The organism is Streptomyces sp. CA-278952 (assembly GCF_028747205.1).
Lineage (GTDB): Bacteria > Actinomycetota > Actinomycetes > Streptomycetales > Streptomycetaceae > Streptomyces.
In genome coordinates this window covers 8,032,726-8,211,675 of sequence record NZ_CP112880.1, presented here as the reverse complement: position 1 = coordinate 8,211,675, position 178,950 = coordinate 8,032,726, and the positions used below count along the sequence as shown (strand labels likewise).

At 69.6% G+C, this 178,950-nt stretch carries 152 protein-coding genes and 17 pseudogenes (1 of these 169 only partly in view); 94 read left to right on the top strand and 75 right to left on the bottom strand.

Features of this window, described 5'->3' with window-relative positions; all coding sequences use genetic code 11:
• Together N7925_RS36045 and N7925_RS36040 are read left to right on the top strand one after the other, a co-directional pair.
• Positions 1-186, top strand: a 186-nt coding sequence (locus tag N7925_RS36045; protein ID WP_274346369.1) for a hypothetical protein, incomplete at its 5' end; no start/stop codon positions are given.
• Positions 179-1,315: a hypothetical protein gene (locus tag N7925_RS36040; protein ID WP_274342606.1), complete on the top strand. Its 1,137-nt coding sequence runs from the start codon at positions 179-181 to the stop codon at positions 1,313-1,315. The genes N7925_RS36045 and N7925_RS36040, both read left to right, overlap by 8 nt.
• A 1,077-nt stretch (positions 1,316-2,392) precedes the next feature.
• Here N7925_RS36040 and N7925_RS36035 read toward each other — a convergent pair.
• Both N7925_RS36035 and N7925_RS36030 read right to left on the bottom strand, forming a co-directional pair.
• Complete coding sequence (locus N7925_RS36035) at positions 2,393-3,646, bottom strand: DNA polymerase III subunit beta (RefSeq protein WP_274342607.1); 1,254 nt, start codon at positions 3,644-3,646, stop codon at positions 2,393-2,395.
• 608 nt (positions 3,647-4,254) lie between these two features.
• On the bottom strand, positions 4,255-5,124 hold the full coding sequence (locus N7925_RS36030; RefSeq protein ID WP_274342608.1) for an ATP-dependent DNA ligase: 870 nt from the start codon (positions 5,122-5,124) through the stop codon (positions 4,255-4,257).
• Between the two features lie 209 nt (positions 5,125-5,333).
• On the opposite strand from N7925_RS36030, the gene N7925_RS36025 reads away from it, so the two are divergent.
• On the top strand, positions 5,334-5,912 hold the full coding sequence (locus tag N7925_RS36025) for a hypothetical protein (protein ID WP_274342609.1): 579 nt from the start codon (positions 5,334-5,336) through the stop codon (positions 5,910-5,912).
• Between the two features lie 417 nt (positions 5,913-6,329).
• On the opposite strand, the gene N7925_RS36020 is transcribed toward N7925_RS36025, so the two are convergent.
• Positions 6,330-7,337, bottom strand: a complete 1,008-nt coding sequence (locus N7925_RS36020; protein ID WP_274342610.1) for a DUF6292 family protein — start codon at positions 7,335-7,337, stop codon at positions 6,330-6,332.
• A gap of 369 nt (positions 7,338-7,706) precedes the next feature.
• Positions 7,707-8,018: a hypothetical protein gene (locus N7925_RS36015; protein ID WP_274342611.1), complete on the bottom strand. Its 312-nt coding sequence runs from the start codon at positions 8,016-8,018 to the stop codon at positions 7,707-7,709.
• 208 nt (positions 8,019-8,226) lie between these two features.
• Between N7925_RS36015 and N7925_RS36010 the strand changes: the two genes are divergently transcribed.
• Positions 8,227-8,787 carry a hypothetical protein gene (locus tag N7925_RS36010; protein ID WP_274342612.1) on the top strand — a complete coding sequence of 187 codons (561 nt, stop codon included), beginning with the start codon at positions 8,227-8,229 and terminating at the stop codon, positions 8,785-8,787.
• Between the two features lie 285 nt (positions 8,788-9,072).
• Here the strand turns inward: N7925_RS36010 and N7925_RS36005 are convergent, their stop codons facing one another.
• From N7925_RS36005 to N7925_RS35990, 4 genes are all read right to left on the bottom strand, one after another.
• A complete protein-coding gene (locus N7925_RS36005; RefSeq protein ID WP_274342613.1) occupies positions 9,073-9,903 on the bottom strand; it encodes a nucleotidyl transferase AbiEii/AbiGii toxin family protein in 831 nt (276 codons plus the stop codon).
• A gap of 90 nt (positions 9,904-9,993) precedes the next feature.
• On the bottom strand, positions 9,994-11,349 hold the full coding sequence (locus N7925_RS36000; RefSeq protein ID WP_274342614.1) for a type IV toxin-antitoxin system AbiEi family antitoxin domain-containing protein: 1,356 nt from the start codon (positions 11,347-11,349) through the stop codon (positions 9,994-9,996).
• A 145-nt stretch (positions 11,350-11,494) separates the two neighbouring features.
• Positions 11,495-12,070, bottom strand: coding sequence for a transcriptional regulator (locus tag N7925_RS35995; RefSeq protein ID WP_274342615.1), 576 nt, complete (start codon positions 12,068-12,070; stop codon positions 11,495-11,497).
• Positions 12,070-13,686 carry a helix-turn-helix domain-containing protein gene (locus tag N7925_RS35990; protein WP_274342616.1) on the bottom strand — a complete coding sequence of 539 codons (1,617 nt, stop codon included), beginning with the start codon at positions 13,684-13,686 and terminating at the stop codon, positions 12,070-12,072. Before N7925_RS35990 ends, N7925_RS35995 begins: the two co-directional genes overlap by 1 nt.
• Before the next feature lie 88 nt (positions 13,687-13,774).
• Here N7925_RS35990 and N7925_RS35985 point away from each other — a divergent pair, with 88 nt between their 5' ends.
• Positions 13,775-14,335 (top strand): hypothetical protein, encoded by a 561-nt coding sequence (locus N7925_RS35985; protein WP_274342617.1) that lies wholly within the window; start codon positions 13,775-13,777, stop codon positions 14,333-14,335.
• The gene (locus N7925_RS35980; RefSeq protein WP_331618189.1) at positions 14,332-17,034 is read left to right on the top strand and encodes a DEAD/DEAH box helicase; all 2,703 of its coding nucleotides are present in this window, start codon (positions 14,332-14,334) and stop codon (positions 17,032-17,034) included. Before N7925_RS35985 ends, N7925_RS35980 begins: the two co-directional genes overlap by 4 nt.
• A gap of 141 nt (positions 17,035-17,175) precedes the next feature.
• Here N7925_RS35980 and N7925_RS35975 read toward each other — a convergent pair whose 3' ends face one another.
• Positions 17,176-17,670: a DUF6233 domain-containing protein gene (locus N7925_RS35975; protein WP_265603694.1), complete on the bottom strand. Its 495-nt coding sequence runs from the start codon at positions 17,668-17,670 to the stop codon at positions 17,176-17,178.
• A gap of 29 nt (positions 17,671-17,699) precedes the next feature.
• Positions 17,700-17,939 carry a hypothetical protein gene (locus tag N7925_RS35970; RefSeq protein WP_265603693.1) on the bottom strand — a complete coding sequence of 80 codons (240 nt, stop codon included), beginning with the start codon at positions 17,937-17,939 and terminating at the stop codon, positions 17,700-17,702.
• Between the two features lie 265 nt (positions 17,940-18,204).
• Here N7925_RS35970 and N7925_RS35965 point away from each other — a divergent pair, with 265 nt between their 5' ends.
• Positions 18,205-18,930 carry a class I SAM-dependent methyltransferase gene (locus N7925_RS35965; RefSeq protein ID WP_265603692.1) on the top strand — a complete coding sequence of 242 codons (726 nt, stop codon included), beginning with the start codon at positions 18,205-18,207 and terminating at the stop codon, positions 18,928-18,930.
• A gap of 39 nt (positions 18,931-18,969) precedes the next feature.
• On the opposite strand, the gene N7925_RS35960 is transcribed toward N7925_RS35965, so the two are convergent.
• A complete protein-coding gene (locus N7925_RS35960; protein ID WP_274346368.1) occupies positions 18,970-19,341 on the bottom strand; it encodes a hypothetical protein in 372 nt (123 codons plus the stop codon).
• A 1,027-nt stretch (positions 19,342-20,368) separates the two neighbouring features.
• Here N7925_RS35960 and N7925_RS35955 point away from each other — a divergent pair.
• The 3 genes from N7925_RS35955 to N7925_RS35945 all read left to right on the top strand — a co-directional run bounded on the left by N7925_RS35955 (position 20,369) and on the right by N7925_RS35945 (position 22,846).
• On the top strand, positions 20,369-20,710 hold the full coding sequence (locus tag N7925_RS35955; protein ID WP_265603690.1) for a hypothetical protein: 342 nt from the start codon (positions 20,369-20,371) through the stop codon (positions 20,708-20,710).
• A 70-nt stretch (positions 20,711-20,780) separates the two neighbouring features.
• Positions 20,781-21,557, top strand: coding sequence for an ATP-binding cassette domain-containing protein (locus N7925_RS35950; protein ID WP_265603689.1), 777 nt, complete (start codon positions 20,781-20,783; stop codon positions 21,555-21,557).
• Positions 21,551-22,846: a DUF7224 domain-containing protein gene (locus N7925_RS35945; protein WP_265603688.1), complete on the top strand. Its 1,296-nt coding sequence runs from the start codon at positions 21,551-21,553 to the stop codon at positions 22,844-22,846. The genes N7925_RS35950 and N7925_RS35945 overlap by 7 nt, the downstream gene beginning before the upstream one ends.
• Before the next feature lie 1,272 nt (positions 22,847-24,118).
• Here N7925_RS35945 and N7925_RS35940 read toward each other — a convergent pair.
• From N7925_RS35940 to N7925_RS35925, 4 genes and pseudogenes are all read right to left on the bottom strand, one after another.
• Positions 24,119-24,481: pseudogene (locus N7925_RS35940) on the bottom strand (NF041680 family putative transposase); the annotation flags it as partial.
• 171 nt (positions 24,482-24,652) lie between these two features.
• Positions 24,653-26,080 carry a CDC27 family protein gene (locus N7925_RS35935; RefSeq protein ID WP_265603687.1) on the bottom strand — a complete coding sequence of 476 codons (1,428 nt, stop codon included), beginning with the start codon at positions 26,078-26,080 and terminating at the stop codon, positions 24,653-24,655.
• Between the two features lie 363 nt (positions 26,081-26,443).
• Entirely contained in the window at positions 26,444-26,710 is a 267-nt protein-coding gene (locus tag N7925_RS35930) for a hypothetical protein (RefSeq protein WP_265603686.1), read from the bottom strand.
• A 32-nt stretch (positions 26,711-26,742) separates the two neighbouring features.
• Entirely contained in the window at positions 26,743-28,215 is a 1,473-nt protein-coding gene (locus N7925_RS35925) for an NF041680 family putative transposase (RefSeq protein WP_265603685.1), read from the bottom strand.
• Positions 28,216-28,568: 353 nt separating this feature from the next.
• Between N7925_RS35925 and N7925_RS35920 the strand changes: the two genes are divergently transcribed.
• Positions 28,569-29,411: an IS5 family transposase gene (locus N7925_RS35920; protein ID WP_265603684.1), complete on the top strand. Its 843-nt coding sequence runs from the start codon at positions 28,569-28,571 to the stop codon at positions 29,409-29,411.
• 27 nt (positions 29,412-29,438) lie between these two features.
• Here N7925_RS35920 and N7925_RS35915 read toward each other — a convergent pair whose 3' ends face one another.
• Together N7925_RS35915 and N7925_RS35910 are read right to left on the bottom strand one after the other, a co-directional pair.
• Complete coding sequence (locus N7925_RS35915; RefSeq protein ID WP_265603683.1) at positions 29,439-29,840, bottom strand: hypothetical protein; 402 nt, start codon at positions 29,838-29,840, stop codon at positions 29,439-29,441.
• A 306-nt stretch (positions 29,841-30,146) separates the two neighbouring features.
• Positions 30,147-30,419 (bottom strand): DUF6207 family protein, encoded by a 273-nt coding sequence (locus N7925_RS35910; protein WP_274346367.1) that lies wholly within the window; start codon positions 30,417-30,419, stop codon positions 30,147-30,149.
• Positions 30,420-30,667: 248 nt separating this feature from the next.
• On the opposite strand from N7925_RS35910, the gene N7925_RS35905 reads away from it, so the two are divergent.
• Positions 30,668-30,907, top strand: a complete 240-nt coding sequence (locus N7925_RS35905) for a hypothetical protein (protein ID WP_265603681.1) — start codon at positions 30,668-30,670, stop codon at positions 30,905-30,907.
• A gap of 71 nt (positions 30,908-30,978) precedes the next feature.
• Here the strand turns inward: N7925_RS35905 and N7925_RS35900 are convergent.
• A pseudogene (locus N7925_RS35900) lies at positions 30,979-31,573 on the bottom strand (ATP dependent DNA ligase); the annotation flags it as partial.
• An 854-nt stretch (positions 31,574-32,427) separates the two neighbouring features.
• On the opposite strand from N7925_RS35900, the gene N7925_RS35895 reads away from it, so the two are divergent.
• On the top strand, positions 32,428-32,586 hold the full coding sequence (locus N7925_RS35895; protein WP_265603680.1) for a YdeI/OmpD-associated family protein: 159 nt from the start codon (positions 32,428-32,430) through the stop codon (positions 32,584-32,586).
• A 332-nt stretch (positions 32,587-32,918) separates the two neighbouring features.
• Here N7925_RS35895 and N7925_RS35890 read toward each other — a convergent pair whose 3' ends face one another.
• Positions 32,919-33,899, bottom strand: a complete 981-nt coding sequence (locus N7925_RS35890) for a helix-turn-helix transcriptional regulator (RefSeq protein WP_265603679.1) — start codon at positions 33,897-33,899, stop codon at positions 32,919-32,921.
• Positions 33,900-34,015: 116 nt separating this feature from the next.
• Between N7925_RS35890 and N7925_RS35885 the strand changes: the two genes are divergently transcribed.
• The gene (locus N7925_RS35885) at positions 34,016-34,957 is read left to right on the top strand and encodes an alpha/beta fold hydrolase (protein ID WP_265603678.1); all 942 of its coding nucleotides are present in this window, start codon (positions 34,016-34,018) and stop codon (positions 34,955-34,957) included.
• A gap of 74 nt (positions 34,958-35,031) precedes the next feature.
• Here the strand turns inward: N7925_RS35885 and N7925_RS35880 are convergent, their stop codons facing one another.
• A complete protein-coding gene (locus tag N7925_RS35880) occupies positions 35,032-35,175 on the bottom strand; it encodes a hypothetical protein (protein WP_265603677.1) in 144 nt (47 codons plus the stop codon).
• An 831-nt stretch (positions 35,176-36,006) separates the two neighbouring features.
• On the opposite strand from N7925_RS35880, the gene N7925_RS35875 reads away from it, so the two are divergent.
• The 3 genes from N7925_RS35875 to N7925_RS35865 all read left to right on the top strand — a co-directional run bounded on the left by N7925_RS35875 (position 36,007) and on the right by N7925_RS35865 (position 37,986).
• Entirely contained in the window at positions 36,007-36,339 is a 333-nt protein-coding gene (locus N7925_RS35875) for a hypothetical protein (RefSeq protein ID WP_274346366.1), read from the top strand.
• A complete protein-coding gene (locus N7925_RS35870; RefSeq protein ID WP_265603675.1) occupies positions 36,336-36,974 on the top strand; it encodes a DUF5819 family protein in 639 nt (212 codons plus the stop codon). Before N7925_RS35875 ends, N7925_RS35870 begins: the two co-directional genes overlap by 4 nt.
• Positions 36,975-37,491: 517 nt before the next feature.
• Positions 37,492-37,986: an HTTM domain-containing protein gene (locus N7925_RS35865; RefSeq protein WP_265603674.1), complete on the top strand. Its 495-nt coding sequence runs from the start codon at positions 37,492-37,494 to the stop codon at positions 37,984-37,986.
• A 96-nt stretch (positions 37,987-38,082) separates the two neighbouring features.
• On the opposite strand, the gene N7925_RS35860 is transcribed toward N7925_RS35865, so the two are convergent.
• A protein-coding gene (locus N7925_RS35860) for an IS5 family transposase (protein WP_274342618.1) occupies positions 38,083-38,891 on the bottom strand; the annotation gives its coding sequence in 2 pieces (ribosomal slippage) (positions 38,083-38,552 and positions 38,552-38,891; 810 coding nt in all).
• 277 nt (positions 38,892-39,168) lie between these two features.
• Between N7925_RS35860 and N7925_RS35855 the strand changes: the two genes are divergently transcribed.
• From N7925_RS35855 to N7925_RS35835, 5 genes and pseudogenes are all read left to right on the top strand, one after another.
• A complete protein-coding gene (locus N7925_RS35855; protein ID WP_274346365.1) occupies positions 39,169-39,672 on the top strand; it encodes a hypothetical protein in 504 nt (167 codons plus the stop codon).
• Positions 39,673-39,733: 61 nt separating this feature from the next.
• A complete protein-coding gene (locus N7925_RS35850) occupies positions 39,734-40,141 on the top strand; it encodes a thiol-disulfide oxidoreductase DCC family protein (protein WP_265603672.1) in 408 nt (135 codons plus the stop codon).
• Between the two features lie 16 nt (positions 40,142-40,157).
• Positions 40,158-41,003: a serine hydrolase domain-containing protein gene (locus tag N7925_RS35845; protein WP_265603671.1), complete on the top strand. Its 846-nt coding sequence runs from the start codon at positions 40,158-40,160 to the stop codon at positions 41,001-41,003.
• Between the two features lie 68 nt (positions 41,004-41,071).
• A complete protein-coding gene (locus N7925_RS35840) occupies positions 41,072-41,518 on the top strand; it encodes a hypothetical protein (protein ID WP_265603670.1) in 447 nt (148 codons plus the stop codon).
• 517 nt (positions 41,519-42,035) lie between these two features.
• Positions 42,036-42,586, top strand: a pseudogene (locus N7925_RS35835) (ATP-binding protein); the annotation flags it as partial.
• Positions 42,587-42,600: 14 nt separating this feature from the next.
• Here the strand turns inward: N7925_RS35835 and N7925_RS35830 are convergent.
• The 5 genes and pseudogenes from N7925_RS35830 to N7925_RS35810 all read right to left on the bottom strand — a co-directional run bounded on the left by N7925_RS35830 (position 42,601) and on the right by N7925_RS35810 (position 46,942).
• Positions 42,601-43,536 carry a polysaccharide deacetylase family protein gene (locus N7925_RS35830; RefSeq protein ID WP_274346364.1) on the bottom strand — a complete coding sequence of 312 codons (936 nt, stop codon included), beginning with the start codon at positions 43,534-43,536 and terminating at the stop codon, positions 42,601-42,603.
• A 233-nt stretch (positions 43,537-43,769) separates the two neighbouring features.
• Positions 43,770-44,900, bottom strand: a complete 1,131-nt coding sequence (locus tag N7925_RS35825) for a threonine synthase (RefSeq protein WP_265604119.1) — start codon at positions 44,898-44,900, stop codon at positions 43,770-43,772.
• A 347-nt stretch (positions 44,901-45,247) separates the two neighbouring features.
• Positions 45,248-45,324 (bottom strand): annotated as a pseudogene (locus N7925_RS36330) (Uma2 family endonuclease); the annotation flags it as partial.
• Between the two features lie 54 nt (positions 45,325-45,378).
• Positions 45,379-45,894, bottom strand: coding sequence for a hypothetical protein (locus N7925_RS35820; RefSeq protein ID WP_265603668.1), 516 nt, complete (start codon positions 45,892-45,894; stop codon positions 45,379-45,381).
• Positions 45,895-46,294: 400 nt separating this feature from the next.
• Positions 46,295-46,942 carry a LysE family translocator gene (locus tag N7925_RS35810; RefSeq protein WP_274346363.1) on the bottom strand — a complete coding sequence of 216 codons (648 nt, stop codon included), beginning with the start codon at positions 46,940-46,942 and terminating at the stop codon, positions 46,295-46,297.
• Between the two features lie 283 nt (positions 46,943-47,225).
• Here N7925_RS35810 and N7925_RS35805 point away from each other — a divergent pair.
• Together N7925_RS35805 and N7925_RS35800 are read left to right on the top strand one after the other, a co-directional pair.
• A pseudogene (locus N7925_RS35805) lies at positions 47,226-47,594 on the top strand (helix-turn-helix domain-containing protein); the annotation flags it as partial.
• A 505-nt stretch (positions 47,595-48,099) separates the two neighbouring features.
• A pseudogene (locus N7925_RS35800) lies at positions 48,100-48,192 on the top strand (IS5/IS1182 family transposase); the annotation flags it as partial.
• 69 nt (positions 48,193-48,261) lie between these two features.
• Here N7925_RS35800 and N7925_RS35795 read toward each other — a convergent pair.
• The 4 genes and pseudogenes from N7925_RS35795 to N7925_RS35780 all read right to left on the bottom strand — a co-directional run bounded on the left by N7925_RS35795 (position 48,262) and on the right by N7925_RS35780 (position 51,457).
• Positions 48,262-49,708, bottom strand: a pseudogene (locus N7925_RS35795) (NF041680 family putative transposase).
• A 328-nt stretch (positions 49,709-50,036) separates the two neighbouring features.
• Positions 50,037-50,426 (bottom strand): toxin Doc, encoded by a 390-nt coding sequence (locus N7925_RS35790; RefSeq protein WP_265603666.1) that lies wholly within the window; start codon positions 50,424-50,426, stop codon positions 50,037-50,039.
• A 4-nt stretch (positions 50,427-50,430) separates the two neighbouring features.
• Positions 50,431-50,664: an antitoxin MazE7 gene (locus N7925_RS35785; RefSeq protein ID WP_265603665.1), complete on the bottom strand. Its 234-nt coding sequence runs from the start codon at positions 50,662-50,664 to the stop codon at positions 50,431-50,433.
• Positions 50,665-50,854: 190 nt separating this feature from the next.
• Positions 50,855-51,457, bottom strand: a complete 603-nt coding sequence (locus N7925_RS35780) for a hypothetical protein (protein ID WP_274346362.1) — start codon at positions 51,455-51,457, stop codon at positions 50,855-50,857.
• A gap of 779 nt (positions 51,458-52,236) precedes the next feature.
• Here N7925_RS35780 and N7925_RS35775 point away from each other — a divergent pair.
• A protein-coding gene (locus tag N7925_RS35775; RefSeq protein ID WP_265604118.1) for an IS5 family transposase occupies positions 52,237-53,039 on the top strand; the annotation gives its coding sequence in 2 pieces (ribosomal slippage) (positions 52,237-52,585 and positions 52,585-53,039; 804 coding nt in all).
• Between the two features lie 42 nt (positions 53,040-53,081).
• Here the strand turns inward: N7925_RS35775 and N7925_RS35770 are convergent.
• Both N7925_RS35770 and N7925_RS35765 read right to left on the bottom strand, forming a co-directional pair.
• Complete coding sequence (locus tag N7925_RS35770; RefSeq protein WP_274346361.1) at positions 53,082-53,654, bottom strand: hypothetical protein; 573 nt, start codon at positions 53,652-53,654, stop codon at positions 53,082-53,084.
• A gap of 1,985 nt (positions 53,655-55,639) precedes the next feature.
• The gene (locus tag N7925_RS35765) at positions 55,640-58,987 is read right to left on the bottom strand and encodes an RHS repeat-associated core domain-containing protein (RefSeq protein ID WP_274346360.1); all 3,348 of its coding nucleotides are present in this window, start codon (positions 58,985-58,987) and stop codon (positions 55,640-55,642) included.
• A 428-nt stretch (positions 58,988-59,415) separates the two neighbouring features.
• On the opposite strand from N7925_RS35765, the gene N7925_RS35760 reads away from it, so the two are divergent.
• Positions 59,416-59,622, top strand: a complete 207-nt coding sequence (locus N7925_RS35760) for a hypothetical protein (RefSeq protein ID WP_274346359.1) — start codon at positions 59,416-59,418, stop codon at positions 59,620-59,622.
• 633 nt (positions 59,623-60,255) lie between these two features.
• Here N7925_RS35760 and N7925_RS35755 read toward each other — a convergent pair.
• The 3 genes from N7925_RS35755 to N7925_RS35745 all read right to left on the bottom strand — a co-directional run bounded on the left by N7925_RS35755 (position 60,256) and on the right by N7925_RS35745 (position 62,106).
• Entirely contained in the window at positions 60,256-60,531 is a 276-nt protein-coding gene (locus tag N7925_RS35755) for a hypothetical protein (RefSeq protein WP_274346358.1), read from the bottom strand.
• Positions 60,528-61,328: a hypothetical protein gene (locus N7925_RS35750; RefSeq protein WP_274346357.1), complete on the bottom strand. Its 801-nt coding sequence runs from the start codon at positions 61,326-61,328 to the stop codon at positions 60,528-60,530. The genes N7925_RS35755 and N7925_RS35750 overlap by 4 nt, the downstream gene beginning before the upstream one ends.
• Before the next feature lie 532 nt (positions 61,329-61,860).
• Entirely contained in the window at positions 61,861-62,106 is a 246-nt protein-coding gene (locus tag N7925_RS35745; protein WP_274346356.1) for a DUF6233 domain-containing protein, read from the bottom strand.
• A gap of 544 nt (positions 62,107-62,650) precedes the next feature.
• Between N7925_RS35745 and N7925_RS35740 the strand changes: the two genes are divergently transcribed.
• Positions 62,651-63,289 (top strand): hypothetical protein, encoded by a 639-nt coding sequence (locus N7925_RS35740; protein WP_274346355.1) that lies wholly within the window; start codon positions 62,651-62,653, stop codon positions 63,287-63,289.
• 207 nt (positions 63,290-63,496) lie between these two features.
• Here N7925_RS35740 and N7925_RS35735 read toward each other — a convergent pair whose 3' ends face one another.
• Positions 63,497-64,129: a site-specific integrase gene (locus N7925_RS35735; protein ID WP_274346354.1), complete on the bottom strand. Its 633-nt coding sequence runs from the start codon at positions 64,127-64,129 to the stop codon at positions 63,497-63,499.
• A gap of 396 nt (positions 64,130-64,525) precedes the next feature.
• On the opposite strand from N7925_RS35735, the gene N7925_RS35730 reads away from it, so the two are divergent.
• Both N7925_RS35730 and N7925_RS35725 read left to right on the top strand, forming a co-directional pair.
• Positions 64,526-64,960, top strand: a complete 435-nt coding sequence (locus N7925_RS35730) for a peptidase inhibitor family I36 protein (protein WP_265603656.1) — start codon at positions 64,526-64,528, stop codon at positions 64,958-64,960.
• Positions 64,961-65,006: 46 nt separating this feature from the next.
• Positions 65,007-66,031 (top strand): annotated as a pseudogene (locus N7925_RS35725) (IS110 family transposase); the annotation flags it as partial.
• 13 nt (positions 66,032-66,044) lie between these two features.
• On the opposite strand, the gene N7925_RS35720 reads toward N7925_RS35725, so the two are convergent.
• From N7925_RS35720 to N7925_RS35710, 3 genes are all read right to left on the bottom strand, one after another.
• Positions 66,045-66,293, bottom strand: coding sequence for a condensation domain-containing protein (locus N7925_RS35720; RefSeq protein ID WP_265604117.1), 249 nt, complete (start codon positions 66,291-66,293; stop codon positions 66,045-66,047).
• A 101-nt stretch (positions 66,294-66,394) separates the two neighbouring features.
• Complete coding sequence (locus N7925_RS35715; RefSeq protein ID WP_274346353.1) at positions 66,395-66,718, bottom strand: condensation domain-containing protein; 324 nt, start codon at positions 66,716-66,718, stop codon at positions 66,395-66,397.
• Between the two features lie 637 nt (positions 66,719-67,355).
• Positions 67,356-67,760, bottom strand: coding sequence for an ATP-binding protein (locus N7925_RS35710; protein WP_274346352.1), 405 nt, complete (start codon positions 67,758-67,760; stop codon positions 67,356-67,358).
• Positions 67,761-68,135: 375 nt separating this feature from the next.
• Between N7925_RS35710 and N7925_RS35705 the strand changes: the two genes are divergently transcribed.
• The 5 genes from N7925_RS35705 (at position 68,136) to N7925_RS35685 (ending at position 74,082) form a co-directional block, all read left to right on the top strand.
• Complete coding sequence (locus tag N7925_RS35705) at positions 68,136-68,357, top strand: hypothetical protein (protein WP_274346351.1); 222 nt, start codon at positions 68,136-68,138, stop codon at positions 68,355-68,357.
• 382 nt (positions 68,358-68,739) lie between these two features.
• Entirely contained in the window at positions 68,740-69,663 is a 924-nt protein-coding gene (locus tag N7925_RS35700; protein ID WP_274346350.1) for a hypothetical protein, read from the top strand.
• 338 nt (positions 69,664-70,001) lie between these two features.
• Positions 70,002-71,528: a hypothetical protein gene (locus N7925_RS35695; RefSeq protein ID WP_274346349.1), complete on the top strand. Its 1,527-nt coding sequence runs from the start codon at positions 70,002-70,004 to the stop codon at positions 71,526-71,528.
• Positions 71,529-71,604: 76 nt separating this feature from the next.
• Positions 71,605-73,686 carry a hypothetical protein gene (locus N7925_RS35690; RefSeq protein ID WP_274346348.1) on the top strand — a complete coding sequence of 694 codons (2,082 nt, stop codon included), beginning with the start codon at positions 71,605-71,607 and terminating at the stop codon, positions 73,684-73,686.
• A 252-nt stretch (positions 73,687-73,938) separates the two neighbouring features.
• The gene (locus N7925_RS35685; RefSeq protein ID WP_274346347.1) at positions 73,939-74,082 is read left to right on the top strand and encodes a hypothetical protein; all 144 of its coding nucleotides are present in this window, start codon (positions 73,939-73,941) and stop codon (positions 74,080-74,082) included.
• 40 nt (positions 74,083-74,122) lie between these two features.
• Here N7925_RS35685 and N7925_RS35680 read toward each other — a convergent pair whose 3' ends face one another.
• The 3 genes from N7925_RS35680 to N7925_RS35675 all read right to left on the bottom strand — a co-directional run bounded on the left by N7925_RS35680 (position 74,123) and on the right by N7925_RS35675 (position 78,259).
• Positions 74,123-74,752 (bottom strand): class I SAM-dependent methyltransferase, encoded by a 630-nt coding sequence (locus N7925_RS35680; RefSeq protein WP_274346346.1) that lies wholly within the window; start codon positions 74,750-74,752, stop codon positions 74,123-74,125.
• Between the two features lie 2,737 nt (positions 74,753-77,489).
• A complete protein-coding gene (locus N7925_RS36120) occupies positions 77,490-77,888 on the bottom strand; it encodes a tail fiber domain-containing protein (RefSeq protein ID WP_331618216.1) in 399 nt (132 codons plus the stop codon).
• A gap of 56 nt (positions 77,889-77,944) precedes the next feature.
• Positions 77,945-78,259 (bottom strand): hypothetical protein, encoded by a 315-nt coding sequence (locus tag N7925_RS35675; RefSeq protein ID WP_274346345.1) that lies wholly within the window; start codon positions 78,257-78,259, stop codon positions 77,945-77,947.
• A 496-nt stretch (positions 78,260-78,755) separates the two neighbouring features.
• Between N7925_RS35675 and N7925_RS35670 the strand changes: the two genes are divergently transcribed.
• On the top strand, positions 78,756-78,932 hold the full coding sequence (locus tag N7925_RS35670) for a hypothetical protein (protein ID WP_265603647.1): 177 nt from the start codon (positions 78,756-78,758) through the stop codon (positions 78,930-78,932).
• A 464-nt stretch (positions 78,933-79,396) separates the two neighbouring features.
• The gene (locus N7925_RS35665; RefSeq protein ID WP_265603646.1) at positions 79,397-80,212 is read left to right on the top strand and encodes a hypothetical protein; all 816 of its coding nucleotides are present in this window, start codon (positions 79,397-79,399) and stop codon (positions 80,210-80,212) included.
• Between the two features lie 1,215 nt (positions 80,213-81,427).
• Here N7925_RS35665 and N7925_RS35660 read toward each other — a convergent pair.
• Both N7925_RS35660 and N7925_RS35655 read right to left on the bottom strand, forming a co-directional pair.
• Positions 81,428-81,634 carry a hypothetical protein gene (locus N7925_RS35660; protein ID WP_274346344.1) on the bottom strand — a complete coding sequence of 69 codons (207 nt, stop codon included), beginning with the start codon at positions 81,632-81,634 and terminating at the stop codon, positions 81,428-81,430.
• 237 nt (positions 81,635-81,871) lie between these two features.
• Complete coding sequence (locus tag N7925_RS35655) at positions 81,872-82,135, bottom strand: hypothetical protein (protein WP_274346343.1); 264 nt, start codon at positions 82,133-82,135, stop codon at positions 81,872-81,874.
• A gap of 260 nt (positions 82,136-82,395) precedes the next feature.
• On the opposite strand from N7925_RS35655, the pseudogene N7925_RS35650 reads away from it, so the two are divergent.
• From N7925_RS35650 to N7925_RS35635, 4 genes and pseudogenes are all read left to right on the top strand, one after another.
• Positions 82,396-83,388 (top strand): annotated as a pseudogene (locus N7925_RS35650) (telomere-associated protein Tap); the annotation flags it as partial.
• Between the two features lie 15 nt (positions 83,389-83,403).
• Entirely contained in the window at positions 83,404-83,961 is a 558-nt protein-coding gene (tpg, locus tag N7925_RS35645) for a telomere-protecting terminal protein Tpg (RefSeq protein WP_274346342.1), read from the top strand.
• Between the two features lie 581 nt (positions 83,962-84,542).
• Positions 84,543-84,962 carry a hypothetical protein gene (locus N7925_RS35640; protein ID WP_274346341.1) on the top strand — a complete coding sequence of 140 codons (420 nt, stop codon included), beginning with the start codon at positions 84,543-84,545 and terminating at the stop codon, positions 84,960-84,962.
• Positions 84,963-85,725: 763 nt separating this feature from the next.
• Positions 85,726-86,298 carry a sigma factor gene (locus N7925_RS35635; protein ID WP_274346340.1) on the top strand — a complete coding sequence of 191 codons (573 nt, stop codon included), beginning with the start codon at positions 85,726-85,728 and terminating at the stop codon, positions 86,296-86,298.
• A gap of 97 nt (positions 86,299-86,395) precedes the next feature.
• Here N7925_RS35635 and N7925_RS35630 read toward each other — a convergent pair whose 3' ends face one another.
• Positions 86,396-87,439: a saccharopine dehydrogenase family protein gene (locus N7925_RS35630; protein ID WP_274346338.1), complete on the bottom strand. Its 1,044-nt coding sequence runs from the start codon at positions 87,437-87,439 to the stop codon at positions 86,396-86,398.
• Positions 87,440-87,567: 128 nt separating this feature from the next.
• On the opposite strand from N7925_RS35630, the gene N7925_RS35625 reads away from it, so the two are divergent.
• From N7925_RS35625 to N7925_RS36320, 3 genes and pseudogenes are all read left to right on the top strand, one after another.
• Entirely contained in the window at positions 87,568-88,503 is a 936-nt protein-coding gene (locus tag N7925_RS35625) for a helix-turn-helix domain-containing protein (protein ID WP_274346337.1), read from the top strand.
• A gap of 311 nt (positions 88,504-88,814) precedes the next feature.
• A pseudogene (locus tag N7925_RS36325) lies at positions 88,815-89,376 on the top strand (IS110 family transposase).
• A 277-nt stretch (positions 89,377-89,653) separates the two neighbouring features.
• Complete coding sequence (locus N7925_RS36320; protein WP_360731759.1) at positions 89,654-90,010, top strand: transposase; 357 nt, start codon at positions 89,654-89,656, stop codon at positions 90,008-90,010.
• A 635-nt stretch (positions 90,011-90,645) separates the two neighbouring features.
• On the opposite strand, the gene N7925_RS35615 is transcribed toward N7925_RS36320, so the two are convergent.
• Positions 90,646-91,905 carry a hypothetical protein gene (locus N7925_RS35615; protein WP_274346336.1) on the bottom strand — a complete coding sequence of 420 codons (1,260 nt, stop codon included), beginning with the start codon at positions 91,903-91,905 and terminating at the stop codon, positions 90,646-90,648.
• 1 nt (position 91,906) lies between these two features.
• Positions 91,907-92,749: an alpha/beta fold hydrolase gene (locus N7925_RS35610; protein WP_265603636.1), complete on the bottom strand. Its 843-nt coding sequence runs from the start codon at positions 92,747-92,749 to the stop codon at positions 91,907-91,909.
• Positions 92,750-92,935: 186 nt separating this feature from the next.
• Here N7925_RS35610 and N7925_RS35605 point away from each other — a divergent pair, with 186 nt between their 5' ends.
• Entirely contained in the window at positions 92,936-94,813 is a 1,878-nt protein-coding gene (locus N7925_RS35605; RefSeq protein WP_265603635.1) for an AMP-binding protein, read from the top strand.
• A gap of 58 nt (positions 94,814-94,871) precedes the next feature.
• Complete coding sequence (locus N7925_RS35600) at positions 94,872-95,138, top strand: helix-turn-helix transcriptional regulator (protein WP_265603634.1); 267 nt, start codon at positions 94,872-94,874, stop codon at positions 95,136-95,138.
• On the opposite strand, the pseudogene N7925_RS35595 reads toward N7925_RS35600, so the two are convergent.
• Both N7925_RS35595 and N7925_RS35590 read right to left on the bottom strand, forming a co-directional pair.
• A pseudogene (locus N7925_RS35595) lies at positions 95,022-95,315 on the bottom strand (telomere-associated protein Tap); the annotation flags it as partial. The gene N7925_RS35600 and the pseudogene N7925_RS35595 overlap by 117 nt on opposite strands.
• Positions 95,316-95,368: 53 nt before the next feature.
• Positions 95,369-96,190, bottom strand: coding sequence for a lipase family protein (locus N7925_RS35590; RefSeq protein WP_274346335.1), 822 nt, complete (start codon positions 96,188-96,190; stop codon positions 95,369-95,371).
• Between the two features lie 741 nt (positions 96,191-96,931).
• On the opposite strand from N7925_RS35590, the gene N7925_RS35585 reads away from it, so the two are divergent.
• Together N7925_RS35585 and N7925_RS35580 are read left to right on the top strand one after the other, a co-directional pair.
• Positions 96,932-97,309 carry a hypothetical protein gene (locus N7925_RS35585; RefSeq protein WP_274346334.1) on the top strand — a complete coding sequence of 126 codons (378 nt, stop codon included), beginning with the start codon at positions 96,932-96,934 and terminating at the stop codon, positions 97,307-97,309.
• A 784-nt stretch (positions 97,310-98,093) separates the two neighbouring features.
• A pseudogene (locus N7925_RS35580) lies at positions 98,094-98,189 on the top strand (Ku protein); the annotation flags it as partial.
• A gap of 151 nt (positions 98,190-98,340) precedes the next feature.
• On the opposite strand, the gene N7925_RS35575 reads toward N7925_RS35580, so the two are convergent.
• Positions 98,341-98,760 carry an SRPBCC family protein gene (locus tag N7925_RS35575; RefSeq protein ID WP_274346333.1) on the bottom strand — a complete coding sequence of 140 codons (420 nt, stop codon included), beginning with the start codon at positions 98,758-98,760 and terminating at the stop codon, positions 98,341-98,343.
• 110 nt (positions 98,761-98,870) lie between these two features.
• On the opposite strand from N7925_RS35575, the gene N7925_RS35570 reads away from it, so the two are divergent.
• A complete protein-coding gene (locus N7925_RS35570; protein ID WP_274346332.1) occupies positions 98,871-99,104 on the top strand; it encodes a hypothetical protein in 234 nt (77 codons plus the stop codon).
• Positions 99,105-99,122: 18 nt separating this feature from the next.
• On the opposite strand, the gene N7925_RS35565 is transcribed toward N7925_RS35570, so the two are convergent.
• Both N7925_RS35565 and N7925_RS35560 read right to left on the bottom strand, forming a co-directional pair.
• Complete coding sequence (locus N7925_RS35565) at positions 99,123-100,325, bottom strand: IS110 family transposase (RefSeq protein WP_443032336.1); 1,203 nt, start codon at positions 100,323-100,325, stop codon at positions 99,123-99,125.
• A gap of 244 nt (positions 100,326-100,569) precedes the next feature.
• Complete coding sequence (locus N7925_RS35560) at positions 100,570-101,580, bottom strand: aldo/keto reductase (RefSeq protein WP_274346331.1); 1,011 nt, start codon at positions 101,578-101,580, stop codon at positions 100,570-100,572.
• A gap of 296 nt (positions 101,581-101,876) precedes the next feature.
• Here N7925_RS35560 and N7925_RS35555 point away from each other — a divergent pair.
• Together N7925_RS35555 and N7925_RS35550 are read left to right on the top strand one after the other, a co-directional pair.
• Positions 101,877-101,969, top strand: a pseudogene (locus N7925_RS35555) (phosphotyrosine protein phosphatase); the annotation flags it as partial.
• Between the two features lie 148 nt (positions 101,970-102,117).
• Positions 102,118-102,453, top strand: coding sequence for a hypothetical protein (locus N7925_RS35550; RefSeq protein WP_274346330.1), 336 nt, complete (start codon positions 102,118-102,120; stop codon positions 102,451-102,453).
• Positions 102,454-103,230: 777 nt separating this feature from the next.
• Here N7925_RS35550 and N7925_RS35545 read toward each other — a convergent pair.
• A complete protein-coding gene (locus tag N7925_RS35545) occupies positions 103,231-103,863 on the bottom strand; it encodes an FMN-dependent NADH-azoreductase (RefSeq protein ID WP_274346329.1) in 633 nt (210 codons plus the stop codon).
• 120 nt (positions 103,864-103,983) lie between these two features.
• Between N7925_RS35545 and N7925_RS35540 the strand changes: the two genes are divergently transcribed.
• Together N7925_RS35540 and N7925_RS35535 are read left to right on the top strand one after the other, a co-directional pair.
• Positions 103,984-104,619, top strand: a complete 636-nt coding sequence (locus N7925_RS35540; RefSeq protein WP_274346328.1) for a TetR/AcrR family transcriptional regulator — start codon at positions 103,984-103,986, stop codon at positions 104,617-104,619.
• Between the two features lie 65 nt (positions 104,620-104,684).
• Positions 104,685-105,041 carry a recombinase family protein gene (locus tag N7925_RS35535; RefSeq protein ID WP_274346327.1) on the top strand — a complete coding sequence of 119 codons (357 nt, stop codon included), beginning with the start codon at positions 104,685-104,687 and terminating at the stop codon, positions 105,039-105,041.
• 455 nt (positions 105,042-105,496) lie between these two features.
• Here the strand turns inward: N7925_RS35535 and N7925_RS35530 are convergent, their stop codons facing one another.
• Positions 105,497-113,878 (bottom strand): type I polyketide synthase, encoded by an 8,382-nt coding sequence (locus N7925_RS35530; RefSeq protein WP_274346326.1) that lies wholly within the window; start codon positions 113,876-113,878, stop codon positions 105,497-105,499.
• 251 nt (positions 113,879-114,129) lie between these two features.
• Here N7925_RS35530 and N7925_RS35525 point away from each other — a divergent pair, with 251 nt between their 5' ends.
• The 5 genes from N7925_RS35525 to N7925_RS35505 all read left to right on the top strand — a co-directional run bounded on the left by N7925_RS35525 (position 114,130) and on the right by N7925_RS35505 (position 117,945).
• Entirely contained in the window at positions 114,130-114,858 is a 729-nt protein-coding gene (locus N7925_RS35525) for a hypothetical protein (RefSeq protein WP_265603626.1), read from the top strand.
• A 40-nt stretch (positions 114,859-114,898) separates the two neighbouring features.
• On the top strand, positions 114,899-115,051 hold the full coding sequence (locus tag N7925_RS35520) for a hypothetical protein (RefSeq protein WP_265603625.1): 153 nt from the start codon (positions 114,899-114,901) through the stop codon (positions 115,049-115,051).
• 279 nt (positions 115,052-115,330) lie between these two features.
• Entirely contained in the window at positions 115,331-116,302 is a 972-nt protein-coding gene (locus N7925_RS35515; RefSeq protein WP_265603624.1) for an ABC transporter ATP-binding protein, read from the top strand.
• Positions 116,299-117,138: an ABC transporter permease gene (locus N7925_RS35510; RefSeq protein ID WP_274346325.1), complete on the top strand. Its 840-nt coding sequence runs from the start codon at positions 116,299-116,301 to the stop codon at positions 117,136-117,138. The genes N7925_RS35515 and N7925_RS35510 overlap by 4 nt, the downstream gene beginning before the upstream one ends.
• Positions 117,139-117,144: 6 nt before the next feature.
• Positions 117,145-117,945 (top strand): ABC transporter permease, encoded by an 801-nt coding sequence (locus tag N7925_RS35505; protein ID WP_274346324.1) that lies wholly within the window; start codon positions 117,145-117,147, stop codon positions 117,943-117,945.
• Positions 117,946-118,061: 116 nt separating this feature from the next.
• Here the strand turns inward: N7925_RS35505 and N7925_RS35500 are convergent.
• Both N7925_RS35500 and N7925_RS35495 read right to left on the bottom strand, forming a co-directional pair.
• Positions 118,062-118,355, bottom strand: a pseudogene (locus N7925_RS35500) (pyroglutamyl peptidase); the annotation flags it as partial.
• A 151-nt stretch (positions 118,356-118,506) separates the two neighbouring features.
• Positions 118,507-119,079, bottom strand: coding sequence for a hypothetical protein (locus tag N7925_RS35495; protein WP_322784852.1), 573 nt, complete (start codon positions 119,077-119,079; stop codon positions 118,507-118,509).
• A gap of 159 nt (positions 119,080-119,238) precedes the next feature.
• Here N7925_RS35495 and N7925_RS35490 point away from each other — a divergent pair, with 159 nt between their 5' ends.
• Positions 119,239-119,667, top strand: a complete 429-nt coding sequence (locus N7925_RS35490; RefSeq protein ID WP_265603620.1) for a hypothetical protein — start codon at positions 119,239-119,241, stop codon at positions 119,665-119,667.
• 205 nt (positions 119,668-119,872) lie between these two features.
• Positions 119,873-120,463, top strand: coding sequence for a TetR/AcrR family transcriptional regulator (locus N7925_RS35485; RefSeq protein ID WP_265603619.1), 591 nt, complete (start codon positions 119,873-119,875; stop codon positions 120,461-120,463).
• Between the two features lie 13 nt (positions 120,464-120,476).
• Here the strand turns inward: N7925_RS35485 and N7925_RS35480 are convergent, their stop codons facing one another.
• A complete protein-coding gene (locus tag N7925_RS35480; protein ID WP_274346322.1) occupies positions 120,477-121,496 on the bottom strand; it encodes an SMP-30/gluconolactonase/LRE family protein in 1,020 nt (339 codons plus the stop codon).
• Positions 121,497-121,692: 196 nt separating this feature from the next.
• On the opposite strand from N7925_RS35480, the gene N7925_RS35475 reads away from it, so the two are divergent.
• Positions 121,693-123,501 carry a flavin-containing monooxygenase gene (locus N7925_RS35475; protein ID WP_274346321.1) on the top strand — a complete coding sequence of 603 codons (1,809 nt, stop codon included), beginning with the start codon at positions 121,693-121,695 and terminating at the stop codon, positions 123,499-123,501.
• Between the two features lie 92 nt (positions 123,502-123,593).
• Positions 123,594-124,382 (top strand): SDR family NAD(P)-dependent oxidoreductase, encoded by a 789-nt coding sequence (locus N7925_RS35470; RefSeq protein WP_265603616.1) that lies wholly within the window; start codon positions 123,594-123,596, stop codon positions 124,380-124,382.
• A 73-nt stretch (positions 124,383-124,455) separates the two neighbouring features.
• Here N7925_RS35470 and rph read toward each other — a convergent pair whose 3' ends face one another.
• From rph to N7925_RS35455, 3 genes are all read right to left on the bottom strand, one after another.
• Complete coding sequence (gene rph / locus N7925_RS35465) at positions 124,456-127,107, bottom strand: rifamycin-inactivating phosphotransferase (RefSeq protein ID WP_265603615.1); 2,652 nt, start codon at positions 127,105-127,107, stop codon at positions 124,456-124,458.
• A 344-nt stretch (positions 127,108-127,451) separates the two neighbouring features.
• Positions 127,452-128,144, bottom strand: coding sequence for a response regulator transcription factor (locus tag N7925_RS35460; RefSeq protein WP_265603614.1), 693 nt, complete (start codon positions 128,142-128,144; stop codon positions 127,452-127,454).
• Positions 128,145-129,329: a sensor histidine kinase gene (locus tag N7925_RS35455; RefSeq protein WP_274346320.1), complete on the bottom strand. Its 1,185-nt coding sequence runs from the start codon at positions 129,327-129,329 to the stop codon at positions 128,145-128,147.
• Between the two features lie 267 nt (positions 129,330-129,596).
• Here N7925_RS35455 and N7925_RS35450 point away from each other — a divergent pair, with 267 nt between their 5' ends.
• From N7925_RS35450 to N7925_RS35435, 4 genes and pseudogenes are all read left to right on the top strand, one after another.
• Positions 129,597-131,099, top strand: coding sequence for an alpha/beta hydrolase (locus N7925_RS35450; RefSeq protein ID WP_274346319.1), 1,503 nt, complete (start codon positions 129,597-129,599; stop codon positions 131,097-131,099).
• A gap of 223 nt (positions 131,100-131,322) precedes the next feature.
• Entirely contained in the window at positions 131,323-131,979 is a 657-nt protein-coding gene (locus N7925_RS35445; protein WP_265603611.1) for a DUF5701 family protein, read from the top strand.
• 395 nt (positions 131,980-132,374) lie between these two features.
• Positions 132,375-135,371, top strand: coding sequence for a family 16 glycoside hydrolase (locus N7925_RS35440; protein ID WP_274346318.1), 2,997 nt, complete (start codon positions 132,375-132,377; stop codon positions 135,369-135,371).
• Between the two features lie 171 nt (positions 135,372-135,542).
• Positions 135,543-136,092: pseudogene (locus tag N7925_RS35435) on the top strand (HAD domain-containing protein).
• Between the two features lie 39 nt (positions 136,093-136,131).
• Here the strand turns inward: N7925_RS35435 and N7925_RS36315 are convergent.
• Positions 136,132-136,452, bottom strand: a pseudogene (locus tag N7925_RS36315) (DUF998 domain-containing protein); the annotation flags it as partial.
• A 40-nt stretch (positions 136,453-136,492) separates the two neighbouring features.
• Positions 136,493-136,912, bottom strand: coding sequence for a DoxX family protein (locus tag N7925_RS35425; RefSeq protein WP_265603608.1), 420 nt, complete (start codon positions 136,910-136,912; stop codon positions 136,493-136,495).
• Between the two features lie 26 nt (positions 136,913-136,938).
• On the opposite strand from N7925_RS35425, the gene N7925_RS35420 reads away from it, so the two are divergent.
• From N7925_RS35420 to N7925_RS36305, 8 genes and pseudogenes are all read left to right on the top strand, one after another.
• A complete protein-coding gene (locus N7925_RS35420) occupies positions 136,939-137,430 on the top strand; it encodes a MarR family winged helix-turn-helix transcriptional regulator (protein ID WP_274346317.1) in 492 nt (163 codons plus the stop codon).
• A gap of 323 nt (positions 137,431-137,753) precedes the next feature.
• On the top strand, positions 137,754-138,161 hold the full coding sequence (locus N7925_RS35415; RefSeq protein WP_274346316.1) for a YciI family protein: 408 nt from the start codon (positions 137,754-137,756) through the stop codon (positions 138,159-138,161).
• Between the two features lie 7 nt (positions 138,162-138,168).
• On the top strand, positions 138,169-139,314 hold the full coding sequence (locus N7925_RS35410; protein WP_274346315.1) for an RNA polymerase sigma factor: 1,146 nt from the start codon (positions 138,169-138,171) through the stop codon (positions 139,312-139,314).
• Between the two features lie 285 nt (positions 139,315-139,599).
• The gene (locus N7925_RS35405; RefSeq protein ID WP_265603604.1) at positions 139,600-139,878 is read left to right on the top strand and encodes a polyprenyl synthetase; all 279 of its coding nucleotides are present in this window, start codon (positions 139,600-139,602) and stop codon (positions 139,876-139,878) included.
• A complete protein-coding gene (locus N7925_RS35400) occupies positions 139,868-140,923 on the top strand; it encodes a polyprenyl synthetase family protein (RefSeq protein ID WP_274346314.1) in 1,056 nt (351 codons plus the stop codon). Before N7925_RS35405 ends, N7925_RS35400 begins: the two co-directional genes overlap by 11 nt.
• Positions 140,924-140,986: 63 nt before the next feature.
• Complete coding sequence (locus N7925_RS35395; protein WP_274346313.1) at positions 140,987-142,165, top strand: oxygenase MpaB family protein; 1,179 nt, start codon at positions 140,987-140,989, stop codon at positions 142,163-142,165.
• Positions 142,166-142,312: 147 nt separating this feature from the next.
• Positions 142,313-142,720, top strand: a pseudogene (locus tag N7925_RS36310) (HtaA domain-containing protein); the annotation flags it as partial.
• 119 nt (positions 142,721-142,839) lie between these two features.
• Positions 142,840-143,028: a hypothetical protein gene (locus N7925_RS36305; protein ID WP_416222968.1), complete on the top strand. Its 189-nt coding sequence runs from the start codon at positions 142,840-142,842 to the stop codon at positions 143,026-143,028.
• Between the two features lie 102 nt (positions 143,029-143,130).
• Here the strand turns inward: N7925_RS36305 and N7925_RS35385 are convergent, their stop codons facing one another.
• Positions 143,131-145,251, bottom strand: coding sequence for a glycoside hydrolase family 6 protein (locus N7925_RS35385; protein ID WP_274346312.1), 2,121 nt, complete (start codon positions 145,249-145,251; stop codon positions 143,131-143,133).
• Positions 145,252-145,729: 478 nt separating this feature from the next.
• On the opposite strand from N7925_RS35385, the gene N7925_RS35380 reads away from it, so the two are divergent.
• Positions 145,730-146,866 carry a PQQ-dependent sugar dehydrogenase gene (locus N7925_RS35380; RefSeq protein ID WP_274346311.1) on the top strand — a complete coding sequence of 379 codons (1,137 nt, stop codon included), beginning with the start codon at positions 145,730-145,732 and terminating at the stop codon, positions 146,864-146,866.
• A 90-nt stretch (positions 146,867-146,956) separates the two neighbouring features.
• On the opposite strand, the gene N7925_RS35375 is transcribed toward N7925_RS35380, so the two are convergent.
• The gene (locus tag N7925_RS35375) at positions 146,957-147,568 is read right to left on the bottom strand and encodes a helix-turn-helix domain-containing protein (RefSeq protein ID WP_274346310.1); all 612 of its coding nucleotides are present in this window, start codon (positions 147,566-147,568) and stop codon (positions 146,957-146,959) included.
• 227 nt (positions 147,569-147,795) lie between these two features.
• Here N7925_RS35375 and N7925_RS36300 point away from each other — a divergent pair, with 227 nt between their 5' ends.
• Together N7925_RS36300 and N7925_RS35365 are read left to right on the top strand one after the other, a co-directional pair.
• On the top strand, positions 147,796-147,918 hold the full coding sequence (locus N7925_RS36300; RefSeq protein ID WP_443032335.1) for a hypothetical protein: 123 nt from the start codon (positions 147,796-147,798) through the stop codon (positions 147,916-147,918).
• Between the two features lie 10 nt (positions 147,919-147,928).
• On the top strand, positions 147,929-148,855 hold the full coding sequence (locus tag N7925_RS35365; RefSeq protein WP_274346309.1) for a LysR family transcriptional regulator: 927 nt from the start codon (positions 147,929-147,931) through the stop codon (positions 148,853-148,855).
• 25 nt (positions 148,856-148,880) lie between these two features.
• On the opposite strand, the gene N7925_RS35360 is transcribed toward N7925_RS35365, so the two are convergent.
• A complete protein-coding gene (locus N7925_RS35360; RefSeq protein WP_274346308.1) occupies positions 148,881-149,909 on the bottom strand; it encodes an aminoglycoside phosphotransferase family protein in 1,029 nt (342 codons plus the stop codon).
• A gap of 225 nt (positions 149,910-150,134) precedes the next feature.
• On the opposite strand from N7925_RS35360, the gene thpR reads away from it, so the two are divergent.
• Positions 150,135-150,764, top strand: coding sequence for an RNA 2',3'-cyclic phosphodiesterase (thpR, locus tag N7925_RS35355; protein WP_265603597.1), 630 nt, complete (start codon positions 150,135-150,137; stop codon positions 150,762-150,764).
• A 136-nt stretch (positions 150,765-150,900) separates the two neighbouring features.
• On the opposite strand, the gene N7925_RS35350 is transcribed toward thpR, so the two are convergent.
• On the bottom strand, positions 150,901-151,512 hold the full coding sequence (locus tag N7925_RS35350) for a hypothetical protein (protein ID WP_274346307.1): 612 nt from the start codon (positions 151,510-151,512) through the stop codon (positions 150,901-150,903).
• A gap of 152 nt (positions 151,513-151,664) precedes the next feature.
• Here N7925_RS35350 and N7925_RS35345 point away from each other — a divergent pair, with 152 nt between their 5' ends.
• Together N7925_RS35345 and N7925_RS35340 are read left to right on the top strand one after the other, a co-directional pair.
• Positions 151,665-153,176, top strand: a complete 1,512-nt coding sequence (locus tag N7925_RS35345) for an MFS transporter (RefSeq protein WP_274346306.1) — start codon at positions 151,665-151,667, stop codon at positions 153,174-153,176.
• Positions 153,177-153,266: 90 nt separating this feature from the next.
• Positions 153,267-153,812 carry a TetR/AcrR family transcriptional regulator gene (locus N7925_RS35340; RefSeq protein ID WP_265603594.1) on the top strand — a complete coding sequence of 182 codons (546 nt, stop codon included), beginning with the start codon at positions 153,267-153,269 and terminating at the stop codon, positions 153,810-153,812.
• A gap of 28 nt (positions 153,813-153,840) precedes the next feature.
• Here the strand turns inward: N7925_RS35340 and N7925_RS35335 are convergent, their stop codons facing one another.
• Positions 153,841-154,329 (bottom strand): MarR family winged helix-turn-helix transcriptional regulator, encoded by a 489-nt coding sequence (locus tag N7925_RS35335; RefSeq protein WP_274346305.1) that lies wholly within the window; start codon positions 154,327-154,329, stop codon positions 153,841-153,843.
• Positions 154,330-154,442: 113 nt separating this feature from the next.
• Here N7925_RS35335 and N7925_RS35330 point away from each other — a divergent pair, with 113 nt between their 5' ends.
• Positions 154,443-154,853, top strand: coding sequence for an Ohr family peroxiredoxin (locus N7925_RS35330; RefSeq protein ID WP_215103269.1), 411 nt, complete (start codon positions 154,443-154,445; stop codon positions 154,851-154,853).
• Positions 154,854-154,895: 42 nt separating this feature from the next.
• Here N7925_RS35330 and N7925_RS35325 read toward each other — a convergent pair whose 3' ends face one another.
• The gene (locus N7925_RS35325) at positions 154,896-156,425 is read right to left on the bottom strand and encodes an alpha/beta hydrolase (RefSeq protein WP_274346304.1); all 1,530 of its coding nucleotides are present in this window, start codon (positions 156,423-156,425) and stop codon (positions 154,896-154,898) included.
• A 93-nt stretch (positions 156,426-156,518) separates the two neighbouring features.
• Here N7925_RS35325 and N7925_RS35320 point away from each other — a divergent pair, with 93 nt between their 5' ends.
• Positions 156,519-157,601, top strand: coding sequence for a MerR family transcriptional regulator (locus N7925_RS35320; RefSeq protein ID WP_274346603.1), 1,083 nt, complete (start codon positions 156,519-156,521; stop codon positions 157,599-157,601).
• Here N7925_RS35320 and N7925_RS35315 read toward each other — a convergent pair.
• Positions 157,590-158,501: a LysR family transcriptional regulator gene (locus tag N7925_RS35315; RefSeq protein WP_274346303.1), complete on the bottom strand. Its 912-nt coding sequence runs from the start codon at positions 158,499-158,501 to the stop codon at positions 157,590-157,592. The two genes, N7925_RS35320 and N7925_RS35315, sit on opposite strands and share 12 nt — an antisense overlap.
• A gap of 232 nt (positions 158,502-158,733) precedes the next feature.
• Here N7925_RS35315 and N7925_RS35310 point away from each other — a divergent pair, with 232 nt between their 5' ends.
• From N7925_RS35310 to N7925_RS35255, 12 genes are all read left to right on the top strand, one after another.
• Positions 158,734-159,228: a hypothetical protein gene (locus tag N7925_RS35310; protein ID WP_274346302.1), complete on the top strand. Its 495-nt coding sequence runs from the start codon at positions 158,734-158,736 to the stop codon at positions 159,226-159,228.
• Positions 159,229-159,363: 135 nt separating this feature from the next.
• Positions 159,364-159,576, top strand: a complete 213-nt coding sequence (locus N7925_RS35305; protein WP_265603588.1) for a hypothetical protein — start codon at positions 159,364-159,366, stop codon at positions 159,574-159,576.
• Positions 159,577-159,670: 94 nt separating this feature from the next.
• The gene (yhfZ, locus tag N7925_RS35300; protein ID WP_265603587.1) at positions 159,671-160,609 is read left to right on the top strand and encodes a GntR family transcriptional regulator YhfZ; all 939 of its coding nucleotides are present in this window, start codon (positions 159,671-159,673) and stop codon (positions 160,607-160,609) included.
• A 97-nt stretch (positions 160,610-160,706) separates the two neighbouring features.
• Positions 160,707-161,093: a PRD domain-containing protein gene (locus N7925_RS35295; protein ID WP_265603586.1), complete on the top strand. Its 387-nt coding sequence runs from the start codon at positions 160,707-160,709 to the stop codon at positions 161,091-161,093.
• Between the two features lie 77 nt (positions 161,094-161,170).
• Positions 161,171-161,527 (top strand): DUF2620 domain-containing protein, encoded by a 357-nt coding sequence (locus N7925_RS35290; protein ID WP_265603585.1) that lies wholly within the window; start codon positions 161,171-161,173, stop codon positions 161,525-161,527.
• Positions 161,528-161,571: 44 nt separating this feature from the next.
• Positions 161,572-162,906: a YhfT family protein gene (locus N7925_RS35285; RefSeq protein ID WP_274346301.1), complete on the top strand. Its 1,335-nt coding sequence runs from the start codon at positions 161,572-161,574 to the stop codon at positions 162,904-162,906.
• Between the two features lie 111 nt (positions 162,907-163,017).
• Positions 163,018-163,974 carry a phosphotriesterase family protein gene (locus N7925_RS35280; protein ID WP_274346300.1) on the top strand — a complete coding sequence of 319 codons (957 nt, stop codon included), beginning with the start codon at positions 163,018-163,020 and terminating at the stop codon, positions 163,972-163,974.
• A gap of 1 nt (position 163,975) precedes the next feature.
• On the top strand, positions 163,976-165,109 hold the full coding sequence (locus tag N7925_RS35275; protein ID WP_265603582.1) for an aminotransferase class V-fold PLP-dependent enzyme: 1,134 nt from the start codon (positions 163,976-163,978) through the stop codon (positions 165,107-165,109).
• Positions 165,110-165,111: 2 nt separating this feature from the next.
• A complete protein-coding gene (locus N7925_RS35270; protein WP_274346299.1) occupies positions 165,112-166,275 on the top strand; it encodes a YhfX family PLP-dependent enzyme in 1,164 nt (387 codons plus the stop codon).
• An 11-nt stretch (positions 166,276-166,286) separates the two neighbouring features.
• Positions 166,287-167,546, top strand: coding sequence for a phosphopentomutase (locus N7925_RS35265; protein WP_274346298.1), 1,260 nt, complete (start codon positions 166,287-166,289; stop codon positions 167,544-167,546).
• A gap of 161 nt (positions 167,547-167,707) precedes the next feature.
• Complete coding sequence (locus N7925_RS35260; RefSeq protein ID WP_274346602.1) at positions 167,708-169,921, top strand: HelD family protein; 2,214 nt, start codon at positions 167,708-167,710, stop codon at positions 169,919-169,921.
• Between the two features lie 88 nt (positions 169,922-170,009).
• Positions 170,010-171,128 carry an AI-2E family transporter gene (locus N7925_RS35255; protein WP_265603579.1) on the top strand — a complete coding sequence of 373 codons (1,119 nt, stop codon included), beginning with the start codon at positions 170,010-170,012 and terminating at the stop codon, positions 171,126-171,128.
• Positions 171,129-171,140: 12 nt separating this feature from the next.
• Here the strand turns inward: N7925_RS35255 and N7925_RS35250 are convergent, their stop codons facing one another.
• The 3 genes from N7925_RS35250 to N7925_RS35240 all read right to left on the bottom strand — a co-directional run bounded on the left by N7925_RS35250 (position 171,141) and on the right by N7925_RS35240 (position 175,158).
• Positions 171,141-172,160, bottom strand: a complete 1,020-nt coding sequence (locus N7925_RS35250; protein WP_274346297.1) for an alpha/beta hydrolase — start codon at positions 172,158-172,160, stop codon at positions 171,141-171,143.
• 130 nt (positions 172,161-172,290) lie between these two features.
• On the bottom strand, positions 172,291-173,931 hold the full coding sequence (locus tag N7925_RS35245; protein ID WP_274346296.1) for an alpha/beta hydrolase: 1,641 nt from the start codon (positions 173,929-173,931) through the stop codon (positions 172,291-172,293).
• Between the two features lie 186 nt (positions 173,932-174,117).
• Positions 174,118-175,158, bottom strand: coding sequence for an NAD(P)-dependent alcohol dehydrogenase (locus N7925_RS35240; protein ID WP_265603576.1), 1,041 nt, complete (start codon positions 175,156-175,158; stop codon positions 174,118-174,120).
• 162 nt (positions 175,159-175,320) lie between these two features.
• On the opposite strand from N7925_RS35240, the gene N7925_RS35235 reads away from it, so the two are divergent.
• Positions 175,321-176,250: a helix-turn-helix domain-containing protein gene (locus N7925_RS35235; protein WP_443032334.1), complete on the top strand. Its 930-nt coding sequence runs from the start codon at positions 175,321-175,323 to the stop codon at positions 176,248-176,250.
• A 273-nt stretch (positions 176,251-176,523) separates the two neighbouring features.
• Here N7925_RS35235 and N7925_RS35230 read toward each other — a convergent pair whose 3' ends face one another.
• The 3 genes from N7925_RS35230 to N7925_RS35220 all read right to left on the bottom strand — a co-directional run.
• Positions 176,524-177,372 carry an NAD(P)H-binding protein gene (locus tag N7925_RS35230; RefSeq protein ID WP_274346294.1) on the bottom strand — a complete coding sequence of 283 codons (849 nt, stop codon included), beginning with the start codon at positions 177,370-177,372 and terminating at the stop codon, positions 176,524-176,526.
• A 12-nt stretch (positions 177,373-177,384) separates the two neighbouring features.
• Entirely contained in the window at positions 177,385-178,329 is a 945-nt protein-coding gene (gene afsA / locus N7925_RS35225; protein ID WP_274346293.1) for a 2-oxo-3-(phosphooxy)propyl 3-oxoalkanoate synthase, read from the bottom strand.
• 409 nt (positions 178,330-178,738) lie between these two features.
• On the bottom strand, positions 178,739-178,950 hold the 3' portion of the coding sequence (locus N7925_RS35220; protein ID WP_265603572.1) for a LysE/ArgO family amino acid transporter. Its footprint extends 400 nt past the window's final position; the window shows 212 of its 612 coding nt (coding positions 401-612); the start codon falls outside the window, past its right edge; the stop codon is at positions 178,739-178,741.

The following is a 178,950-nucleotide window of genomic DNA, read 5'->3' as shown; positions in this document are numbered from 1 at the left end:
GTTCGCGTCTATACGAACGACATGGCCGCCGAGCCTGCGTTGAGCGGGCCTGAAGTCCATGGTGAGGCGTCTGAAAGTGTGCTCATCAAGGACGTGATCAACGTTTTGATCCGGGTTAAGAAGCTTAGAGTTCTTAACCCGGATCAAAACGACGGGATCAAAACGCTAATCTTCCTTCGTGGCTGACGCACGGGAGACGAACGAGCGCAGACTGCGTCGGCTGCAGCAGATGCGGAGGGCCGACTCGGTCGCGAAGGCGTCTGAGGCCCTGGACAAGATATGGAAGGCCGGGAAGGAACCGGATTCGATCGTCCTGCGCAGCGTTTTGCTGCGGGCCGACGGGGAGCGGTCGAGACTCACCAAGCTAGTCCTTCCTCGGGGGTTGGCGCTGCGCTTCTACCTGTTGGCGGTCTTCGAGGCGCAGTGCCGACTGGACACAGGAGACCTCTGGCAGAACGGTCGCCCTCTCAAGGGAGCCGACTCGTGGTCCACCCTCGTTGCCATCGACGGTGCGTACGACACAGCGTCGGGGGCGTATGACGCCGCGTTGGAGAGCATGCCTCCGGAGCTCCGTGGTAGTGCGCGCGCGGAGGAGCGGTGGCGCACGAGGAAGTTGGAGGATCTGGAGCTTCGGCAGGTTAAAGGAGCTTTGAGAACTCTGGAGGAACTCGGCCAGGAAGACTCCTTGGTCTCTATTCCTCGGGGCGTGCGTGGACAGCGGTTGTACGAGGACTTCTCGCTCATGGGGGAAGGCGGGCGGGGCGATATGCCAACCCCGGACGTCTACTCCGTCCCCGTCCGTAGCTGGACAACGGCCAAGACGATCACGCTCCCCAAGGATTTCTTCCTGAAGGGCTGGATCCAGGTGCTCAATCCTTCCGAGGTCGCCACGTGGCTCATCCTGAGGATGCTGAGCCAGTGGGCGCCCAGGAAGCACAGCGTGTCGGGCGTCTTCCTCACCACGCGGCCCCGCATGCAGGGCTTCGGCCTGCGTGACGACGCCTGGGAGGACGGCTGTCGGCGCCTTCTCGAATTCGGCCTCATCCGCCACGCCCAACTGCCCGAGGGACTAGCAGCTTCCTTGGAAGCGCTCGGCGATCCCGCGATAACGGCGCTCTTCCCCCAGCCGACTCGCGTCCGCCGGCCTTACGAGCCGCACTTTTGGCAAATGACCGATAATGGGCTCACCAAGAACGCCCTGCAGACGCTCGACCGGGAACTCACCCATCGTCGAGAGGCACTCGCCGATGCCGCCACAAGGCGCGCGCAGCACGATCCCGAACACCGCACCAGCCACGCATCGGCCGACGAGTGAGGCGCGCACCACACGCCGCTGCCCTGGGCCCAGCACGCTTTGTCGAGGGGGATCCTCGTACCACCGAGCGTCCGCAGCGACCTCTGAACTCATCGGTAGTGATTAAACGGCAGAGCTTCTCGCCGTGAATCCTGATCGTTGATGGGCGCTTCCCGTCCTCGTGTACAGAGCCAGCTGGGGGTCACCCGACCGGACCGGCAGGCGCGGCGGGCGGTGCAGGTCGGGGCGTGGAGGATAGGGGGATGAAGCGTCCGATGCTGACTCAGCGGGAGGCTGCCGCCGCGTGCGGTGTGAGCCGGTCCACGATCCGCCGTCGCCGTGAGGCGGGGGACCTGCCTGGTGCGGTCGCCGTGGCGGTCGGTGCCGCCGGTGATGATGGCGGTGCCGTGGTAGAGCTGGTGGGGCGGCCGGTGGGCGGCGTAGAGGGCCGTGGCCCCCACGTTGACCGGCGAGCCGTTGACGTGCCGTCGGCGTAGAGGGCCAGGGCGAAGCGCTGAGCGTCGGTCACTTTGGGTGCCTTTCGGGCTGATTGGGCTTGGGTTGCTGACCGGCTGCTACTGCCGACCAACAAGACAACGGTACTGCACTTGCATGCCGTACCGGGTGATTTCGAGGGCGTTTCCCCAGGTCAACCCATATGGAGACGCCGGGACGGGGTGTTGTCGTGTCGCCGCTGTCCCCGGAGCGGAGCGGCGGGGACGCCGTCCGGCAGCGCGGAGCGCTCGGGGCGGCGCGCAGCGCTGTCCCGCTTGGCCGGACGGCACCGCCGTGGGGCGCGGAGCGCACCCGGCGGCCGGTGGGGCGGGGTCGAGAGCGCGGAGCGCGCGGCCGGGGAGCGGAGCGGACCGGCGGCCCCGCCCCACCGTTGGCGTGAGAGCGCGGAGCGCTCGGTCCGGGGAGCGCAGCGGACCGGCACGCCGTGGGGGGTGAGGAGCGCAGCGGATCACCCCCCACGCGGCGGCACGTCAACACCCCGCCCCGGCGACTCCAGAGAACGCGGGCCGTCAGGCCCGGCCGTGCTGTGCTGCGCCTCTCGTGCCTTGCTGCGCCCCGTACTTCGCTGCGCCCCCGGGGTGGCTAGGCGTCCTGGCCGAGCCGGACGGGCATCAGCAGATGCCGGTAGTCCTCTTCGGTGATGTCGGGTCCTGCGGTGAGCAGTACGGGCTTGAGCGGCTTGCCCGCTTCCTCGTCGCGGAGGTGCAGGGTGATCGTCTCGCCGTCGAACGCGGTCAGGGCGTCGGCGAGGAACTTCGGGTTGAGGGACACTGCCCGGTCGCGGGGGGTGGTTCCGGCGGTGGTGGTGGATGCGAGCGCCATGCCCTTGGTCCGGTCCCGGTCCTCGGTCGTGCCGAGGATGGGGGCGAGCGTGAGGCTGCCATCCGCCGCCCACATGAGGCTCACGGGCGCTTGGGTCTCCCCCAGGGCCTTGATCAGGGCGTGGCACTTCTTCAGGGCCCGCTGGGTGGGGGTCCGGGGCAGGGCGATGGAGCAGTCGGTGGTCTTCGGGAAGAGGGCGCTGTGCCTGATCTGGGCGCCCTCCAGCTGTCGGATCGTGATGGTGGTGGTGCCCGTGGTCAGGGTGATTCGGGGTGTGCCGTGCGCGCTGATACCGATGCGGGCGCGTCCCTGGTGGTCCTTGAGGCGCTTGGCCAGTCGGGCGAGAACCGTGGCAGGGATCAGGGCGGAGTTCGCCTCCTGCGGCGGGGTGGTGTCGACGACGGCGGGCACATCGGCCACGGCGAAGCGGTAGCGGTCGGTGGCCGAGAGTGTGACGCTCTGGCAGTCGACGGTGATGCGGACGCCGGTAAGTGCGGGGAGGGTGTCGTCGGTGCCAGCGGCCGGCAGAACTCGCAGGGCCTGGTCGAGGAACTGACGGACGTCCACGGTGGCGACGGTGGGCGCGGGGTGCGGCGGGTCGATGAACTCGTCGCGGTCGAGTGCGGGGACCGGGAGGCTGAGGTGCGGGGTGGCCAGGAGGTCACCGGTGAGAGAGACGGCAGTCCGGGCCGCTGCCGCCTTGCTCTCCCCCGTGACCATGGCGGCCAGTGCCTTCTTCAACTGGCTGTGTTGCAGGAGCGATGAGCCCGTGGCCGTGGTGTCCACGGGGAGCGTCACCGTGACGGCGGTCTCGGTGTCGTGCGTGGTCAAGGTCAGGATGCGGCGGGCTGTGGTGAGCAGGACACCGCATTGGGCGGGGGACGATCCCGTACCGGCCTGGACTCCGAGTTCGGTGATGGCGAGTGCGTCCGCGACCGGGCCGTACGGCGCGGTGAACTGTGCGGTGTGTGCGGCTTCCTGGCGGGTGGGCTGGGTGGTGGGCTGCTCGGACATGCTTCTCCCTTGGGTTGGGTTGCGCTTGGGTTCGTTGGGCGGCTGCTACTGCCGACCAACAAGACAACCTTACATCACTTACATGCCGCGCGAGGGTGGTTCTGAGGACGTTTCCGCAGGTCAACCCATATGGAGACACCGGCGGCGGGTGTTGTCGTGTCGCCGCTGTCCCCGGAGCGGAGCGGCGGGGACGCCGTCCGGCAGCGCGCAGCGCTCGGGGCGGCGCGCAGCGCTGTCCCGCTTGGCCGGACGGCACCGCCGTGGGGCGCGGAGCGCACCCAGCGGCCGGTGGGGCGGGGTCGAGAGCGCGGAGCGCGCGGCCGGGGAGCGGAGCGGACCGGCGGCCCCGGCATCCTCGGGCGTGAGAGCGCGGAGCGCTCGGTCCGAGGAGCGCAGCGGACCGGCACGCCCTGTGGGGGTGAGGAGCGCAGCGGATCACCCCCACAGGCGGCGGCACGTCAACACCCGCCGCCGGTGACTCCACAGAGGTTCGGGCCGTCAGGCGCGGCGCGCCCGGGCCGTCAGGCTCCCGCCCCCTTTGTGCCTTGCTGCGCCCCGTTCGGCCACGACGCCGCCGCGCTCTTCGTACCTTGCTGCGCCCCGTCCTGTCAGCGGATGCGGGCGACGGTGAGTGTGCCGTGGCGGCCGGACCCGGCGAGCACTTCCAGCACCAGCTCGGTGCTGAGTGCCGTGTACGTCTCGTCGCCCGCGCGGTGCTCCCCCGTGGCGGGTGCGCCGGCGAGTGCGGATCCGATGCGTGCGGCGAGCGCGGGGGCCAGGCGCGCGGAGAGGCGGGGCCGGGTCGATCCGGGCAGGAGGAGCGCGAGCGCGCGGGGCCGGCCGCGGGGGCCGGTGGCGCCGACCACGCGGGCGTCGACCGTGTCCGCGTGCCGGATCTTCACCCATGCCGTGCGGCGGCCGAACGGGTACGGGGAGCGGGCGGGCTTGGCCACGATCCCTTCCACGCCCTGCGCCCGGAGGACGTCGTACGACTGAAGGGCGAGTGTCCGGCTGTCCGTGGTCGGGGTGGCCTGGACCGGGGGGCCGACGTCCTTGAGGAGGTCGGCCAGGAGGGCGCGGCGGACGGTGTAGGGGCGGGCGGCGACGGGGCCGTGGTCGGGGTGCTCCAGGACGTCGAACGCGGCGTAGGAGGCCGGGTGACGGGCGGCCAGGGCGCGGGCCCGGTCCAGCGAGGACGCGGCGCGGGCCTGGACCGCCCCGAAATCGATCCGGCCCCCGTGCCAGATGACCGCCTCCCCGGACAGCACGGTTCCCGGGGGCAACGCCATGGCAGGGACGGCGAGGTCCATCCAGTGCGAGGTGACGACCCGGCCCGTGCGGGAGTAGCAGATCACCCCGTCCCCGGTGCGCCGGAGCATCATCCGGTGCCCATCGACCTTGACCTCGAAATGCCACCCGGGGCCGGTCGGCAGCATCGGTACCGCGCGCCAGTGCGGGCCGGATCGGGTACTCCACACCCCGACCCTGCCCCGTCCCGGCCCGCACCGCACCTCGGGTTCCGGGGCCCGGCCGGGGCCACCGCGGGCGCATGGGCGACTGGTCCAGGACACGGCGTTTGGATGACCTAAAGTCCGGATGGGGCACCGCTGTGGAAACTCAGTACAGCCGATGGGGAGTCAACTAATCTTCATGGTCAGCGGGAGACCGGGGGAAGAACATGATGTCTTTGGCCGAGCACCAGCGGTTGCACCTGATGTTCGAGGGTCGGTGCGCCGCCCGTGAACCCTCAAAGCCGAAGCTGGCCCCTGCGGATGCGTCAGTTACCCTTAGTGATGACTCCCGCCTCTATGTCTATAGCCGCACCCAGAACACAGGCGTCAATGTTCCAGAGGTTCTCGCGGTTGTCGCCGTCGCACCGTTCGTTACTGCGGTTGCGACGTCGTTGGGCACCGTGATGGGCGAGCGTATTGACCGGGCTCTTCACCTCCTCCTGCAAAAGCTGCCGAGGATGGCCATCTTGGTGAGCCGGGGAACGGGTGTTCAGCCTCCTTCAGGGCTACCAACCAATCCCAGCCCCGCGACCCTCTCCTTGATTGAGGGTCCGAAGATCCACATCGGTTCGGGGACCCCAACCGACGCGCTGAGTCTTCTGCCCACAATGGACTTTTCCGACTTGGCGAACATGGGCGACTACCCGCAGATCGTGCGTTGGATGGATGGCAGGTGGCACGCCCTGGCGATCAAGGACGAGCAGATCATCGACCTTGTCTGGGATGATGAAGCGCGTCAATGGGTGCTCTTCTGAACCTCTGAGCTTGACCCCGTTGGGAAACCCTTCTCTCCTGGGGCCGGCGGCTCGATGTGGTCGTTACGGCACCGGCTTCCCCACCGCCGATGGCGAATCACCAGGTGAGCGGTCAACGGGGGCCTGGCCGCTCCGGGCTGCCGAGTCAGAGGGTGAGGGCGGCGATGACGTCGTCGGGCAGTGGCGTGATGCCGTCGGCCAGGTAGCGGACATCACCGTGCCGTCCAGCAGAACGACCGCCCTACCCTTCTTGGCGATCTTCTTCAGGGCACGTTCCAGACGCGGGGCACGGGCGGCCAGCAGCCGCAGGACTTCCTGCACCCACCGGCGCAGGGCGGAGGCGGGGATCCGGTTGCCGTCGGCCATATGAGCCGGATCCGTACCGGGAGGCCTCAGGTCAGCGCCGAACGTGGACGGTCAGCGAGTGAGAGCGGCAATCAGGGCGCCGGGTGGCGGGGTGATACCCCCGGCGAGGTACCGGATGCCGTCGCCCTCCGGCGGAAGGACCGCGCCCTTGGTGAGCGGGTGCCGGCGGGAGGCTGCGGTGCGCCACCCGTACCGCTCGTCCCAGACCAGGGCGGGGGCCGGGGCCTGGTCGCCGTCGAGCACGAGCGCGGCAACGACCCTGTCGTCGCCGGGGAACTGGACGTCGGGTGCGGCCTCGGTGTTGGTCCAGCCGGCGCGGTGCAGGGCGGTGGTGACACCGGCCAGGTATGGGGCGGCCCGGCGGGCGCGCAGGACGGTGTCGGCGCGTGCGGTGGCGCGGCGGACCTGTCCGGCCGGGTAGCCGAGTGCCACCGCGGCTTGATCGGGGGTCAGGGACGGGTCGGTGTGCATGAGGTCGGCCATGCGGTCGGCGCGGAGCCGGGTGAGGGCTTCCTGTGCGGTGTCGCGGTGGATGCCGAGTGCCTCGGTCACCCCGGCAGAACTGATGGTGGGGTCGGCGTCGAGGAGTTCGGCGGTGAGGGCGGGGAGCTGGTCGCGGGGGACCTGGTCCCCGGTGCCCTCCGGGCGTCCGGTCACGGTCGGCTTGCCCGGCCGGCTGGTCTGGTACTGCCGGACGATGCCGCGGGGCCAGTGCTCCACCCCGCCGACGTCGGTGACGTGCTCGGTCAGGAGCGGGTGGCGCTTGTAGCCGTCCCAGGTGCGGGGGGTGACGCCGATCGCAGCTGCGCACTCCTGGCGGTCCAAGAGGTCATCGTCGCCGTCCTGGTCCGGAAGCGGCGGCACGGGCTTGCCCAGGAGGTAGGCGTCGACCTGTTCGCCGTCGTAGAGGCGTGTGCGGGCCTTGGGTGAGCTGACCGGCGGCGGGAACCCGGGGGCCTCGTACGGCTTGAGCTTGAGGTACCTCTCCGTGCGCAGTCCCTGCTGTGCGGCGAGGTCCGCCAGGGTGCGTACGAGGTGGCGGCGTCCTGCTCTGATCACGGGTGCTCCCCAACTCACCGTCTATAAAACGGTACCGGTGTCTGTGTCCTGGCCCAGCGTACGGGTACGCTGCCCGTACGAGGGCGTGACCTTACGGGTTGTGCGCTTGGGTTGGCCGGTGCCCGTGCTACCCGCTCCTGTGAGCGGACTGAGGGCGCCGGCCTTTTCGCGTTCACGCCCTGGTGGTTCTTCCCGGCGGCGGGGGCTGGTGCCGGTGACAGGCCGCCACCGGCACCGTGCGGTCCTGGCCGTACTCCGGTGACCGGACCTGACCCGCACACCCATACGGCACGGACTGGCCCGACCCTATCCAGCACCACGGCCCGGCGACGTGCCCGCACCGAGGTGCGGGCACGTGGAGCCGGGACGCTACAGCCAGTCAAATGTGCGCCGGATGTCGGTCGCCGCGCCCGAGAGGTTGTCCACGTCGAGCCGGACGTCGATGTCGTACGGGTCGTCGGCGGCCTCCATGACCCGCTCGGAAGCGGCGTCGAAGACCCGGGCGAACGCCTCGTCGACACGGGCGTCCTTCAGGGCCTGGACGATGCCATCCTGGTCCGCGCGGCCGCGCCGGACGGCGTCGGCGAGGAGGTTTAGGGCGGCGGCTGCAGCCGGGGCGAGCACGGCCAGCTCCTCCCCCGCGCCGGCGGCGGCGCCGGTCCGTTCGGCCGACGTCTCCACGTTGCTGAGCCGGGCGAGGGCAGCGCTCTGGCGGCCCGTCCTGATGGTGGCCTCCTGTCTCGTCGTGCGGGGTGGGAGAGGGGCGGCGCGCTCTGGCAGTGGACACCCACAGCGCCGAGAAAACTGTACCTTACTTTAAAGCACCATGATCGAACGGCGAGCGCGAACCACGCCCCTGCGGGCCGGCGCTCTTGGGATGATGTCGGGCATGACAAGCGAAGTGGCGACCATCGTCGCAGCGGTGATTGCCGGAGCGGTGGTGTTGGCCAGCGGGTTCTTTCTCGGCCGGAGGCAGGTCAGGGATCAAGCTGCGGTCGAGCATGGCCAGTGGCTCCGTGGACAGCGTCAGGACGCGTACATTGCGCTCCTCGATGCCTGGGATACCGCAGTGAAGGGACTTCAAAGGGAGATCGACCCGGGAGAGCACTTCGAGGAAGTAGCGGCGCATGTGGAATCGCAGAGCGGCCCCAGCTTTTGGGAGGACCACGAGGCGAGTACGGCGACCCAGGTGGATCGAATCTCTGAAGGCGTGCAGCGCCCCCTGGAGCGGGTGTTGCTTCTCGGCCCGGAAGCTGTGGACAGAGCGTGCATCAACCTTGCCGAAGCGCTGGAGGTCCTGGGATCGTCGGTGCGCTCGAACTCCGGAACCCCGGACTGGCCCAACTACAACATGTACCAAGACATGTGCAGGAATGCAGAGGAGGCGCGGAGGGCATTCCTGGACGCGTCACGCGAATCCATGCGCGCAGCACCACGCCCCGGCCACTGAGCGGTGCTACCACTCACATCCATATTGGGGCCCTGGCTTTGTCCACGAGAACCGGCTCTGGCTCAACTTCTGTGGTGCTGGTCGGCGGTCAGCGAATCTGGTCGGCGCTCCAGGGAAAGCGGCAGGTCAGAAGAGCGGTCCGGCGTGGGGACGGAGCGCAAGGAGCAGGACCACAGAAGTTGAGCCAGAGCCGGTTCTCGTGCACAAAGCCAGGGCCCCAACGACGTACCGGATGGCGGTCAGAGGCGAGCTGAGGCTCTAAAGCCAGGCCGTGGAACTCGGGCTTCAGGTGCCGCTGGCGGTGCCACTCAGCAGAGGGTCGACGAAGGCGGCAGCGAGAGCAGCTGCCTCGGAGAGCGTCGCGCAGCCGTTCAGTCCCACGACCAGTTTGGCCTGTTTGGGGTAGCCCTCGTGCCAGTTGGATCCGGGTATCTGGAAGGTGTCGGGGAGGGGCAGGTGCGTGCCGCAGTCGCGGCGTCTGTCGGCTTCGCGTTGCAGAGCTTGGAGCGCAGCTTGGCTGGGGACCGTCTCCTGTTGGCCGATGAGGAGAAGGTCCGCGAGGTCGCGGTAGCGGTTGGATCCGTGCTGGCCGCTTGCGCCATGTCGTTCGTACATGGCGCAGATCTTGTCGGCGACGTGGTCGACGACCGGGTACAGGCGAACCTCGGGCCAGTCGACGGGCCATTCGAGGTCGACGGCAGACTTGAGCGTGCGTACTTCGACAGTCCCTGTGAGCGGGCGGCCGACGACGAGGTCGACCTTGATGGTCATCACTTCGGCGGATCCGAGGTAGACCTTGAAGTACTGGGCTCCGCCGCGTCCGTCCTCTGCGGCGCCGCTGTATTTGGTGGGTGCGTAGCGAAGAAAGTCGTCGAGGTCGAAGGCGGCTGCGTCGATGACCAGTTGCCGGACTTCACTAGCCGTGAGGTCGAGGTTCGTGCTCTGAAGGTCGATGTCCTGGCTGAGACGGGCGGCGCCTCGGTAGCGGACGAGGAGGGCTTGTCCGCCTTTGATGAGCCAGCCGTCCGGGTCCTTGGTGAACACGCGGGCGGCTAGCCGGTTGAAGTAGAAGATCTTCATGAGGTCGGTGACGCTCATGCCTGTCTTCAGGGACATCTTGCGTGCCGAATTTCCCAGAGCCGTTTGGAAGGCTCTAGGGGTGGCGTAGGTCTTCTGCAAGTGGACATCCCCGGGCAGTCAGTTGGATCACTGATCGTACTCGGAGTCCGGTTTGCCGCCCGCGCTTTTTTGAACATCGTCCGTGACCTGGTGCTGGACTGTGTGCTCGGTAGAGGTCTCGTGAGCTGCCCGGCCGCTTGATGAGTCTTGTTGCTCGATCGCAGGACGGCTTTCGACAGTTGCGGCGCCGCTTCCTTGTTCGAGAGCTCGGGGATTCGCGGTCTGCTCGTGTATCCGCCGCATGGCCTGCAGAGGAGCGTTCGTCGCCGCACTCATCTCAGCAATCCGCCGCAAGGTCTCCTGCAGAGCGCTGTCCGGCAACGCCATCTGCTCATTCATCCGCCGCATGGTTTCCTGCAGAGGAGCACTCGTCGCCGCAAGCTGCTCACCAATCCGCCGCATGGCCTCCTGCAGAGGAGCGTTCGTCGCCGCACTCATCTCAGCAATCCGCCGCAAGGTCTCCTGCAGAGCGCTGTCCGGCAACGCCATCTGCTCATTCATCCGCCGCATGGTTTCCTGCAGAGGAGCACTCGTCGCCGCAAGCTGCTCACCAATCCGCCGCACACTCTCCTGCAGAGCGCTGTTCGGCAGAACCGTCTGCTCGTGCATCCGCTGGATGGCCTGGATTGACTGGCGGATGGCAGGGCTAGGTTGGTAGGCCTCTCGAGTCATTAGTTCGAGGGCAGTGGCGAAGCCTTCTGTGCTGGCTCTGGCGACTTCTTGGGATCTCAGGTGCTTGCCGGCTTGGTCGACCAGGTGCTCGATGAGTTCCTGCCCTGTGGCCTGGGCGGGAAGGCCGTAGGTGCGGGTAAAGGGCTGGGCGGATTCCTGGAGGTCTTGGATCTCGATGAGGTCGAGACGTTCCGCGTCGGCGATGACTCCGCCGAGGTGGCCGCCGTCGGTTTTGCTGCGGAGCAGGTCGAGAATGGTGCGGCGGGCTGTAGTGACGGGCAGCCCTTGAACGAGCGTGATGTCGTCCGGCTCCAGTTGCACAGTGCGCAGGTGGACGAATGGCTCGGTGGTCGTCCGTCGTCGGGGCACGCTGATCTCGGTCTTCGGAGCGGGAATGTCTCCCAAACCGTGGAGCTGGCACGCGGAGGCGTGGGAGACGACACCGGAGTCCTTGCCCCCCAGCGGGCGCTCCGAGGCGAAGACCGCGGGTTGCAGGCGCAGCCAGGCAACCTTGAGCTCCAGGTGCAAGGGGAAGCCCGCCGCTTGAAGGAGATAGACGCCTCTGCCAACGTTCTCGATCAGTCCTGCTTCGGCTAGCCGAAGGATCTGCACGGCGGTCAGGCCGATCCGCTTCGCTTGGGCAGCGGTTACAAGTCCCCATTGGTCGGAGGCGTGCTCGGCGACGCGCCTCAGCTGCTCTCCACGGTCCATGCAGCCATAGTTACACATGATTCTAGAATCTTGCAGAGTTAGTTACGCCTGGGTGTAACTAACTCTGCAAGACCGCCCCGGCTAGGCGTAACTAACTCTGCAAAAAATCATTCGAGAGCCGATTCAGTTCGCCCCGCCGGCCCGGTCAGGCGGCCCAGCCGATCGAGGACACGTAGCTGTACCCGTCGTAGTCCGAGCCGATCAGGTCCAGGACCTCATCCCAGACCGCGTCCAGCTCGTCCAGGTCGTCGTCCATCCACGCGTCCACGGCACGGTCCCAGACCCCCCGGACGTTGATGCTGCGGGGGGCCAGGTCCCGCCGGTACCTGTCGTCCACCCCGGTCTGGTTGACCGGGTTGATCTCCACCCGGGTCCCCCGGCCCCCGTTGTTGAGCCGGTGCTTGAGGTCGGTGGCGACGTTGCGGCGGCGCAAGTCCCAGTACGCCGCGTCCAGGCGGGCGAGGTTCGCTTTGTTCGGGGTGCGCTCCTCGGCGAGCCACGCCATCAGGGTGCGCGGGGAGACGTGGACGCCGGCGCGGTCCATCGCCTCGTATCCGGCGTCGGACTTGGTGAGGTAGTTCAGGCGGGCGGCGAGGCCGCGGTCGCTGTCGACCGGTGAGGCGACACCGCGCACCATCCCCTCCATGGCGATGCCGAGGGCTTCGGCCCCGGGCGCGCCGTCCGCGCCGTACTTGCCGAAGTCCTTCCAGCGTCCGGCCATCAGCCGCCCACCTTCCCGACCAGGTACTCACCGGAAGCCTTGCCGTCACCGGTCTTGATCTTCAGTTCGGCCACGCCCCGGCCCTCGGTGAACACCTGCCGCCAGTCCCCGATCACGTGGAGTTCGTCGGTGTGCTTGAGCGCGACGACGTCCAGTCCGGCCTGGTGGGCCTTGTAGGCGCGGCCGCAGTGCAGGGCGTACGCCTGGCTGTGGATGTTGTGCATCCAGTCGGGGCGGACCATCTCGCGGTTGTGGATCGACTCCCCCATGGTGCTGACGAACTTGCTGTACATCGCTTTGACGTACTCGATCATCAGCGTGTCTCCGGCGGTGATCGCCTCCGAACGGGCGGACGTCAGGAGCTTGCGCAGGGCGTCGAGGAAGTTCTCGGTCGCGCCGGACGTCCAGGACTCGTGGACGGTCGGGGCTCCGGTCAGGCCCCACTTCGGGCCGGACAGGCGCAGCAGGAGGCGCAGGGTGGCGTCGGTGATCCAGAGGGCGCCGGGTTCGTCGCGGTCCCCGAGCGGGTTGGGCAGGTGGGGGTGGGTCCACTCGGCGGGGGTGATCAGGTGGACGCCGGAGCGCTTCGGGCCGACGCCGTCCGTGCCGGTGGTGTGCTCCAGCTTCCCGATCGGGAGCCACACCTTCAGCGCGGACAGGTAGGCGGCGTTGACGTCCAGGGCGGTCACCCGCAGGTCCGCGTGGGGGGCGCGGAGGGAGTAGGCGGGGTTGTTGTAGGCGGGCCGGGCCTCCCAGATCTGATCCGGCTCCTTCTTCGACGGCTTGTGCAGGATGTCCGGCAGCGCCGGATAGGCGGTGTACTCGTAACGGGCCGTGGCCCGGGTCTCGTTGAAGAGGTGCATGACGTCCGGGATCGCCCTGTTGATCAGCGCCTTGAGCGCGGCGTCCTCGTCCCCGCCGGCGCGCTCCGCCTCCTGCTCGACCGCACCCCGGATCAGCGCCATCAGATCCGCCTCGGCGCGCTCGGCGGACTTCGACCGGCGCTGCGGGCGGGTCGGCACCGGGGCCGGGACCGGCGAGACCGGAGCCGGTGCGGGTGCGGCCGGTGCGGGCGCGGTGGCGGTCGGGGCCGGGGCCGGGGCGGTGGTGGTGACGGCCGGGGCCGGGGCGGTGGTGGTGGGCTGGCACAGGGCGCCGGAGTGGAGCGGGCGGCCGTCGGTGGACTGGTAGGTCGTCTCGACACCGCACCGGACACAGGGGCCCGGGTCGCCCTCGATCGCGCGGCCGTCCGGGCCTCGCAGGGTTTCCAGGCCGGTGAACGCCGCAGGCACCGGGGCAGAGGCCATCGAGGCCGGGGCGGGCTCCTCGGTGAACAGCGCGGCGACCGGGTCCGGGGACGACGGGGTGGGGGTGGGGTGGATTTCGGCGAGGCCCTTCAGCAGGCGCAGGTAGGGCAGGCGGGCGGGCGGGACGGGGCTGGAGGCTCCGGTCTCCCAGTTCGCGACGGTGCCGCGCTGGACCCCGACCGCCGCGGCGACCTGGGCGCGGGAGAGGCCGGCTGCCTCGCGGAGCCGCAGGCGCTCCTCCGGCGGGGGGATCGCGGCGTTCAGCCGGGCCTCTTCGAGCAGCGCTTCCACGCTGGTTCCTTCACTCATACGAGAACTGTACCGCACTTACACAACTATTAGTGCTAGATTGCGCAGCAGTTGTACGTGTGTTGGCGATGGCAGGGTGAGGAGCACGATGATCTGGACTCCGGAGGACGTGGCACGTGATCAGGTGCGCCGTCAGGCGGCGGGCATGACCGGGGCGCAGGTGGACCAGGCCGTGGACACGGCCGTGGTGCGGGTGCGCGAGACCCGCCAGGAGCTGCGCTCCCCGGTGGCGGTCCGGGAGTTCGCGGCGGATCCGCAGGAGCTGGCCGACCGGTGGGCGGCCCTGCTCACCGAATGGCAGCGGGTCGCCGCCCACCTCGCCGCATCCGGTGCCGGCGTCTACGACGGCGACCTGGACGAGAAGGGCAGCGCCTGGGCGCGGGAGCGGGAGGAGCGGCGCACCACGGCGCTGCGGACCCATGCCGCGTGGACGGAGCAGCAGCGGGAGAAGCGGGACGAGCTGTGTGCCGAGGTGTGGCTGGGCGCGGCTGCCGGGCGGCGGGTCCGTGCGGTGGCGGCGCGGGCCGGGCTGACCCCGAACGAGGTACTGGTCCAGCTCGTCGAGCGGGTGAGCGTCGATGATGACGGGGTGGTGTCCGTCGCCCCGTTCACCCCGGGCCGGACCGCCGGGCTGAGTGAGGAGCGATGAGCATGCAGGGGATCACGCTGCGGCCGCATCAGGTTGAGGCGGTTGACGCGATCGTGCGCGGCCTGTCCCTCCCGGCCGACAGGACGCTGCCCGTGGGCGGGCTGCGCGGCCAGGTCCACATGGCCACCGGCACCGGCAAGACCGTCACCGCGGCGATGGCCGCGCTCAAGCTGTGCCCGAACGGAGTGATCGGCGTCCTGGTCCCGACCCTGGATCTGCTGACGCAGACGATCGAGGCATGGCGCCGGGCCGGGCACACCGGCCCGGCGGTCGCGGTGTGCTCCCTCGGGGCGGACCCGCTGCTGGAAGCCCTCGGGGTGCGGTGCACGACCAACCCGACCCAACTCGCCCTGTGGGCAAGCGACGGGCCGGTGCTGGTGTTCGCGACGTACGCCTCCCTCGCCCCGCAGGGCCTGGCCGACGACCAGAACGACGACGCCCCGGACACCGCCGCCCCCGGCGTCCTGGAACAGGCGCTGCGCGGCTCCTACGGGCAGAAAATGGCGCCCTTCGACCTATTGGTCGTGGACGAGGCCCATCGCTCGTCCGGCAGCGCCGCGAAGGCCTGGGCGTGCGTGCACGACCAGACCCGCATCCCGGCGATGCGGCGCCTGTACATGACGGCGACCCCGCGCCTGTGGGAAGCGGGACCCGCTGCGGCGGACGTCGCGGAGAAGGAGGACGTCGACGCCGACCCGGAGATGTCCGCCCCGGCCGGGACCGTCCCGCAGAACGGCGGTGAGGCGCTGGGCGGACGGCTCGTCGCCTCGATGGACGACACCGAGCTGTACGGGCCGGTCCTCCACGAGACCGGCCTCATGGAGAGTGTGGAGCGCGGCGTCCTCGCCCGGTTCGAGATCGACGTCCTGGAGATCCGCGACCCCTCACCCCTCGCCGACGACGCGTCACTGGAGGAACGGCGCGGCCGGCGGCTCGCCGCCCTACAGGCCGCGCTCCTCAAGCACGCCGACGAGACCGGCGTCCGCTCCTACATGACGTTCCACTCCCGCACCCTGGACGCGATGAGCTTCGCCCGTGCGATGCCGGAGACCGCCGCCCGCCTCCACCACGCCGACCCCGCCGCCTACCCGGGCCGGGTCGGCGCGGACTGGCTGTCCGGCGAACACCCCGCCACCCACCGGCGCGACGTCCTCGCCCGGTACGCGGACGGCCTCGACGCGGATGGATGGGTCTGCGAGCTGTCGTTCCTGGCCAGTTGCCGGGTCCTCGGGGAAGGCGTCGACATCAGGGGCAAGCGGGGAGTGCAGGCGGTCGTCTTCGCCGACACCCGCAGCAGCCCGGTCGAGGTCGTGCAGATCATCGGGCGGGCGCTGCGCCAAGAGCCCGGCGACGGCAAGGTCAGCAGGATCATCGTCCCGGTCTTCCTTCAGCCCGGGGAGGACCCCGGCGACATGATGGCCTCCCCCAGCTATACCGGGCTTGTCGCGATCCTCCAGGGCCTGCGTGCACACGATGACCGGGTCATCGAGCGCATGGCGCTGCCCACCACCACCGCACGCGGACAGATCACCTCCGTCCTCGCCCTCGACCCGCAGGAAGCCACGGCCGACGAGAACGGCGACCAGGGCGAGGGCCAGGAGGACGTCCCCGACGAAAGCGTGGCCGCCGGCCCCGGCGACGACGACCAGGACGACGCCGACACCGACGAGCACCAGGACGACGAGGGCGAGGGCGGCGAGGAGACCGGCGCGGCCCCGGGCATCGCGGGCACCAGCACGCCGCTGCTGCGGTTCTCCCTCCCCCGCGACCCGCAGTCCATTGCCCTGTTCCTCCGAACCCGCGTCCTGCGGCCCGACTCCGAGGTCTGGCTCACCGGGTACAGCGCCCTGCGCGCCTTCGTCGACGAGCACGGGCACGCGCAGGTCCCCAGCGAGACCACCGTCGAGCTGGGCGACGACGGCGGCACGTACGGGCTGGGCAGCTGGGTCACCGAGCAGCGCCGCGCGTTCCGCGCCGGGACCCTCAAGGCGTGGCGCACCGACCTGCTGAACGAGGTGGGCATGGTCTGGTCGGTCGGCGACGCGGCGTTCTGGAAGAACCTCGGTGCGGCCCGCGCCTACTACGCCGTCCACTCCACTCTGGCCTGCCCGAGGAGCGCGGTGATGGACGGGGTCGCGGTGGGCCAGTGGGTCGCCAATCTCCGCAAGCCGGGCGGACTCGGCAGCGACCCGGTACGGGCCGACGAACGACGCCGGGCACTGGAAGCGATCGACCCGGACTGGAACCCGCAGTGGCCCGTCGAATGGCAGCGCCACTACGCCGCCGCCCGCATCCTCCTCGGCGAGGAACAGGGCCCGGCCGATGTCCTGCCCGGCGTCACCGTGAACGGCATCGACGTCGGCACCTGGATCGCCAAGCAGACCGACCCCTCCATCTGGAACACCCTGCTGCCCGAACAGTCCGAGCGCCTGGAAGCACTCGGCCTCACCCCCCGGGCCACCCCGGCCGGGAAAGAGAGGGGGGCCGGGGCGTTCGAGCGAGGCATCGTCGCGCTCACCCAGTACACGGCGCGGGAAGGGCGGGTCGTCGTACCGAGGACCCACATCGAGGAGACACCCCACGGAGCGGTCCGGCTGGGCACCTGGATCAGCAACACCCGCACCCGGCGGGACAAGCTGAGCACCGAGCAGCGCGAGCAGCTCGCCACGCTCGGCATCGACTGGGCGACAGCGACCTGACCCACCCGCAGGGGCGGGGTCCGGTGCCGGTGGCTTCCGCCACCGGCACCGTCGGTTCGGGCCGTACTCCGAAAGACCCGCCCTGACCCGCACACCCATACGGCACGGACTACCCCTGACCCTATCCAGCCCGCCAGGCGGTCACAGCCGGTTGAGCACGTTGTCCGGGCGGCACACCCCGCAGGCCTGGACACCGCCGGCCAGCTCCGCACGGGCACGCTCCGCACTGATCGGCAGCATCATCCGGTTGCCCCCGGTGAAGCAGTCGCCCCGGTGGACCTCAGCGACAGACCTCCCGATACCGGCAGAAGAGATGCCCCAGTCAGGCGTCGGCGCGCGGGGCGGCACGGCGGACCGGGCGGCGGCCGACGGCCACCGTGCGCGCTGAGGTTGTACCGGCCGCTCGACAGCCGCGATCTGCTCACGCACCCGGTCCAGAGAGAGAGCCAGCCACGTTTCCAGCGTCCGCAGCCGAACCACGTCAGGCGGCAGATCGCCCATGGAGGGCTGCGGTGCGCGCTGGGACTGTGCCAGCCGCTCGACAGCCGCGATCTGCTCCCGGACCCGCTTCAGGGAGAGGACCAGCCACGTTTCCAGCGTCCGGAGCCGCTCCAGGTCAGGCGGCAGATCACCCATGACCGATCAGCCCCTTGCAGGCAGCCGGCTCACGCCGCGTCCGTACGCCGGTCCCCGCCGGTGAGCCGCCGGAGCTCCACCCGGGCCGCGGGCGTCCAGCCGGCCGGAGTGGACCAGAACGGATGCCACTCGATCCGGGTCGACAGCATGAGCAGACGGCGGCGCAGCTCGGTAGCACGGCGCGGACGCGGCACGGCGAGCGCGCGGTAGGTGCCGTGCCACTCCTGCTGGGCGCGCATCAGGTCGTCGGGGAAGGGAAAGCGATCCATCCCCTCATCAGAACATGTGTTCGAATTCTGATGCCACTCCGGGCTCACCGGCCCCGGCCGGTGCCCAGGCGATTGTCCTGTGCCATTGAAGTTTGATCTTTGCCATCGAACCTTGATCATCTGCAGGTTCGTGCCATCGAAGTTTGATCAGTGCACGGTGCGGGTGGCCAGGGCGATGGCGGGGCCTTCGCCCAAGAAGCACAATCAACCGGGACCGGCGAAACTCGATAGCCCTTCGCGCCCGGCTCTGCATACGTTCGGCCCCATGGCTGACGACTGCTTCGGGCATCCACGACTCGCCGGGATCTACGACCCACTCGACCCCGACCGCAGCAATCTCGATGCCTACCTCCGGATAGCGCGAGAGCTGAGGGCGCGCCGGGTGCTGGACATCGGCTGCGGTACCGGGGTGTTCGCACTTCTCCTGGCCGGCCGCGGGGTCGACGTCGTCGGTATCGATCCCGCCCAGGCATCCGTCGACGTCGCCCGGGCCAAACCGGGCAGTGAGCGAGTGCGCTGGATCTGCGGTGACGCGACAGCCCTCCCGCCGCTGCAGGTCGACCTCGCAACGATGACAGCGAATGTCGCCCAGGAGATCGTTGATCCGGACACCTGGCAGAAGACGCTCCAGGGAGCCTGCGAAGCGCTACGGCCGGGCGGGCACCTGGTGTTCGAGACCCGAGATCCGGCCAGACGTGCGTGGGAAGAGTGGACCCGCGAGCACTCCTACCGCGTGACACGGATCCCGGGCGCCGGCACTGTGGAGAGCTGGGTCCAGCTGATCGACGTGAGTCGGCCCCTGGTGACCTTCCGCTGGACCTACGTCTTCGCCACGGACGGACAGGTGCTCACCTCGGACTCGACGCTGCGCTTCCGGGAGCGCGACGAGGTCGAGACGGATCTGGTCGCCCACGGCTACGTGGTGCACGACGTGCGCGATGCGCCTGACCGGCCAGGCAGAGAGTTCGTCTTCCTCGCACGACGCCCCTGACGCAGTGATCCACGCCACTCAAACTTCGATGGCACATGCTCAAAGTTCAATGGCACAGGACACCAACGCGACACCGTCCGGGCGGGCGGCGTAGGCGAGGATGGCGCACATCCGCGACAGCTCACCGTGCTCGATCGCGGAGCCCGGGTCGTTCGCGAGGAGCCGCACAATCGCGGTGACCGTGCCGACCGCGGCCAGAAGCCGGACCTGCTGACCACTCGAGAGCCAGCCCGCGACCTCCAGCAGCGCGAAGGGAAGCCCAGCCAGGTCCGCCACGGCTGCCGCGTCGACACCGCCCCCGCCGTCGACGGCCGCACCGTCCCGGTCCATCCGGTCGCAGCCCCCCGGGTCCAGCGCACCCATGGCCCTCTCGACCGCGTCAGCCAGCTCGCCGACAACCCACCTCTCCAACCTCCCACCCGCCGCCGGCACGGGCAGCGCCCGCATCCACGCCGCCGCCCGCTGGCTGGCCTCCGCAGCCCCGGCCAGAACCTCAGGCTCCCCCCTCCCACGGCTCGCACGACGGACCGGCGGGGGCAGGGACAGGCAGATACGAGATCGTCATACCTCGCTAACTGAATCCACTCCCGCACCGTCACGGCGCAAGGCCGGGCAAGGCCGCTCGCCGGGCGGGTCACTTCAGCGTGATGCACGCCTTCGTCGACAACCCCCGGGACTCCACACAAACACTTGCTTGGGGCCAGCATGCCCACTTTTGCCCCGACCCACCTCCACGAAGGCACCGATGGGGCTGGCCGCCGTCGCACTGGCCCCGATTGCCCCGCCACCGCGTCGCCCGTACCCGCGGTGGTGCGGACCGCCCCACTGGGTGAGGTGACGACGCTGGCCGGCGCGGTCGACCTGGTACCGGTAGACCGATCCGGCTACACCCGCTCGTCCTTCAAGCACTGGAATGCTGGCGCCTCGCCCGCCAACGCATCAGCGTCCTGTTCGCCATGCTCCGCGACGGCACCTTCTACGAGTCCCGCACACCCGCGGACATCGAGCTCGCCGCGTGACCCGAGCAAGACAACATCACCCCAACCCCAACACAGGCGCCTTGACAAGAAGCCCCCGGCTCTGCGCATCCAAGAACAACAAGTCCGACAGCTGGACGCCGTAAGTAGTTTCCTGACGACCGTCGTGCGCCACCAAGTAGCCCGTCTCGGTTATGTCGCACGCAGGTGAAGTTGACGTAAATTGGCCAATCAGGTCTGGAAGTCGACCATGACAAATGAGGCTTTTATCGAAGATTGATACCAATTTAACGCGTCGTTGACCGTCGGTGATTGCACGGTTATGATCAGCCAGTGCTTGCGTGTCCAAGGGTGCTTCAAGAGACTCGACGGCATTACATAAGCAGGCTTAAGCCCGCGCTCGCTGACATGCAAGAACGAGTGGATGCGAGCTCAAAACAGAAAACCCCTGGGGGGGGAACATGACTTCTTTCATTAAGCGAATAACGGGCACCAAGGCTGGCAAGGCGGGCGTGGTTGCTGCGCTCTCGGCTGCCGCTATCGGGCTTGCTGCCCCGATGTCCAGTGCGGCCAACGAGTCGAACTGGACGGCCGGCTGTCGGGGCTACTGGTACAGCACCTCGGGTCACGCCTACTGCTACGACGCCCTGCGTCAGTCCAATACTGGCTTTGGCTACCAAATCAACTACAACTGCAACAATGAGGTGGATAAGCAGCACTGGAGGAACCCGGGCCGCGGATACGAAGGCAAGATGTCGACCTACGAGTGCACCTTTAAGATCAACGGCACTCGGGTCTCCTAGTACTAGCTCTTCAGTTCTGTGGGTCCGCGCCAGTGGCGCGGGCCCACAGCACATTTCAAAGGAAATTCTCATGCCGCCGGTTCCTGCCGTCCGAACGGTTGGCCTTTCGCAGGGCTACAGAAATCGACCTATCATTGAAAATCTTGACCTTCACCTTAAGCCCGGGGTAACCGGCCTGCTTGGACCCAACGGGGCAGGAAAAACGACACTGCTGCGAACACTCGCGACCATTACTCCCCCGCAAGCGGGATTTCTGGAAATTTTCGGACAGGTGATCCGGACTGAGCGGGACGCGCGCCGAGCACGCAGGATGATCGGCTATCTTCCTCAGGACTTCGGATACTACCCATCATTCTCCGTCAAAGATTTCGTACGCTACTGCGCATGGCTACGTGAGGTCCCCGACAAGGCCGCCGGACCAGCAACTTTGAAGGCGCTCGAAGCAGTTGGGCTGACAGATCGCGCCGGGCACCGGATGAAGTCACTTTCCGGCGGCATGCTGCGCCGTGCCGGGATTGCCGCCGCTATCGTCGGCTCACCCTCCCTGGTTCTGCTCGACGAGCCCACCGTCGGACTCGACCCCGCACAGCGTCTCGACTTCCGGGAACTCATCCGCTCGCTCGCGCGCGAAGGCGTTGCCATCGTCCTCAGCACCCATCTCGTCGAGGACGTAGGAGCGTCCTGCCAGACAGTCCTCGTTCTCCAAGACGGGCAGATCGTCAGCAGCGGAAGCCCTCAGGACCTGGCTCGACAAGCCACGCCATCTGCTCCAGGAGACAGTCCGCTGGAGCGCGGCTACATGACGGTCCTCGCGAACCGTGAGCCCGCCCGGGAGACTACGTGCTGAACACGTACAGCATCGAGCTTCGACGCTCTCCCCTGCTTACCGCTTTCCCTTTGATGCTCCTGGTGGATCTTGTCGTCCTCTTCGGACGGTCTCGGCATTGGATAGGTGTCTGGCCCGAAGCAACGGTAGCCGCCCAGATCGTCACCTTGTTCCTCGGGCCGGTACTTGCAGGCGTATCCGCGTGGCAGGCGGGCCGCGCATCGCGCGCAGGGATGTCGGAGATCCTCCTGGGTGCCGCCCGCCGGAGCTGGCGCACCGAAGCCGCGCGCCTGGGCGCCACCCTCACCCTCGGGTTCCTGGCTTACGCTATCGGCTGCCTCACCGCCGCCGCCGTCTCGTGGCGCGAGGCGGGCCCCGGATTCCTTTGGCCTTCTTACCTGCTTCTCGGTGCATCAACTCTCCTGATGTTCGCAGCAGGGGGGCACCTGGCCGGCCGCTTGTGGCCGTCCGCCGCATTCACTCCAGTGATCTGCGCGCTCGGCGGATTTATCGTCCTGCTCGGCACACCCTTCAGGTTCTACGTTCTTGCCGGGCCGCCGGACGTTCAGCTCAGCATCGCGCCAGTCGCCGCACGTCTCCTCCTAGCAGTCGCTGTGACCATACTCGCGGTCGCAATCCCGGCTCCATGGAGCCGGGCTGGCCAGAAGGCACCTGCCAAACGATTCCTGCCTCGACACACTCGCCCGGCGGTCTTCGGTGCAATAGCCCTCACCGTCGTCGCTCTGCTTGCCCTACCAGCGGCAGGAGAGCTGAAGACAGAGCGGTCTGCATCCGCCAGCCAGATGCTGTGCGCCGAAGCCAACATGACCGCGCCACGTGTGTGCGTGTGGCCCGAGCACCGAAAGTATCTCCCGGAGCTGAACAAAATGGCTGAGCGGCTGGGAAGCCAAGACTGGGGTAAGGCTCCCGACACGTTCTACGAGTACGGACTGCGGCGCCACCAGCTCGGGGACGGAGGCTTCGACATCGCTGAGGGCCACGTGCGTACTGCCGCGATCGCTATGGCGCATCGGACGTTCGTTACATCTGTAGGCCGCTGCCGGCCACCACGTGAGGAACGCCGGGTGTGGCAGGCGATGGATAACATCCACCTCTGGCTGGAATACCAGGCCATGGGCCAGGACCCTGCCGCGGCTGACGAGGGTTTGAACCTCGTCGGTGTAGACGAGGCCCAGCGCACGGCTGCCGAGGTGACACGCAAGTCACCATCCGAGCAGCAAGCGTGGCTGACGCAGCAGACCAAGCACCTGAACACAGAAGAATGGTGCGAGCCTGATGCGCGCGACTGACCTGCTGCGATACGCACGAGTTCATCGTGCAACGGCAGTGCTGATCGGTGTCACCGCGGTTGCAATCCTGTCGGCCTTGTTCGGCGGCACACGTATCGCAGTACCCTCCTTCGGCAACTCGGGTTACTCGACGGGAATCCCCTATCGCCGCGAACTTCCTATACTGTCCGCCGTGTTTCTCACAGCAGCCTTCGGGGGAGCCATGGCCACCCAGGAGGAGACTGGCACACGCAGAGTGCACCGTGTCCACGCTGGCTACGTAAGCAGTCTCATTGCCCTCGCCTGCGGAATCTCCTTCGTCACCGAAGCGCTAGCTGTGGGGCATGAAGCAGCGATCGTGTATGTCCGCTCCCTACTGCTCTGGTTCGGACTCGCTCTCGTATCGGTGAGGCTCTTCGGAAACCAGCTCGGCTGGATCATCCCGCTAGTCTCCGTCTTCCCCTTGATCTGGTTTGGACCAGCGTGGTGGGACTGGACGGCCGCCCCTCCGTCCAGTCTGCACAGCTGGGCCCTCGCTGCGCTGTCTCTCTGCGCGGGCCTGGGAACAACCGCAGCCAGTCGCTGGCGGCTTCATATGTTGAGATCAAGGCAACTCCCCGGGAGGTAACCTCAAAATTTCGTGACGGTCCGCCGACAAAGTCGGTGGGCCGTTCCCGTGCCGTTGGCTGAGCTTGCTTTTTAAACCCCACCTGGCTCTGCAGATGACTGCTGACAACAGCAGCGGATGCTTTAGGGCCAAACTGTGATGGCGACGGCGGTTGGGATGAGAGCGCACGTGAGGGAGAGGAGCCAGTAGCGGGGTGCGGTGAGTTGGGTTCGGCGGGCGAGGGGGCGGTTGGCGATCCACCAGAGGACGGCGCTCGCAGTGATCATGGGGCCGAAGAAGAGAAGTGCCGCATTCGGACTGTCGTCTTGCTCGTTGTTCGGGATTCTTGTCGTCAGCCCCATGTCGGCGAGCGGCCAGTTCGATAGCAGAATCCAGAGCATCAGCATGGGCACGAGGGCTGGGATGCCCAGTAGTAGATTGATTCCGAGTGGTGTGTACCAACGTCTGGTCATGGTCCCCCCGATCCTGGACTGCGACGACATCGCGGCCCCCTCATCACCCACGAAGCACACTCGCGCTTCCACTGCAAACCTGCACCGCCGCCCGAATCCCAGCGGCACCCCTCCCACCCAACCACAGGCGATGACCGCGCTCACCGACAACAACTGCCAACTCTCAGCGACAGATTGGCGACCCGGTTTGGTGCCGGCCCTGTGGTGGGCGGGGCGGCTATATGCCTCGCCGGTGGCGAGGACTCTGCCCACGTCGTGACGGGTGGCGGGGCGGAGGTCCTGCGAACCCGGTGGCCGGCCGGGCCCGGGCCGGGGCGGTTTCGGTGCACCGGCTGGTGAGCCGGTCTTCGCGTGCAGGTTTCTGAACCCCCTGCGGACGCGGGCTGGTGTGAGTTTGTTCGGCTCGGATGGTTTCTCCCACGGCCTTCGGAGGTCGGTGGCCAGTGGACGGGCGAGCCGGAGCTGGGCATAGGCGGCGATCACGAGCCAGGTCCACCGGTCGGCCGCTTCCGAGCTGCGAAGCCGGGGCCTGGTCAAGCCGGGTGTCTGCTTGAACAGGCGAAACGTGTGCTCCAGAAGGTCTGACTGTGTGGGAAGACGTTGGGGGACCCAGTAGGCACGTACGGCGATCCTATGCTGAGCGCCTTCGACCTGGACTTCTTCGACGGCGCTCAGCGTCGTCGTACCGTTTTGGGCTCCGGGTAGGGAGCCCGGTCGAGGAGGTGCCGCCGGTACGCGGGTACTGCCCTAGAACGGCGGGTCCTCGACGTGTCCCTCATGGTCTTCCTTGCTGCTCCCGCCGTCGTTGTCCTCCGCGCCGGCGACCCAGTCCTTGCGGGTTCCCCACCGCTGTTCGTGTTCCTCGCGTTGAGCGGCAACGCTGGGGATGGCGGCAAGTGCTTCCAGGGGGCGGTTCTGGCGTGCCAGCAGGTGCGCGCGGTCTGCGGTGGCGTTCCGTCCAGGGTGTTCCGCGAGCAGGCTGATGGCCTCGGCAAGTCGGCTGTCCCGGGCCATCAGTCCGGCGATCGTGCAGGCTCGTTCCTCGGCGTCCAGTTCGGGTGTGGCTTCGATTTCGGTGATGGCTTCGCGGCAGCGTCCCAGTTCTCCCATCAGCCACCACCGGTTGGACGGAATCCAGTCCCCACGCTCCGCAACGAACTCCGGACTGCACTCGTCCAGGAGCTGCAGCGCCCTGTCGTGGAGCCCCTTCTCAGCGAGCAGGAAGACCACCCCTTGCAGAGGGCTTTCCCACGGGTCTTCGAAGGTAGGCCGCCCCACGGTGATGGCTTCCTCGAACCGGCCTTGCTCGATGAGGAACTCCATGAGGAGCCCCTGCTGACTGCTCGGATACCTGGCAGTGGCGATGTGCCTGCGCAGGACCTCCTCTGCATCCTGCGCGCGTCCCGCCGCCGTAAATGCCTGCATCAGAGGGCGGAAGGCTTCGCGCGCATGGCCGCCCGTGGCCGCTTGCTGCAGTTCCTCGACCCGTCCGTGCCGGGCGAGCAGCTGCGCGTACGACTGGACGGTGTTCTGCGGGCCGTACCGGCGCGCGGCCACATCGCCGCCGAGCACCCGGATCGCCTCCTCGACCTGACCCGACCGCTCCAGGACCTCCGCCTGGAGGTCCAACGCCTCCCAGAGCGGGTGGGAACAGCCCTGCGTCTGGTGATGGCGTGCCTCGTCGGCAAGCGGCACCAGGAGCTCCAGCACGCGGGCGTCCCTCCCCTGCCCCTCCGTCATCGCGACCAGGCAGCGCATCGTCCACCGGTCCCGCAGATGCGGTTCGAGAAACGTGATCGCCTCGTCGACACGCCCGCACTTCACCAGGGTTTCGGCGTAGACCTCACACGCGCCCAAGGAGGACTCCTCCCCTACGGGACGCGTCAACGCCAATGCCTCCTCCACCCGGCCCGACGCGAGCAGAATATCCACACCCGCAGATACGGCCGGGAGCCAGCCGGTCTCCGCGAACGGCTTCATCACCGCCCACGCCCGCTCGAACTCACCCGCCGCCTGCAGCGCGCGCACGGCGCCCTGCGCGCAGAACCAGTCGCCCCGCTCGGCTGCCGCCCGGGCCACCAGATCCACGTGCCCGTGCTCAAGAAGAGAGTCCACTACCCGCGGAGGGACTCCTCCTATCCGGTCCGCCTGCCACTCAAGATCATCAATGTTCACCGGGAAAGAGTAGGAGCCACCACTGACAATGCGGCACACCCCGTCGGTAGGCGCGGTATACGCGGATGATCGTCGAACCGGTGGGCAGCAGCTCGGGCCCCGACCGAATGGAACGCTGGCACGCCCCCGACCTCAGCAATCAACCGGCCCCTCCTGGTCGAGAAGACAAGCGTTCTCGCCGCGCTGCCGTGTGAACCGGGTCAGATCACGGCAGGCCAGCAGTGCGTGCAGGTCACGACGTTGCCCGTCAGACAGCGCGACTCGGAGAATGTTCGGCACGGCCCCTCGTCAAGGACACCCACCCGACGCAATTGACTTCACCAACTCCGCTTAGACCTCAAGGGGCCCCGCTCAGCTTGTCGTTTAACCTCGGCGCTCGATGAGACGGGCGAGTGATTCTGTGGGCCAGCAGAGCCAGTGCAGGAGTGGGTCGGTGACCACGAAGTAGTGGGCGCTGACCCAACCTCGCTCCTTGTCCAGGATCTGCGTGGCCTCATCGCGGTAGACGTAGCGGAGATAGCGGCGGCGGAGCGGCGCTCCTGCTATCAGCAGCACTGGTGAGGCGACAAGGACGGCCAGCGGGACCAGGACTTTCATGACCGTGAGCTTGGCTCTCTCCTCATAGCGCATGCGCTCAGTGTGCTGGTCCTCTGTGTCGCTCGTCAGCCTGTCCTGCGGGGTTTGGTGCCCACCTTGTGGTGGGCGGGACGGTTGTATGCCTCGCCGGTGGCGAGGACGCGTCCCACGTCATGACGGATAGCCGGATAGCGGTTCTTCGAGCCGGGCGGTCGGCCTGGGCCGGGACGGGAGGGTTTCGGTGCGCCGACGGGTGAGCCGGTCTTCGCGTGCAGGTTTCTGAACCCCCTGCGGACGCGGGCGGGTGTCAGTCTGTTCGGCTCGGTCGGCTTCTCCCAGGGCCTGCGGAGGTCGGTGGCCAGCGGGCGGGCGAGGCGGAGCTGGGCATAGGCGGCGATCACGAGCCAGGTCCACCGGTCGGCCGCTTCCGAGCTGCGGAGCCGGGGCTTGGTCCACCCGAGGGTCTGCTTGAACAGGCGGAACGTGTGCTCGATGTCGAAACGGCGGAGGAAGGACTGCCAGCAGCGGTCCACGTCCGCCTCGTTGGCGCCGGTACGCGACCACAGCCACACCGGCTTGTTGACTCCGCCGCCGGGCAGCTTCTCCACGGCCAGGCGGATGACGGTGCCCTCGATGATGGGCAGCGGCCCGTCGTGGTCGAGCCATGCGGCCCGGCGGGTCAGCCGCGGGTGCAGCCGGTCCCATGCCTGCGCGGTCGCCTTCCCATAGAGCCGGGTGTCCGTGACCGTCACGGCCTGCTCGACGCCCCAGGTCGTGGGGTCACCGAACACGAACTCGCCGCCGTGCTTGGGCGGCCGGCCACCCTTGGGGTTGGACAGGTGGAACTCTTCGCGAGTGGGCGTCGGACGCCGCATCACCCGGTCTGAACGGAGCCGGCCGAGAATCTCGACGGGCAGGTCGGCCAGCAGGTGAGCGATGCGCGGGGCGTCGTATCCGGCGTCCAGCACGACCAGGGCCTCCGGGTCACCCGGTTGCCACTGGCCGGCGGCGACCAGCCGCTCGATGACCTCGCGGATCTGCATCGTGGTCACCGCGGCGACGTCGGCGCCGGGCTTCAGGCGGACGGCGTCCAGCACCGCCGTCCAGGACGTGCGGCCACTCTCCAGCGCGGCCACCACCGAGTACGGCCAGCCGGGCACCATCTGATGCTTGCCCTCGCCCCGGCCGAAGGTGTGACAAAAGGCCCGGTCCGCAGACGTGTTGGCGTCCGGTCGCAGCCACGGCGAGACATCGACGGCCAGTACGAGCCGGCCGTCCGCCCCCCTCGGCAGCGGGACCCCGGTCAGGGCACGACGCAGCCGGGCGACGTCGATCCGTCCCTGGTTGAGTCCGCCGTACAGAGCTCCGTGACCACGGCGGTGTTCGGGCGCGAGCGCGAGATCGACCAGCGTCCGTACCGGCCCGTCCGTGCACAGCAGCGCGTCGCACAACTCGAACAAGGCATCGCCCCGCACGGTCAGACACGCGTACAGCTCCGACCGGAAGTGTGACACTTCCGCGAACGCATCCCGCAGGACATCCTGATGCACCAAACTCACGACCACGGCCTTCGCGCTGATCCACTCTGTGACGGAGCACAGGATCAGACGAAGGCCGCCTACACGTCCGCCGAACTGCGAAAACACTGATCAAGTTCGAGCCGCGTTCGATGTCGCATGTTAAAAGACAAGCTCAAAGAGCGTTTTGTCCTGACAGGGGTGCTTCGTTGCAGTTCAGGTGGCAGGCCGCTTCGGGCCGGCTGAGGCGGTAGACGCTTGTTGTGGCAGATGGGGCGGGTGGCAGCCTTCGAGAGCCCGTTTCGGTCCCTTCGCTCCTGTCTGATCCCAACACGCCCCCGGTCGCGCCTGTTTGCGCCCTGTGGCCGGACGGCGGCCATCGGTACTACGGAAACATGCCTCGCCGACAGCGGCCGTACCCGAGTGACCTGTCCGACGCCCGTTGGGAACTGCTCGAACCAACCCTGACAGCCTGGCGAGCAGAACGCAGAGGGACCGGCCTGGACATCGGGCGGCCACCCGAACACGACCTGCGCCGGATCATGGACGCCATCCTCTACGTCGACCGGACCGGCATCCCCTGGCGCTACCTCCCACACGACTTCGCCCCGTGGGAAACCGTCTACGGATACTTCGCCGCCTGGCAGAAGGACGGCGTCTTCGACCAGCTCAACGGACTCCTGCGACGGCTGGTCCGGAAGGCCGAGGGCCGAGACGCCGAGCCCAGCGCCTGCATCCTCGACGCCCAGAGCATCAAGACCTCGGCCAACGTGCCCGCGGCCGGCCAGGGCATCGACGCGGGCAAGAAGATCGCGGGCCGCAAACGGCACATCGGCGTCGACACCGCCGGCCTCCTCCTGGCCGTGCTGGTCACCGCCGCCAGCGTCTCCGACAACGCCGGCGGAATCCGCCTGCTCTCGAACATCGCCGAAGGCCACCCCCGCGTCACGAAGGCGTGGGCCGACAGCGGCTACCGCACCAAGGCCATCGACCACGGCGCCCGCCTGGGCATCGACGTCGAAGTCACCCGCCGCGACCCCGCCCAGAAGGGCTTCAAGGTGATCCCGCGGCGCTGGGTCGTCGAGCGGACCTTCGGCTGGCTCATGCACCGCCGCCGCCTCGCCCGCGACTACGAAACCCACCCCCACCGCTCCGAAGCCATGATCAACATAGCGATGATCGACCTCATGAGCCGCAGACTCACCCGCGAATCGACCCACAACTGGCGCGACAGCTGAACGGCGGCAGCGTCGGGCTCCTGTGAATCACAGCAGGTAGGGCCACAGGCTGACGCTGTTCCGCTCCACACTGATCTCGACCCACGTTCCATCGACAGCAGTCGACGGCGGCGGGTCGGCGAGGTCGAACAGAATATGGGTTCCAGCTACTTCCAACATGGCTCCGCCATCGACCGTCAGGCCCAGCCGCCCCCGAAAGACGATCCGACCGCCTTCCTCCTCATCCACCCCGGGTGAAAATGAAGTGGCCGGTCGAGTGTTGCCGCCCCAGGCCGCGTCCTCTTCAACAGTCCACTCCACGTGATGTTCGCGGCCCACTCCCGTCGGACCGCCGCACCACAACGCCGCAGCGGCACCCACCTTCGAGCGGACCCGAACCATCGCGCGCCCGTCTGCGATCTCCCCCACCGCTTCTACCTGGACCAACACCCCGCAATCATCCACGACAGCACTGCGTTCCCAAACACTCCCGCCAGGACAGAACGCTCTTTCAGCTCACTTTCACCTGAGTGCTTCTGCTGGTGTCTCAGTGACCGGCGACCTGGCCGGAGCCACGAGGAACAGATCCGGGTGGCCGGACGGTATAGACCGAGGGCAGCCCAGCAGGGCGTCAGCCGCCGTGGTTGCCTCGCCCGGTCGACGTGCGAAGGGTGCCCGGACGGCCCCCGTTTCCGCACGGTACCGTCCGGCCGCCCGGCGGGTGGTGGCATGCCGGACGTCCTTCGAAAAGAGCTCTCACCCGTCACTGGTCGGCCGTCGCGGCCTGTCCCTCCCACCCCGCGGGAGGGAGGCTTCGCCGCCGAGGTTGGTGCGCCGGGTGTCCGCGTGCACCCGGGCGTGGACGCCGGGCTGGGCGTGGTCACGTCGGATCGCGGTGATGCCGGAGGTGGCCCAGAGCTGTTGCAGCTCGTCCATCAGGAGGAGGGCGGTCTCCTCGTCGGCGGCGGTGATGTCGAGTACGACGAGCCCGGGCTCGCTGACGTGGCGGGCATCGATGACGGAATCCATGCCCGATGCGACGCCGCAGCCGCCGGTTCCGGTTCACGGCCGGAGCGTGCGCCACCCGGATGAATGAGCGCGAGATGTGAGGTTGTCCTGCCGTGTGCCGCTCGCTTCCAGTATTCGAACATGCGTAGCATTCTGGTGCGACGAGGTACGACTTTCCCCAGGATCTGCGCGACGCCCAGATTGCTCTGCACCAGGCCCAGTCCGAGTACGACCAGTGCGTACGGACGCTGCCCTGGTCGGCCGAGCCGATGCCCGGCTGGCAGTCGGACAAGCAGCTCCACTCCGACTACCGGCCCGCCAAGCCGGACAGCCCCGGCTACACCGAGGAGCAGCACCAGCAGGTCGCCGGCTACCGGAAGCTTCTGCTGGAGCTCAGCGCCCAGGTGAGCACCCATCCCTTCTGGCAGACGTTGGACCCCGGCAACGTCGTCTCCGGCCGGATGCAGCTAAAGCACGTGGACGACCAGCCCGGGGGCGAGGCGGCTTAGTGCGCTGCCGGGCGGAGACGCATCCGGCCCGGAACGGACCGGAATGCGGCCCGCGCGGCGCCTCCGCGGGATCAGGTGAGGTCGCCCGGGGTGAGGTCGGGGCGCAGCCGGTGCCAGGAGGGGTGGCGCAGACGTCCGGCGGGTGCGGGTCGCGTAGCCGACCTCGCCGACCAGACGGGGGCGCACCCACCGGGCCCCGGCCACCGGCGGAATCTCGGCGAATGGGCAGGTGTCGATGGCTGCGACGTGGAGAAGGCCAGCGAGGCGGGTGCGTTCGGCCCGGCTCCAGCCGGTTCCGACGCTGCCCGCGTAGTGCAGTTGCCCACCGAGCTGCTCGCCGACCAGGACGGCGCCGGGCAGTCCGGTGAGCCGGCCGCGCCCGGGCACCCACCCGCCGACCACGACGTCGGCGGTACGCACGAAACGGATCTTGATCCACGCCTTCGACCGCACCCCCGACTCGTACCGGGACGTGAGCCGCTTCGCAAGCAGGCCTTCCAGCCCGGCGTCCCGGACCATTTCCCAGGCCTGGGCACCGTGCCCGACGATCGCCGCGGGCGTCGACCAGGCCGCTCCGACCAGTCCGAGACCTTCCAGGAGTCCGCGCCGCTCCGCGTACGGCAGGCCGGTCACGGGGCGGCCGCCGGGGTGCACGACATCGAAGAGCGAAGCGCGTGAGTTCGTGGATTCTCGGACGTGGTACGGCCCGAACCGGATCGGAATCGACGCCCTGGCGTTGACGCGCGCGCGGGTTCGGGCATGATCTTCGGCCTGAGGGTCTGACGGATCGCTCCGCGCATCGGGCGCTCTGGCGTGCTGGAGACCAACCTGCGCCAGGTCGTGTCGGCGCAGCGGTCGCGAAGTTGATCAACAGCTTGTCTCGCGATCCGAATGCGCCGACTTCGGAGGATGAGGAAGCAATTGTCGGCGCACGTGAGCTGGGCTGTCCACTCGTGTTGGCGAGGCCTGCGGCTCTTGCGCTCCTCGAACGAGGGGCCTGCGGCCGCTCCGTCCCCGCTCGGCTCCTGTGGTTGCCTGCCTGTCATGGTGGTGATGACACCCCGGCGCAGATTCCGGGTGGCGCGGTGAGACTCTCGGATTGCCGTATCCGACAGGTTCAATGGAGCCGGCGAGACGACCGACAGGAGCAGCGCGCATGGAGTCAATCTTCTTCTCAAGTCCTGGGGAGTTCCGGGACTGGCTGGAGGAGCACCACGCGACTGCCTCCGAATGCCGGGTGGGCATGTGGAAGAAGGGAACGGGCAAGCCCGCCCTGAGCTGGTCGGAGGCAGTCGACCAGGCCCTGTGCTACGGCTGGATCGACGGCCGGCAGAGGCCGGTCGACGACTTCTCCTGGTCGATCCAACCGCGATGCCGGCCGGCCGCATCAGCCCCTGCGCGGTCAGCTTCTCGATCTTGCGGAGGTTGTTGTTCGAAGCCCGTGACCGGGAGTGCGAGGAGAAGCCGGTCTGGGAGTTCGAGGCGGCGCAGCTGGCTCGCTTCCAGGCGGAGCTGCGGGCGTGGGAGTGGTTCAGCGGGCGCCGTCCTACCGCAAGTCGGCTATCCACTATGTGATCAGTGCCAAGCGGGACGAGACTCGCGAGCGGCGGTTGGACCAGCTGATCGCCGACAGCCTGGAGGGGGTGCGGCTCAAGCAGTTCCGGCGGCCGGGAACCTGAGGGCCCTCTCGAAGGGGCCGAGCGCGAGCGCGTAGCCGTCCAGCGCGGGACCTGCCGTTCCAGGAACCCGTCGGGCTTGCCCTTTCGTCGCCCAAGCGCAGCGATCGACACCGCCGCCCACGAGGCGCCAGCCGTCACCACAGCCTCCACCGCCCGCCGCGACCTCGACCCCGGAAGCTCGCCGAGCGCGTGACGATGCCGGCCCGGCACGAGAGGGCCCACCCGCGGCGAGCCAGGCCAGCGTACAGGCCGACTCGTGACCAGGCGTCTGCCGGAACGGACAGAACCACGTTATTGAGCGGAACTGTTCTCGAAGTCCTGCCTTGTTCGCTTCAAGACGGGTGAAGGTCTCCGCTGGTATGCGGCCGGCCGTATCGTTCGACGAGGGCGTTGCCGATCGAGGCCAGGCGGTCTCGGACACTCGGAGGGCCGGTCACCTCGACCCATTCGACCAGTCCGGAGAGCTCGCCGGCGAGGATGTACTCGTTGGGGCCGCGGATCACGACCTCGATGCGGCCGTCGGTCGTGGAGCCTCCCACGTCGAGCCGGTCGCCGAGCGCCATCTGGAGGATGCCTACCCCGTCGGGTGCGCATACCGCCCGGACCTCCAGCGGCGTTCGTTTGCGATCGACCTCTTCGGCGATCTCATTCCAGCTCTCGGCAAGGTCGAAGTCCCCAGGTCGGTGCACAGGGTCGCCGGTGGGGTCGGCGGACGACACGCGGTCGATCCGGAAGACCCGTCGGCCGGTCTCGGTGTTGGAGACGAGGTACCACACAGGACCTTTGGCGACGATGCCCAGCGGGTGGACGGTTCTCCGGGTTTCGACGCCTTTGCTGTCGACGTAGCCGAGCGATACCTGGACGCCGCTGATCACCGCGTCCTGGAGTTCGTCGAGGAAGCGAGGCGGCCGGTGCTCGATCCGGCTCGCCCCCCATCGCTGCGGGTCTACGACCAGGGACGACGCCGCTGCCTCAGCCTGCACCTGGAAGGGCTTCGGTAGAGCATGGACGAGCTTGCGCAGAGCTGCCTTCATCGCCGGCGTCGCATCCGAGGTCGGGCCGACGGCCAGGAACAGGGCGCGGGCTTCACTGGCGGTCAACCCGGACAGGTCGGTACGAGCACCGCCCACCAAGCGCCAGCCGCCGCCTCGGCCCTGCACGGAGTACACGGGCACCCCGGCCATGGCCAGGGCGTCGAGGTCACGGCGGGCGGTGCGCTCCGAGACGTCCAGCTCCCGGGAGACCTCCGCGGCTGTCACCTGCTCGCGCCGTTGGAGCAACAGGAGTATGGCCACCAGCCGATCGGATCGCATACAGACAAAACTCTCATAAAAACCGGTCACAAGGTGACCGGTTTAGGGAGCAAGGTGGCGACATGACCTCATCGAGGAGGTCAACCGCCAGCGAGCGCCCTCAGAGAGGAAACGCAGTGTCCAACCAAGCAGAATTTCCCGAGCCCACCCTCATCCAGGTCAACGGTGTGGAGCTCGAAGTCTTTGAGGCGGGCCGGGAGAACAAGGGCAAGCCCATCGTGCTCTGCCACGGCTGGCCGGAGCACGCCGTCACCTGGCGTCGCCAGATGCCGGTCCTCGCCGCGGCCGGCTACCACGTCATCGCGCCGAACCAGCGGGGATATGGCAACTCCTCTTGCCCGGCCGAGGTGACCGAATACGACATCGAACACCTGACGGGCGACCTCGTCGCGCTCCTGGACCACTATGGCTACGGCGACGCCACCTTCATCGGCCACGACTGGGGCGCGTTCGTCGTCTGGAGCCTGGCCCAGTTGCACCCCGACCGGGTGAACAAACTGATCAACCTGAGCCTGCCTTACATGGAACGCGGAGAAACACCGTGGATTGAGGCCATGGAAACCTTCCTCGGCGGCGACTTCTACTTCGTCCACTTCAACCGGCAGCCGGGCGTCGCGGACGCCGTGCTCGACGCCAACACCTCCCAGTTCCTCCGCAACCTCTACCGGAAGAACGTGCCCCCCGCACCCCCTGAGCCGGGCATGGCATTCATCAACCTCGCCAAGGCGAAAGCACCGCTCGGCGAGCCCGCCATGACCGAGAGCGACCTGGCCGTCATCATCTCCGCGTTCGAGACGTCGGGATTCACCGGCGGCATCAACTGGTACAGGAACCTCGACCGTAACTGGCACCAGCTGGCGGACGCCGACCCGATCATCAAGCAGCCCATCCTCATGATCTACGGCGACCAGGACGTGGCGGTCCCGAGGTTCGAAAGACTGGCGGAGTTCGTGCCCAACGTGGAAGTGGTCGGCCTGGACTGCGGTCACTGGATCCAGGGGGAAATGCCCGAAGAAACCAACCGCGTGATCTCAGAATGGCTGGACCGGCAGGGCTAGTGTCTCGTGATCCGGTGCGTATCACCTGAAGGCCCCGAGTACTACACACCGGAGAACGGGCCCGGCCAGCTCGGTCACATCGGCGAGATCACGAACCTGCGGGGGACCGAGGCCGACAGCGGCGCCAAGTGCACCCGCGGCCTCATGGTCTCCACCGACACGTCGGCCGGGTCCATCACGACCGCCGAGGCCGGAGCCGGGCGCACGAGAGTCAGCACGCGACTTTCAGAATCTGACACAGGAACGCATATTGCTGCGATCACTCGCAGATTTTGCGTATTACTGCAGATTTCTCACACGGACGATTATTCGCCGGTTCGAGTTTCCGTTCTCCGGCGGCTGGAGCACAGCGGGGCGATGCAGCCGTCCCCCGGCTCTGCGGGGCGTCGCCGGGGCTGCTGGTCCTGTGCGGTGCTTCGGCATCCTGCGCGAAGGAGTTCATTCATGCGTGAAATCAAGCCCCTATTTGGCGTGGACCGACTCGTTGGTTCCTTTTCGGCATTCACTTTTCGGCCCGCGCGCTTACATGAATTTCCTGGCACGTGGTGATCCTCACGTCATTCGGGTCGGATCAAGCCATCTTGATCGGATCACCTATTCGCCCGTCCCGGGACTTTGACTTGAAAGCTGGCTCCCGCTCGGACAGGCCGGATGAGTGGAGGTAGGTATTCCATCAGCAAGCCAGCGCTCCGGTGACTCTTTTGTCGATTTTGTCTGCATTTTCACCTGCCCGAGTCCATCAATTGAGGCGTTGAGGCAAGAGTGTTATTTGGAAGCCAAGGAAAATGTGAACCGCGTGGACAACAGGATCCCGCTCGTGAAACGGTCATGCCTGTCGGAAGCAGCAGGGGTTTCGAAATGTGTTCGATGCGAAGCGGGGCGACGGTTTCCGTAAAGAGAAATCTTCGTGTTGCGGGCTCGGATCTCGCGTATGTGCGGTGTTGCATGCGCATCGCATAGCGAATTGCTGTGCCGAATGACTCCGACGAGAAGAATCAACTATCAATTAAGCGTCTCTGGCGTTGGCCAGTGACGCAAAGGAGAAGAAAATGAAGAAGTTTGTTGCAGCGGCCGGCATTGCTCTGGGCGGCGTCGCCCTGGTGATCAGCACGCAGGGTTCCGCGCAGGCTTCGGTTCCGGCTGCCCAGGTCTCCGCCCAGACCTCCGCCCAGCAGACCGACGACGTCCGCCCGCAGGCGCTCAGCGGCCTTGTCAAGGCAGCGGGCAAGGCGGCGGGCAAGGCGTACGTGCACGCCAAGGCCGCGTGCTCGTCCGTCGGGAAGGCGGCCGGGGAGGTCGCGGGCAACTTCCTCGGCGGGTCTGTCGCGCCGGCTGACAAGATCGGCAACGCCGAGGCGATCGACACGGTCTTCGACAAGTGACACAACATCTCATGGTCCGGAGGGCGGCGCTGATTGTCGGCGCTGCCCTCCTGGGCATCTATTTTCTGTTCGCTTCCTTCTCTCAGATGCCTCTGACTCCGATGAAGGTGAAGTATTACAGCCAGGTCAACGACGTAATGCAGCCCTATCTGGCTCAGAACTGGATGCTGTTTGCCCCGGACCCGCTCTCGGACGAGCGCGGAATTTTGTCCCGTGCCCGATGCGCCGACGGCGCGGTGACTGATTTCTATGATGTCACCGGCCCGTACGTTCAGAAGGTCCAGGGCGACCGCTTCTTCCCGTCACGTATAAACCGGCTGGTCAGTGGGGCCGTTATGCAGCTGGACAGCAGTGACCCGGTCCTCCAGCGGCTGCGGGACACCGAAAAGGAAGCGAAGAAGAAGCAGCTCCCGCTCCTGCCGTACGAGAAGACGTCCCGGGAACAGGCTGAAAGGTTCCTGAGCAGGTACTCCCTGACGCAGATGCCAGGTGTGTGCGCCGGCCGCCCTGCTGCCGTACAGGTGCGTGTCTACGTGCATGAGCTGCCGCCGTGGTCCCAGCGGAAGAACGAATCAGCCAAGGGGTCTACCAAATATCAGGACCTGTCCTGGAGAGAGGTTGGAACTCTCACATGAGGAGGATCCTCACAAAGGTCGACGGGTGGTCGTCGAGTCCGGTCAGTGTGGTTGGTGCATCGGGTGCCCGGGTTCTTCTCGGGTTCGTCGGCCTCATGTACTACATCAGTCAGTACGGTGACCGCGAATTTCTGTTCGGTCTCGATAGTGTTCTGCCGAGGCAGGAATTTACTGGCCGAGTCGCTGAGAACGGCTCCTTCAGTCTTTACGCCGTCAGTTCTTCCGACGCCTGGTTCCAGATCGTGTTCCATCTGGGGATCATCGCCGCACTTCTTGTCATGCTCGGGGTGGGGGGACGGATAGGTCTGGCCGTCCACTGGGTTTTTCTGTGGTCAATATATGAGCGTCAGACGGTCTTGCTGGATGGCGGGGACAACCTTGCCTACCTCGTCATCCCTATGCTCCTTCTGACACGCTGCTACGACCGCTTCTCCTTTCCCAGTGGGATAGGTGCAAAAATAGTAGACCGCCTCCCCGAACAGATTCGTGCACAGCGACGCCGCTGCACAACCTCGGCGTGCTTGCCATCGCACTCCAGATATGTCTGGTTTACGTGGTCAGCGGCCTCTACAAGGTCCAAGGGAAAATGTGGCAGGATGGCACCGCCCTCTTCTACGTCCTCAGGGTTCCGGAGTTCAGCTTCCCCTCACTGTCGCACTTTGTGTACGAGAACGATTTCCTGGTCTTCTCCGGGACCTACGTGACAGTGCTCTTCCTCGTCTACTTCCCGCTGGGAATACTGGTGCCTGCCCTACGGCCTTGGGCTGCGGTCATGTCCATCGGGTTCCACCTCGGTTTCGGAATGCTCATGGGGCTGACCGGCTTCGCCCTGACCATGGTGGCCTGCGATCTGATTTTCCTGAGCAGAGGGCTTGACGAGGCCGTCACCTACGGGGCCGGGCGGCTCCAGAAGGCCCGCTCCCGCAGGCTCGAACAGCCGCCGGCCGGCGGAAGGCCCATGAGCGGAGAACACCCCGCCTCGGAGCCTGTCGCGTCCGGGAAAGCGGGGTAGCCAACTGCCTGGCACCTCAGAACCTGCCTTGGTTGCCCCCTGCCCTGCGTGGCCAGAATGAGGTCACACGGTTATGCGGGCTGCTTACTGATCGTTTCAGAATGAGGTACGGAGTCGTCTCAAGCAGATGATGCTGCAGGCGAGTTGGAGTAGTGCGAGGTGGAGGTCGGCTCGTATCTCGTAGCGGATGCGCAGTCGTTTGAACTGGTGGAGCCAGGCGAAGGTCCGCTCGACGACCCAGCGTGTCTTGCCCAGTCCCGAGCCGTGCGGGGTGCCGCGTCGGGCGATCTTGGGTGTGATCCCACGGGCGCGGACGAGACGCCGGTACTTGTCGTAGTCGTACCCGCGGTCGGCGAACAGTCGCCGGGGCCGCTGGCGTGGCCGGCCCCGCAGGCCGCGGATGCGGGGTATGGCGTCCAGCAGAGGCATGAGCTGGGTAACATCGTGACGGTTTCCGCTGGTCAGAGAAACGGCGAGCGGGGTTCCGTGCCGGTCGACGATCAGGTGGTGCTTGCTGCCGGGCCGGGCCCGGTCGACCGGCGAAGGTCCGGTGTGAGCCCCCCTTTGAGAGCCCTGACGTGCGAGCCGTCGATCGCGGCGTCGTCCATCTCCAGCAGGCCCTCTTTACGCAGTTCCGCCAGAAGAACCTCATGCAGGCGGGGCCACACTCCGGCCTCGGTCCAGTCCCGCAGGCGCCGCCAGGCTGTCACGCCGCTGCAGCCCACCAGCTCTGCGGGAACGTCGCGCCAGCTCACACTCTTGCGCAGCACGTAGACGATGCCCCGCAGAGCAGCACGGTCATCGGCCGGCAGCCGCCCGGGATACCGGTGTCGTCGAGGCGGTCGAACCGGCAGCAGCGGGGCTATGCGTTCCCACAGGTCATCAGGCACAAGATCAGCAGACACCCAACAGATCCTGCCGACCCAACTCCCAACTGCCAAGCCACCACACCGATCTCATTCTGAAACGATCAGTTAGTGTCGGTCCAAAACGCGGGACCGAACGCTGGTTCACCTGACAGCCGAGCGATTCCGGCCGGCGAAGAGGAGCCACCGGCGTTCGGTCTCCTCGGACGGCGATCCGCCGCCGATGATGACACACCCGCGTCCCATGACCGAGAAACGGAGCTGAAGAATGGAAACGCCATCGCCCCAGGACGGCGGGCCCAACCGGCAAGGATGTATGATCGGCCTGTTCTGGATAGAACAGGACAGGGTATGCCTGGGCTCACCTCCTACCGAGGAGGATCCCGGTGTATTCCTCTTCCCGGCCCGGCTCTCGATCGGTGAAGGCGTCCAGCAACAAGCGTGGTCCTGGACCGATATCGCAGACCTGCGAGTCCTGGATGTTCCGGTCCGATCATCCGCTGCCCGGTGGGCGACCCGGGTGACGAGCGTCGTCGCCGCAGCGCTGAACGCCTGGGGCCCCGGTGGTCCGTCGATGATGACCGCAGTGGTGTGCGCCCGGGACGGCCAGCGCGACGAAACGCCGGTCTTCTCCGGCGCGGCCACCGCGTACACCCAGCGAGAGGTCGACCTCTCGCTCGGTCTGCTCTCCCACTTCGTGCGGGGCGGCGCCTCACCGGCCCTGCTGACGCAGTGGTGGCAGGACAATCAGCCGTCCGACGTCCTGCACTCGCATGAGCGCGAAGCAGTCCTCGGAGACTGGATGTCACCCTTGATGTGAGACCCACGTGTCCGTCGGCACTTCCCCACTCCGAGAACGGCCCAGCGATGGAGAGCACGTCATGAACGACACCGCGACCAGTGACGCAGAAGGACGCACCGTGCTTGCCTTCGACGGTGACTGCGGCTTCTGCCAGGCCGCTGTCCGGCAGATCCAGCTGCGAGCCAAGCCCCGCACGGCGGCGGTCGCCTGGCAGATGCTTCCACCAGAGCTGACCGAACGGCACCTGGAACGCTTGGACCGGGAAGTTCTCCTCTTCGACGGAGACCGAGTACGCGGCGGCGGGGTCGCCGCCCTGGCCGGTCTTCTCGGATCCTCCCCGGCCCGCGCCTACCGGGGCGTCGGAGGGTTCCTGCGGCTGCCCCTGATCCGCCCGGCGGCGAACCTGATCCACCGCTGGGTGGCCAGGAACCGGCAGCGGATGCCCGGCGGTACTGCGGCCTGCGCGGTGCCCCACCCCCACAACTGAAAGCACAAGCACCCCCATGCTCCAAGTACCCGTCTGCATATTCAGCAGTTCCCACGCGCCGCAGGTCAGCCACGGCCACGACCTCGACCGTTTCGTCCAGATCGGCTCGCTCACCAAGCCACTGACCGGAACCCTCCTCGTCCAGTTGGCCTCCACCGGAACCCTCCAGCTGGACGACGCCCTCGAAGAGTTCCTACCCGCCCCCGCCGGGACCGGCATCACCCTGCGACACCTCGCGGAGCACACCGCGGCCCTGCCCCGCATCCCACCCCGCCTACGCAGAACCGACCCCTACGCCGACTTCGACGCCGGAGCCCTGGACTCGGTAGTACGAAACCTCGACTCCTTCACCACAGGCAGCCCGGGCCGGGAAGCGGAGTACTCCAACCTCGGCTACGCCCTCCTGGGCGCCGCCCTCGCCTCGGGAGCAGGATCGACGTACGAGGAACTGCTCCATGAGCATGTACTCGCGCCCCTGGGCCTCACCGCGATCACCTCGAACCCACCACCGGACAACCAACTGGCTGGACGCGGCTTCCTGGGCCGGCGCTTACGCCCCTGGACCATGAGCGGCGCGATTCTGCCGGCGGGAGGGCTGTGGGCCACCCCTCGTGATACCGCCCACCTCGTCACCAGGCTGCTCGTCGAACGACGCCTGGGCGAGCCTGCCCCCTCCTGGCAGACGACCGGACGGCTCCGCTGGCACGACGGTGCCACCCGAGGCGCCTCTGTCTTCGCGGGTGCCATGGACGACGGCACCTGGGTCATGGTCCACCGCCTCTCTGGACACGCACTGCCAACGGAGGAGACGGCCGCCCGGGTCTTGAGAGACGCGGTGACTGGATCGCCCGGCGAAACCTGAGCAGAAAAGCTTACCGACGACCTACTGGTGGACCGTAAGGCGTGATCGGGGCTGTTGCTGCCCCTCCCGTGCCACTGCCACGCCCCGGAGCTCTCACGGGCGAGGACGAGCCGGTCGAAGCCGGCCAGCTGTGCCCGGAGTTCCATCCACCCGCACCTCCGCACCCCACCCTGGAGGGATGCGAGAACGGCCTCGTGGCGGGGGTCCTCTCCGGTCGGCCCCTGGTCGCCATGCTCCTGCTCCTGGCCCTCTACCGTGTGGCCATTGCCTCCACCCGCAGGCCGGACGGCGAAGACCTCGAGGAACTGGTCGCCTACGCCGACTGGGCCATGGCCTCCCAGGTCTACTACGCCACCGCCCGGGCCCTCAGCACGGCCTGGTCCTGGTCCGGTGAAGGCGACTCCGTCATCGTCACGATCGACAACCGGGCCCGCCCGAGTGTGATGGGCTCGCCGCTCGTCCGCAGCCCCGGAGCCGGCTCCGGGGCTGTGCCGCCACCGCCGGCTTCGCGGTGAGGCTGGGCGCGGACCTGCTTGATCGGGCCGGTCCATCGTCCGGCACTACGCCGGTCCAGCAAATGAAGAAGGCCCTCACCGATCGGTGAGGGCCTTCAAAGGCTGAACCCTGGGGTGTGGCCTGCCCGCTTTCGTGGACTACCAGGGACGTTTCCAGGGTCTTCGCCGCCCACCATACCTACGATTACCGTGCACAGCACGCCGCCCCCGGCATCGAGCCGCTCGACAGCAAGGCCGTCGTCTAGCTGCTCAGTCCCGACCGGCTGACCCCTTACCTGACCGCGTGCGCCAGCGACCACGCCGCGGCGCTCGCGCTGAACCGGTGGAACAGCGCCGTTGCCGCGGCGTTCTTCGAACCGATCGGCCACCTGGAGATCAGGCTGCGCAACGCGCTGGACGCCCAGCTCGTTGCCGGTCAGCAGCGCCTGGGCCGGACCGCCGACTGGTACACCGACCGAAAGGTCCCGCTTGGAGACAAGGCCCGCGCGGATAGTGCCCAGGCCCAGCGGAGAAGTCCCTGCGGGCCTTCGACTTCGACGCCAACCCCAACATCGACGCCGCTACGATCCACACGCTGGCCAGCTGCGAATGGATCAAGAAGAGCCAGCCCCTCTGCCTGATCGGCGACTCCGGCACCGGCAAGTCCCACATGCTCATCGCCCTGGGCACCGAGGCAGCCATGAAGGGCTACCGCGTCCGCTACACCCTCGCCACCAAGCTGGTGAACGAGCTGGTCGAGGCCGCCGACGAGAAGCAACTGAACAAGACCATCGCCCGCTACGGCCGCGTCGATCTGCTCTGCATCGACGAACTCGGCTACATGGAACTCGACCGGCACGGTGCTGAACTCCTCTTCCAGGTGCTGACCGAGCGCGAGGAGAAGAACAACGTCGCCATCGCCTCCAACGAGTCGTTCGGAGGGTGGACCAGACCTTCACCGATCCCCGTCTCTGCGCCGCGATCGTCGACCGTCTCACCTTCAACGGCACGATCATCGAGACCGGCACCGACTCCTACCGCCTGGCCACCACCCGCGCGCGGGCCGAACAACCGGCCGTCGCAGGCTGACCTCCACAGTCAGCTCAGCGGCCCGTCGTCCGCAGGGACGACGGGCCCGGGCAGTCATCGAGGGCGGACGCTCTGGAACCAGACTCGCTGAATCGTCGGTAGTCGATCACGGCTATGTCTTCCTGCTGGAGAACCTCACGGGCCTGCGACGATGCCAGGAACTCGTAGTCCGTCCGCCGCACGAGCCAGCCATCGTCGACGGCCTGCGACTGCTCGTCGCCCAGACCGGGATGGACCGCCCATTCGTTGAGCCCGGCGGGCAGGTCACGCAGCATCTGAGCATATCGGGCCGCCTTGCCCTCGATGTCAAGGGAGAAGCTGTCCAGGAAGTCGTTGTCGGTGACCGGCAACCCGCGTCTCCGCATCGCTTGGCGCCCGGGTTCGAGCCAGACCCGGACCCCGAGGCCGTACTCCGCTGCCAGCGCTACGGTCAGTTCGAGGATGTCGTCGCGGCCGCCATCAGCCAGGCAATGAAAATCCAGATGGGTCGGCGTGAGCCCGGCGTCGGCGACGGCATCGATCTGGGCGCGGAACTCAAGTTCGATCTCATCGAGCCGAGCCTGGGCGAGCAAGGCCGCCAGGCCGTCAGGGGTCGGAGAGAACAGCTTCCCCGCGGGGTCCAGCAGTGAGGGAACCCGTTCTGCGGAGATCAACGGGCCCCACCGGATGCCGGGCATCTCGCACACCAGAGTCAGGTGGATACCGAACGGGACCTGCGGCCTCCTGCCGAGCAGTCCCATGGCCTGCGGCGCCCCAGGACACGGGACCATCAGGCTGCACGAGCTGGCGACGCCCTCTTCGATCGACTCGATCACTGCGGCGTTGACCGCTGGATACATCCCGAAGTCATCGCAGTTGACGATCAGCAACCGGGCATCGGGGGGATACCCCAGTAACTCGCTCGACAGCCCAGAAGATACGACGGACGCGGGAGCGCTGGCTTCATCCATGCCCGCAGTGTGAGCCCTGGCCAGGACCTCCGCACGGCAATTTTGATGCTGCGAAGCGACAGCACCGTCATTTCTCGTGAACATCTACGAGCCTGCTGATCACCAACTGCTGCCACAACCAGCGAACAAACGCTGCTGCTGAACGTGAACGAAGCCAGACAGCGTTTGTTCAGCACTTCGGACAGCACCCGGGCCTGTCGCCGTTCACTTACGCGGGTCGGGGAGCTGGTGCGTCAGTCGCGGATTCCCGCCGCGTGCAGTCTGCTGCGCACGTTGTCCCAATCCGGGGCGATCATTTTGGTTTGGCGGAAGCCGACGCTGCGGTTCTTGAAGCCACTGGAGGTGGAGATGCAGACCACGGGGCCGTCGAAGTCGTGGCCGGTACGCAGCCCTGCGAGTCCGGCGGCGCTGGAGAGTTCGGTCCACAGGCCGACTCGGACGAGCTCCTGCTGGGCGGCCTCGAGTTGTGCGTCACTGAGTTCGAAAACCTGTCCGCCGCTGTCCTTGATGGTGACAACGCCGCGGTAGCCGCTGACCGGGGAGACGATCGAGTATGCCTCGGTCTGCCCCACCGTGACGTGGGCCGCAGGCACTCCGCGCCGCATGGCCTCGGCGAGCGGCGCGGCCGCGGTCGGCTGGCACGCGTACATCTGCGGCAGCCGATCGGTCAGGCCGAGGCGCCGGAGTTCGGTGAATCCCTTCCAGATGCCGAAGAGGAGTTCGCCGTACGACGTGGGAACGAACACGGCTGCGGGGACGCCGAGGTCCTGGTGGATCTCGTAGGCGATGGTCTTGTATCCCTCGGGACCAAAGGCGTGGCCGGTGTGGGTGGTGGTGAGGCTGCTGACCGGGTGTAGGCCCGTCCGGTCAACGATCCGGCGCATCAACGGCCACCTCGCTTCCCAGGGCACAGACAGGACCACCGGCTCGTAGGCGTTCAGGAAAGAGTCGACGGCGGGCGACAGCTCCGGGCCTGCGATGACCACGCAGCGCAGGCCGGCGCGGGCAGCGTAGGCGGCCGCGGAGGCCCCATGGTTGCCGGACGACGCCACGACGATTCCCGGGGCTTCGGCGGCGACGGCAGCGCTGACGGTGCACCGGTTCATCCGGTCCTTGTGGCTCCAGGTGGGGTTGCGAGACTCATCCTTGATGAAGACCCCGGTCTCAACCTCGATCAGCGGCGTGCCGCCTTCACCCAGCCCCGGTGCGGCGAGTGGCGGCAGCAGCGGCGCCCAGCGGTCCAGCCAGCCGCTCCGCTCCGTGGTCGTGGCGAACATGGCAGGGTCGACCCGGTCGTAGGCGTAGTCGACTTCGACGGGATAGGAGATCTCGTCGGTGCTGGTGCGCGGGCATCCGCTGGTCATCGGTGGCCGCAACGGGTAGCAGACCGTGGGATCGCCCAGCGAGCGCTGAAGGGTTGCCAAAGACTGCTCTGTCGTCACAGCTTGAGCCTATCGATCAAGGGCGGCCCTCCGCCGAGGGCGAGTCGGGCTGATCGCTTGTGTGGCCGAAATCCGGCGAGCACGCCAACACAATCTTGAGGCTCTCCAGTCCGCCCGGGGGGACGTGGAGGGATGGGTCGTCACCGGGCATCACAACGACGTCCTTACCTATGTCGGTCGGGCTGTTCGGATGTTCCAGGCGTCACAGGTCCTTGAGGTCGATCACCCCAAAGTCTCCTGCCGAAGATCCGGCATGCGCCGGGCCGAACCTCGGGGAAGCCTTCCGCGTCCTCCGCGAACAGCCCTCCGCGCGGGGCGGGCGCATCCAGTCGGGCAGTGCGGTCATGGCTTCCCCGTAGCGGTACGTCGGGTCCGGAAGGCGGCGCGCGGCGGGGCTGTCCTACTCGGTCGGCAGACGGGGCATCGGTTCGAAGGCCGCGTCCTCCTCGCCCTCGACCGAGGGGAAGAAGCCGTCCGGGACGGTGCGGGCGGCCGTGGTGAGGAGGCGGGCCAGGACCTCGGGCTCGGTGGCCGGGGGGAGGCGGAGGGCGGCGAGGAGGCGATCGCGGGCCTCGGGGTGGTCCGGGTTGTCCTCAAGGTAGTCGGCGTTGAGCGCGGGGGGACGGAAGCCGGCCAGGGCGTCGTGCCAGGAGGGGAGGACGATGGCCAGGGTCAAGGCCTCGGCGAGGGACTCCGCGATGAGGGAAGCCTGGCCCTCGGAATCGGTGTAGAGGACGGGGCGGACGCGGTCGGAGCCGGCCGGGCCGCAGAGGTAGTGGGTGCCTCCCGCGTTGCAGCCGGCCACGGGCTCCACCGGGAGACCGGCCGACAGGGCGATCGACTCGATGGGGTCGGTCCGCGTGAGGTCGAACTCGCCGTCGCAGGCGAGGTACGCCTCGACCTCGGGGTCTGCCATCGAGCCGGCTGGATTGCAGCTACCGCGCCACGGCTGGCACACAGGGCAGCAATTCGGCACAACTTCGGCACTCTGGTGGCTCTGCGTGACGGACAGCCCTCAGGCCGAGCCGAGGAAGGTCGATGCCTTCCTGGTCGAGTGGGGAGCGATACGCCCGCAGTTGTATCACCTTGGTGAAGTCAGCGGTTACGACACGGAGGTACGTCACCGAATGCTTCAAGAGCCGTCCCGCTTCGCCATCCCGATGTGCTGGCCGCCCAGCGTCGCGAGCGCGCCCACATCCGCAGCGAGAAAGGCATTCGCTGGGGTGGGCGCCCAGTACGAAGCGACTGACCCTGCGGCATCGCGGCAGGCACGCCGTGACGTACCGACTGGCCGACGGGGCATGACAGCGATGAATCTACGGGCTTTCGTTTGCGAGCTTGCTGGCAAACGCGATCATGGTGACTCCGCCGCTTGCTTTCAGGACCCGGATGCGACGGGTTTTCCCCAGAAACCAATTCCGCATGGATCCAGCGGCACAGACCCAGGTGGTTTCAATAACTGTTTGGACCACGCCTCCAGCGAGTCCGAGGACCAACATCTGGAGAACGAGGTTTCCGCGCGAGTGGTCAACGAACTGGGGCAGGACGGCCATCAGCGAAACGATGCTCTTCGGGTTGGCGACACCGATAAGAAGGCCCTGCCGTACCGATCGAGCCCACGACGTCCTGTCCGGGGCATCGGCTGCGGCGAAGGTCTCGTTCACCGAGCTGGACCGGGCGGCGCGCAGGGCACTAAAGCCCAGCCAGAACAGATAGCACGCACCGACCACCTTGATCGCCACGAAGAGTTCGGCCGATGCTGCGACGATTACTCCAAGGTCGGCGAGCACGAGCGCCAGGAGCACAAGACCGCCCAAAGCATTCCCCAGGACGATCCACATCGCCGACCGACGCCCCACGGTGATGGCGCGACTGGTCTCAAGCAAGACAGATGGCCCCGGGATCACCGACAGCACTGCCGACAGAGTCAGAAATCCGACGACCAGGCTCAGGTTTACGGGCACAAGGACGGACGGTATCCGAGGGTGGATGCACCAGGAAAGGACTGTGCTCGCCAACCCGGCGAACCTTTCCAGCCACGGCACTAGCCCGTACTCACAGCAGATGCTGGACGGCTTCTCAACAATCGTTGCCGCCTCCGTACACACCACAGCCGAAGGCGGCAATGAGCCTTTTCCAACCTGACTGCGGCGGTGAGGCGTTGGAGGGTGCCAGCTGTACGGATCGATGAAGCTCCTGGTAGACGGGTTCTCGACCAAGATCACCCGTGTCCGCCAGGAGCTTCGCGTGCTTGTCTACCCATCGTCGATCGACCTGTCCAGCAGCACCCTGCGCTACCTGACCACGCGGCTCCGTGCCCGGCAGCGAGAGATCGGGACCCGGTGGCGACGGCTGTCTGTCAGCCGTCAGGCCCTGCTTGTACTCGCCCACCTGCGGTGTGGGGACACCTACGCGCGGCTCGCTGCCAGGTTCGGCATCGGCGTCGCTACCGTGTACCGGTACATACGCGAGGCGATCGACGTCCTGGCCGCCGCCGCGCCGACCCTGGCCGAGGCGATGAAGACCGTACAGGCGAAAGCCTTCGTGATTCTGGACGGCACCCTGCTGCCGATCGACCGGGTCGCCGCCGACACCCCGTACTACTCCGGAAAACACACCACGCCTCAACCAGAGGTTAGAAAGGACTCCATGAGTTTTGACATCTTCGTGTGCCGGTTCCAGAACGGTGAGCCAGCGACGCTGGACATGAGTGCCGCGCACGAGGTCCTCGACCCCTATGCGGTGGTGCGGGGCCCCGAGACGGACTTCCTGCTGGTCAGTACGGCGGAGGGGGAGGAGGCGGGTGTGTACTTCAACCATCCGACCGGCATCACCTTCAACCGCTTCGGAGGGGACGGGATCATGGACCTCCTGGCCGTCCTACTCCGACGGCTGGATGCCGTACTCGTGGTTCCGGGCGGGCCGACCATGATCCAGCGGGACGAGGACCGCGAGCTTCTGCCCGCCTCCCTCAGGGAGGAGTGGCCCGTCGTCGTGGCCCGTACTGGCGCGGAGATCGACCGGGCGATCCGGGCTTCCTGAACGAACGGGCAAGCACAGTGTCCCCAGTGCACGTCACCGGGAACGGCCCGTCGTCTCCGCACGGGCGCGGCCGCCTGCCAGTACGCGCCTCCTGCGAAAGCTCCGCTGCAGCACCGACCAAATCACCGCCATCGTGAAGACCGTTCTCGTCCTTCACGACGCCTCAACCTGAGGTTGGAAAAGGCTCAATGTCATCGTCTGGTGAGCTTGATCTTTACTCTCGGCGTCGCGTGGTCGGTATCTACCATGATCTACCGAGTTTGCCGATGGCCTTGAGGGTCTCGGGGCGTTTGACGGTCTTGTCGACGTCGTAGCGGGGTGCGGGGCGGCGGTTCTTGCTTCCGGGCGGCCGTCCGGGGCCGGTGCCCCGAGGTTGGGGAACACGGGTGGGGCAGAGCAGGTGGGCTCGGATGTTCCGAAACCCCCGGCGCACCCGGGCCGGGGTGAGGCGTTCGGGCTTGGCCGGCTTCTCCCAGGGGCGGCGGAGGTCTGCGGCGAGCGGTCGGGCGAGGCGGAGCTGGGTGTGGGCGACGACCAGGAGCCAGGTCCAGCGGTTCGCCGCCTCGGGCGTACGGATCTTCGGGGTGGTCCAGCCGAGTGTCTGTTTTGTGAACCTGAAGGTGTGTTCCAGGTCGAAGCGGCGCAAGAATCCCTGCCAGCAGCGGTCCACGTCGGCCGGGGCGGCTCCGGTCCTTGAGGACCACAGCCATACCGGTGGTGCCTCCCGGTCCTTGGAGAGGTGCTCGACTTTGAGGCGGACCAGGGTGCCCTCGACGATGGGGAGTTCACCGTCGTGCTCAAGCCAGGCCGAGCGGTGGGTGAGGCGCGGGTGGACCCGGTCCCACGCCTGAGCTTCGGCCCTGCCGTAGTTGGTGGTGTCGGTGCCCGTGGTGATCGCCGGTTCGGGCTTGTTGAAGCGGAACTCCGGCCCGTGCTTGGGCGGGTGACCGCCGCGGGGATGGGCTCGATGAAACTCCTCGCGCGAAGGCGCCGGACAGCGCATCACCCGGTCGCCACGGATCCGCCCGACCACCTCGACGGGCAGATCGCGCAAGACCCAGGCCAGACGGGTGACGTCGTAACCGGCGTCCATGACGATCGTGATGTCCGGGTCGCCGGGCATCCACTGGCCGACCGCGACGAGCCGCTCGACCACGGCCCTCAGCTGGGCGGCAGTGAGGGCGGTCGCATCATCCTCGGGCCCGAGCCGCACCACGTCCAGGATCGACGTCCACGAGGTGGCCCCGGGCTCCAGGACGGCGACGAAGGAGTACGGCCACCCCGGGACGAACTGGGAGGCGGACTTCGCCCGCCCGTAGACATGACAGAACAGCCGCTGGTCCGAGCACGGCGCGTCCGAGCGCAGCCAAGGTGACACATCGACCGCGAGCACCAGGCGCCCGCCCTCAAACCGGGGCAGCGGCAGCCCGGCGAGCACCGTCCGCAGCCGGTCGACGTCGATCCGGCCGCGGTTGAGGGCTCCGTACAACGCGCCGTGACCACGACGGTGTTCGGGTACCAGCGTCAACTCCACCGGCGAGGTGACCGGACCGTCGACACACAACACGGCGTCGGTCAGCTCGAACAACCCATGCCCGTCGGGCCGTCAGGCACTCGTAGAACTCTCCCCGGAAGCGTGACGCTTCCGCGAACGCTTCCTGCCGGACATCGTGATGCAGCAGACTCACCCCCGGCGGCCTTGGGACGTCTTACGACGTGGTGAAACTCGCGCTCTGGTCAGCACGAAGGATCACGCCAAGGCCGCCCCTACGTCCGCCGAACTCCCTCCTGAGCGATCAAGTTCGGGACGCAGTTCGAGGCCGGAAGAAAAAGAACAAGCTCAGGTCGCGGATCGCGTACTCGAACTCGCGGTGGTGCAGAGCGTCCAGCTCGAGGAGCGGCCGGGCCTGCTGGCGGCCGCCCCGAGCGGGAACGGGCCCATCCGTGCGCGGCGAGCCAGGAGACCGCAGCTCACACGGCGGCCGCAGCCAGGACCATCGCACCGAACACGGCATGTCAGTTCGTTTCTCCGGGAGTACGCCAGGAGCGCAGCCGGTCGGCTACGTCGTAGACGGTCAGGCGCAGGGCCTGGATGTCCATGATCAGGTCGCGCCAGGGCCCGTAGGCCGCGTCCACCGATTCGCCGGAGGCCTCGATGTAGGCGGTGGCGACGCCGTACCCGAACAGCTCGCTGCGGACCGGGAGCGGGCGCAGCAGCACGATCTGTTCCAGGAGGGCTGCGGCCCGCCAGAAGGCGTCGGGGGCGGTCTCGTCCAGGCTGGGTGTGTTGACCCGGTGGCGGGCGACGGCGGCGACCAGGGCGGAGTAGTCCCGCACGCTCAGTTCTTTGCCGAGGAGTTCCTCCTGGCGGTCGAGGAGCCAGCGGATGTCGACGTGGAGGTCCAAGACGTCAGGCCACCCGGTGCTGGGGGAGGCCGCCGAAATCGCGGTCGAAGGCTTCCGCGAACCCCGGACGTGTCACGGCCGCCCGGAACGAGCCCGTCGCGCGCCTCAGCGCGAGCTGGTTCTCCTCCTCTATCGCCAATGCGGCGAGATACCCCTTGACGGTCTGTCCGCGAGCGGCGGCGACGGCGGCGAACCGGTCCCGCGTTTCCATGTCAATCTTGACGGTTGTATCAGCCATAACGCCAGCATACCCAGACGGATACTATTTGGATTCCAGGGCGTCCGACCCGTCGCGGCCACCTGCTGGACGGGGGCGGCATGACCGTGGATGTTCCACGGTTTTCCCGGCTGGACGCACATTGGCGACTGCCGCAGGTCGACGCCCACGCAGTCGCCCGTTCATCGACCAAGGTTTCCCGAGGCCCGCACTACGCGAGGTTGTCCTTGTCGCCGACATGGGGCGTGGGTGCCCGTCGCGTACGGAGAAGACCGATGCCGCGCCGGTGAGGAGTCCCGTCTCGGCGGTGAAGGTGCCGAGGGTGCGGTCGGCAGTGAGAGGGGTGGCACAGAGCGCATCGCCAGCCCTTGGCCTTCTCGACTGATGCTCCAGGTCCACGCCCGGGAGTCCGGTGCGGGGCGTCGGGGTCTGGGCGGTGGGCGTCATGCCGAGGCTCCTGGCCATTGTGGGCGAGGTAGAGGTCGCGGAACGCGGTGGTGAGGGTGGCGACGGTGTGCCAGTAGACGTACGCGTCGCGGCGCGTGGACTGCGGGGTGGGCCGCACGGGGACGTCCAGGTTCCGTTCGGCGGCGCGCATCAGGTTGGGCACGTCGACGTTTCGGCTCGTCCTTGCGTCCGGCCCGTTCAGGTGGCTGATGAACGTCCGAAGGTGCTGGACCATGGCGTCCGTTCCGGCGTCGATGACGCTGCGCGGAGGAAGCGTGACGCGGCGGGAGAACGCGTGGTCGATGTCCTGCTGCACCGTGTCGAGGTCCCGTTGGTTCAGCGGGGCCGTTGCCGCTTGTAGGTCCATCGCTCTGCTCCTCTGGCTTCCCTGTCCCGGGTGGACAGGTTCGCGCAAGGAGCGGTGGCATCTCCACCCCTGTTCCGGCATCGGGCTCACCTCGGATCGGGGGTGAACTGCATCGGCTTCGCCTCGCCGTCGCACCGGCTTTTCATCGGCCTCACTGCGGTGCCCGGATTGCGGGAACGTGTAGGGGTGTTGGGATCTACCGTCGGCGCTGTGACGTGACGACCGGACGGAGGGCTTCGCCCATGAGGACGTTGTTCCGACGGCTCATCGATGAGCAGGAGCTCCGGGATCCGCGGGCGTTTCTGCCGCGGTTCGCGGAGCAGGCCCGGCTCCTGGCCGAGCGGGACGGGGACATGCGTCTGGCGACGCTGGAGCCGGCTGTTTCGACGTTCGAGGCCTGGTACTACGGGCAGCGGCTGCCGAACCGCGATGCCCGCCGAGTGCTGATGGCCTGGTTCGGGCACAGCATCGAGCGGTTATGGGCTCAGACACCTGAAGCCGCCGTCGCGTCACGAGGCGGCGCCCTCGACCGTGAGGGTGCCGATCTGCACGAGATGAGAAGAGGGGCTGCCATGGCCGCACGACGAGCACGGGACTTCGCCTTGGGTGCTGAGCAAGGACAACTGGGCGACGAGACCCTCGGATACCTCCAGGACGAAGTCCGCCGGATCGCTGCCGCTCTCGACGGTCTTCGACGACCTGACGGCGGCGCAGAGCGACCGTTGTGTTGCGAGACGTTAAGACGGTGTTTCGATTGGTGCTGGATCGTTGCTCCCGGCATGGACATAGTTCTGCGCCTGGTGCCGGACAGGCTGTGGGAGATCTTTCAGGATGTGGTGCCGGAGCCTCCGGTACGCGCCCAAGGCGGAGGCCGCCGGAGATGTGACGATCGTGCAGTGCTGGCCGCGATCATCTTCGTCGCCACGTCGGGCTGCACCTGGCGGCAAGTGCCACCAGTCTTCGGAGCTTCCTGGCAGACGGTCCACCGCCGCTTCACCGATTGGTCCACGGCGAGGGTCTGGGCAAAGTTGCACCGTGTGGTCCTTGACCAGCTCGGCAGGAACGGTGAGCTGGACTGGTCGCGCTGCGCGATCGACTCGGCCAGCGTCCGAGCGGTCAAAGGGGGCCTCTGACCGGACCGAATCCGACCGATCGCGGCAAGCTCGGATCGAAGATGCACGTCGTCTGTGACCGCAACGGGCTACCGATCTCAGTGGGTATCTCCGGCGCCAACCTCCATGACAGCCAGGCGTTGGTCCCGCTGATGCGCGGTATCCCGCCGATCCGCTCCCGCTTCGGGCCACGGCGTCGCCGCCCGGCCAAGCTCCATGCTGACAAGGGATACGACTTCGACCACCTACGCGGATGGCTTCGGCGTCGGCAGATCGTGCCGCGCATTGCCCGCCGCGGCATCGAACCCTCCGACCGTCTCGGCCGGCACCGCTGGGTGGTCGAGAGGACGATGTCCTGGCTGAACGGCTGCCGCCGCCTGCACCGACGCTACGAGCGCAAGGCCGAGCATTTCCTAGCCTTCGTTGGCATTGCCAGCACCCTCATCTGCTTCCGCCGACTCATCCGATGAGATTGGCCGCCTTCCGCGGCTCGGCGCCGGAAACTCAGCGGCCTACTGGTGACGCCAGACTTCCGCAGGAGTGATGTCCCAAGAGGTACCGGCGATCTCTCCTGTGTTGAAGAACGATGCCCAGCTCACGACCGCATCGCCCGCGCGCTGCCCGCCTCGATCGAACTCGAAGCCGGGCCAGCAAAGGTCACCGGAGAGGCAATACGTGATGCCGAGGCCACGTTCGACAGCACACGCTTCCATCTCCGAGTCCAGCTCCGACGGCACGCGGCCGATCAGGCGGATCCCCTCGCAGGTGACTTGGGGACCGCGGATCCCATCAACAAGCACACAAGTCAATCCCACGCCCTCGACGAAGTAGGACTTCACTGCAGGTCGATGCTTGTCCGACCCCATCCTGCCGAACTCCACGCGCCACTGAGCCCTCTGCGGACTCCACCGGTCAATCTCGCGCTCCTCGGCAGCGAAGCCATGTCCCGCCATGACCGCCACCGCTTCACGTCGATCGACTCCGAAGACCAGGGGACCAACCAACTGACGCGGAACATAACCCCACTGCTCTCGCTTCGAGTCCTCGAGCACCGCCCAACCGTTCATGTCCATGTCCATGTCCATTGGCTCATGATCGTCTACCCGGCGCTGCCGACACAATCCGGCCGAGAATCAAGGAAGCACACGGGTTCATCCTCCCCACTCCCGTCTCGTCTCAGCCAATCAAGACGACGTCTAAGGCTGACCACTTTTTCCCTTTTGGGTGAAATAGTAGGACACCATCAAGATGCACGCAATGAGAACCAGAAGCCCCCAGCCTCCGTTATTGCCAATGACGATAAGGAAAATAGACAAGGCCACCCCTGTAACCGAAAGGGCGACGGTGAACTGGGCATACCTCTTGACGAGCGCCCGCTGCTCCATGGACCATCCGACGCGAGGCATATGATTCTCCTTCTTTTTCGTAATCCGGGAGGGAAAGGCTGAAAGCCTTTCCCTCCCGGATTGCATCTATCCGCTTACGAGATTGGAAGCTATTCGCTCTGAGCTCCAGGACATTGCATAACACCCGGCTGTGGCACCTAACGACCTCGTGCACGGTTAGCGGTGAGACGTCGCAGTGCCAGGCGGAGCCGTGGTGCTCACTTCTCGAACGCCTGCGATGAAATTCCGTCGGTGAAATAGGCTCGCCCGCAGACCGCACCGACATGGAGTATGTGGGTCAGGCTCGGTGCCTTACAGGCTTGGTCCTGGGATGGAGTACGACCGGGTTCGCAGCAGCCCCGGCAGACCCCACGGCCGCCGGGGCTGTTTCCGTGAGGACTGCCACCGAAGCGGTTTCTGTGATTCAGTGGCTCGAAAGCAGACCACTGATTACCGGAAAACCCTTAGGCGGAGTCATTATCGCCCGCACGGTCTGCGCGCAAGAGAATGATACCGAAGAAGATGAGTGGCCCCCCTATGGCAATGGATCCGTACCGTAGCCAGCCCGCAGCTCCCCACAGGAAGCAGATGGCGACACCAACCGCTACTGCCAGGGTTTTTGCGATTCTCTTCCTGCTCATTGACCCCCTCGAAAAATGCACTTTCTCTTACTTCTTTGAATTCCATTTCCTGATGATCAGCGTGGTGATCGCAACGCAGGAAATGCTGATGAGGAAGATGGGTATTTGCCAGCCATCTGGAATCCAAGACCCTTTACCTTCGGATGAAAGGAGCCACATGAGGCTCGTCCTTTCAGTCGGGTGGGAGCGTAGGTGTTGACCTTGGTTCTGATCTCGTCGGCCAGGGCGACGACACTGCCGAGGAGCGCGCCGACGGTGCGCTCCTGATCAGCAATCACGGCCTGTACGGGCCCGGCGGCCGGTCCGACTCAAGGCCCGGCCCGACGACTCCGACCGGTGGGACTGGACCGGCGACACCCCTACCAGGAGCGCGTCGGGGCGGGCTACCGGGCGATGATCGGCCGTGCATACGTCCTGCTCAGCGCCGACGCTGGAGGAACCTGCCGGCCCGGAACGAGGTCAGCGGACCCGCACAATAGTCAGCGTGGCGTGTCGGCCCGACCCGGCCAGCACCTCGACGACCAGCCCGGTGTCGACACGGACGTACACCTCCCCCTTCCGCATGGGCGTTGGCGTCGTCCGGAAGCCCGGCAATGACCCGGTCGACGTGGACGGCAACCCCGGCAGCCAGCGGACCCGACAACCGCCTCGTATGAATGCGCAGGGCCCTCTGCCCCGGCTGTAGCGGAGAAAGAGGCGTCGGCTTCCCGGACCCGCTGACCCACCCCCGCCGACCTGCGGCGACCGGCTATCTCGCGGATCAAGAACTACGTTTCCCTTTGCGTATTACCGCGAAGGCAAGCAGAGCAATCCCTAGCAGTCCCATGCCCCCCAAGAAAAGATACATCCCGTCACCTGTCTGCAATCCAGCCACCAATGCCGCGATAGATATTACAACGCAAACGACAGAGAATACTTGCAGCTTGACCTTATCGTTCACCCTGAACTCCATATTCTTGCATGCTTACCCTTAGTCGCGGCAACGGATGAATCCGTTGCCGCGACAGAGTTTGTGGCTAACGAGCTATCGGCACCACCACATAATCACCCGTAGCTGATGATGTCCATGCCTGCGTAGCCCATTGCGCCACCAACCGCGCAGCTCGCAGCTACCGCGCCTACCGTCCCGAGGGGTCCACCGAAAACGCTTGCGGCCTGGATGACTCCCGTTTCGGCTGCGGCACCAATTCCGCTAATGCAGCCGACAGCAGCTCCCACCTTATTTTCGTGATCGCTCAGGAAGTCTCCTGCTTTCTGAAGCCATCCAAGGCCCGAAGGGTCGATGTTGTTGACGGGGTCGCCTGCGGCGTAGAGGTAGGGGTTCTTTTCCTGGCCGGAGGGGTCGGGGGTGGTGAAGCGGCCGATGTTGGGGTCGTAGTAGCGGGCCGCGTAGTGGTAGAGGCCGGTGGGGTCCTGGTAGCCGCCGGCGAAGCGGTACGGCTGCGGAACCTGTTCCGTGGTGGTGCGCTGCACGCCGCGGGGGCTGTAGGCGTAGGTGTTGGCCTTGGTGCCGGTCTCGTCGGCCAGGGCGACGACGCTGCCGAGTGCGTCGGTCAGGTAGTAGTGGTTCTTCCCCCCGCGGGTCATGGAGTTCAGCGTGCCCCCGGGCTCGCGGTTGAATCCCGTGTCCACTCCGGCCGTTGAGGTGGCGGACAGGCCGAGGGGTCCGTTGTGGAAGAAGGTGTCGCCGAGCTTGATCCGCTCGGACTGGTCGGTGGAGCCGTACTGGCCCGCGTAGGTCTTGCCGCCGGTGGTGATCGACGTCATCTGCGAGTAGTCCGACCACTTGACGCCGGTGCGGGTGCCCTCGGGGGTGGAGGTGCCGGCGGTCTCGTTGCCGATCTTGTCGTAGGACCAGTTCGTGGTCGAGCCGTCCTTCGCGGTGATCTGCTGGGCGTCGTTGATGGTGTAGGTGGTGCCCCGCGGGCAGCCCTTGTCGACGCCCTGCGAGGTGAGGTTCCCGGCCAGGTCGTAGCAGTACTGCCAGGAGGCTTTCAGCGTGGTGCCCTTGTTCTCCGCCGCGTACGCGAACCTGCCCGCCGTGTCGTACTCGTAGCTCGTCTTCGTTCCCGCGACCGCGTCGGTGTTGGTGCGGATCTTGCCGCCGTCCTTGCCGTCTTCCTTGGCGTAGGTGTAGGCGAGGTCGACGAGGGTGCCCTTGGGGCTGGTGGCCTTGATCTTCTCGGGGCGGCCGGACTTGTCCGGGGTAACCTCCTGCACAGTGCTGCCGGGGTAGGTGGTCTTGGTGCGGACGTCGTTCCTGTTGTACTCGTACTTCGTGATCTTGCTCTGGGGGTCCTTCAGCTCCTTGAGCTTGTTGACCTCGTTCCAGGTGTAGTCGGTCAGGCCCGCCGGGTCCTTGTACGTGTCGACGTTGCCCGCCGGGGTGTAGGCCAGCACCGTCTGCGAGCCGTTCTGCAGAGTGCGGACCGTCTCCCGGGAGAGCGGATCGAACTCGTACGTGATGACCCCGGTGCCGTCCGAGCGCTGGGTGAGGTTGCCGTCGCCGTCGTACTCGTAGGTGACGGCCAGGTAGTTGGAGGAGTCGACCTTCTTGACGCGGTCGCGGTTGTCGTAGGTGTAGAGGACCGTGACGCCGCGGGCGTCCTTCACCGTCTCAGGACGGCCCAGCGCGTCGTAGGTGTAGGTGGTGGTGCCGAGCGGGGCCGGGGCCTTGACCGTCTTCAGGTTGCCCTGGGCGTCATAGGTGAAGGTGGTGGAGACCGACTTCGAGGCCGTCATCTTCGTGGTGACCTTGCAGACCTGTCCCTCGAAACCACCACAGGTCGGGGTGGCGGGGTTGTAGTCGAAGGACTGATTGCCGCCGCCCGCGCCCTGGACCGCGACGGACTTGGTGTTGCCCGCCGTGTCGTAGGTGTACTTCGTCTTCTCGTCGTCCGCCGTCGTCAGCGTCTCGGGCAGGTCCGCACCGGCGATCGTCTGGTAGCCCCCCATTGTGGCCGCCGCGCCGGTGGGAAGCTCGGACGAAGTGAGGTTGTTGCGGGAGTCCCACCCGTACTTCGTGACGTTCCCGGAGACGCCACCCGCGCCCATGGCGTCCGCGGCCTCCTGCACGTTGCGGTTCGCGTCGTACTTCTTGGAGCGCGACCGCTCCAGCGCGTCGGTGACCTTCGTGACCTGGCCGTCGGCGTCGTAGTCGTACTTCGTGGACTGCTGCTCGGGGTCGGTGACCGTCGTCCTGCCTGCCGCCGACGGGGTGGTGGCGGAGTAGGTGTAGGTCCAGGTCGGGCCGGTGTGGCCGGAGCCGTTCAGCTCGGTGGCGCGGAGCATGGAGGTGACGCGGTTCTGGTCGTCGTAGGTGAAGACCGTGACCCGGCCCTTGGGGGTGGTGATCTTCGTGAGGCGGCGGGAGGAGTCGTAGCCAAAGACGGTGTGCTTGCCCTCGGTGTCCGTCGTCCTCGCCAGGTCGCCGGCGGGGTTGAGGTCGAAGACGGCGGTGCGGCCGGTGTGGTCCTTGGCCTGCCACTGGTTCGGGTACGTCTTGACCAGGTCGACCCAGCGGCCGGAGCGGGTCTCGGTGAGCTTGAAGCCCTTGTGCTCGGAACCCGTGTTGTGCTGGGTGACGGTGATGGCACCGTTGTTCTTGTCGGTCACCTTCGTCAGCGTGCCGTGCTCGTTGTAGGTGTCCTTGGAGCCCGACTTGCGGTCGGTCAGCGTGTACGTGCCGTCAGCGTTTCTCTTCAGGTCCTGGGAGTAGCCCTTCGGGGTCGTGAGCGCCCCGTCGGCCTCCTTGGTGAAGCGGACGGCGGCCCCGGTGGCGTCGTACAGGACGACCTCGTCCGCGTTCGCCAGGTTCAGGTAGCGCTCGTACTCCTGCCACCACCGCTGTGACACCTTGCCCCACGGGGCGTCGAGCGAGTTGTACGTACGGGCCAGCCGCAGCTTCTGCCCCACCCCCGCGACCTCGAAGTCCGTCCCCGCCAGCATCAGGTTGCCCGTGGAGTAATTCACCCGCGCCACCAGCGAATCGGTGACCCGGAAGTCGGATATCTGATGCCAGGGCACCGAACCCTGCCCCTGCGGGACGTACGCGGACGGCGCGGCGGCCGTCGAACCGCGGGCCGCCTTCCGGGACGGTGCGGGCGGTGTGCCGGTCCCGGCCCGCCCCTTCTCCGCCTCCAGCCAAGTGGCCTTCTCCGGCGTCGGGGCTGCCTCCGCCAGGTTGCCGGCCGGCTTGTTGGAGCCGACCTTGACCGGCGGTATCTCCGCCTTCGGCCCGCCCGGGCCCCACGCGGAGGCCGCCGCGCCGTCGGCGGTGGGAGCGTCGGCCGGAGCGGCCAGTGCCGGGAGCGCGGTTGCCCCCAGCGCGGCCACCACCAAGGCTGCTGTCAGAGCACTTCTGCGGGATGTACGGGCACGCCGAAACGGCATGCCGGAAGCACGCGAAACCATGCAATCCCCCCACGGGATACGTAGACGCGGTGGCCACTGAAGCCACCGGAGCCCCACACGCTGCCACGGCTCCATCACAAGGCGCGAACACCTTCTCGACCAAGAACACGCAAACGGGCCGGAACAAGCCGACTTCAGCACCCGATTCGCCCCGGAACGGCCCCTACTGAAACCTCTCTTGCCTTGTGGCAACTGTTTCAACGTCAACAGAATCGGGGCTGAAAACCGGCCGCGAGTCGCGCCGCTCCTCGCGCCCGAACGCATGAACAGTCAAGGTCGGGCAAAGAAGAACGTGCCAGGCAGGGGGATCATGGAGCAGGACGGCCGTCGAGCGAAGCACCGCATCCACGGAGTCGACCGCGCGACGCTAGGCCGGCATCCTGCTGTGCTGGGCTCACGCGGCCGCCATGGCCCTGACCGCCGCCGAGGCCATGCTCCGGTCGCCTACCAACTGGTGGGCCGTCACCTGGGCAGCGACCGCAACCCTGTTCATCACCTGGGCCCTTCTCCGAGCCGCCCAGAAGAAGCTCCTCCGACGGGCCGCCGAAGACGAGGACGGGCAAGGTGACCCCTCCTCACCCGAAGAACCCACCCACTACGACCGGGCCGCATAGCCCACCCTGGAGGAACCAACGGCGGGACCGGCGCGAGGGCGGCCGGACGCGAGCCCCCTCCGGCTGCCTTGACTTTGCCGTGGATCTTGGAGGAGTCAGGTGCCGAGGGCGCGCCAAGCACTTGGCCAGGGCAACCCTGACCGGCGCATCGTCTTGGGGCCGTCGACGGAGAAGGCCCGACCATCCGCATCGTCCTGGACGCCGGCCTCCCTCACGAGACCGGCGACTGACACCACCCTGCCCCACGGCCCGGCGGCCGTCCGTACCGGCCGGGACGGCCGCCGACCCGACGTGGCGCAGCGGGAGGCCCTCACCACGATCGGTGAGGGCCCCCTGCTGTTCAGAGTGCGGTGGTGAGGCCCCAGCCGGGACCCAGTTCCTGACGGTCCGCGAAGGCTGAGGTAGGTGTCATGGCCGGAGCCTACACCCTAGCTCTGCAGGCGCTGCTGGATCAGCCAGAAGGCGAGGCCGACGGTGCCGGCCCCGGTGGCGTAGGCGGCGCTGCGCAGAGCGCTGGAGAGCAGGGCGCGGCGGCGGCGGACCAGCCAGGTGCGTACGGGTCGTTTCTGCGGGGGTTCGTCCGGGGGGTTGGGGCGGCGGTTAGTGGAACCTTCGGCCCCGCTGGTTCTCTGGTCAGGGGCGGCCGACCAGGGTGTGAATGTGGTCGGCGATCCAGGCGTCGGGGCGGCAGACCAGGCCGTCGGTGAACCGGTCGACCACGCGCTCGGCATCGGCCTCCAGGCGCCCGGTGGTGACGGCCCGGCAGGTGGGATTGCGGACGAAGTACCCGGTCAGGGAGTTCAGGGCATGCAGGAACTCCTCCGGATCGGGGCTCGGGCCGGACCGGACCGGACCGGAACAGTGTCGTGGTGACCTGCTTCCTCCAGAACCGGGCCTCGCGGTCTTCACCGAGACCGAGGTGGTCCAGGTAGAGGCAGTACGCGGCACCGTTGTGTCCGGCGCCGGCGGCGAACCGCCACCAGAACCTGGCGCTTGCGGGGTGATGGGCGAGGTAGAACGTGGCACGCGAAGGCCTGCACGCCGTCGATGTCGACGCCGCCGGTCCAACCGTCGAACTCGGTGACGCCCTCCCTCTCGTCGCTGTGGCCGAGCAGCGCGGTCAGCCGCTCCACGTGGGCCGCCGCCCCGGGATGGTTGACGACGCACTGCGCCCAGGCGCCCAGACCGCGCCGGGCGTTGGGGCCCGTGGAGCCCCGTGCGGCGGCCGGGGTGCGGCCGTCGTCATGGGCCAGGCGCCGGAGCCCGGCGCCGACGTCGAAGGGCCGACGGAGCTCGCGCCGGCCGGCGTCCGCGAGGAGCTGCTCCCAGGGCGTGGTGTTCACGTGGCGCCCCTCCGGTGGATCGGGCGTGTGGCGCGGCGGTGGATGGGGGCCAGGCGTTCCTGGGCCTTGCGCTAGTGGTGGGTGACCGTGCTGGGGGGGGTGAGGCCTATACCAGGCGATGTGCTTGGTGTCGTACTTGCCGATGGCCTTGAGCACGACCGCGTCGTACTGGCGCGGGGACAGCTTGCACATCGCCGGGTAGAGGCCGATGTCGCTGTCCATGAACGGCAGGCTCTCGCGGAACGTCCCGAGGACCTCGTCGAGAACGGTGCGGCGCATGATGTTCCAGGCCTGCTCGGGCAGGTCGGGCTCGGTGAGCAGGCTGTCCCACTGCCGCTTGATCTCGATGAAGGCCCGGTGCACGGCCTCTTCGGCGAGATCGTTCGTCTTCAGGATGGCCAGGGCGAACTCGTGGAACGCGTCCTGGTTGGAGAGGTAGTAGGCCTCAAGCTCCAGGGGAATCGGGAGCGGGGGACCTCGGCCACCGGGGTGTGGCCGGACTCCTCGCGTACGTCGTCGGTCATGGATCCTCTTCGTTGAGGCTGAGTTGACCCTTGGTAACGGGTGCCGTCGGGAACCACTCAACCGGCCGAATCAGCCGAACGCGCATGCACACCCGCACGAATATGACGTACGGAGATCAACTAACCCCGCACCGTCGCTTCACTACCCACGGTGCACCTCCCTGACCCGGGGTGATGATGAGCGCGGCCGAAGGGTCTGCGGGGAATGGAGTGGCGAATCCCGTGAGACGGGGGCCATGTTTGCGATGGTCCGGTCTTGGTCGACTTCTCGCCACGAACGAGTGAAAGCGGCCAAAGCGAAGCGCGGCGGCGCGGTACGCACCGTCCGACCGGCCCCCGGCGAACGCTCGGCGCCCCGTGAGCCGTGACGCCTACCGGCGAGTGAGCCCAATCTCCGGCCGGCAGACCCGGCACGACTCCACCTCCGGCATCCCCAGCGCGATCAGCGCATCGTCCCGGTCGATGTATCCGCCGACCACCGGGTACGTGGCGCAGTCGCCGCGGTGGAGCAGCGCTGCGGCGGCAGGCCGCTCGGGCTGGAGCTTCCACCGGAGCCCGGCGTGCGCCTGCTGGCGGCGCACGCATTCCTCCGCCTCCTGGGCTTCGAGCTGCTGCACCCGCTGCCGCGCCTGCCGTAGCTGATACTCCAGCCACTCAACTACGGCCCGGTTTTTCTCCAGCGGGGTCGGCTCCCGGTACGGCTGGTCCAGCTCGTGAGTACCTGACGCTGTCGAGGGTCTTGGTTGAGCACCTTTCTGGGGCAGATCAGCGAGCTGAACGAGCGGCTCATTCGAGGGCACTGCGCCAGGGGTGAGCCCGGTAGTCGGTCTTCGAGCGCCTGGAGAAGGTGTGCACCGTGCCCTAGGGGAACACCCGGACCTGGAACACCAACTGCCCCTCATGCGGTGGCATCGGAAGCCCTCTGCCATCGGTGGTCCCCCAGGGGGCCCACGAAAACCGCCGCTACGCGAATCACCCCACACCCCTCCATGGTGGGGACGGCAGTGGTGGGGACGGCAGTGGCGCGGACGGTCCGACGCCGGAACGCTGTCCCAGCCCCTGCGTTCCGATGTTTGCTCGATACCTTGACGCCGCAGCACTGACTCAGTAAGAGAGTGGGGCACCGCATCGGACGCTGGTGCTACTGCGGGGGGTAACGGGGTGTTTGACCTCACGATCGCGACACTCGGCACAATAGGGGTATTGGTCGGCATAGTCGCCGGAATCATCACCATTATTCTGGAGGCGCGGCGGATCCATTGGCCGGCCTGGATCTCAGGCAAGAAATGGTGGAAGGCGATCCTGGTCTTCGTGGTGGTGGGCGCGGTCGCCACGGGGCTCGCGATCAGCGGGTACCTGCTGGCCCAACGGACAACCGTGACAGAGGAGTTGGGTGGCGTAGACCTGAGCGGCTACTGCACCTCGTACGGATTCAAGGGAACCCAGGGGATGGGCTGCCAATCCCTGATCGACCTGGGAGATGCCTGCGACAAACGATTCGACAGGGACGGCGACACCATGAAGTTCACCGAGCCCGACGACCCGAACACCGGCGTGTGCGTCACGGCTTCCGGGCGTAATACGGAGATTGGCGTCGACAACCTGCCAGAGTACTGCCGCGAGAAGTACAAGCAGACTCACAAGGTCAAGGCCCTGTCCAGTCCGCCGCACAAGTGGATTTGCCGTACTGCTGTCGATCCGACACTGGTATGCAGCTGGCACTACCAGTCCCGCGATGCGGTGGGGCGGAAGGACGACGTCGACGAGCAGTGGAAGTGCTACGAGGAGAAGCGGCTCTGAGCCGCGGGCCCAGGGGCGGCCCGGGAAACCCAGGGCGATCACGGCTGAGGCGTTCACGGGGTGTGACCGATGTGACCGAGATATGCGCCAAAGGGGCAACGGGATGATCTTGAAGCCCTGATCCGCTCGGATCTACGTGCGGCGACGTGCAGCGGGGTCGCGCTCGGCGGCGTGCCGAGCGACCGAGTCGACGCCGGGCCGTGCGTATCACTCCAGGGAGCGAACGGAGGCGTGGCGGGAGCGGGCCAGCAGCATCGGGGTGGAGGTGCCGTCTTCCGCGTCGTGCGTGAGGGCACTGTGACGTAGCCGGTGAAGCGTCCAGCCGTCCAGATCCTCGATGTCGTCGGGTGAGGCGAGGGGGTTGGCCAGCAGCCGCGTGTTCTCCTCGAAGATCTCTTCAGCGCGTCGGTAGGAGAGCCGGGCCCGGCCGGTCTCCGGACACACGTCGAGCGTAGGTGTTCCGGCGGGGGCCTTGCGGTCGGTAAGGAACAGCGGGTTGCGGGTGCGGCGGCCGATGAGGCGGGGCAGGATCTGGGCGGTGCCGGACTGCCAGTGAATCCACTCGGTCGCCCCGCCCTTGGCGGTGATCCTGCCGCGCTTGTCCTGCTGGTACAGGTCTTCCACGTTCAGGCACAGCACCTCGTCGGCCCGTGCGGCGGACTCGTAGAGCATTTTCCACTGCGCCTTCTCCCGCAGCGCGACGTCGAGGCGCCACAGTGCAGCGATCTGATTCTCCGCGAGAGCCTTGGTGCGGTCCGGCGGCGCCGGACGCCGCTCGATGCCGATCGTCAGCGGACATGGCGATCGAACCGGTGACCGAACTCGGGACCGGGGGTGCACTTCGGTTGCCGCGTGCCCGCGTCGTACCTCTATCCGCCCCGCCCTCGTTGTACCCCCTCCCTTCCGGCTCTGCCGCAGTAAATGCGTACACCTCCCCCGGCGGCCGAGATGTCCCGCCTCAGGTCGCGGTGATCACGGTAGAAGCTCTGCCGCAGTAAATCCGGTATTTACTGCGACGGTTCGACTGTCAAGAAGGGGACGCGCTCCGCGCGGCGACCAGAGCAGGCCGCCCCCTCCCTCGCCCCCCGGAGGCGGAACCCCCCGATCTTCGGAGAGAAAGGGACAAACCTTCACTCGTGACCGGAACCCGCTCTCCCCACCCTCCCTCACGCCCCAGAATCGTCGATCGGCATCAGGTATCACCTGTCACCACCGATCTGAGAGGAACACTCGCCCATGCGCAAGAAACTGGCGGCACTCGCCAGCATCGCCGCACTCGCCACCGCCCTCGCCCTCCCCGGCGCAGCAAGCGCCGCCGAGACCAAGGTCACCCCGGTCGCTGGAGTCGAAGGCCTCTACAAGATCACCGGACCGGACGAGGCCGCCATCCAGGCAGCGGGCTACGAACGCTGCGGTGCCGGCACCTGCTTCTTCCAGCTCACCAACGGCACCGGCGAACTGATGTGGATCGTCCCCAGCTGCGGCCGCCACCAGGTACCCGGCTACTTCGACGGCAAAGCCACCTCCGCCTGGAACCGCACCGGCACCGCCATCATCCTCTACGACGGCGGCGGCTACACAAGCCGGCTCGGCTCCATGCCCGGATGGTTCCAGGGCAACCTCAACTCCGCCCACGACAACAAGATGAGCTCCGTCGACGCAGCCTGCTGAACCAGAAGAGCTGCGGCGCACCCACCCTGACGCCGCCCCGGGCGGGAAGCCCGCATCGATCGGCGCTCTGCCGCTGACCGTCGCCCGCGACGGGGGCTGCGAGGTCGCCTACCTGCCCGGACTCGCGATGCGACGGATCGCCGATCTCTACCCGGGCGAGGCGAAGACCGACGCGAAGGACGCCGCGGTGATCGCGGACGCCGCCCGGACGGTGCCCCACACGCTGCGGTCGTTGGAGCTGACCGACGAGATCACCGCCGAGCTCACGGTACTGACCGGCTTCGACCAGGACCTCGCGGCCGAGGCGACCGCACCAGCAACCGGATACGCGGCCTGCTCACCCAGTTCCACCCGTCGCTGGAGCGCGTGCTCGGTCCGCGGCTGGACCACCGGGCCGTCACCTGGCTCCTCAAGCGCCACGGGTCCCCGTCCGCTCTGCGGAAGGCAGGCCGCCGCAGACTCGCCGAACTCATCCGCCCTAAAGCCCCGCGGATGGCCGGGCGGCTGGTCGACGAGGTCTTTGACGCTCTCGACGAACAGAGCGTCGTGGTCCCGGAAACCGGGACCCTCGACATCGTGATCCCGTCCCTGGCCGCCTCCCTCGCAGCGGTTCACGACCAGCGCCGGGCCTTGGAAGCGCAGATCAGCACCCTGCTGGAGGCTCACCCTCTTCACCCGGTCCTGATCTCGATGCCGGGAGTCGGCGTCAGGACCGCTGCCGTCCTGCTGGTCACCGTCGGCGACGGCAGCGGTTTTCCCAGCGCCGCCCACCTCGCCTCCTACGCCGGCCTCGCCCCGACGACGAAATCGTCCGGGACCTCGATCCACGGCGAACACGCACCACGAGGCAGAAACCGGCAGCTCAAACGCGCCATGTCCCTCTCCGCCTTCGCCTGCATGAACGCCGATCCCGCCTCCCGCACCTACTGCGACCGGCAAAGAGCCCGCGGCAAAACCCACACCCAGGCACTCCTCCGACTCGCCCGCCAACGCACCAGCGTCCTGTTCGCCATGCTCCGCGACGGCACCTTCTACGAGTCCAGAGTCCCCACCGTCACCCTCGCCGCATGACCACCAAAAAGCCTCATACCCGCCACCATGTCCTTGACGAAGGACATAGCCCCCCGGGGCTGCCGGCGCCGAGCGTGGTCGGCGCGGCCAGCCCGTCGAGCGACTCGCGCCACGCCTGGCGGGCACGGTCCCGGTCCTGCGCGTCCAGCCAGCCCAGGTAGTCCTTGTACGGCCGCACCCGAGGCAGTTGCGCCGGGTCCCCGGACTGCGCGTAGAGCTGCATCAGCTCACGCAGGACGATCGACAACGACCAGCCGTCCAGCAGCAGGTGAGGGGGGTCAGCACCTGACGGTGACTGTCGTCGGCCAGCCTCAGCAGAGTGAACCGGACCAGCGGCGGCTTGGCCGGGTCGAACCGCTCGGCCTACGCGTCCCGGTCCGCGTCGGCGAGGCTACGCAGGTCCACCTCCCGCCAGGGCAGGCGCACCTGGCGGGGCACGACCTGCACCGGGCGGCTGAGCCCCGCGCACCGGAAGGCCATCCGCAGGTTGGCGTGCCGGCGCAGGAGCGCCTCGGCCGCCGCCCGCAGCGCCTCCGCGTCCAGCTCGCCGGCCACGTCGATGGCGCGCTGGACGGTGTAGACGTCCGGGCCGGCCTCGTCGTAGAGGGCGTGGAAGAACAGACCCTCCTGGAGCGGGGACAGCGGTAGCATGTCCTCGATCTTCCCGGGCCGCGTGCTCTTGGTCATTCGTCGCTCTCCCAGTCGGTTTCCAGCAGGTCCACCCCGGCACCGCCGCATCGGACAGTCCGTTCGTCCCCTCCACCGGCCCCGCGACAGCGCCCGCCTCTCCCCCGTCGCAGCCGCGCGGGTAGAGGAGCTGGCGTGGATCGGGCCGTCGGCCACCGCAGATCGCAGAGACACAAGAAGCCAGCCGGCCGGCTGATCGGCCGCGTCGGGGCGCTTCGACGCCGTCGCGGGCCCGCCCGTGCTACCCGCGCAAGCACACCCCGGCCGCGCCGCGCAGTGCGAAGCACTGCTCTCGATCGCGGTCACCTCGACGCGGGCCGCTTCCTCGCGCATTCGGGCCGCCTCCAACGCGGCGTGGGCCGGTGGGTGTCCACCCAGCAGAACGGGTGGGAGGAGCTGGCCGGGGGAGAGCGCGAGCGCCTGGGCGCCACGGTGGAGGGGCCGGTCGCCTGGATCGGCAGCGCACCGGAGGGTGCGTGGCGCCGGAGTACCGGCGCGGTCTGTCAGAGTTCGTGCGTTGTACGGGTGGATCGATCCCGGACGAGCGGGTCTACTGCCGGTGTCTTGGCGTTGTGCGGGGTTGGAGGGCTGCTGGTCAGGTGGTGCAGTCGGGGCTGAGAGCGTGGTCCGGCGCGGGCTATCCGGGCGGAACGAAGCAGGCGGTCACGGTCTTTCCGTCTCGTTGCGGATGGTGTTCCCAGCTGTCGGACAGTGCCTCGACGATCGCCAGGCCCCGGCCGCCTGTCGCGTCAAGGCCCCGGTCGGCCGGGGTCGGCGGGTTCGGGCTGGCGTCGTGAACGCTGACGTGCAGGCAGGTGCTGTCCCAGGTCAGGACGAGCTGGGCGTCACTATGAGCGTGCTTGTGCGCGTTCGTAATGAGCTCGGTCACGGTCAGAAGCACCGAATCCACCAAGTCGGGTGCGTTCTGCGCCCATTCCAGCGAGTCGAGATGTCCCCGCGCCCAGCGACGCCCGGCCCGCGCCCCTTGGGACATGGGGAAGGACTGCGCCCAGCCCACCGCCCTCATCTCAGAATCGGCCACGCCGGTGCCTCTCATTCGTTCATCGGGGGAGCCAGTGTCGTTCGTCGTCTTCCGCCAGTTCTCCTACCCGCCCGCGTGGAGATGACGTCCGCGGTGCCCCGGGCCCGGTCACGGCGGGAGCGCCTGAGGGCTCGACCAAGTCCTCCACGAGGTTGAGCATGTCGGTGTGGCTGTTGACGAAGAGGTGGGCGCGCTCGTCCAGGACCGTGTCGTGATGCGGGTGCGGAGCGGTGGGCGGCCGCCGCGGGGGCTGGCTGCTTCGGCGGGCGGCGCGGTGTGGGGTGGTGGTGAAGACGCGTGCGCAGGAGGTCTCTAGCCACAATCGGATGTTGCCGGGAATTCAGTGACTGTGGGTGGCTGTACGTTTACTCGTTGATGATGGATGAACTTGAGGTGGAAGTCGGTCCGTTGGCGCGCTGGCAGGTCCACTGGTGCGACCCACGGCGGGAGGTCTCGTGGTACGCGGCCGATCCGGTGCTGGCGGGCCTGCCAACGCTGGCGGAATGGGCGCACGCGCACGGCACGCAGCCGGGACAGCCGGTGCTGCTGCCGTCCGACGGCTGGTCGGTGCCGGAGGTCAATGGGTTCTTCGCCTAGGCGCGGATGCGCAACGCGAGCGCGGGCACCCGGAGGAAGTACGCCTTCGCGGTGGCCGTCTGGCTGGGGTTCCTCGACGCGACCAGCCGGGCCTGGCACGACGCCGACGAGGAGGACATCGCCGGGTTCAAGTTCTGGCGGATGAGCGACGAGGACAACGTCCGGCGCGTGGCCGGCGGGACGGTGCTGGACGACCTGGTCGCGATCAGCGCGTTCTACCGCTGGGCCGGGTTCCGGTCTGGAGTGAGCGATCCGGTGGCCCGGCGGCAGGTTCCCGGCCCTGATCCGGGCACGAGTACAGAGTCGTTCGAGGCCGGGCCGCACCTCGTGCGGGGCAAGGACGTGAAGTGGTTGGACCCGGCCGGCTACGCCCGCTGGGTCGATGTCGGGCTGCGGGGGCTGGACCTGCGCGGTCGGGAGGTCGACGGATGGCGCGGGCGCAACAGCCAGCGCGACTGCCGCGTTCGTCGACGGGCTCTACGGCACAGGGCTGCGGCTGAGTGAGTGGGCCAGTGTCCTGCGCCTGGAGCTGCCCGCCGACGATGAGGACCGCACCTACTACACCTGTCGGCTGGCGGCGGCCTGCGCCAAGGGTGGACGCGGCCGCCGGTTCTGGATGCCGCGCCGCGTGCTGGCCGACGTGCTGGCCTATGAGGAGGGCGAACGCGCCGCAGCGGTCCGCCGCGCCCAGCGTGCCGGCCGCTACGAGCGGCTGCCGCGGCTGCTTTTGGTCGAGCGCATGTCGCGCCACCGGCGGTTAGAGATGCGCGACGCCAACGGCAACCAGCTGGTCGCATCGCTGGACTCGCTGGACCCCAGCGGCCGCAAGCGGCTGTTTCGCCGGACCGCCGCCGGACTGGAACCGCTGGCGGTCTGGCTGAACGAGGACGGCCTGCCGCGCGAGGCACACGGCTGGCAGCACACCTTCGACACCGCCAACGAGCGGGTCGCCCGCGCCGGACTGACCTCGTTCGAGGCGAACGCGCACATGATGCGGCACTCGTTCGCGCTGCGCTGGTACTCGGTAGGCCGGCTGCTCTACGAGCGGCAGGTCGCGCACCTGAACGCCGAGGAGGTACGCGACTTCCGCGCCCAGTTCGGTGACACCTGGTATCTGGTCAAGACGCTGCTGGGGCACGCCAACGTGACCACCAGGATGGACATTTACCTGGAGCCCTTCCGCGACCTGGACGTCTCGCTGCTGATCGAGCACGCCCACGGCGTCGCGTTGTCGGCTCTGATGGCGTCGATGTTCGCCGCGCACCCGCAGGTGCTCTCCGATCCCCTCGCCGGACATCCGTCATGACCCGCGCTGCTGGGCGCCCGGCCGCGCTGCCGAAGCCCGGATACCGAGCGCCGCAACGATTGTTCCTTGAGGCGGGCAGTGCCTGGTCCGGTTCTTTCCCGAGCGCGGCGGCTCGGCGGTCGACTACGACTTCGCCGCCTTCCCCGTCGCCCGCGAGCTGGTGGTGTGGATGGCGACCGCGTTCGCAGGGTCGACCCGCCCCGGCCGGGCGGCGCCGGACGACCTCCTCGGCCACGAGCGCCTTCGGGCTGCTGCGCCGCTTCGCCCAGCACCTGGCCTCGCTGAACCGCCAGCCCGTCCGTCCGGCGCAGCTTCGAGCCGCACACCTGGAGAGCTTCATGCTGGCCAGGCTCGGCACGCCGAACCTGAACCGGGAGCTGCCGACGCTGCGCTCGGTGCTGCGGTTCGCACCCGACGGTGCCGGGCAGGACTTCCTGGCGCGGCTGGCCCGCAAGGGCCTGGAGCTCAACTCGACGCCCGCCGCCAGCTACACCACGGCCGAGTTCGACCGCATCACCACCGTCGCGCGCACCCAGCTCCGGCGGGCCGCCGACCGGATCTTCGCCGGGCGGGAACTGCTGGCCCGCTGGCGGGCCGGACGGATCGACCGCGAAGCCGAACCGCGCGCCTGGAAGCACGGCGAACTGCTGGACCACGTGGACCGGCAAGGCGACGTCCCGCGCAAGGACACCCGCTGGGGTCGGCAGCCCGACCACCGCATCCGTCCATTCGGGGCTGGCCAACTGATGGCGGATCTCCACCTGACCTACTCCGACATCGGCGCGGCCGGGGTGCTGCTGCTCTGCCTGACCGGGCAGAACTACAGCACGATCTCCACAGCCTCATCGACGCATCACCGCGCCGACGGGCACACCGGGGCCACCGCGACCGCGGTGGTGGACCTGGTGAAGCAGCGCCGCGGCCGGGACCGCGCGCACATGCCGACCGCGTTCTCCGGCACCGCGCCCGGCGGCCCGGACCGCAGCCCCCACCGGCAGCACGACCTGAACACGCCGTTCGGGTTCTACGCGCTGCTGGTCGATCTTGTCGGCCCGGCACGGGCACACATGGGGACGGACCAGCTCTTGGTCTTCCACTGCTCCAACGGAGTTGACCGGGGTCGTGGGTTTCGCGCCGGCCTGCCCAAGTCGATCCTGGCTATCTGGGGCCGTGACGCGGACCTGCGCACCGACGCACTCGGCGAGGACGGTCTCCCGATGCGGCTGGTGGTCGACAGCCGGCGGCTGCGGATGAGCTGGCTGGAACGCCATCAGCAGCCGGTCGCGCACACGGAGCGGACGCTGGCGAACGATTACTTGGCGCGCAACCGCGGCAACCTCGCCGACTATCAGAAGGTCGTCGCGGCTGTGCTGGATGACCAGCTCGCCGGCGTGAGGGCCGCGCAGGTCATGCGGGTGCTGACGGCCGCCGAGGTCGCCGAAGCCCGCCACGCGCCCGAGACCGTCGCCCGGCGCCACGGCCTGGACCCGGCCATCCTGGAGAAGCTGCTGGCCGGGGAGCTGGACACCGTGCTGGGAGGCTGCACCGACCGCCTGGCCAGCCCGCACACCCCTGTGGGCGAGCCCTGCCGGGCCTCGTTCCTGCTCTGCCTGTCCTGCCCCTGCGCCCGCGCGACTCCGTCGCACCTGCCGGTGCTGGTCGCCGTCCACGAAGGACTGGAGGCGCGCAGGCAGGAGATGACGCCGCTGCGCTGGGCCGAACGTTTCGCTGGGCCCGTCGCGCAACTGGCCGACCTGCTCACCGCCTTCCCCACCGCGACGATCGCCACGACCCGCGCCGAGATCACCGCCGAGCAGCGCGCCCTGGTCGAGCGGTTCCTGACCCGAGGACTCGACCTGACATGAGCCGCCTGGACACCGCCCCGGCCATCTCTCCGGCTCCGCTGCCCGAGCCAGACACGCTCGTGCTGCTCACCGGCCGTTGCGCCCCGGCACCGACCCCAGCACGCTGTCGGTGTTCGCCGACCAGCGCTGGCGCCTTTCACCCGCCGTCTTCGAGGGCCACACCACCGCGTTCTCGATCGACTTCAGCCCCGTCACCGCACCGTTCCTACCTACGGTCAAGACGCTCATCTGGTTGCTGCTCAACCACTCCAGCGCCGGAGTCTCCACCTTCTACTTCCGCCCGCGCACGTTAGCGATCCCCACTATCACCGCCACGTTCCGCAACCTCCGGCTGTTCACCGACTGGCTTCACGGACGCGGCCGGACATGCTTCGGCGAGGTGTCCTTGGCCGACCTCGACGACTACGCCGCACACGTCAAAGCCGCCGAGTCCAGCCATGCCCTGCGCGAAGACCGGCTTTCGATCGTGAACCGGGTGTGGTCCTACCGGGACCTGCTGCCCGAGGCCGACCGGCTGCCGCAAACACCGCCCTGGCGCGGTGAGCGCATCCAGGACATCCTCCAGCAGCGGCGCGCCATCCGCGAAGAGAACCGGACACCCCGCATCCACCCCGAGACCATGGCGGCGCTGCTGGGCTGGGCCCTGCGGTTCGTGGAGACCTTCGCTGCGGACATCACCGCGGCGTTCGACGAACACCTCGTGCTCAGCGAGCGCAGCGGCCGCAGCCGCAGGGGTCGGAACATCCCGCCGTCGCGGCGCCCGAAGGGTGCACTGACCGACGACTTGAGGGCCTTGCTGGCTGACTACCGCGAGCAGGGACGTCCGCTTCCCGGCTTCCGTGACAATGACGGCACGCTCCGGGTCAACCTCTCGCACCTGGCGAAAGTGCTCGACACAGCCCGCGGTGCGCTGGACGCCCCCAGCAACCGCGCCGTCTTCGCCGAAGCGCGGCTGCCCGTGATCGAAGGCGCGCCCCTGGACGCGCCGGTCACCGGTCGGTTGGACGGCTGGCCCTGGCACGCCGCGACCATCGAGTACACCGAGGCCGGTCCACTGACCCGGCACCTGAGCACAGCCTGCTTCATCGTGATCAGCTACCTGTCGGGGATGAGCCCAGGCGAAGTCCTCAGCCTCGAACGCGGCTGCGTCGAGCGCGACCAGGCCAACGGTCTGGTCCTCCTGCGCGGAAGACACTGGAAAGGCGTCCGTGACGATGCCGGGGACAAGAGGCCCGAGGGTGAGATCCGGGCCGACCCGTGGGTCGTGACCGAGGTCGTCGCGACCGCCGTCGCCGTCCTGGAGCGGCTGCACACGAGCACCTGGCTGTTCCCGGCGACGCTGTTCACCGACGGCCGCGACGGCGCGGCCATGCTGCGCAGCCGCGTCGGCGGCTCCCGGTCGGAGACCCGGATCAACCACGACCTCGCCGAGTTCCTGGCCTGGGTCGAGACCTACTGCTCCGAGCGAGGCCGCGGCGACGGCATCCCGCCCGACCCGGTCTACCCGGTCATCTTCTCCGGGCGCCTGCGCCGCACTCTGGCCTGGTTCATCGTCCGTCGGCCGCGGGGCCTGGTCGCCGCCGCCATCCAGTACGGGCACCTGCGCGTCCAGATGACCCTCGGCTACGCCGGAAACTACGCCTCGGGCTTCCCCGACGACCTGGCGTTCGAGGACTGGCTGGCCCGGCTGGACACCCTCGCCGACGCCCACCAAAGGCTGCGTGAAGGCGAGCTGGTCAGTGGCCCAGCAGCCGAGACGTATCGATACCGCGTCCAGGCCGCCACCCGTTTCGCCGGCCGAGTCCTGCGAACCAAGCGCCATGCCAACGCCATGCTCGCCAACCCCGACTTGCAGATCTTCCCCGGTAAGGGCATGACCTGCGTCCTGGACCCGAAGCGGGCAGCCTGTCGCCTCCGCAGCGAGGAGGACAGCACCCGCCGCACCCCCGACCTCGACGACTGCCGCCCGAACTGCGTAAACATCGCGCGGACCGATCGCGACATCGAACAGGTTCACGTCCAGATCGAGCAGCTACGGCCGCTCGTCGACGATCCGCTGGCTCCCGCCTTCCGACACGTCCGCGAACAGCACGAGCTCGACCGCCTGGAGCGCATCGTCACCGCCCACGCCAACAGCGGAGAACTCCACGATGACTGACCGCGATGCCGAACGCGACGCCATCACGGCGGCGATCCAGCGGCTGCTCGACGGCCGTCCGACCCGGTCCACCGGGGCGCTCACCACGCTGCAACTTGCCGCCGAGGCAGGCGTCAAGCGCTGGGTCCTGACGCACAAGCATGTTGACCTGAAAGAAGAATTCGCCCGCCGAAAGACCGAGGCGAACGGCATCCCGCCGCCTTCCAGCACCTCCACGCACGCGCCGTCGACGCCGAAGCCGCCGCCCACGCATTGCGGGAGGACAACGACCAGCTCCGTGAGCACGTCGCCATCTATGCCCAGGTCATCCACGAACTCCGCACAGAGCTGGACCGGCGCACCGACGACACCACCCGCCGCAGCCCTGTCCGGAGCCTGCCCACCAGCACCACCTGACGCGCGCGACGAGCGGATGGAGCCAGCCGGACGGATGGACCTATGGGCGGCGGGCCAGCAGGTGGGCGTCGAGAAAGCCCCGTTCGGTGGCCGGGTCGTGGAGCAGCCGCGCGAAGGGAACGAGTCCGGCATCGGCCAGCAGTTCGGCGAGGTGGTCTGCCGGCCAGCTGTAGGCAGGTGCCACCTTGTGGTCGAACTTGACCGGCTCCGGTCCGTCGGTCCCGAAGAAGGAGACCAGGAGCACGCCACCCGGCGCCAGGACGCGGACCTGCTCGGCGAGCAGCTCAGGCAGTTCCCCCGGTGGGGTGTGGATCATTGAGTAGTGGGCCAGTACGCCGCCGAGCAAACCGTCCTCGATCGGCAAGGACTCCATCCGCGCCTCCTGGAAGCGAAGCGCCGGATGGGCCCGCCGGGCGTGGTCGACCATGCCGCGGGAAAGGTCGAGTCCGAAGGCGTCCAAGCCCAGTTCGTGCAGCATGGCCGTCAGATGTCCGGGCCCGCACCCAACGTCCGCTGCCCGCAGGTTGCCCGTCGCGCGCACCAGTTCGGCGAAAGTGCCGATCATGGCCCGGGTGAACGGCTGCGTCTCCAGCCGGTCTGCGAACAGCGATGCGTACAGCTCAACGACTCCGTCGTAGGCCGCCCTGGTCTCGTCCTGATGATTCGCCACAGGGAGGACCCTATAGCCGGTCCGTAATCGATCTTGTGGCAGGTCGAGGCGAGGTGACGGACGCGGCGTGGGAGCGGATAGAGCCCCCTGTTGCCGGACACGGTTCGTACCGGAACCTCATGAACCATGATCGATTGCAGTCGGAAGCAACAGCTCGAAATAGGCGAGAGAACCGGAGGGCGCCACCGCGCGCCCTCCGGAACCACCGCCCGCTACCCAGGAGATCACCACCGACGAAGAAAGGTCTAGACCTAACGGTCGCGGGTAAACGGGGAGAAGAGCCCCGGGGCGGCGCGAACTTCGTGGCGTCGACGCCGCGGGGCCGGTCGGCGTGCTCGCTGGTGCGGATCATCTCCCACGCCTCGACCTTGGCGTCCCGGCCTGCGCTGCCCTCCCCAGCGGACCGTTGACTGGAGCGACGGAGCAGCCCGCCCCGGAGTCGCGCAGCTATGCCCCATCCGACGCTTCGACGCCCGCCTGCGTGCCACCGACACGCCGACACGGGAGCCGGACCGTTGAGCCCAGGCTGGGCAGACCTGGTAACCAGACAACTGCTCGGTAGCGGGTTGCCACGGCACGGCGAACATTGGAGCGTAGGTGTGCTCAGGAACATCAAGCCGCCGCTGGCGGCCCAAGGAGCCGCGATGTCGCGGTGCCCGGCCCAGGAGCAGAGGTGAGACATGCGTTGCGTCAACTGTGAACAAGCGACTGAGTATCAGAACGCGCCCCCCATGGGGGGCTCACCGGAGATCGGGTTGATACACGTCAGCAGCGGTGCGGTGGCCTGCTTCCCAAAACATGGTCCAAGAAGCCCGGTTGCCAAAGCCCCTGTGCCACCGCACCTCCGCCGCTTTCTGGAGCAGAGAACGCGGTTGCCTCGGCAGCCGCCACCCCAATTTCTGATCACGGAGGACGGACCCGGTTCGGGGGCATGCAGTCCGACGAAACCGTGACGCCCCTATCACGAGGAAGCCACCGCCACGCGGATCCTGCTGCTCTTCCGAGCCACGGAGCTCCGCCATCGATGGAATCGTGGTGGTTATGGCCGGAGACCGGGCCGGATCTTGGGTCCTGCGGACAGCTCGCGGTCCAGAGGCAGGTGCAGCGGTATGTGCGGGGAGTTGACTGCCGCGCGGCCCGGCTCCGTCGTCTCCCGTGTGCGGGCCGCGGTGAGCGGCGGCCGCGCAGGTTCGACGCCGCGCTCCTGGTCCTGTGGGCCACGGCTCTCACGCCACCGACCCCACTGAGGACCTGTCCATGTCGCTGTGCGGGTTCAGGAGGGCGGAGAGGGAAGGGCGGCACGCGAGCGGCTTGCCGGACTGCGGCGAGTGCCGACGGGAGGTCCAGCACGGTGCCGACCGCCCTCGCGGCACCTGATGACGACGGCGCGAATCCGCTGTGCCGTCCGAGTGGATACGGCGTGGCTACGATGCGGAACGTCACGGCCCCGGCAGTTGTGATGCCGGAGCCGTGGCGTCGTCAGCAGGTGGCTATCCGAGTGCTGACTCTCACTTCCGCGCCGGATCGCGTTCTCGCTCTCGTGTCTGAGGCAACGGGTTGTGAGCAGCGCTTCCTCAGCACCTGGCGAGACGACGGTCGGCGCCTCGTGAGAATGCCCAGCACAGCCCCCATACGCGCGCGGTCGCGGCGCGTGCGGCCGTGGTGCCGACGGCCCGGGTGCGGGTGATGAGCTGGTGACATGCCGTGGCGCGTCATGCGCGCGGGCTGTGACGTGCATCACGAGCCAATAGCTACGGTGCAGGTGAGGGCAACCGTAAGTAACCGGACGGGCACGTTCCATGGGGAACGTGTGTCTCAGAGGTAACTCTGAGGGGGTGCGAGTTCGGTGAGTAAGGGTGAGGACACACTGTGTTCCACCCCTTGGTCGCGATGGTGCGGCCTCCGGGGGTCCGAACTCCGTAATGAAGGAGGCTTCGTGAAGCTCCACCAGACCCGGTCCGTGCCCGCCCGGGCTCGCGCGCTCCGGATGCTCACTGCGTACTTCGAAGTCGTCGTAGTACGTGCAGCCCTGCAGGCCGGCACGGCTGCGGCTTTCCGCCGGCACCTCGCATCACGGCCGCAGGCCCAGGAGCCGCGCGGGGCAGCCGGTGACTGACACCTTCGGCCGGGGATTCGAACTGGCCAGTCCGGAACCGGAACCCGAATCCCACCCCCGCCCCCAGCCCCCAGCGGATCAAGTTCCCCGCGGACTTCGAGGCGTTCTTCCGGGAGCACAAGGACCCCTGCTTCCGGATAGCCGTGAACCGGCTGCACGACCCCCGGAACGCGGACGAGGCGGCGCGGCCGCGATGCCCTGGCGGTCCATCACGTGCGCGTACAGCACGGCCGGGACGAGCTGCCCGATACGCAACAGGGGTTTCCCGTAGACGGCCTGCGCCGCCTCGCCCACCACGCCGCGGTCGGCGACGGGTCCGACGCGAGGATCGCTGAGCGACGCCGCGCTGGTGATGTACAGGAAATGGGAGCGGATTCCCGCTCATCCGAAACCGATCGCTCTCGTACACCGGATTGGCGTACCGCGGACCGTGGTCGAGCTCAGGTGCGTTCGAGCCATCCTTCGTCAGTATCCAGCAGGCCCGTCCGACTGTCGCGATACTCGTTCCGCCCGCCTCCGGAAAGCCGGGGGAGGTGGCGGACGACGGCACCTTCGGATCAGTTGGCACCGGTGCTGCCGAGTCGGCATCCCTGGCCGGTCCGGCTGGTACGCAGGGCATTCCTACGCTTGGTCTGCGGCTTTCTCTGATGTCATGTGCGCAGGTGCACGCCCCGGGTGTGCCTGTCGTGGACTCTCGGCTCGTAGGGCCTCGACTTCACCTCGTAGTTCGGTCAGTTCCCGGTGCAGTGCCTGGATGGCGACGATGGCCACCCCGTTGGCGTCGGTGCAGCAGATCGTCCGGTCGTTCTCACCGACTCCGAACGCTTTCCACCAGTCCTGCGCCATGGGGCCCAGGTGGCGTACGTGGGGTGGGTCCCAGTGGTATCGCCACGTGCTGACCGGTAGCTGCACCACCTGTTCCAGTACCTGGTAGCCATTGACCGGATCGCTACCGCATACCGCACCCGACACAGCACCGGATGCCAGACCAGCCGCAGAAGCGTTCCGCCGCGGCCGCATCCTGACCAGGGGCGACGTCCGCATCCTGCCCAGGGACCTCCTCAACCGCCGGTAGCTCATCGCTCCCAGACCACTGCGGTGACGTCGGTCTTCAGTGCATGGTCCGAGAAGAGCAGGCTGCCTCCGCCACCGCGGTTCTGCGGGCTGTTCACCGGAAGCTGGGCCAGACCGCTGCCCACCCCGCTGCTGTAAGTCGTCACGCCAACCGCCGTGACCTCACGGTCTTTGTTGATCATCGTGGTGTCGTATGCGGCGTTGCCGACCGCCAGGATGTTCGTGCTCGCGACGGCCGGACCGCTCAACGCAACCGTGCCAGTGGCCGCCGTGGCTGTCAGTACCAGCAGGCGGCGGGCAACGCGCTTCGTCGACATCAAACATCCCTTCGTTCGGGACGCCAAGTGCGTCCGCGCCACCCCTAACGGCCTAAGGCCCCCAGAGGGCACGTAGAATTCCACGCTTTCTCCGGGCCCCGCGCGCGCGAGGCGCGTACGCCACGAGGCGCCCGGCCGGTTGCTGGCGCCGCGGACCAGGACAACGGGCGCGACCATATTGGCCGTTTCCTCCTCGTAGTTCCCGAGTATCGGATCAGAGCGTGATCGTGCACCTGCTGGGCGGGGCGAAATCCAGTCTGCTCCCACAAGTAGACTGGAGAAGCCTCGCTGCGGCTCAACGATGCCGGCGTGTCCGGGAGTTAGGGCACATGACGAGAAGGAATACACATGCGAGCTTCGCGATCAACCATGTCCATAGCCGCCGTCACCTGCACGGTGGCAACAGCCTTCAGCCTCGGTACCTCGTCCGCGTCAGCGCAGGACAGCTGGAGCCGCCGCCGGTGGCGAACCTTTTCACCGCTCCGTAGGAAGAGACATGGCCCTGGCTCCCGAGGAACGCTACCCCCGTGAGGGCCGGTCCCTGGACCCGCTGAACGGCGAAGAGCACGGCCACCCGGTCAGCTACTCCACCTCCACCTCGACCGCACGACGGATCTGGTGGAAGGGCAGGGCGGTGCTCCGTCTCCCCGTGCGGGCCACGCGCCAGAAGTAGAGAGCGAACGGCAACGGGCCTGCCCCGCACTCCACGTTCTTCAAGGGGTGCGGGGACATGGTCGGCGATGCGGGCGTCGGGGCGACAGGTGAGGCCGTCGGTGTATGGATCGCAGCGAGCACCGTGTTGAACGTGGCGCGCAGCCCATCACTCAGGCCTCCGGCCATCGCCGATAAGGCCGGATGTACAGGAGTTCGCGAACACAGCTGGTCTGTCCGGCTGAACGACCAGCAGCACGGCCCCGGCCTTGCGAGGCTCTAACCTCGGGTCATCGGGCCCCTCGGTCCGAACAACGACCCGGAGGAACGACGAGCGTGCGGCAGATACGGACACCCTCGGTACCACCGACAACTGCGACGGTGCCGAGGAGGCGGGCAGAGAGCGAGGCGCCGGAGCACGCCGCCAGGCAGGTATCGCGCCCCGCCGAACTTGCTGCTCTCCAGCGGACGGTGGGCAACGCAGCGGTGACGCGTTGGGTACAGCGCCAGGAGAATCCCGAGGTCAGGGAGGAGGCGCGGCGGCACGCCGCCGATCCCACCGGACACGGCGAGTGGGGCAGTTTCTGCGACATGATGGCTCAGGCAGGCTTCCCCAACGACGTCACGGACGCCGCCTGGCAGCTCGTCCTCGGTGGCATCGCCGAACAGGGACAGCTCAACGACGAAGCCATGGCTGAGCACACCGATCGCCAGAAGCAACGCGATCACCGTGCGTCAAACAGCTGGTACCAGGAGCTGGTGGAGCTCGTCGGCGATTACTTGGAGATCGACACACCGACGCTGGCTCTCTGGTCGGGCGGCAGGGTGACCAGCGACTACGCCCGCTCCAGGGGCCACACTCCCCTGGAGACCACTCCCTTCGGTGGCGTGGTCGACAAGCTGACCCTGACCTCGGACTGGATGCTCAAGACGCCGATGTGGAATGTCCTGTCCAAGGCCTTCGTGAACCGCGCACGCGGCCCCGTCCACATCTTCCTGCGGGCGTACAACCCCGACAGCGTCCTCATCGCGCAAGAGGTCCCGCAGCTGCGCGTGGTCATGGCGCTCAACCCTGCGGTGCGTCTCATCTGGCACCCGGTGTACACCGCGGCCGACGGAGAGCTGATGGAGATCACCAAGAGCCTTGGCCTGACCTCCGACGCGCCCTACTCCACCCGGGACGAATGCGTACAAGTTCTCTACGACTACCTCCGGCTCAACCACGATCCGGCCAACCTTCAGTCCCAGCGTGCCCATGCGGAGATGAGCGCCCATTTGGAAGCCAACGGCAACCCGCAGTAGCGCCGGCTCATTGATCAGCCGAGGCGCTGCTCGGGTTCACCGCCGTGGACCTGCGGGAGCAGGCGGAGGCGATTACCGCGAGCCCGAGGGCTCGCGGCGGCGCTGCGTCCAGCTGTGCGTGCTTATCTGCACTTCTCTCGGATGGGTGTGCAGCGGGGTGGGCGTGGGGTTTCTGCTGTGCGTGGGTGTGACTGCCATTCGGCGGGCCCCGGCGACCGAGGTCGTGGCCGGGCTTTGATGCGTAGCTGGCGCCTACGCAGCTCGGCAGTGGGCCGGCGCGGAGGTGTCCTGGTGAGTGCGTGTGTCTGATCCGGTCCTGCCAAGGCTGGCGGCCTCGTGTCCGGTTCCAGGTGACGTTGTGGAACACCGCGAGGGGCAGCCGGATCCCGGCTGTCCCTCGCACCTGCTTCAGCGGTCTGGCGTAGCGCTCCGGACCTGCTGCCTGGTCAGGTCACTCGGCGGCGGATCCACCAGGCGCAGCTGCTCCGTCCGGTCGGGTGACGCCCGCTCAGTACCGGCCCCACCACCACCGGATGACCCATGCGGGTCACCCGACCGGACCGGCGGGCACGGCAGTCGGTGCTGGCCGGGGGGGGAGGATAGGGGATGACGCGTCCGATGCTGACCCGGCGGGAGGCTGCCGCCGCGTGCGGTGTGAGTCGTACGACGACCCGCCGACGCCGTGAGGCGGAGGATCTACCCAGGGCGGTCCAGGGCGAGGCGCGGGGGTGGCTGCTCCCTGTGAAGGCGTGTCTGCTGCCGCCTGGTTCCGGCTGAACGCCCCCGCAGGCTCCGACTCCCCCGACGCTCTGCGCGCCTTTTAGTCGGCTGCCGACGCGCTGTGTGCTACGCAGGGGCCTGGTCGCTCTGGGCCCCGAGTTGGTACACGCCATGGTCGAGCGCTCAGGCGGTCCGCTATTCGTCGGTGGGCACCCAAATGCCATGCCGACAGGGCTTGAAGTCCACGAGAACCACCGAGCGCCCGTCGATAGTGGGGTCCTCGACACATGACACGACGCTTTCCGGGCGCTCGTCACAGATCGGACATGACACGAGCGCGGGATAGTCAGGTTGCTGAAGGACTCCGAGGATTACCTCCTCTTCCCTGCACAGCAAAGCTGCCGCGAGGTCAGCCAGCCACGCAGCTGTCATGCGAATGCGGTTCACCACTTTTCCTCCGGGTGCTGCCGTGGTGCCGGGGGGATACGGGCGGCGTCACGGAGTATCGGCTGGCTGGTCGTCCTGCCACACCCAACGGCCGTTGGTGTCGGGCGCATAGATGCTGCTGCCGCCCGGGAAGGTGCAGCCGTCGTTGGGAAGCGCGACCCAGGGATCCTCATCCGTGAGGGTCACGGAGGTGGTCTGCCCATCCACTGGTCCGCCGTGCAGTTCGACTGTTATCGAGATGGTGTTGTCGCTCATGCCGCTCTTCTGCCCCGACAGGTACAGACCAATTATGGGTGGCCTGCCGACAAAAGCTGTTCCGTACCGGCCGCCTATGCCTGGACCATCAAACGGAACAAGGTCATCGACCACACCCGCACCCACTGGCCCCCGCTGATCGAGGACGCAGCGTTCGACACCGCCACCCTGCGCGACGCCATCGACCCCATCGGCCTGATCACCGAACCCTCACCCTCTTCCGTGCCCTGCGCCAGCTCACCAACCGCCAGTCCGGCCCATGTCCATGGTCGGAAGGTCCTCGCTCTTCTGCTGATTGGAATTGAACACGCGGTTGTACACGTCGGTCACGCTGGGGGCGACCCAGCCCGCGACCCCGGGCGGGGTGCCGCCGTCGCCCACCAAAACGATCTTTGCGCCCTCAGCGTTCAGGCCGGCCTGGATGCGCCGTACTACCTCGATGATCCGCGGCAGAAAGGTGGCGATCTGCGCGGGCGTCGCGGGACCCCGAGCAGCACACACGCCTGGAAGCACTCGGACTCAAGCCCGGACCGAGAGCGCCCCGGCCGGGAAGGGGGCCGGAGCGTTCGAGCGGGGCATTGCCGCGATCGCCCAGTACGCCCAGCGCGAAGGACACCTTCGCATCCCCCGCCAGCACACATCCTGGCCACGTTGCTGTCCTGACACATGGCCAAGGCCTGCCATGACCTCGGTGACGAGAGCTCGGCGATGACGCACGCCCGCGCCGCCGGCGTGACTGCCGAGCAGGCCGAGCACCCCGCGACTGGGCGCGGGACCTCACCGACGCGGAGTGCATGCAGCGCCACCTGGTGGGTGTCGATGTGAACCTGGCGTTCGGCGCGGCCGCCAACGGCGCCGTCGTCGGCCTGGACTCACCGCCCGAGCACGTCACCCACCCGGTCTTCGACCCGGCGGCGCCCGGCTCGTGGCTGGTGGACCTCTCCCACGTCGACCTGCACCGGGTGAAGGTCGCCAAGCAGTGGCGCGACCTTGAGGGCGACCTGCTGCCCAGTCCGTTCACCCCGACCGGCGCACGGCCTGAGGGCCCGGCCTGGTACGCGACGCCGACCGTGGCGTACGCCGTCGAGCTCGGCTACGACGTCACCCCCCTCCAGGCGTGGGTGCGTCCTCGGAGCGGGCGGTTCCTTGACGGCTGGTACAAGCGGCTGCGCGACGCCTACGTCGCGACGATGGCCGACCTCAAGGTGGCGGAGAAGCTGACCCCCGGCGAGTTCCTGAAGGCGATGGACGGTCACAAGGGGCGGGATCCTGAGCTGGGGATCGTGCTGGACGCGGTGAAGATGACCGTCAAGGGCGGCATCGGCAAGCTGCAGGAGAAGGCCCGCGGCGGAAACTGGGTGCCGGGGCAGGCGTGGCCCGCGCTGGCCCGGCCGACGTGGCGCCCCGACATCCGGGCCACCGTCATCTCCCGAGCCCGGATCAACATGCACCGCAAGATGCTCGCCCTCGCCGCCGCCACCGGCCGCTACCCCGTCGCGGTCCTCTCCGACTGCGCCGTCTACACCGCCGACGGCCCCAGCCCACTGGCCGTCCTGCCCTACGACCAGGACGGCAAGACCGTGCCCGGCTCGTTCCGCCTCGGGGTCTCCCCCGGCATGGTCAAGCACGAGGGCACCCAGGACGTGCTGTGGGGTGTCGGGGTGCTGGAACAGCTCGGCGCGGAAGGCAAGGTCGCCAACCTCGCCCGCTACATCAAGACCGGTGAGGTCACCGGCCGGGACACCGGGGAATAGGGAGCGTGGCGGTAGATGGTCACCGTTGAGGAAGAGCTCGGCCGGGCCGTGCAGGGGGCGTTCACACGCCCGGTGCCCAAGTCCGCCGGAGCCCAGGTGCGTTACCTGGTGCGCCGGCACAAGGGCAGCACTCAGCAGGTCGCCGACCTGCTCGGCATCAGCCGGCGCACGGTGGAGCGGTATGTGAAGGACCAGATCAAGCATCCCCGCCCGCAGCTGGCTGCCCGGCTGGAGGGGGAGGTCCGCACGCGGTGGCAGCCGCAGGTCAGGGCCCGGGCGAGGCAGAAGGCGGCCACCACCGACGGCATCATGATCGACGTCCAGGCCCGGTTCGGGTACACCGCCGCCGCCGGCTCCACCGACCAGTCCCGCATCCGCCACCTCACCCTCGCCCTCCCACCCCACCACGCCGCCCGCCTCCTCGACGCCCAAGCCACCGGAATGACCGAGGACCGGCTGCTCCAACTCACCGCCGAAGCCCTCGGCGAAACCTACTTCCGCGACAACGGACGCCGCGCCCACGGCCTCGAAGTCGAACTCACCGACCTCCTCGACCTCCAGTTCCGGCTGTAGGCGAAGAAGGTGCTTCCGGCGGGGTGGGGGTGTGCCCGCGCGCCTGATTGACGGCAGATCGGCCGGACGCTTTCATGGCGGCCGGGCCCTGTGAACGCCCGGCCGCGCGACGGACGACGCCCCCGCTGCATCCGTCGCAAGAGGACCGGCCAGAAGTCTCACCGCACCTGCCGCACCGTCCCTGTCTTCACAGCGCGTGCCGCCCGGGGGCCGGTTCTGCGCGCAAGACCTGTGAACCCTGCGACCGCTCTCCAGCTCACCGCCGACCGGCGGCAGAGCACCGGTGAATACCACCAGGCTCTGTTCCCGTTGCTGCCCGGTTCGGGCCAGGGGCTGTCCATCCCGGCTGCGCGTGAAGGCGAGCAGGCCCGTCTGGAGGCCGAGGTCCTGCGGCGGATCTGCGCGATGGGCGGTCTCAGCAGTCATCCGCTGGGCATCGTCCGCGTGTGGTCTCAGGAGGACGCGCTCACCCTCCGGCTCGTCGACGAGCCGCTGGTCCTGGGGCACTGGGTCGACTTCCTGTATCCCCGGGTCAGTGACGTCAAGACGCCGGCCCGGACCCGCGCGACCGGGTCGGCGGTGTGCCCGGGCTGCACAGTGCCCGCGTACCCGGCGGGGTCCGGCTGTACCGGCCGGGTCTGGGGGCGGCGATCCTCCTGCGCGGATTCCACCCCGGCAGGTGGGAGCGGATCGCTGCGAAGAGCGAGGGCCTGTACGGGTCTTTACTGCGGGCGCCGGACTGGACATCCGTTGAGAAGGCGACCTACGAGGCGCAGACCACCCAGCAGTTCGGCACCCTGTCCTCGCTGCTGCGCCGGATCCGGGCGACCGCCGGTGCCGGGCCGGTCAACAGCACCGACGTCTGGACCAGCTGCAGGGGGCTGCGCCTGGAGACGGACGACGGACGGGCCGCCCTGCCCCGACCTCATCCGGCTCCTGACACAGAAGCCCTGCGGACTGGGGTGGGAGGTCACCCGCAAGATATGCACCTGCCAATGTGATCACCACCGCACCGCGACCGGATGCACCGTCAACTTCCATGATCCGTCCACCGGAAGGCCGGTGTGGTACTGCAAGCTGAAATGGCACCGCACCCGCGACGACTTCCACGCCGAGGCCCTCGCCCGCCTCCGGGCCGCCCTGACCTGAACAGCGCGGGTACCGGGCCCGGGCACGCCGAGTGCCGCCGGAGCGCGGCTGCCGGCGGACACAACGGCGCGCACCGCTGGGTGGGCCTGCGCCCGGAGGCCACGTACGTCGCAACCGCAGCGTTGCCATGTCCCGGACCAGGGGCACGCAGAGGGGCGGGCACCCCAAGCGCCGGGGCGGCGCAAGGAATCTACGGCACTTCAGGACACAGAAGCCCAGGTCACAGGCCTGCCACACGCGAGATGCGGATGTGCGAGGAAAAAAGATTGAGGCCGTTGTTGAGAAACGGGCGTGGGCGGGCCTATGAGCCGGTGAAGCTGCCTTGCTGGCCCTGACCCGAGGAAGTCCCCTACCCGATGCCCGAGTTCAACGAGCTCATCCCGATCGTCCTCCAGATGCTTCCCCACATGCTCGCCCTGTTCGACCGCCCCGGACCCAGGACATCGCGCAGGCGCGGCCGGCACGGTGACAGCACCCGCCCCCGGCCGGCCCCGTCACCGTGCCGGAACTGGTGCGCGGTATGCCGCCCGGCGCGGTGCTGCGCCGCGAGGCGCCCGACGGGACGGTGCTGACCTGCTGGTCGTCGCCGGGGGCGGAGCCCGAGGAGTACCGGCTGTGGAGAACACTGGCGACGATGGGGGCCTGTCCACTCCGGGCCACGCCCACCTCATGGAGCTGGGCTCCGACGGGTACGGCGTCCTGGTGAAGAAGGTCATCGCCTTTCTCACCGGCTTCAAGCAACTGAACGCGGCCGAGCGCGAGGACGTGGCCGGCGAGGCGATTGTCCGGGCGGTGAGCAGGGCGCAGTTCGACCCGTCGGACCAGCCGGTCGCGTACATCAAGACGATCGCCCGGAACATGGCGCTCAAGAAGCTCAACAAGCTCAAGGAGCCGGGGACGGAAGTTGCGAGCGTGCTCATGGACCACGCGGACCTGGACGCTCTGGCCTGCACGGCGGTGGATGCGGGCGAGGCGGAGCAGGAACAGGAACAGGAACTGACAGACCTTTTCTCCCAGGCGGAGTCGACGGTGCTCACCGGCCGGGCGGAACTCCAGCGGTGGGCGGCATCGGCAGGCGTGTCGGCCTCGCAGGGGCCACCGAAGCCGGGGTGCACAGGAGGATTTCCTTTTACGCGGCTCGCTCCGCAGCGGTCAGACGGGGTGCCATTGCCGACTCCTGGTCAGTGACGGCGGGTGCAGGCCCGTGGCCGGGGGTGTCTGCCGACGCCCATGTCGTCACGGCTCGCTGAGGACGCGCCCCCGACGGCCGGACGGATGGCTCGGGTCAGGTGTTCTGCTCCTGCGGGTGCAGGTCGAGTGTGATGTGCGGGTCGAGTGCGTGCAGGAAGTCGGGGGCGTCGAAGATCTCGCCGGCGGAGACGACGCCGACGGTCTTGGTGCGGCCGGTCAGTACGCGCTCAAGGGCCTCTACGACGAGGGGGGCGGTGACGGCGTAGATGTCCTGGCCACCGGCCGTGGCCCGGCGTTCGGCTCCGCCGGAGCGGACGACGGCGTCGACGAGGAAGGTCTGGTTCGAGCGCCCGCTCTCGTCGGTGGCGGTCGGGGCCGGCGTGCGGGGGGCTGCGACGTCTCGGGCAGCCTCGACGGTCATGTAGGTGGTCACGTCGAGGATGGAGAGGTGCTGGGGGACGGTGACGACGTCCGCCATCGTGAACTCCCCGATCACCGGCCGGGGCCCCATCGGTTGCGGGAAGGTCCACTCCAGGGTGGGTGCGGCGTCGGTGCGCTGCTCCAACCGTCCGCCGCTGTACCGCAGGCGGTGGTTGCCGCGTCGCTCGCGGGAGACCGCGCCCGAGAGCCGGGTACCGACCGTGGGGTGCCAGTTGCTGAGCGCATAGGCGATGTGTGCCTCGTCGGCCTTGGTCCAGTCACCCATCGCCGCGGTGGTCAGCAGGTCGCCGAGGCCGCCGAAGAAGGCCATGGCCGGGACGATCACCGCCCCCGCCTCCCGGGCCCGCTCGCGGTAGTGGGCGAAGGTGTCGAGGTTGGCCTCGAGCTCGGCGGCCACGTCCAGGTAGGGAATCTTCGCGCGGAGCGCGGCCTCGATCACGGGGCCGGTGGTCGAGGCGAAAGGGCCGGCGCAGTTGATGACCGCCGCCATTCCCGCCAGGGCCCGGTCCAGCGAGGCTGGGTCGTCGACCGACGCCACCCGGGCCTCCAGCCCGTGCTCGTGGACCAGCTCCTCCAGGGTCTGCGCGTTGCGCCCGGACAACACCGGGACGAACCCACGCGCGGCCAGCTCCGCGACCACGAACCGCCCGGTGTGACCGTAGGCGCCGAACACCGTCACCAGCTGACCTGAACCCATGAGACCGCTCCCGTGTACTCGAACGTCCGCTGCGAGGTCGATCCGCTGCGGCCTGACATCCACATCCTGTCCCTCCAGCAGCGCCCCGTGTGAGCGTCGGAAACGACACGCCGCGTACAGTTTCGGACATGCCCGCTGTTGCGCTGGCCGTCACCGACGGCATGCTCCACTACGAACTGTCCGTGGCCGTCGAGGCCTTCGGAGCCGACCTGACCCACATCGTGGACCCCTGGTACGACTTCTCCCTCTGCGGGAGCGGTCCGGTGCACGTCGGCCGCTTCCGCCTGGAACCCGATCACGGGCTCGACCACCTGTCGCACGCGGACACAGTGATCGTCCCCGGCTGGGCCGACACCGAGCACGACCCGCCCGCCGAGCTGGTCGAGGCGTTGCGTGCGGCCCATGCTGCCGGTGCCCGCGTGGCCTCGCTGTGCACGGGCGCCTTCGTCCTGGGCGCGGCAGGACTGCTCGACGGCAGGCGCGCCACCACACACTGGGCCCACACGCGAGAACTGGCCCGGCGCCACCCGGCGGCCACCGTCGATCCGGACGTCCTCTACGTCGACGACGGCGACGTCCTCACCTCGGCTGGCAAGGCCGCCGCCATGGACCTTTGCCTGCACCTGGTCCGCCTCGACCACGGCTCGGCCACCGCCAACAAGATCGCCCGACGCCTGGTCATCCCGCCCCACCGCGACGGCGGCCAGGCCCAGTTCATCGCCACCCCGCTCCCCGCACCGGGCAACCACCTCCTGGGCGAGCTCTTCCCCTGGGCGCTGGAGCGGCTGGACCAGCCGCTGACCGTGGAAGACCTGGCCCGCCAAGCCGGCATGAGCTCACGCCACCTCGGCCGCCACTTCAAGCACCTCACCGGCACCACGCCACTGCAATGGCTCCACACCCAGCGCATCCGCCACGCCCAGGAACTGCTGGAGACCACCGACGCCACCGTGAACACCATCGCCTCGGCCACCGGCATGGGCACCGCCACCACCCTGCGCCGCCACTTCCACCGCAGCGTCGGCGTCCCACCCGACACCTACCGCCGCACCTTCCGTCCCTGAAGAAGTAGTTCCAAGGACTGGCGGCCTATCGAACAGCCCCAAGGCACGGTGCCGCCCGAAGCGGTGAGTAGACGTGGCCCCCCTTACCTTTTTGGTGGCCCCGCAACGGGGCTACCGGCCTCCGGGCCCAGCATGACTTCCCCCCTTGTTAACCATGGTCCGGGGGTGGTGTCACCGGTCCCGGAGGCACTGACTGACCGCTGATTAGGGCATGACCACCCCACCGACGCGTCGCAGGTCGGGAGACTCTTCGTCATGTGGATGTGGCAATCGGTGCCGTGGACGAGGCCGGGCAGAAGCACGACCGGAGGATGCGCGTGATCGAGACCGGCGACATCGACGTCTATCTCGGCCTGGACGTCGGCAAGGGCGAACACCACGCCACCGCCGTCACCCCGGCCGGGAAGAAGGCGCTCGACAAGCGCCTGCCCAACACCGAGCCCAAGCTCCGCGAGCTGTTCCGAAACTCCAGACCAAACACGGAACGGTACTGGTCGTGGTCGACCAGCCGGCCTCGATCGGAGCTCTGCCGCTGGCGGTGGCCAGGGGGCATGGGCTGCCCGGTCACCTACTTGCCGGGCCTGACGATGCGCGGCTCACCGACCTCTATCCCGGCGAGGCCAAGACCGATGCAAGGGACGCGTTCATCATCGCGACGCCGCCCGCGCGATGCCTCACACGCTGCGCTCGGTCGACCTCGAAGACGAGACGATCGGTAAGTTGGAGGTGATCGTCGGCTTCGACGACGACCTGACCGGTGAGGCCACCCGGGTCGCGAACCGGCTCCATGGCCTGCTGTCCCAGATCCACCCGCCCCTGGAGCGGGTCCTGGGCCCGCGGTTGCAACATCCGGCTGTCCCGGCCCTGCTGTAGCGGTTCGGGTCACCGGCCCAGATCCGCAAGGCAGGCCGTCGCCGACTGGTCACGCTGCCGCGGCCGAAGGCGCCGCGGATGGCCGAGCACCTGGTCGAGGACATATTCACCGCGCTGGACGAGCAGACCGTAATGGTTCCCCGGCACCGAAGCGGCCGCCCTGATCGTCCCGAGCCTGGCCGGCTCGCTCGCCGCCGTCCTTGACCAGCGCAAGCTCCGGGCCGGGCGGACCGAGGAACTGCTAGGGGCCCACCCTCTTTTCCAGGTCCTGATCTCGATGCCGGGAGTCGGGATCAGGACCGGAGCCAGGATCCTCTTCGAGGTCGGCGACGTCAGCAGCTTCCCCTCCGCCGCCCACCTCGCCGCCTACGCAGGACTCGCCCCGACGACCAGGTCGTCGGGGACCTCAGGCGGAAACCGGCAGCTCAAACGCGCCATATCCCTCTCCGCTTTCGCCCGCATGAACGCCGACCCGGCCTCCCGCACCTACTACGACCGGCAAAGAGCCCGCGGCAAAACCCACTCCCAGGCACTCCTGCGACTCGCCCGCCAACGCACCAGCGTCCTGTTCGCCACGCTCCGCGACGGCACCTTCTACGAGTCCCGCATCCCTACCGTCGCCCTCGCCGCATGACCACCCCAAAAACCCACACATCAAACATCACGTCCTTGACGAAGGACATAGAGACACCCCCCACGGGCGCGGGGAGCAGGTAGATACTTCGGGCGTCCTGCTCACCGCGCGTGCGGGGATGGTCCCGACGGACCCGTGCCGATCGAAGCGAAACAGACGAGTTCCTCCGTCCGGGCAGGAAGGGACGGTTCGTCGCCGGTGGACACGGCGTCGTCGTACGCGGCCGAGGTGCGGTTCGGGGTAGAGCGGTCCACGCCGAGGGGCGGCTGTCGGGCGACACGAGATCGTCAGCGGGCGACATGGGGTGTCAGTACGGACGCCCCCCGGCGCGGGATTGCGCCGGGGGTGGAGTGTGACTACGACAGGCAGTGTGTCGCGCGAAGCGGACACGCCCGCTGGATCAGTCCTCGCGTTCCGCGAGAGTGAGAATGGCGGTGTCCCACAGCCCTTCCGTGATGTCGCACAGCCCGGCGAACCTGTCGCTCGTCGCGGACGTCGGACTGCTCGCGCAGGTCTGCGTTGCTCAGGGCCTTCAGCCCGGCCTCGTCGTAGGTGCTGGCGGGCTCGCCGACCGCGACCCCTCGGCGGCGGACGCGGCCGTCCGGGCCCTGGACGAGCTGGAACATCGTTCCGCGTCATGCGGCGCGCGGCGTGTCCAGGATGCCGTTCATCACCGCGTGGACCGGCTCACCGCCGAGGAGCCGGCCGAGTTCCTCCACGCCGTGCCGCCGCTGTGACGGGGCGAGCGAGATGTAGTGCTCGATGCGTTCGTTGAAGGTCCGGCGGTATCTCGCGTAGAGCTCGTCGTCCTTCCGGATACGGCCGGCCAGCTCGACGAGGGCCGCCGTGCCGGCGAGATCGTCCTCCGGCAGCGGGTGGTCCGGCACGACGTCCGTGAACCGGCCCCCGCTCCGCCCGAACTCCGTGCCGTCCAGGGCGCGCATGGTGAACACATGGGCGTAGTGCTGCTCGTGGATCGCCAAGGGCAGCCGCCCGAGAGCGAGCGATTCGTGGAGCGCGGTGAGCCCGGGAGCCATCAGGTAGTCCGGGGTGCTCGCCGCCACCTGCAGCAGCTCACGCTGGCGCAGGAGACGGCATTCGGCCGTGCCGCCGCCGGCCCAGACCGTCCGCTCCCGGCCCTCGCCGAACGGGCCTCCGCAGACGAGGACGCGACGGAACCGGGGCCAGTCGCGCAGCAGGTCCGGAAGCCACCGGTGGAGCAGACGCAGGTAGTCGTCGTTGACGTCGAAGTCCAGCAGGAAGTTCTTGAACCCGCCGACGTTGATGAGCAGATCGTATTCCGGTCCGGTGTCACGCGCGACACTCCGCAGCCCCTCGACGTCGACGATCGAGCCGGTCACGTGTATCCGGGGGACGGTGCCCAGAGCGGCGAACTCCGTCACGCGCTCGGTGACGCCGGGGAGGTTCTGGACGACGCTGTGGTTGGCGAGCAGGTGGGCTGCGACGACCCGGTCGTGCGGTGAGAGGCCCGTCAGGTGCTGCTCGGCGGCCGCGAGACCGGAGCGTGGCATGGTCACGCAACGTTCGTGGATCCTGGCCAACGGGAGTGTGAGCTGCCAGAAGCTGAACAGGCTGTCCACCAGGGTCACCGGTCGCCGGGCCACGACGGACCGGATCACCAACTCGGCGTCCATGACGGAGATCACGTGATCGCTGCCCCGCAGCAGCTCATCGGTCATCTCCGCGGCCGCCTCGCCGGTCATGCCCCCGGTGTCGTGGACCGTGTCGAAGGCGTCGGGGTTGCGCCGGGCGAACACGGCGGCGACACCGTCGCCGACGAACATCCGCTCGTGCCTGTGGAGTCCCCGGGACACAGCGACGAGCTCGGAGACGGGGCCGAAACCGCAGTTCTGCGCCCCCATCACGATCTGCATGTCACGCGCCTCCGCCCGTATTCTCCCGGGGAGGGTCCACCGCGCCGGGTGAGGTGCGGAGAATCTCGACGAGGCACTCCGCGAAGTCGGCCGGGTATCTCGCGTAACCGACATGACCGCCGGGGAACAGTTCCACTGCACGGCCGAACCGCTCGGCGAGGGCGAGCACGGGTCGGTGCACGAGGTCCCCGCGCGAGGCGTGGCCACCGGCCCACACCACTTTGTCCGAGACCTCTCCGAGCGCGGTGAGGTCCGGTACGAAGCGGGTGAACGGCAGGACGAAGTGGCTGAGGAAGAAGTCGGTGTTGTTGTGCTCCTCGGGAAGGGCGGGAGCGGGCCGGCCGCCGTGGAGGGCCTGCAGTTTGACGAGCGCCGGTGCCAAGCCCGCGCTGCGATACGTCCGGCTGATGTCCTCGATGAGCGCTGTGTGGCTAGGTGCGTCCGGAAGGATGCCGAGCACGGGTGGTTCATGGGCGACGGCCAGCCGGATCCTGTCCGGGTGCCGAATCGTGAGTTCCAGCGCGATGAGCCCGCCCGAGCAGCTTCCGAAGACGTACACGGGCGTGTCGGGGCCGACGAGATGGTGAATCAAGCGGTACGCGTCGTCGGCGTGCTCCTCCACCCTCTGGTCCACCGGGGGACCGTCGAGCACGCTGCGTGAATTTCCGCGGGGATCGTACGTGACGACACAGTGGTCGGCTGCCAGGACCGCGGCCAGGCGCTTGAATACGGCCGCATCGGAGTTCCCTCCTCCGATGAGCAGCAAAAGCGGCCCCTCGCCGCGTACTTCGAAGTAGATCGTCGCGCCCCGTACCGCGAGCGTTCCGCTGTCCGATGGGTTCATCTCACTCCCGCGCCGAGACCGGTGTGATCGGTGTGGTGTGATCCACAGCGTCACACAGAACCCACGGACAATGCAGGGCGCGCGAGGTTCGGCGGTATCCACTTCAAACGCCTCTCCGGCCGCGTGCGCTTCTCACTGCCTCCGCGCGCCGGTCTCCCGCCGTGGCCTGCCGGGCATACCGTCCGGATGACGGGTATTGAAGACGTGCGCAGAATCCTCCGTGACCTGGGAATCGGTGAAGAGCTGTTGCATGCGACCGCGCGCTTGCGCGCGGACCTCGCACTCGACTCCGTGGACCTTACGCAGATCCAGGTGGAGTTGGCCGACCGGTTGGCCACCCGGATCGACCTCTGGACCGAGCACGACTACACCGTGCGACAGCTCGCCGAGGTTCTCGACGCGCGCGAACCTGGCGAAAACACCGGCAGAGACACTGGGGCGGAGTACCGGAACCGCGGCTGGTGGCGCCCGGAGTTCCTGGACGACCTTGCGCTGAGCACCCGCCTGCACCCGGGGCACCGTGCGGCGCTGGCCGACGCCGACCGCACACTCACCAGGGCCGAGCTCGACGCGGCGGTGTCGGGCTGCGCGGCCCGGCTGTCACGCTCCGGCGTCGTCCGGACCGGCGAAACCGTACTCGTGCAACTGCCCAACCACATCCAGTTCGTCGTTCTCGTACTCGCGCTGATCAGACTCGGTGCGCGCCCTGTTCTCGCCCTACCTGCCCTGCGGGAACACGAACTGGACCCGGTGATCACCGCGTTGGCACCGTCCGCGCTCGCCGTCCCGGCCCGCCACCGGCGCTTCGACCACCTGCGGCTAGCCGAGCGGCTCCGCGAGCGGCATCCGTCCGTACGGACCCTGCTCGTTTCCGGCCTCACGGACCCGGCCGGGGACCGGTCAGTCCTCGGCCCGGCAGGGGCGCACGTGGACATCGGCCGTCTCGTCGAGGCCGGTGATCCACCTCACGCACACGCGGACCGACACCCCTCGGACACCGCCCTCTTCTTGCTGTCGAGCGGAACCACGGGCGCACCCAAACCCATCGCGCGCACCCATGAGGCACTCGGCCACGTGATCCGTGCCGCGGCGGTGGTCTCGGGGCTGACGCCGGAATCGGTGTTTCTCGCCGTCCTGCCCGTGACGCACGGTTTCGCCTTCTCCGCTCCGGGGATTCTCGGCACGCTCGCCCGTGGCGGAAAGGTCGTACTCGCCGCACCGGACGACGCGGTTGCGGCCCTGGAACTGATCGAACGGGAACACGTCACCCACTGCGCGCTCACTCCGGCGCTCGCCCGGCAGTGGCTCACCGCCCGGGCCGCGGCCGTCGGCCATGACCTGTCGAGCCTGCGGGTCCTGCAGGTCGGTGGGGCACGCCTGGACGCGTCCACGGCCGCCCGGCTGGCCGATGTCTTCGACTGCCGGGTCCAGCAGGTGTACGGAATGAGTGAGGGCCAGCTGAATTTCACCCGGCTGGATGATGCGCCCGAGGTTGCGTTCACCACGCAGGGGCGGCCGTCCTCTCCGGGTGACGAGACCCTCGTGGTGGACGATGAGGGCAGGCGCGTAGCCGAGGGCGACATCGGCGAACTGCTCGTCAGGGGCCCGGGAGTCATCGCGCGGTACCACGGTGACGCGTCGGCCGCGTCGTTCACCCCTGACGGCTTCTACCGCACCGGCGACCTCGTCCGCCGCCACCCGTCCGGGAACTTCGTGGTCGCCGGGCGTCTGAAGGACGTGATCAACCGCGGAGGGGAGAAGATCCCGGCGGACGAACTGGAGGCGCTGGTCCTGACGCACCCAGGTGTGCGGGCCGCCGCGGCCGTCGCGATGCCGCATCGTGTGCTGGGCGAAGCCGTCTGCCTGTACGTCGTGGGCGCCGGCGAGGCAGCCCCGCCGCCGCTGCGGGAGATCCGCAGGCACCTGGAGGACAGCGGACTCGCCCGGTTCAAGCTGCCTGAACGTCTCGTCGAGGTCCCGGCGCTCCCCCTGACCGCGGTCGGTAAGACGGACAAGGTACGGCTGCGTGAGGACATCACCGCCCGGCTGGAGGCGGAGCGCTGACACGCCCGGCTCACGGAGCGGAGACCGAGCACCGGCACATCGACCGGCCGATCCTCACGTGAAGGACCTGTTCACCGAACACGAGCTGGCCGCGCTCCGCGTCCTGGCACAGGGCCGTACGCAGGTCGAGATCGCCCAGACCCTGCGCATCCGGCCGGAGACCGTGGGCTGGCTGCTGAACCGTGTGCGCATCCTCCTCCGGGCCCGGACGCTCCCTCACACCGTCGCCCGCGGCTTCGTGCTTGACCAGGCCGCGGTTGATGCCGAGCTTGAACCCTCCGGGGAGCGGCTTGCCGTCCCGGTAGGGGAGGAAGTCCAGCGGTGAGGGGCCGTCGGCGGCGTAGACGACGCAGTCGGACAGGGCCGCGACCGGGTACTGGCCGGTGAAGGCGGCGTGCTTGACGATCTTGCGGTGCAGGTTGACGCGGGTGCGGGAGACGACCGCCGCGCGGATGTCGGCCCGCCACGTCGGACGCTTCAGGGCGGCAAATGTGCAGCGCGGCCAAGTATGGCGGTGTGCACAAGGACATGGGCCGGTGAGGGCACGCGTCCAGCTCAGGTGAGGTTCTTCTCCAAGGCCTTGACGTACGCGTCGATGAAGTGGTCGCGCACCCCGTCGCTGGCGGGTGCCAGGGCGTCGGCGGTCATCCCCTTGGCGCGGTCGGTGAGTGAGCCGAGCAGGGGCATCTTCTCGTGGACCTTGCCGCGCGAGTCGATGTAGCGCAGCGTGTCGACGTGGGTGAACACGGGCTCCGGTGGCAGCTGGGGAACGACGTCGTTGTTGTTCACGAAGCGGTACATGCGGTTCTTGAAGCCCTTGTTGCACGCGGCGGCCAGGAGCCGGTCGCAGACGCGGGGCTGCCCGTAGGTGTACACCCCGTCAGGGGCCAGGCGCGGCTCCTCGAGGTACATGCGGGCGCCTGCGAGCATGGCCAGGGCGCCGCCGAGACTGTGGCCGGTGAACCACACGCTCTGCTCATTGTCCCGGAACTCCGCGAGGCCCGCCTGGACCTCGGGGTAGATCGATTCCAGCGCTTCACCGAAGCCGTAGTGGACGTAGCCGGTCTTGGCAGGCCCCGGGACGGGCGGTGTCGTGGCGTCGGAGAGCCAGTCTTTGATCCGGGCCGGCTCCGTACCCCGGAACGCGATGATGATCATGCGGTCGCTGGCCGCCGTGAACGCCTGCGTGTCCTGCAAGGGGAAAGGCGGGCTGAACCGGGTCCGGTGGTGCCGCACCCGGTCGAAGCCCCACGCGCGCACCTGCTGCTCGATCGTCGCTTCTTTCTTGTAGGCCAGATCAGAGGCTCTTACCAGCCAGTACGCGTGGGCGGGGCTGTAACCAACGGTCTGGTGATCGATCGTCGACGGCACGGACACGCTCTCGTCTCCTTCTGCATGGCTGCGGCACCGCCCCGCACGTGCTCCGCCGGGCGTCCGATCCTTGGTGTGACCCTCAGCGGGCCACAAGAGGCGCGGCCTACTTGACCAGCACGGGAGCTCTGCATTCGACCAGAAACGGTTTCCCCGGCACGTCGCGCGCCACCTCCTGCCTGTCATCGCTGTCTGCTCAGGCGCCCCGTCCGCGCCAGGCCGGCGTTTGCCGTGCGCACCTCCGAGGCTGGCCATGGCAGTGGATGTGGCAGCGAGGATTGATCAAGGTCTCGGTCCGTCGCCGGTAGCCGCACGATTCACACAGCCCACCGCTCTGCTGCCCCGCAGTCCCCGCGCGCCAGCGCTTGCCGGACCGCCTCCGCGGCAGCCGCGGCTGCGTGCTCCCGCCGCGACACCGCTGCGGCATCCCTGCCGGGGCCGGCAGGCGCCACCAGGAGCACGAGCACGACCAGGACGTCGCCCGATCTGCGTGGCATCGCTCGTGCAGTGTCCGGTGGCGACACGATGACTCTTCTCCGAGTGGCCCCGTGCGCCCGGTCGCGGACCACTGAGGCGCAAGGCATTTTCCACTCTGCTCTTTCCGCATGGTCCGGCCGGGCGGGGTAGGCGGGGGTCATGAGTCCCGCGAATCGAGACCCGACCGATCCCCACTCCGCCGACGCCTCCGATGACGGCCCTGGAGGGCAGACTTGTCGGCCGCGGTCGGCGGCCCACGCCCGGAGCGAAGTGGAACTCGCCCTGCACCCCTTGCTCTGCGCCCCCGACGCCCGCTTCCGCGCAGCCCACAGGTGCGGGGTGGAGAACGCCCTACTGGTCGCCTCCGAACTGATCACCGACGCCCTGACACGCAGTACACCTGGAGCCTCCTGCGAACTCACCTGCACCCTCGACCGTTCGGGGGTGACGATCAGCGTCACTGGGTCCTACGACACGTCAACCCGGCCGTACCAGCCGTCATCGCCGCCGGGACCGCCCCCCGGAGGCAGACAAGTGGACGGACTGAGGCAACGCATCGTGCATGCGATCACCGACCGCGTACAGACCTTCTGGCGGGCAGACGGAGAAAGGACCACCACCGCCACCATCGGGCTCACCGGACCCTGAGCTCGAGTTTTAACCTCGGATCGGACCGGCTGGGGTCCGTCCGCAGGGAAGGAGCCCGGTGACGGCGGTGCTTGGCCTCAGCCAGACTTGAGCTACGAGAGTGTCCTCATGACACTCCCAGCACAACGACATGCGCCGGTTCGGAACTGGATCAAAAGCACGGCGTACTCCTTGACGACCGTTGACCCCCTGGCGCCGTTGGAGGACCTGCGGCCTCTCTTGGGCATGCTCGGGGAAGACACGGCTGTGGTGGGATACGGCGCCGGGACGCGGAGCGCATGAACTCTTCGCCATGCGGGTGCGCATTGCCCGGCTCCTGGTCGACGAGGCCGTATTCCGGGCTGTCGCCCTCGACCAGGACTGGACGCTCTGCGTGCTGCTCGACACCTACCCCCGCACCGGCACCGGGGACCCGGTCTCGCTGCTGGAGGCCACGGAGCCATTCGCCCGCACCGAAGAGGTACTCGCCCTCCTCCGGGGCTACTACGAAAGGGCGTTCGCCGAGAACGCCGCTTGGTGGTACCGGAACACCGGTCACAAGGTGCTGTTCTGGTCCCCCTCGACTGGCCACGTACAGCGACGCCCGGCCCCATCGGGTGCCCCGGCCCGCCCCGCCCCTGGTGGAGTCGGTCCTGGACTCCATGGGCGGCGACTATCTCCTGGACCTTCGCGCGGATCCCCCGCGCCCGGTCGCCGACTGGCTCACCGGGGCTGCCAGGGGTGCCCCAGCGCGGTGCCGCAGCAGGACGATGGGCCCATACGCATTTCCCGCCGCACGGGGGCGGCGCTGGAGCGTTCCTCGAAGGTCGCGGTGGCGAAGTTCGCGTGGCACGGACATGAGCGCCTGGGCCTGCTGCGGGTCTGGGAAGGGGCGATCGTGCGCCTGGACCGGAGCGGGCTGCCGGTACAAGCTCCACGGCCGCCTCCGGCTGGGCCAGCGGCTGCGGTGTCGGCGCGTCCAGTTCATGCGGCGGCGGATGTGGCGGCGGGACATGAGCCGGTTCATATAGATCAGCGGGTGCGGCGGATTCTCAGACGGCGAGGGTCTGGTGGAGGGCGTCGAGGCCGCTGGTGTAGATGCCGGTGAAGAGGTCGACGACTTCTTGCTCGGTGGCGTCCTGGGGGTTGAAGCGGCCGGACCACTGCACCTCGGCGATGTCGTTGCGGCCGGGGACCGTGTGGACGCGGAGGGTGGAGACGTAGCCGTCGACGGGGAACGGCGCTTCGAGGATGGCGTAGCTGTAGTGGCGTTCCGCCTCGTTGAAGTCGACCAGGCGCTCGATGATGACGTCGCCGTCGGGGTTGGCGAGGCGGCGGACACGACCGCCTTCGAGGGCTGTGCTCTCGGGGATGTACGGGAGCCAGTCCGGGAGGGCGTCGAAGCCGCCGATGAGGTTCCAGACCTCCTGGGGGGAAGCGGGGACGATGCGGGAGACGGACGTGGAAGCCATGGTGGTGCTCCTGTTGCTGTGGGGGAAGGGGGGTGCCCCTATGTGTTTGGTCAAGGTCCAAGGCCAGTAGGTTCGTGCGGTCAAGGGCGGGCCGAGCCGTAGGGGTGTGCATGGGTGGTAGTCAGGTGACGGTCAAGCTCACGAGTGACGAGGCACTGGTGCTGTTGCACTGGCTGGAGAAGCTCCAGATGACGGACCTCAGCCGCGTTGTCGACGATCCGGCGGTCTGGGCGCCGATCCATCGGATTGCCGGAACGCTCGACAAGGCGCTTCCTGATCTGTTCGCGCCTGATTATGACCAGCGGCTTGAGGCGGCTCGGCAGCGGCTTCGGCCGGAGGACTGATCGAGCAGTCTGGACTCCTCACCTGGCCGCAGCGGGTTGGGGCTCGTAGAAGGTTCCGTCGCGGAGCATCGCGAACAGGACGTCGGCCCGGCGTCTGGCGAGGCAGAGCAGGGCCTGGGTGTGGTGCTTCCCTTGGGCGATCTTCTTGTCGTAGTAGGCCCGCGATGCAGGGTCGGCCAAGGCGGCGAACGCGGAGAGGAAGAAGGCCCGTTTGAGCTGCTTGTTTCCTCTCCGGGAAGGCTGTTCGCCGCGAATCGAGGAGCCCGAGCTCCGGGTTGCCGGGGCGAGACCTGCGTAGGCGGCGAGGTGGCCGGCGGTCGGGAAGGTGCTGCCGTCGCCGACCTCGATCAGGATCCGGGCTCCGGTCCTGACGCCGACTCCCGGCATCGAGGCCAGGACCTTGGAAAGAGGGTGGGCATCCAGGAGTTCCTCGATCCGCCCGGCCAGCAGTTTCCGCTGGTCAAGGACAGCGGCCAGGGATCCGGCCAGGCTCGGGACGATCAACGCGGCCGCCTCGGTGCCAGGGACCGTCACGGTCTGCTCGTCCAGGGCGGCGAAGATCTCCTCGACCAGGCGCTCGGCCATCCGCGGGGCCTTCGGCCGCAGCAGCGTGACCAGTCGCCGACGTCCGGCCTTGCGTATCTGGTCCGGGGAGCCGAACCGTTCCAGCAGCGTGAGGATGGCCGGGTGCTGCAATCGCGGCCCCAGCACCCGCTCCAACGAAGGGTGGATCTGGGTCAGCAGGCCGTGCAGCCGGTTCGCAACCCTGGTCGCTTCCCCTGCGAGATCGTCGTCGAAGCCCACGATCATCTCCAGATCGGCGATCGTCTCGTCCTCGCCGTCGATCGCCCGCAGCGTGTGCGGCATAGCGCGAGCCGCGTCCGCGATGATGAACGCGTCCTTCGCGTCCGTCTTCGCCTCACCTGGGTAGAGGTCGGCAATCCGCCGCATTGTCAGCCCGGGCAGGTAGGCGACCGGGCAGCCCATGTCCCGTGCGACCGCCAGCGGCAGGGCGCCGATCGAGGCCGGCTGATCGACCACGACCAGTACCGTCCCGTGCTTGGCCTGCAGCTTCGCGAAGAGCTCGCGGAGCTTGGGTTCGGTGTTGGGCAGGCGCTTGTCGAACGCTTTCTTGCCGGCCGGAGTGACGGCGGTGGCGTGGTGTTCGCCCTTACCGACGTCCAGGCCGAGGAAGACGTCGATGTCGCCGGTGTCGATCACGCGCAGGCCCCTCCATCACACTTTCGTCCGGCCTTGCCTCGGCACCGAGCTGCCACATCCACGTTACGGAGAGCTCTTCCGGCTCGGGTGAAGCCGGTGCTCAAGCCCCTCATCAGCGGTCCGTCGATGCCTCCGGACCCGGTGACACCACCCCCCGGATCATGAACAACAAGGGGGGGAAGTCATGCCGGACCCGAAGGCCGGAGGCCCCGTTGCGGAGCCACGAAAAAGGTAACGGGGGGGGTCAGGCGTCGTTCGGGAGCGGGGCGGCCGGGCTGACCAGGCCGGCGGCGCGCAGACCGGTCCAGAACGCGGCGGGGATCGTCTCGGTCAGCGCCGCGGTGTCCTCGGCGATGCGGCTGGGACGGGTGGCGCCGGGAATGACGGCTGCGGATGCCGGGTGGGCGAGGGCGAACTGCAGGGCGGCGGCTTTGATGCTGACGCCGTGCTCGGCAGCCAGCGCCTTGAGCTTGTCGACGCGCTCGATGATCTCGGCGGGGGCCTGCTGGTACTCGAAGTGGGTGCCGCCGGCGAGGATTCCAGAGCTGTACGGACCGCCGACGACCATGTCGACGCCCTGCTCCTGTGCCATGGGCAGCAGGCGCTGGAGGGCGTGCTCGTGGTCGAGGAGGGTGTAGCGGCCGGCGAGGAGGAAGCCGTCGGGCTGCGGCTCGTCGAGGGCGAGGGCCAACTCGATGGGCTCGGTCTTGTTGACACCCAGGCCCCAGGCCCTGATCACGCCCTCGTCGCGCAGCCGGGACAGGACGCGGAAGGCGCCGGTGCGGGCCTCCTCGAACTTGCCGATCCACGCGTCGCCGTGGAAGTCCTGGGCGATGTCGTGGACCCAGACGATGTCCAGCCGGTCGGTGCCCAGGCGCTTGAGACTGTCCTCGATGGAGCGCTCGGTGGCCTCGGCGGTCCACTCGTGGACGACCTTGTTGGGGTTGCCGTGCTCGAACAGGCCTCCCTTCTCGCCGAAGTCGGGGACGTCCGTCTCGTGCTCGTCGAGAATGACCCGCCCGACCTTGCTGGACAGGACGTACGAGTCGCGCGGCTTGGCCGCCAGGACCTCCCCGAGCCGCTCCTCGGCAAGACCGGCGCCGTAGAAGGGAGCGGTGTCGTAGAAGCGGACGCCGTGGCCCCAGGCGGCCTCGACGGTGGTGCGGGCCTCGTCGTCGGGAATCGCGCGGAACATGTTGCCGAGCGGGGCGGTGCCGAAGCCGAGGCGGCCGGGAAGGAGGTTCTTGAGAGACATGAGAGGGGCCTTTGCGAGTGGTGTGGGGGGCCGGAGTGGCCCGTGTGAGCGCCGCATCTGGATGCAGCGCGCTTTACACATGAGAATATTACTTGCAGGCGCGCACTATTGCAAAGGCCTTATGCATGCGCTCGCCTGTTATCGCTCGTGTTCGTCGGCGCCCACCCGTCAGGCCGTGCGAAGCCGGGCGTATCTGCGTACGTCCAGAGCCGGTCGTGCACCCTCCCAGCCCACGGTGGGGTGGCCACGCCCCCGGACCGGTCCGGTCTCCGCCGCACCAGGAGAGAACGATCACCATGGCCGGCAAGCCGTCCGTGCTGTACGTCTGCGTCTACAACGCCGGCCGCTCCCAGATGGCCGCCGCCCCGCTGGCCCACCTGGCCGGGGACCTCGCTGGCCGCTGCGATCAGCTTCGGTGCGCTCCAGCGCAGTTGTGTGCCGACCGCCGGGGCGTCGGGGACGACCGGGCGGCCGGTGTCCGTGTCGAACGCCGCGCCCCGAACACGGCCGGTTAGTTCGGGCACGGTCGCGGTGCGGATGGTGGCGAAGTGGCCGAGGACGCTGCCGGCGGCGGCCGGGGCGGCGATGCCGCGTTCGGTCATCATCCGGCTGATCGCACTGCCGAGCCCGAGCGGTTCACGGCCCTCGCGCCGTACGGCGGTGGTGGAGTTGGTGCGCCGCTTCGGCTTCTTGTTGGTGGCGCCGTTCTTCTTCGCCGCATCCCTGGCCGCGAGCAGGGCCTGGCGTGCGAGGTCGACGCCGCCCGGCTCCGACTCGGTGGTCATGCGATCACCGCCCCGGCGTCGCCGTCCAGCGGGCGGGCGGGCGGCGAGCTCGGGCAGCCGGTCCGTCCACGGTACGGCCGGGGCCTGATCGGTCCGGGCAGCGGTCTGCTCGCCCCGCTGCTTCAGCCCCGTTGCGAGCAGGTACTCGGCAGCGCGCACCCGGGCGGTGTCGGCGGCCTTCGTCGCCGCCGCGATAGCGTCCGCACCGGTCGGGTTGTGTCGGAACCAGCGGCGCCCCTGCTCGGTCTTGTAGGCCCCCGGGCTTCCCCTTCGGCTGCCTCGGTCCACCCGAGCCGCCCCAGCGCGCTGCTGCGGTAGTCCGGCAGCGGCGTTTCCACGGCCTGGAGCGCGGTGGACGAGGACGGATGCCGCACCGATCGGGTTTGGGTCCGGCTCGCCTGGTTCCACCGAGTCCGGGAACTCACCCCGGGTGCGCTCGATATCGGCTTCCATCGACGCCCGGACGCCGGCGGTGACGGCGTCGACGTCGGTTCGGTCGTCCAGCACGGCGGCCCAGGTCGCGGTGACTAGTCCGGCCGCCCCCGGTAGGGTCTCGGTCCGGCGTCGGTAGCCGCACACCTCAGTGGTTCCGACGTGAGATGTGTCAGTAGGTATTGACTTCGTCCCCTGCCGGGCCATCCGCCCACGTCCGCCACGACGCCTGCGGACACCTCGCCACACCGCTCGTCACCTGCGACGTCCGCGGTGGCCCCTTTGCCGTTGCCGGCACCACCCAGATCCCCGGCCCCGGGACCCGGCTGCTCGAACCCCTGCTCACCGTGCGGCAGGCGCGACGACCACGCCGAGCACCCGGCGACGGGAGAAACCGGCCGCCCCTGGTGATCACGTCAGCCGGTGGGCCGCGTCAGTTGCCGACCAGGGCGAGTCCGGCCTCGCGTGCCTGCTCCTTGGCGATGGTGTGGCGCTGGTCCGCGAGGTCCCGCAGCTGCTCCATGGCCGGATTGGTGGCGGCCAGGGTCAGCTCGCGCTTGACCAGGGTGAGGTCGGCCTGCCACACATCACGGATGATGCGCTCAAGGTACGAGGTGGAGTGGTCCCATCCTTCGCGCGGCGTGCCGGAGCTGTAGCCGCCGCCGATGGTCGTGATCAGGGCGGTGGGCTTGCCCTTGAGCACCGGGTCGGTGGGGCCGGCTCCGGCGATCACGAGATCGACCCAGGCCTTGAAGTGCTGGGAGACCCCGAAGTTGTAGAACGGCACCGCGAGGACAACCGCGTCCGCGTCGCGCAGCTCCTCCACGAGCGTGGCAGCGAGAGCCGCCGCGTCGCGTTGAGCCGGGCTCCGGTCCGCCTCGGGGGTGAAGCCGGCCGTGGTCGCCAGGGCCCAGGCCTCGGAGGGGAGGGGGTCCGTGGCGATGTGCCGTCGCGTCACGGTGGCGCCGGGGTGTGCGGCAGTCCACTCGGCCTCGACCAGGGAGGCCAATTCGGCGCTGGCCGAAGTGGTCGGAAAGATGCTCGCGTCCAGACGGAACAGGTTCATGGGGGAACTCCTCAAGGGCAGTCGTGGAGGGCGGTCGGCGGGAAGGCCCGGGACGGGCACCTCGCCGCCGCCATAAACGGACTATACCCCGCTTAATGTGGAGGGCGGTAGGTTGGACAGGTGAACGGACCCCTCATCCCTCTGGGCCGGCCCCGCCCCGAACGCGCCGACGCCGTGCGTAACCGCGAGCTGCTCCTCGCGACCGTCCGGGAGATGCTGGCCGACGGGGGAGCCTGCAGCGTCACGATGGACGCCCTCGCCGAACGCGCCGGCCTGGGCAAGGGCACTGTCTTCCGGCGCTTCGGTACCCGCGCCGGCATCTTCCGCGCCCTGCTCGACGCCGACGACCGCGCCTTCCAGGAACAGGTGCTCCACGGCCCGCCGCCCCTGGGCCCGGGTGCGCCGGCGCTCGACCGCATGGTCGCCTACGGGCAGGCCAGAATCGCCTTCCTGCTGGACCACCACAGCGTCGCCCGCGCCGCCCTCGACCGGAACCAGCCCGTCCCCGCAGGCCCGGCGTCGATCACGCGTGTCCACCTGCGCGTCCTGCTGGGACAGGCCGAGGTCGATCTCCCACACCTGGACAGCCTGGCCGTCCAGCTGACCGGCGCCCTCGAAGGGCCGCTGCTGCTGTTCCTGGCCATGCCGGAGACCGACAGACCCGTCTCCTCGGCCGAAGGCCGCCCACTGGCCGACAGCTGGGGCGTCCTTGTCCACCGCCTGCTGAGCGCCCCGCCCGACCGCGAGAGCGTCTGACCGGAAGCGCGGTCACGGGGCCACACGGGCGAGGTGATGTTGTCGTAGGAGCGCTTCCCCGGGGCGTGGGGACCGTCCGTGCGCAGCCCGGCGGTCAGCCGGTCACCGACGGACTGGCACGCGTGACGACCGTGACCGGTGTGATCGGCGTCGACGACGACCCCTCGGCGTCTTCCCGTCTTGTCCGACCGAGATCCGTATCGGCTACGCCCGGTTCTCCACCGGCGGGCCGAAACTCGGCCTCGCAGATCGACGTGCTCACCCTGGCGGGGTGCCGGCACGTCTTCCCCGAGAGAAAGTCCGGGAAGAACGACCTGCGCCCGGAGCTGAAGGCCTGCCACGCCTTCCTCCAGGCCGGGACACCCAACACCCTTGTGGTGCCCTCGTTGGACCGGTACGGCCCCAGCCTCCAGGACCGTTGACCAGGACGCCGGCCACACCTTGACCACCATCACCCCGGTCCTGTCGTTCACCACCCGTGAGGGCAGGGGCCGTCACGGCCCACTGCACGTCGAACCTCCCGGATCCCACCGCAGCGTACGGCCGCGACGACACGGTCCCCTACGCGTCCGCCGACCCGTCCGAGTCCACGCCGGCCCCCGCGGCTGAACACCGCTCGCAGAAGTGGGACGTGACGGTCCACGTCCTGATAATCCTTCTGCTCGTGGGGACGACCGTGGTGGGAATGGCGATGCTCCGAGGCCCACGAGGGGTTCCCCAGCGGGCTGGCTCTCGCCGAGAAGCGGTGACAGTTGAGATCTTCCGTACGTACTCCCGGCCCCGCCACTTGCCGATCCTGGCCCGGACGCTGGGCTCCCAGCCCTCCAGGTGGGGGCCGTAACGAAAGGGCCGGTGGCTGCCGGGAGCTCGGCCGTCGTCAGGCTGCCCCATCCTGGTGCCGGGAGCGGCCTCCGGTCGTGTCCACCCCTGTGAGGTGTTCGGAGAGCCAGGTGTGGACGGCGATGGCGGTCGTGCTGGAATGATCCTCCAGAACGGTGAAGTGGTCACCGGCCACGGTGATCTCGGAGTGCGGCAGGCTCCACGCCTCGGCGGCCTCGATGCCCGGCAGGCGCTCTCCGGCCCGGACGAAGAGGGTGGGAGCCGCCAGTTCCGCCGGCTTCCAGCGGGCGTAGAGCTCCAGGTAGCCGGCCATCGCGGTGAGCCGGTCGGTCTCGGCCGAGGCGAACTGCGCGGAATTGTCCAGCATGCCCGCGGTCATCGCCGAGAGCGCGGGCCCGTCACCGCGGTTGCCGCCGAGGCCGCTGTCCTCGCACGGATAGGTGTCGATCAGTACGACGGCGGACGGCATCAGGCCCGTGCGCTCCAGTTCCTCGGCGACCGCGTGTGTCACCCATCCGCCTGCCGAGCGCCCCAGCAGGACGAACGGCTCGCCGCCCGCACACGCGCGCACGCCGGCGGCCTGTACCGCCACGAAGGCGTCCCGCGTGGCCGGCAGCGGTTCCTGTGGCAGGAACCCTGGGTTGGGCAGGACCGAAACCGGACGCCGGCCCTGGAGAGCCGCCCCGAAACGGGCGTATTCGTGCGGCCCTGACAGTGCGCTGAGGGCGGGGAAGCAGATCAGGCGGGGCCCGGGGCCCCCTGTCGCAAGAGTGACGGCCGAAGGTGGCGAGCCGAGGGCCTCGGGGCCCTCGAACACCTCACGGAAACGTGACGCGATCGTCAGGAGGACCATCCCGTCCCACGCCTTGCCACGGGCGCACGCCGTACGGAAGAGCGCGGACAAGGAGTCGGCGTCCGCGCCCTTCGTGGCCGAGGCCCTTTCCACGGCACCGCCCTGCCGCCGGGAGGAGGCCCCGCCCGGGGCGGTTCCGGCCGCACTGAGATCGGTGGTGCCGGGAGCGGCCAGAGGTCCGAGCGCTTCAGGGGCGTCCTGGGACCAGCGTTCCGCCAGGTGGGCGGCGACCCCACGCGGCGTCGGGTAGTCGAACAGGAGCGTGGCCGGCAAGGCGAGTCCCGTGAGCCCCTCGAGCCGGTTGCGCAACTCGACCGCGGCCAGTGAGTCGAGGCCCAGTTCCGCCAGCGCGCGGTCCGCTTCGACCGCGGAATCCTCCGAGCCGTGGCCGAGTGCCAGGGCGGCCTCCGCTCGGACCTGCGCGAGGAGCAGAGCACCGCGTTCGTCCGGAGGCGTGGCGGCCAGCCGACGGCGAAGGGAGTCCTCGCCGTCGGTGCCGGGCCCGGTGAGCGATGCAGAGGCGCTCCGTACGGGTCCCCGGCCCGGTACCCGGGAGAGCGGCGCCCCAGGTGCCCCGGATGCCCCGGTTGCCGCCGGGTCGAGACGAGCTGCCACCAGGACGGAGTCCCGTCCTTCGACTGCGGTGTCGAAGAGCGAGAGGCCTTCCTCGGTCCGCAGCGGGACGAAACCGGAACGGGCCATCCGGCGCAGGTCCGCGTGCCGGAGCGCGGCCGTCATCCCACCGCTCTGCTGCCACGGCCCCCAGGCGAGAGAAGTGCCGGGCAACCCGAGCGCCCTGCGGTGCCGTGCCAGCGCGTCCAGGAACGAGTTCGCCGCCGCGTAGTTGCCCTGGCCGCCGGAGCCGAACACCCCGGCCACCGAGGAGAACAGGGCGAACACCGCCAGGTCGCTGCCCCGGGTCAGCTCGTGCAGGGCCAGGGCCGCGTCCACCTTCGGCCGCAGTACGCGGTCCAGCCGCTCCTGGGTGAGTGCCGGGATCACACCGTCGTCCAGGACACCCGCGGTGTGCACCACGCCGGTCAGTGGGTGCGCCTCCGGCACGCCCGCGAGCAGAGCGGCGAGCGCCGTACGGTCGGCGACGTCACAGGCCGCCACCGTGACCTCCGCGCCCAGTCCTGTGAGTTCCGCGCACAGCTCGGCGGTACCGGGCGCATCGGCTCCGCGCCGCCCCACGAGCAGCAGGTGGCGCACCCCGTGCGCGACCACGAGGTGGCGGGCGAACTCCCTGCCCAGCGAACCGGATCCCCCGGTGACCAGGACGGTGCCGTCCGGGCGCAGCCGACGCGACGCCCCATCGGCCGTCTCCGTTGCCGCTCGGGGCGCGCGGACCAGTCTCGGTACGTACGCGACACCGTTGCGCACGGCCGTCTGCGGTTCGGGGCTCGTCAGGAGCCGTACCAAGGCCCCCACGGAGGCGGGGTGGTCATCGACGTCGACCAGCGAGAAGCGGCCCGGGTTCTCGGTCTGCGCCGAGCGGAGAAGACCCCACACAGGTGCGTGGACGAGCGCGGCGTCGTCGTCGCGGATGCTTCCGTCCCGCTCGGCTCCGGTGGCGACGACGCCCGAAGTGAGGACGACCAGACGTGAGCCGGCGAGCCGTTCCTCGGCGAGCCAGTCCTGTACGAGCCGCAGCGCCCAGCCGGCCGTACGGTGTGCGGCCGACGCGCGGTCCGTTCGGTCGGCCCCGGTGAGCGGAGGGCAGGCGATCACGACGGTTGGTGCGTCGGCGGCCGCCGAGGCCGGGTCCGGGTAGAGCGTGGGCCGGATGCCCGCCCGCAGGAGTGTGTCGTCCAGCCGCGGTCCGGGCTCGCCCAGGAGCCCGTACAGAGGCGGCTTCCCCGACATCGGGACGGAGGAATCCGGCAGACGCGTCCAGTCCAGGAGGAACAGACAGTCGCTGTACGCGCGTACGCCGCTCAACTGCTCGCGGGAGAGCGGCCGCAGGACGAGCGAGTCCACCGTGGCGACGGGGGCTCCGGTCCCGTCGGCCAGCTCCAGCCGGGCTCTGTTTCCCTCCGCCCGGGACACCCGCACCCGCAGTGTGCGGGCGCCGGACGCGTACAGCCGCACACCGCTCCAGGCGAACGGGAGCGACGACAGTGCCCCGGTTCCGCTACCGGTGTCGCCGTCTTCACCGCCCGGGACGGTCCGGTCCAGCATCAAGGTGTGCAGCGCCGAATCCAGCAGGGCCGGATGCAGGGTAAAGAGGTCGGCGTTTCCGTGTTCCCCCTCCGGGAGTTCGATCTCGGCGAGGAGGTCGTCGCCGAGGCGCCAGGCAGCCCGCAGGCCCTGGAAGGCCGGTCCGTAACGGAGCCCGCTGTGCGCGAGTCCCTCGTAGAGGCCGATACCCGCCTCGGTGCCGAGCGGCAGCGGGACAGCGCCCGCCGGCGGCCAGGGGGACGGCGCTTCCGCGGAGGTCCGCGGTTGCGGAAGGCCGGAGTCCGCAGGGGCCAGAACTCCGGAGGCATGGCGGTTCCAGGGGCCGTCGTCGTATCCGGGAGCGTGCGTCCTCGCGTGGAACACCACGGCCCGGCGCCCGTTCGCGTCCGCTCGCGCCACCTTCACCTGGAGTTCGACCGCCTCGTCCAAGGAGAGCGGAAGCGGCGCAGTCAGCGTCAGTTCCTCCAGTACGGAGGCGCCCACCCGGACCCCGGCGCGGATCGCCATCTCGACGAAGGCCGTCGCCGGCAGGAGCACCGTGTCCAACACCGTGTGGTCGGCGAGCCAGGGCTGGTCGCGCAGGGACAGCCGACCGCTCAGCAGCAGGCCGTCATCGTCCGCCGTCGACGTCACCGCTCGCAGGAACGGGTGGGACGCGGCGTCCGGATCCGCCGCGGACCCCGGCAGGTCGGCGTCCAGCCAGTACCGCTCACGCTGGAACGCGTAGGTGGGCAGCGCCGCACGCCGTGCGCCACGCCCGGCGAGGACCGCCTGCCAGTCCACGTGCACACCGTGCGCGTGGAGCGCGGCCACCGTGGCGAGCAGCGCCCCGGCCTCAGGACGCGGGCCACGAAGCGTCGGGACGGCCAAGGGCGCGGAGCTGTCCGCACGGCCGCCCGAGGTGGCCGTCACCGTGGCCGTCGGGCCGGGGCCGGGGAAGGCGTCACGTGCCAGGCCCACGAGCACACTGTCCGGGCCGAGCTCCACGAAGTGCGTGGCCCCTCGCTCACGCAGGTACCGCACCGTGTCGGCGAAACGGACCGGCCGGCGAACATGGTCCACCCAGTACCGGGGTGAGCAGATCTCCTCGGTGGTCGCGGGCCGGTCCGCCACCGCGGTGACGAGGGGGAGTTCCGGTGGGGAGTAGACGATCCCCCGCGCGACCAGGCCGAAGGCCTCGAGCATGGGTTCCATGTGCGCGGAGTGGAACGCATGGCTCACCCGCAGAAGGGTGGCCCCCCGTCCCTGTTCGCGCCAGTGCGCGATGACCTCCAGCACCGCGGGCTCGTCCCCGGAGACGACAACGGAGCGACCGTTCACGGCTGCGATGTCCACCTCCCGCAATGTGTCCGCTCCGCCCGCCAGATACGCGGCGACCTCGCTCTCGTCTGCCTGTACGGAGGCCATCGCGCCGCCGGCGGGCAGTGCGTCCATCAGTCGGCCCCGCGCCGCGACCAGGGTGCAGGCGTCCGCGAGGGACAGCACACCGGCGACGTGCGCCGCCGCCAGTTCGCCGACCGAGTGCCCGGCCACCATGCCGGGACGTACACCCCAGGACTCCAGCAGCCGGAACAGCGAGACCTCCAGAGCGAAGAGTGCGGGCTGCGCGAAGCGCGTCGTGTGCAGGAGCCCGCCCGCTCGCGAGGCCCCGTCACCCTCGGTGCCCTCCCGGCCGCCTTCGGCGTTCTCGGTGGCGAACACCACGTCCCGCAGTGGCCGCGGCAGAAGCGGGTCCAGCAGTGCGCAGATCTTGTCGAAGGAACGGGCGTAGACGGGATGGGTCTCGTACAGTTCCCGGCCCATGCCCGCCCGCTGGCTGCCCTGCCCGGTGAACATGAAGACCACCGGGCCCGCCGGGCGGGGACCGCTCGTGCTCAGGCCCGGCCTGTAGCGGCCTTCCGCCACCGCGTCGAGCGAGGCGAGCAGTTCGTCGCGGTCACCGGCCACCACCACCGCGCGGTGCTCGAAATGGGCGCGGGTCGTGGCCAGCGAGAAACCGAGGTCCAGCAGGTCCGCTCCAGCCCGTTCCCCCACGTGGGCATGGAGTCGCCGGGCCTGCGCCCGCAGCCCCGAGGCGCTCTTCGCCGACACCGGGAACGGCACGGCCGACACCGGTGCCCCGGCCGCCCGGGCGACCGGGGATCCGCTGTCCGGGGACCGCCTGTCCGAGCGGCCCGAGTCATCGGGCTCCTCCACAGGCGCCTGCTCGATCACCACATGCGCGTTGGTTCCGCTGATCCCGAAGGACGACACACCCGCCCGCCGAGGCCGCCCGGTCCGGGGCCAGGGCACCGAACGGGACAACAATGACACCGCACCCGACGACCAGTCCACGCCGGGGTTCGGCTCCTCGGCGTGGAGCGTACGCGGCAGTACGCCGTGCGCGATCGCCTGGACCATCTTCATCACAGCGGCCATGCCCGCCGCCGCCTGCGTATGCCCGATGTTCGACTTGACCGAGCCCAGCCACAGGGGATGTTCCCGTGCACCGGCCTGCCCGTATGCCTCCAGGAACGCCTCCGCCTCGATGACGTCACCGAGTCGGGTGCCCGTGCCGTGTGCCTCCACCGCGTCGATCTCCGAGGGTTCCAGCCGCGCGTCGGCCAGAGCCTGGCGGATCACCCGTTGCTGCGCCGGTCCGTGCGGGGCGGTGAGGCCGTTGCTCGCACCGTCCTGGTTCACCGCGGAACCGCGCACCACGGCCAGGACTGGGTAACCCGCCCGCCGGGCCTCCGACAGCCGTGTCATCAGCAGCATTCCCGCGCCCTCGGCCCACCCGGTGCCGTCCGCCGCCGCCCCGAACGCCTTGCAGCGGCCGTCGGGGGCCAGCGCGCGTTGCCTGCTGAACTCGACGAAGGACCGAGGTGCCGACATCACCGTGACGCCGCCGGCCAGCGCCAGTGAGCACTCGCCCCTGTGCAGGGCCCGAGCCGCCAGGTGCAGGGCCACCAGCGACGACGAACACGCCGTGTCCACCGTGACCGCCGGGCCTTCCAGGCCCAGGGTGTAGGCGATACGGCCGGAGGCGACGCTGCCCGCGTTACCGATGCCCAGGTAGCCCTCCACACGTTCCGGTGTGCGGGCGATACGGCCGGCGTAGTCGCTGTACATGAGTCCGGCGTACACGCCGGTGGGCGTGGAGCGCACCGTACCGGGATCGATCCCCGCGTGTTCGAAAGCCTCCCAGGCGACTTCGAGCAGCAACCGGTGCTGCGGATCCATGGCCAGGGCCTCGCGGGGCGAGATCCCGAAGAAGGCCGGGTCGAAGCGGTCGACACCGGACAGGAAGCCCCCCTCGCGTACGTAGGTACGGCCGGCCCGTCCGGGATCCGGGTCGTAGAGCCCGTCCACGTCCCACCCCCGGTCGGTGGGGAAGGGGGTGATGGCGTCGACACCGTCCTCGACCAGCCGCCACAGGTCCTCGGGGCTCTCCACGCCGCCGGGGAAGCGGCACGCCATTCCTACGATGACCACGGGGTCCTCGTCCGTGCCGGTGCCTTCCGGACGGCTGGGCGTGGCGGTCGTCGTCCGGCCGGTGAGCCGCGCCCGAAGATGTGCGGCGAGCTCGTCCGTGGTGGGGAAGTCGAAGGGCGCGGCCTCGGACAGCGGGAGACCGGTCGCCGCCGACAGACGGTTGCACAGCACCGTCGACGTCAACGAGTCCAGCCCCAGGTCACGGAAGGCGGTGCCCCGTTCCACCTCGTCCACGGCGCAGCCGAGCACGGCGGCGACCTCGGCCCGCACCAGAGCCGTCAGGTCCACTTGCCCTGCCTCCGTCAGCGAGAGGCCCCCGGCCGGCAGAGGGCGCGCGGGCAGGCCGGCGAGCGCATACCGCCTGACCTTGCCCGAGGCGGTACGCGGGATCGCGTCCACCTCATGGAGGATTACGGGCACCTTGAACGGTGAGAGGTGTTTCCGACAGGCGGCGAGGATCTCTCTCCTGTCGAGGACACCGGCCTTCGCCGGAACCAGGTAAGCGGCCGGGACCTCACCGAGTACGTCGTCCGGGACGCCCGCCACGGCGGCGTCCCTGATTCCCGGCAGCGCCAGCAGCACCGCCTCCACCTCGGAGGGATGGACGTTCTCCCCGGCCCGGATGATCAGCTCGCTGACCCGGCCCGTGAGGGTGAGTTCACCGCCAGGGCCGATGCGGGCCAGATCACCGGTTCGGTACCACCCGTCGCGCAGGACCTCGGCGGTGTCGTCGGGACGCTGGTGGTAACCGGCCATGACACCGGGTCCGGAGACCCACAACTCGCCCTCGCCCGAAACCTCGGCGCCGCTGCCGTCGCCGATACGCGCCCGCATGCCCGGCAGCACACGGCCGCAGGAGCCGGCTACCCGGGCGGTGCCCGGTGCCGTCATGGTGACGGGCCCCGCCTCGGTGCTTCCGTAGTGATCGAGGAACGGAACCCGGCAGACTTCCTCGAAGGCCCGCTGGAAAGCGGGAGGCGCGGCCGCGCCTCCGCTGACGCAGCCACGCAGCGCGGACGCCTCCAGCCCGCGGGTCCCCACGGCGTCGAGGAGCTTGCCGTACGTCGCCGGTACCCCGGCCAGGAGCGTGAAAGGGTCGTCGGTCCGGCGTAGTTCACCCAGCACATCCGCCACGGAGAATCGCGGCAGGAGCAGGGCGGACGCTCCGGTCACGGTCACCCCGAGAACGCACAGGAGCTGCCCCATGGCGTGGTGCAGTGGGAGGGGCCAGAGCAGGCGGTCATCCGCCGACAGGCCGAGGACGGTGACGAAACCGGCCGCCACCGACGACAGCCGGTTGCGCTGAGTGGACAGCACCCCCTTGGGCAGACCGGTCGACCCGGAGGTGTAGAAGAGCCAGGCCACCTCGTCGAGCCCGAGATCATCAGGAGCCGGCGCGGGCGGCTCGGTGGCAGCCAGGGTCGCGTAACGGAACATGCCCGCTTCGTCGACCGAGTCGCCACTCGCCCTCGCCGCCGGGCATTCGCCTCGCGTCCCGGCATCCTGATCCTCGTCCTCGACGAGCACCACGCTCAGCCGGGGACGCTCCGGGAGCAACGGCAGCAACTGGCCCAGAGAGGAACGGTCGGTGAAGACGACCCGGGCCCCGCTGTCGTCCAGCAGGTGCGCCAACTCGGCGGTGGTGCTCCGCGAGTCCATCGGCACACCGACCGCGCCCGCCCTGAGGACGGCGAGGACGCTCTCGACGGCCTCCACACGACTGCCCAGGAGGATCGCCGCGCGCTCCCCGTGCCGCAGACCGAGGTTGACGAGATGCCCCGCCAGTCTGCCTGTTCGCTGTTCCAGCTGTTCGTAGGTGACACGGGACCGGTCGTCCTGGAAGGCGGTCTTGGTACCGAAAAGCCGGGCATGCTCCCGGAGCAGATCCGGCAGAGGACGGAGAGTGGCCATGTGCGCTGTCACAAGGACGAACACTTCCTTTGGACGGGAGCTGTCGATGATCACGATAGATGACCGGTCTGCCGGGGCGGCGCCCGGCGAACGCGCAGAGGGTCGGACCCCGCGTCGGGTTGCCGAGCCGTGCAGGATTGGCACCGGAGCGTCAACCGCCCGCCCCGGCCCATGGGCCGGGGCGGGCGACAGCCTTCACGACTCCCAGCACGCCTGCCCTGCCTCACCAGTCGCAGGGCCCCGCCGTTCCGGTGTACCGGGACCAGGCCGAGCTCATCGACGAGCGGGCGTACCCTGCCACCGCGCGGATGAACGTGGCCGGGGAGCTGATGACGTTCGACCTCATCGCGAACATGCACGCGGTGATCCACGGTGAAGTGACCGGACCGTGCGCCGACATCCTGACCGCCCTGGCCCTGACCTACACGAAGGACCACCCGGGGCTGCTGAAGTCCATCGGCCCGGACGAAGAATCGCCGCTGACCATCGCCGCGCTGACCGGCGAGTACGCCGCAGACCCGGCCGTGTGCCACCCCGCCTTCCAGATCTCTGTGGACTTCGGGCTCATCGGCGTCGACGCTGTCGGCGACGTCCTCCCCGAAAGCGAGACCATCGCCCTCGCCAAGCGGATGGGGCCCTGCGACTGCGGCCGGCTGACGCTGGACGACCACGACCTCACCCGCCGGGCGCTGAGCGGGGTGGCGGCCGCCAACATGACTGCCGTCCAGGGCCTGCTCCTCGCCGCGACCGACTACGCCCACCGCACCTTCAACTGCGCCGGGCTCAGCACCCTGATCCGCGAACTCACCCAACGCCCCCGCGCCACATTCGAACCTCCCGCTCTGACAGCCCTCCTGGACCACGTTCGCGCCGCGCACCGGGCCGAGAGCGGCCACGCCGGGCACAGCAGTGTCCCCGACGCCAACATCTGTCCGAGCACAGCGGCGTCCTCCATGTCCGAACTGATTCCAGGCTACTGACAGCCCATCAGGAGCACCCACCGCCCCGAAGGAAGCGACCATGCCGGCCCCTTTCCGTCTGACCTGCCGCCTCTGCCGCCGCCTCATCCCGCTCGCCCAGAACATCTACGAACTGGACGCGGAATGGCAGCGACGCATCCCCGGCATGGTCGGAACCCTCGCCTGCCACAACTGCGCCCTGCGTACGGAATGAAGCTGCACCCGCAACGACTACTACGTCGACGGGCACACCCCGCTCCACCGGACACGGGTCCAGGCCCTCGATGGAGAGCCGACCCCCGGCGCATCTCCATCCGAACGCCGGCCCGACGAGCCACACAGCTGAGTCCGGCGGGACCGGCGGCCCACCGGAAACTCTCACCGCTCGCATGAACACCAGCCGAAGGAAAAATGATTGGACTAGACCAAGCCTCGGTGTGCACACTCTCAGACCTCGCCCGACAGGGCCCGGCCCGCTCCAGGAGAGGCACCCATGCCCGTCATCGAGGTAGCAGACCTCGTCAAGGAGTTCAGCCGACCCAAACGGCAGGAGGGCGCCTTCGCGGGCATCCGCACGCTGCTGACACGCGAGCAGACCGTCAAACGTGCGGTCGACGGCGTGAACTTCAAGGTCCAGCGAGGTGAGATGGTCGGCTATCTCGGCCCCAACGGTGCGGGCAAGTCCACCACCATCAAGATGCTCACCGGTATCCTCGTACCCACTTCCGGCACCGTCACGGTCGCCGGCACCACCCCATGGCGAGACCGGTCCAGCAACGCCCGCCGGATAGGCGTGGTCTTCGGCCAGCGCAGCCAGCTCTGGTGGGACCTGCCACTGCGCGACTCCCTCTGGCTGATCAGCCGTCTCTACGACGTCCCGCAGGCCCGGTTCCGCGAGAAGCAGCGGCAGTTCAGTGAGGTGCTCGACCTCGGTCCGTTCCTCGACACCCCCGTCCGCCAGCTCTCCCTTGGTCAAAGGATGCGCGGTGACCTCGCCGCCGCGATGCTCTACGACCCGGACATCCTCTACCTGGACGAGCCGACCGTCGGGCTCGACGTCATCGCCAAGGAGCGGATACGTACCTTCGTCGGGGAGCTGAACCGCACCTCGGGTACCACGGTCGTCCTCACCACCCACGACCTCGACGACGTCGAGGAACTCTGCGACCGGATCATCCTCATCGACCACGGCAAGGTCGCCTACGACGGCGCGGTGGACGAACTCAAGGCCCGCTACGCCCCGCACCGCGAACTCGTGGTACAGACCGACCGGCTGGAGAGTGTCGAGGGCGCGGAGGTCGTCCGCCGAGAAGGCGGCAAGGTGTGGCTGCGCTTCGACCCCGTCCGCACTCCACCCGCCGAACTGGTGGCCGCGGTGCTGGCTCAGCACCGGGTGACCGATCTTTCGATCGTGGAACCCGAGCTGGAGAGCGTCATCCACCGGATCTACGCGGACCGCGGATGACCGCGCCGACGGCCCGTGCCGCCGGGAAGCAGCCACTCGGGGCGCTGCTGCAGGCCCAACTCGCCTGTGCTCGGATGGAGTTCCGCGTCGCCCTCACCTACCGCACGGCCTATCTGTCGTCCTTCGCGATGATGCTCCTCCAGATCTGGTTGCTGACGGTGGTATGGAAGGCCCTCTACGACGGCCGTGAGGAGGTGGACGGACTCGGCCTCACCACCATGACGGCGTACGCGACACTGACGACGCTCCAGTACCACCTCGTCAGCCCGTGGCGGTCCTCCCCCATCGAGCAGCGGGTGCGGGAGGGGAAAGTCGCCGTGGACCTGCTGCGGCCCATCGGCTTCCCCGGGCAGATGCTCGCCGGCCAGCTCGGGTGGGCATCAGCCGCGGTCCCGGTCCTGCTGGTGGCGCTGCCGTTCGCGCTGCTGATCGGCGCGGGCCGGGCCCCCGCCTCGGTGGCCGCGGGGTTCGCCTACCCCGTGGCGCTCATCGGTGCGCTGCTCGTGAACCAGCTGCTCGGGCTTCTGCTCGGCATGGTGGCCTTCTGGACCCTGGAGGTGAGCGGCGCCCTCATGGCCTACCGCTTCGTCGCACAGTTCTTCTCCGGGGCCCTGGTCCCGCTGTGGTTCATGCCCGGCCCCGTCAGGGCGGCCGCGGAATGGCTGCCCTTCCAGGCCACCGCGTACACCCCGGCGGCCGTCTACCTGGGCCAGGTCGAGGGTGTCGGCATCGCGGCCGCCCTCGGGGTCCAGCTCGTATGGATCGCCGGCCTCGGCACACTGGCCGCGTTCGTCTGGTCGCGCGCCCGGCGCCGCGTCCTGTCGCAGGGGGGATGAAGGACGATGCGAGGCCCACGTGTCTATCTGCTGCTGGCCGGCGCGGCGTTCCGTGCCGAGTTCCAGTACCGGGGGAACCTGTTCATCAACATCATCGGCGGCCTGTTCTACCAGGGCGTCGGACTGGCCTTCATCTGGGCGGTGCTGGACCGCTTCGGGCAGGTCGGCGGATGGGGACTGGGAGAGATCGCCTTCCTCTACGGAATAAGGCTCACCGCCCACGGTCTGTGGCTGCTCCCCGGTCACCAGCTGATCCACGTCGACGAGGTCGTCATCGAGGGCGAGTACGACCGCTATCTCGTCCGACCGGTGCCACCGCTGGTCCAGCTCCTCACCCGCAGGGTGCGGCTGAGCTCGCTCGGCGACCTGGCGGGCGGATCGGTTCTCCTGTCCATCGCCTCGGCCTCCTCGCCGGTCGACTGGTCGCCGGGAGCCGTCTGCTTCCTCCTGCTCGCGGTGGTGGGCGGCGCTCTGGTCGAAGGCTCCCTGCAACTGGCCGCCTCCGCACTCGTGTTCAGAATGAAGAGGGTCTCCCCCATCAAGTTCGCCATCGACATGATCTTCAGCGACTTCGGCAACTACCCGCTGAAGATCTTCGGTCCGGTAGCCGGCTTCGGGCTGACCTTCGTCTTCCCGCTCGCCTTCGTCGCCTATCTGCCGGCGACCGTACTGATGGGCCGGGAGGAAGAACTCGCCGTGCCGGAGTGGCTCGCCTGGGGCGCTCCGGGCATCGGCGTCGTGCTCATGTACGCCGCGTACCGCTTCTGGGAACGGCAGTCCCGCCATTACGAGAGCAGTGGGCACTGAACGGAACGCCGGGACCATCGGGGCATCAGCTGGGGTGCCGGGCGCATCGCGCAGGAAGACTGCCGCATACGCTGCTCAGCCGGCCGTGTCCACCGCCGTCCTCGCCAGCTCCCTCACGTAGGTCCGTCCGGCCTGGTCACCGGTTGGACACCGCCCGCAGGGGCCTCGGTGACCTCGAGTCGTCGACGATAGTGGTCCCGGTGTTGGCCGCGGCTCGCAGCCCGGGAAGCCGCCACGCCAGGCGCCGTTGGTGCCCTCCACGCCGAAGCGGACGTGGCGGCCCCGGCGGCCCTGGCTGACGGTGGTGAACAGGTCACCAGGGTGCCGTCCAGGGCGAGCGCGCTCGCGCCCGAGGGGTTGCCGATCCGGACGTCCCCGCCCAGTGTGAACGGGTCGAAGCCGGTGCCAAGGGACCCGCTTCACCCGGTGGTCTCGGGGCCTCCGGTCGGGTACGAGGGCGCAGCAGGGGCCAGAAGAGACCAGGGCGGCGCGAGGACGGGGCAAAGGTTTGCGGGACGGCCGGTTCCTGCTTCGTCACAGCTCGAACCGGCCCACAGGCGGCTAGGAATCGGACGGGACCGGGGCAGCGGAGGCAGGGCTGTAGAAGACCGAACGCCCCTGCTTGGAACGCTCCAGCAGCCCCTGCGCCACACCCTGCTCCAGCGTGTTGCGCACGACCGGCACCTGAACCGAACGTTCAGGATGCGCCTCGGTGAGCGCGGCTGCGATTTCTGCTGCCGACCTGGGTTCGCTCTGTCCTCCCAGGTAGGCGCTGGTCAGCTCCAGCCACGTCGGCTCTCCCGCCTTCTTGGGCGTAGCCGTCTTCTTGGAACCCTTGTGCTTTGTGGCAGTCGGCTTCCCCGCTGCTGTCTTGCTGTTGGAACGCCGGGCCGCAGGGACCACGGTTCCCTTGGGGCTCTTCCTCTGCTTTGTTGTCTGCTTGGGCGTGCCGCCGAGCACGTCTTGCATCTTCGTCAATACCTGCTCGCTGTCCTCCAGTCGGACAAGCTCGTCCTGCAGCCGTGCGAGCTCGGTGCGCACACGCTCCTGCTCGCTCCGGGTCGCCGACAGGTCGTCGGCGACCCGCTGGGCATAGTCTGCCGTGACACTCGGAGCGGGAAGGTTTCCAGACATGTAGTCCTCGGCTTTCGACGTGGGTGTAGCGACGATGGTACCCACACGAATCAAGCCAAGCCGCCAGTGTGCCTAGTGACATGGGTAGCCGTCTGCGTGACTCTCCCACCGGTCGTGGGGTGCGTATGCACCCGTCACTTGCGTTCGATCCTTCCGCTAGTGGCCGAAAGTCGGACCTGCACGCTCTGGACCGCACACATCGGACCAGGGCCGCGGCCCGGTGCCGGCACCGGCATCAACACCGGCAACCAGGATCTCCGGGTCGTTGTCCGTCCGCTGCCCGGTACCGGTCAGCCGTTCGAAGAGCGCGCGCATCTGCTGGGCCGGGACTGTCCCGACAACTTCCCGGCCATGAAGTGGGCACTGCGCAGAGAACACTCGGAAGAGATCGCACAGGGAACTGCCTTCCGGCTTCCGGCACGGGGCCGTACGAGGAGACTGCGGCCCTGGGCGGTGTCCGCCTCGTGGCTGCGCGACAACTGGACGGTCAACGTGTACGCGGAGAGCGACACCGAGAAGATTCAGGTCCGTTCCGGCTCCTCGCCGCCGCCCGACTCCTCGCCGTCGCAGCAGCATGCACTGTCGTGAGCGGTCAACAGGCTTCCCCCAGCTCTTGTGGAACCCACCGACTCCGTGATCACGGAACCTGCGCCTGCCCTCATCTGCCTGCCTCCAGCGTCTCTCTGCGCGCCCTCCAGGAGGAGGCCGGCCCGAAGCCGAAGTGGCTGCACGTTCGAGTAGCGACCGTGCCGGCCCCGGACCGTGACGCCTGCCCGGCCGGTACGCTGCCGGGGTGAGGGAGCAGATCGAGCAGGACGGGCGGCGGCCGGCGAACGACGGGCCGAAGGCAGCCGCCCGAAACCGGGCCTCTCTGGTCACGGCCGCCCGCGAGGTCTTCGCCGAGCATGGTCTGGAGGCGCCGCTCTCCGCGATCGCGCGCAGGGCCGGGGTGGGGCAGGGCGTTCTCTACCGGCACTTCCCGGACCGCAGCGCCGCGGTGGCGGCGGTCCTGGAGGAAAACGTGCGGCAGGTCGAGCAGGCCGCCTCGGACGAGGACGCCACCTTCGACGGCGTGCTCGGTGTGCTGACGTGGCATCTTGCCGAGTCGGCGGCTTTCATCGGTCTTCTGCACGCCGACCGGGCGGGCGGGCGCTCGGGCATCCGCGCGCACGCCCTCGCCCTGTCGGAGCGGGTGGAGTGTGCTCTGCGCAAGCACCTCCCCCGCGGTCATCGTCTGAGTGAGGGGGACGACCTCGTCCTCTCGGTCGCCATGGTCTCCGCCGCCGTCATCGGCTCCACTCGTGACGAGCGCGAGCACCGGGCGCTGGCCGCCTGGCGGTTGCTCGGCGTCGAGGTGGGGCCGGTGCGGGCCTTCGGCGGCTGAGCCGAGGTCCGCGTCAGCCGCCGTTGGACTGCCGAGTGCCTTCCGCCAGCGCGTCGAAGGCGTACAGGTAGCCCCCGGCGGGACCGCTGACGGTCATGTACGCCCTGGTCCCGCCAGGCGTGATGGCCACGTTGGTCGCCGACTCCAGGCCTTCGGCCCGCGCGGGAAGTTCCACCGTCGCCAGCCGCTCACCGTGCCGGTCGTACACGGCCATGGCCGCCCGGCCGTGCAGCCCCTGGTAGAGGTTGCCGTCCGCGTCCACGGCGATCGAGTCGGTCTGGGCGAGTCCGCCGTCCACGCGGATGGCGGTGTGCCGGGACGTCACCCCGCCCTTCTCGTCGAGGCGCAGATAGGAGATCCGGTTCTCGGTGAGTTCGCTGAACCACAGCCCCCGGTAGTCAGCGTCGAAGGAGACCCCGTTCGGCGCGGCCAGGTCCTCGGCCAGAACGGTGGCCCGGCCGCCCTCCCGGTCGATCCGCACCACACGCCCGTGTGCCTTGCCCTCGGACAGACCGCGCGAGTCGCTGACGTACAGGTTGCCCTCCTGGTCGAAGGCGATGTCGTCGGGGTTCATCCGCGCTCCGTCGACCTCGCCGGAGAAGAAGGTCCGCGGGTCGCCGCCGTCGGGGGCCAGGCTGACGACTTCGCCGTGCGCGAAGTCGCTGAGGTAGAGCCGTCCGTCGTAGGGGCTGAACTGTGCCGAGGTATAGGCCCCTTCGCCGTCGGTGTGGATCGCCCGGGACGTCTTCTTCGCGACGTCCACGCGGATGACTTTGGGCTTGCCCTCGGGCGCCGTGACGTCGACGACGATCAGGCCGCCGTCGTCTCCGAACACTGGACCCTCCAGCAAGGTCATCCCGGTCTCGCTGTGCACCTGGGTCAGCCGCATGACTTTCTGCGCCTGGATGGTCCTGCCCGCGGAGACCGAAGACACCTCGTCCTCGGGGCCGCCGCTCTCCGTACCGCATCCGGTGATGATCAGCGCGCCGACGGCGGCGAGCACGGAAACGGACCGGGCTGAAAGTCGCTGCATGGGGGTCACTCTTCCTGTCCAGTGGGCGGGTTCCGGCGGGGGCGGGGCGTAAGCGCCCTGCGGGAAGGGGGAACGCCTGGCCGAATGTCGCCGTCCCGCCCCGGCCTCAACCGGACAGTGTTGTCCGGTAGTTGTTACCGTAGCGGACGGCCGCCCGACCGGGGCCGCCCCACCATCCGGATCGAGGACCCCCACCATGACGACTCCTCAAGCACCGGCTCCCCACGAGCTCGCCGCACTGAGGCGGCGCTACCGGCTCGAACGCGAACGGCGTGTGCGTCCCGACGGTGCCGCCCAGTACCGCGACGCCGACGCCGAGTTCGGCTACTACGCGGCGGACCCCTACACGGAGGCGCCGGTCGTGCGCGACCCTCTCCACGACACCGTCCAGGTCGCCGTGATCGGCGGCGGATTCGGCGGCATTCTCACCGGGGCGCACCTGCGGCAGCAGGGCGTCGAGCGCGTCCGGATCCTTGAGAAGGGCGGTGATTTTGGCGGCACTTGGTACTGGAACCGGTACCCGGGAGTCCACTGCGACGTCGAGTCCCACGTATACCTGCCGATGCTCGACGAGACCGGCTATGTCCCGGAGTGGAAGTACGCCCCCGGAGACGAGATCCGCCGCCACGCGGTGCGGATCGCGCGGAAGTTCGACCTGTACGCGGATGCGTTGTTCTCCACCGGGGTCACCTCACTGACCTGGGAGGAGGCATCCGAGACCTGGGTCGTGGCCACGGATCGCGGCGACACCTTCCGGGCCACGTACGTCGTCAACGCCACGGGCACCCTCACCGACCCGAAGCTTCCCGGGATCCCCGGCATCGAGGACTTCCCCGGCCACACGTTCCACACCTCGCGGTGGGACTACGCCTACACCGGCGGCACCCCCCGGGGCGGCATGGCCGGACTCGCGGACAAGCGGGTGGGTATCGTCGGAACGGGGGCCACCGGCATCCAGGTCATCCCGATGCTGGCCGAGGACGCCGCACACCTCTACGTCTTCCAGCGCACCCCCTCCACCGTGGACCTACGCGGCAACCGCCGCACCACCGCCCGGGACGTGGGCGCCGACCGTGAGGGCTGGGCCCGGGGGCGACGGGAGAACTACCTCCGGATCGTCTCCGGCGAGAGCGCCGACCTGGACCTGGTGGCGGACCAGTGGACCGCGTCGGCGGGTCTGCTGGAGAAGCTCCTGCCGAGCTTCCGGCGGCAGGGTGACCGGCAGGCCTTTGAAGCCGCCTACGAGGCCGCCGACGCCGCCAAGATGAACGAACTCCGCGCCCGCGTCGAGCAGACGGTCACGGACCCGCGGACGGCGGAGAAACTCAAGCCCTGGTACCGCTACGCCTGCAAACGCCCCACCTTCTCCGACCTGTACTACCCGGCGTTCAACCGCGACAACGTCACTCTCGTCGACACCGCGGACACCCACGGCATCGAACGCGTCACCGAGCACGGTGTCATGGTCGCCGGCACCACGTACGAACTCGACTGCCTGATCTTCGCCACCGGGTTCAACGTCGGGACCTCCGGCATCCACTCCGGGAAGCTCCCCGTCCACGGCCGGGGCGGCGTCCAACTGCTGCACAGGTGGGCGCGACAGGGCCCGCGCACGCTCCACGGCTTCACGAGCAACGGCTTCCCCAACCTCCTCCAGATGGGGCCCCTCCAGAACGCCAGCAGCGTCAACTTCACCCACATCCTGGACGAGCAGGCCATCCACGCCGCCGCCCTCATCGCAGCCGCGGAAGCCGGCGGCGCCCTCATCGAACCCTCCCCCGAGACCGAGGACGCCTGGATCGCCGTCCTGGCCGAGGGTGCGCCCGACCACGAGTGGTTCCACGCCGAGTGCACCCCCGGCTACTACAACCGTGAAGGGCGAGGCCGGCCCAACGGTCCCCTCGCCTATCCGCACGGAGCCGTCGCCTTTCACGAGCTTCTGGAACGCTGGCGCGACGAGTCCATGGCGGAAGTCCTCCGGAGCAGGACCGTCCACCCCACCTGACGCGGTTCGGCCCGCCCGCTCCTCAGCCTCGAACCCCACCTCAGCCCTCAGCCCTCAGCCCTCAGCCCTCGCCATGCCGGAAGGACCGAGCCATGAACGCACCCGTATCCGAGCCGGACATCGCCTCTCGCACCCTACGGAGCGTGATCGTCACCGGTGCCGCGTCCGGCATCGGCCGGGCCGCCGCTCTGGCCTTCGCCGCGCAGGGCGACCACGTCCTCGCGGCCGACCTCGACGCGGAGGGCGTCGAGGAGACCGTGCGGAGGGCCACGGCCGCCGGGGGCATCTCCCTGGCGGCCGTCGGGGACCTGGCCGAGCAACGGGTGGTGGACTCCGTGGTGGCTCGCACGGTGGCGGAGTTCGGCGGGGTCGACGTCCTGGTAAACAACGCGGGAATCATGGACCGCATGTCGGCGGCGCACGAGACCGACGACGCCGAGTGGGAGCGGGTGTTGCGCGTCGACCTCACGGCTCCCTTCATCCTCACCCGTGCCGTACTCCCCCACATGCTGAGCGCCGGCACCGGCTGCCTGGTCTTCACCGGCTCCGAGGCCGGCCTGCGCGGCGGCGCCGCCGGGGCCGCGTACACCGCCGCCAAGCACGGGATCACCGGGCTGGTGAAGAACCTGGCAGTGATGTACCGCGGGCAGGGCATCCGGGCCAACATGATCGCGCCCGGACCCACCGCGACCGGCATCGGTGTCGACAGCCGCCCCGACGCGCACGGGCCGTCCGTCCTCAGGAGCCTCATCGGCGCGAACATCGGCCGCATCGGCTCGGCGCGCGAGCAGGCCGCCGCCATCGTCTGGCTCGCGTCCGATGCGGCCTCCTTCGTCAACGGCGCCGTCCTGCCCGTGGACGACGGCTGGTCAGCTGTCTGACGCGGCCCGGCCGAGTTGCGCCTCGTACGCCACGGGCGGCCGCGTCAGAGGCGAGGGTCCTGGGCATGGGCGGTCAGGGCAGGAGCTCCACGTACCCGTCGGTTCCGTGGACACGGATCCGCTGCCCGTCCCGGATCAGCCGGGTGGCCCGCTCGACGCCCACGACGGCCGGCAGGCCGTACTCCCGGGCGACCACCGCGCCGTGGGTCATCAGACCGCCGACCTCCGTCACGAGGCCCGCGATCCCGACGAACAGCGGCGACCAACTGGGGTCCGTGAAGGTCGTGACCAGGATGTCGCCCGCTTCGAGGTCGGCCTCCGCCATGTCGAGGATGACGCGTGCTCTTCCCTCGACGGTCCCGGCGGACACCGGCAGGCCGGTCAGCGCGCCGGCCGGCACGTCGTCGCGCCGGTATGCGCCGGTGACGGCCTCACCGTCCGACGTGAGGACCCGGGGCGGGGTGAGCGCGTGGTACGACCGGAACGCCTCCTTGCGCCGCTGGATGAGCCGCTCGTCCGCCCGGTTGGACCGTACGGCCTCGTGGAGTTCCTGGAACGTCAGGTAGAAGGCGTCCTCCTTCTGGTCGAGCACCTGGTCCCGCACGAGTCGCTCGGCCTCCGCCAGCAGGGCCCGCTTGTAGACGAAGTAGCGGCTGACGATGCCGTACTTCGGGTACTCCCGGTATCCGATGAAGGTCCTGACCCGGTCGATCATCCGCTGGGTCTCGTCGGCCTTCCGGTCCCCGTCCGGCAGGGCCCTCAGCCGTGACAGCACGTCCTGTTCCTTCTGGCGGGCCTTCCGCCGGCCCTGTTCGAAGCGCCGCTCGGCGGCGCCCGGCCCGAAGTTCCGCACATGGTCGAGGATCACGGGAACGAGCGTGGTGGGGCGCTCGCGCCATCGCGGCCTGGTGATGTCGATCTCGCCGACGCAGCGCATGCCGTACCGGTCGAGGTACGCCTCGATGGCGTCCCGTGCCTCGCCTCCGCCCCCGGTCTTCGCCAGCTCGTCCAGGAAGGTGGCGTCGTCCAGGTGCTCGGTGTCGCGCAGGAAGGCCAGCACCTCCGGCAGCGGGCGGATCACGTCCGCGACGTCGAGCAGCGCCAGTCCCATCTCCGATGTGATGTTGTCGGGGGCCGACAACGTCAGCGTGTCCGCGACGTTCTTCTCGCCCAGCCACTCGAGCAGCCTGTCGTTGAGCCACCAGGTGGCGTCCATGCCCGCCATGAGCGCCCGCATGCTCAGCGGGTCGGCCAGAACCCGCTTGTGCTCCTCGAAGGCCTCCAGCAGGAAGTCGAACAGCGCCGGACCCTCCTTCGTCCGGATGTCCCGTTCCAGGGCGGCGACGGACGTCCGGCTGCGCTCGATCAGTGCGGTGACGACGGCCGGATCGGTCTCGATCGGGGCGGGCGCACCGGTGGACGGCGGACCGACGGGAGCCGCGTCCGGGAGCGAGGGAACGAAGCCGTCGCGTTCGAGGACGGTCTCCAGGGCATCCCTGACCAGCGGATCGCCCTTCCCCATGGCGTCCAGGAGGCTGTCGCGGCTCGCGGGCGACGCCAGGCGCGGGGTGACGTCGACGAACAGCCGCCCGCCGGCCTCTTGCATGGGCACCATGGCCGTCAGCTGCCACATGGAGTACCCGAGGGGCTTCATGGGGTCGGTCATCATCTGCTGGTGGCCGACGGAGACGTAGACACGGTTTCTCCCGTCACCCCCGTCGGTGTTCTCCCCGTCATCATTTCCCTCGTCGCCGTTCTCGATGACGGGGAGGGGGAAGAGGGTGGTGATCGGCCTGCTCTGCACGATCCGGAAGCCGTCGTCGACCAGGCACCATTCGATGTCCTGCGGGCGGCCGAAGTGCGCCTCGATCCTGCGGCCGAGCCCCACGAGACGTACGGCCTGCTCATCCGTCAGCGCCGGCCGGTCCCGCTGTTGCGTGCCGACCGCCACTTCCCGCGTACCGCCGGCGGGCAGGGCTTCTACGGCGCGCTCCTTGGCGGCGATGGTCCTGGTGGTGACTTCACCGTCCCGGACGGTGAAGACGTCCGGGTTCACCAGGCCGGAGACCAGGGCCTCGCCGAGGCCGAAGCCGGCGTCCACGGTGGCGACCTTCCGGTTGCCGGTGACGGGGTCGGCCGTGAACAGGACGCCGGACGCGTGCGGGAAGACCATCCGCTGCACGACCACGGCCATGTGGACCGTACGGTGGTCGATGCCGTTCCGCTGTCGGTAGATGACCGCCCGCTCGGTGAACATCGAGGCCCAGCACCGGCTGATGTGCTGGAGGACCGAGGCCGTCCCCAGAACGTTCAGATACGTGTCCTGCTGGCCGGCGAAGGAGGCCGTCGGGAGGTCCTCCGCCGTCGCGCTGGACCGGACGGCGTACGCGGCCTGCTCGCCGAACCGGACGGTCGAGCCAGTGATCGCCGCCGCGATGTCGCCCGGCACGGCGGTCTCTTCGATGCTGCGGCGGATCCGTGCGCTGAGCGTGCGGATCTCCTCCCGGTCCTCCGGGTTCAGCCGCGACAGCTCATCGAGCCGTCCGTCGATCGACGGGACCTCCGCCATGGCCCGCCGGAAGGCGTCCGTCGTCACGCAGAAGCCGTCCGGCACTCGGATGCCTTCGATCCGCGCCAGGCCGCCCAGGTGTGCCCCCTTCCCACCGACGACCGCGACACGCGTCTCGTCGACCTCGCTGAGGTCCAGCACGTACGGGTACGTCATCGCGACACCTCCGGGGCGGTCGTCATCCGTTGCACTGCGGCGGCCGATCGGATCACCGGCGCCTCACCCGCTGTCGAACCTCTTGTCGGGCGCGTACTCATTCCTGGCTGTCTTCCCTCTGATGAATGGACCGGCGGATCCTCCCGGCCGGTCGGCGCATGTCGTGCCACCGTTCTCGCCGGTGGTGGCATCGACCCGAGGATTCTGCGCTGTCACCGGGGTCTTGCCGCAAGCCCCCCGGTGAGCTATAAGTTGAGAGTGGCAAGGAGGGGTCTCCCTTCTTGCCTTTGTTGTTGGGCTTCCCCCGGGCGACGGGCCATTCCTCCGCGTTCACCCCTCCGCAGTCATTCGTCCGCGGTCATTTCTTCCGCGTCGCGGACCAGCAACGCGATCTGTACCCGGTTCTGGACCGCCAGTTTGGAGAACAGGCTGCCGGTGTGCGCCTTGACCGTCGCGACGCTGATGTGCAGCCTCTGGGCGATGTCCGGGTTTCCCAGTCCGTCCGCGATGGCCCGAGCGGTTTCGTGTTCCCGTTCGGTCAGTGCCGACAGCCGTTCGCGCGCGGCCCGACGGGTCGACTCACGGGCGTGGGAGGACTGCGGGCCGGTGGCCGCGGCGATCACCCGTGCCGTGGCGGCCGGCGACAGCGCGGGGGCGCCGTCCGCCACGGCCCGCACGGCGTCGAGGATCCGCGGCGGCGGGGTGTCCTTGAGGACGAACCCGAGAGCTCCGGCCCGCAGGGCGCCGAGCACCAGGTCGTCGGAGTCGAAGGTCGTCAGCATGAGCACCCGGGGCGGCGCCGGCCGGGCCAGGAGCACCCGGGTCGCGCCGAGTCCGTCGAGGCCGGGCATCCGTACGTCCATCAGCACGACATCCGGCCGCTGCTCGTCCACCACGGTGATCGCGGCGTTCCCGTCGGCCGCCTCCCCGACGACGGTCAGATCCGGTTCGCCGTCGATGACGAGCCGCAGAGCCATCCGCACCAACTGGTCGTCGTCGACGATGACGACACGCACCGGTTCCCGCTCGCTGTCCACTCATGCTCTCTTCTCGTGGGTGGGGTTCGGCCAGGGTAGCCGCGCGCTGAGGACGTAGCCGTGGTCGGCCGTGGGGTGATGGTGAAGGGTTCCGCCGGCCAGGCCGACCCTTTCGGTGAGGCCGAGCAGTCCGAATCCCGATGCGGGTGGCCGGTGCGTGGTGCTCGTGGTGACCGGTGCGTTGCGGACGTCGACGCCGAGCCCCTCGCCCGCCGCGCCCTCGAGTGCGATGCGGACGGGCGCGCCCGGGGCATGTTTGGCGGCGTTGGTCAGCCCTTCCTGGACGACCCGGTAGCAGGTTCGTCCCACGACGTCGGCCGGTGTTCCCGTCACCTCGGTGGTCAGGGTGACGTCCAGTCCCGACGCGCGGGCGTCGGCCACCAGGTCGGGGATGCGGTCGAGGGAGGGCTGCGGTGGTTCCGGGTGGCCCGGATCGGCCCGGAGCACGCCCAGGACATCGCGCAGTTCTTCCAGGGCCTGGTGGGAGCCTTCGGCGATGCCGCGGACCAGTAGACGGCTCTCCTCGGCTCCGAGGTCGCCGCGGTGGTCCAGCACTCCGGCCTGCATGGCGACCAGGGAGATCCGGTGCGCGAGCACGTCGTGCATCTCGCGGGCGATCCGGTTGCGCTCCAGGACCCGTGCCTGCGTCGCTCGTGCCGTCTGTTCCCGTTCCGCGCTCTCCGCGCGGTCCCGCAAGGACCGCACCTCGACGCGCCGCGCACCGATGGCCATACCCACGGCCGCCGCGATGCCCGCGGTCAGGGCCGGCAGCGCGAGCTGCAGCCAGAGCATGCCGGGCGGGTTCTGGACCGGGTAGACCCCGCCCGCGAACTGTGACGCGGCCACATAGGCCAGGGCGACGGCCCCGATCTCCACCGGGCGTCGGCGTGTGGAGATCGAGCCCAGCGCCAGGAGGGCGGCGCCGGTGGCGAGCGTCGAAGCGGTCGAGGCGATCGCGACCGTCATGGCGACGGCGAGAGGGAATCGCCGCCGCCACACCAGGGCCGTCAGGCAGCCGAGGGCCACGAGCGGATCGCCGACGCGGAACCAGGAGCCCGGTCCGGCGCCCTGTTCGTGGAGCAGCACCCCGATGTAGAGCCAGATCGGCACGCTCACCGCGGCGGCCGCCGCCAGCCGCCAGGCCTGCTGCCACCGTCCCAGCCGTGGCGCGCCGTACGTGTTCACCCGTTCATTGTCGCCAAGCCGTGACGCCCGCGAGTCGTCCCCGGGGCGGAGGCGCCCTCGACCGGAGTCGTACCCGCGTCTCGCCCGTGGTCGGCGCGGCTTCGGACCGACGGGCCGATGTGCCGCCCCGGCCCGCACGCACAGACTCGTCCGGACGGCGGCCCGAGGGTGGAGGCGGCCCGTACGACCACGTCACACGGCCGGCGGCAGGCGCTCCGCGCCGGTGTTCCTGGCGCCTCGTGCGCCCCTTCTCCAGGAGGACGTCAGATGCGTACATCCTTGTCCCTCGCTTGCGCCGTCGGCGTGGTGGCGATGACGATCGCCGTGCCGGGAGCGTCCGCGGCGGCTCCGGACACCGTGCGGGTGGGCCCGGGCGCCGGCGCGGCGAGTCCGGGCCCCGTGCGGTGGGGCCCGTGCCCCGAGGACATCACCGCCCCCCGACTCGAGTGCTCGACGCTCGACGTGCCCCTCGACTACCGCCATCCGGACGGCCGTCGGATCGAGATCGCGATCTCCCGGCTGGCGAGCGAGAACCCGTCCGAGCGCCGCGGTGTACTGGTGACGAATCCGGGCGGTCCCGGGGGTACGGGGCTGGACTATCCGGCGGTTCTGGCCGGTGCGGGGTTGCCCCGGGAGGTGCTGGACTCCTACGACGTGATCGGTTTTGACCCTCGTGGCGTCGGCCGGAGCGCACCGGTGACCTGCGATCTGACGCAGGAGCAGCAGTACCGCGGCAACTTCGCGCCGTACGCGCACACCGCCGCCGATGTCGCACGGGAGGCGGGGTACGCGCGGACCGTCGCGAAGCAGTGCGCCACCTCGCGCACGGCGTCGGTGCTGCCGCACATCACCACCGCGAACACCGCGCGCGACATGGACCGGCTCCGGGCGGCGCTGGGCGAGCCGAGGCTCTCGTACCTCGGTCACTCCTACGGCACCCATCTCGGTGCGGTGTACGCGACGATGTTCCCGAAGCGCGGCGACCGGATTGTCCTCGACAGCAATCTGGGCCCCGGCGGCTATGACGTCACGGCCATGCGGTCGTTCGGCCGCGGGCTGGAGGACCGGTTCCCGGACTTCGCCCGGTTCGCGGCCGCGCACCCCCGGTACGGTCTGGGGGCCACGCCCGGGCAGGTCACCGCCAAGTTCTTCGATCTCGCGAAGCGGCTGGACGGGAAGCCGGTCCGGGGCATCGACGGGACCGCGTTCCGCGCGGTCACGTTCGAACGTCTCTACGCCGATGTCCTCATGCCCCACCTGGCGGAGTTCTGGCAGGCGGTCGACATGGACCGGCCGCTGCCGGCGTCTCCGCCGCCGCCGGCGAACCTGGAGAACCTCTTGGCCGCGCGCCATTACGTGATCTGCAATGACTCGCGCTGGCCGGGGACGGTTCGGGAGTATCAGCGCAACGTCGCCGTCGACCGGCTGAGGTATCCGATGATCGGGGCGTCCACGGCGGGGATCGGACCGTGCGCGTTCTGGCCGACGGAGCGGGTCGAGCCGCCGGTACGGATCGGTGACCGGGGTCCGTCGAACGTGCTCATGGTGCAGAACGAGCGCGACCCGGGGACGCCGCTGGCCGGCGCCCGGGAGCTGCGGCGGGCGTTCGGCGGGCGGGCCACGCTGGTGACGGCCGACCAGGGCGGACACGGTGTCTACCCGTTCGGCCGCAATGCGTGCGCGAACGACGCGGTGACGGCGTTCCTCACCACCGGGCAGCGCCCGGCGCGGGACCTGGCCTGCCCGGCGGAACCGGGCGAGCAGGGGTAGCGGAACAGTGGGCGCGCAGTGCCGGGGGCGTCGGGTCGCGGGCGCGGTGGGGACGGAACCGTCGGAGGGCCGGGGGAACGCCGGTGGGGGGAGGCCGGTGGGGGGAGGCCGGTGGGGAGGTGGTCGCGTCGGGAACACTTCGGCGGAACTCGGGAACACTTCGGCGAACTCCCTCGTTCGACCTCCGGCCCACTACCGCGAACCGTGAATTCGAGGGACTGCCTTGCCCGATACTTCCACTGCCGACGCCGTGCCCCCGCTCCCGTCGCCCTCCGCCCAGGCGGAGCGCCTGATCGAGCTCGGGGTACACGAGATCGCGGGGATTCCCGCCGAGGACATCCGCGCCTTCGCCGAAACGGCCGGCCGGGGCCGTGACGTTCTGCTCGCCGTCCATCCGGACCGCGCCCCAGCCTCCGCCCTTGCGCCACTGCTCCTGCGCGACGGCAAGCCCGGCTTCGTCGTCGTCGACATGCCCGACGTCGACCGGTTCGCCCCCGAGGCGGTCGAACTTCCCGACGCGCCTCTCTATTTCGTCGCCGGGCCCGACCGCGGCGACCACATGGCCAACTGGAGCCCGGAAGAGGCCTTGCCCGCCCTCACCGAGGAGGGCCGCACCCCCTTGGTGCTCACCGAAGGCATCCACTGGGTCCTGCAGCAGCCGGCGGCGCTCGAACGGAACCTCTGCTTCATGACCATCGGGTCCCGGCTGCGCAAGGCGAACGGCGCCCTGGACGCGCGTACCCCGGCGCTCTGGATCAGCAACGGCACCGGGCGGGACGGCAAGGAGCGGCGCAACGCCCCCAAGGTCGGCTGGTGCTGGTGGGGCAACCGCCATACGTGGCTGGGATTCGCCTCCGCCACGGGTCGCGAGGGCCAGTAGCGCCCGTTCGCCCAGCCGTTGCCCCACCTCCGATGACCCACCTCGATGACCCACCTCGATGAAGCGGGCCGCGCGGGCCCGCTTCATCGGCGTGCGCGAGAACACCTCCCCGGAGAACGCGTCCCCGAGCCTGACAGCTACTGACTGACCACCAGGTGCGCTGTACAGCAGCGGGTTTGGTGACTTTGCATCAACACCTACGAACTTTGAACACTGTGGTGACGAAGTATGGACGCCGCCAGTAGAAGCCTCCTACTGTTCTCGGCGCAGCCACCGGAGCCCCTGTCCGGACGAAGCGCTGTCCCACCGCACGAGCCGAACGTTCACCCCCGGGCGCCGGGTGGCCCCACCCACCGCCGCGACGTGCCCCTCGCCGCGAGGGGCCAGGAGGAAGAATGCATCCACGGCCGTTCCACCGTTGCCGCAGACATCTCACCGGCCTGCTGGTCTCCGCGTTTCTCGTCGGCGCCTTCTCCTCCGGGCCTGCCGCCGCCGCGCCGGTACCGCGGGACGAACTCCCGCCGCAGGAGCCGGGCGTCACCCTGCGCGTCTTCGACGTGCAGGTCCCGCTCGACGAGCTGTGCGACATCAAAGCCGGACAGACCCCGAACGTCGACAAGTTGATGCCGGGCATCGACTGGAGTTCGCCGGACGATTTCGGCTTCGGCGATCACTTCGTCTCCCAGGTCACAGCCAACCTCACCGTTCCCGGCGATGGTGCGTACGCCTTCCGCCTGACCAGCGACGACGGTTCGCGACTGCGGATCGACGGTTCCACCGTCATCGATCACGACGGTCTGCACGGCGCTGAGCCCAAGGACGGGTCGGCCGAGCTGACGGCAGGTCACCACGCGCTGAGGATCGATCACTTCGACCGGACCGGGGGTCAGCAGGTCACCCTCGAATGGAAGCCGCCCGGCGCGGGTGACTTCACCGTCGTGCCGAACTCCGCGCTGAGCACCGACGCCGACGTCGTACGGGTGACGGCGCCGGGCCGCAAGGAGTGCGAGGGCGCCCTCGACTCCCCCGGCGACGGGCTGCCGCTGACCGGGACGCACCCGGACTACGCGCTCACCGATCTGCGGCCCGCGGGCTTCGAACCGCAGGTCACCGCGATGGACTGGCTGCCCGACGGCCGGCTCGCCGTGACCACCTGGGGCGGGACCGACAATACGACCGGCGAGGTCCATCTCCTCGACAACGTCCAGGGCGACACCGGTCCCGGCGAGGTGACGGCCAAGAAGGTGGCCGAGGGGCTCAAGGAGCCGATGGGCGTCAAGGCCGTCGACGGCAAGCTGTACGTGTCCCAGAAGCACGAACTCACCGAGCTGACCGACACCGACGGCGACGACGTGATGGATGAGCGCCGGACGGTGGCGACCTGGCCGTACGGCGGGAACTTCCATGAGTTCGCCTTCGGCCTGCTCTACCGGGACGGCTACTTCTATCTGAACCTGTCCGTGGCGATCGACCTGGGCGGGGCGACGACCGACCCGCAGCCCGCGCCGAACCGCGGTTCGACGATCAAGGTGAACAAGGAGACCGGCAAGGTCGACTACATCGCCGGGGGTCTGCGGACACCCAACGGCATCGGCTGGGGCCCGGAGGGCGACATGTTCGTCCTCGACAACCAGGGCGGCTGGCTGCCCTCCTCGAAGCTGCTCCACATCAAGCAGGACCGCTTCTTCAACCACTACACCAACCCGTCGGGCCCCTTCGACGCGAAACCGGTGACCAAGCCGGTGCTGTGGCTGCCGCAGAACGAGATAGCCAACTCCCCCAGCACACCTCTCCAGTTGGACGAGGGCCGGTTCGCCGGGCAGATGCTGTTCGGTGACGTCACGTACGGCGGCATCCAGCGCGCCTATCTGGAGAAGGTCGACGGCGAGTATCAGGGAGCGGTCTTCCGCTTCACCCAGGGACTGGAGGCGGGGGTCAACCGGATCAGCATGGGTCCGGACGGTGCGATCTACGCCGGCGGCCTCGGCGCGGGCGGCAACTGGGGCCAGGAGGGCAAGCTGACCTACGGGCTCCAGAAGCTCTCCCCCAGCGGTGACAAGGCCTTCGACATCCTGGCGATGCGCGCGAAGCCGGGCGGCTTCGAGCTGGAGTACACCGAGCCGCTCTCCGAGGAGACAGCCGCGAAGCTCGCCGAGAGCTACCGGGTCGAGCAGTGGGCGTACGCCCCGACCCCCGCCTACGGCGGCCCCAAGATCGACGAGGAGTCCCTGGACGTCGGTGCGGCCACCCTTTCCGAGGACCGCAAGAAGGTCACGCTGACCATTCCGGGGCTCAAGGCGAACCGGGTGGTCCACGTCCGCTCGCCGCGCCCCTTCAGCTCCGCCGACGGCACGGAGCTGTGGAGCACGGAGGCCTGGTACACCCTCAACTCCCTGCCGGGCGACCAGCCCCCGGCCACCCGGTACGAGGCGGAGGAGGCCGCCCTCAGCGGCGGCGCGGGCTTCGACACCGAGCACGCGGGCTACTCGGGCGGCGGCTTCGTCGACAACTTCGGCGAGGAGGGCGCGGCGGTCACCTTCGACGTGGAGACCGGGAAGGCGGGCAAGCACGACGTGGGCCTGCGCTACTCCAACGGGCCGAACCCGGCTCCGGGCACCAAGACGGTGAGCGTCCACGTCAACGGCGCGAAGGTCCGGCAGATCGAGCTGTTCTCCACCACCGACTGGAAGACCTGGTCGACGGCGACCGAACAGCTGAAGCTGCGCAAGGGCCGCAACAGGATCACCTACTCCTACGACAGCGGTGACACCGGCCATGTGAACCTGGACATGATCTCCGTCCATCGGAAGGGCGCCCGCGTCCAGCTCTTCGACGGCACGGACCAGGGGGCCTGGCAGCATCCGGACGGGCGGGCACCCGAATGGCCGGTGAGCGGTGGGGAGATGGAGGTCGCCGGCGGGGACCTGCGCACCAAGCAGGGCTTCCAGGACTTCCGTGCGCATGTCGAGTTCCGGCTGCCGAACCTTCCCCCGGACGTGACCGGCCAGGACCGCGCCAACAGCGGCGTGTATCTGCAGGAGCGCTACGAGGTGCAGATTCTCGACTCGTACGGTGACACCACGCTCGCCGACAACGAGGCCGGGGCGATCTACACCAAGAGGGCTCCGGACGTGAACGCGGCCACGGCCCCGGAGACCTGGCAGTCGTACGACATCACCTTCCGCGCCGCCCGCTTCGACGCCTCGGGCGCGAAGACGGAGGACGCCCGGGTCACCGTCGTGTGGAACGGCATCACCGTCCACGACGACGTGGCCGTCGACGGCCCGACGGGCGGCGGAGCCGCCGAGGGTCCGACGGCCGGGGCGATCAAGCTCCAGGACCACGGGAGCAAGATCCGCTACCGCGACGTGTGGGTCGAGCCGCTCACCTAGGGCCTCCCGTTCGGGATGTTGCCGGGCTCGACGTACCGGTTCCGGGGTGGCAGCGGCCGGCTGTCACCCCGGAGCCGTCCGCTCCGGCGCTCCCACCGCGCGACGCACCGGTCGTGGCCCCGACACCGGGTCCGTGTCCGTGCCCGGTGGGGCCACCGCTATCGTGCTCCCGTGACTCGCACCGCGCAGCGTCCGCTGCTGTTCCTCGACGTCGACGGTCCCCTCATCCCCTTCGGTGCGACGCCCCGCCCCCACCCGACCTACGGGACGGCCGCCGGGACGCCGGGTGCCGGCGCGAATCCGCTTCTGACCAGGATCGATCCCCGGCACGGGCCCCGGCTCGCGGCGCTGCCGTGCGAGCTCGTGTGGGCGACCACGTGGATGGAGGACGCGAACGCCTGGATCGCCCCCCGCATCGGCCTGCCGCCGCTGCCCGTGGTCCACTGGCCGGAACCCTCCGAGGTCGTCGGGGCGGCTGGACAGGAGGACCGGGACGAGCGGGACGGGCTGCACTGGAAGACCCGTGCTCTCGTCGCACGCGCCGCCGGGCGTCCTTTCGTCTGGGTCGACGACGAGATCACGGACACCGATCGGGCCTGGGTCTCCGCGCACCGCCTGGGCCCGGCCCTGCTCCACCGGGTGGATCCCCCGGCGAGGCCTGGCAGACAGCGACTACACGGCTCTCGACGTCTGGCTGCGGCGTATGACGGACGGCGCGTAGGCGCGTTTCCTCCGCGTCGTCGGGGCCTCGGCTCCGGCAGGCCGCGCTCCGGCGGCATGAGACGACCACCAGGAACGGCCACAGCGCCTGGACGAACGTCATGACACGCTCGGCGACGCCGGGCGCCCCCGCGCTCTGCAGCTCGGCCAGGAACCACAGGGCGCTCGCGCCCGTCGACGCGCTCGCGGCGAGCGACCCATCGAGCCTCAGCCCCCACGGCACCGTCCTCCTGGTCCGCACGGCGGCCAGACGAGGCCACACCGCCGACGGCACGAGGCCCACGGTGGACACGGCCCCGTGCTCCAGCGCCCCGCCGCTGTTCGGGACGGGCACCAGCGCCAGGGCCAGGGCGCACAGTCCGACCGGCCACGCGGGGGCCACCCGGCAGCGGTCGTGGCGCTCAGGCCGACAGCACGCGCAGGACCAGTGCGGCGGCGGCCAGCAGGGCGAGCACCACGGGCGGCGCGATCTCGTAGTCCTTGACGCGCAGGTGGGTAACGACGGCCCCGATGAAGTAGAGGACGACGCCGACGGCCGCGGCGGATCCGATCAGTGGCACGCCGAGGCCGATCAGGAGGCCGAGGGCGCCGGCCGCCTTGAGCGAGGCCAGCCAGGGGAACCAGGTGCCGGGGACGCCCACCTTGCCCATCGAGGCCGTGATGGCCTCATTGCGCGTGAACGTCAGCACGGCGGAGGCGCCGAGCGCGAAGGCGAGAAGGACGCCGACCACGGCGTAGGCGATGAACATGGCCACCTCGGGATCATCAATGATGCGAATGGTTCGATCGTTGATGACTATAAACGATTTCAGATGCTCCACAATATGGACCCTGATACCGTGGTGGAATGCCAGCTCAGGACAGGGCCGCCCATCCATCGGCGGGGCCTTCGACGTCTCCCGGTGATCCGGGCTACCGCCTCGAATTCCTGCTCGCCTACCACGGCAACGCGACGCAGACCCTCATCCACAAGGCGCTCGCGGCCACCGGGCTCACCCCGCGGCACATGATGACGCTCCTGCAGCTCGCCGACGGGCCGGTCACACAGAAGGCGCTCGTCGAGAGGCTCGACGTCGACCCCAGCGTCCTCGTGGCCCTCCTCAACGATCTCGAGGGCGACGATCTCGTACGCCGTCGTCGCGACACCGCCGACCGGCGCCGCCACATCGTCGAGATCACTCCACGGGGCGCCTCGCAGCTCCGGACCTCGGACACGGCACTCAACACCGTGGAGGACGAACTCTTCGCGGACCTGTCCGAGCGCGACCGGGCCACGCTGCGCCGACTGCTGGGCAAGCTGCGGACCTCCCCGCAGAACTTCAGCTGCACGGAGGAATGAGCCCCGCGGTCCTCGACGCCGTCGGCTCGGACCGCGGGGCCCTCCGGAGCCGCCCCGGGTCGTGTGCCAACGGCGTCAGCGCCGTTCCGGCAGGTGAACGCGGCGAGGTCCGTCCAGTCCGCGTGGCGGTCCCGAGGGCCGTCGAGCGGAGCCCGTGCGGTTACGTCCGTGGGGCCCGCGCGAGCAGGGATCGCGGGCTCGTACCCGGCCCGCCGAAGAGATTTCGAGAGGTTTCCGGGCGACGATGTCGAGAACCCGTATCCGGCTCCGTCCCTGGAGTGAAAGCGGCCACAATGGGCCGCACAGCACCGAGGAGTAGCACCATGGCCAAGTACCTTCTGCTCAAGCACTACCGTGGAGCCCCGGCCTCGGTCAACGACGTACCGATGGACCAGTGGACGCCCGAGGAGATCTCGGCGCACATGCAGTACATGCAGGACTTCGCGGACCGGCTGGAGAAGACGGGGGAGTTCGTCGACGGCTCGGCGCTCGCCCCCGAGGGCGCGTGGGTCCGGTACGACGGCGAGGGCCGCCCGCCGGTCACCGACGGACCGTTCGCCGAGACCAAGGACCTCATCGCCGGCTGGATGATCATCGACGTCGACGGCTACGACCGCGCCGTCGAACTGGCCGGGGAGCTGTCGGCCGCTCCGGGAGCGGGCGGGAAGCCCATCCACGAGTGGCTGGAGGTCCGCCCGTTCCTGTCCGCGCCGCCCACCGTCACGGAGTGACCCCACGATGAACGAGGCCCTCCTGCGGAGCCTCACACCGAGCGTCCTCGGAATCCTCGTCCGCCGCGGAGCAGACTTCGCGGCGGCCGAGGACGCCGTGCAGGACGCCCTGGTCGAGGCGGTCCGCGTATGGCCGGACGAGCGACCGCGGGACCCGAAGGGCTGGCTGGTCACCGTGGCCTGGCGGCGGTTCCTCGACGCGACCCGGGCGGAGGCCGCCCGGCGGCGGCGGGAGGACCTCGTCGACGAGGAGCCCGCGCCCGGCCCCGTGCCGGCAGTGGACGACACGCTCCAGCTCTATTTCCTGTGCGCCCACCCGTCGCTGACGCCGTCGTCCGCCGTCGCGCTCACCCTGCGCGCCGTCGGCGGGCTCACGACCCGCCAGATCGCCCGGGCCTATCTGGTGCCCGAGGCGACGATGGCACAGCGCATCAGCCGGGCGAAGCGCACCGTCTCCGGCGTGCCGTTCGATCAGCCCGGCGATGTCGCCACCGTGCTGCGCGTCCTCTATCTGGTCTTCAACGAGGGCTATTCCGGCGACGTCGACCTCGCCGCCGAGGCGATCCGGCTCACCCGGCAACTCGCAGCAGCGATCGACCACCCGGAGGTGGCGGGGCTGCTCGCCCTCATGCTGCTCCACCATGCCCGCCGCGCCAGCCGGACCGCGCCCGACGGGAGCCTGGTGCCACTCGCCGAGCAGGACCGGGGCCGCTGGGACACCGGGGCGATCGCCGAGGGCGTCGGGATCCTGCAAGGGGCCCTCGCCCGCGACCGGCTGGGCGAGTTCCAGGCCCAGGCCGCCATCGCGGCGCTCCACGCCGACGCGCCGACCGCCGGGGAGACCGACTGGGTGCAGATCGTCGAGTGGTACGACGAACTGGCGGCCCTGACGGACAGCCCGGTCGTCCGGCTCAACCGGGCGGTGGCCGTCGGCGAGGCCGACGGACCGCGCGCCGGGCTGGCCGAACTCGCGGCGCTGAGCGACACGTTGCCCCGCCACACGGCGGTGGCGGCGTATCTCCACGAGCGCGACGGCGACCTGCCGAAGGCGGCCCGGCTCTACACGGAGGCCGCCCACAGCGCCCCCACGCTCGCCGAGCGCGACCATCTCACGCGCCAGGCCGCCCGGCTGAACGCCGGTCTTCGGCGCTGACGGATCGACCGCGCCCACCACGTCCGGAGGTCCGCGGCCGGTCCGTCGTACGTCTCGGGCGCGGCAACGCGGCATCTCCAGCGGCGGGCCGGCGGCGCGCAGGCTCGTCCCGTAGACCTCGCAGCGCGGGCAGTCGGTGACGAGAGCGATCGCGGCAGCGAACCGTACAGTCGAGCGAGTTGATCACTCGATCGTGTCTTTCGCCCCTTCGGCGCCCGGTGCGTCGCCATGCTGTGGGACGGGCGCGCGACCCGCGCCATCGGCAGTTGTGGGGTGGGGAGTGGCATGACGCGAGAAACGGGACGTGACGGGCGCCTGGACGAGCGGGTGGTCCTGCTCGTGGCAGGGGCGGCCGATCTGGCGGTGAGCACGGTGGGTTCGGCCCTGGGAGCGGTGCGCGGGCTGCTGCACCGCTCGGACGCCGCTGAACTGGCTGCGGACGCCGAGCACGAACTGATCGCGCGCGGGCGCCTGGTGCTCGGCCGGTACGCCGCCCCGCCGCCGGCCCATCTGGAGCTGCTGGCCCGGCATGCCGTCGCCCGGCGGGCCGCCGATGACGCCTGACCGCTGGGACGCGGCCGCGTTCAAGGTCCGGATCGACGAGATGCTGCACCCGTTCGTCGCCCGGGAGGCCGATCTGTTCGCGGCGATCGACCCGGCCCTGGCCCCGGTGGCCGCGCAGGTGGAGGCGGTCGTCGCGGACGGCAAACGGCTGCGGGCGGCGTTCTGTTACTGGGGCTGGCGGGCGGCGGGGCAGCCGGACAGCGACGCGCTGGTGCGGGCGGCGGCTTCGCTGGAGCTGATCCACGCCGCCGCTGTCGTACACGACGATCTCATCGACGACAGCGCTCTGCGGCACGGCCGCCCCACCGCGCACATCGCTCTGCGCGGTGCCGTGCGCCGCCGCCCGCGTTCCGTCGCCGCCGCCAGGTCGCTGGCGATGCTGGTGGGCGATCTGCTGATGGGAATGGCCGGGCAACTGTTCACCACCAGCGGTCTGCCCGTCGCCTATCTGGGCCGGGCCCGCCCGTTGTGGACGGTTCTGGGCCGGGAGCTGATCGCGGGCGAGTGTCTGGAGATCCTGCGCACCGGAGCGGAGCCGGACACCGCGGCCTCGCTGAAGGTGATCCGGTACAAGACCGCCAAGTACACCGTTGAGCAGCCCCTGTTGATCGGTGGCGCGCTGGCCGGGGCGGGCGGTCGGCTGTGCGAGGGCTACTCCGCGTACGGGCTGCCGCTCGGCGAGGCCTTCCAGCTGAGGGACGATCTGCTCGGGCTGTTCGGAGATCCGGGACGCACCGGCAAGGCCAACGCCGACGACGTGTGCGGTCACCGGCCCACGACCCTCCTGGCGGAGACCTGGAGGGTCGCCGGTGATGACGACCGTGACCGGCTGAGGGCCCTTCTGGGCCGGCGCGACCTGGACGAGGACGGGCTGGACGCGGTGCGCGCGGTCATGCGCAGGCTGAAGACCCCCGGCCTCGTCGAAGGCATGATCACGGCGCGCGTCGAGGAAGCCCTCGACGCCCTCCATGAGCTGGACGTGCCACCGCGCGCGTCCGACGCCCTGACCGCGCTGGCGAAGTCGGCGACCGTCCGGCTGTCGTGACCCCTGGCCCGCCAGCCGCACATCGCACTTCACCGCATCGCACCGAGAAGGAGGAAGTCCGTCTTGACCTATTCCGAGGCTTCGATGAACGCCCTGCGGCAGGGCGGTGACGAACTGGCCGACGCCACCGTCGCCGCGCTCTTCGAACGCGGGGAGGTGGGCAAGTTCAACACACTGATGCGCTACGTCTCCACCGCCGGCGCTCCCCTGCCGGAGGGGTTGCCCGATGTCGCCCGGGACTACCTTCAGGCCACGAGCGCCCCGCCGTCCTGGGTCGACTGGGAGGAGATGGAGAGGGCCCGGCTGTTCTTCATCGACAACAACGTGCATATTTCCACCGCGCTGTCGTTCGCCTCCATGCCTGCCTGCTACGTGGTCCCGCATGTGGCGAAGCTCCTCTCCGCCACGCACGGACTGAAGTACCCCTCCAAACGGATGGCGGAGACCGGCCAGTTCACCGTCTATCTGATGCGGCCCGACGCCTTCGAGGCCGGGGGCCGCTTCCTCCCCGCCGCCCAGAAGGTCCGCCTTCTGCACGCGTCGATCCGCCATCACCTCCTGCGCGAGGAGCGGTGGGACACCGACGCGCTCGGGACGCCGATCTGCCAGGAGGACATGATCGGCGGGCAGATGTTCTTCTCGCTGCTCGTGCTCGACAGCCTGCACCGCCTCGGCATCCACATGTCGGAAGAGGGCGCGGCGGCCTACTACTACGCCTGGCGTGTGGTCGGCGCGATGCTGGGCGTCAGCCAGGAGGCCGTCCCCCGGTCCCTGGACGAGGCGCGCCGGTTCCTCGATCTCTACATGGTCCGGCACATGGGGCCCTCCGAGGAGGGCGCCCTGCTGACCCGGCAGCTCATCGACCTCTACGAGGAGGTCGTGCCCGGAACCCTCTTCGACCCGATCGTCTCCGCGCTCATCCGGCATCTGGTCGGCGGCACCTGCGCCGACTGGCTCCAGGTGCCCCGCACTTCGTGGGACACCGTCGTCAAGGCCGTACCCCACCTCCTCGGCGTCCTGGAGACCGTCGAGGACCGGTCCCCCCTCGGCGCCTGGGCCCTGGACCGGATCGGTCACCTCACCACCGTCCTCGAACTGTCCTCCCTCACCCGTGGACGCGTGATGCACTACGCCATCCCCGAACAGCTCAAGGAGGAGTACGGCGTCTCCCCCGGGTCGTCCCGCGCCCGCCGATGGAGCCCGCCCGCCGTCACCGTCCCCAGCCACACCCCATCGCGATAATTAGGCAAGCCCACCTACTATGCGGTGTGTCGTCTTCGGGTCCCCACACGCCGAGAAGCCGGTATCCCCCCTTCTTTCGTTCGCCTCCCGGGAACGGATCCGTCCAGACGTGCGCCGCGCCCCTCCCCCGAAGGAGACACGCAGCGCATGTCCATGCCCCGCCGCGGCCGCCTGGCCGCTCTTGCCGCCCTGACCGTCGTATCCGTGGGCGCCGGCGTCCTCGCCGTCCCCGCCTCCGCCGCCACCCCGGGCATCCACGCAGCCGAGCGGGCCGAGGCCGGAGGTACCACGTCCGCGGCCTCCCCGATCCTGGTGTCCGGCCGGTCCTCCTGGGGCTTCAAGGACACCTGGGTCCGCTACGTCACCGGCTCGGGCGGCTCGGTGAACGTCGCCGGCGGCGCGACCTCGGATGCGACCGGACGGGTCGGCTACCCCGTCAAGCACGGCTCGGTGAACCCTGCCGAGCGCTCCGCCGATGTGCGCTTCGGCGGCTCGGTCACCTACGCGGTCCCGAGTCACGGGATAGCCGCCATCACACTCGCCAACCCTCGTGTCGGACCGCCGTCTCCGGCTTCAACGCCTCCCCCGAGCCGGTCCGCAAGGGGCGCACCATCACCGTCAAGGGCACCCTGCGCAGCCTGGACGGCACCTGGAAGAACACTTCCGGCCAGTGGGTGATCATCCTGTTCAAGGCCGACGGCTCCAGCAAGTGGAGCAAGTCGGCGACCGTACGCACCAACGGCAAGGGTGTGTTCTCGAAGGGGTTCACCGCCAAGAAGGACGGCACCTGGAAGGCGCAGTTCAAGGCCACGTCGGCCCGTCTGGGCACGACCGGCGCCGGCGACCGGGTCGACGTGCGTTGACCCGGGTCCTGTCCGTCCCGGTCTCCGCGCCGCTGCCCCTCTCCCGTCGTCCGGGGAGAGGGGCAGCGGCTGTGCCGGGATCCTTGCGGGTGGTGGAGCAGGTCAGGGGGCGGTGCCCCAGGCGAGGGTGGAGCCGGTGAAGACGCCGACCCTCGGGGCGTCGGCGAAGGCGGTGTTGGTGGAGCGGCTGTAGTCGTCGCTCTCCTGGAACGCCGACCAGTCGCTCTTGTTGATCCGCAGTTGGATCTCCCCGGTCGTGGCGCCCGCCGCGAGGCTGCCGGCGCCGAAGCCGACCTCCAGGTAGTGGCCGGCGCCGGTGGCCGGTGAGCTCACCGGTCGGACGCCGTGCGTCACGCTGCCGCAGCCCAGCACCGCGTAGTCGCAGGCGGTGGCGAAGGTGCTCGCGCCGCCGTCGGAGGTGAACCAGTAGCGGGCCGTGACCGTGGACAGGTCGATCGCGGCCGAACCGGTGTTGACCAGGCGCAGGGACATCCGGATCTGGTTGTCGGTCGGAGAGCCGTCGGTGTTGCGGTATTCGGCTTTGAGCGCGCCCGTTCCGGTGCCGCCGCCCGCCTCGGTGGTGACCTGTGCCGCGGGGGCCCCGGCCGAGAGGTTGCCTGCGGCGTCCTTGGCCCTGACCGAGTAGCTGTAGGCGGTCGAGGCGCTCAAGCCGGTGTCCGTGTACGTCGTCGTGGCCGTCGTCCCCACCCGGGTGCCGTCGCGGAGGACGTCGTACCCCGTGACGCCCGTGTCGTCCGTGGACGCCGCCCAGGCGAGGGTGACACTGCTGCTGGACTTGGCCGTCACCCGCAGGTTCGTGGGCACGCTCGGCGCCTGTGTGTCGTCCTCTCCTCCGCTGCCGCCGCCCAGCGGCGGGTTGGCGTTGCGGAGCAGTTCCTGGAACTGTCCGGAGAACCAGTGCCCGGCCACCGGGGAGTCGGGCAGCGCGCCCGTGAGGTTGAAGCCGTTGCGGCCGTTGCCGGTGTACGTCGGGTCGCACATCCGGTCGAAGCCCTTGCCCTCGTCGTTGTCCCTGGGCTCGCTGCTGCCGTCGGACTCGCCCGGGGGCTTGGCCCAGACGTAGGCGTCGATCCCCGGCTCGGGGGCGGTCGTGGGACGCTCGCCGATGCCCGCGCCGCTCTGGTTGCACCAGTTGCCCGCGTGGATGCGGCGGTCGGTCCGGCCACCGTCGACATAGGCGTCGGCGCTGGTCAGCGGTCCGGGTCCGGCGGGCCGGGAGGAGCCGCCCCAGCCGTTGCGGGCGGTGTCGATGAGCATGCCGATGTCGGAGGCGAAGCCCTGACGGACCAGCTCCGTGCGCAGGGCCTTCGCGAACGAGAGCTCGTCCACGTAGTAGTTCCAGTCCACCCAGCGCGACTGGCGCACCGTGGTCCCGTTCACGGAGTCGGTCACCGCGAAGTGCGGCTCCTGGAGCGCCGAGTAGTTGGCCGTGTTCACGATGAAGCCGTGCACGTCGGAGACGGAGGCGCCCTCCATCGTCGCGGCCTTCTTGAACTGCTGTGCCGCGGGAACGAAGTTGGAGTCCCAGCCGAGCCAGCCGTGGTGGGCGGCGTCGACGTAGTTGTAGACGTTGGGCAGCGCGCCCAGGGTGTGCAGGGCGTATCCGATGCCCTTCTCGTAGTTGCCGTTGGCCTTCATCGTGGCGCACTCGGGGGTGGAGCCGGCGGTCCCTCCGGCGTTGGTGACGAGGTTGGGCAGCGAGTCCGGTTCGATGAGCGTGACGATGCGCAGGCTCGCGTAGGCGGGGTCACCGAGGATGCCGGCGATGGGGTCGATGTAGTCGTCCTTGTAGCGGTCCAGCTCGGTGGGGCCGAGTTCACCGTTTGAGGCGAGGGCCGCGCAGTCCCGGCCGGGCAGGTTGTAGATGACGACCTGGAAGAGGTCGGCTCCCTGGCTCACGGCCGTGTCGAGGTGCGCGCGCAGGCCTCGCGCGCCGGGTGTGCCGCCGATCGCGGCGATGCGATCCATCCAGACGAAGGACGGCTCGTCCGCGATGACGTCCCCGCCGGGCTCGGCCGCGGCCTTGGCGGACCAGTCGGGGTTCACGTACGCGGTGGCGCCCGCGTAGGGGTTGTCGACGCGGTCGGCGGCCGACGCCTGCCCGGGTACGGCCACCGCGAGTGCGGCGCCCATGACCAGTGCGGACAGTGCGGCGGCCGCTCTTCTGCGGAGTGCGTGCGGGGTGGTGCCTCTGCTTCTCATTGCGGCTCCGTGCTCCTCTCGTACGTCCGTCGGGGGTGGCGACGGACTGGTTCAGGGGTCCGTGACGCTCAGGAGGTATGGGGATTCGAGTGGGGAAGCGTGCGTGTGGGAGCGCTCCCAAAGTGGCGTGGCATTCGATGGCTGTCAAGCGATGTAGCGCAATTACGTTGCACGGATGTGTAGTTGGAGGGCATTGGAGCGCTCCCACCGACAGCCGGACAAGCGGCACGCGTAGATCAGCGGTGGTGTTCGCGTCGACGATTGGCCGACTACCGACTTGCGGGATGTGCGAGCGCCGCCGCGGGAGAAGGCGCCACAGCACTGGTCTGGGCCAGACCGCATCCGTCCCTCTATCCTCGCCTGTAGCCGGTGACACACCAACTCCCCCACCCAGGTTGCCTGCCGGCTCGTGCCCCCCACGCAACTCCGCTCGAGCAGCCGGGTGATCTCCCCCATTCGCCGCCTCCAGGAGGCCACGGTGAAATCTCGCACCAGAAGCTCGGCGATCATCGGCACGCTCTGCCTCGTCACGTCGCTGGCGTTGGCCACGGCGTCGGCCGACGAGCCCGCCGCCCCGGTTCAGCCGGTGAACGCGTCCCTGACCGAAGTGGCCAGGGCCCAGAGTCCGTCCGCCGGGGCGGCCGGACCCGATGACACGCTGTGGATCGCCGAACGCGCGGGCACCGTAAGGGTCCTGGGCGATCAGGGCCTCGGCGCACCCGTGCTCGACATCTCCGACGAGACCACCACGGACGGCGAACGCGGCCTGCTGGGCGTCGCGTTCGACAAGACCTTCGCGCACTTCTACGTCTCGTTCACGGACCTCGAAGGCACCAGCACGGTGGACGAGTTCGCCGTGGAGGGCGGCGAGCTTCAGCCGGAGACCCGGCGCACCGTCCTCACCCAGACGCAGCCGTACGCGAACCACAACGGCGGGGACATCAAGTTCGGCCCCGACGGCTATCTGTACATCGCCTTCGGTGACGGCGGATCGGGCGGCGACCCGCACGGCAACGGGCAGAAGCTCGACACACTGCTCGGCAAGCTGCTGCGGATCGACCCGAGCGGAGGCGAACCGTACGCCATCCCGGCGGACAACCCGTTCGTGGACGACGCGGATGCGAAGGACGAGATCTGGTCCTACGGGCTGCGCAATCCGTGGCGCTTCTCCTTCGACGCGGGCACGGGCGACCTGCTGATCGGCGATGTCGGCCAGAGCGACTGGGAGGAGATCGACTGGGCCCCGGCGGACAGCGAGGGCGGCGAGAACTACGGCTGGTCCTCCATGGAGGGCACCCACCCCTTCCGGGGCGGCACGGAGCCGGCGAACCACACCCCGCCGGTCCACGAGTACGACCGTACGGGCCTCGGCTGCTCGGTGACCGGCGGATTCGTCTACCGCGGCGACGCGCTCCCGGACCTTCGGGGGAGCTACGTGTTCAGCGACTACTGCGACGGCACGCTGCGTACGCTCCAGCTGGAGAACGGCGAGGTGACCGGCGTGGGCGACCTCGGAGTCAGCGGCGGCGAGGTCGTGTCGTTCGCCGAGGGCGGTGACGGCGAGCTGTACGTCCTCGGCAGCAATGGCGTCGTCTCCCGCGTCGACCCCGCGTGAGCCGCTGAAACGCACGGGCGGTCAGCCGCGCGGACCACGGGCGGGGGTCCGGCCGTACGGCAGGCACTCCGACGCGCCGCCCCGCACGGGTCACGGGAGGCTCCGCCCGGGCGGGGCAGAGCGGCTCGCCCTCTCCGCGCCTTCGCCGCGCTGATGGCCACGGCGGGCGTCCCGGTCGAAGATGCCCAGCAGCTCGCACGGCCCGCCCTCGGCGCCGATCGCGTGCGGGAGCATCGTGGGGAACTCAGCCGCCTGGTTCGTCTCGATCCGCAGGCGCCGGTTGCCCAGGAGCAGGATCGCGGTGCCGGAGAGGACCACGAGCCACTCGCGGCCCGGATGCGCGCGCAGCCGGGAAGGGTTGTCGGGCGGCGGCTCGGTCATGCGCTGACGGATGACGGTCATGCCGGGCTCCGCCTTGATGGGCCACCGCAGCTGACCGTGGGCCCCGTCGATCATCGGGTTGGAGACGATGTCGTCGGAGGCGGTCTCGACCAGCTGGTCGAGGGAGGTGTCCAGCGCGCGGGCGAGCGTGACCAGCTGGTCCAGTGCCAGTCGGCGCCGGCCGTTCTCGATGCGGCTGAGCGTGGACTGACTGACCTTCGCACGGGCGGCGAGCTCCTCCAGGGACCAGCCCTGGGCCACGCGCAGGGCGCGGATGCGTTTGCGTACCAGGCTGTCCAACTCACCATCTTCTTGCGTCATAGGCATGAGCATATGCCAATGGAGCATGGCGCGCCTAGCGTCACGGTGCCATCGACTCCCGGCTCGACGGGGTCCCCGAGGGCCCGTCGAGCCGGGCGCGCGAAGGCGTCGCCAACGCCGTCGAGGCGGCGAACGGGGCGGGCCCTTACGCCCAGGAGCTGGTCCGAGCCGCGCGACAGTCGTTCGTCGACGGTTGGCAGAACGCCATGTGGGCGGGGGTCGCCGTGATGGCCACTCTGTTCCTCTACGTGCTGGTCCGGGGGCCGCTGCGGCCGGCCCGTACCGCGGAGAGCGCCGCGGACTCCCACCCTGCGGTCGGGGAGCCACAACCAGTGGTGGAGGGCCCCTAGGCTTCAGGGCGTGGACATCGAAGCCGTGCGCACATTCGTCACCGTCGCGGACACCGGACAGTTCCGGGAAGCCGCCGTGGACCTGCGCATCAGTCAACAGGCCGTCTCCAAGCGCGTGGCGGGCCTGGAACGCGTGCTCGGGGTGACGTTGTTCGTCCGCACCGCTCGCGGAGCGCGCCCCACTGCGGACGGGCAGGCCTTCCTGCCCCACGCACGCGAGGTGCTGCGGGCCGTGGAGCGGGCCGTCGCCTCGGTACGTCCCGGGGACCGGGTGCTGCGCGTGGACGTGCTCCACCGACGCATCGCCCCGGCGCTGGCCGTACGGGGCTTCTACCAGGCCCACCCCGGCACGGACCTCGACGTGGTGACGCTCGCGGACGCGAACGTGGCCGGGGCGGCCGAGGCGGTGCGGGCCGGCGAGATCGACGCGACCTTCCGCGCCGTGCCCGCGGGCGCGCTGCCCGAGGGGATCAGCGCCGAACGCGTGCTGGACGATCCGTTGCAGCTCCTCGTCGGACCGCGCCACCCGCTGGCCTCCGCCCGGTCGTTGGCCCCGGCGGAGCTGGCCGGGCACCGGATCTGGATCCCGGGCATCAAGCAGGGCACCGAGTGGGCCGCCTACTACGACCGGCTCGCGGAGGACTTCGGTCTGCGCATCGACGCCGTCGGGCCCGACTTCGGGACCGAGGCGCTGATGGACTCGATCGCCGACTCCGCGGCGCTGGCCACACTCATCGGCTCCCGGGACCGCTATGTGTGGCCGGCCTCGCACGACCTGCGGCGGATCCCGGTCGTGGGTCCGACTCCGGTCTATCCGCACGTGTTCGTGTACCGGACGGGCAATCCGCACCCGGTTCTGGCGGCGCTGCGCAGGTACCTCGCGCAGGTACGGCCGACGCCGCCGGCCGACGCGTGGACACCGGGCTGGGCCCGCTGACGCCCGCGCGGCGAACCGCCTCGGCTCAGGGGCGTTGCGCGGGGACGGGCCGGAGCCCGGGCCAGCGGGCGAGCATCCGCCGGCGCATGTCCGTGCAGAGGGCGCTCAGTCCGCTCAAAACATCGCCGCCGGCCGTCATACCGCCGACGACGCCGAGTCGGTGGACGAGGCGTTGCCGGGCGGTCACGGTGCCCCACTTCCAGTCGCGCACCGGGATCCGGGCCAGGTGGTCGGTGCCTTCGCGGTGGGCCCTCTGGACCAGGGCGTCGCCCCGGATCAGCCAGCCGGCGCAGAAGTCGGTGAGGTCGCCGTGGAGTTCATCGCCGGTCTCGGTGCGCCAGGCCGTGCGGTAGGCGGCCTCCGCCCGTTCCAGCAGCGGGGCGGGCGCCGCGGTGACACACCAGCAGGTCGGGAAACCGATGCGCAGGTAGGCGAGCTCCACCAGTCCGCTGCCCAGTGAGGCCTGTTCGAAGTCGATGAACCGGGCCCCGCCGGGGGTGTGCAGGTCGTTGCCGGGGCACGGGTCGCCGTGGAGCAGGGCGTGCCCGGGCGCCCGGGCGAGCCGGTGCACGAGGTCGTCGAGCTCGCCGGGCACGCCGGGAGGGACGGGGGCGTCGAGAGCGGCGGCCAGCCGGAGGAAGGAGGCTGCGTCGGCGGCGTCCGGGCCCTGCCAGCGGGGCAGCACTCCGGCGTGCTCGGGGCGCGCGACGGCATGCAGCCGGGCCAGTGCCGCCGCGTAGTCCACGATCCAGTCGCGGGAGGGTGGTCGGTGGTCCACATGCTCCAGGACCAGCACCCGGTCGTCGGGGGCTGTGCCCAGGAGCGCGGGCACCACGGCCGGGTCGGCTCCGGCGGCGAGACGCAACGCGGCCAATTCACGGGCGTACCGCTCATCGGCGTCGGGGCCGTCGACGATCTGCTTCACCACCACCGGCGCCCCGGCCGTCTCCACCCGCCACACCCGTGAGCGCGGGCTGCTGCTCAACCGCCGGGAACGTCCCGGCGCGCCCAGTCCGGTCCGTAACCCGTCCCCCCACGGCAGCCGCGATCTCATGCGCTCATCCTCGCACGGGGGTCACCTCCCGACCGGGGGATGCCCGGCCTCCCGCCCGACCGTGGAGCGGCGGCGGGTCGAGACGCTCTTCTCCGTGCCGCCCGCGGGTTCCGGGCACCGCTCCGGGCCGCATGGCGCCGTACGGTACGGCGTCGGCCCGCGCCCGAGTCCGGCACCGGGCCCCGCGTTGCGGCGGGGTCGTGGCCGGCACGTACGGTACGGCAGGTGAACGAACCGCTCGAAGCCGTGACCGGCCCCCCTGCGGACGCACGCGTCCGGGCCACGACGACCCGCGTGTTCCTGGCGCTCGCCCCGCCCGACGACGCGAAGGACGAGCTGGCACGGGCGCTGCGCCCGGCCTACGACGCCCATCCCCGCCTGCGGTGGAACCGCATCGAGGACTGGCACATCACCCTGGCGTTCCTCGGTGAGCTGCCGGTCTCCGCCGTCCCGCCTCTGATGCCTCCGCTCGCCGGGCTCGCGGCGCGGCGACGTCCCCTGCGGCTGGCGCTGCACGGCGGCGGGCACTTCGACGAGCGGGTGCTGTGGACCGGGGTCACGGGGGACCTCGCAGGGCTGCATGACCTCGCCACCGACGTACGCGCCCTCGTCAGGGAGTGCGGTGTTTCCTTCCCCGAGCGGCCGCTGCGGCCCCATCTGACGCTGGCCCGGTCCCGCCGGGGCGACCACGCGGCCACGGCGGAGGCCGCGGCGGGGCTCGCCGCGTTCAACGGCCGGAGTTGGGAGGCCGTCCGTCTCCACCTGGTCGGCAGCAACATCGGCCGGGGCCCGGGGCCGATCCACTACCGCGACATCGACGCCTGGGACTTCCACCGCGGAGCGGACGGGATCTGAACGACCGCCGTCCTCCCACGGCGGTCGTAGCGCTGACCGATGACCGACGGCACGCGGTTCCGTGTCGTACGGTTCCGTGCCACGCGGTTCCGTGTCATACGGGCCGTGTCATACGGGCCGTGTCACGCGGGCCGTGTCACGCGGGCCGGTCGTGCGACAGCAGGAACTCGGTGGCCCGCGCGATGGCCTCGGCCGATGTGCCGTGGACGGCCTCCGACTCGTCCTCCCGCAGGTCCGCGCCCGTGGCGGTGTACCACCAGGCGTCAGCGCCCGGATCGTGGTGAATCACGGCGTCGCCGCCCGCGTAATGAAGCGGAATGGACTCGCTGGCGGACTTCTTGGGCACCGCGTGCGGCCACTTGAGGCGCGCCGACTGGCGCTTGATGCCACCCCAGGCCGCGCCGAGCTGCGCGTAGCTGGATCCGCCGCGTCCGGCGACGGTGGCCGCGCTCTCGGCCAGCCGGTCGACGGACCGCTTGGCCTCGTAGAGCGACCGCACCATCGCCAGCTGCACATCGGGCGCGGCCATGAGGGCGGCGTCGAAGGGCTTGCCCGCCGCGCGGTAGGCCAGCGCGCGCGTCGATATCCGTTCCGCCAGTGACCGGACCGCGTCGAGCACCTGCTCGTCCATGGCGAACGTGTCCTCGTCGCGGGGCTCGTTCCAGGCGGGGTCCACCGGGGTCAGGACCGTGGCCCAGAAGTTCTCATCGCTCTGATCAGGGGTCGGGATCGCCTTCACATCATCCATGCGACAATTCTACCTGTCACTGCATCACTTGGCAATCAGCTTTGTCGCATCGGCTACCGACAGGATCACCTGTCATGCACAGATTCATAACTGTACCTTTCGTCAGGTACAGTTATGAAGATCGGGCGGTTCTCACAGTGAGGCTCTCAAGGATGACCATCAGCACCAAGCGGCGCTGGCTGCTCCTGGCCGTGGTGAGCGCGGGGCTCCTGCTGATCACGCTGGACAACTCCATCCTCTACGCGGCCCTGCCGACGCTGGTGGAGGATCTCGGCGCGAGCAGCTCCGAGGGACTCTGGATCATCAACGCCTACCCGGTCGTGATGGCCGGTCTGCTCCTGGGCAGCGGCACGCTGGGTGACCGGGTGGGACACCGGCGGATGTTCCTGATCGGCCTCGTGGTCTTCGGTGCGGCCTCGCTCGTCGCGGCCTTCTCCACCAGTCCGGAGGCCCTGATCGCCGCGCGGGCCTTCCTCGCTGTCGGCGCGGCCGCGATGATGCCCGCCACCCTCGCCCTGATCCGCGTCACCTTCGACGACGAGCGCGAGCGCAACATGGCCATCGCGGTCTGGGGCACCATGGCGGTCGTGGGCAGCGCGCTGGGGCCGATCATCAGCGGGATCCTGCTGCAGCACTTCTGGTGGGGATCGGTCTTCATCATCAACATCCCGGTCGTCCTCGCGGCGGTCGTGGCCACGTGGTTCCTCGCCCCGCCGAACGACCCGGACGCCTCCAAGAGCTGGGACCTGCTCTCCTCGCTCCTGGCGCTCGTCGCCCTGGTCGGCCTCGTCATCGCGATCAAGGAGACGGCGAAGACCGACCGCGCCCCGGCCGTCATCGCCGCCGCCGTCCTCGCGGCGGCGGTCGGCGGATGGACGTTCGCCCGACGCCAGCGCCGCCTGCCCTACCCGCTGCTGGACTTCGCGATCTTCCGCAACCGGGCCTTCCTCGCGGGGGTGCTGGCCGCCGGATTCGCCCTCTTCGCCATCGCCGGCATCCAGCTCGTCACCACCCAGCGATTCCAGCTCGTGGAGGGCTTCACCCCGCTGCGGGCCGGGTTCCTCGTCGCGGCCGTCGCCCTGGGCGCTTTCCCCACGGCGATGCTCGGAGGCGCGATCCTCCACCGGGTCGGCCTGCTGCCCCTCATCACCGGGGGTCTCGCACTGGGTGCCGTCGGCACCGTGCTGGTGCTCACGAACTTCGCCACCAGCATGGGCCTCCTCGTCACCGGGCTGATCATTACCGGCAGCGGCCTCGGCGCGGCCATGTCCGTCGCCTCCAGCGCGATCATGGGCAATGTCCCGGCCCGCAGGGCGGGCATGGCCTCATCCGTCGAGGAGGTCTCCTACGAGTTCGGCAGCCTGATCGCGGTCGCGCTCCTCGGCAGCCTGCTGACCGCCGTGTACTCCGCGACCATCGACCTTCCCACCGGGGTGCCCGAACGGGCGCGCGACAGCCTCGACAGCGCGCTCGCCCTGGCCGGCGAAGGGGCGGGGGCCAACAGCGCGCTGGTCACCGCGGCCTCCGAGGCGTTCGACGGCGCGTACCTCGCCGTGATGATCGTGGTCGCCGCCATCCTCGCCGTCGGCGCCCTCGCGACCGGCGTGCTGCTGCGCCGCCACGGCCCCGGCTCGGCGCTGTCCGTCGGCCCCGGGCACCACTGAAGCGCCGTACCCTACTCAGCTCGTACACCTCTGAGCTCGGCAAACCACCGAGTACCGCACACCACCGACCCGACGGCACGGGAGCCACCCATGCGCACCAGCAAACGGACTCAGATCCTGGAAGCCGCCACCCGTGTCGTACAACGTGAAGGCGTCAAGAGCGTCACCTTCGACTCCGTCGCCGCGGAGGCAGGGCTGACGAAGGGCGGCCTCCTCTACCACTTCGCCTCGCGCGACGACCTCGTCCGGGCGATCCACCAGCACCTGGCCGACCAATGGGAAGCCGACCTGGTCGCGGCGGCCGGGAAGCCCGCGGCCGAGGCCACCCGGGAGGAACGGCTCGCCGCCTACACCCGGGTCGCCATCCAGAGCGCCACACGGGCCGAGCTTCTGCTGATGCTCGAAGGCTCGACGAACCCCGCGCACGCGGCCGTGTGGGAAGCCGTGACGCAACGGTGGGCGCCGTCCCCGGCGTCGGCGGCCGAGGATCCGGCCGCGCTCGACCGGTTCGTCGTCCGCCTCGCGGCCGACGGCCTGTGGCTGTACGAATCCCTGACCGCGGAGCGACTGGACCCCGTCATGCGGCGGGCGGTCGCCGACCGCATCGCCGACGCCCTGACCCACCGCGACGGCTGAACCGTCGGTCAGGCCGGCCCTCGGGGGTTCAGTAGGCGTCGACGGCCTCGCCCAGGGCGGCGGTGAGACGGCCAAGGACGTCCTGCAGCCCCAGAACCTCGTCCATTGACAGGCCGGTGGCGTCCAGCACGCCACGGGGGACGGACAGCGCGCGTTCGCGCAGACCCGCGCCCTCGTCGGTCAGGTCGATCAGAACGGACCGTTCATCCTCGCGGCTGCGTTCCCGCCGCACCAGTCCGGCCGTCTCCAGCCTCTTCAGCAGCGGCGAGAGGGTACCGGAGTCCAGCTGGAGGCGGTCCCCGATGCCCTTGACCGGCTGGGGGCCGTGCTCCCACAGGACCAGCATGACCAGGTACTGCGAGTAGGTGAGGCCCAGATCCTTGAGAGCCTGCCGGTAGAAGCCGCCGAACGCGCGCGACGCGGCGTGCAGCGAGAAGCAGACCTGGTGGTCCAGTCGCAGCAGCTCCGCGTCGGGCACGCCGGAGAGATCGGGCGAGCCGCCCGGAGCAGTGGTCATGAGAACCAGCGTACCGCCGACCATCCTATTGAGTTGTGCACAACTTAGTTGTGTGCAATCTTTATTCGTGTCGCCGCGACCAGCCCGGTCGGGGCTCCAGTGGAGGGTCACCCATGGACGCGTTGTACACCGCCGCCGCCACCGCCAACGGCCGCGAGGGCCGTGCCGTGAGCTCGGACGGTCAGATCGACCTCCCCCTCGCCATGCCTCCGGCTCTCGGCGGCAACGGCCGGGGCACCAACCCCGAGCAGCTCTTCGCCGCCGGCTACGCCGCCTGTTTCGCCAGCGCGATGGCCGCGGTCGGTCGCGAGATGAAGGTCGACACCAAGGACGCGTCCGTGACGGCCGAGGTCTCCATCGGCAAGGACGGCGACGGCTTCGGGCTCTCGGTGGTCATGCGCGTGGAACTCCCGGACACCCTCGCGGGCGAGGCCGGGCGCAAGCTCGTCGAGGCCACCCACGCCTACTGCCCGTACTCCAAGGCCACCCGGGGAAACATCGACGTCGAGCTGGTCATCGAGTAGTCGCCCCGCCCCGGACCACCCCCTCTGGTCCGCATCGGGACGTCACCCCTTCAAGCGGGCCAGCACCGCGCCCACCGCGCGGTGCACGGCCTCGCGCGCCCCGTCGGTCGGGTCGAGGGTCTCGAAGCCGTGCCGCCCCTCCGGTACGTCGATGACCTCGACGTTCGCTCCGCAGCGCGCGGCCTCGGCCAGGAACTCCTCGACGGTCGCGGCGATTTCGGCACTCTCGCGTTCCGCCCGGACCAGCACGACGGGAAGGCTACCGGCCCGGGAGAGGGCCCGGACCGGGTGGAAACGGGTGTCGCCCAGCCCCCAGCTCGGCAGCGGCGAGAGGATCGGGTAGTTCGCGGCCACGCAGCGCAGCCACGGCGGCGGGTCCGTCAGCCAGTCCGCCATGATCGGTCCTCCGCCCGAGAAGAACCACAGGACGATCCGGTCCGCGTCCACCCGCGGGTCGGCGCGCACCCGCTCCACCGCGTCGGCCACGTCCGCGGCGGCCACCTCGTAGCCGGTCACGGCGTGCAGGCGGTGGTCGAGCGTCACTCCCACGACTCCCTGCCCGGCGACGTGGCGTGCGTATCCCGTCAGGGTCGGCCAGTCCCGGGGCGTGGGCCGTGCCTCGGCGGGCACCGGTCCGCCGTGCACGAACACCACGGCCGGGTGCGGGCCCGGACCGTCCGGCAGGTACAGGTCGGTGTTTCCGGTCCGCTCGCGGGGCCTTTCGGGCACGTCGAGGAGGAACGGCCGCAGATGGGCGGGCGTACGGGAGGCGTCGGCGACGGCCAGCCGATGGCCCCCGCCGGACGCGGCCTCGATCAGGGTCTCGGCCAGTGCGGCGGGGCAGGACAGCATCGGCCAGTGCCCGGTGGGCAGTTCGAGGAAGGGCACCCGGGCCTCGGCCAGCGACCGGAGCGCCGGATCGCCGACGTCCACCAGGATCTGGAGCATGTCAACGCCCGGCCCGTTGCTGGTACACAGCACCCCGGTCACGGGCACGTCGGCGACGGCTCCGGTGAGCCGCAGCGGCTGGAGCAGCGTGCCCAGCGGCTGCGGTGCCGCGAGGGCGGTCAGCCCGTCGAGCGCCGCCCCGGAGAGACCCGCGGTGCTCCCCCAGCGGGACCACGCGTCCCGGGCCGGGGGCGGCAGCTCACCGCCGGCCCCCCGTTCCCCGCTCCCGGCGGCGCGCTCCATCACCTCCTCGCGCAGTCGTTGGTCGGGCACGGCGGCCAGGGCGGGGACTCCGTCCCGCGGCATCCCGGCGTCCAGGTAGACGATCCGGGCGATCGCCCCGGCCCTCCGGTCGGCCGCGCCGAGCACCGGGTGGATGCCGTAGTCGTGGCCGACGAGCACGATCTCCCGGCCGGTCTCCGCCGCCACCGCGTCGATCACCGCGAGCACGTCCGCGACATGGGTCTCCAGGTCGACGGCCTCGCCGGGATCTGCGGGGCGTCCGCCGAGCGCGGTGAGCGCCACCGTTCGCACCTCGGTGCCGTCCGCGGCCAGCCGGGCGGCGGTGTCCCGCCACACGTGCGGTCCGGTGAACGCCCCGGCCACCAGGATGAATACAGTCATGGTCCCTCCTCGTCACGGTGTCTTCCGCGCCCCGGCCCGATCTCCCGGCAGCGCTCGCCGTTACCGTAGGAACTCCCCCTGGTGGAGGTTCAAGTGTTCTCGTCGTACGACGGTCTGTGCACCATCGGCGAACTGGCCGAGCAGACGGGCGTGAGCGTCAAGACCGTCCGCTTCTATTCGGACCGAGGGCTGCTTCCGGAGGCGTCCCGCAGCGTCGGCGGCCACCGCAGGTACGCCCCGGAGGCCGTGGAGCGGCTGCGCATGATCCGCTCCCTGCGCGGCCTCGACCTGCCGGTTCCCGAGGTGCGCCGCATCCTCGACGAGCAGGACGAGCAGGACGAGCACGGCGGACAGGACGAGCGGGGCGACAGGGCCGGGGAAGGGGGCGCTTTGGAGGATGCCGTGGCCGCCCGGCTGCGTTCCCTGGGCTCCGAGCTCGCCGCGCTGCGCTGGCGGGAGGCCGCGCTCAGGCTGGTGCAGGAGAGCCCGCCGGCCGAACGGCCCGACCGGTTGCGGCTGGTCGGTGCGGTCGCCGCCCCGCCGAGTACCGCCTCGCTGGCCCGATTCTGGCGTACGTGGCTGCCGCCCCGCATGCCCGCCCGGTCGGTCACCGCGTTCCTCGAGGCGGCGGTGCCGGACCTGCCCGACGACCCGCGGCCGGACCAGGTCCTCGCCTTCGCACGGCTGCACGCCTACGTGACCCGTCCGTGCGGCGGCGGGGGCGGTGGCTATTGCCAGCCTCGGGCGCACGGTGGCGCGGGGGCCCGAGCGTCGGCCGTGCTGTACGCGGGTCTCGCCGAGGCCTACGACCTGGCGGGCCGGGAGCTGCGCCGCGATGCGGAGCCCTGTCCCGGCGAGGCGCTGGACGGTTTCGTGGACGCGTACGCGAGCACGTACGGCGCCCCCGACACGGTCGCCTTCCGCCGCGTACTGGCCGGCCGGCTCGCGGCCGATCCGCGCATCGACCGCTACTGGGACCTGACGGCCGAGGTGATCAGTGCTCCCGGCGGCCGCCCCGAGCCGACTCCGGGCTCCGCGCACGACTGGCTCCTGGCTTCCCTGGGCGCGCAGTTGGAGGTGGTGGACGGCTTGGACGCGCGGGAGGGGCCCGGTCCCCTCGCACCCTCGCCCGGAACGGGCGTACCTGACGGGGCGCGGGCCGTATCACCCCGGTGAGCGGGGCTGTTCGGGCTCCGCGACCGCCCCGTGCAGCAACTCCCGCAGGGCCAGGGCCGCCGCGATCGGTGTGTCGGGGAGCGCCACGTGCACGGTCCGGCGCAGGGCGGGGTCGGTGAGGGGGCGCAGGACGAGTTCCCCGGGGACCGCCGGCGCCGCCAGCGAGGGGACCAGGGCGACGCCGAGCCCGGCGACCGCGTAGCCGAACTTTCCCGCCCACCCAGCGATCCGCATGACGTTTCCCGGGGTGAAGCCCGCTCGGGCGCAGGCATCGGCGAGCACCGTGGGGCGGTCGCCGTACGCGCTCTGGATCCAGGTCTCGTCGCGGAGTTCGTACAGGTCGACGGCTTTGGCCCCGGCCAGGGGATGCCGGCGTGGGAGGGCGACGAGCAGTTCGTCCTCGCAGAGCACGGTGGTCGTGATCCCGTCGGCCGGTGGCAGGCCGTAGGGGTAGTCGCTCACCACGGCGAGGTCCAGCGTTCCGTCGGTGAGCTGCCGCATCAGCGTGCCGGTCGGGCTTTCGGCGGCCACCACCTCGATCCCGGGCCGGGCGTCCTTCAGGGCTCGCAGCGCGGTCGGCAGAAGGGCGATGTTGGCGGTGGCGAACGCGCCCGTGTGCAGCGGCCCACCGTCTCCGGCGTGCAGCACGGTGAGGTCCCGCTCGGCCCGGGCCAGCCGGTCGAGAACGTCCACGGCGTGCAGGTGCAGCACCCGCCCGGCGGGAGTGAGCCGTACACCTCGCGGGAGGCGTACGAGCAGCGGCCCGCCCGCCCGGTGTTCCAGCGCGGCGATCCGCCGGGACACCGCCGACTGCGTGTAGTTGAGCCGGGCCGCCGCCCGTGTGAACGATCCGGTCTCGGCCACGGTGACCAGCAACCGGAGCGATTCGTTCTCCCACATGTCTTCCCCCTGCTCGCCGCGCCCGTCGCCCGGACACCGGCATCCTCCCCGATCGCATTCCGGTTGCGCATGGGTCCGATGCGATGCGGTCGCTGGTGTCATGTCTCGGGCAGTCATAGCGTCGGGTGCGCGGCGGCGCCGAGGGACGGACGCGCGGCCGTCCGGGCCCGCCGCTCGCTCAGCCGAGGATGGGCAGGCACCGGTCGCTTCGATCCCGAGAAGGCGGTTCATCGTGCGGCAGACCCGGAGCGGACCGGAGTTGGGGCAGCGGATCGGCACGTACCACGCCGTGGGGCTCGTCGGCGCGCTCGCCCAGTGCGCGGTGCGGACCGTCACCCTGCTGGTGGTCGTCCTGATCGTCGCGCTGGTGTGGATCAGGCCGAACTCCGCGCTGCTCAAGGGGGCCGTGGCCGCGACCGTGGTGCTCGTCCTGTTCGGACTGCGGCTGGTGTGGCGCTTCGTCACAGCGCGGTACGGCGGCAACCAGTGCCGACTGCACAAGGGAGGCATCGCCGTCACCGGCCCGCTCGGCGGGGTGCGGGACGCGGTGGTGTGGCGGGAGGTGACCGGTCTGCGCAGGACGAGCAGCGCCTCCCTCCTCATGGCATCCCACCGTGTCGAGGTCGAACGGCGGGGTGCACCACCCCTTACCTTTACGGCGCTGGGCCTCGAACCCGCTCTGATCGGCGCCCTGTTGAGTCTCGCCGCGCGCAACGGCCTGGAGTAGGCGATCGGCGCGGTCGAAGCACTCAGTCGGCACCGGCACCGACACCGACAGGATCGCGCGCGCCGCAGACCGCTCACGCCCCGTGCGCCCTCATATGCTTCACCTTCTGCCAGTTCGCCCGTTTCAGGAGGTCCCGTGCCGGCCCGCGCCATGTACTGCTGCACCTGCGATTCCGATGAGCAGCACCGCCCTCTCACCTCCGACGAGAAGACCTGGCTCCGCGGCCGGACGGGCCGCCGGAGCGTGGACGAGTTCTTCATGTGCAAGGCACCGAGCTGCCGCAATGTGCGCAGTGGTTTCAACAAGCACCCGTTCGACCCCGTGATCCGCGTCCCCCTGCCCGACTGACTCCGACCTGGAACGGCTCCGCGCAGAACGGCTCTGCGCAGGACCGGCGGCGCGACCCTTGTCAGTATCCAGAATCCTGTTTACTGTTTGATTCGTGAACGACCTCGACGACCGCCTCCTCACGCGCAACGGCCTCGCCGCCCGGCAGCTGGCCGTCCTGCTCCTGCATCACGAGCCGGACACCCGGCTGCCCCGTGTGCGCGACTTCGCCGAGGAGCTGGGCTGCGGCAACGGAACCGTCCAGGCCGCCCTCCAGCTGCTGGAGGAGGCAGGGGCGATCTCCACGACCGCGCGCGGTCACCTGGGGACCTTCCTGGTCCGGTCGGACCGCACCGTCCTGTGGCGGCTGTCCGGCCTCGGCACCCTGCTCGCAGCCATGCCGCTCCCCTACTCCCGCAGGTACGAGGGGCTGGCGACCGGACTGCGCAGCGCCTTCGAGGAGGCGGGCGCACCGTTCGCGATCACGTTCATGCGGGGCGCCGGAGCCCGCACCGCCGCCCTGCTGGAGGGCAAGGTCGACCTGGTGGTGCTGTCGCGCTTCGCCGCCGACCAGCTGATCGCCGAGCATCCGGTGGAGCTGGTGGCCGACCTCGGCCCCGCCACCTACGTCGGCGCGCACGGCATGCTCGTACGGCACGGGGCGGACCTGGCCGCACCAGGGCTGCGGGTGGCGGTCGACCACGCCTCGGAGGACCTCCGCATGCTCGTGGAGCGGGTGTTCGCCGGCCGGGAGGACATCGAGTGGCGGGAGGCCTCCTACATGCAACTGCACGACCTGTTCGCACGGAACGAGGTGGACGCGACCGTCTGGAACCTCGACGAGGCGCAGGACCGGCTCGGTCTCGGCGTCGACGTGGTGCCGCTCGGCGCCGAGGTCACCCGGGAGCTGGCCCTGCGCAACTCCACCGCCGCCGTGATCGGCCGGACCGAGGGAGCCAAGGCTCTCGCCGCCGTCCGCGAGTCGCTCGACCTGTCGACGGTGACGCGGCTGCAGAGTGAGGTGCTGCGGGGGGAACGCGTTCCCTCGTACTGACACCCGCCGGGCCCGGCCGCCGCGACGCGGATGTTCCGGAGCGCCGCATACCCTGAAAATACAGAATCCTGGTTATTGTTGATTGAGGAGGACCATCATGGACGACCAGCTCGCACTGCGGATCCAGCTGTTCCGCGAAGGCGGTCAGGTCAAACCCGAGGTGGCCGACTTCGTCGCCGCCGAACTGCGTGCCCTGGAAGCCGAGGGGCACCTCGTCACCGAGGCGACGGCGTCCATGCTCACCAGCCATCTCATGATGGCCATCGGCCGCCTGCTGAACGGTGAGCCGATCGAGCAGTTCCTCACCGACGACCAGGTCGCCGCCGAGCTGGCCGACCACCCGGAAGCGGTCGCGCGCGCCCGGGCCGTCGCCGCACGGGCCGAGCGGGAGCTCGGGGCCGCTCTCCCCGGATCCGAGATCAACTTCCTCGGCATGCACCTGGCTGTGCTGCCCCGGAGCTCCCCGCCCGCCCCCATGTCCTGACCGCTCAGGGCCCTCCTCTCCCGTACACCCCCTCTCCGTGGCTCACCCCGCGGACACCCGCAGAAAGCAGAACAGCCATGACGAAGATCCTCACCGGTGGAGTCGGCAAGGTCGAGGTCACCCAGGCCATCGGCAAGCTCGGCATCGACTCCCTCGACGTCGTCCCCTCCAGCGACATGGACGCCGCGATGAAGCTGCGGGTCGGCCAGGCCGACTACTACCTGGGCACCTGCCACACCGGCGCCGGTGCGTCGCTGGGCGTGCTCGTGGGCCTCCTGGGCAGCGCCTCCTGCCACACCTTCGGCCGGAGCGTCCCCACCGAGGAAGCGATCGCCGCCCTGCTCGCCGACGGCAAGAAGGCCTTCGGCTTCTCGATGGACCAGATCGACGTCGTCGCCCCGCTGATGGCCCGCGCCATCGCGGCCCGCGGCTGATCACAGCCTCCTTCATCATCATCCCGGGCACCAAGGAGTGACTCGTGAGCACCACTCTCGCCGCCGGCGCGGAACTCGACTTCTCGCTGGCCCAGCAACTGACCGTGATAGCCCTCTGCGCGCTGACGGCGTTCATCGCGCACATGGCGCTGGCCGTCTTCAACGACGGCGTGCGCCCCTTCCTGCTCGACTTCATCCAGGGGCGCACCACCCGCAGCGCGACGACGGCCGTCTCCTTCGGGCTCTCCGCCGGGTTCATCTTCGGGCTCGGCGCGCCGATGGCCCTGTCCACCGGTGTGCTGAACCCGTGGCTGCTCTTCCTGCCCACGGACATCCTCGGGATGCTGTCACCGAAGAAGTGGCTCGCCCCGATCCTCGGCGGCGCGTGGGGCGCGGTGGTCGTCTTCGGACTGAACGGCGCCAACAACATCGCCCATGACCTCCCGGTCGACTTCCTGACCGCGATGCAGCAGATGTCCACGCCGATCCTGTTCCTGTTCACGCTCTTCCCCGTGCTCGCCATCACCAAGCAGTTCGGCCGCAAGTGGGGCGGCATCGCGGGCGTCGTCGAACTGGCCCTGGTCGTCATGACGATGAAGCTGTGGCCCACCATGTTCGCCGGGGCGCTGGCCATGGCGGTGGGCGTGCTGATGCTCATCGGCCTCGCCGTCTCCAAGGACCTGCGGCAGCGCCGGGCCGACCGGGCGGCGGGCGTCGGGGAGGAGGTGACCGGGGACGACCCGATGGCGTCCCTCTTCAGCGCCAGCGCGACCCGGCTGCGGAAGTACCTGCCGCTGTTCATGCTGCTCGGGGCGGGCGTGTGCGTCCTCGCCCAGATGCACATCTTCGGCGGCGGCGAGGCGACCAGCTTCCTGATCGCGAAGGGGCAGTACGCCGAGGCGGCACAGGTCGACTTCTACCGGGTCTTCGGCTTCATCCCGCTGATCGCCACGACCGCGCTGGCCTCCGGCGCGTACGGGATCGCGGGCTTCACCCTGGTGTACCCGATCGGGTACCTCATGCCGAACCCCTTCCTGGCCGCCGTCGTCGGTGCGCTCGTGTTCGCCGCCGAGGTGCTGGCCCTCTCCTGGATCGGCAAGGTGCTCGGCAAGCTGCCGAGCGTCCGGGACTCATCGGAGCACCTCCGCAGCGCCATCGGGGACACCCTCCAGCTCGCGATCCTGTTCGGTTCGCTGATGGCCGCCAACGCCATGGGCGGCGGGCTCGGCATCCTCGTCGTCGGCGGGCTCTACCTGCTGAACGAGTCGATGGGCCGGCCCGTCGTGAGGATGGCCGCGGCCCCGGCGGCCGTGATCGTCGGCGGCGTCCTCCTCAACATCCTGTACTGGCTCGACCTGTTCACCCCGGTCAAGGGCTGAGGCCCGACCCGATCCGGCCGTGCCGCACACGGAGACGGCCGTGCCGTTCATGGAGACGGCCGTGCCGTACACGGAGAAGGCCGTGCCGCACATGGAGCAGGAGGCCCCACGATGAACCACCCCGCACCGCACACCCTGCGCACCGTCACCGGAGAGCTGCTGGCCGCTTCGGTACGCGGCCCCGCTCTCGCCCACGAGCACCTCGTCCTCGATCTGGACCGCGCGGGCGACGGTGCGGCCGTCCTCGGACCGGAACGCCACGCGGCGGCCGTGGCCGCCGAACTCGTCGCACTGCGCGAGGAGTACGGCCTCACCCTGGTCGTCGAGCTGACCTGCCGGGGCATGGGACGCGACATCCGCGCGCTGTCCCGGATCGCCCGGGAGACCGGGGTCGCCGTCGTCGCCGCGACCGGCTGGTACTACGAGCCTTTCCACACACCGGAGATCGACGCCCTCGACGTGGCGGCCCTCACCCGCATCCTCGTCCGGGAGATCGAGGACGGCATCGACGGGAGCGGCGTCCGGCCCGGCGTCCTCGGGGAGATCGGCAGCCACGGCGACGTACCCACCGCCGCCGAGGCCAAGGTGCTGCGGGCCGGCGCACGCGCCGCGCTCGCCACCGGCCTCTCCGTCGCCACCCACGCCCAGCTCGGCCGGGGCGGCCCCGCCCAGCTGGAGCTGCTCACCGGTGAGGGCCTGCCCGCCCACCGCGTGAGCATCGGGCATCAGGACCTCCTGGACGACCCCGGCGTCCACCGGGAGCTGGCGGCGAGCGGGGCGTACGTCGCGTTCGACACCGTGGGCAAGACCGCGTACCAGAGCGACGAGACACGGCTGCGGCTGCTGCTCGCGCTGCTGGAGGCGGGCCACGCGGACCGGGCCCTGCTCAGCTGCGACATCTCCCGCCACGGCTATCTGCGCAACGAGGGCGGCCAGGGGTACGGGCACCTCTTCGCGAGTTTCCTGCCCCGGCTGCGGGCGGCCGGGGCCGACGACGGCCTGATCGACCTGCTGACCCGCCGCAATCCGGTGCGCTTCCTGACCGGCGCGACCGTGGAGGAGAACTGACATGAGCCCCGCACCCGCACCCCCGCCCGCGCTCCCCGTGACCTTTCCGCTGCCGACGGTTGCTCTGGAGGACGCCGCGGCCCGGCAGTTCCGGCTGCTGGAGGCCACCGCCGCGCACTTCGAGGGCGAGCAGTTGTTCGCCGCCGACGCGGGGGTCGTCCCCGGCCTCGGCCGGCCCCGCACCACCGCCCGCGTCGAGGCGGTCCTCGCCGACTTCTTCGGCGCCGAGGACGCCGCCCTCGTCCAGGGCGCGGGCACCGGGGCGATCCGGGCCGCGCTCAACGCCGTCGTCCGGGCGGGCGACGATCTGCTGATCCACCGGGCCCCGGTCTACCGCACCACCGAGGTCACCTTCCGGGGCATCGGCGTACGCACCACGGAAGCGGACTTCAACGACCGGGCGGCGCTCGACACCGCCCTGGCGTCCGGGCGGTTCCGCTGGGCGTACGTGCAGCACACCCGGCAGCGGCTGGCCGACTCCTACGATCCGGCCGAGGTCATCGCCGCCTGCCGGTCGGCCGGGGTCCGCACGATCGTGGACGACAACTACGCCGTCATGCGCACCCCCGCCGCCGGGGTCGAACTGGGCGCCGACGCCTCCTGCTTCTCCCTGTTCAAACTCCACGGGCCCGAGGGCGTCGGCCTGGTCGTCGGCGCGCGCGACCTGGTCGAGGGCGTCCGCCGCGACAACTACTCCGGTGGCGGGCAGGTCCAGGGCCACCAGGCGCTGGACGCGCTGCGCGCCCTCACCCACGTACCGCTCCTGTGGGCCGTGCAGTCCCAGGTGGGGACCGAGGTCGCCGAACGGCTCGCGGCCGGCGAGGTGGACGGGGTGGCGGAGGTGCGTGTCGCCAATGCCCAGGACCGCTGCCTGCTGATCCGCCTGGACCGGCCCGTCGCCGCGGAACTGCCGTCCGTCGCGGCACGGTTCGGCGCCGCGCCGTACCCCGTCGGGTCCAACTCGCGCTACGAGATCGCGCCGCTGTTCTACCGGATGTCCAGCTCCGCCCTGGACGACGCCCCGGAGCTGGCCGACTGGACCGTGCGCGTCAACCCGATGCGGGCCGGCGCGGACCTCGTCATCGACATCCTGCGCCGCTCGCTCGCCGCGATGGCCGACCCGAAGGACCACTGACCGTGTTTCTCGACACCGTGCTCACCCGCAACCCCGAGCTCGTCGACGCCGCGGCCGCCCTGCACCGGCGTGGTGAGATCCCGCCCGACACATATGTGATGGATCTCGACGCCGTCGAGTCCAACGCCGCAGCTCTGGCGGCCGAGGCCGCACGCCTCGGCATCGGGTTGTGGTTCGTCGTCAAACAGATCGGCCGCAACCCCGAGCTGATCCGGGCCGTCGCCCGGCACATCCCCCGCTCCGCCGCCATCGACCCGGCCGAGGCCCGGACCCTGCACGCGGCCGGGGCGAGGCCGGGCAACCTCGGCCACCTCGTCCAGATCCCCCGGCGGGCCCTGCCCGGCATGCTGGCGTGGCGGCCGGAGAACGTCACGGTCTTCGACCTGGCCAACGCCCGTGCCGTCTCGGACGCGGCCCGGGAGCTGGGCTTCGTCCAGGACGTGCTGATCCGGCTCGAAGGCGCCGGGGGCGTCGTCTACCCGGGGCAGGAGGGCGGGGTTCCCGTGGAGCGGCTGGACGCCTTCGCCGAGGCGGCCGAGGCGCTGCCGGGCATCCGGATCGCCGGCGTCACCGCCTTCCCGTGCGTGCTGTGCGACCCCGAGACGGGTCTGCCCGCCGCGACGGCCACCTTCGACCTGGCGCTCAAGGCCCGTGACCTGCTGGCGGCGCGCGGGCACCAGAACCTGAGGCTGAGCGCGCCCAGCGCCACCTCGATGGCGTCCCTGCCGTTGCTCGCCGAGCGCGGGGCCACGCACGGCGAGCCGGGCCACGCCCTCACCGGCACCACGCCGCTGCACGCCCTGGACCCGGCCCAGCCCGAGAAGCCTGCGTACGTGTACGTCAGCGAGGTCGCCCACACCCTCGACGACGGCCGCCCGGCCCTGTTCGGCGGCGGGTTCTACGCGCGCTCCCGCATCCGTGGCGCCCTCCTGCCACGCACCGGCGCGCGTCTGGGCGTGCAGGACGCCCCCGCCGAGAACATCGACTACTACCGGCTGCTCGACGCACCCCCGTCCGGCTCGGACGTCCGGCTGGGCGACACCGCGCTGCTCGCCTTCCGCACCCAGATCTTCGTCACCCGCTCGACCGTCGCCGTCGTCTCCGGGCTCGCTTCCGGCAGGCCCCGGTTGAACGGGCTCTACGACGCCCACGGCCGAGCCCTGTAAGGAGCTGTTCCATGGCCAGGACCGTCATCGTCGTCATCGACGGATTCGGCGTCGGCGCCATGCCCGACGCGGGCGCCCTGCGCCCCGGCGACCTCGCCGCCGACACCTGCGGGCACGTCCTCGACCACGCCCGCGCCGCGTTCGGGCGGCCGCTGCGGCTCCCCGTGCTCGGGGCGCTGGGCCTCGGTCTGGTCCACCCGCACCAAGACCTGGCGCGGAGCACCCGGCTGCCCGTGGCGGCGGGCCGGGCCGCCCTCGGCTACCCGGGAGCGGACACCTTCGCGGGTCACCAGACCATGATGGGCGCGGACTTCAGCCGGGTGACCGTGGCCCGGCTCGCCGACCACCTCGACGAGGTGACCGAGGCGCTCACGGCGGCCGGTCACCGGGCGGAGCGGCTGGACGGGAAGCCGCTGCTGGTGGTCGACGGGGCGGTGCTGGTCCATGACAACCTGGAGGCCGACCCCGGGATCAACTGGAACGCCTCGGGGCGCCTGGAGGATCTGCCGTTCGACGGTCCGGGCGGGATTCTCGCCGTCGCCCGCACGGTGCGGGCCGTCGCCCCGGTCGCCCGGGTCATCGCGGTGGGCGGGCACGCGGACGGCCCGCTCGGCTCCTACGTACGGGACGGGGACGCGGGCACCGTCGGGCTGGACACCCCGGCCACCGGGTTCTACCGCAACGGCGGCCTGGAGGTTCAGCACCTGGGCGCCCCGCTCGACCACACCCGCCAGCTCCCCGCTCTCGCGGCGCGGGCCGGCATCCCGGTCACCCTGGTGGGGAAGGCCGCCGACATCCTGGTGTGCGAAGTGGCGGACCGGCGGCCGGCCGTGGCCACCGCCGATGTCCTGGCGTCCACCCTGGACGCGGTACGCGCCGGGGGCGACGCCCTGGTGGTCGCGAACGTCCAGGAGACGGATCTGGCGGGGCACCAGCAGGACACCGGGCGCTACGGGCAGGTGCTGGAACAGGTGGACTCGGGGCTCGCCGGGCTCCTGGCACTGCTCACGGGCTCCGGGGACCGGCTGATCGTCACCGGCGACCACGGCAACGACCCCTCGATCGGGCACGCGCACCACACCCGGGAGTACGTGCCGGTGCTGATCCACCGCCCCGACGGGGCCGGGGTGGAGCTGCTGCCGGACGCTCGGAGTCTCGCCGACGTGGGCGCGACGGCCGCCCGGTCGCTGGCCCTCTCCCCGCGGGACCTGGCGGCGGGAACGCCGATCGGCACGGACGGGGAGGCGCGGGCCGACGCGCTCCGGTCGTAGTCGCCGGGCACGCACTATCCCCGGACCGTCATTGCGGTCCGGGGATTATCGCGGGTATATTGGATTCTTCTGCGCTCATGCAGAAAGGCCCCGCTCGGGGGCCTTATGAGTACGAATATATCTGGCGGGGAGCCGTTTTGTCAAACCGGGAAAGCGACGAATTGCGGGAAGAGCAGGAATTCATCGACCGGCTCCATGCCCGGGTCGACGCCCTGCGCGGGGTGGCCGCCGATGGCGTCGAGCACGCGCTGACGCCGGTCGGGACGGGCCAGCAGGCGCGGCTGGAGCGCGACATCCTCGTCGCGGAGCGCTCGGGTCTGCTCGCCGCGCTCAACGCGGTGGATGGCTCACTGTGTTTCGGCCGCATCGACCGCTCCGACGGGCTCGCCCACCATATCGGCCGCATCGGGATCCGTGAGGACGACTTCGAGCACACCCCTGTTCTGATCGACTGGCGTGCGCCGGTGGCGCGTCCTTTCTATCTCGCCACGGGGCACACGCCGATGGGTCTGCGCCGGCGCCGGCACATCACCACCGAGGGCCGCACGGTCACCGAGCTCCATGACGAGATCCTCGATCTCGGGGACCGCGACCGCACCGGTTTCGAGGATCCGAACGGCGACGCCGTGCTGCTCGCGGCGCTCGATTCCGCTCGCACGGGACGCATGGGCGACATCGTGCGGACCATCCAGGCCGAGCAGGACGGCATCATCCGGGCTCCGCACCGGGGCGTCCTCGTCGTCGAGGGCGGACCCGGCACCGGCAAGACGGCCGTCGCGCTGCACCGGGCCGCCTTCCTGCTGTACGAGCACCGTGAGCTGCTCGCCAAGCGGGCCGTGCTCATCGTGGGGCCCAACCCGGCGTTCCTGCGCTACATCGCGGAAGTGCTGCCCGCCCTGGGCGAGACCGGGGTGCTGCTGGCGACGCAGGCGGAGCTGTTCCCCGGGGTGCACGCCACCGGCACGGACTCCCCGCGCGCCGCGGCCGTGAAGGGAGGCGAGCCGATGGCCGAGGCGCTCGCCCTGGCCGTACACGATCGGCAGCGGCTGCCCGAGCCCGGGGCGGCGATGGTCATCCCGCACGAGGACGGCGGGGATCTGGTCCTGGACTGGGAGATCGCGTACGAGGCCCGGCAGGCGGCCAGGGACACCCGCCTGCCGCACAATCTCGCCCGCCCGCACTTCGTCTTCCGGGTCATCGACGCGCTCACCGCGCAGCTCGTCGAGCGCATCGGCGCGGACCCCTACGGCGGGCCCAACTTCCTCGGCCCCGACGACGTGGCCCAGCTCGGCCGGGACGTGGCGCTGAGCAAGGAGGTGCACGCGGCCGCGGACGAGCTGTGGCCGCCGCTGACCCCCGAGGGTTTCCTCGCCGACTATCTGGCCGACCCGGTGTACGTACCGGACGAGGACGCCGACGCGATCCGCCGCCCGGCCGCCGCCGGGGCGTGGACGCCCGCCGACGTACCGCTGCTCGACGAGGCGGCCGAGCTGCTCGGGGTGGACGACAGCGCGGAGAAGGCGGCCGCCGAGGCCGCCCGTCAGGAGCGGGTCGGCTACGCGCAGGGCGTGCTGGAGCTGTCGCGCGGCTCGGAGAGCTACGAGTTCGAGGACGAGGAGTCCGAGGTCCTCGCCGCCCACGACATCATCGACGCCGAGCGGATGGCGGAGCGGCACGAGGAGGCCGACCACCGCACCGCCGCCGAGCGGGCCGCCGAGGACCGGACCTGGGCGTTCGGGCACATCATCGTCGACGAGGCGCAGGAGCTGTCGCCGATGGCGTGGCGGCTGCTGATGCGCCGGGCGCCGAGCCGCTCGCTGACGCTGGTCGGCGACCCGGCCCAGACGTCCGAGGAGGCCGGCGTCGGATCGTGGGAGAAGATCCTCCAGCCGTACGTAGGCGACCGCTTCGAGCACGTCACGCTGGAGGTCAACTACCGTACGCCCGCGGAGATCATGGAACTGGCGGCCGGGGTCCTGCGGGAGAGGGACCCCTCGTTCACCGCGCCCGTCTCGGTGCGGTCGACCGGCGAGAAGCCGTGGACACGGGATGCCGGAGAGGATCTGGCGGCCGAGGTGGCCCGGGCGGTCGTGGAGTTGACGCCCCGGGAGGGGCGCCTCGCGGTGATCGCGCCGCGTGCGCTGCACGAGGAGATCGCCGCCCCGCTGGACGGCGTCGCTGCGGGCGAGGCCCCCGATCTCACGCGCCCGGTGGTGCTGCTGGATCCGCGCCAGGCCAAGGGGCTGGAGTTTGACCATGTGCTGGTCGTGGAGCCCGCCCGGTTCGGCACGAGCGATCTGTACGTGGCGCTCACCCGTGCCACCCAGCGCCTGGGCATCGTCCACCGGGAGGAGCTGCCCCCGGCGTTGCGGTGACGGGCCGGGCGGCCGCCCTCGTGGTGATCGGCGTGGGCGGGCCGCGGGCGTGGCCGGAACACCGTTGGCGAAGCCATAGGGTAACGCCATGTCTTCGCCATTGAGTTCGACAAAGACCGCGGCTGCTCTCCGCACGTCGGCACGGGTCTCCGCAGAGGTGTTGCTGGTCCTCGTGGCGGCGGCGGTCGCGCTGTGGGTGCTGGGCCGGATGTGGTCGGTCGTGTGGCCGCTGATAGTCGGCCTGTTCCTCACCACGCTGACCTGGCCGCTCGCCCGTTTCCTGCGCCGGCTCGGCTGGTGGCCCTCGCTCGCCGCTTCGGTGGTGACGGTGTTCTCCCTGCTCGTGGGGGCGGGCATCGTGGCGCTGATCGCGGTGCCGGTGGCGGGTGAGTCCGGGGAGCTGGCCGACGGGGTGGTCGCGGGCATCGACAAGGTCCGCGAGTGGGCGGCCGGCCCGCCGCTGAACATCGGCGACGACCAGATCACCGGCGCGCTGGACACCGCGACCGCTCAACTCCAGGACAGTGTCGGCAGCGTGGTCACCACCGCCGTCACCGGGGTGAGCACCGTGGTCAACGGGCTGGTCACCGCGGTTCTGGCGATCTTCCTGATGTTCTTCTTCCTCAAGGACGGCCCGCGCTTCCTGCCGTGGCTGACCCGTCAGCTTCCCGGCCGGCTCGCCACCGACGTCCCCGAGGTGGCCTCCCGCTGTTGGGACACCCTGGGCGCGTTCGTGCGGTCCCAGGCGGCCGTCGGGCTGCTGGACGCGGTCTTCATCGGGCTCGGCCTGTGGATCCTGGGGGTGCCGCTGGTGCTGCCGCTGGCGGTGCTGACCTTCGTCTGCGCGTTCGTGCCGATCGTGGGGGCGCTGTTCGCCGGTTTCGTGGCGGTGGTCATCGCCTTGGTGTCGAACGGACCGATGGACGCCCTGATCGTGCTGGCGATCATCGTCGTGGTCCAGCAGTTGGAGGGCAATGTGTTCCAGCCCATCATCCAGAGCCGGGGGCTGGGGCTGCACGCGGCCACGATCCTGCTCGCCGTGACGCTGGGCGGCAGCCTGGCCGGCGTGGTGGGGAGTCTGCTCGCCGTGCCGGTGGCGGCGCTGCTCGGGGTGGTCTGGAACTACCTCCGCGAGCAGCTCATGGAGGATTCCCCCCGGGCCGAGGCCCCGGCCGACGGGGACGGCTCACCGGTCCCGTCGGCGTAGGGCCCGACCCCCTCACCGCCCGAGGCTGCGCAGCAGCGCGGGCAGCGCGTCGCGCAACTCGCGCTCCCAGTAGGGCGGGGAGTGCGTGCCCCGGTAGAAGTGCGTGGTGACCGCCACCCCGTGGGCCCGCAGCCGGGAGGCCATCGCCCGGTTCTCCGCCCCCATGATGGCCTCGGTCGGGGACAGGACGTCCTCGGGGAAGGGGTCGTCGGGGTCCTCCAGGCCGGGGACGTGCGGGTCCGGCTCCGTGCCGGGCGGGTCGAGCGTGCCCGCCCGGCCGTCGCCGCTGGAGAGGTGGACCTCGACGGCGCGCAGTCGCTCCGGCCGGTAGTACGGGTCGTGGTCCTGCCAGATCCGCCGCTGGGCCACCGGGTCGCCCCACAGGGCCAGCCGGTCCAGGCCGAGGTAGTCGAGTCCGGCCTGGACCGCGCGGGGGTGCTGGAGCGGATGGACGTAGCTGCTGAGGCCCGCCACCGCGCGGAACAGGCCGGGGTGGCGTGCCGCGTAGGTCAGTGCGCCGAAGCCGCCCTGCGACTCCCCCGCCGCGACCCGCCGGTCCCCCGCGCCGTAGAGACGCTCCAGCAGCGGGCGCACCTCGTCGAGGTGGAAGGTCTCCACGCGCGGCGCGCCGCCGGCGCCGCCGTTCCACCAGTCGCTGTAGAACCCGAAGAGCGGCATCGACGGCATGACCACGAGCACGTCGCGCAGGTGCGGGAGCCGCTCCACCGCGTAGTCCTCGGTCCAGGCCTCGGGGTCGCCGTGGCCACCCGCCAGCAGATACAGGACCGGCCATCGCTCGCCGGGCCCGCGGCCCTCCCAGCCGTCCGGGGTGAGCAGGCGGACCGTACCGACGCCTTCCAACGCCGCCGACCGCACGGTCAGTTCGAGGAGCCGGTCGCCGATCCACCGCTCCCCCGTCACCTGTATCCCCGGGGGCCGGTCCCCGGGCGGGGCCGCTGCCGCCGCCGTTCCGGGCAGGATCAGCAGCAGGGCGGCGGCGCCCCATGCGATCACCTTGCGTGCCATGCTCATCACCGCGACCTCCCGACATCGTCGGCCGGACTTCGCCCGACGCCTCGGACGGTACGGAGCGGGACGGCGCCCGGCATCCTCCGACGGGAGTCCGCCCGTACACCGACGGGAGGCGGTCTCCCGCTCCCGGTCACTTCACGCAGGTCTCGTCCGTCTTCGGGAGCCGGCCCGTCGCGAGGTAGCGGTTGACCTCGGTGTCCACGCAGGCGTTCCCGTACTCCCCGTACAGGGCGTGGCGGTTGGCGTTCTCCAGGGTGAGGAGCCTGGAGCCGGGAAGCCTGGTGTGCAGGGTGGTGGTGCTCCGGTAGGTGGTGCGGGGGTCGCCCGTGGCCGCGACCAGGAGGACGGGGGCGTCGTGGCTGATACGGGTGGGGGCTTCCCGTGGCGCGTCCCAGAAGGCGCAGGGGCCGATGTTCTCGGTGAGGGGGCCGAACAACGGGTGTGCGCCACGGCTCCGTTGGATGTCGCGCCAGTAGCGCTCGGTCTCGCGCGGGGCCGGCACGTCACCGCAGATGATCGCCGTCTGGGAGCTGCCGAAGGAGGAGCCCGCGCCGGAGAGCAGCAGACCCAGCGTCTCCGCGAACTCGGGGGGCAGCGGAGCCTCGCGGCCCTTCGACGCCTGGGACAGTGCCGCCACCTGCTGGGCCAGGAGATCGCGCGAGCCGTCGCCGTCGTCGGCCACGCCCATGAAGAGCAGCGTCGGTATGTGGGTGTCGTCGACCCGGAAGACGTCGGGGGCGGCGCCGAGGGTCAGCGGTGCGCGCGCCGCCCTCGCCATGACGTGGTCGATGGTGGCGAGCACCGCCGTACGGGAGCGGCCCAGGCCGTACGCCGGGTGGCGGGCGGCCGCCCAGGCGGCCCAGGCGGAGAGCGCCTGCTCGTTCTCGCGCACCGTGTGCTTCAGCAGGCGCGGGTTGTAGTCGTCCGGCCCCACCGCTCCGTCCAGGACCATCCGGTCGTAGCGGCCGGGGAACATCTGGGTGTAGACCGTGCCCAGGTAGGTGCCGTACGAATAGCCCAGGTAGGAGATCTTCCGCTCGCCCAGTGCGCCCCGGATCACGTCCATGTCCCTGGCTGTGTTGCGGGTGCTGATGTGCGGGAGTACCGAGGCGTTCGTGGCGCGGCACTTGGCGGCCAGGCTCTTGCTCAGCGCCACCTGGCGGTCGAAGCCCGCCCGGCTCGCTCCGGCCGAGAACCAGGTGAAGCCGACGGGCCAGCCGCAGTCCAGCGGGGTGCTCCGGCCGACGAAGCGCGGGTCGAAACCGACGATGTCGTAGCGCGGGCCGACCTCCTGCATCGCCGTGCGGACGATCGGCGGGGAATCCACGGCCGGGCCGCCGGGGCCGCCGTTGTTGAGGAGGATCGCGCCGATGCGGCGGCGGGTGTCGGTGGCCTTCAGACGGGATATCGCGACCGTGATCGTCCGGCCCCCGGGGTCTGTGTAGTCCAGCGGGACCGTGACGTCGGCACACCGCACGCCCGCCTTGTCCAGGTCTCTGCCCGTCTCGTCCTGCGGGGAGCTCATACAGGTGCCCCAGTCCAGGGGCTGGCGGTAGTAGCGGTCGAGCGCTCCGGCAGTCGTCGGCGGTGCGACCGTACGAAGTTCCGGGCCGGGCCGTACGGTGGCCAGGGCCGGAGCCGCCGTGATGCCCGCCGTGAGGGCCAGGGCCAGGCCCGCGGCGGCGGTCCTGGCGGTCGTCCGGGCGGCCGTGGTGGTGCGGGCGGCCGCCCGGGTCCGGGTGGTCTTCTCTGCGTCCTCTGCGTAACTCACATCAATAGACGCTAGGAGAAGGACCGTTGGGGATCACTGGGGCTGGCACCCCAGTGCGGTGGGGGTCACCTCCCCCTTTCGTCGGTTTCCCTGGTCCAGGACCGCCGGTCCGTTCCCGCGGGGGCCGGTGCCGGGTGCGGGCGTCAGCGAGGCTTCGGTGGTGGGGTCGGCCGGGCGGCCGACGCCTCAGATCGTCGCCGTGTCGATCACGAAGCGGTAGCGGACGTCGCTGGCGAGAACCCGCTCGTACGCCTCGTTGACCTGACCCGCGCCGATCACCTCGATCTCGGCGCCGAGCCCGTGCACGGCGCAGAAGTCCAGCATCTCCTGGGTCTCCTTGATCCCGCCGATCATCGAACCCGCGATCGACTTGTTGCCCAGGATCAGGGAGAACAGGTTCAGCGAGACCGGCTCCTCGGGGGCGCCCACGTTGACCAGGGTTCCGTCGGTCCGCAGCAGAGCGAGGTAGGCGCCGAAGTCCAGCGGGGCCGAGACCGTGGAGAGGATGACGTCGAAGGCGCCGGCCAGTTCCTCGAAGGTCCGCGGATCGCTGGTCGCGTAGTAGTGGTCGGCGCCCAGCTCGAGCCCGTCGTCCTTCTTCCGCAGCGACTGCGAGAGGACGGTGACCTCGGCGCCGAGCGCGTGCGCGATCTTGACGGCCATGTGGCCGAGACCGCCGAGACCGACGACGGCGACCTTCTTGCCGGGACCCGCGCCCCAGCGCCTGAGCGGGGAGTAGGTGGTGATGCCCGCGCACAGGAGCGGCGCGGCCTCGTCCAGGGCGATGCCCTCGGGGATGGAGAGGGCGAACGTCTCGGCCACGACGATGTGCGTCGAGTAGCCGCCGTACGTGGGCTCGCCGCCGCGGTCGAGGGCGTTGTACGTCTGGGTGTTCCCCTCGGCGCAGTGCTGCTCGCGGCCCATCAGGCACGCGTCGCACGCTCCGCAGGAGTCGACCATGCAGCCGACGCCGACGCGGTCGCCCACCTTGAACCGGGTCACCCCGGGGCCGGTCTCGGCGACGATCCCCGCGATCTCGTGGCCGGGCACCATCGGGAAGATGCCCTCTCCCCAGCCGTCGCGGGCCTGGTGGATGTCGGAGTGGCAGATCCCGGCGAACTTGATGTCGATCAGCACGTCGAACTCTCCCACCGGGCGGCGTTCGATCGTGGTGCGCTCCAGCGGGGCCTTGGCACGGGGAGCGGCATAGGCGGCAACGGTGGTCATGCCGGAGGTTCTCCTCTGGGTGATGCGGTAGGAACGTCTCCCAGCATCACGCCGTGACAGAGGTTTACCCAGGTCACCGCTTTGCCTACGTCCAGCGGTCCTACTACTGACGGGGACAGGCTCAGGCTCCTGCGACCAGGAATCACCGGAATAATGGAAGCCATGGACGATCACTCAGAGGCCGCCGCCCCCGAGCCGATGGACGGGCGGGCCGAGCTCAGTGAGTTCCTGCGCACCCGGAGGGCCAAGCTCCAGCCGGGGGACGTGGGCCTTCCGGAGTTCGGCCGGCACCGCCGGGTGCCCGGTCTGCGCCGGGAGGAGCTGGCGCAGCTGGCCGGGGTGTCCGTGGCGTACTACACGCGCCTGGAGCAGGGCAACGGGCGCAATGTGTCGGCCGAGGTGCTCGACGCGATCGCACGTGCGCTGCGGCTCACTGACGCCGAGAGCGCGCATCTGACCCACCTGGCCAAGCCCGCCCGGCACAAGAAGAAGCGCCGCACGGCCAGGGTGCAGCGGGTGCGGAAGGGGCTGCTGTACCTGCTCGACAGCATGGACGGCATCCCCGCGTACGTGACCGGGGCGCGGTCCGACGTCCTCGCCTGGAATCCGATGGCGGGGGCGGTGTTCGGTGACTGGGGTGCGCTGCCGCCGGCTGAGCGCAACTGGGCGCGACTGGTGTTCCTCTCCCCCGCCTACCGGGACCTGTTCGTGAACTGGGACTCCAAGGCCTCGGACATGGTCAGCTATCTGCGGCTGTACGCGGGCTGCCACCCCGACGATCCGGAGCTGTCGGCGCTGGTGGGCGAACTCTCGGTCAAGAGCGACGAGTTCCGGCGGTTGTGGGCCACGCACAACGTCAAGGAGAAGGGCCACGGCATCAAGGTGCTGCGGCATCCGCTCGTCGGGGAGCTGACTCTGTCGTACGAGACGCTGAACCTCCCGGACGACGAGGAGCAGCATCTGGTGACCTACCACGCGGAGCCGGGCTCGGAGTCGGCCCAGGCCCTGCGCCTGCTGGCGAGCTGGGGAGCGGACGCGGGCCGGGTCGACGTCATCGACGACGCGAGGCAGGGCCGCGCAGGCGAGCGATGAGGACGAGTGCGCGCGGAACCGGACCCGCGCACCCGGAGATCGGGAGTCGCGCACCCGGAAACCGGGGGTCGCCGAAGCCGCCTCACCGGTCTTCTTTTCGGAGTGCGGATAAATACGGCAGTGACTCCCGGGCCCTTTTCGGGCCCGCCTCCGCCCCGCGCCGCGAAAGCGGGCCGGAGAAGGGAAACGGACCGGAGAAGGGAATACCTGCGCAGGCGCGCTTATCTGCCGCCCGCAAGGAACAAAGGTTCTCCGCTCATCGGCGAAGCGGCCCTATTCCGACGTGAAAGCCTCCGCGTGCTCGGCCGACCAGCTGAGGAACGGCCTCGCCGGGCGGCCCGTGAGTTCCTGGATCGTGGGCACCACGGACGCCTTCGCTCCCGCCCGCTGCCGCTCCGCGCTCTGCAGGAAAGCCTCCGCGACGGACGGCGGATACTTCGCCAGCAGGGCCGCACGCGCGGCGTCCACGCCCAGTTCCTCGAAGCGCAGAGGCCGCCCCAGCACCCGGGAGAGCTGGGCCGTCTGCTCCCGCGCGGTGATCGCCTCCGGGCCCGACACGGCGTACGCCCTGCCCTGGTGCCCCGTACCGGTGAGAACGGCCACGGCCACCGCGGCGACGTCGCGCGGGTCGACGCACGCTACGGGAGCGTCGCCGTACAGGGCGCGCACCACTCCCGCCGACCGAATGCCGGGGGCCCAGGAAAGGGTGTTGGACATGAACGTCCTGGGGCGCACGAACGTCCACGGGACCCCCGAATCCCGGATCACCTGTTCGTTCTCCCGCTGACGCCGGGTGATGAAGTCATCGGCGCCCGGCTCCTCCACCGCCATCATGGACAGCTTGACCAGGTGGCGTACGCCCGCCGCGGCCGCGGCCGCGGCGACCCGCTCGTCGTCGGGCTCCGTCGGGCTGTTCGTCACCAGGAACACCGAGGCGACGCCCCGCAGTGCCCGGTCGAGAGCGGCGCGGTCCCCGTACTCCCCCTCGACGACCTCGACCGCTGCTCCCCGCACCATGAGCCGCTCGGGGCGGCGCGCGAGAATCCGCACGGGGCCGGCCTCCGCCAGCTGTCCGGCGACCTCACGGCCCACCGCTCCGGTCGCACCCGTCACGAGAATCACTCGAGGAACCTCTCAGCCGTCGGCCCGGGGGCCGGACAGGACCGTGGAGAAGACCGACTCGCCGTCCTGACGACCTGTCACCTGGACCGTCACCGTATCCTCGTCCTCCCCCGGCAGGATCACCGCCCCTATCCAGCACGGGCTGCCGAACTCGGAGTACCGGTGGAACCGGGTGCTCGCCTCCATCGGAACAATTCCGGCGGGCCCTGCCACCAGGCACGCCGCCTGGCGGGCCGCCTCCAGCAGCAACATGCCCGGGACATGGTCATTGGGGCGCTGGAAGAGGGTGGGATGCCGGGTGTCCACGCGCAGTTCCCAGACGTCGTCCTGCCCGGTCTCCGAGAGCACCACGTCCTCGGCGCGGGCGCGGCCCGCCAGGACGGCCGGAACCGGCACGGTCTCCGGTATGGATATCCCCTCTGCCGGGGCGTCACCGCGCATCCGCCTGTACGCCTTGGGGGTGCTGAACCGGGTCGCCCCCATCCCCGTCGCGGCGAGCTGACCGTCCCGGTGCACCGCCCAGCCGACCCGTCCCTGCGCGGGGAGCCCGGCCCGCCACTTCAGGTCGGAGCAGAACACCTCCACGTCGATCTCGGTGGGCTCGCCCCCCACGGCCAGATGCTCCTGATGGCAGACGTAGTCCAGTCCCGTCATCAGGAACTGGTAGCCGAGCGGGATCCCGTACCCGGCATGGAAGGCGAGCATGGCCGCCTGTCGCATCGCCTCCGCGACCAGCAGCGGATCGTGCCGGTCGTCACCCACCGGAGCGAAGAAGGGGTGGTCGTGCGGAAGAACCGCTTCCACCGCGAACCGGTCGCGTCCCAGGCGTACCCAGTTCCGTGGAAAGGCGTCCTCCGGCCTCGTCCGGTGCACCATGTCGATCCCCACGGGATGCGCCACCTCGGCCTCCGCGTCCATAGTCGGCACCGGATCGATCAAGACTGCTGCTTCGGGCATAACTCCCCCCAGGGGTCATGTAGTGGCGAGCCGTTCCTGCGATGCGCGTACTGGTAGGACAAGATACAGAATAGTCGGTTATTTTCTCCATGCCCGAACGAGGCCCCACACCCCGCGGGCATCCGGGAAATACATCTGCCGGGCCGCGACGAATACCGGAATTCCCCGGGCGCCGACTGCGCAAAAGGCCGTACCCGCTCCCTTTTCCCGCGCGACTGTCCGCACTCGGCCCGGGATGCCGAGCTCGAACGGACGCACCCCGCCCAGGGCGAGAACGACGGCCCCTTGCACGCTTCCCATGGCACCGATCCTGTCGGAAGATAGCGATCATGGCATGGTACGCCGGGTGAGCACCCTCGGCCCTGGACGCGTGGAGCGTCCAGGCAGGCCACCGGGCACGGGGGGGCGCTCAGGCGCTCAGCGCCAGCTTCGCGCCGAGGCCGATCATCATCACGGCGACCAGACCGTCCAGCACCCGCCACGCGGAGGGCCGCGCGAGGACTCCGCTCAGCAGCCGGGCGCCGAACCCGAGCGCGGCGAACCAGCACACGCTGGCGAGGATCGCGCCGAGGCCGAAGGTCCAGCGCAACGGCCCTCGGTCGGCGGCGACGGACCCGAGCA

Coding starts and splice junctions, on each gene's coding strand:
- N7925_RS36035 (WP_274342607.1), bottom strand. CDS start 3,646: ATGTCCGAGCAGCCCACCACCCAGCCCACCCGCCAGGAAGCCGCACAC.
- N7925_RS36010 (WP_274342612.1), top strand. CDS start 8,227: ATGACAAGCGAAGTGGCGACCATCGTCGCAGCGGTGATTGCCGGAGCG.
- N7925_RS36005 (WP_274342613.1), bottom strand. CDS start 9,903: ATGTCCCTGAAGACAGGCATGAGCGTCACCGACCTCATGAAGATCTTC.
- N7925_RS36000 (WP_274342614.1), bottom strand. CDS start 11,349: ATGGACCGTGGAGAGCAGCTGAGGCGCGTCGCCGAGCACGCCTCCGAC.
- N7925_RS35995 (WP_274342615.1), bottom strand. CDS start 12,070: ATGGCCGGACGCTGGAAGGACTTCGGCAAGTACGGCGCGGACGGCGCG.
- N7925_RS35990 (WP_274342616.1), bottom strand. CDS start 13,686: ATGAGTGAAGGAACCAGCGTGGAAGCGCTGCTCGAAGAGGCCCGGCTG.
- N7925_RS35985 (WP_274342617.1), top strand. CDS start 13,775: ATGATCTGGACTCCGGAGGACGTGGCACGTGATCAGGTGCGCCGTCAG.
- N7925_RS35980 (WP_331618189.1), top strand. CDS start 14,332: ATGAGCATGCAGGGGATCACGCTGCGGCCGCATCAGGTTGAGGCGGTT.
- N7925_RS35975 (WP_265603694.1), bottom strand. CDS start 17,670: ATGGGTGATCTGCCGCCTGACCTGGAGCGGCTCCGGACGCTGGAAACG.
- N7925_RS35970 (WP_265603693.1), bottom strand. CDS start 17,939: ATGGATCGCTTTCCCTTCCCCGACGACCTGATGCGCGCCCAGCAGGAG.
- N7925_RS35965 (WP_265603692.1), top strand. CDS start 18,205: ATGGCTGACGACTGCTTCGGGCATCCACGACTCGCCGGGATCTACGAC.
- N7925_RS35955 (WP_265603690.1), top strand. CDS start 20,369: ATGACTTCTTTCATTAAGCGAATAACGGGCACCAAGGCTGGCAAGGCG.
- N7925_RS35950 (WP_265603689.1), top strand. CDS start 20,781: ATGCCGCCGGTTCCTGCCGTCCGAACGGTTGGCCTTTCGCAGGGCTAC.
- N7925_RS35930 (WP_265603686.1), bottom strand. CDS start 26,710: ATGCGCTATGAGGAGAGAGCCAAGCTCACGGTCATGAAAGTCCTGGTC.
- N7925_RS35920 (WP_265603684.1), top strand. CDS start 28,569: ATGCCTCGCCGACAGCGGCCGTACCCGAGTGACCTGTCCGACGCCCGT.
- N7925_RS35910 (WP_274346367.1), bottom strand. CDS start 30,419: ATGGATTCCGTCATCGATGCCCGCCACGTCAGCGAGCCCGGGCTCGTC.
- N7925_RS35905 (WP_265603681.1), top strand. CDS start 30,668: ATGCCCGGCTGGCAGTCGGACAAGCAGCTCCACTCCGACTACCGGCCC.
- N7925_RS35890 (WP_265603679.1), bottom strand. CDS start 33,899: ATGCGATCCGATCGGCTGGTGGCCATACTCCTGTTGCTCCAACGGCGC.
- N7925_RS35875 (WP_274346366.1), top strand. CDS start 36,007: ATGAAGAAGTTTGTTGCAGCGGCCGGCATTGCTCTGGGCGGCGTCGCC.
- N7925_RS35855 (WP_274346365.1), top strand. CDS start 39,169: ATGATCGGCCTGTTCTGGATAGAACAGGACAGGGTATGCCTGGGCTCA.
- N7925_RS35850 (WP_265603672.1), top strand. CDS start 39,734: ATGAACGACACCGCGACCAGTGACGCAGAAGGACGCACCGTGCTTGCC.
- N7925_RS35845 (WP_265603671.1), top strand. CDS start 40,158: ATGCTCCAAGTACCCGTCTGCATATTCAGCAGTTCCCACGCGCCGCAG.
- N7925_RS35830 (WP_274346364.1), bottom strand. CDS start 43,536: ATGGATGAAGCCAGCGCTCCCGCGTCCGTCGTATCTTCTGGGCTGTCG.
- N7925_RS35825 (WP_265604119.1), bottom strand. CDS start 44,900: ATGACCAGCGGATGCCCGCGCACCAGCACCGACGAGATCTCCTATCCC.
- N7925_RS35820 (WP_265603668.1), bottom strand. CDS start 45,894: ATGGCAGACCCCGAGGTCGAGGCGTACCTCGCCTGCGACGGCGAGTTC.
- N7925_RS35785 (WP_265603665.1), bottom strand. CDS start 50,664: ATGGCTGATACAACCGTCAAGATTGACATGGAAACGCGGGACCGGTTC.
- N7925_RS35780 (WP_274346362.1), bottom strand. CDS start 51,457: ATGGACCTACAAGCGGCAACGGCCCCGCTGAACCAACGGGACCTCGAC.
- N7925_RS35770 (WP_274346361.1), bottom strand. CDS start 53,654: ATGGACATGGACATGGACATGAACGGTTGGGCGGTGCTCGAGGACTCG.
- N7925_RS35765 (WP_274346360.1), bottom strand. CDS start 58,987: ATGCCGTTTCGGCGTGCCCGTACATCCCGCAGAAGTGCTCTGACAGCA.
- N7925_RS35760 (WP_274346359.1), top strand. CDS start 59,416: ATGGCCCTGACCGCCGCCGAGGCCATGCTCCGGTCGCCTACCAACTGG.
- N7925_RS35730 (WP_265603656.1), top strand. CDS start 64,526: ATGCGCAAGAAACTGGCGGCACTCGCCAGCATCGCCGCACTCGCCACC.
- N7925_RS35715 (WP_274346353.1), bottom strand. CDS start 66,718: ATGACCAAGAGCACGCGGCCCGGGAAGATCGAGGACATGCTACCGCTG.
- N7925_RS35705 (WP_274346351.1), top strand. CDS start 68,136: ATGATGGATGAACTTGAGGTGGAAGTCGGTCCGTTGGCGCGCTGGCAG.
- N7925_RS35700 (WP_274346350.1), top strand. CDS start 68,740: ATGTCGGGCTGCGGGGGCTGGACCTGCGCGGTCGGGAGGTCGACGGAT.
- N7925_RS35695 (WP_274346349.1), top strand. CDS start 70,002: ATGCTGGCCAGGCTCGGCACGCCGAACCTGAACCGGGAGCTGCCGACG.
- N7925_RS36120 (WP_331618216.1), bottom strand. CDS start 77,888: ATGCGGCCGCGGCGGAACGCTTCTGCGGCTGGTCTGGCATCCGGTGCT.
- N7925_RS35675 (WP_274346345.1), bottom strand. CDS start 78,259: ATGTCGACGAAGCGCGTTGCCCGCCGCCTGCTGGTACTGACAGCCACG.
- N7925_RS35670 (WP_265603647.1), top strand. CDS start 78,756: ATGGCCCTGGCTCCCGAGGAACGCTACCCCCGTGAGGGCCGGTCCCTG.
- N7925_RS35660 (WP_274346344.1), bottom strand. CDS start 81,634: ATGAGCGACAACACCATCTCGATAACAGTCGAACTGCACGGCGGACCA.
- tpg (WP_274346342.1), top strand. CDS start 83,404: ATGGTCACCGTTGAGGAAGAGCTCGGCCGGGCCGTGCAGGGGGCGTTC.
- N7925_RS35630 (WP_274346338.1), bottom strand. CDS start 87,439: ATGGGTTCAGGTCAGCTGGTGACGGTGTTCGGCGCCTACGGTCACACC.
- N7925_RS35625 (WP_274346337.1), top strand. CDS start 87,568: ATGCCCGCTGTTGCGCTGGCCGTCACCGACGGCATGCTCCACTACGAA.
- N7925_RS36320 (WP_360731759.1), top strand. CDS start 89,654: ATGCCGGGAGTCGGGATCAGGACCGGAGCCAGGATCCTCTTCGAGGTC.
- N7925_RS35615 (WP_274346336.1), bottom strand. CDS start 91,905: ATGCAGATCGTGATGGGGGCGCAGAACTGCGGTTTCGGCCCCGTCTCC.
- N7925_RS35610 (WP_265603636.1), bottom strand. CDS start 92,749: ATGAACCCATCGGACAGCGGAACGCTCGCGGTACGGGGCGCGACGATC.
- N7925_RS35605 (WP_265603635.1), top strand. CDS start 92,936: ATGACGGGTATTGAAGACGTGCGCAGAATCCTCCGTGACCTGGGAATC.
- N7925_RS35575 (WP_274346333.1), bottom strand. CDS start 98,760: ATGGCTTCCACGTCCGTCTCCCGCATCGTCCCCGCTTCCCCCCAGGAG.
- N7925_RS35570 (WP_274346332.1), top strand. CDS start 98,871: ATGGGTGGTAGTCAGGTGACGGTCAAGCTCACGAGTGACGAGGCACTG.
- N7925_RS35560 (WP_274346331.1), bottom strand. CDS start 101,580: ATGTCTCTCAAGAACCTCCTTCCCGGCCGCCTCGGCTTCGGCACCGCC.
- N7925_RS35550 (WP_274346330.1), top strand. CDS start 102,118: ATGGTGGCGAAGTGGCCGAGGACGCTGCCGGCGGCGGCCGGGGCGGCG.
- N7925_RS35545 (WP_274346329.1), bottom strand. CDS start 103,863: ATGAACCTGTTCCGTCTGGACGCGAGCATCTTTCCGACCACTTCGGCC.
- N7925_RS35530 (WP_274346326.1), bottom strand. CDS start 113,878: ATGGCCACTCTCCGTCCTCTGCCGGATCTGCTCCGGGAGCATGCCCGG.
- N7925_RS35520 (WP_265603625.1), top strand. CDS start 114,899: ATGCCGGCCCCTTTCCGTCTGACCTGCCGCCTCTGCCGCCGCCTCATC.
- N7925_RS35515 (WP_265603624.1), top strand. CDS start 115,331: ATGCCCGTCATCGAGGTAGCAGACCTCGTCAAGGAGTTCAGCCGACCC.
- N7925_RS35510 (WP_274346325.1), top strand. CDS start 116,299: ATGACCGCGCCGACGGCCCGTGCCGCCGGGAAGCAGCCACTCGGGGCG.
- N7925_RS35505 (WP_274346324.1), top strand. CDS start 117,145: ATGCGAGGCCCACGTGTCTATCTGCTGCTGGCCGGCGCGGCGTTCCGT.
- N7925_RS35495 (WP_322784852.1), bottom strand. CDS start 119,079: ATGTCTGGAAACCTTCCCGCTCCGAGTGTCACGGCAGACTATGCCCAG.
- N7925_RS35480 (WP_274346322.1), bottom strand. CDS start 121,496: ATGCAGCGACTTTCAGCCCGGTCCGTTTCCGTGCTCGCCGCCGTCGGC.
- N7925_RS35475 (WP_274346321.1), top strand. CDS start 121,693: ATGACGACTCCTCAAGCACCGGCTCCCCACGAGCTCGCCGCACTGAGG.
- N7925_RS35470 (WP_265603616.1), top strand. CDS start 123,594: ATGAACGCACCCGTATCCGAGCCGGACATCGCCTCTCGCACCCTACGG.
- rph (WP_265603615.1), bottom strand. CDS start 127,107: ATGACGTACCCGTACGTGCTGGACCTCAGCGAGGTCGACGAGACGCGT.
- N7925_RS35450 (WP_274346319.1), top strand. CDS start 129,597: ATGCGTACATCCTTGTCCCTCGCTTGCGCCGTCGGCGTGGTGGCGATG.
- N7925_RS35440 (WP_274346318.1), top strand. CDS start 132,375: ATGCATCCACGGCCGTTCCACCGTTGCCGCAGACATCTCACCGGCCTG.
- N7925_RS35420 (WP_274346317.1), top strand. CDS start 136,939: ATGCCAGCTCAGGACAGGGCCGCCCATCCATCGGCGGGGCCTTCGACG.
- N7925_RS35415 (WP_274346316.1), top strand. CDS start 137,754: ATGGCCAAGTACCTTCTGCTCAAGCACTACCGTGGAGCCCCGGCCTCG.
- N7925_RS35410 (WP_274346315.1), top strand. CDS start 138,169: ATGAACGAGGCCCTCCTGCGGAGCCTCACACCGAGCGTCCTCGGAATC.
- N7925_RS35405 (WP_265603604.1), top strand. CDS start 139,600: ATGACGCGAGAAACGGGACGTGACGGGCGCCTGGACGAGCGGGTGGTC.
- N7925_RS35400 (WP_274346314.1), top strand. CDS start 139,868: ATGACGCCTGACCGCTGGGACGCGGCCGCGTTCAAGGTCCGGATCGAC.
- N7925_RS35385 (WP_274346312.1), bottom strand. CDS start 145,251: ATGAGAAGCAGAGGCACCACCCCGCACGCACTCCGCAGAAGAGCGGCC.
- N7925_RS35375 (WP_274346310.1), bottom strand. CDS start 147,568: ATGACGCAAGAAGATGGTGAGTTGGACAGCCTGGTACGCAAACGCATC.
- N7925_RS36300 (WP_443032335.1), top strand. CDS start 147,796: ATGGCCACTCTGTTCCTCTACGTGCTGGTCCGGGGGCCGCTGCGGCCG.
- N7925_RS35360 (WP_274346308.1), bottom strand. CDS start 149,909: ATGAGATCGCGGCTGCCGTGGGGGGACGGGTTACGGACCGGACTGGGC.
- N7925_RS35350 (WP_274346307.1), bottom strand. CDS start 151,512: ATGGATGATGTGAAGGCGATCCCGACCCCTGATCAGAGCGATGAGAAC.
- N7925_RS35345 (WP_274346306.1), top strand. CDS start 151,665: ATGACCATCAGCACCAAGCGGCGCTGGCTGCTCCTGGCCGTGGTGAGC.
- N7925_RS35340 (WP_265603594.1), top strand. CDS start 153,267: ATGCGCACCAGCAAACGGACTCAGATCCTGGAAGCCGCCACCCGTGTC.
- N7925_RS35335 (WP_274346305.1), bottom strand. CDS start 154,329: ATGACCACTGCTCCGGGCGGCTCGCCCGATCTCTCCGGCGTGCCCGAC.
- N7925_RS35330 (WP_215103269.1), top strand. CDS start 154,443: ATGGACGCGTTGTACACCGCCGCCGCCACCGCCAACGGCCGCGAGGGC.
- N7925_RS35325 (WP_274346304.1), bottom strand. CDS start 156,425: ATGACTGTATTCATCCTGGTGGCCGGGGCGTTCACCGGACCGCACGTG.
- N7925_RS35315 (WP_274346303.1), bottom strand. CDS start 158,501: ATGTGGGAGAACGAATCGCTCCGGTTGCTGGTCACCGTGGCCGAGACC.
- N7925_RS35295 (WP_265603586.1), top strand. CDS start 160,707: ATGGACGACCAGCTCGCACTGCGGATCCAGCTGTTCCGCGAAGGCGGT.
- N7925_RS35290 (WP_265603585.1), top strand. CDS start 161,171: ATGACGAAGATCCTCACCGGTGGAGTCGGCAAGGTCGAGGTCACCCAG.
- N7925_RS35280 (WP_274346300.1), top strand. CDS start 163,018: ATGAACCACCCCGCACCGCACACCCTGCGCACCGTCACCGGAGAGCTG.
- N7925_RS35275 (WP_265603582.1), top strand. CDS start 163,976: ATGAGCCCCGCACCCGCACCCCCGCCCGCGCTCCCCGTGACCTTTCCG.
- N7925_RS35265 (WP_274346298.1), top strand. CDS start 166,287: ATGGCCAGGACCGTCATCGTCGTCATCGACGGATTCGGCGTCGGCGCC.
- N7925_RS35255 (WP_265603579.1), top strand. CDS start 170,010: ATGTCTTCGCCATTGAGTTCGACAAAGACCGCGGCTGCTCTCCGCACG.
- N7925_RS35250 (WP_274346297.1), bottom strand. CDS start 172,160: ATGAGCATGGCACGCAAGGTGATCGCATGGGGCGCCGCCGCCCTGCTG.
- N7925_RS35240 (WP_265603576.1), bottom strand. CDS start 175,158: ATGACCACCGTTGCCGCCTATGCCGCTCCCCGTGCCAAGGCCCCGCTG.
- N7925_RS35235 (WP_443032334.1), top strand. CDS start 175,321: ATGGACGATCACTCAGAGGCCGCCGCCCCCGAGCCGATGGACGGGCGG.
- afsA (WP_274346293.1), bottom strand. CDS start 178,329: ATGCCCGAAGCAGCAGTCTTGATCGATCCGGTGCCGACTATGGACGCG.